The sequence below is a fragment of the Acinetobacter junii CIP 64.5 genome (assembly GCF_000368765.1).
Classification (GTDB): Bacteria; Pseudomonadota; Gammaproteobacteria; order Pseudomonadales; family Moraxellaceae; genus Acinetobacter; species Acinetobacter junii.
Window position 1 is genome coordinate 85206 of the sequence record NZ_KB849654.1, and the last position, 206884, is coordinate 292089.

The following is a 206884-nucleotide window of genomic DNA, read 5'->3' on the forward strand; positions in this document are numbered from 1 at the left end:
AAATTAGATTAAATATTTAATCTAATCATTAAATAAATAATAGTTTTCATAAGAAAAATATTAAAATGATCAACATCAAAAACTCATAAACCCCAACTAAAACAAAAAAGCAATTAAGAAATAAAAACCCAACCACAAAAAAAACAAAAGTAGTAAACCGAAGAAAATACTAAAGATTAATTACTGTTATAATAGATAAAAATTAATTAAAAAAATAAACCTATTTCTTGATCTTTTATACACAAATCATTTTTACACAAATAAAACATGGTAGCTTTCAATGTATAGAAACTTGTTTTAATCTTCAGATCCTAATTAACAACATGAGGATTTTAAGACAACAGGCTTTCTTCAACTGCATTAAAAACTGAAGAGGTCAAAATGATAAAAAATCTTTATCTAATAAAATTAATTATTAGATATAAAAAAACTGGAGCAAGACTTTCAAATAAAAATGCGGAGGTTCAACAATGAGTAAATATTTTGAACTGCTGGATTGGGTCACCGCAGAAAAGTTTTGTGAATTGACGGGTGAACAGATCACGAACCTAAAGAATCTTAGGCCTCACTGGGAGGAAGGAAAAGTCTGGATGAAAGTGTCTGATCGAAAAATTCTATATAGTTTGAAAGGTTATAACGCATGGGTCGAACAAGCAGCTCAGGTCTACCAAAAGGCACAAGAGCAAGATCGGGAAAAATACAGATTAACTTTAAATGGAACGACAAGCGCGAGTGGTTCACCCTCGACCTCATCGATACCCCAGCCAACTTCATTAAGGCGGCTAAGATTAGAGAAGATTTTGTAAACAAGGCTGAATACGGGATATTAAAAATCGAGGATATCGAAGCTGTCACCGCCAAACCCATCAAAAAAGCTGACGCTGCGCAAAAAACATTGCCAGCGTCAAATGCTCCGACATTTGCTCACTATGCCCAAGAATACCTTTATAACCTTTCAGATCATAAGCAAGGCACCAAGAAAAAATATCTATCAATTTTGGAAAGGCTCTGGATGCCATTATTCGAAGATATGCCGATTAATACGATCACCAGTCAAATGTTGCGTACAGCCGTCAATGGACGTGAATGGTCATCGGCTAAAACTCGAAATGATGCTTTGATTCCATTACGTGGCGTATTCGAATTAGCTTGTGATGATGAGGTGATTGATAAGAATCCATGTGACCGATTGAAAAATCAGAAAACTCAGGAGGATGAACCTGATCCATTTAATGAAATGGAAAAGGAAATAATACTGAACTGGTTAAAAGAGAAATATATTGCAGACTACCCAACTGTGTATTGGTATTTTGTGGTGGCATTCTGGACAGGTTGCCGTCCATCAGAAATTATCGCACTCACTTGGTAGGATGTAGATTTTTTAAATAAGCAAATTTACATCAATAAAGGTCGTGTGAACGGCGTTCAGCAAGAAACCACTAAAACAAATAAAGCTAGATTTGTAGATTTAAATGATTTTGCATTTGAAGCATTTCAACAACTCAGATTACTAACCTACCTCAAATATGAGCACGTATTTATCTGTGATGAGACAGGTAAGGAATTTACTACGCAAAAATCATTGAGCGAAAAGTTTGTAGCTTCACTGAAAGCGAATGGCATACGTTATCGCCCTGCCTATAACACTCGTCATACATATGCGACTGTATGCTTAATGAATGGACTTAATCCAGTTTATGTGGCTTCACAGCTAGGGCATAGTTTAGTGATGCTAATGATGCGTTATGCCAAGTGGATTAATTCAGATAAGAACAAAGAAGAGATTGCTAAAATTTCGAATAGTGCCAAAATTGTGCCAAATAAAAAGGGAATCAAACTATGTGTTTGATTCCCTTTAAGATATTTGGCGGAAGCGGTGAGATTCGAACTCACGGAGGACTCACACCCTCGTCGGTTTTCAAGACCGGTGCATTAAACCGCTCTGCCACGCTTCCATGTGCGTAAGAATACAAAGCTTGCCCTCTTTATTCAAGAGAAATTTAACTGCAATGTATTCAAATGCATAATGTTTCATCAATTATTAGAGTTTAGCGGCCAATTCTGCCCCTTCGCGGATGGCACGCTTGGCATCCAGCTCACCTGCTAACTTTGCACCACCAATCACATGATATTTTGCCAATGTGGTTTCATTCTCATGCGGTACTAAATCTTTTACTGATTCCTGACCTGCACACACCACAATGGTATCCACACGCAATAACTGGTCATGGCCATTATGCTCAACCCATAAGCCTTCGTCAGTTACAGCCTTATATTGCACACCGCGCAGCATACGCACAGCATGTTTTTTCAATTGTGCACGATGCACCCAGCCTGAGGTTTTACCCAAACCAATACCTAACGGCGTTGTTTTACGTTGCAATAAATAAATCTGACGTACAGGCATTTCAACTTCTGGACGTTGTACACCGCCTTCAGAAATATAATTAGGGTTTGGATCAACGCCCCATTCGCGTTGCCATTCTGCCAATGGTTGTGGCTGTGGTTGATGGGGTGGTTTTAGTAAAAACTCTGACACATCAAAACCAATACCACCTGCGCCGATAACTGCGACTTTATGCCCAACTTCAGCGCCTCTTAAAACGTCAGCATAGGATAAAACTTGTGGAGCAGTACTGCCCTGAATTTTTAAAGCACGAGGAACAACACCTGTTGCCACGATAACTTCATCAAAACCTTCACGTTCAAGTTGTTCACGATTTACGCGAGTGTTCAAACGTAAATCAACTCCAGTTTGTTTAAGTTGAACTTTAAAGTAACGAATCGTCTCATGGAATTCTTCTTTTCCTGGGACAACTTTCGCTAAGTTAAATTGACCACCGACATCATCACTTGCTTCAAACAACGTCACTGCATGACCACGACTTGCAGCAACTGTAGCCGCTGACATTCCAGCAACACCACCACCTACAACAGCGATACGTTTTGGTTTTTTAGTTTTAATATAAACCAATTCAGTTTCATAACACGCTTGTGGGTTAACTAAACAACTCACACGTTGATTTTTAAACGCATGATCTAAACATGCTTGGTTACACGCGATACAAGTATTGATCTCATCAACACGATTGGTTGCAGTTTTATTTACCCAGTATGGATCAGCTAAAAATGGTCTTGCCATTTGCACCATATCTGCTTTACCTGAAGCAATAATTTCTTCTGCAACATCAGGCATATTAATACGGTTTGAAGCAATGATTGGAACAGAAACATGCTGTTTAACATGAGCTGTATAGTCTACAAATGCAGCACGAGGTACAGAAGTCACAATCGTTGGGATACGTGCTTCATGCCAGCCAATCCCTGTATTTAATAAAGTCACGCCTGCTTTTTCAAGTGCCTTTGCTACTACGATCACTTCCTGCATTGTATTTCCGTCATGCACAAGATCCAGCATGGATAAACGGAAGCAGATAATGAACTTCTCACCCACTTTGGCACGGATTGCTTTTACAATTTCCACAGGAAAACGCATACGGTTTTCAATATCACCACCCCAGCGATCGGTGCGCTTGTTCACGTGGCTGCTAAGGAATTGATTGATTAAATATCCCTCTGAACCCATGATTTCAACACCGTCATACCCTGCTTTTTTAGCTAGGCTTGCACAGCGTGCATAGTCATCAATTGTAGCCAGAATTTGTGAATCTGACATTTGTCGTGGTTTAAATGGGTTAATTGGTGCTTGAATTGGCGAAGAAGAAACTGAAAATGGATGATATCCATAACGACCAGAATGCAAAATCTGCATAAGAATTTTTGAACCATGCTTATGCACAGCGTGAGTAACAAGACGGTGATGAGGAATATCCACCAAACTATTCATCGTACCACCCGCTGGCAATAACCAACCTTGACGGTTTGGAGAAATACCACCAGTGATAATAAGACCTACGCCCCCTTTTGCGCGCTCACCAAAATAAGCTGCAAGTTTAGGATAATTAAAAAAACGGTCTTCTAAACCAGAGTGCATTGAACCCATCACAACACGGTTTTTAATGGTCGTAAAACCCAAATGTAATGGTTTTAAGATATTTGCATAGCTAGTCATGGTATTCCTTCTATATTTATTGGCTTTGCAACTTGTTGCATAGTACTTTAACTGAATTTTTATACGTGTTTATGACTTTTTTTAAGAAAATGCTGACACTAAAGTCAAAACAAATGTAACCGTTATGATTTACATCTTAAAAATTCAATATTCCACATGAAAGCGCACATAATTTTTCTGCTTAGTTTTTCTTTGAGGAAAACAAGCTCAATGAAAAGTGTTACAATAGCTCCGATTTTTTTATTCTCAAGACCACCTATTCGGGGTCTTTACTAATAAACGTTAGGACAAGCAATGACTGATAATGCAACTATCTTGCAGCACGTACCTGTAGGCAAAAAAGTTGGGATTGCCTTTTCTGGTGGTCTCGATACTTCAGCAGCTTTATTGTGGATGAAGCAAAAAGGTGCGGAACCTTATGCTTATACAGCAAACTTAGGTCAACCTGATGAAGATGACTATGATGCTATTCCAAAGAAAGCTGAACAATACGGTGCAGTCAAAGCTCGATTAATCGATTGTCGTTTACAACTTGCTCTTGAAGGTATTGCTGCAATTCAATGTGGTGCCTTCCATATTAGCACTGGCGGAGTACCATATTTCAACACAACACCTTTAGGTCGTGCAGTAACAGGTACTATGCTTGTGACAGCAATGAAAGAAGATGATGTGAACATCTGGGGTGATGGTTCTACTTATAAAGGTAACGATATTGAACGTTTCTATCGTTATGGTTTATTGACCAATCCAGCTCTAAAAATCTACAAACCGTGGTTAGACCAAACCTTTATTGATGAGTTAGGCGGTCGTGCGGAAATGTCACAATTCCTCATCGACAACGGTTTTGACTATAAAATGTCTAAGGAAAAAGCATATTCAACTGACTCTAATATGTTGGGTGCTACTCACGAAGCTAAGGATTTAGAATACCTCAATGCAGGTATCAAGATCGTAGACCCAATTATGGGCGTTGCTTTCTGGAAAGAAGATGTAAAAATTGATGCAGAAGAAGTATCAATTACTTTTGAAGAAGGTTTCCCTGTTGCATTAAATGGCCAGCGTATTGAAGATCCTGTTGAGCTGATCTTAGAAGCTAACCGTATCGGTGGTCGTCATGGTCTTGGTATGTCTGACCAAATTGAAAACCGTATCATCGAAGCAAAATCTCGTGGTATTTATGAAGCGCCTGGTATGGCTCTATTGCATATCGCTTATGAGCGCTTAGTTACAGGTATTCATAACGAAGACACGATTGAACAATATCGTATCAACGGTTTACGTTTAGGTCGTCTACTTTACCAAGGTCGTTGGTTCGATTCTCAAGCGCTTATGCTTCGTGAAACAGCACAACGTTGGGTAGCTAAAGCGATTACTGGTACTGTCACTTTAGAATTACGTCGTGGTAATGATTACACGATTATGAATACCGAATCTCCTAACCTCACTTATGAAGCTGAGCGTTTAACAATGGAGAAAGGTGATTCAATGTTTACACCAATGGATCGTATCGGTCAGTTAACGATGCGTAACCTCGACATTACCGATACACGTGCAAAACTTGGTATCTACACAGAAACAGGTTTACTTGCTGTTGGTCAAGGTTCTGCAATTCCTCAATTGGAAAGCAAATCAAAGTAAGCGATTGATAAGTAAATTATCTTACAGAAAAGGCTGAATATAATATTCAGCCTTTTTTAATAACTCAATAAAGATCCTTAATAAACAATCATTCCATAAATAGAACAATATGTCGCAATTAAAGACTATTTATAACCATTATGAATCGATATTATTACTTTCAAGCAAAACATAAGAATTAGGAGATGAAAGATGAATGCTTATCTACATCGTAGTGAAAATCGCGGTCATGTAAAAGCTGGCTGGTTAGATACTTACCATAGTTTCTCATTTGGTAGCTGGTACAATCCGAAATACATGGGTGTGAGTGCATTACGTGTAATTAATGACGATACGATTGCAGCACATAATGGTTTTGGTACGCATCCGCATGACAATATGGAAATTCTAACCTGTGTACTAGATGGCACCATTTCTCATAAAGATAGTATGGGTAATGAAGGTCAAATTAATGCAGGTGAATGGCAATTAATGAGTGCGGGTACAGGTGTAACCCATAGTGAAATGAATAAGCATGATAAAGCAGTACATCTATTACAGATTTGGATTCAACCAAATGTTCAAAATGCTGCACCAACTTATCAGCAAATTCAGCTCAACCCAAAGGATCATCCTAACCAATGGCATCTAATCGCAGGCGATGAATCTGCACCAATGTTGATTCGTCAAAATGCTGAAGTAAAAACAGCTGTACTTGAGAAGGATCAACAATTAGAAATCACAGCAACGAAAAAAGTGAACTATGTTCACGTGGTTTCTGGTGAAGTTATGATTGCTGATCATCATGTAAAAGCTGGCGATGCTTTACTATTTGATGAGACTGCAACAATCAAGGGGCTTGAAGATGCCCAAATGATTTGGTTTGACCTACCATAAGTCGAAGTTTAACTCGTATCTCTCCCTCTGAGGTACGAGTTTTTTTAATCATGATTACTACTATCACAACTGTTAGTATCCGAATTTGATTCATCACTAGAACGACATTCATCAGAATGCCGATCGTCATGTTCCTGATATGAATTAGATGCGGAAGTTGTTGAAGAATATGAGTGACTATAATCAGCATTATCCTGTATAGACTTAACTTTCTTCGCTAATAAGATTAAGAAAACCAAACCAATAGTAAAGACTAAAATAATCAATATCAGCACCACAATCCCCTATTGCTACTCTAATTTTTGTTCCCAAATATAGCTTAGATTTTCTTTTAAAAATTGGCATTAAAAAAGCCCGATTAACGGGCTTTTCTACAACCTTGAACATTTTTAAAAACAATCAAAATTGTTTCGTTCGTTGTTAGCTGTGTATTCAGGTTGTCATATCTTTGTTCATTTAGGAAAGATTTCTCTTTAATCCTAAATAGTATATGACTTCCTTGTTGATTAAATTATCACCAATACTAATCTCGGTCAAGTAGCATAAAATGACAAAATTTAGGGTTAAATGCCTTGCAATTTTAACTAAGCGTAATCATAGGGTAATCCTCCCATAAATAAACGAAGTTAAAAGTAGAGGTTAAGCAGCCATTAGAGGTGGCTTTCCTTTGTTAGCTTGATGTGGTCTTTCATGGTTGTAATGCCACAACCAGTTTGTTGCATAATCTTGTACTTCATCCAAAGTATCAAATAAATGCTTGCTCAGCCAACTATAACGTATGGTCCGATTATAGCGTTCAATATACGCATTCTGCTGTGGCTTACCCGGTTGAATATATTCAATACGAATACCGTGCTCAGTAGCCCAGCGCACAAATTCGTGACTGATAAATTCGGGACCATTATCGCATCGGATCACTAACGGTTTTTCTCTCCACTCCAGCAATTGATTCAACGTACGAATAACCCTGATTGTGGGCAATGAGAACCCTGCTTCAATGGCTAGGCCTTCGCGGCGGTAATCATCAATCACATTCAATAATCGAAACTTGCGACCATCGGAAAGCTGATCATGCATAAAATCTAATGACCAAACCTGATTTTCTCGGATTGGTTCTTTCAATGGTTCAGGCGCATGCCGTTTTAGTCTTCTTCTCGGTTTAATACGCAGATTCAGTGCCAACTCACAGTAAATGCGGTAAACCCGCTTGTGATTCCAGCAGCAACTCCCAACATGCCGTAAATACGAGAAGCACAAACCAAAGCCCCAATCGGAATTTTCCTCAGTGAGTTCAATGAGCTGTTCAGCAATGAGTGCATTGTCATCGCTGAGTTTGGCTTGATAGCGGTAGTAGGTTTCACTAATGCCAAATGCTTTACAAGCCAAACGAATACTAATGGCATGCTGGGCAACTGCCTGTTGTGCCATCTTACGCCGGCAAGATGGCTTTACCCTTGCGCAGCAGTGCTGCTCATTGCCATCGCTTCCTGGATGATTTCGGCCTTTAATCGCTCTTCCGCATACATCTTTTTAAGTCTGGTATTTTCGGCTTCTAGCTCTTTCAGTCGAGCCATTAATGATGTATCCATACCACCATATTTGGCACGCCATTTATAAAAGGTAGCATTACTCATGCCGTGTTCACGGCAAAGGGTCGCTACAGGTGTGCCAGATTCTGCCTGTTTCAAGATGGACATGATCTGACTGTCAGTAAATTTAGATGTTTTCATGCAGAATCTCCTGCTCGTATCTTAAGAGAAAATTCTACTTTTAGATCCTATTATTTTTAGGGGGGATTACCCTTCAAGAACAAAAATAATATACATATATAATTATAGAGCTGATGATGTGCTTTCAGAGGAGCGTTCTTCCCCTTTTTAGGAGGAAAGGCAAATGTTCTATTAAATAAGCGGCCCTGATGAGCACAGACATTTCGTAAATATGTAAGAGCATGTAACCATGACTCTAATATTTCTGGTGACAAGTCAAACTGTTTTGCAATTTGTTTACGATCTTTACTATGAACTAGATGTTGAAATAACCTAGACCATGTTCCCAAAGGTAAAACTTCCGCAATCATCCAACATGGCGGGTATTCTGGCGTATCATATTCTTGATAATAATGATGTATAAATGTTTCTCTTAGCTTTTCCTTTTCACTACCAGCATCTGCTTTTTTCGAAGTAAATTGCTTAATTCTACTAAGAAAATCCCGATGCTTGAATTGATCAGAACATTGAAACAATGTTTCATTTAAAAACCAATGAGAGCTATTGTACTTAATTGATAATTCATGATTTATAACATTTCTTACTTCCACTTCAATACGGTCTATCGCTGCTAAAATAAGACTACGTAGTTCAGAGTCAATTAAACTAATGTCTATTAAAGTATCAAACTCAACATTGGAATGAAAAGTCTGTAACCTTTTACTGTTGTCACTTGAATTTAGCTCAATTAGGGTAGCATTGTCTTTCAAACCTTTGTGCAACAAAGCCAATAGCTATTAAAAGATTACAGACTTACACGCAGACGCTTTGAGATTTGATTGATCAATTAAACTTTGAGCAGATAAAAATAATTCTCTTGAGTGTCGCCATCCAAGTTCACAATGTTCTGCTGCTGCCCAAACCAATATTACTTCCGCTTGAGCGATCTCAGCCTGAGCACATGAAAAACTTTCATTTTGTTTTAATAATTCAGCATTTGCCCAAAGATCTCTGCGCATGACACTTGATTCAGAAAGAATAGCAGTTGTCAGCGTAAATTTTTCAATTTGTCCTTGTTCTAGTGCCTCAATAATATATTTTGCTTGTTGAAGTGCTTCAGTTCTCGCAGAACTTGGACTCTTTTCACTTCCTTCGTGAGCAGCGTAACTTAACCATGTTAAGGCTTTTATCGCTTGATAATATGCAATATTTTCAGATGGTTTTAAATAAGGTATCAGACGTGTTTGTAATGCCGCAACTTGCTTATCTTTAGGATTATAAGGCTTCTGTTGATTGACATCTTGTACCAAAGAACTAGATTGCTCTCCAACAATAATTTGCTCAGATGCAGACTCAGCAAATACAGAAGTGCTTACTGCAAGCAAACTAGCAGAAACCCCTATATAAAAATAAGAACACATTTTATATAAATTATTGTGAAGATATTTCATGTTTATGGTTCTCTCGAAGCATTTATTCCAGCGTTATTACCAGCAAATAAATTCTCATCGAATTTGAATCTAAAACGAACATAAGCGCCCTGAATTGTTGTATCACTATCTACTAGATCATCATCTTTATAACCTGAGAAGTTATAGCCACCTGACAACCATAGATTTGCTGCAACGAGATACCCAACCTCACCACCCACGAGAACTCGACGCCCTGAACTCATATCAGACCATAATACACCTGTATGTATTCCTGCATCCCATCTTTCATTGATGTCATATATAGCTCTTGCACTAAACATGTGTGTCATACCTGTAGACTCTAAACCAGAGAATGTAGCCTGCACATTCTTCAACGCATATTGACCCGACAAGGTAAAATCACGTGTTGGATGATAATTTAAATGGTTCGAGAAAATATAAACATGTTTAAGATACGGATTGTTTAAATCAGTTTTATTATCATCATAACGATATTCAACTTTAGCTAGTGCATCAAAACGATTGTGTTCTGTATCACGATAAGCCAATCCTAATTGGAAGCGATCCACTAAACGATCACCGCTACTATCATTTTTGCTATCTGTTAGGCTAACAACATTTTTTGCCAATAATGTCACATCATCCGAATATTTATAAGCAACGCCTAAATTGTTCAATATCGTATCTGATTGATCTGTCCAACGTGCTTCAATGCGAGCAACAGCTTTCCAGTTAGGGTTCTTTAAATATTCAATACCTAAAGATGCTGCTGTGCTATCAGAATTTGAGTTATTGGCATTTGATAATGATTTAGTTTGCTCAAAACTCGTATTGGCATAAAAACCTTTTTCAAGTTCCCATCGATTACGTAAACCAATTGCTGCCTCAGCCTCTCTCGCACTAATACCATCCCGAACACGATATTCACTGAAGGCTGTTCCATTATTGTTATATTTACTATCAAGACCGAATACTGTTACATTGCGGCGTTGATTACTATTCAGATCATAAAGACCACCAATGCTTGAAACTAATTCGTGACGACCATAAGCACGGAGTTTGGAATTAATTTGATAATTTGCGCCCAACGCGAAAATACGACGACCCGCTTCAGAAATGTCTTGTTCATATTCAGCAAAGACATTCGAACCTTGCCAAGGTAGTTGACTGATTAATTTAGAGCGAACTGTGACACCATGATATGGTGCAACTTGTGTTGTATTCAGTGTTGCTGAATTAGATGACTCATCATAATACTTTAAACCAAGTTCTACAGCCAAAATACGGTTAATTGCCCGTTCAATACTTGCTGATACACCTTGATTTACGCCACTTAACTGATCTTCTGTGCGAATCGCTTCAAGCTTAGCTAAGCCGATTTTATTTAATTGTACACGTCCCTTAATACCACTCTCTTTACGACCAGCAGTAATAGGTGCCGCTGTATTATAAAATTCTCTATCAGCTTGGTTATGATAAACTTTCATTTCCAAGTCTTTATAAGAATAGTTTAATTCAACTCGTGCAGCATCCCCCGATAACTTACCAGTTGCATCTGGTTTCACATTTCCTGAGGTCGATGAATTTAAGTCATCATTAATATTCTCTGAACGAGCAAACTCAGCAATGAATTTACCTTTATCATTGGCAAATTTAACGACAGTATTCACACTTGCTAACTGATCTTGAGTTAGTGGGTTATTACTCTTCACATAAGAACCACCTACTTTAACTTTATCGGTGACTTTTACAGAACCAGACACACCACCAACCGTATATTCTTCACCATCTTGATCAGATTCAACTGTAATTCGCAAATATACTGGGTTTAAGTCAGCATCAACACTTGGAACTGGATCTTTCAAATAAATACTATTACTGAAAGTATCAATCTCATAATCAGTAAAACGAGTCAAACTTGTACGTGCAATAATTAAACCCGAATTATTACGATCACGCGTAATAACTTCTACTTTTTCACTGTTTTCACGCACGTCTTGCGCATTAACACCATTACCTAAACTATAAGGACCTGAAATACCCATAGCACGTTGTTCATTCACAACTTGTTGTGTATTTGTCTGTGCAGCAAACGCAGTAACTTTATATTTATCAGCTTCTACTGAACTACGAACACCTGTCAATGAACGGTTGTATTGACCTAAAGATAAGCCCTCATCATTTTCAGTACGTGTTACGTAGTCACCATACATTGCATATGAACGTCCTTTATCGACACGAACATACAATTTACTAGTAGATTGAGCATCAAAGCCTTTGGCAGCAGAGTCACCATAAACTGGGTAATATTCATCTGGACGAATATCACGGAATAATCTTTGGTTTTTATCTTTATCTGAATCATATGCAAGTGTAAGCAGGTATTCACCTTTTACCTTACCTTTCAAAAATAATGCAGCACGACCCGATATATTGCGCTTACCGTCTTTTGAAGCTGAAATCTCATTTAATTCTTCTTCAAAACCATCATTTGAATTAATACCACTCAATTCTTTAGGGTCAAACTTTTTGAAATTAAAAGAACCTTCAACCATACCTACAGCGATAATCGGTCTTAAATCAGGTAAGAAACGAATAGGTGTGCTTGAGTGGAAGATACCACTTTCAACTGATAATGTTCCTTCACCGGCTTCAATTGGCGCTTGAATTGGAACAAGTAAAGTTCCACCTTCAACGAATACTTGAATACCTGGCTGTTTTGGATCTAAGTCTACTAAGTCAATCTTACCGATTGAACTATCTAATGTGATAGGTGTACGGTTTGATACAAGCGTACCATGTCGATCGACAATTTTTAAATTAACATTAAAACGATCGCGTCCATTTGCCTGTGGAATCGTTTTACTCGGCTCAAGTTGCAACTTATCTAACTGATCCGGTGCAATAACATTAATACGTTTAATGTCTCGAGTATTGCCCATCATATCTACTTGACGTACTTCTATCGTGTTGTGACCCGTACTTAAATCAACACCAATAAAGTCTAAACCTGCAACCTGCATGTTCGGCAATACAGCACGTTTACCAATGCGTTTTTCAGGAACACGCGTTCCATTTACCCAAAGCTCAAGCTGAGTGCCTGCTGCACCTTTAACTTGAATGGAGGTCTGAGGATAAGGCAATATTTGCCCATCTTTAAGATTTAAAATTTCTAGTTGATTATTCACAGCTGTTTCTAAAGCTGCTTCAAGATTAATCATTTTGGCAGAATTAACAGTATCTACAGACTCTTCATTTGGCATAGCAAGAGTTGAGGAACTTGGTAAAGCGCTAGATGCTTGAACACCAGACTTTTCGGGTTCAAATTGTATTTGCTTGATTTCTTTAATTTGTTCTTTTGAAAAATCAAGATTACAATTCGCCTGAACTCCAACGGCTGAAATACAGCCACTCGATGGCTGTCCACGAACATCCGTAACTTTAGAAAAAATTGGATCAATCGTTAAATCAGAACGTAATATTTGCTCTAAATTTGTATTATCTTGCTCAATGCGTTTTTTACGCTCTAGCACCCGTTCAATTAAAGATTCTGAACATTGACCAACACCTTCAGCTATCGCAAAATCGGCACGATGCAATTCACCACGTTTTAAATCGACAAAACGGCTATTTGGATCACCTGCTTGGCGATTATTTATTAATACTAATTCAGAACCAATCGGTAGAGTTGTACGATCGACTTTTAAAACATGCGTTTTTGCACTAATTCCATAAAAATCATACTTACCTTCGCTATCAGTAATAACATAACTACCATCTTCAAGATAAATACGAACACCAGGAACACCTATTTCACCAGCATCTTGGACACCATTCCGATTACAGTCGGTGAAGATTTTACCAACAATAAAACCGTCAGAAATCATCATACCAGGCGTAACTTCTACTTTCGCTGATGCTTCATTAGACTCAACACCTTTCGCATCTTTGGCACGAACACGGTTGATACCATCACCATTGAGTGCATTTGGTCCAATATAAACGCGATACTGTACTTTAACTTCTTTATTTGGAGTGAGTGTACCTAGTCCAAGTGTCAAATAAGGTCCCTTACCACCTAATGGATCTTCTACCTTTTTACCATCAACACGCATTGAGCCTTGAACATAAATAAAGCCTCGAGGAAGTGTATCTGTAATCGAAACATTTGTTGAATCTGCCGTTCCACGATTTGCAACATTCACCGTATATTCTTCGAATTCACCAATTTCAGCAGTTTTATTTGAAGCAACTTTTTTTACAAATAAAGATGAATTCGTATTATCCACTTCAGGGTCAATTGGAATATCGATATTGAGTGCAGGGTCACCATTATTTAATGTGAATTGCCCTGCATAAGACCACTTTAAATCAACCGCTTTATCTGCTGGGAAACTTGAATATACCTTGCGATCACTAATAAAAGTATAACGTTTGTCACCTGGGATAGTGTTTGTGTCTACAATAAAACTATATGTACCTGCTTTCACCAGTGGATAGATAAATTCACCAGCACTATTAGTCACTTGTTTTGCAGGAATAGAAATCTTATCACCTGTTTGAGGATCAATTTCAAATGCTACATTATCACCAATTGGTTGACCATTTTGATCCAATAAAGTAACTGTAGCACCAGCTACAGGTAAACCCGTTTTAGCATCAAATACTGTACCATACGGATCGATTAACACACTTGTATTAATGTCGGTAATTGTTCCTGTAGATTGGCCTTGCGCATCCAAACAATCCGTTAAACTAATATCAACTTTATCACGTTTAAGTGTCTGCAAAACTGCATCATATTGAATGCCTTTATCTGAAAGAGTTGTTGGTAATGTATAGTGGAATACACCTGTATTTGGTCCAGTTTCAATACCAATAACTTCTTCTAAATCATCTGTTTTTGTAGATTTAATTCGAATTTTCACACGATCTGGAATATAACGATCAGCATTACAACTTGCATTTTTAGCTTCTATATACAGTGGCTTATTTACACTACCAGTTGCCAAAATATTCTTAAAATCACTCGAATTATTTGTAATATCTGCTGAGCCGCTAACTAAAGTAGATGCAACGTTTGATAACACATCTTTCTGACTATCAGTGACAGCATACGAAACTTTATAAGTATTTTTTACTGTGGTTTTTGCAATATTGCGGTTCATACTAACAACAAGATCGACTTGCTCAGATGTATTTGCAGCAATTTGTGGAAAACCGACAACAAGCTGGTTGATCTGTGTAATGTCACTTGGAGCAATAGTGCTATAACTATTATTGGCAAGCTTGTATAAAATTTTTGCTTGAGTATTTTTTACTAAAGCAGATTTAAATGTTGTATTAGGTGGTAAATCATCAACCAACAAAACCATTTTTTGTGTTTGACCATCCACCATGACATCAGTTGGTCTAGCTGGCTTCTTACCTTCATTGCTAATATTGAGCGTGTAATTTAAGTCATAATTTGCACTTGCAGAAGGCTCAAAAGTTTTTTGTTGTACTTCTTTAGTTGCAACTAATTTTGCACCATAGCTAATTGCACTATCTGTAGCGATTGCAATTGCTGTTTTATCTTCAACAACTGTTGCTTTAATTGGTAAATTAAATTGCTGACCTTCTGTTAAATTTGAACTTGTGGTAGCAACAACCCACAAATTGACACTTTGGCCAATCTGTAAAGCTACATTAGTTGTTAACTGTTGATCATTCGTATCAAATTGACCGTCTTTGTTACTATCTATGTAGATTTTAATATTGTTTAATTCATTAATTGTTAATGCTTCTAGCTGAACATTAACAGGTGCATTACTATTATTCGATAAAGTATTGGCCCATATTACTCGCACACTAGGTTCGACATCGAGTACTGGTGGGGTAGTTAAAGTAATAGCATACAAAGCTGAAACATTAACTTCGACTGTATTAGAAACTGATTGTTGTTCTTTACCATTTGCTGCTGTAAAAGTTGCGTAAGCAACGTTTTTGATTTTACTACCTACATCAGGAATATTCGCGGCATGACCATACTGCGCAGACAATATAGATATTGTCAACGTTGATAACATGAAAGACATGTTTCGACTTGCACGAATTTGCTTCTGTTGTAGCACAGCGCTCTACCCTTCAACTAAATAATCTAAATGAAAAAACTTTAAAATTATTGTTGTGGACACCTGCTTTGCGCAAATGCCCACATATTTAATCAATTCATTTTAAGCAATCGAAATTACTTAATGAATATTAATTATTTACTTTGATTACAAATTCTAATACCGCACTTGTATTAGGTACAAGAGGTGTTTTTTCAGCAGCGATAGTACCTGTTGAACCATCAGTTAATGCAGCAGTTGAAGTACTTAATGTCGCATTTGTAGCTACTGGAGATGCACTTGCAATCACTTTCAACGTTGTATATGCAGGTGTAGCATCGCTAATCACAACATTAGTTACGTCAGCATTACCTTCATTCGTTGCAGTAATTCTATACTTCACACATTCGCCTGGTTTAGCAGAAACTGTATTTTGAGTATAAGTACCAGCTGCACCCGTTACACAGTTAGCTAAAGATTGCTCTTTCACTAAACGCACTTGACCACTTGTTACAGTCGTTAAGTCAGTGTTCACTAGATCGGCAACAGACTGACCACCAACAACTGTTGGTTTGATCGTTAATACAACTGCACTTGGTGTTCCAGCAGTTGCATTTGTTGGAGCTTGAACTTTGATGAGTAAGTTAACAGATGCACCACGAGCGATACTTCCAGTTTTCACTGCAAGATCACTACCTGTGACTAATTCACCAGCATCAGCTACACCATCGTTATTCGAATCTACATATAAGGTTGTTACCCAACCATTTGCAGTTTGGTCATTCGTTAATGTAAACGGTAATGTATTCGCTGTCGCACCTTCAACGATGTTACCGTTGTTGGTTAAGGTATGCTTGTAAACAACCGTACCACCTGGTGCAACTTGTCCAGTACGGTCACTTTGCAAGCTAAGGATACGATTAGTTTCAACTGTTACACGATCAGACATTACATCTGTTAAGCCAGTAGCAGGAGAAGAAACTTTAAAGATAACTTCTTGATCACCTGCTGGAGCATTTGCTGGAGGCGTTACAACTGCAACAAGTTTAACAGTACCACCACTTGGTATATTACCTGTATTCGTGATTGGTGCACCTGTTGGATCACCTGCACCATCAGCTAAGTAATATTGAACCGTCCAACCTGCTGGTAATGTAGGTGATGTAGATAAATTATAGTTATCTCCAGTTGCACCTTTATTATCAATTGTTAATGGGAAGTTGGTTGCTTGACCAGGTTTAGTTGACTTGGTGTCAATATATTGACCAGTATCTTTACCTGACGCACCAACAACAGTACCAGTACTATTTGTTGCATCACCATTGTGTAAGTCAACTGTAGATGCAACGACTTTATCAATAACTAAATTGATTGTATCTGTACCAGTAGAATTAGTAACAGGTGTTGAAGTTAAGATCGTGCTGATTGGCGTTGTAGAAGAATAGCTAGAAGGTAGAGTTACCTTAGCAACAACTTGGTATGTAGCACCGCTTGCGATTGGACCCGTGTCTGCAACACCATCACCATTCGTATCAGTTAATGGCGTTACACCATCAGCTTTGAATAATTCAACAATGCTACCAGTTGGTAAAGAGTTTTTGTTTACACTAATGTTGAATGCTTCAATAACATTACCAGTGTTATGTACAACGATTGGCTCACCACCACCCGCAGTAACACCAAAGGTAACTGGAGTACCTTGAGTTGTTGACTTAGTAATTACGTCATCAGCTGGAGCCGTAGAAGCTTGTCCATCAGCAAAGGCATCTGCCGTACTGTCGTTAATTGTACCTTTTTTAACACCTAAAACTGTTACATCATTCGGGTTAGATGGTGTTTTAACTTCTGCACCTGGACCATCTGGATCCACTTCAGCGGTGTTTGTAATGATACCAGCTGGAGTATTTTGGTTTACTCGAACTTTGAATTTCAATACACCACTGCTGTTTGCAGCAACTGTAGGAATAACTAATGTCGCTGTTCCTGAAGTGAAGTTATATCCATCAGTATCAGCTGCATCACTTACAGCTGTACCATTTACTGTAGCAGAACCAGTAACATAAGTTAAACCAGATGGAAGTACGTCGGTGATCGTAACGTTAGTTGCGGTCGTGTTACCCGTATTTTGATAAGCTAAAGTATATTCAACTTCACGTGCTGCAGGGCTTGATGAAGTAGCATCTACATTACTAACGCTTGCAGATTTTAATAAACTAATTACAGCGCCATTGGTAATCTTAACTGTATCTACGTTTTTAGCAGATACACTTGTATCAAAACCACTGATTGCTGAAACCGTTAATTTACCTAAAGCATCCACAGCAGCATTGTTTGCTGTTGTTGCTTGAACGATTAAATTAACAGACTCGCCTGCGGCCAAAGTTACGCTTGTAACAGGAGTTTGACTATCTGGAACACCATCTTTATTTGCATCTAAATAAACATTTAAACCGCTGAAATCATAATTATCAGTCGTGTTATCACGTGTATCATTATTGGCAACAGCTACGTTAAAAGTATCACTACCATTACCAGTATTTGTTAATGTGTGAGATAGAGATACTTGACCGTTCGCGTTAGCAGTTTGAGTTTGATCTGCGATCAACGTGAAACTTGCTACTTGCAATACAGTCGTAGTAACGACGTTTGATGTCACAGTTTTATTAGAACCGTTGCTATCTGTATAGCTTGCAGATGCAATGTTACTAATGTTTGTGCCCGCACTAGGAGCTGCTGCGTGTGCTGAAGGAAGGAAAGCTGCACCACCTGCAACAAATGCAATCGAAGCTGCTAATTGCGTTAGCTTTAAACGTTGAGTTTGATTTGACATTCGGAACTTACCCCTGTTGAATATTCAATGTCAGTTTGTTTAATTTTTGGTTTTGTCACTGTTAATACGCGTTTGGGCTGATACCGTTACAGATTTCCCAGCAGGAAGTTCTGCGATCGTCCAACGTAATGCACGATAATCTTTCAGTGGAACATTCACCATTTGATTACCCTCTTTGCGTTTTAAAGGCATCGGAGCAAAATTTGTACCGTCCGTACTTGCTTGCGCGTTTTCTGGCTCAGATTTCGCTAAAAATAAAGTTTCTACGGGTATTGGTAACGTCGCAGCTAAATTTTTAATTTTTCCTGATGTATTATTCGTATACGTTGCACGATACTCGATTACATCGTTTGGTTTTACTTTATTGACTAACTTAGCTACTGGTTTCCCATCTGTGCTTACACTAATGAGGTAAGTTTTTAATTCCACAGATACAGGATCTTTTGCAACTTTAGTTTCAGCAGATACACTAACCGCCAAAATCAAACTAGCTGCACCAAGTAAACCTTTTTTCCAATTATCTTTTATATGCATTTGATCTATTCCAAACCGTGTTACATAGACTTAAATTCAGTTTAATCTAGCAAGCAAATTACTTCTATTCGGCGTAAAATACAACAATTTATGTATTTTTGTTGCTGAAAATCACATTTTTTGTAAAATTCACCTAGTAATTCAAATAAAAGCAACTTCCATACCAACTTCTTGTACAAAGCATGCCAAATCAATAATATTTTCGGCATGCTGTATCTATTATTTACTATTGGGACACACAAAATCTCAGAGTACCTGAAGCTGATGAATTTAATAACCCAGTCAAGCTCCATTCAAGATAATCACCAGAACGGTTTGTATTACAAGTATTTCCACTTGGTGTAAGTCTACAACTCATACTGCCAAAATTAGTACCAATTGGTAAACTATCTTTCACTTTTACGTTCTGTAATTTCTTGGTACTGTTATTTTTATAGGTGATTTCATACTCTAAATTATCTTGCTTAGCAGCCTGATTAGTCGTTACAAATGCGTTTGTATCGGAAGATGTTGAAGGACAACTTGCAACTGCACGAACTTTTTTTGTCAGTGTTAAACCAGCACTACCAATAAGTGTCACATCCTGACGTTTAAGCGTTTGCCCTAAAATCGTTTGTGCCGGATTTGTCAGAGCAAATTGGTAACTTGCTTGAAGAGTTCCAATATGTTGTGCGCCAGCAGTAACATTAGTTGGTACATGAACTCGCTGTACTAAACAAATATCAACACTTGGCTGTAATAGAACAGTACTTGCAGCAGTTGGGTTAAATACAACTTCACCCATATCTACCTGACCATTACAGTTCGTATCTCGATAAACCAATGCTTGCCATGGTTGATCAGCACTAGCATTTGGTTGTTGAGTCTGAGTCTGTAATAATTGAGTGAGTTGAACTGGAATTTGTGTGCTTAAACGGTGAGGATAGTCCGTGACATCTCCAGCAATAGCTGTATGCTGCCCATCTTCATTCAACACAACATTAACAATCACATCACCAAAATTATTTGCTGTATAGCTTGTTGCACTTGTCTTGGTTAAAGCAATAGTATCTGTTGAACGAGTGTAGCCCGTTGTGCCACTGACAGAAATATATTCAGGTAAATTCTGCTGAACAATACAAAATGATGATGGTAATAAGCTTTGTTCAATTGAGAAAGCATAATCACCATTCGCACTTGTCACTGTTGAAGCTAACTGCGTAGTACTACAGTTATTCAAACGAATCGTACTATTTGCAATCCCAACTTCACCTGCATCTTGTATGCCATTATATGCTTTACTCACATCTAATGTTGTTCCGCTATTATCAACAAATACTCGTCCAGTAATATCAACGTAAATAAGCTTCGTATTTGTAAACGTACAAGTAATATCGGCGCCCTCTTTTATGCGAACAGCGGGAATCGTCACAATATTATTTACAAGCGTCCAAAAAGTACCCGTATTACCCGTTACACCGCTATTTGCATCTACACAGCTAACACTTGATAAAACATATCCTGCTAAAGCACTTTCTGTAAAAGAAACATCTGTATTCAATGTTTGCGCCCAAAGCTGTTGTGCAGAGGTTGCTGTGGTTCCTGCTGTCACTGTAGTTACAGAATCCGTGGTAACTGCTGTTGTACTATTTACAAGATTGCTAAGATTAATATAGTTAAACGTACCCGTCCCATTCACAGAGTTTTTAGCAATTTTAATTTTTGCACCATCTATAATATTGATACTTGCAGGGACCCCACTCGTAGTTGCATTGTCATAATTTGTAGTTGAACAACTGCCAGTGAGTGATAAACCAATTGATCCATAACCACCAGACGCTCTCTCACTATTTCCAGAATAAGTATTTCTGTTAGCAATACGATAAGTAATTCGGTGATAACCTGGTGTTAAAGCAGAAGATGTTGATGATGAAATACCTCCACCCAAATAGTTATTTGAGCTACTCACTACAACACCATCCACCATGATATAACCACTATCATCAATACCAAGACTGGTGTTACCCATACATACCGTTATTGTTTGTGAATTAGCAATATACACCCCAGTAGTGAATTCCCATGCTCTACGGTTATCCCCAATGTCTGGGACATCAATGTTATTTAGTTGAACTGTTGCATTTGCATCTGAACTCATATTGGTAATAATTCTTTGAATCATCGCAGAAGCTGTTGTACTTGATGCTCCATAAGTTGAATCACTGGTACCATTGTTACCAGAAATTAAGTACCCACCTGTTGGACTCGCTTGGTTAGCTGGCCACGCACTTACGATTGATGAACTCTCATCAGCAAAAGCACCAACTTTTGTAGTTCCCCCAGTACCTTCATAACCCACCCAAAATGCACCATTTGGTCTATATTCATTTTGTTGATTACTTCCCCATACTTTATAGAGTGTCTCTCCTACACCACTACCTGGGTTAAATTCATCACTCGATACTTTAACGGTTGCTTGCTGAGCAGTACCTAGAGAGGAAGCCGCCGTTGTGCTGTAACTCACAGATAATTGTTTTGTAGCCCCATTAGCCATACTACCTAAAGGACATGTCCAGTTGCTACCACTTTGGGCACATGCCGCCCCACCGACAACACTTACACCCGTCACTGTCACACCCGTTTGTGGTGCGGCAATATAGGTTGCGATGGCATTGGTTGCATCGTTCGGCCCTTCATTTTTAATATTGATGGTTTGTGTACCAACTCGTCCTCGTACAATCGTTGGTAAATCAGAAGTAATTGTAAAACGAGCTTCTTTGATAACTGGATCTGGTGTAATTGCTGTTGGGTTAACGATCACGGCATTAACAGAACTACTCACTAGCGTATTTGATGAGGTTGACTCTATTGTTGCTGTATTGGTTAACGTACCTGCTGCGGTTGCTGTACCCTGAATCGTGATTATACAGGTTGCTGTTGTTGCTCCCGTAAATAACCCAGAGACTTTCCAGCCTGCGGTATTATCGCCTGTTAATGTAGGAGTACAGGAGGTAGTAACAGGGCTTGAACCTCCTGTACCTTGTGTCGTAGCTGGTGTTCCGACAATAGAAACATTTTTTAAACTGACTGGGAGTGTGTCATTAAAAGGTAAATTTACAACTGTGCCACCCAATGTTGCACCTGATGGTGTATTGTTAGTAATTTCCAATTGATATTGCATTAATGAACCGAGAGGCACATTGTCCAACTGAGTTGATACAAATGTGCCTGTGTTGCCTACACGTTGTTTTTTAACCAAGGTGACATCACTATCAACATCCATACTTGAGATGCCAAAAAAGAAAGCATCTGCTCCAGTAGTTGACCAAGTCGAAGCTCGCCCATCTCCTCGAACATAAATATCAAATGTCAATGATGTAATTCCCTTACCTTTGATATATACACTTCCACTCGCACCACCATTCCCACTGGCTGCTCTAATTGTAGTGGCATTATTTACAATATCATTTCCGCTAACTGTTAATTCTTTACTTCCCGCTAAACGACTCATTACTACAGGAACATTACTACTTGTTAATGTAAACTCCGCACCAAAACCTAAACCAGTTGTTGTTTCTGCACCTAAAGCGCTAGCTTGTAATATTGGATTAGTTACAGCTCTGTTAAAGTTAATAACTATAGTGCCCATTTTAATTCTAGTATTTGTTGGCGCATTTGTTGCATTTAATCCCCTTGTAGTTATTTCCATAGCGACACCATGGTTTGTACTAACACTAATACCACCATTCGTACTTAAACAAGCAGTGCCATTAGTACAGCCTGTTGGCGCATTTTGTAAGGAAGCAGCAAACATATTGTCAGCGGGACTACCATAACCATTCATCGGTCTTAAAATATTTACAGGTTGTACAACTGCATTTGAATCAGTGTCTCCACCAATAAAAATATCTGGCCTAGTCAATGAACTAGGAGCGCTTGAATAAGGCGTACGGTTATATACTGAGTTAGTAATCGTATAACTAACCGTTGTTGTCGGTGCATATGTCTCACTATTATTATCGGATGGATTATTCCTATTTAACAAAAAAGTGTGCGTACCTGAAGATGCAGTTGGACCCTGCCCAGACCCAGAGCCTGAATAAATCTCAATGGTTGGTGGAGCAGCCAATATAGCTTGACTACACATCAAACAAGTTAAGATAAACAAAACCAAAGTATATATATAACTAACTTTATGATTCATCATGCTGTAATTAGAGATATTCTTTTTCATTTTTTGCTTACTGACCCACATAGCGCACCCCGAAATTAAATTCATAACTTTGGTTTGCAGCCACACTATTTAATGTTCCTGAAACCGCACCAGCATTACCAACTGTGGGAGCCGTCATACTACTACATGATGTGCAGATAGGCGATTGAGATAAAACTGTATAGGCAGGCGTCATGTCTCTAAAGGTAAATGCAGTACTCATAGCAGTAGCACTTGTATTGGTTAAAATCACCTTATACAAAACACATTGGCCTTGGCCATTTGCTTGTTTACCGATATTGAGACTATTTGTTGTATAGGACTCATCAGCTGTGCCATCACAATTAAAATCACGTGCTTGCAACTTACTCAACTTCAATTGTCTCTGATTCACTGTAGTTACATCAGTAATTGATGCCAAAACTTGACCATTCGCATTATTCGTTAAATTAATCGTGGTGGTATTCGCTTGGGCAATATTATTTGCTACAAGATTTTTAACCTGAAGCAATAATTTGACTTGTGTATGTGCTGCTAATTTTCCACCCGGCAAGTCAGCTAAACTTCTCATCACCAAATCCCCAGCATCAAAAACACCATTTCCATTTACGTCATAGAAAAGAGTGCTGTTAAACTCAACCTGATCGTTATTCGAAAGAAAACTATAGTTCCCTGTATAATCAACATCGGTGTTATTAGTCAAAAGATGACTATAAATGATGGTGCCTAATGGCGAGACTTGTCCACGAGAATTTGGCGTGAATTCTACTTTAGCCACAGAATTGACACTTTGAATGGTGATCGCATCCTTAATAATATCTTGGCTCGGATTACTACTATTATTACCGCTTACAAAACTTGTAGAAAGAGCGCGAAAATAGATCGGTGTAGTTACACTACTATTCAACTGATCTACTTCGACAACTGCACAGATTAACTGACTTTCACCATTATTCAGATAGATGGTTTTACCTGTTTCACTACCTAAGACACTACAGTTTGAACCATTTCCAGAAACATAAAAACGAACACGGTTCACGCCATTAGGCAAAGTTAGGCTTGTAAAATCACTTGTTGAGTTCGCACTGAGTAAATATTCAGTTCCAATACCAGTATGGCTCACTTTTAATGGGAATATTGCTTGCCCACCCGCAACAGGATTGATACTTGTTGATGCAATCACAGTTTTCCATGGGTTGCCAGCATTATCAACATTTCCATTACCCAAACCATTGTTTTCAGGACTATTGGTTAAATCAACTAAACGTGCTACCGTTGTGGCAAGTAAATTACCCTGATCTTTAATCGAACTCGTTTTGCTAATATCACCTAAAGACTGAGCTTGAGGTGAAACTTCGAATGTCGTATCAGTCGTTACAGCATAACTACTAGGTAAACGTACTTTAACAACGATTGGTAAATTTACACCTGCGGATAATAAACCTGTATCAGGAATACCATCTCCATTGCTATCTAATAATGGGGTTACGCCATCTGCACGATAAAATTCAATTTGGCTACCTGTCGGAAATGTACTACCTGTCATTGTTACATTAAATACATCAGTATTATTACCATTATTCCAAACATAGTTATTGAAGGTAAGCTCCCCACCTTGAGCCACAGCAGAAGCAATAACCGTAGCATTATTGTTTACATCAGTTGCACTACCATTAATTTTGACAGCATAAATTGAAGCAACATTAAGTACAGCTATGTTACTGAGATCAGATATATTTGCTGTTGTTGTATTATTATCATGATCATACTGAAAATTAACGGTATTATTAATTGGTCCAGCAGTTGTTTTATTTACTTTAACTTTAAATTCAATATAGCCAGTTGCATTTGCTGGTATTGAGCTAATGACTGCAGTTACAGTATTTGATGTCACACTGTAATTGATTCCTGGTGGATCGTCACTACCAGTACTTGGATTTACAGTTGTACCGTTCCAATTCTCACCAGCATTTGGTTGATAAACCAAACTTGAATTGAGTGTATCTGTTAAAGTTACAGAGCCTGTCGCTGTACTACCTAAATTTTGATAATCTAAACGAACGGTAACAACGTCTCCATTTGCCACGCTTGTTTGAGAAAACTTTTTACGAACAACTAAAGCAGACTGATTCGTAACAGTTGCTGTATCGACATTGGTCTTTGTTCCAGATGCACTATTTAAAGAATTTACAGTTAATGTTAATGATCCATTTTGACTAACCGTTGCTCCACTCGGTACATTTGCCGCCACAATAAGACCAACTGACTCGCCCGCACTTAAAGAATAAGAAGTAATCGCTGCACCATCCGACACGCCATCATTATCTTTATCTAAAAATACAGATAGATTACTGTAGTCATAGCTATCTCCAGTATTATTTGTTACTGCAAAGGTATACTGGTCGACTTCATTACCCGTGTTAGTCAAAGTATGGTTAAAATATACAGTCTGACCCGCTACGACATTTTTAGTATTATTTGCCGTCAAATTAACAGAATAAACTGGAAGAATCGTTGTTTGAACTAAATTCGAACGGCTGACTTGAACAACGGTTGAACCTTCTTCAGTGTACTCACCGATCGCCATATTACTAATGATTTGGCGTGTAGGAACAGCAGCAGAGCTAGACTGATGCACTCCCAACAAAGTAACCAACAAAATCCCTAAAGTGATCTTGCTGTTGCGGATATTTTCTAATGTATTGATTATATTCATCTTCTAGCATCCGCCTAACTTAAGGTGTAACCTGAATAGAAAAATACAACGCTGCTTGCTCCTGTGGTGCAAGTGCTCCAATATTTCCAGATATTTGATCTCCACTCACAGCTACAGAACCCTTACTCACTGACGGCGGCAATGCATTTCGCAAAATACTATAAGCAGGTACCACATCATTAATCACAACATTCGCTGCTGGTGTTGAACCATCATTTTTAATTGTTAAACGATAGGTAACGCATTGATTTGGTTTAATCGTCAATGGGTTACTTGCATAGGTCGCAGTGGCAACATTCATAAGTGCACATGCTTCATCTTTAGACTGTTCTTTGATCAGACGAAGTTGCGTAGGATCAACTGTTGTTAAATCTGTATTTTGAATTGTTGTAAGTGTTAAACCTTGGATTGTATTCGTGGCAGAGACGACGATATTCGCTGCACTAGAAATACCATTTACTGCAGTTAATGGAGCTTGAACTTTTAAAATTAGCTGAACTGAACTTTGTGGGTTTAATCCACCAGTTATAGACAAATCAGTAGCTATTGGGTCTGTGGTATCTAATACACCATTATTATTGGCATCGTAATACAATGTATAAGTGAAACCATCATTAATGTTTTGAGGGACTACGTTAAGACTTACTTTTCCGCTTGTATCACCTTCAACAAATGTACCCATATTTTTTAATGTATGCAGATATACAACTGTACCGCCGACATTAATCCGCCCTTGTTGATCATTTGCTAAAGTCAACTTGCGTACAGCCACATCAACTTGATCTTTAATACTATCACCTTGAGCATTCATCGGTGATTTCATAGCGAACCAAATTGGTAAACTTGTCAAAGTCGTATTCGCAGGAACAGTGACAACGGCACAATACTGTTTAGTTGTTCCAGCCGCCATGTTGCCAGTACTGGTAATTTCACCTTGTAAGGTCTGACATGTTGCATCACCATTATAAAACTTCACTACCCAATCTGTTGGTAACGTCGTATTGATACTATTAATGTCAATCTCTGTACTCGATGCATACAAATTATAATTATTTGAGGTCGTGCTGTTATTTCGAATAACAAGTGGGAAAACAGCTGTTGCACCTTTTACAGCATTTTTCACCAATAAGGCTTGCCCACCTGAACCAGTAACATTCCCAACCCCCACACCTGAATTGTTGCTGTTATACAAATCGCTTTCGCCCACAGCAACTGTATTGACTAATCGATCACGCGTACTATTTTTTATATTAGTATCTGTTACAGAAGTTGCGGTAATGTCGAAATCCATTGTACTTGTAGAAGTACAATTCGCTGGGAAATAAACCCCTAATTTAATTCTTTTTGAAGTGCCGTAAGCCAATCCACCTGTATCAATGACACCATCGCCATTAGTATCTGTCAGCAATGTACGACCATCTGCATGATATAAACGAACTACAGCACAACTTGGTACATTACTTTTAACGAAGCTTAAATTATAAGTATCCGTCGCCTGTCCTGTATTCCAAACATAGTTATCAAACTGGATTTCTTTTGCTACACCCCCAAACGTATTATTTTGGGAGTTTAAGTTATTCAAGCCACCGTTTGGCTCGCCATCATCATTCGCGTTACTTGGGCTATTGTTAAGTACAACACCTAAGATTTGCTGAACGTTAAAAATTACAGTATTGGTTAGCGTATTTTTCAGAATAGCATTTGATGCATTGTATTGTTGATAGTCGGCGGTATTGGCAACTTTTTCGGCAGCATTCGCATTCACAGTGACTTTAAAACTTACTGTGCCTTTACTTAAAGCTGCCACACTTGCAAGCTCTACATCTACTTGCCCATTACTCACTTTATATTTTATTGGCGCATTTGCACCCGTCTCAACATCATCAGCATCAGTTAACGATCCTGAACCATTCCCCCAACTACCGCTACCCGATTTATATGTTACATCTGTAGCTAATATATCTCTCAATACGAGTTTTGCTGCCGCAGTACCCGTATTTGTATAAGCTAAGGTATAAGTAATTTCCGTGCCAGTTTTACCCGTGCTGATATTCTGTGATTTCGTCACTTGAATTACAGCATCATCCACAACTTTTGCTGTGTCACTAACGGACATAGCGATCGCATTATCATGCTTGCTTGTAGCTGTTAAAGTAAAATTAGCAACGTTATTTGCAGTTAGGTTGGTTGGAATACTTCCAACGACAACTAATGAGGCAAACTCGCCAGCTTCTAAGCGAAAACTTGTGGTTGAATTCAGTAGATTATTATTATCATCAGGCTCGCCATTCTGATCCCGATCGATGTAAACGGCTACATTATCTAGATTAAATTGATCATTCGTTAACTGAGTAAGGCTTAATTTATAGTCGTCTACAATGTTACCAGTGTTGGTTAAAACATGAGGGAAGTTAACTTTGCTTCCGATAGTTCCGATATTTTGCTGATTACTTTGTAAAGTTAAAGAGTAAATTGGTTGAACAGTTAAAATAACTGCATTTGAATTAATAACTTGCAGATTACCTTGTTCATCATAGAAGTCACCACTTGCAATATTGGTGATACTGCTTCCTGCTTTAGGTTGGGCAAATGCAATAGAACTATGAAATCCAACAAATAAGCCAAATAAAGCGATAAATGAAGTTTTTGAGACAGCACTTTTCTTGAATCGGCTTATCATGTTTCAGAACCCACAAAAAATTAATAAAGTCTTATTAGCATTTTGACAAAAGCATACTGTAAAAACACAAAATTGAACACAAAAAAATCAAATAAAGTGTTTTATATGGTAATCCCCCTAAAAATAATAGGATCTAAAAGTAGAATTTTCTCTTAAGATACGAGCAGGAGATTCTGCATGAAAACATCTAAATTTACTGACAGTCAGATCATGTCCATCTTGAAACAGGCAGAATCTGGCACACCTGTAGCGACCCTTTGCCGTGAACACGGCATGAGTAATGCTACCTTTTATAAATGGCGTGCCAAATATGGTGGTATGGATACATCATTAATGGCTCGACTGAAAGAGCTAGAAGCCGAAAATACCAGACTTAAAAAGATGTATGCGGAAGAGCGATTAAAGGCCGAAATCATCCAGGAAGCGATGGCAATGAGCAGCACTGCTGCGCAAGGGTAAAGCCATCTTGCCGGCGTAAGATGGCACAACAGGCAGTTGCCCAGCATGCCATTAGTATTCGTTTGGCTTGTAAAGCATTTGGCATTAGTGAAACCTGCTACCGCTATCAAGCCAAACTCAGCGATGACAATGCACTCATTGCTGAACAGCTCATTGAACTCACTGAGGAAAATTCCGATTGGGGCTTTGGTTTGTGCTTCTCGTATTTACGGCATGTTGAGAGTTGCTGCTGGAATCACAAGCGGGTTTACCGCATTTACTGTGAGTTGGCACTGAATCTGCGTATTAAACCGAGAAGAAGACTAAAACGGCATGCGCCTGAACCATTGAAAGAACCAATCCGAGAAAATCAGGTTTGGTCATTAGATTTTATGCATGATCAGCTTTCCGATGGTCGCAAGTTTCGATTATTGAATGTGATTGATGATTACCGCCGCGAAGGCCTAGCCATTGAAGCAGGGTTCTCATTGCCCACAATCAGGGTTATTCGTACGTTGAATCAATTGCTGGAGTGGAGAGAAAAACCGTTAGTGATCCGATGCGATAATGGTCCCGAATTTATCAGTCACGAATTTGTGCGCTGGGCTACTGAGCACGGTATTCGTATTGAATATATTCAACCGGGTAAGCCACAGCAGAATGCGTATATTGAACGCTATAATCGGACCATACGTTATAGTTGGCTGAGCAAGCATTTATTTGATACTTTGGATGAAGTACAAGATTATGCAACAAACTGGTTGTGGCATTACAACCATGAAAGACCATATCAAGCTAACAAAGGAAAGCCACCTCTAATGGCTGCTTAACCTCTACTTTTAACTTCGGTTATTTATGGGAGGATTACCATATCTAAACACTTTATCTTACGATAAAATTCCATTCTATATCTGCATACTTACTAGACCTATTTCATAAATCATTTTTTACTCAACTCCAAGTTATAAATTCCAGCAATTAGATTGAATCTCAAACCAAGTCTTTTAGCTCTATTACGATAACGCTCCGCAAGGATCTTGAAAGTTTTTAGACTGCCAAATACATGCTCAATTGCTATTCTTCTTTTATTGATTTCCTGATTATAGTTTTTTAGTTCAGGATCCAATTTACAGCGTCTTTTGGTTTTTACGGCAACAGGCTATTGGGATACAAAGTATAAATCCCCTGATAACCCTTTATATGCAAGAACAAAGGCTCCTGAAGGAATATGGTTTAAATTTCGTTTGAACAACTCGAAATCATGCATTGCATCGCGACTGCTACATAAACTCAGAATTTGCTGAGTCTTGTAGTGAATCATGGCCTGTACTTTAAAGGTATGGGTCTTTTTCTTGCCGCTATAGCTTTTCTTCTATTTTTTAGGCATTTGGATTGGAATTTCCGTGGCATCTATGATCACAACATTCCAGTCGATGCCTTCGCCCTCGGGTAAATCTTTGGGTAAATTGAACAGATTGGACCAAATCAGGCAGTCTTCAACATGACGGACAATTCTTGAGGCTGTGGGGTCTGAAATCCCGTAACTCGCCTCAACGTGAAATAAGGTTCGGTATTCCCGCCAATCGCTTAGACAGAGCAGAACCTGATCCTCCAGAATTAACTTGGGCGGTCTGCCTTTGGCAGAGACATGCATTTTCAATTGGTCAACCATTAAATAAAAGGTTGATCATGAGATGCCTGTGTATCGCTTAAACTGAGGATCAGAAAGCTTGTTTGAATCGATGTATTTCATCCGCAGATTATGCACGAATGTCAAGAAATCTGGAGTGTAAATATTAACCAAAAAGAAGATCGTTTTTTGATTTATGAAAGAGATCTACTGTTTAAATTAGGGGCTTAGGAAGTTAAGCATATCAAAAAGTATGGTAACTTCCTTATATGAAAGCAAAAAATAATTGCCGCGCTTCACTGGTTTTTGCATAAATCCACCTTGGTGTCGTAGCAGCACCAAACACAAAACCCAAGTGTAAACTTGGGGGCGTTTTGGTGCTAAAACGAAAATAATAATGTGTTTTTGACGCAGATTTTGACGATTTTAAACCATCAAGCTGACCAATTTAGCATTAAAAACTCTTAAATTGCCTTAATTTTAGCTACTTAACTAATTGATAATTAAGTATAAAATTTTGGTAGGTATATCCAGACTCGAACTGGAGACCTCTACGATGTCAACGTAGCGCTCTAACCAACTGAGCTATACACCTAGAATGAACAGCATAATATTCATTTTTTATAAGCTTCACAAGTTTTTTTGAACCTGTTTTAGTGTAATCGCACAGTCTTTAAGCAAATGCTTAAAGAGCATGAGATTATTTTCATTCTTTTGCTCCTTAAAAATAATTTTTTGATATAACACAATAAGTTGTTCAAATGATTGATGACCATTAGCCTGTTCAGATAAACGATGCATCCACATCTGAAATGTCTCAGAATGTCTTTTTCGCAAGTGAATGGGCAACTTTTTCTGAAACTTTTGTATTTCACGCTCGTAAGACGTTTGTTTTGATCTTTGCACCCACCAATAATAAGCCGCATACAAAATTAGAATTGATCCAAATCCTCCGATTAAAATAATCACATAGGCATAACTTGAATTTAATCCTAAACGTGATAACCAATTTTTTTGCTTTTCTACGTCATATCCAACGACTTTACTCTGCCATTGATAACTTAAATAATCACTCCAAATTCGCATGTTTTTTAGCATTCTAAACTGCTGTAAACGCCAAGCTTCTGATTGCTGATCACCCCAAACTGTTTCGTCTTGGGCTAAATAATTTTGCATGCCTGTGTCAATTCTTTGCGGCGCAATCATCGCTGTTGAATCAATTCTTTGCCATTTACCATTTAGATAAACTTCACTCCATGCATGTGCATCTAATTGTCTTACTTCCCAACTCTGATTATCAGGTGCTAGTTGCCCCCCTTGATAACCTGTTACCACACGGGCAGGAATACCTGCATAACGCATTAACATTACAAAACTAGATGCATAGTGCTCACAAAACCCTTTACGACTTGAAAATAAAAACTGGTCTATGCGGTTTCCACCCAAAGTTCCAGGAGTTAATGTGTATACAAAACCATTTTTGCGATACCAAGCTAAGACATTTCGGATATATTGGTTCGGTTGATGCTGGCTTTGATTCAATAATGTTTCTGCGAGTTTCTGTGCTTTTGGATCTAATCCTTCAATATACCGAGTGTTTATTTCTATTTGTATTGGATTCAAAACTTCTGATAGGGCTGATATTTGGCCTAACCATAGCATTTGTATTGGTTGATTTCTCTTGATCAACCTAGATGGACGAATACTATCATCCTGATAAACCTGTAAATATCGTTCTTGAGGAACTGAATATTCAAGCCCCATGATCCAATTGGATTGTTCATCAGCTGATAAATATTGGTATTTAACTTGTTTTTGAGTAGCGTAATTCACTCGCTTCAAACTTTGATTTGAATAATGACTGGTCCACGTTGAACCATCATACATATCCAATACCAATGCTCTCCAATATAAATCATTTCGACTCGGCAACTGATTCATATTTGCCACAATACGAAATGCTAGAGCTGATGATTGCGACAGCTCCGCAATATCACCTGGTGACATACGATCACTAATCCCTGTCGTCGCACTATCTTGTTGAATTGGAATTGCCCACAATGGGGGTAACCGCGGGAAGAAAATAAATAATAAAATAAAAAATGGTGTCGCTACTGCTACAAATTTAAATATCTGCTTTAAATCACGTCTGAACTGGTTTGATGCTGTTTTTTGCTGAAAAAGTGCGGTTTGAATGCGATATAACCCAACCATACACATGATAAATGCAGAAAATACTACTAGCGCCATCCAGAATGCTTGACTGTGCAATAATAGACTAGCACTGACAAATAGTGCGAAGTTAAATACAACCAATAGATCTCGAGTATTTTTAACTTCCATTGTCTTTGCAATTAAACAGGTACAAAGAAATGCAACTCCTGCCTCCACACCAAACAAGCTTCGGTATTGTAAAAAGATAAAGGCAATTGAAACTATCGTAAATGGAACAAGTATCCAATTCGAAAATGCTGTGATTTGGTTCTTTAAATATCGCCAAACCAAAACCAACAATACGACAGCCCATAGACCACTCAAAGTAAATGGAATAAACGGGATTTGTCCAATTAGTATTAAGACTAGCGCAACTAAAATACAGAAATAAATTTGTTTATTCATCATCAAGCCTGCGCCAGCAAAAGTTTAGCCTTGATTAACTGTGATTGACCTTGTCCACTTTCTAATCGTGCATGAGGCAATATCACAGCATAGTCATCGCCCAATAGTTCGCATTGCTCAATTAAACCCATCATAAAACTCAGTTTTTGTTCATGCCCTTGTGCAGGTATTTGTTGATAATCTATTTCTAAATATTGATGATTGGCTTGAGTTTCGAACATTTTAATAAAAAATCCTTGTCCTCTTGCAACCTGTTTCCAAGCTACATTCTGATAGGAATCACCATGTTGAAATGCTCTTAGCTCTTTAAACTCATCTAAGCTGTCTTGAGTATTGGTAGGTTGGCTTTTATGTTCTTTTTGCCAATCGTGAGCTTTGGGAGCAATCCACACCTTATGCTTAGGATATAAATAAGTCCATGCACGCACTAAACCGAATGGGTAAGTAGAATATATTTTTATGGGTGAAAAATCGTATTGTCCTCGAGTATTTGGATAAAATGGCAACTCAAAAATTTGTTGAGTATGCTCAAAGCAGAAAAAATGTTCTTTCTCTTCACTAATTATTCTCAAATATCGGGTGAAGATACTTTTTTGTTTAAACATTATTTTTAGTGTAAATGAGTTATCCACTTGCCCTATTTCAGGAAAGACAAGCTCTATATCCAGCCGATGTAACTGCTTAAAAGTAAGATAAAAACTAATCCATAAAATTGCACTAATTAAAAAACAAAAACCTAGAATTAAGTTATTTGCGTAGTTAATACCTGCAATAAACGTAATCAAAATTAGCACAAGATATAGAAAACCTTGCCTATATAAAAAGATCAAAATATCTTTTTGTGTAAGTCGCTTCTTTTCATCAATTTGGAATCGTTTTGCAATCCAGTTTTGTAGTGGATGCTTGAATAATTTTTGCATATCTCACTCTCAACTAGAATGCCTCTACCGATTCTAAAATTTTTCTTACTTCATTTTCACCCAAACTGAGACGATGTGAAACTACAGATATAAACACCATCTGCACATCATCTGTAGTTACAAAAGCTCGTCCTTCTACTAATGCATAAGCTTGGGATGCAGCTTTTAATGCCAATACTCCACGTGTTGATAAACCATGACGCTGCTTACGTGTTTCAGCGGCTAAATCTAAAATATAGTTAAGTACAGCATCACTTAAAAAAACTTGTTTAGCGAGTTCACGTAAATGCAAAATATCAGCTTGATTAAATACAGAATCCAATTGATGAATAAGAAGCTGACGTGAACTTTGTTGAAGTAAAAGTTTTTCAGCTTGGCGAGATGGATAGCCCAAAGACAAACGCATTAAAAAACGATCTAGTTGAGACTCAGGCAAAGCATAGGTTCCACTTTGAAAAAGTGGGTTTTGCGTAGCAAGCACCCAAAAAGGCTGAGGTAATTCATAGTGAATACCATCAACTGTAACCGCCCCTTCTTCCATTGCTTCGAGCAACGCGCTTTGCGTTTTAGGGCTACAACGATTAATTTCATCCGCAAGTAAAATTTGAGTAAAGACAGGGCCTTTTTTAAATTCAAAAATATGTTCTTTTTGATTAAAAATATTGATACCAATCACATCACTCGCCAGCATATCATTGGTAAATTGGATTCGTTGAAAATGCAGTCCCGCCAAACGAGCTAAAGCACTGGCTAATGTTGTTTTACCCAAGCCAGGTAAATCTTCAAATAGCACATGACCACCAGCCAGCAAACAAGTCAGTGCAAGTTTAGTTTGTTGCGGCTTATCTAAGATCAGCTCATTAACCTGAATAAGGAAACTTTCTATTTTATGGCTAAAGCTTTTAATATCTTGTTCTAGTTGCTGATTTTGTATTTTTTTTTCTTGAACAGAAGCTTTTTCCATGCCCCACATAATTCTATCCCCAAAATAAAACAGTGTATGCCTCAACATACACTGTTTTGATTTTTTTTCAAAGAAATCAAATGACTTCTAGCAAGGACATTTTTTCATATTCCCGCCTGACGATGGGTAACGCGCATCGACACAGTGACGATAAAAAGTCTTCGCATCCATCGGTGTCAAATCTGGATGATGCTGTTGCATATGTCTGAGATAGTTTTCGTAATCTGGTACTCCAACCATTAAACGGAAACTTTTTTGCAAGTTCTGCCATAGAAGTGCGATACGAGACCAATTTCTTGGTGAGAAAATCAGGTGTTTTTGCGACATAATAGTGAATTTAATAATCTTCACGATTAAGGAACCACCTTCTTTCGCAATTTTGAAATCCATGCTTATTCTCCCTTCACGCTATTCGCAGTCATCGGTACATCTGAATAAACAGCAGGTGCCTCATTCACAGTAGGCGTTGAACTTGCTAATGCTTTGCGAATTGCTCCGATAGATGCAATTACCATTACGATAGCAACAATCATAAAGAATCCACACAACACCGCGTTGATTTGATTGGACATCACAATTGTTTGCATCTCTGCTACTGTTTTCGCCGGAGCGAGTAGCTCCCCACGTGCAATCGCATCAGAAAAACGGTTCGCTTGAGCAAGAAAACCAATCTTTGGATTCTCATGGAAGATTTTTTGCCAACCTGCAGTCATAGAAGTGATAAATAAGAAAACTGTTGGGACGATTGTGACCCATACATATTTCTCTTTCTTCATCTTGAATAAAATCACCGTACCCAAGATTAATGCCATTGATGCAAGAATTTGGTTACCAATACCAAAGAGTGGCCATAACGAATTAATACCACCTAGAGGATCAACTACACCTTGATAAACGAAGAAGCCCCAGCCAGCAACCGCAACAAAAGTACCAACTAAGTTTCCAAAAAAAGAGCTAGATTGTTTAACCGCAGGTACAACTATCCCGACCGTATCTTGCACCATAAAACGACAAGCACGTGTTCCTGCATCCACCGCGGTTAAAATAAATAATGCTTCAAACAGGATCGCGAAGTGATACCAAAAAGCCATCATTGAACGACTATTGAAAATTTCAGAAATGATATGTGCCATACCAATCGCAAAAGTCGGTGCACCGCCTGTGCGAGATAAAATGGAACTCTCACCCACTTCTTGTGCGAGTACTGTTAACATTTCTGGTGTAACGATAAAACCTAAATTACGGACAGCTTCAGCAGCTGTATCAACCGTTGTACCCAGCACTGCTGCAGGAGCATTAATCGCAAAATAGATTCCTGGATCAAGTACAGTCGCACAAATCATTGCCATAATGCCGACAAAAGATTCCATCAACATTCCACCGTAACCTATCATACGAATATTTACTTCGTTATCGACGAGCTTAGGCGTGGTACCAGAAGAAACTAGCGCATGGAAACCAGAAATGGCACCACAAGCAATCGTAATAAATAGAAATGGAAATAATGTCCCTGCGAAAACAGGTCCTGTACCATCCACAAAATGCGTAACCGCAGGCATTTTCAAATCAGGCATTGCAAAGACAATACCGATTGCTAAGCCAGCAATTACACCAATTTTAAGAAATGTTGATAAATAATCACGTGGTGCTAACAGTAACCAAACTGGTAAGACTGATGCAATAAAACCATAAATGATTAATGCCCATGTCAATTGCGTTCCACTTAAGGTAAATAACTGTCCCCAATACGGATCTTTTGCGACATCACCACCAAAAACAATCGCGGCCATCATCAAGACGAAACCAATGATAGAGACTTCTGCAATTTTACCTGGGCGCAGATAACGCATGTACACGCCCATAAATAATGCAATAGGAATCGTTGCAGCAATACTAAATACACCCCAAGGGCTATGAGCTAATGCTTTAACCACAACCAGAGCAAGTACCGCAAGAATAATGACCATCACGCCCAATGTACCAAGCATGACGATAACACCAGCAAAAGTACCCAATTCCTGCTTTGCCATTTCACCTAATGAACGACCATCACGACGTGTGGAGATAAACAGCACAAGAAAATCTTGAACTGCACCTGCAATCACCACACCGACAAGCAGCCAAATTGTTCCAGGTAAATAACCCATCTGAGCCGCTAGAATTGGTCCCACTAAAGGACCAGCACCAGCAATCGCCGCAAAATGATGCCCAAATAATACGTATTTATTGGTAGGAACATAATCCAAACCATCGTTTAAACGATGAGCTGGGGTTAATCGCCTTGGGTTTAATTCAAAAACCTTGTTTGCGATAAATAAACTATAGAACCGATATGCAATGCTATATACACAGACAGCAGCGAGAACCAACCAAACTGCATTTACATGCTCACCGCGACTCACCGCCAATATCCCAAAAGAAATTGCCCCGATAATGGCAACTAAACTCCATAGAATCTTAGAGGAAAGCGATGTTTTTGCTTGTGTTATCTCCATTCAAAACCTCTCAAATATTTCACTTTTGGTGATTTGGATTTCCATTCCTATATTTTCTTTAGAAAATATCTTCGTGAGTTTATCGTTTATTAAAATAGATTTATCTAATACTTTGGCATAAAAAAGGGATGATTCTTTATCATCCCTTCGATAATCGTATACTTTGTGTTTAACGATTATGCACGCTCTAGGTAGTCACCAGTACGAGTATCTACACGAACGCTTTCTTCTTGCTGAACGAATAATGGAACACGTACCACAGCACCTGTTTCAAGTTTCGCAGGCTTACCGCCACCGCCAGAAGTATCACCACGTACACCAGGATCAGTCTCAACAATTTTGAGCACAACAAAGTTTGGTGGGCTTACCGTTAAAGGTACACCATTAAATAACATGATTGTACATTTTTCATTTGAATCATCTTTTAACCATTTTGCAGCGTCGCCCATTGCTGTTTTATCAGCAGCGATTTGCTCAAAAGTTACTGGATCCATAAAGTTCCACATTTCGCCATCGTTGTAGAGGTATTCCATTTCTACTTCTACAATATCAGCAGCTTCTAAAGAATCACCTGATTTGAATGTTTTTTCTAATACTTTACCAGAGCGAAGGTTACGTAATTTTACGCGGTTAAACGCCTGACCTTTACCTGGTTTTACATATTCATTTTCCATGATTGAACATGGGTTACCATCCAGCATGACCTTAAGGCCAGCTTTAAAATCATTTGTAGAATAATAGGCCATGAAAGGCGCACTCCAACTTAAAACTCAAATCTATTAATGCTAGACTAGGCCAATAGCCTTTAGGCTAACACTATTTTAACGTATGGCATGATAAACTATTTACATCAAGAGAAAAACTGGCAATCACAACTCAGTGATCTAATTACTGATCCTTTAGAGTTGTTAAATCTGCTTGAGTTATCCACTGAACAGTTATTATCAGGGGCAATCTTTGCCTCTGAACAGTTCAAATTACGTGTTCCACGCGCATTCGTCGGAAAAATGAGCATTGGAGATCCTTTTGATCCCTTATTGCTACAAGTTTTACCCCATCATTTAGAACTTGAAGACCATCCAGAATTTGTTACTGACCCACTTGGTGAAGAAGCAGCTAATCAAATGGCTGGAGTTCTACATAAATATCAATCACGTTTTTTACTGACTTTAACTGGTGCATGTGCGATTCATTGTCGTTATTGTTTCCGTCGCCATTTCCCATACCAAGAAAACCTACCCAAAAATGATGATTGGATTAATATCAAACAGTATATTGAGCAAAATCCACAAATTAATGAAGTTATTTTGAGTGGCGGAGACCCCCTAACTTTATCAAATCGAAAATTATCACTTTGGTTGGAACGTCTAGCATCTCTCCCTCAGATTAAGATTCTGAGAATTCATTCACGTGTTCCCGTCGTTATTCCAAATCGAATCGATGAAGAGCTGATTTCTATATTAAAAAACAGTAGGCTACGCATTGTAGTAGTGATACACTCAAATCACGCAGCTGAACTTGACGACTTTACTTGCTCAAAGTTATTACAGTTATCAGAACACCATATTACAGTGCTAAATCAAGCAGTTTTACTCAAAGGTGTGAATGATTCTGCAGAAATTTTGAATAATTTAAGTTTGCGTTTATTTGACGCGCGTGTAATGCCTTATTATCTTCATGTATTAGATAAAGTAAAAGGCGCTCAACATTTTGATTTAAGATCTTCAGAGATAGATCATATATATACTGATGTTTTAGCGAGTTTACCTGGATATCTTGTCCCTAAACTCGTAAGGGAAATTGCGGGCGAAAAAAATAAAACACCGCTTTTTGGGGTTCAAACGTTCTGAGATTGATTACAATGATGGATAATGCATTTTCGGATATTTTTCAAATTCCCACTGTTTTAAGAAGGGATAAACTCAGTTTTTGTGATTCAAACACTAAAAGCTTGAACGAATGGATTTCAACACTTGCCATAATGCAATTGGGTGATACCTCTAAAGCATTATTCTCAGCTTTACTTGAGCTAAGTGAATTTGAATGCTCAGAAACTTTGCGTTTTGATTTAATACAGACACTACACCCTACCATCGAAAATGTTTTAGGTAGTCTAGAAAAGAATTTTTTTAATCAAGGTGTCATCACCTCTGATCGTAATGAACACATTATCGAACTAGCAATGCTTTTGCGTTGTTACTTCGCAGCGATTTATATCAATATTGTTCGCCGAAGTAGCGATCAACTTGAGCATCAAAAATTTTCTTTTTTTGCATTAAATCAAAAGAAAAATCTCCAGACTGCAAGAACCTTAGCGACTTTCCAAGCATTACAACAACTCACTCAACTCCTGTATCAGCAACATATGCTTTATAGTGAACCTGTTGCAGGACAATGGCTCATTGCTCACCAACTTTATGATGCAGCTGTAACTCATAAATATCATCATACTACTTTGGAACAACCAGCAGGTAAACCAAGCCTCAATAATGTTGCTCAAGCTTATGCACAACTTATTTTGCTAGATATCTTTAACACCAATCAAATCCGCCAATCTGAGATTCAAGCTTTATTCCAATGTAGCTTTGACTGGGCGAAAATGCTGCAACTATTACCAAAGGAAACTGAATTAACCAAATATGTAGTTGATACCAGTAAAGATCACCCGCCTATTTATAACAAGAAACAGAGTTCAGGATTTAATCCAAATATTTTTATCAGCACCAATAGTCTTTTAGATCATGTCACTGCAACACTTCACAAAAATGCAGAATATATTTCTAAAAATGAAAAAATCTATTTAACTCCTGCCTTGAAATTTCATGTTCAAACGATTCTTGGCACTACTGCTGAACGACGTCACGAGCGTTATGAGTACTCTGCACAGTTGCATATTTGTTTTGGATTACTCACCGCTCATTTCTATCTATCTAAAGCAAAGAATTTCGCTGAAACTCTTCAACTTGAACATGGCTATGGATTACAAAGCGAATCTCGCTTTTTGTCATTGTGGGATAAAAAAGAATCTTCTGACAATCAAGAATCTTCCATCCAACGTTTAAGCCGTGAAAGTAAAGCAGTTTATCAAGCAGACATTCTTGATATTAGTGTAAATGGATATCGTATTAAATGGACGACTGAAGCACCTAAAAACCTTCGGACTGGCGAATATATCTTGGTGAAAGAAACCTCACATGGTCATTGGCGAGGTGGTGTTATTCGTTGGCTTAAACAATCCAGTGAAAAAAGCCTTGAACTCGGTTTAGAGGTTTTAGCACAGGATATTTTCCCATGCGCAGTACGTATTCAATCTGACCGCCATGTGAGTAATTACCACCCTGCACTTATTTTAAAAAATCATAATCTGGATGAAACAAAAACAACAATCATATTGCCAGGTTCGCAAATTTTCAGAGAACAGCAAGCTATTCATTTACGATTGGGGAAAGAGGAAGTAAAAGTGTACTTATTAACAGCACAGTTAATTACTCAAAGTTTTGTCCAGTTTGATTTCGAATTGCTCAATGAAGAAGATGAACCTAATCTTCAAAAATTTATAGCACAAAAGAATATGGATACAAATGATCAAGATTTATGGGAAGCATTGAAGTGAGAAATTCTTTACTCTCTAAAAAGTTAAAACGTACTGAAACACGCTTATTAATTATTGATGATAACCAACTTCGTTATAATCAAATTTTGCAATTATTTTCTGCACAAGAACACAAAGTCCAAGCTTGTCTATTGGATGATTTTAAAACATTTGAAAAGCAACTGAATCTACCTTGGGATATGGTGATTTTCGGTCGAGCTTATGATTTAAAAATCGAACAAACTCTCTCTTTGATTCAAGCATCATCACAACCTAATTTGCCCGTTTTATTGCTTGAACCAGAAGACTTCGATGCGCAACAGTATCAAAACTATATTCATAAAGGTATCTATGATGTTCTTAGTTTAAAATCCCCTGATCATTTTTATATCAGCATCATTCGTGCATTATCATATAGCCGATTAGTACAAGCTGAACATCGTCTATTGAATGAATTAGAAGCCGCACAAACACAAGCACAATCTTTAGTTGCAGAAACTCATAAAGCGGTCGCAGTATTACAAGAAGGAATTCATTTCAGTGCCAACAAAGAGTATGCGACTCTTTTTGGTTTCGAGAATGAAGATGATTTGATTGGTTTACCATTACTAGATGTTTTACAACCTGAAGATTTGGCTCAATTTAAACTACGCTTCAAGAAGATTTCTCAAGGTCAATTTGAACATGCTCGCTTTGAAATCAAAACACTCAATTCAAATGTAAAAAATAATCCATTACATGTAGAGTTTTTACCATCTGGAAATGATGATGAAATTCAACTCAATATCGAATGTCCTTCTCAAGCCACACAAAAATCCGAACCAACTACAGTCGCGCCTACTGTAACGATTGCTCCAGCAGAAAAACTTTCAAGTTTAAATTCATCTTTACAACAAATAAATCGCCATCTTAGCAATCATCCTGCAAATGTAAATGCATTAGTTTTATTTGGCTTAAATCATTGTCCAAATGAGATTTTTCAATCTGATTGGCGTGGAACAAAGTCTTATTTTTCAAATATTCAAAATTTCATTAAAGAACAAGTCAACGTCCCAATTCATCAAATTGAAACAGCACTCTATGCCGGGTTAATCCAAGCTGAATCCAAAGAAGTATTAAATTCATTATTGATTGGTTTAAATGGTCTACAAAAACCTCAACTTCTTGTGACAGATAATCACACCTTTCCACTCCAATTAAAATTAGGATATTGTGAGTTAAATCAACCAATTTCAAATGAAACTGCTTTTGAACAATTACTCTCAAAAGCTTTTGCTACACCACTTCCTGTTTTCAATAGTCAAAAGATAGATGCCGATATCGGTCTTACAACCGAACATATTCAAACCTCTGTTAAACTAACCTTATTACAAGAGTTAAAACAGAAACTAGATGCTGGATCGATCCAATTAAAATATCAACAACTATATGATAAGCAGGATCAACATACTCATACCTATGAGGTTACAGCAGGATTTATTCATGATAATCAATGGATTGATTTAAGTGATCTAGCCGATTTAAAAGATGATCCTGAGTTATCTGTACAACTTGACCGCTGGATTCTTGTAGAAGCGTGTAAACAACTACACAACTTTATTACTCAATATCCAAAAGCTAAACTAATCGTTAATTTGAACCATCACATTCTAATTAACGATAAAAAATTACCTGAATTGGTCGCAAAACTTCTTACGATTATTGGAAGCAAACAAGCTCATCCGCTTATTGTCCAATTCTCAGAGCATAGTCTGCAACAAAATCTGTCTCAAGCTCAACAGCAAGTCGCTCTGCTGCGTCAATACGGTGCTGAAATTTCAATACGCAATTTTGGTGATTCACTTTATAGCGAATCTATTCTTACGCAAATTGATACCCAATATTTATGCCTACATAGCAAACTTTCCAAGATGTTAGCTAGCGAGAAAGACATGGCAAAATTACAGGAAAAAATTCTGAATTTCATCGGTATGAAATCTGTAGAAATTTTACTGACTGATTTAAATGATATGAATTTATTCGCAAATGCTTGGAATGTTGAAGCGCGCCTCTTACAAGGCAACTACTTCCAAAAGAAACTTGATCGTTTAACTGACGTACAAGATCAATAGAAATCTACCAGCCTCTCCTTTTACAAAGGAGAGGATTAGAGACAACAAAAAACGGGCATATTGCCCGTTTTTTGTTTTTCTTGATATTAACGTTTGATAGAACGTGACATACCAGAGAAACGTTGTTTGAACTTGTCGATACGACCACCAGTATCTACATTCTTTTGTTTACCAGTATAGAATGGGTGGCAAGCTGAACATACGTCAAGATAAAGAGTTTCTTTACCAAGTGCAGAACGAGTTTCGATTACGTTACCGCATGAGCAAGTAGCAACTAATTTTTCGTATTTAGGGTGAATATCGGCGCGCATGGTCGATGCTCCTATTTAGTAAGAAAGGCTTAAGCTGTTATCGCAATTGATCACTCTCAAGATGAGGAAAGCAGAGTCTTAATACTCGCAGATCAATACCACAACAGACCATTTCTTTTGACTCACCGAGACATCTTAGGTCAGAGCAAAGCCAACAAGTGGCAGATATTATACGCGAATAAATTATATTTTGCTAACTATTCCTGCATTGATTTTGACCATTGATTCGCAATTACCCCACAGACCATCAACTGAATTTGGTGGAAAATCATGATGGGTAATACAATCATCCCCAAAGGCTGTCCAATAAAAAGAATTTGAGCCATTGGAACACCACTCGCTAAAGTTTTTTTAGAACTACAAAAGAAAATCGTAATTCGATCCGCTTGATTGAATCCCAACCATTTAGGTAAATACAATGCAAGTAACATTACTATGGTAAGTAAAACTGAACATGCCAGTGTTAAATAAATCAATGTAATTCCGCTTACTTGTTGCCATAGACCAGCGACAACTGCGCTACTAAATGCGCCATAAACAACCATGAGGATTGAACCCTGATCAAAAACCTTTACAACGCTCGGAAATTTACGCATTTGTGGGAAAATAAATGGTCTTAATAATTGACCTAAAATAAATGGCACAAGCAGCAATAATGTAATTTGTACAATTGATTTTGTCGGGTCAAAATCATGTTGACTTTGCCCTAAGATAAAATAGCTGACCAAAATCGGTGTGATAAACATGCCTATAATATTAGAAAAGGAAGCACTGCACACTGCACCCGCTACATTCCCTTTAGCCATAGATGTAAATGCAATCGAAGACTGAACCGTGGAAGGTAAGAAACACATAAACAAGAAGCCCCAATATAACTGTTGCCCCAATACTGGTTCTAAAACAGGTCTCGACAAAAGTCCAATCAATGGGAAAATCAAAAAAGTAAAAATAAAGACTAAGGCATGCATTCTCCAATGCAACATTCCCTCTATTACAGCTTCTCGTGATAATTTTGCACCATGTAAAAAGAAAAGAACGGCTATTGCGACTGTCGTTAAAATATTAAAATAATAAGCAAGCTGACCTGATATGGGTAACAATGTGGCTAATAAGACCATGAGTACCAATAAAATCGTAAAGCGATCTAGTGCTAATAACTTCAACATAATTCTTTCCCTGACCTACCCTCAAAATAATAAAAAAGCCCAATATGATATTGTTGACCATTTGATCAAACCATCATACTGAGCTCTATAAATAAAGCTAGTTTTTAAATAATTAGACCTCAGTCTAACGCATTAAAACTAATTATTTCTTGCATTCTGATCTTGTTGAATAAGTTCAACTTTGTAGCCATCTGGATCTTCAACAAAAGCAATGACCGTCACACCACCTTTCATAGGCCCAGCTTCACGGACGACCTTACCGCCACGTGCTTTAATCTCTTCACATGCTTTATAAGCATCATCAACACCAATTGCGATATGACCATAAGCATTGCCTAAATCATAACTAGATGTATCCCAATTATGAGTTAATTCAAGAACCGTATTGTTCTGCTCATCACCGTAACCCACAAATGCGAGTGTAAAACGTCCTTCTTCGTAATCACGTTTGCGAAGTAATTGCATACCAAGCACTTCAGTATAGAACTTGAGAGATTGTTCTAAATTACCTACTCGTAGCATTGTATGTAACATGCGCATATTTATTCACCTGTCTGTTGTGTTGTTTGGTTTCGTTCATGATCACGTAATAATTTCGCAACCCAAACCACTAAAATTAGAATCGGAATACCGATTAAAGTCGTCATTAAAAAGAAATTTGGATAACCAATATTACTCACGATTGTTCCTGAATAACCACCCAATAGTTTTGGCGTTAATGTCATTAAAGAACTAAAAATTGCGTATTGAACCGCTGTAAATGAAACACTGGTTAAACTCGATAAAAAAGCAATGAATGCTGCACCAGCCAATCCAGATGCTAAATTATCCATAATAATCGCCAAATATAACCATAAGGTACTGTAGCTTTCAATGACTTTACCAGAAAGTTCAACTGAGCTTTTTTGATCTGGTTGGATTACTTGCACTGGTTGAACATCCATATCTAAAGCGGAATCTGGATGTGTTGCTGTATCAATAAAATAAGGTCTACTTGTAGCTAATTCAGTTTGGTTGTTGTTTTTAAAATTAACTGAAGCTTTAACTAACTTCGTTGGAGAGTTTAATAAAACCTTCCCATCAACTGCTCCAGTGAATATTCCATGAGGATCAACTTTAGCAACAATTTCTTTATCGTCAACCATAATGACAACTGGACGCTCTGTGTCTAATGTATCAAAATTTACGCCAGCAAGCTGACCTTTAATAACTAAACTTTGCTTTAGATCATTTGAGCTAAGTTGATCATTACCACTCATTGGTAATAATTGAATCTGAGGCTTTTGTGATGCAATCAAATATGGAACTGTTAATTGAAACTTTGAGTCCGCTTCTTGCTGATATTGACTAGTGACTTGGATATCTTTTGCTTTTAATAACTGTTCACTTGGTACAGATAATTTCCAATACCCCACCTCATCCGTATCTACTTGATAGTGCTTATCTGCGATTTGTACCTCAACCTGAGATAAAGGTTTGCCTGAGTTTACCAAGCCAATAAAAATCAAATTGGTAGAACTGGCTAAAACAGCACCAACAAACATTAACTTCATAATGTTCATTCGCTGTGCCAACAAGCCCCCAAGAAAGCCACCGACAAGGCTAAATAAAACACCATATATTTTTACTGCTTCAGCAATTTGCTCTTTAGTAAAATTCAAGTCCTGATAAAAAACATTTGAAATGACGCCAGCAATAATGTCTGAAATTCTAAAAAAACCAATAAGCAGTAATAATACTAAAGCGAGTTTTAGACCGTAGCGTTTGAAGAAATCAAGAATCGGCGCAACCCATGTTTCTTTCGCCATCTGCTGATTTACGACACCAGCTTTTACTAACCCAGAACCAACCAATAAAGCGACTGCAGTTGCGGTCAAAAAGCGAAGCGCTTCTAAACCAAATAAAGCTGCGGTATCTTTAATCTCAGCCGAAGCGGTGATGTAATTTGTGAGATTACCTGAATAGATATAGCTCACGACAAAACTGGCAACAGCAACAAAAAATACCAATACCAAACGATAATAATCTGTCTTTTTATAATCTTTATAAATTCGATTTACTTGTGGTTCACGAATACTTAGAGTAGTGATGATACCAACACTCATGACTGCTGCCATGGCTAAGTAAGTATACTTCCAAGCTTCGTAGATATAATTCCCCTTGGCAGTTCCTAAGTAAGCCGCAAGAAATAATGCACCAGCACCAGCAACAATCATTCCGATGCGATAACCTGCATTGTATGTCGATGCTAAGACAGTTTGCATTTCTGTTTCAGCTAACTCGATACGATAGGCATCAATCACAATATCTTGCGTAGCTGCGGAAAAGCCAAGTAATACTGCCCCAACCGCCATTTGAATAATATAACTTTGACCAAGAGCTGGGTCTGAAAATGCCATAATACAAATTGCACATATAATTAAACACTGTGCGATTAACAGCCATGCTCGACGTCGCCCTAATGTGCGTGTTAGAAATGGGACAGGCAACTCATCAATTAATGGTGCCCAAACAAATTTAAAAGAATAGCCTAATGCAGCCCAACTAAAAAAAGTTACTGCACTTTTTTCAATTCCTGCCTCACCTAGCCATAAAGATAAGCTAGAAAAAATGAGTAAAATTGGTATCCCCGCTGAGAAACCTAAAAATAACATAATCAAAGCACGGCGATCTAAAAATGCTTTAAATGCAGATGCCCAACCTGTGGTTTGTGTTGTCATTGGTTATTATTTTCCATGAACATGTCTGAATGTGCCTATTCAATCGTTTCTTGTGTTCGCTTGCAAGTTGCTTTGTGCAACCATTGTTTTGTTTTGTCGATAAAAAACACAAGTTCGCTTGATCTTTAGACCTAAAACTGTATACCTTTAACAGAAGTTATAAATACTTCTAAACATCTGCGATATACGTCCCAATTGACACCAAATGTTAAATGATGAATCACACCATTTATATTTGTTCGCAAGTCATGAGATATGTTTAGATGCATCTATAGTTCTAATTTCAATTATCGTTTATTTGTTGGATATCAATAGTGACCCAAAAACTTGATCAAATGACTGCAACTGCACTTTCTTTAACACCAACAAACACAACTACAGCAAATTTAAATACCTTTCCAAGCGCTTTTGACCAGACGGATATACAAGAAACATTAAAAAGAACCTCGCTAGCTTCGGAACAACTCACTCATGTTCCAGACCTACTCAAAATTCCGAATTCGACGAAACGAATCAAACCGCTCAACAATTTTTTAGGGCAAGATCGAGCACGTGCCTCTGTTGAAGCTGGAATCTCTCTGCCTTATTCAGGTTACAATATTTTTGCTGTCGGAACTGCTGGACTTGGTAAACGAACGATGATCAAACGTTTACTGCAACAGCATGCCAAAACGATGCCAACACCTGATGACTGGGTGTATGTCAATAATTTTAAAAATCCTAGACAACCTATCGCACTACGCTTCCCTGCTGGACAGGGCGTAAAGTTCCAAGCAGCACTTCAACAAACTTGGCAAACCATTCTTAAACAATTAGAACGTCGCTTTAGTGCAGAGACCTATCACAATCGAATTGAACGTATTCGTCAAGACACGGGTGATGTACAACAACAAGCACTGTCCGAATTAACCAAAGAAGGCGCAGAACTCGACTTAAAACTCATTTCAAGAAATGACAAGCATGTTTTCGTGCCGATGCAATTAATCGACAATGAATATCAAGAATTAACACAGCATGATATTGATGCTTTAAGCCAAAAAGAACGTTCTGAACTAAGCTCTAATATCCGCTACATGGAGAAAAAGTTAGAGCGTTTAGGCTTACATCTAGGCGATCTTGAAGACGATGCTCGAGATAAAGTTTCACTTTTAAATAGAGATATCGCAGCACAAGTTGTTCTACCTCGCATGGAGCAAATTTTAAATAAAAATAAAGACGTTAAAGGTTTAGAAGAATATTTAAAGCATTATGCCGAAGATGTTATAGAAAACGTTGAACTGATCTTAGAACAAGAGGAAGATGATTTCACGCCTGCTTTGTTCAATCGCGTTCCTTCAAGATATCAAGCCAATGTCATTATTGCCAATAAACCGAATAGTGGTGCTCCTGTTATTTTTGAAGACTTCCCAACCCATTACAACTTACTTGGGCATGTCGAGCAGCTTACTCACAACGGCACAATTACGACAGATTTTACATTAATTCGTCCAGGCTCTTTACACCATGCAAATGGTGGTTTCCTTATGCTTGAAGCTGAGCAATTGCTAGAACAACCCTACGCTTGGCAAGGTTTAAAACGCGCATTAAAGTCAGGGCAACTCAAACTATCGTCTTTGGAACATATGCTGACATTGACAGGTAGTATTTCGATTGAACCTGCCGCTGTTCCACTAGATATTAAAGTCGTATTACTGGCTGAACCTGAAATTTATTATGAAATTTTAGAAGTAGAACCAGAACTTGGTAGCGTATTTAAAATTCGTGCTGATTTTACAGACACATTACAACGTAATGACAGCAATGAACAAGCATATATGCAGCTTATTGCTGATTATGTTCAAGCCGATAAACTTTTACCTTTTGATCGTTCTGCCCTCGCTGCACTGTTAACTGACTCTAGTCGTCAAGCTGAAGATCAAAGCTCTTTGTCACTGCATGCTTCGACACTGGGTGATTTGATTCGTGAAGCACATCATCACGCTTTTAAGAGTGGTGATAAAATCGTAACAGATCAACACGTCAATCAAGCATTACATCATCGCCAATACCGTTTGGGTTATTTACGAGAGCTTTATTGGCAAGACTTATCACGAGGTACTCAATTAATTGAGACTTCGGGGCATCGCTTAGGTCAAATTAATGCCCTCTCTGTTATTCATTATGCTGATGTTGAGTTTGGTCTCCCATCACGTTTGACTGCTTCTGTCTATCAAGGCGGTGGGGATATTCTTGATATTGAGCGAAGTGTAGAACTTGGCGGTTCTCTACACGCAAAAGGCGTGCTGCTCATGGCTAGTTTCCTTAAAGCTCATTTTGGTCGTGAACAAATCCTACACTTCTCTGCTGCTCTTGCATTCGAACAAAGTTATGGACAAGTTGATGGTGACAGCGCAACAGTTGCCGAACTTTCTGCTTTGATTTCGGCTATTTGTCAAATTCCAATTGATCAATCTTGGGCAATCACAGGCTCTATGAACCAACTTGGACAAGTACAACCTATCGGCGGCGTAAATGCCAAAATTGAAGGTTTTTATGATGCTTGTAAATTGCAGGGATTAACAGGAAAGCAAGGGGTTATTATCCCTCGTCAAAACATGCAACATCTAATGCTACGCCAAGATGTTATTGATGCTGTTAATAGTGGTCAATTCCATGTTCATGCAATTGATACGATTGACCAAGCTTTAGAAATCCTGATGGCTCGTCCTGTTGGAACACTCGATAAAAAAGGTCGATATAGCCAAAACTCAATCTATGCTGCTGTGATGGAACAACTTGAGTATTGGCAAGCGATTGAAGATGGTGAAGCAGTTGAAGATGATGAACCAAAGAAAAAGAAAAAGCGTAAAAAAACCAAAAAAGATGAAGTAGATTCAAAAGCAGCTGAAGAATCAACCGCACAAGCGAAAAACTTAAAATCGCTGCGTAAACACAAGAAAAAATAAGATGAAAAAAGCCATGTTCTGATGAGAACATGGCTTTTTTATTTAGGCCACGCCCTGCAAGGAACGCCCACCAGGAAGCTGAGCAAAATATTGTTTTAAGGCATCTATACAGCGATGGACTTTCATTGGATATTGTTCACGTTTCGAGGTCAATGCATGTAAGGTATATGCTGGCATATTCCAATCAGGTAATACCTCAACTAAAGACCCATTCACTAACTCTTTTTGAATATCCATGTATAGAATACGCGCGATCCCATGCCCTTGCTGGCACAAAGATTTTGCAACAAACACATTATTTGTACTTAAGCGTGTTTTCATATCGATATTTACCACTTCCCCACTTAAACCATGTCGAAATGAGAAATGCTGATAATTTTGCATTAAAGTCACTGGCAACAATTCATGATGACGTAAATCTTCTGGTCTCGAAATCGGAGGAGCTTGATTTAGATAACTTGGTGAAGCAACAAGTACCTGATCAACTCGTGCTAATGGCACTGCTGTTAACTGATGATCATCAATTTTGAGACTCATGCGGATTGCAATATCAATTCGCTCTTCAATTAAATCAATATAACGATGATCGGCTTCAAAATGGATTGCAAGTGCTTTGTGTGCAGACATCCAGTGAGAAAGTGCTGGAATAACATGAAGCGCACCGAGTTCTGGTGTCGTTGCAATACGTAAGTCACCGACTAAATCATCGCGCAATTCATTGATGCGAATTTTGCCACGCTCTGCTGCTGCAAGCATTTCTTGACAGCTTAAAAAGAATGCTTGACCCGCTTCTGTAAGGCTTAATTTTCGTGTAGAACGATGAAGCAAAGTCACATCCATATCTTGTTCTAAAGAACGGATTTGTTGACTGACTGCGCTTGTTGTAATTCCCAGTTCTCTAGCAGCACCGCTAAATGAACTTTTTTCAACAACGCACGCAAAAACCCCCATTGCACGCAACTGATCTAGCATAGACTTCCCTCTCAAATTATTAATATGCTTATTGTTCTAATTAAAGCAATCAATATGAGTATACAGAGAAGTCTACTCCTAGACTAGAGATTCTTAACAATTTGTTGAAAGTTTGTTAAACAAATAATGATGTATATTTAGTTAGGTAAAACAGTGGTTGGATTAACAGGTTTACCATCTAATCTAACTTGGAATTCCAGCATGACTCTAGTCGCTCCTGAAGAACCCATTTCAGCAATCTTTTGACCAGCTGTCACATTGTCACCGCTTTTCACCAACATTTTACTGTTATGTGCATAAGCAGTAATGTAACCATCAATGTGCTTAATCAGAACCAAGTTGCCGTATTCTTTTAGACCATCCGCTGCATATACAACTTGACCATTTGCTGCTGCATAGACTGGATCACCCTCATTTCCACCATAACGGGTTCCTTTAACATTACTTGCCAAATTAAAACCTTGAATCACAGGACCGTTGCTAGGTTTTACCCAGCGTAACCCCGATGCTAAAGTTGAAGCAGTTGGTGAATTGACAGGTGTTGGCGTAATAACAGGTGTTTTTGGTACAACTGGCTGTTGAGTCGGTAAATTAATCGTTTGACGTTGGATAGGAGTTGCTTGAGTGATCGCCTGCGTCGACGTAGTACGCTGACTAACTGAGCCTTTAAGTCTTAGTGACTGATTCACATAAATTCGATACGGAGCTGCAATATCATTCAGTGCAGCAATATCTAAGTAGTTCAAACCATAGCGGTTTGCGATCCCACTCAGTGTATCCCCTGAACGCACTGTATAGTAATTAGGTGCATTCACGTAGCGTGCGCCACCTTTATATTGTGGTTTAGATGCACACCCCGTCACAATTACTGTCGTTGCTACTGATAAAGACAATAGGATTGTTTTAATCATTTTCTTTGTTAGAAAAATCGAGACTTGGTTTGAATGCATCTTCACCCTCATCGAAACCTGAATTATATTTGCGCCTAAGAGTATCAAAAAAGTGAAAAAAAACGAGTTCTCACTTTCTATATTCACAAAGTTATAACATAGCAACCGCTAACCATTAACAAGAACATGTAAATTATCTAAAATCGCGTAGTTCGTTGCATCCATTTGAATTGGAGTAACACTGACATAACCATTCGACACTGCAAAAAAATCTGATTGAATATTGCTAGAAACAGCCTGAGGATCGGTTACTGCCTCGCCAGCTAATCCAATCCAATAAACTTGTCTTCCTCGGGGGTCAACATGGCTACTTACAGGTTTAGATTGCGCTCTTCGCCCTTGATACGTCACTTTTGTACCTTGGATTTGAGCAACATCTGGAATATTAATATTAAAAATATGACGAGGTGGTAAAATAGGTAATCCATTTGCAATAAAGTCATGGACCCATTGTGCTGCTTGCGCATAATGCAGAGGGTGTTCATATGATCGAACATTTGAACCTGCCAAAGAAACAGCAATCGCAGGATGTTTCATTAACCGTCCTTCAAATGCAGCTCCTACCGTACCTGAGTACAATACATCATCACCAAGATTTGCACCGCTATTGATACCACTCACAACCAGATCAAATTCAAAATCAAATAGACCATTCATTGACAAATAAACACAGTCCGCAGGCGTTCCATTCACTGCCCAGACGTCTTCAGAGATTTGAACTGGTCGCAAAGGACGATCTAATGTCAAAGCACTAGAATAACCACTCCGCTCACTTTCAGGTGCAACCACAACCACTCGACCTAATGGCTTTAAGGCCTGCGCTAAAGCTTGTAGCCCTGGGGCAAAAACACCATCATCATTTGCAATTAAAATATTCACTAAATTCCAGTCTCTTCAAATATTACTAGGGAGTTTTTTCAATTGAATTATTCATAGAATTATATATATTTATAACTTCTTAGTATTAGAAATTTACATTGCCATGAGACATTTATCTAATTTTATTCGATTTTTTGGGGTGAGTTTCACACTTGTAGCAGCATCTGTAGCATTTGCTGACGAAGCGGTTTCAGTCAAAGAAGCAGATGCATTAATCAAAGATGATATAGCAAATGCACAAGTACTTATCGAAATGTGTCCAAACCTCATCGGTAAGAATGCTAAATTTGACCAAAACATCAAAAAGATGGTCGGTTCTTATTTAAGTAACTACTCGGACAAGACTGCATCTATAGACAGCTTACAAAAAGATGTTGAATTTCAAAGTCTGCTCAAAGATGCACGTTCTGCTGCAACAGAAGTTGAGAAATCAGAACAAAAATCAGTATGTGAAGATGTCCTTAATTTCGAAGAATAAGTTTTGATATAGGTAAATGTGGTTTTATTTCTCAGATTTAAGATCACATTTTCTCCATTGTTTCTACAGCAAAGATACAAATTTCAATCTCAGTTATGCTATAAGTTATTCAAATTCTTTAAGTCTTGTTTTTGAGTTTGATTTCTTATGACTAAAAATGTTTTAAAAACACTGGGTTTATCATTTCTCTTAGCGTCTACTGCATTTTCTGCAACCACTTATGCAGCAGAAAAAAAATCAGAAACCGAAAAAATTGAAGTTACTCCGACCTCAGAAAATGTCACTCAACAAGAGTTAGCTGCAATTTATGTGCTTTCTGAAATTTGCCCTCCATTAATCGGCAAAGATCTTAAGTTTAATAAAGCCTACGACAATCTTGTTAAAGCCTATTTAGATAATGATCCAAAAGCTGTTGATGTACTCAATAAGCGCGCAAAAAGTAAAGATTTTCAGGCTGCTTTGACAGAAGCACGTAATGATGCAAAAGCCGCATCTGATGAAGATAATCGCCAAATTTGCGACGATGTTCGAAATTATTATTCTAAGTAACCGATTCGTTACAATACTGTGTTAAAAAGCCGACTTCCCCCATAGAAGTCGGCTTTGCTTTGTCCTAAAATGCTAGGCTCTTCTGCTTCACACAAGATATTGGAACGATCTAGAATGAATCAAAAAAGCGCTCTTGCTGCATTATTACTTTTGCCAAGCTTTTCATATGCAGCAACTGTCCTATCTGCTCCACCAGAACTAAATAATAAATCCTATGTATTAATGGATTATGAGACAGGACAGATTCTCGCTGCAAAAAATGAAAATGAAAAACTTGCACCTGCTTCAATGACTAAAATGATGACAAGCTACATCATTGAGCAGAAACTTTTGAAGGGGGAATTGACTGAAAACGAACAAGTACGCATGAATGAATCTGCGTGGTGTCGTGGAAGTAGTACAGAATCATGTATGTATGTACCACTTAATGGAACAGCAACTGTTCTAGAAATGCTTCGCGGTATTATCATCCAATCAGGTAATGATGCTTCTAAAGCAATGGCTGAACATATTGCGGGCAATGAAGGTACATTCGCCCACATGATGAACCAAGAAGCTAAACGCGTTGGAATGGTAAATACACACTTTATCAACTCAACAGGTATGCCTGCTGATGGTCATTACTCAACTGCAAAAGATATGGCAGTTCTTGCTCAGCATATTATTAAAGATAGCTCAAAGTATTACCCAATTTACTCTGAAAAAGAATTTACATTTAACGGTATCAAACAAGGTAACCGTAATGCCCTTCTCTATACAGACCCAAGTGTAGATGGTTTAAAAACAGGTCATACTGAAGAAGCTGGTTACTGCTTAACCACCTCGAGCAAACGTGGCCCTATGCGTTTGATTTCTGTGATTTTTGGTACACCAAGCATGAATGAACGTGCGAGCCAAACTCGTACATTATTAGCTTGGGGTTTTGCAAACTTTGAAACTGCTAATGTTCAACCAGCAAATCAAGTTTTAGCAAAAGCAAAAGTATGGTTTGGTAAAGAAGATGAAGTTCAAATCGGTTTGGCTGAAAACTTCAACGTAACTATGCCTAAAGGTCAAGCTGACAAAATCAAAACTCAAATCGTCGTTCAACCAAAACTGAATGCACCTTTGGCTAAAGGTCAAGTTGTAGGTAAATTAGTTGCGAGTCTTGATGGAAAAGTGATTGCTGAAAAACCACTAGTTGCATTAAAACCTGTTGAAGAAGCAGGCTTCTTTGCTCGTATGATCGACCATATCAAACAGTTCCTTAGCAACTTATTCTAATTCTTAGAATAAACAAGCTAATCAAGCATTCATGCTATTTAGTATGAATGCTTTTTTATTTTATAATTCATGCAAATTATTTATTGTATTTTCTCATGGCTAAAAATATTCGTCCTTATTTAGATCATTACCCTGATATTGATACGAGTTGTTATATTGATGAAATGTCAGTAGTCATCGGGGATGTCAAGTTAGCTGAGAATGTTTCAGTTTGGCCTTTTGCCGTTATTCGCGGTGATGTCAATTCGATTCAGATTGGTAGAAATAGTAATGTACAAGATCATTGTATGTTACATGTCAGTCATAAAAATCAATCTAAACCAAATGGTTCACCTTTAATAATTGGTGATGATGTGACTGTAGGTCATCATGTGACCTTGCATGGTTGTACTATTGGCAATCGTGTTTTGATCGGTATTAATACCGTTGTTTTAGATGACGTGATTATTGAAGACGATGTAATGATTGGTGCTGGTAGTCTTGTGCCACCACGTAAAGTCTTAAAAAGTGGTTATTTGTATGTAGGTAGCCCAGTCCAGCAAGTCCGCCCTCTCACAGATAAAGAAAAAGCATTTTTACCTTATTCGGCGCAAAACTACGTGAAAGTGAAGAATGATTATAAACAAAACTAATTTATTAATTCTGTTTATAATATTAACGAAAACTACAGAAGATTATGAATAAAACAACAATATATTTGGGTTTATCTATATTAACGATTAATATCTTAACCGCATGCTCTCACTATAAATCTGATAGTGAAATCATGAGTACCGACTCTTATTATGCAACAGCTGAAGCAGCTTCATTGAGTTTCATAGCAAGTGATTTAAAGCATCATCAAATTTTTACTAATAATTTAAATAAATGCCCAGCCTATACATCTCCATCTCAACAAACTCCTCTATCAAATTCATACAGAGATATAATAGACTTCTTGCAAAAATCAAAAAACGATCAACGTTTTGTTTGTTTTTTATCCACATTAAAAAGTCATGTTCTACTATCATGAGTACATGAAATATGAAAAAGTAAAGATGCTATCAAATAGTCAGTTTAAACGACTGATTGGAATACAACCCTCAACCTTTTTAGAAATGCTTGAAGTATTAGAGTCAAGCCAAGTCAATACTCAACGAGGTAGGCCTTCGAGTCTTTCACTTGAAGACCAACTGTTAATGACGCTAAGTTATTGGCGTGAATATCGCACGCTCTTTCATGTTGCTATGAGTTATGGAATCCACGAATCAACTGCGTCCAGAATTATTCATAAAATAGAAAATATTTTAATAAAATCTGATAAATTTCATTTACCTAAGAAACTACCGCATGGTGCAGGGATAGATTGGAATGTTGTTATTGTCGATGCAACTGAAATGACAATTGAGCGTCCAAAAAAAACAGAAAAGATTCTACAGCGGTAAGAAAAAACGACATACGATCAAAGCTCAACTCATCATTCATTATGAAACGATGCAGATTATTTCATTAGGTCTTACACATGGGAGTACACATGATTTCCAGTTGTTTAAGGCTCAACGTAAAAAGCAGAGATATCAAGCCTTTATGCTGATTGATAAAGGTTATTTAGGTTTAAATCGTTTGGGGATAAAATGCCTGATGCCATTCAAGGCAAGTAAAAAGAAGCCGTTAACTTTATTACAGAAGCAAATAAATCGGGAAATTAGTAAACGTCGTATTCGAATTGAACACGTCAATGGAAAATTAAAGACCTTTAGAATTCTGGCTACACGTTATCGAAATAGGCGTAAACGCATGGGTTTACGTCTGAATTTAATTGCTGCAATTTACAACATGGAGTTGGTTGAAAAATGATTTTTGCAAGAGGTCTAATATCTACTTGTGAAAACAATAAATTTAAATGCTATCAGTCTTGTGTGGAAAATGATGCAGTGGCCTGTTATTTAGTGGCGTTATCATTACAAGAAGCAAATTATAAACTTCCAGCCGAACAAGTATTTCAAAGAAGTTGTGAGCTTGGCATCGCCTCTGGCTGTACCAATAGGGCTGCTGGAATGTTGGACTACAAAAAACACTTAACCACTGAACAAAAGAAGTGTATTTTTTCAACATTTGAGAAAACTTGTGACTGGCGCGATCCTTGGGGATGCACCATGTTTGCAGACCAATTAATTTCTGAGGAAAATACTGAACCTAATTATAAAAAAGCTTTAAATGTTCTCAATTATAGTTGTAAACATGGTGATACTGATCCAGCATGCCAATCGGCAAAGAGACTACGAAAATTTATTAATAGTAAAATTAAACCTGATTAAAGCAGTTGGTGGCTAAATCTATGATTCAGCCACCATAGCCAAAAACTCTCAAATTTTGTAGAATACATTTTTTAAAATCATGGTGCTTTCTATGACCGCTTGGACACCTCATGTCACAGTCGCCACTGTAGTTGAAAAAGACGGACGTTTTCTGTTTGTTGAAGAACACAGCGAAGGCTTTGTACATACCGTGTTTAATCAACCTGCTGGTCATATCGAATGCGGTGAAACGATTATTGAAGCAGCGATCCGTGAAACCTTAGAAGAAACAGGTCATCATGTAGAAATAGATCATTTGCTTGGAATCTATACCTATACCCCTCCCATGTTTCCAGATCGCACATATTATCGTTTTTGCTTCTTGGCACATGTCACCTCGGTTGAGGAAAATGCACAACTAGATATCGATATTGTCGGTGCAGTTTGGATGAGTTTAGAAGAGCTACAAGAATCCGCTCGTGCGCGAAGCCCATTAGTTTTAAAAGTAATTGAAGATGCCCTCGCTGGTATGAAATATCCTTTATCGCTTATTTATGAGCACCCTTTCTCTCCCTCATTAACTTCTCATTTGGATGCTTAATTAGATGCAACAACGTGTCATCGTCGGTATGTCTGGTGGTGTAGACTCCTCAGTTTCTGCCGCGCTTTTACTTCAACAAGGATATCAAGTTGAAGGTCTGTTCATGAAAAACTGGGAAGAAGATGATGGTACGGAATACTGCACAGCCCTTGAAGATTTAGCAGATGCGCAAGCCGTTGCAGACAAGATTGGAATTAAACTGCACACCGCAAACTTTGCCATGGAATATTGGGATCGTGTGTTTGAGCATTTCTTAGCTGAATACGCAGCAGGTCGTACTCCAAACCCAGATATTCTATGTAATAAAGAGATTAAGTTCCGTGCGTTCCTCGACCATGCTATGACTTTAGGTGCAGATTTTATTGCAACAGGTCATTATGCGCGTCGTGGTGTAAGCACACAAAACTCTCGTGGTGAAACCTATGCACCATTATTACGAGGTGTTGATAATAATAAAGATCAAACTTATTTTTTACACGCTGTTCATGGTCGTGAAATCAATAAGACGCTGTTCCCTGTCGGTGAAATTGAAAAGCCTGAAGTTCGTCGCATTGCTGAACAACTTGATTTAGCAACAGCGAAGAAAAAGGACTCAACTGGTATTTGCTTTATTGGTGAACGTCGATTTACAGACTTCCTCAAACAATATCTTCCTGCTCAAGCTGGAAAAATTGTCTTAGACAACGGCAAAGAAGTTGGTGAACATCATGGCTTAATGTACTATACGCTCGGTCAACGCGGTGGCATCGGTATCGGTGGTATGAAAGGTGCGCAAGAAGGTGCATGGTTCGTACTTCACAAAGACATTGCCAACAATCGTCTCGTCATTGGACAAGGTCATGAGCATCCACTTATGCAAAGTAAACAGCTTTGGAGTGAAGCGATTGATTGGGTTGCGGGTGAACAAGAAATCCCAACTACGGGTTTCCGATGCACAGCAAAAACTCGTTATCGTCAGCCTGACCAAGCGTGTACAATTTATCGTGACGAACATACAGAAAATGGTATTCGAGTTGAGTTTGATGAACCACAACGTGCTGTAACTCCAGGGCAAAGTGTGGTGTTTTACTCAGGAGAGGTATGCTTAGGCGGTGGTGTCATTCACCATACTGATGCACCTCAACCAGATTTTATTTAAGGATATTGGAATCGAAGCATGGCGGAGTTACCCTTTCAGCACACCCAAGCGTTGAATGTAAGACAAAATCGTGCTTTAGCATTGGCTGCTGTCTTCCAAGCAACTCAGCTGACCCATATGACTGCGATGGCGGGACAGCAGAGTATTGGAGATAGTGGTAATTTTTATTTTGAACTACTGATCAAAGCAAGTTTAAATATTCGTCCAGCGACCAACAATGCGACTCAAACTTTAGATTTCTTTAATCAACTGGCTGATATTTCACTAGGTTTAAAAACATTAGAAGGTTGTATTACTCAACCCTTTAATACTGCACCAAAATCCAGAGTTCCTAAACTTTCGACAGCTAAACTTCCAATGTCCTATGCTATGGCATTATTGCAGTTGGAAAAGAAAGTTTATAGCAATCCTGAATACGTAAAAATTATCGAAACGGCTCAACAAAAAATCCTAAAACAGTTGTCTTTTTTCGATAATAACTATTTGCACCCAAGTATTATTGCCAATTTAGCTCAGACCTACGTTGAAACTGCTGGGCAAATTAACCCACGTATCCTTGTCCGTGGTAATGCTGAAGCTTTTAAAGATATGAATCATACAAATCGAATCCGTGCTTGCCTCTTTACAGGTCTACAACTTGCGCATTTATGGCGACAACTGGGCGGTAGCTCATGGAGTATGATCTTTAGTAAACGTAAGCTTTTACAAGATATTCAAGCTCTTGCTCGTTTGCAGTATCAGGTCGTTTAAACCGATGCTAGAGCAAATTTTTTATACCGTTTTACAACCTCTATAAATCTCTCTTGAGGAATAAATAAAGTTCTGCAAGAGAGACAAACTTTAAGGAATCTGTATGAATGCTTTAACCGCACTCTCACCACTTGATGGACGTTATGCGAGCAAATGCGATGCGCTACGCCCTTTTTTGTCTGAGTTTGGTTTAATCCACGCTCGTGTCACTGTTGAAGTGCGTTGGTTACAAGCACTTGCAAATCGTGCAGAAATCATCGAAGTACCTGCATTTTCTGCTGAAACGAATGCTGCTTTAGATGCGATTGTGACGAATTTTTCTGAAGAAGATGCAAACCGCATTAAAGAAATTGAACGTACAACTAACCATGATGTAAAAGCAGTTGAATATTTCCTTAAAGAAAAAATTGCCAATATTGATGAATTAAAAAATGCGGGCGAATTCATTCATTTTGCATGTACATCTGAAGACATCAACAACTTATCTCATGCATTAATGCTTAAAAATGGTCGTGAAGTTCTTGTTTCAAGCATGAAGCAAATTCTGAACGCAATTTCAGCTTTAGCTACAACACATGCTGAACAGCCAATGTTATCTCGTACTCATGGTCAAACTGCTAGCCCAACAACTTTGGGTAAAGAAATGGCGAACGTTGCTTATCGTTTAGCGCGCCAAATCAAGCAATTTGAAAATGTTGAATTATTGGGCAAAATCAATGGTGCAGTAGGTAACTACAATGCTCACCTTTCTGCTTATCCAGAAATTGATTGGGCTGCACATGCACAAGCATTTGTTGAATCTTTAGGTCTAAGTTTCAACCCATACACCACTCAAATCGAGCCACATGATTACATGGCTGAATTGTTTGATGCATTACGTCGTTATAACACGATCTTGATCGACTTTAACCGTGATGTTTGGGGCTATATCTCTCTTGGTTACTTCAAGCAAAAATTAAAAGACGGTGAAGTTGGTTCTTCAACAATGCCTCATAAAGTAAACCCTATCGACTTCGAAAACTCAGAAGGTAACTTAGGTATTGCAAATGCGGTATTGGGTCACTTAGGTGAAAAACTTCCAGTTTCTCGTTGGCAGCGTGACTTAACTGACTCAACAGTTCTTCGTAACATGGGTGTTGGTTTTGCACAAAGCTTGATTGCTTTTGATGCTTGCTTAAAAGGTATTGGTAAACTTGAACTCAATGCTAACCGTTTAAATGAAGATTTAGACCAAGCACAAGAAGTTCTTGCTGAACCGATCCAAACAGTAATGCGCCGTTATAATGTTGAAAAACCTTACGAAAAACTCAAAGCACTTACTCGTGGTCAAGCAATGACACGTGAAATGATGGTGAACTTCGTTAATGGTGATGAACTTCTTCAAGTTCCAGCTGATGAACGTGCTCGTTTAGCAGAGCTTACTCCTGCTACATATACAGGTAATGCTGCTGAACAAGCAAAACAAATCAATGATTTGATTAGCAAAATCTAAGCTGATCATTCAATCATAAAAAAGCAAAGCCTCGGCTTTGCTTTTTTATTTAAATCAATAAATTAAAAATTATCGAGCCATTTTGAAATATTTGCAAAGCCTAATATTTGTGCACCAAATTTTTGGCTAGTTCTAACAATTTCTAGAAGTTGAGATGCAACTGCTATATCAGCAATCGTCTGCTGATCTCCAACCAACCAACCTGTCTGATTTAAAACCAACTCAATACGTTTTAAGTGTCTAGTAAATTCAGCTTCAATATCGGCTTGAGCCATACGACCTGTACCTTGCATCTTTACTTGAAAACCCAATGCCGATTTCAGTAATGGCTTCATTAAATGCTTTTCAAATGCAGGACGACCTTCTGAGCTGATTTCAACAACTTGATTGAACGCTTTTTTATCACTTACACGAAAATGCACTTCATAAAAATACAAGACTTCATCTGCCCAATCTTCCCAAAGCTCTGCGTAAGCACATTGCATAGGATCTTCAGGATAAAGCCGAGGAAGCTCGGGAAAGTGTTGATCTAAATAACGTGCAATTCGAGTGCTATCTTGAACTCGTTCCCCATTAATATCCACGACAGGTAACTTGCCGACTTTACTCAGCAAAGGGACTTTGCTACCCAGTAAGCCGTTGTAATTTATTGTTTCAAAAGGAATACCTTTAAACTTCAACATCCGTGAAACTTTTTGACAAAAAGGTGAAATTTCCCACTGATGTAGAACAATAGAGTTTGACATTTTTATATCTCATTTGAATGAACTGAACATATTTTTATGATGTTTCACATGGCTATCATAACAAGTTCAAGTCCATTCAAAACAATAATCTTAAAATCACGCTGAACGGCGAATAATCATATTTGTTGCAGTTGCATGTGCATACAATTTTCCATCCTCATCGCGGATATAACCCTCTGAAATCACAAGATTACGCCCAACATTGATGACTTTTCCTTCTGCAATCAACGGAGTATTAAATGGAATCGGACGACACATTTTAATATTAAGGTCTGTTGTTCCATATGACTCACCCGCAGCCAATACTGTATGTGTTGCACAACCTGTGACTGAATCCAAAATTGTTGCTGCAAAACCACCATGCACACCACCTAATGGATTGGTATGTCGTTCATCAGCAATCGCACTAAATACGATTCGTCCCTGTTCAACCTCTACAGGTTTCATTGGCATTGTCTTTGCAATTCCTGGCTCAGGAAAATGACCTTGAGCAAATGCTTGAATGATTTCCAAACCTGTCATTTTTAATGGATTCATTGAAGTTTCCCTTTTAAGAGTAAATCGTACATTTACGACTGCAACAACATTAGTTCTAATTTAGAACTTATTAACAATACCTTATCTATGCTAAGATAATTTGTCAACGTTATGATTATCTACGTTCAATTACAGTCATAGCGATCTGCTTATCTCAAAGCGAATCAATAGAGGTTAAACATGAAATGGCATGAATTGGGTGAAATGAGTTGCCCTATTGCGCGTAGCTTATCGATTTTCGGTGATCGATGGACACTCTTGATTATCCGCAATGCTTTTCTTCGCACACGTCGTTTTGATGATTTTCAAAAGCAGCTCGGTATCACACGGCACTTACTCACTGAGCGTTTGAATCGCTTAGTTGAAAATAAAATTTTTGAAAAAGTGTTATATCAAGAAGCACCAAAACGTTACGAGTACAAACTTACAGACAAAGGTTTAGCCCTCTATCCAATTATTATGGCAGTCACGACATGGGGCAATTATTGGCATAATGAAGATAATAAATATCCAATTTTGGAATATTTGCATAAAGACTGTGGTCATAAGACCAAAGCAACCATGACATGTCAGCACTGTCATGGTGAGTTAACTGCGAAAAACACCCTAGCCTATTATGATTCGATGGAAATGGATCAGGTTGTAGAGAACGCTGTAAATAAATAGGTAGGTATTCAAATTGTTCTGCTTATTAAATATGAAGAGTAATGATGATTACTCTTCATTTGAACGTAGAACTAGAAACTAAAACCAATATTCAAATTGATGCGATAAAGCCATTTATCACTATTTGGCGAAACCGTTGACGTAAAACCTGTAGCATTGGTAGCTCCACCGATAATATTCGAGTTTTTCCCCCAAGTGTAATCCGCCCATACCATGAAAGGTGAAGCAATAAACATCATCCCCGTAGTATTCATCTGCGAGTCAGACCAATCCTCACGTTTTTTATCTAAATAACTATAATCATTGTAAAAACGGATTGCTTTGAGTTTGCCCATATCTTGCACAGGTAATGTGTATGCGAGGTTTAAACTTGCAATAGTTCCTTCGGAAGCAATGAAATATGCGGGCGTTAAACCATTTGCCCCCATCAAGGTCATATCATCATTTACACCATCTGGATTTTTTGCATCATATTGATAATGAATCACTGAGCTTTGGACATTGAAACGTTTGTAATTATTATCAGTATGCAAACCCACTGCATAATATTTGCCGTTGTCATCCGTGATTTTATTATGCAATTGAGCAATTGCACCTGATACACCAACTTCTTGCTTACCAAATTCAGTTTCTAACTTACGAACAATCCGTGTATTCACTTGATGACGCTTTTCATTTTGATAGGCTTTTTGTGTTGGAAATGCATTTTCAGCCAAATCATCATAAGTCGCACTTTCAGGTGAATATCGAAGATTAGTTGCTAGCATCTCAGGATAATAGCCTAGCTTCACATCCCAATCTTTGTTGTTGAAATTCCAGTTCAAACCTGGAGCGATGTTATTCCCATAACCCAAAAAGAATGGAATATGATAAGTCCATCCATTTTGCGGATAGGGATAAATTGCAAAGGGTTTATAAACAAAACCAGCCTCTATGCTATTATGTTCATCCAAATGATATCCCACATAGGCTTTTTCAATTGAACGCTTCTCTTGATCTTGGAAAAGGTAGCTGGCATTGAAATAGGCATCATCAAACTTACCTTTCAGATCAACTCGAAAAATATCAAAATAGAGTTTTCCAAAACCTCCATTTGGTCCCTCCCAATTTTCATAACGTTGATTCAAACGCACCACTCCACCAAGCTTGACAGAATCCGTTCCATCCTCACTTTTCCATTCCAGTGCTGAACTTTGTGCATATACATTTGATACTGCGCTCATCGACAGTGCTGCAAGCATCATGACTAATGTCTTTTTCATATCATATTCCTTCGCTTCGATACCAACCGTCCTGTTGGCTTGGATTATTGTTTTACCTGTAAAACATAGTTTTTATTGTTTTGTAGGCAAAAAAATTTGCCTACAAATTTTCAAACATCAGTCATCTCAACCAATGTTTAAATTACTCAGTACAATTTCTTTTGTGGTGGACCTGCAAAGTTCAGTGGTCCAATTGAATTCATATCTAGCTCAATCACACTTGGCCCTTGGAAATCAACTGCCTGCTGAATGACTGTTCTAAACTCTTCTGCACTGCCAACTTTCCAACTTTTCACGCCCATCGCCTCACCCAAAGCTTGGTAATCAGGTGTGTGTAATTCGTTGAAATACTGGCGTCCTCCGAAGTAATTATTTTGAATACCACGCATGACCCCATAACCACCATCATTCATGATCATCAGTACCATATTGGTATTTTCTTACGCCATCGTCGCAATCTCACCAATACCCAGCATCAAACCACCATCACCAACTAAACCGATCACTTTTTTGTCTGGATTGGCAATTGAAGCACCAATTGCTGTTGCTAAACCGAGACCAATCGCCCCTGCTAAAGAGTGAATATTTTGATTTGGTGCTTGTACTGGGAATAAACGACTGCCCCACGTACTTCCTGACATCGTAATATCACGAACAAAAATGCCATCTTGTGGTAGTGCTGTACGAAGGTGATCACAGATCAACGCATATTGGTCAAGCTGTGTACGTAAGGCATTGATTGCTGCCTGTTTCGCATCAACAACTGCTGCATCATACTCAGTATCTATTTTAGATACGCCTGCTAAACCTGTGAGAACACGTTGCAACACATCTTTGGCATCACCACAAATGAAATTACGAATTTTGTAATTACGTTGTTGTGCAACAGGATTAGCATCGACCTGAATAATATTTTCAGGGAACTGTACTGAATAGGTTTTGGTTTCGTTACTACGTAAGCGAGACCCGACTACAACCAATAAATCAGCATCTTTTAAAAATTATTCAACGCCCGCAGAGTTATGGAATGCACCTAGACTACGTGGATGGTTATCCGCTAGCACACCACGCGCATGGGTTGAAGATACTACTGGAATACCCAAGTCAGCTATTGCTTTGACTTCATCCACACTATTGAGCGTACCACCGCCGATCCAAAAAATTGGACGTTTGGCTTTTTTGATTTCATCAATGATCAAATCAACTCCAACTTGATCTGCCTGAGGTAATTCCAGTGCTTTGACTGGACCTAGATTCAGGGGTAGGTCAATTTCTGCTGCTTTGCACATCAATCGGTAGCTCAACACTAACAGGCCCCATTGGGACAGTCGTTGCGACACGTATCGCTTCACGAATCACGCCAACTGCATTATCAGGGCTGGTAATACGAAAAGCAGCTTTGCTCGATGCACGTAAGAAAGTCAGCTGATCTTTGGTTTCATGAATAAAACTTGCATCACGATCTAAATATTCACGCTCAACTTGACCTGTTAAATGCAACACTGGACTGCCCGCATTCATTGCTTCAATCAATGAACCCACCGCATTTCCTGCGCCAGCACCTGTGCTGGTTAAGGCAACACCCAAACCTTTAAAGCGTGAATGGCCATCTGCCATCGTCACTGCACCTGCTTCACCACGCGCCGCGACAAAGCGAATTTTTTCACGGCGACCTACGGCATCAGCAATTGGTAAATTATGAATTGAAATGACGCCGTAGATACTATCTACTTGGTGCGCCTCTAAAACTCGAGCGATTGCTTCGCCTACATTTACACGTTCTGTCATTACTATATTCCTCAAAAACTTGTTCTATCCATGAATTTATTAATCGCACCAAGGATTTGGCTGTTCGCTTAATCCCATATAAATGCTTTTTTGTTGCATATACGCCAAGATGCCTAAACGACCTTTTTCACGTCCAATTCCACTTTCTTTGAAACCACCAAAAGGTGCAGAAATTGAGAATTTTTTATAGGTATTGATCCAGACTGTTCCTACTTCCAAAGCACGTGCAAGTTGCCAAGCTTTACGGTAGTTTTCAGTCCAAATCCCTACGGCTAAACCAAAACAACTGTCATTAGCTTGTGCAATTAAATCTGCTTCATCGTGATATTTCATCACCACCAACACAGGACCAAAGATTTCTTCCTGACAGGTTTGAGCTGAGTTATCGAGGCCTGTGATAATGGTCGGTAAATAGAAACTACCTTTTGCCAATTCACCTTCAGTCAATGCCTCACCGCCTACAAGAACTTGACCACCCTCTTTTTTGGCCAATTGAACATAAGCATCCACAGAAGCTAAATGCTTAGGATTGATCAAAGACCCTAAATGGACGCCTGCGGTTTCAGGATGTCCAGCGCGCAAGCCTTTGGTAATTTCAACTAGACGTGTTAAGAATTGATCATAAATACTGCTATGCACAAATAAGCGTGATCCTGCAATACATGCTTGTCCTGCAGAACTGAAAATGCCATAAGCCACACCTTTAGCCGCAAGCTCAATATCAGCATCTTGCATCACAATCGTTGGTGATTTTCCGCCAAGTTCTAAAGATGTGGTGATCAACTTGTCAGCCGCAATATGTGCTAAATGACGCCCTGTACTCGTTCCACCTGTAAATGAAATTTTGCGTACTAATGGATGCTTTACGATCGCATCACCAATCACCGAACCACGTCCAACCAGTACACTCAATAAACCTTTAGGTAAACCAGCTTCTTCAAAGATTTTTGCTAATTCAAGCGCGATCAATGAAGTCACTTCAGCTGGTTTTAAAATGACTGCATTACCACCTGCTAATGCAGGTGCTAACTTCTGCACTTCACTGGCTATCGGTGAAGTCCATGGTGTAATCGCTGCCACAATCCCAACAGGTTCATGCACACTCATGGTCATAAAATCTGGCGCACGTTGTGTGGTTAACTCATTATTTAAGGTTTCACACGCCGCTGCGACATAACGTGCTGTTGCAGCCGCACTCAAGGTTAAGACACGCGTCTCAGCCAGTGGTTTACCGTTGTCTCTGGTTTGTAGCTTTGAAAGTTCATCAACACGCGCTTCAATAATGTCTGCCACTTTATACAAAATCCGAGCACGCTCGTGTGGCATGCTGTTGCGCCACTCCGCCTTGCGCCATGCCAAATCAGCCTTTTCAATCGCTTCATTGACATCATCCAAACTCGCCGTTGAAATCTCAGCATTCACAGATTGATCTGCTGGAAACAAACTTTGAATCGTGTCACCTCGACCTAATCGCCATTCTCCAGCGATATAAATTTCCTTTACCATGATCAAATCCTTTAAATCTGAATTGCTTGAACACTATTGCGACAGGCACGAATCACACTAAGTGCAGCCAATGTCGAAGTTTTCGGGTTACTCGCCAAAGGTACCCCCACCAACTCAATTGTCATTTCACCGAACACACCTTCTGCCACAATAGTGTGCTTGTTTTTATTGATGTTTGGATCAACTGTGAGTTCCACCATAGTTTCATCCATACCCAAACCTGCAAGAGCAATCGTCGCTGCAACATTGGCATTAGCTGGAAACTTCAATGCAGCTTCACGCGCTGTACCACGGAAAAAAACCGTTGCTTCGCTCACCTGATCTAAATCAACCAATTGCTCTGCATAGCTACCACGCCAACTTTTTGGACTTTTGCAGCCCTTATAAGTGACCTTTTCCAAACCACCTTCTTTAGCCGCTGAGATTCCATCAATTCCAGCAATCGCACCTGCCAAAAGATGTAAGTGGGCATCATGTTGTTCAGCCGTTTTTTTAGCTGAATCAAAAACTCGTTATCAGCCAAAGTTCCAACCGAGATCAACCCAATAGTCCAACCTTTTTCCAATACCTTTTTCGCATGCTCTTTCACCGCAGCTTGACCCGCAACTTCAATCACATAATCAGGTGTACCCTGACATTCATCAATCGAGCTAATCACTTGTACTTCAGATGAAACTTGCGCCTGAACTTTTTCAACACTCCGTGCTGGTACCACAATCCATTTAAGTTGTAAGTCTTGCGACATATGGGCATACACTTCTGCTGCCATCGCGCCAAAACCAATCATCATCAACTGTTTCATGTGCACACCTTATAAATGCTTATTGAATCCGCCAGAGACATCAAGAGTTGAACCTATGGTATAGGATGCTAAAGGCGATGCGAGAAAGACCAAGGCACGTGCAGGTTCTTCGGGCTTACCTAAACGTTGCATCGGAATACCACGATTTTTAGCAATATTGCCTGTCCATTGTTCCCATGACAGATTTGGGTCTGAACGTGTTTCAAAACGGCGTTTCCACTGTGCTGACTCCACCATACCCAAAAGAATTGAGTTAACACGGACACCATATTGAGTAAATTCATGTGCCAGTGAATGCGTTAAATTTAGTAGCGCAGCACGTGCAGATGATGTTGCAATCATGTGCGGTTCAGGTTGCAACGCTAACAATGAGTTCACATTGGTGATTGAGCCACATGCTGAATCTTTTAAATCATTTAAAAATGCGCGAACGGGATGTAATTCACTGAAATATTTCAGTTCAATTTCTTTCATCCAATCTTCGTCTTGGGTATTTTCGAAATTCGACACACGACCTTGACCCGCGTTATTGATCAACATGTCGACATTACCTAAGTTTTGCTTTACATCTCGTGCAAATCGTTTAACGTCTTCTTTATCCAAAACATTGCAGGTACTGGTGTAAATATTGGCGTGTGGGTATTTCTCTAAAATATAAAGTTTCGATGCGGCTAAACGCGCTTCATCTCGACCACACCACGCGACCTTTGCACCTTCTGCAACTAAAATTTCCACAGCAGCCAAACCAATGCCTGACGAGCCACCTGTTACAACTACTACTTTTCCTTCAACTTGGAAGCTCATATCCATATCTCTCTAATTAATTTGCCGATAAAACAATGTCGTTAAACTGATCAGGTTGATCGACACAACTCAGATGACCTGCATCTGTAATGAGATGACATCGGCTCAATTGCATTTCTATCGCCAATTACATGATGGTTTGAGCAGGCGTGATTTCATCTTTATCACCCGCAATCACCACACAAGGAACTTTGAGATCTGTTAAATAATTTCTAATCTCGTCATACGCCAACAAATATGATGCTCGCGTAAAACCGTCTAAAGTAAGCTGCCCCATCACCTCACTGACCAATGCCAGTGCTTGAGGGTCTTGTTTATAAATTAAATGTGGACCACGGCTTGCCGCCATCCCCGCATTGCCCAAGCTTTTCAACATATTTGGGCGTTTCAGATAAACCTGTGCTTTGGTATCCTCATCCGAGCGTTGATAACCCTGCGCCGCATTGGCAATGATTAGGGTTTCAACTCGTTCAGGGTAAAGATGGGCAAAAGCACTTGCCTGTAATGCACCTAATGAATGACCTATAATGATGGATTTAGAAATCGCCAATGCATCCATAATTGCTAGTACTCGCTGAGCATAATTGGTTGCATTTGGCTGCTCCGTATCTAAGTTCTCAGATAAGCCATAACCTGGCGCATCCCAAGCAATCACATGAAAATGATGACTGAGTACAGCAAGCTGATTGACCCATGAAGCAGAACCTGAGCTGATACCATGTAAAAGAATCAGTGCTTGTCCGTGTCCAGCTTCGCGATAGGCTTGTACCTGACCATCAATCTCAATGGTTTTCACTGAGTATTGGGCTAAAGTGTCAATCAAAGTCATCATTTCATTCCTTTGTTATAGTTAATCGCTTTGATTAACGTTTGATTTGAGACAATGGATGCTCAGGTGGATAGTTTGGAATAGTTGGTTTTCCAGCACCTAACATCACACACATCAAGGCATCTTCCTGACCTGGATTAAACAAACCACGATAAATACCCGGTGGAATTGAAATCAGATCACGCTCTTTCAATTTGGTTTGAAATTTCTCACCGTTATGCTCAATGAACAGATCAATCTCACCACGTAACATGAAAAACACTTCTTCCACATCTTGGTGGATATGCAATGGACCTTCGCATTGCGCAGGTAACACCATGGTTGAAAAGGTAAAGTTTTCGGCTGGAACTGTATTGCCATCATTGACTACACCTGTTGCTCCAGTTCCCATATAACGCATTTGCGCACGACGATATTTCGGGTCGTAATCTGCTTGGAACTTCAACGCATCGAAGTCATATTTACGTGTTTCAAAACGCGCAATACGTGTGTTTAGCCAACCCAGTTTCGCCTTATCTTCAGCAATTCCCATTGCACCCTGAAAGCGTGGGTCTGCAAATAGAACCGCAATACTAATCTTGTCGAAAAATGCGAGAACAACACATACCATCAGGACAAAAGCAGGAACCCAATGCTTAAATCCACTTTTCTCTTCATTACTCATACTTCATTCCTTCGATTGAGTTATGAACTGGAATTAAATGTTTATGGTTTTAATTTCATGACATTAAATTTAGGGTCTGCTAATAATTTTGGGTCTAATACGGTATTGGACTGCATCCAACGTTTAGCCAGTTTGATTAATTTTGAATCATTGATTGCAATCATATTGATTAAGCAATTTTGATGATCTAAATACAGATAACTACATTGATCATCTGCACTTTTTCTCACCACAATCTGTTCTGTTCTTTCAGGTTGGTAACTACCTAGTATTTGAATATTGAAGTGGTACTGATCTGACCATAACCAAGGAATATCGGTATATTCTGTTTCCATGCCCAACATCGATTTTGCAGCTGCAATTGCTTGGTTCTGCGCATTTGCCCATGACTGAATGCAATAACCTAAACTTGGATGGATTGCGACATCAATCCAGAACTCGCCACCTGGACCAAAATCTTTGCGATAAGGAATCGAGAGACGTAACCAGCTTGCACCAGTATTGGCATATGTCGTCTTGCTGACAAACTGAGATCCAACTCATCCTTGCATCCTCACCTGTTTTATATATAAAACATTATTTGATATAACAAACCTTAATAAAGAATACTCCTATGATGTTTTTTTTGTAAAACTATATATTGTTTAAAATCATAAGCTTGATATTTATTACACATTCATTTACGTTTTACTTAGAAAATTTTGTTTTATATATAAAACTATCTTTTAACTCTACTTTGCAGTTAGAATAGATTCTTAAGAAAATTAAATTTGTAATGCTTTGCGTTTTTATAGGAAAATTAAGCTGATGAACCAAACGATAGAAACAGACTCTCAAGAATCTGAACTCACAAAAAATGATGATCGCTATTTAGTACCCGGTTTGGTACGAGGCTTAGCAATTTTGCAGGCATTTGATCAACAAACCCAAGAAATGACGATCACTGAGATCGCTGAAATTTTGGATGTAAATCGTTCTAGTGCTTTCCGTCTGATTTACACATTAGAATCATGTGGCTTCCTTAGAAAAGCATCTCAAAAAACCTATGCACTTGATTCAAAGGTGATGGAACTCGGCTTCAACAGTTTGTCTAAACAGTCTCTTTTAGATTTAGCAACACCGTTGATGAAAGAACTACGCGATCAAACTAAACTTGCAGTACATTTGTCCATTTTAGAAGGTACACATATTGTCTTTATCAACAATGTGCAATCGAATGGAACATTTACTAGCAATATAGGTCTAGGCACTCGCTGGCCTGCTCATGCGACTGTGATTGGACAAATGCTATTAGCAGACTTATCTGAAATTGAAATCCGTGATCGCTATAAAAATTTCAACCAATGGGAAACTTTTTCTGAACTCACCCCAAAGAATCTTAAAGAGCTACTTCAACGCCTCAGTTTTGTTAAAACACAGCGATCTATGATGGTCAGTTGGGGACATTACAATCATGATATGGCAGCTTGTGGCGCTCCAATTTTCAAACAATCTACAGGAAAAATGACTGCTGTATTGTCTGTAAGTTGCCCTTTAGCAACCTATGAAGAACATTATTTTAAAAATGAAATTGCAGAGATGGTTATCCAAACAGCGGATAAAATTTCTAAATTTATTTATTAGACTAAGGTTAAGTTCATTTTTCTAAAATATTTAGACATTGAGAGTATTCATTAAAATATTTAGTGAATACTCATCAAAGTAAATTAATTTCAAAATACTCCGAAATAAAAAAGCCCTTGTATCAAACAAGGGCTTTTTTATTAATTTGGCAGAGGATCAAGGACTCGAACCTTGACGAACGGTTTTGGAGACCGTCATGCTACCATTACACCAATCCTCTATAACCGCATGATTAATTCATTTCTGATTTAACCATAAAAAAAGCAAGATAACCTTGCTTCTTAAATTTGGTGGGGGCGAAGAGACTCGAACTCTTACACCTTGCGGCGCTGGAACCTAAATCCAGTGCGTCTACCAATTTCGCCACGCCCCCGATGGGTATGCATATTAGTGACAAAGCGGCTTTATGACAAGACTTTCTGATAAAAAACCAATTCAAGTGAACATATAATATTCAAATCAAAGATTTATGTTTATTTTTACAACAAATTTATTGTTCGAATCGCATTTCTTAGCTCTGCAACTGAGCCAAAGCGTTCATCCATTTTTTTCTTTAATAAGCCATCAAGTATCGGCAAAAAAAACTGTAGAGAATCTGGAAGTTTGATCTGTAACTGTTGGCAATGCAGTATTGCCCAATCATGATAGGTTTTTGCAGATAATCTCGATTGACAGAGCCATTCATATAGAATAATTCCAAAAGCGTATAAGTCACTTTGTACAGACTTGGGTTGACCATGAAACAGTTCAGGTGCCATGTAATGCGGTGTCGCGGTCAATAATTTCTTCGTACTAATAATTCGTTGACTCTGCTCAAAATCAATCAATCTACAAGTATCTAAATAACTTCTAAAATGCTCTGATTTCAGATCACCATGTATCCAACCACTTTGATGAAGTGCTTCAAGGGCATTTAAAGCAAGTAAAATTTGTTTTCTGATCTCGTGCAGATCATTTTCAGGACTAAATTTTATAAAAAAATCGTTCGTATCTAACGTTAATAGCCCTTCTCCACTTTGCCTCGTTTCATTTAAAAAATTCAGCTTGGATAAATCAATAACGTTATAAGGGACTAAAAAATCCGAACTAGCAATCTTATTTTGGCGATAAAACTCTAATTCGGCGTTAAATGAATCTTCTAAAACTTGGTTGTGTTGCTCAACATGAAACTTTAGCCAATATTTTTTATGACCTTGAGTTAATGTATATAAACGCCGTCCATATGAATGGCTTTTTTGTTTGGTCTGTAACGCTATCTCATCAAACGAATGATCTAAGTCAGAGATCAACATAATAGAATTCATTCTGCTGCTTATTTTCTTGCTTACGTAATGATGCCAAACAATGTTCTATTGTTTTACCGATCCGCGCATGCGTTTCTATTGAGGTGATTTTTGGCCATGTTGCTCGCTCACCTTCTTGCTGCAAAATCTTGAAAATCCTAGGTCGAGGATTTTTTAACATATAGTTATAATGGCGCAAACCATATTTAGCGATGATATTTACATCACCATAATAACGCTGTCCAAGTATGCCATAGCCATGATCAAGTACTCGACGGATTGGGAAAAAACCTCCCATATAATTTCGTGTTAAATCCATCACTTCCATCGCAATCGCTTTCCCTTGATGACGGACAATGCGTTGAGGCCAACTTAATACATCTCTACGAAAACGATCTGTGTCGCTCTGCATAAATGGCACAATATGAGGATTCACCTGACTGGCGATGGTGTAGTTAATATTATAAAGACGCGCCATTTTTTCCTGAGGAAAATCACTACGCATACTCCCATCCACCCATTTTGTCTTTGCCATATAGGGTGTGTGTTGTCCATCGTAACGCTTACTGGTTAGATGCACAGGCGGAAATAATACAGGTACGGCACAAGATGCTAACACTGCGCTCCAAACCAAAACATTAGGTGCAGTTAATGCATTCATAATTCTAGGATTTTGAGCAGTATTATGCGGTGCTACGACAATATTAATATGTCGTTTAGATTGTTGATATGCCTCAGCAAAAGTTAAATCACCCAAATTATTCATTAAGAATTTTTTGAGATACATCACATCAGCCAAACCACCATGCCCCTTAATTAGCTCAGTCACGGTGCGAAAACGGAATGCATCACTAAAAAAATGCTGTCCACCAAGCAACTCAGGGATCTTATCGTTCTTTGAAACACCAAGCATACCCGTCATAATCGCTCCAGCACTCGACCCAGACAGAACACTTGGCATCAAATCTTGCTCAAATAATGCTTTACAAACGCCTGTATGAAACAAACCCAAAGTTGCCCCTCCAGAAAACATGAGGGCTGGTTGTCCATAGGCTTTTTGGCATTCTTCAAAGAATTGAATTTTCTCTTTTAATTGGAAAGTTATACATTCGCTCGAGGCGAGATATTGAAAACAATCACTCACAAGTTCTACATAGTTTTCAATAATTTTTTTTGTTCCTACATATGTTTCAGCAAATAACATCGGATGACCAATATTTGCAAAATCATAAGATAATCCTTCACGGAGAACATAAATTAAATCAAGTGTTCGATGTTGAGTACGATATTTTTTTAATAAGGTGTATCGATTTGATAATGCTTCGGCATCAAAATAGGGCGACTGATTATCGTACTTCCACTCCTCTCTGCCAGATTCCTCATCCAGTTTTAGCGCGATTTCCTTCCATTCTTGATAACTTCTAGCATGCTGCAAATCCTCTTTTAGGACATCAACCCGATGTTTTTGATAGCTATTTTTCTTTTCTCTTACTTTATTTAGCATCGTCTGTCCTATCCCGTCTTCATTTTTCTATTCATGCACTTATACAATGCAAAAACCTACTTAAACAATCAAGTATAAATTCTTGTTATTGTGCATCGTTTTGATGATATTTCCTTTATTTTCGTGCAAGCAGTGCTAGTATCAATCTTCATTAATCACTGAGTTTTGTGTGTTTTTATGGCTATTTTAGACTTACCAGAATCTATTCTTGCATCTTTGTCGAATGTTTTGACTCAATTACAGCATGTTCTGCCACAACCGAAGCAACCGACTGATTTTTCTGCAATCGCTTTTAAATGGGAAAATCAAGAACTGATCGCCATACAACAACCTAAAAAAATGTATCTGGAAGATCTAAAAGGAATAGAGCGTCAAAAAGATAAAATCATTCAAAACACCTTGCAGTTTTTAAATGGCCTCCCTGCCAATGATGTTTTATTAACAGGTTCTCGTGGCACAGGAAAATCCTCAATTGTTCGTGCTTTACTGACAGAATACTCTGATCAAGGACTACGTTTAATTGAAATAGAACGTGATGATTTATCTGATTTACCCAAAATTCAAAAACTGATTGAACAACGTTCTGAGAAATTTATTGTTTATTGTGATGATTTAGCATTCAACGCAGAAGATGAAAATTATCGCAGTTTGAAAAGCGTGCTAGATGGTTCTCTTCAATCAGGTTCGAGCAATTTTATTATTTATGCGACGAGTAATCGTCGTCACCTTCTACCTGAATTTATGCATGAAAATACCCCAGTACGGAAAGTAGACGTACCTCAATACACTGAATTACACCCACAAGAAGCGATTGAAGAAAAAATATCTCTTTCAGATCGTTTTGGAATGTGGCTTTCATTCTACCCAATGGACCAGCAACTATATTTGCAAATCGTTGAACATTACATTGTTAAAGCAGGCTTAGAATATAACGATATTGTTCGAGGCGAAAGCTTGAAATGGTGTCAAGCACGAGGGCAACGTTCTGGTCGTGCAGCATACCAATTTTCTAAACACTGGATTGGTTCAAAAAATTTAGAAAAGTTAGCGAATAAAGATCAAACATAAACTCCTCAGATACTTAACTTGCTTCTTAATAGCACTCGCAATTGTTTCTTCTTCATTAAGTTTTATAAAAACTAGGAAACAATTGCGTTGTCAAAGAACTCTGATTTCAATTAGAAAAACCATATAAATTTCATGTGACTATAAAACAACACCACCTGGTAAGTCAGCATAATTCTCTTTCTAACATTTCCGATAATCATCTAAAACAAACAAATTTCGCTAGCAGATTAGTTTACTTTTCTATAATATTAGGTAGATCGGTATACTCAATACAAAACCATGAGCAGAAAGTCAGCCAAACAAAAAATCTTAGATGCAGCATCTATCCTGTTTTATAACGATGGGATAACCAATACTGGCATTAATAGCATTACAGACAAAGCGCAAGTGGCGAAAATGTCGCTCTATAATAATTTCCCCACGAAATCAGATTTGATTAGCTGCTACATCGAAGCCCGTCATCAAGAATGGTTAGAATTATTTGAAAAAAGGAAAGCTCAAATTCACTCACCTATTGATGGCATTCTCGCTATTTTTGATGCTTACCATGATCATGCAGAGTTTGCCTATGAAAAAGGTTTTAGGGGCTGCGGCTTGTTAAATGCAGCAGCTGAGTTTCCTGCTCATAGTCCTGAGCGTCTAGCAGTCAAAAAGCATAAAGATGAAATTGAAAACATTGTTGCTGGCTATCTAATGCAACAATTTGAAGATTCTAAGAAAGTCCAAGAACTTGCTCTTTTAATTTCTTTTATTTTAGAAGGCTCAATTGCTAGAGCTGGTTTAGAAAGCTCAAGCGTCAAAGTATTTGCAGCGAAGCAAATGGTTCAACGATTATTAGAACAAGAGATTAAAAATTGAATAGCAAAACTTCAAACCTCAGCTCCCACTCTGGTTTTATTGCAGTTTTGATTGCCTCAATTTTATGGGGTACTACTGGAACTGCGGCATCTTATGCGCCTAATTTAAGCCCTCTTGCAATAGGAGCAATTGCAATGGGTGGCGGTGGATTACTACAAGCCTTGCTCGCTCATAAAAAGATTTTAGATCATCTACCACAAATCAAGTCTTACTACTCTTTGCTTCTGATTGGAATGATTTCAGTAGCCATTTATCCTCTCGCTTTTTACAGCTCAATGCGTATGGCTGGAATTACGATTGGAACGGTAGTCTCAATTGGGTCAGCACCATTATTTACTGCGTTATTAGAAAAAATTTTCGATAAAAAAGCACTTTCATTGAAATGGTTTATTAGTTTTATTTTTGGTGTTATCGGAGTATTACTTTTATCTGTGGGCGAAACACACTCTCATGGACCAACACAAAGCATTTCGACAGATCAAAAAACCATTGGAATCATTCTCGGATTGATTGCAGCTCTCACCTATTCACTATACTCATGGGCTGCTAAAAAAATGATTGATCGAGGTGTAGATTCAAAAGCATCAATGGGTTTAATTTTTGGTTTTGGCGCTTTAATCTTATTACCAACATTATTTTTTACGGGTTCAAACCTCTTTGATGAGTCTGTAAATCTTTATGTTGTTGCCTATATGATGTTGATTCCAATGTTTCTTGGCTATCTACTATTTGGGTATGCGCTAAAAACAATCTCCGCAAGCACAGCAACTACGCTTACTTTATTCGAGCCACTCGTTGCTGCTTTATTCGCAGTTCTTTTAGTCGGTGAGCAATTAGCACCGATTGGTTGGGTTGGCATGGTTTTGATTTTTGTTTGTTTAGCCGTGTTATCTAAAACAGACCGTCCAAAATAATTTCGAGTTTCAACCAATATTAAATAGCATAGAGCTATGATCAATAATTCAATATAAAAATTTAAATCGCAGATGCAGAAAATAAACTTTCTCTGCATCTGTTTTTTCTAATACGTTAGTTACTTAGATCAATATTCTTGCGCTAATTTTTCCAAAGTAAATAACATTTTTTTCACCACACTTCTTTTATGCTGCAACATATTTTTGATATTCGCTGGATTGAAACCAGTTAATTTCGCAATACCACGACTGGTCATATATTCACCAGTTTTCTCAAAATGCTTTTCACTCAAAAGTGTTTTGGCATTCGAGAATCTAACCGCTAGCTTATAGTCGCTTAGTTCAGACCATGCACCTGTTTTATATTCTTGAAAATCAAATTCTTTCTTCTGTTGAGCTGGTTTATCTCGAAGAATATTACTCAAACGATTGATAATGATTTTTTCTTCACTTTGTTCAATTAATTGATAAAGTTCAGTTTCTTCAAATGAACGGCCCAAAGAAAGATCTTTTTTATATTGTTCAATCACTTTCTCTTTTGATGTCTCGTTCTCATCACCTTGTTGAATGAGGCATAGAATCTTATATAAAGATTCTAATCGACCACATGTAAAAATATAAGAAATCTTCAACTTGTACTCCGCTATGAGTTTTAGCTCATCAAAATAAATAATTTATTCGACACTTTAACACGATAGCTGTAGCTCCTGAGCTTCAAGCTACACATTAATCAATGATTTGATCTTTAAATGTCTTAACTTAGAACAGAAGATATTTAACCGACCAAATATCAGGTCGGTTCTAAGTCTGTCATCGGCCATCTAGGTGTAGTTGTGACCGCCAAACCATCTTGTTGCCCTGCTTTTAAACGTTGATAACCAGCAAAGGCAATCATTGCACCATTATCTGTACATAAGGCAGGTTCAGCATAATAAACTTGCGCTTTGATCTTTTTCAAAGAGGTTTCTAATTGCTCACGTAAGCGAACATTCGCACTCACACCTCCAGCAATCACCAATCGTTTCAAACCAGTTTGCTTCAAAGCTTTCACTGATTTTTTAACCAAAGTATCAACGATTGCTTCTTGGAAAGAAGCTGCGATATCTGCATCACGATTTTCTTCACCCAATTTTTTCAACTGAACAGAAACCGCAGTTTTCAAACCACTAAATGAAAAATCCAAGCCTTGATGTAACATCGGGCGAGGAAATTCAAATGCTTGTGAATTACCTTGCAAAGCTAATTTGGCAATATTAGGACCACCTGGGTATGGCAATTTCATCATTTTTGCAACTTTATCAAATGCCTCACCCGCCGCATCATCTATCGACTCGCCAAGTAATTCATATTGACCAATTCCATAAGCTGCCATCAGTTGCGTATGACCACCTGAAACTAGTAAGGCTACAAATGGAAATTCTGGTGGAGTTTCAGAAAGTAAAGGCGCAAGCATATGACCTTCCATGTGGTGTACACCGATGGCTGGTTTGTTAAATGCAAAAGCCAAAGTGCGTCCAAATAATGCACCTGTCATTAACGCTCCCATGAGTCCTGGTCCGCGTGTATATGCAATTGCATCTATTTCTTGTTTTTTGACCCCACTTTGCTCAAGCAACTGATTAATCAAAGGAATCATTTTTCGTACATGATCACGTGATGCAAGTTCAGGAACGACACCACCATATTCAGCATGCAGTTTGATCTGACTATATAGAACCTGTCCACGTAAGCCGAGCTCGCTATCATAGAGTGCTAACCCAGTTTCATCACACGAAGTTTCTAAGCCCAAAACAATCATTAAACTGCCTTTACAACGATCAAAAATAATATCGAAGCTATTATAGACTTGTGATCTGAGTTGTAAATGAGTAAAATACTGACCTTCACTTGCGATCTAGTGCAATCGTGCATTGGGTCTTATCCATAATCTTAGAGGATTTTACATGCCACAAGTTAAGTTGAAAGAAGGCGAACCAGTAGACGTAGCTATCCGTCGTTTCAAACGTTCATGCGAAAAAGCGGGTGTTTTAGCTGACGTTCGTAAGCGCGAATTCTATGAGAAACCAACTCAAGAACGTAAGCGTAAAAAAGCTGCAGCAGTTAAGCGTTATCAAAAGAAATTGACTCGCGAATCTGTACGTACTACTCGCCTTTACTAATTAATTTGTGATTGATTGCTGAAAAGACTATGACCACTTTAAAAGACCAAATTACTGACGTATTAAAAACTTCAATGCGTGCCAAAGATATGGCAACAGTAACGGTCATTCGTGGTCTACAAGCAGCAATTAAGCAAATCGAAGTCGATGAGCGCATTGAGCTTGACGATGCTCAGGTTCTTGCGGTCATTGAAAAACAAATTAAACAACGTAAAGAATCGATCAAGGCCTTTTCTGGCGCTGGTCGAGATGATTTAGCTAGTAAAGAACAAGCCGAAGTTGAGGTTATTTCTCAATTTCTACCAGCAGCTATGACTGAGGAAGAACTTGATTCTATCATTGAGCAAACGATTGCTGCTCAAGAAGCTACTAGCATGAAAGATATGGGTAAGGTGATGAATTCTCTACGTCCGATCATAGCCGGGCGTGCCGATCCTGCACAAGTATCTGCTAAAATCAAAGCAAAATTAAGCTAAGCTGCTTTTATCCCCCTCTCTATATTAATGTAAATGGATTCATTTAAATGAACCCATCTATCTATATCAATTAAAATTACACTGAATATTATATTTTTTCAGCATTTGCATTTCTTTTGATTCTGCAACTTGATTAATCACATCTTGTTTCGTCATCGTTGCATATTGTCCAGTCAAAGATGATCGATTACGCTCAATTGCTTGATATAAATCCTGCACATATTGATTGGTAATACCACAGAATTTTGCCTGCTGTTCAGGACTAAAACGCGAAAGTTGAGGATCTAAACTACGCAGAAAACCACGCATATCCTGCGCATAATTTGCAGTAATCTTCTCTACAGAATTTACATATTGTTCAACAGAACTCGCTGAACTCACCCCGATCATGCTTATTGCAAAAATAAAAATAAAAATCTTTTTCATAAATCTTTTAACTTCTCAGTTATTCCTTACGCAGGACATCTTATCTTAATTCAACAAAATTTGGCTTATGCTCAGTAAAAAATTCTTCCTTTGGTGCAGGAAGTTTGCCCTCTGTAACAGAGCCCAAACGCAAACGAATAATATTGGGTAGATCAGTACGATACGAGTAAATTGGACTTCCACAATTCTGGCAGAACACACGAGCTTTATTGGGAGTATGAAAGTATTCTTTTAATTGATCTTGTCCAGATATGAATTGGAATTGGGTTTGATCAATTGGACTATTCCAGCCTGCGATACTACCTTGAGCTTGTTGACAATGCTGGCAATAACACAAAATGCTCTGTTCGATTTCCCCATCATATTGATATTGAACTGCTCCACATAAACACTGTCCTTTTATCATTATTTTCCTCAATTATTAAATTTTCATTCGGCGATCATCTTGCATTTGTTTTAAACGAGAATCAATTTTTGCTGACATCGCCATATTACCTTTCGCCAAACGTTGGGCATGTAGCATTGATTTTATAGCATTTTCTTCATGACCTGACCAATATTCAGCTTCTGCTCGATAACATAAAACATTAATCGCTTGCAAAGGTGAACTCTTATCTAGATTGGTTGCCTGTTGTAATAGTTGCCACCCCTCCACGTCTCTTTGATTTTTATGTATAAATCGTTGTACTAAGGTTTGGGCTTCAGCTGCTTTACCTTGTCTTATAAGCACTTCCGCTAATTTATAAGATAAAGCACGATTTTCAGGCATAGTGCGTTGGATTGAATTGATACTGTTATAAGCCAGATCAATTTTATTTTGACCTAGATAAATATCCGTTTGGATCAATGGAATAAGTACGTGATTTTTTAATTTTAATTTGACTTGATCAAGGCTGGTCTGGGCCTGTGCGTAATCGCCTCGCTCTAAATAAAACTTACTGATCGCAAGTAATCCCGCAACATTCTTTTGATTAGCCAAAGCTTGAAGTTGATTTTCTGTCGCCTGATTTGATACGACATAGGTGTACCATTTCATGATATCAAAATCGAGATCATAAATTTTTGGTTTCACTCGAGGTAACTGGTTTGCACGTAATCGCGCCTCACTCATACGTTCCGTGGTTAATGGGTGGGTAAACCAGAAATCTGGTAGGAAACTGACTCGGCTAGTAGCACGATGCATCGTTTCGAAATAGTCAGCCATACTTTGTGGATTGTAACCAGAGGAATACATGAATTGCATACCGATACGATCCGCTTCACGCTCTTGATTACGACTATAACTCAATTGCTTATCCATTAAGGCAGCTTGAGTACCTAGCATTACAGCGGAGCCAACATCACCATCAGCTTGTGAAGCAATCGCAGCTCCTACGAGGATACCTGCTAAAGCAAGCAATCCTTGCCCTTTGAAGGCTTCTTGGGATCGGCTGTAGTGACGTTGCGAAACGTGTGCTATCTCGTGAGCCATAACGCCAGCAATCTCATCGATATTTTTCGCAGAAGTGATTAAACCCGTGTTTAATGCAAAGAGACCACCAGGAACTGCAAAAGCATTAATTTGGGGGTCTTTAATCACCACTAGACCAATCGGCTGCCCAAGCTGAGTTTGGCTGAGAATACCTGAAAACACTTGAAGAAACTGATCTTCCAACCATGCATCTTGTACAGTTGGCATTTGACGACGCACTTCACGATAGACTTTCTCTCCGATCAATTTTTCTTTTTGCTGATCAAGCAACCCAACACCACTACCGATATCAGGTATTTCAGTTTGACCTGAAATTTGCGGAGGTAAAAAGACCTGTGTATGACTAAGTTGAGTCGTGGCAAATAAGCCACATGCGAGCAGCAACGGTCTCAAGTGGTTTCTCTATGATTCTACTGGAAAAATTTAATATACCATTTGATTTAGGAGAAATTTGCAACGAAGTGTTATAAAAGACAGGAAAATCCTGTCTTACTTTATGATTTTTGAAATTCTAAAGAATTACTGGTCAGGCGAATAACGTTGATCAATACTGAATTTCTCTGGAAATTTAGCATTAATTTCTGCATAAAAAGCCATAATCTCGGTCATATCTTTTTGATAATCACCTGATGGATAAACAATTTTACCAATACCTGTTTTCTTTTTTGCATAATCCATATATGCCAATGCAATAGGTACACCTGCATTTACAGCAACATGATAAAAACCTGTTTTCCATTGTTCTTGTTTCGCACGTGTTCCTTCTGGTGTTACAAGCATCACAAGTTTAGGATGTGTTTTAAATAGATCACTCATCAACTGAACCATGCTTGGTCTTTCCTGACCTTCTTGCTTAGCACTGCGATCTATTCCTATTCCGCCCATCGCACGCACAAAAGGGCCAAATGGAAATTTCATATAGCTGTCTTTGATCGTCAAACGAACATTTACACCTAAAGCTTTCAATGCTAATCGTGCATATAGTGCATCCCAATTACTGGTATGTGGCGCTGCGATCATGACACATTGGTCAATATCCAAGTCCCAGTGATTATCAATTTCCCACCCCATCAAACCCAAAGTTTGTTCAGCTAATTTCTCGAACACAACAACCCCAAACGCAATTTCAAAGGGCGCAAGTGTACCAATAATAGCCAGTTTAAAATGCTAGACTAGATGAATAATTCAGCAATCAACATGTAAGAATTTATTCAAACTTAGGATTGACTAGATAACGAGGTTGTCGATCCTCAAGTGCATCAATAAGATTTTGATAAGCAAGATGAACCATTTTTTTGCGTGTTTCGAGAGTTGCTGAACCAATATGAGGGGCAGTCACCACATTTGGTAGTTGGAATAATGGTGATTCTTGCAAAGGTTCTTTTGCATACACATCTAAGCCTGCTGCAAAAATTTTGTTTTGTTGCAATGCATCGATCAATGCTGACTCATCCACTACAGAACCACGTGAAATATTGACGAACACAGCATGTTTTTGCATTAAATCAAATTGAGCTGAACCAATTAAAGCTTTAGATTCTTGATTTAAATCTACAGCCACCACGATGAAATCAGACTGTTGTAACAGTCGATCTAAATCACAATATTGAGCATTATATGCTTCTGCAACTTCTATTTTTTCACGGCGATTATGATACAAAATATTCATGTTAAAGCCATGAAAACCTCGTCGAGCAATTGCTGCGCCGATATGCCCTAACCCGATAATCCCTAAAGTTTTACCGAAAACATCCATACCGAACTGTTCAGTTGATACTGTACGCTTCCATTGTCCCTGCTTTGTCCACGCATCTAATTGAGGGATTTTTCTTGCTGCGCTCAGCAGTAAACTAAATGCTAAATCAGCAGTCGTCTCGGTTAATACATGAGGTGTATTAGCAAGCCAGATTTTTCTTTGATTTAAATAATTAATATCGTAATTATCATAACCAACTGAAACTGTTGAAATAATTTTTAGTTTTTGTGCTGTCACTAAATTAGTTTCGTTGAGTAAACGACCTGCTCCTATCATCGCGTCAGCATCAGCAACTTCTGTTCGGATCTGCTCATTAATATCACCCATTTTGGGATTCAGCACGACCACTTGATAATCTTACTGTAACTTGAGTAATACATCCTGATCGATTTGGCTGAATACAACGACTTTCTTCATGATAAGAGTTCCGAACCTTATTGCATAAGTTGCCACAACCGTTTTTTAAGTAGAGGTTGTGTAATCATTTCTTCTAAACTGGCTAAATGTAAAATATTAGAATGTTGAATAAATTCAAGTTTTCCTAAACATAATATTTTCTTGTTATTTGAAGTCGCATCTAAAAATCCTTGAATATAGGATGGTAAACCACGACTGTCCTGAAATTCAGCTAAAGGAAATGGCCACTTTAGCTCAGCATAGTAGCCAAGTTTAGCTTTTTGAATATTTTGCCAAAGTTGCTGTTGTTCAGCATTTAATTGACTGCTCTCAACCAAAATTGAACAGTTCTCTAAGACATACATTTGTAATTCAAATGACTGTACAGAACCTTCAACAACTATCTGCGGTTTAGCTGTCGTTGCCTCTCGAAGAATTGGTTTAGGCGTAATTTCTTGTGGTTGTGATTGAACTTCAACAATTGGTTCTGAGATGATTGGTTCTAAGTCATGCGCTTCAACAAGATCTGATGCGAAGGAAATTTCTTCAATAGGTGTATTATTTTCAACAACCTGATCTCGCCATAGATGTGCAGCAGTATTTTTTTCACACACAACATCTTTAGGAATCCAAATATCAATTCCTATCGCTGCTAGTATGTTTCTTTGCTGCCCAATCATTTGACTACTCTTTCTACCACGTTAGATCATCACAATACTTGTAATGCTGCATAGTCTACCATAAACGGCTTCCCCCTTTATGGCTTCGTTTTATCCAATCACCCTTCTCTGATCAAGACATCTTTCAAGATTTGAAATCTATTTTCACTTAGATAAAGACACAAATTTCTTAGGTCCTTCCATTTATCGACTAATCCCAACTTTTTCATCATTTTGTCGCTTTCTCTTTTTATTACTAGTCTGGACCGAATGCTCAAATGAAAAGGTGGACTGAATCTATGCTAATCCTTTTTGCTATCGTTGTTTTGCTCTTGCTTGGCATAAGTATTTTATATACACAACATCCCTTATTTGGAAAAATCCCTACTGGTGAACGACTCAAACGTATCGAAAACTCTCCTAACTATCGTCAGGGTCAATTTAGAAATCGACTAGATAAACCTGATATGGCTGACTGCTCCCACACCTTTATTGAACTGTATAGAACATTTATTAAAACTATTCCTCATCGTAGACCCAAAGACATTATTCCCTCTATCAAAACCAATTTACGTACACTCGATCCCAAACAAGATGTCATGATTTGGTTTGGGCATTCTTCTGTTTTTATCTAACTGAATGGCAAAACCTTTTTAATTGACCCAGTGATGAGTGGCAAAGTTTCCCCTCTGCCTTGGGGAACACGTGCTTATCGAGGTACAGATATTTATACAGTCGAGGAATTACCCGAAATTGACTATTTATTGATCTCACATGACCATTATGATTATCTGGATTATAAAACCATTTTGCAACTAAAGCACAAAGTCAAATATGTCATTACTGGTCTCGGTGTCGGAGAACACTTCGAGTACTGGGGCTATTCAAAAGAACAATTGATCGAACGAGACTGGGGTGACAAAATTGAATTTGAAGGTGATATTACGATCATCACCGAAACAACTCATCATGATTCACGGCGTGCCTTTAAAGGCGGTAAAAATCTCTGGGTATCCTTCATCATACAATCACTGAATAGAAAGATTTTTTATACAGGTGATGGAGGCTATGACAAACATTTTGTGGAGATTGGTAAAAAGTACGGACCTTTTGATTGGGCATTGATGGAAAATGGTCAATACGATGCTGCTTGGCGCTCCGTACATTGTCATCCAGATGAAGTTGCACAAGCGACAGAAGAACTCCAAGCACGTAACATGCTACCTGTGCATCATTCTAAGTTTAGCCTCGCAAAACACCCTTGGAATGAGCCAATTAATCGTATTGTAAGATATTCAAAACAAAGAAATTATCGACTTGCCACCCCCATGATCGGTGAATTGGTTGAACTCGATAATGAACAACAAAGTTTCAAGCAATGGTGGGCAAATATACGTTGAGCGATTCGATTAAAGAATCAGATAGAGTTTCTGATTCTTTATTCAGCTCTTAAATTTTTAAGATTAAATCTAAAACTTAGCCATTTAGATAAGTTTTACTTGACTTGTTGTTTTTTTAACCATAATACTTACCCATATGGCTAAGTATGATTTTCAACTCGATCTGTTATTTAATGCTTTAAGTGATCCTACACGCAGAGCAATACTCACTCGTCTTGCAACAGGTGAAGCAACAACCACCTCACTTGCAGAAGAGCATACGATGGCTTTGCCCTCTTTTCTTAAACATTTAAAAAAATTGGAAGAAGCGGGACTGATCACAACAACAAAAAATGGCAGAGTGAGAACCTATGCTCTTCGCCCCCATGCGTTTAGCCCTTTAAAACACTGGTTGCAAGAACAACAAGCCATATGGGAAACACGCTTAAATCAATTAGATAACTATGCATTAAATTTACAAAGGAAAAGAAAAAATGAATCTTGATCCCCAAACAGATTTAAAACTAGAACGAACTGTAGCTGTTCCACGTGAGTTACTTTGGGAATGCTGGACAACTCCAGAGCATATAAAACACTTTTTTATTCCTAAACCTCACTCCATCGTGTCCTGTGAAATAGACTTGAAAGTAGGTGGAAAATTCAACACCTTGTTTGATGTTGATGGCAATCAGATTCCCAATAATGGTGTTTTTCTAGAAGTCGTTGATGGCGAAAAATTAGTATTTACTGATGCTTATACTGAAGAATGGAAACCCAGTGAAAATCCATTTATGACAGCAATTATCCTATTTGAAGATCTCGGAAATGGATCAACGAAATACACAGCTATTGCACGCCATCGTACTCCTGAAGCACGACAACAACATGAAGATATGGGTTTCTTTAGTGGTTGGGGAACGGTTGTTGATCAACTTGAAGCCTACGCTAAAACGTTATAAATAAATATTTTAGGTAAAAAAAGACAGGTTTAGCCTGTCTTTTTTATATATTAACATTTATATATTGCTCAAAAAATCTAGCTAACTCTGAGCACTTCATTCCATTTTGTTAAATAGCTAGGAGATTTGAAGCTCTGAGACATCGCCCAAGCTCGTCCATTTGGCGTAATCAAACGCCCAAGCGTCATTTTATCTTTACCAAATTTTTCATTGATATGATCAAATGTCATCGATAAACTTTTACGTGCCAGCATTTCATCCGTATCATGAAATAAATCAACAGCATGACTATGTTGTGGAATGATATCTAACAAAATGACTTCTGCTTTTTTATAACGGTAACCTTTTTGATAAATTCGGTCTAATCCTATTTGCACAGCCTTCAAAATCTCTAAACGATCATCACTATAATCAGCCAAATACACCACTGTAAATGGACGATAATTCTCTGCTTTATTAAAACGATTTGTACGGATACTAACACCGATCGCCTTACATAGAAGTTTTTGCTTCCGTAACCGTTCAACTGCTCTTAAGGTAAATTCAGTCAATGCTTCGCTTAGGCTATTTTTATCTTGAATTAATTGCCCAAAAGAACGACTACTTAATACCTGTCGTCGATCAGCCAACACGTCTTCAATTTCTAAACAGGCGATGCCACGCAACTCTTTAACTGTATTTTCCAAAACAACAGAGAAATGTTTTCCAATCATTTTCGGATCTGCTTCAACCAAATCCATAACTGAATGAATACCTATCACTTCTAAACGTTGGCGAATCTTACGACCTACGCCCCACACCTCACCTACTGCGGTATGACTCAATAAATCCTCGATCACACAAGGATCTTCATCAACCATATTGCAGATACTGTTAAAACATCGATGGGTTTTTGCTAAATGATTTGCAATTTTTGCCTGTGTTTTGGAATATCCAATGCCTATACAACAAGGTAATCCTAACCAGTTTTTGATGGTTGTTAGAATGGTTTGGGCATATTCAGTTAAATCGAAATGATGCTGATATGCTGTTAACTCAAGGAAACACTCATCAATCGAGTAAATTTCTTGTTCACATGGAGCAACGAAACTGCCCAAAATATTCATAAATCGCCGTGACATTTCTGCATACAACGCATAATTACTTGAGAAAACGGCAACCTGATGCTTTCGAATAATATCTTCGATCTGAAAAAAGGGAACCGCCATCTTGATACCCAATTGTTTTGCTTCATGCGAACGCGATACTACACAGCCATCATTATTTGAAAGTACCACAACAGGATGCTTTTCTAGCTTCGGATTGAATACACGCTCGCAACTCACATAACAATTATTCACATCAATCAAGGCAAAAATACGTTGTGGCAATGGCATTGGATCACCTCATCGGCTTTAAGTTATAGGTCACGACGCCCCAAATCACCAACTCCTGTCCTTCTTGTATATAAATATTTTGATAATCAGGATTTTCAGCTTTTAACCAAACTTTGGGTGGACTGAAATGATGATCAATCATCAAACGCTTTACCGTAAACTCATTATCAATCAGTGCAATGACGATATCGCCAGACTTTGCAGGGATACTTCGATCAACCACTAAGGGATCATCAATATCAATGCCAGCATCCAACATGGACAAGGAATTTGCTTTTACGATAAATGTCGAGTTTTCATTTCTAATTAAAAACTCATTTAAATCCAAAGCTTGCTCAACATGGTCTTGTGCAGGCGATGGAAAACCTGCTGCAACACGTTCCGTCGCCAAAGGAATATGGTAAATTCGATCATTCTTTGCTTGAACACTCTGAACTTTCAAAGAAGTGCTGAGATCGGTATTAATACCTGTCTTGGCATTATTCAATAACCAGTTTTTAATGAAATCAACTTGTGATTCAGGAACACGTATTACTTTGGTGGGTTCGCTAAATTGAGCTTTACGACCAGCGTTGGTTCGAGCCCCACCATGTTCAAACTCAGTTTTTTTGGACATAACTCACCCCTCCCTTGTTTTCATCGCCTTTATTTAATCTAACTTGAAAAAGTTACAAATTCAAGTTGACGAAAAATTAATTTTGCATAAGAATAAATTTCATAGATCAGATTTTGGCTTGTTTAAGTTAACAAGGATGTCAAACAAACTAACTTTCGATAATTAAATCATATATTTAGGCAACTTACGCTTTGATAGTATTTGATTTAACAGATTGATTATTTTGATCTTTTCAGCAGTTAGGTTTTATTCAAGATTTTTTGATGTGGAGACATGAAAAATGAACAATCAACGTGATGCTATTCTTGGCTATGCTGACGAAAAACACGCTTATTTTATTCGTCTCATTGAAAACAATACCGTTTTGGGTAGTTGTTATGGATTATTCTGTGACAGCCCCAATAGTGAGGCGGCTGAAAGTATTATGACAACTTTATTTTTAAAGAAATCTTTTTGGCTCAATGGTTCTGAATTTCAAGATATTATTCAAGGACTAAATCCGATTCAGTAAAATCATTCATGCAAATTAGCTCAGATACGAAACAAGTTTCCGTTCGTGTAAATTTATACAGTACAAGCAACACATTCAGATATTAAGCAAATAATTCATATAAAAGACTCATGATCAATAAAAGATATTTCAGTAAGAAACCACTTAAACCTTGATTTAAGTGGTTTCTTTTATTTCATCAAGATTTATATAAAGCGTTTATCATTTACTGGAGCAACAAGTTTATAAATTTTTCCATCTGCCTCATTTTCAAAGAGCAAATCGATATTTGGATGAATAATTTCACCATCTACCTCAATATGTTCCACTCGCTTAAAAAAAGGAATGTCTTTATCTTCAAGGTCATTAAGCTGAGCAATTACAATTGATTCATTTTCTTCTTGGTCTTTTACGACCACTGTCACCTTATTCATAGTATTCCTCATTTAATAATAATTCCTGATTAGACTATGCCCTATAGATCAAAGTCTGTCTAACAACGGGTTGTAAGAAATATTATAAGTATTAACAGACTGTTAATTTTTCATCTAAGTGATTGAAATAAAAAATATAGATTTACAATTATGTGTAACACTGAAAAAGTAGAACAAGAAAACTGATTAAACAAAAGGCTGCCGAAGCAGCCAATATTTGTACTAATTTCCACGATAAGTTGAATAACCATAAGGGCTGAGTAATAAAGGAATATGATAATGTTTCACGGTTCCATCCACTTTAAAAATCACAGGAACTTCTGGAAAAAAGGTCTGTTGCTTTTGTTGATTGAACCAAGCCTCAGTTTTAAAGGTCACTTTGTAAATCCCTTTTTCCAAGGCTTTGTTCTCAGGATATAGCGCAGTAATTCGCCCATTTTCACCCGTAAGTTTCTGATTCAACTTAATCCACTGATCACCAGAGCTTTTTTCAAGAACAACTTCAACATTTGCTGAAGGTAAACCATTTTCCAAATTTAGAACATGGACACTCAATGGGTTCTGTTCAGCAAATGCCGCTGAACTGAATAAGATAAGCGAATAAGGTAAGATTTTCTTTAACATCACAAACTCCTCACAGATTTTTCAATATTTGGATGGCTGATGTAGCACAGTAATCATCGTTTTTAGCACCGCCTGCTCCAGCAACACCAAGCGCTCCGACCACTTGATTTTGGTATCGAATAGGTAATCCACCACCCAATAACAGCAGCTTAGAAACGGTGGTCAAATTTTTTGCATCAGGATTGCTATTTGCTGTTTGACTCAAAGCCAAGGTCGCTGTTTTCGTTGATAATGCTGTAAATGCTTTTTGCTCTGCAGCATCTAAATTGTGTGGACCCACCGACTCATGGCGGTGTGCATAAAGCGTATTACCACCTTGATCAACGACTGCGACTGCAATATTTTGCTGAATGTTTTTGCATACACGCTCAGCTTCACAGGCTATTACTTTGGCTGTTTGAAGATCTAATGAATAAACTTGCTTCAACTCCACAGAGTGTGCAACAGTGCTACTGAACAGTAACGTTAAACCAAGAATTTTAAGCTTATTCATATTGATTCCTGCCTGATATGCTTTGAAAATCTTAAACAAATCCATTCCGCCACAGCATGACAATCACATTACAAAATTGTCATGTTCACAAAGAGTCTGAACAAAAATGTGTATTCTGATTATCGAAGATGAAACGAAGATCGCGTCTTATTTAGTAAAAGGCTTGATTGAGTCAGGCTATACAGCGGAGTGCGTCCATTCAGGACTAGAAGGTTTGGAAAGATTAAAAATGAAATCCTATTCTTTGGTGATTTTAGATGTAATGTTGCCTGATCTTGATGGCTGGGATGTATTGAAAATACTTCGCCAATTTTCTAAGATTCCCGTGATCTTTTTAACTGCAAAGGATCAGATTTTAGATCGTGTCAAAGGCTTAGAACTGGGTGCAGATGATTATTTAGCAAAACCATTTTCCTATATTGAATTACTTGCTCGCATCAAAAGTCTTTTAAGGCGCCAACAATATAATCAAGAAAATGAGCTCTCGATTGCGTCATTAAAGATGGATTTAACACAACACAAAGTTTGGCGAGAAGATGCATTAATCGACCTCAGTAAGAAGGAATTTAACCTACTTCGATTTATGCTTCTGCATCAAGATGAGATTATTACGCGCCGCCAAATTGCATCAGAAGTTTGGAATATTAACTTTGATACAGATACTAACTTTATCGATGTTGCTGTACGTCGCTTACGCAGCAAAATTGATGATGGACATGATTTAAAGTTAATTCATACGATTCGGGGCTTAGGTTATAAGCTATCGGTTCAAGCTTGATGAATCATATCTTTCGCTCATTAGAATTGAGACTCACTCTACTGGTGACTTTTTGCAGCGCTCTCGTTTTATGCGTAGTGGCAATGATTAGTTATGTTGGGATTAATCAAATTTTAATTATCCAACAAGATCGTGCTCTGACGGAGCGAATTGAACGACTCGAAATACTTCTACAAGATAGTGAAAATATAAATCAAATTGTTGCTCGTCCTAAGCTCTATCAAAATATGTTAGGCAACCAAGATAACTTGTTTATTTTAATGGATCATAATCAACGTCTAATTGATATTAATCCCTTAAATATTCCCCTTCCCAAATTGGCAACCTCAAGCAGCATCCAATTTACAGATTTGACTCAGACCGAACACCCAACACGCTTGTCATGGAAAACGATCAACATTCATCAAAAGCCTTATGTGCTCATTGCGGGCAAGCAATGGTCTGAACGTCTCAATATTCTTGAGCCATTCCGTAACGGTTTATTGGTTTCAGTGAGCATTGGGGTTTTACTGATTTTTATATTGTCTGCTCTGGCTAGCCATTTTGGACTCAGTACATTAAGAAAACTGCAACAACAAACTCAGGCAATCAATGTCCATCAATTGCAGCAACGAATTCAGCTTGATCAAGCTCCATCAGAAATTGAACAACTGACAGCAGACATCAATACCATGCTGAATCGAATTGAAATCGGATACCAGCAACTCAACCGATTCTCAGAAGACATTGCACATGAATTTCGTACCCCACTCAATAACCTGATTGGACAAACGGAAATCATGCTCATGGGTGAGCGTACAGATGAGCAATACAAAGAACTGCTGTATTCAAATTTAGAAGATTACCAACGCCTAAAACGAATGATTGATAGTATGCTGTTTCTTGCACGTGCGGATCGTCAGATGATGATGTTAAATAAACAATGGGTCGATTTACCCAACTTGGTTGAGACGATTTGTGACATTTTTGAGCATCAAGCCGAAGAACAAGCTTGCCAGTTTATTTTGCAGTTAGAACAAACCCAAATATTGGCTGATGCAGAATTACTACAACGAGCACTTTATAATTTAATTTCGAATGCACTGACACATGGTGGTTTGCAACGTCATATCTATATTGGCAGTCGAAACAACCAACAAAATGACCCAAGCTCCACGACTAGTTTATATGTGATCACCAGTGATACGAGCATTGCAAACGAGCATCTTGATTCTCTGTTTGAACGCTTTTATCAATGTATTTCTAGCCGCCATCAAAGCAGCCAAACTGGAGGTCTTGGTTTATCCATCGTTGCCTCCATTATGACCCTTCATCAAGGTGAATATTTGGCTTACAACACTCCAGATGGTATTTGCTTTGAACTCATTTTTCCGAATGATTGCGATCAATAAGCTTTAAAGATATAGGCTCATGACCATTCACTTGTATCATCCGCGACTGGCGTACCATGCATAACGTGCATAATCATTGCATAGGCAATACTTCCTTTAAATGGAATTTCAGGCAGTTGATCAAATTTGAAGAACTGTGCATCACTAATTTCTTTTTCCTGTATTTTAATTTCGCCTGAGTGATATTCAGCTTTAAATGCAACCATTAAATTACTTGGAAATGGCCATGGCTGGCTGGCGAGATACTGAATATTTTTGATATTTAAACCAACCTCTTCCAAAGTCTCTCGACGCGCTGCTTCTTCTAAGGTTTCACCTACCTCCACAAAGCCTGCAATTAAACTATACATGGTCTTATTACGCGTTGTTCTTGCAAGCAGTATCTCATCATCCCCTCTTGTGATAATCGTAATCACACAAGGATTAACACGTGGATATTGGTTATAACCACAACTTGGACACATCATCGCAAACTGATCAGTACTTTGTTGCGTCTTGTCACCACATCGCCCACAAAACTGATGGTTACGTCGCCATTCTAAAAGTTGTACAGCTCGACTTGCTTGCTCAAACTGTTGGTGATTCCAATATTGTAAAAGCTGACGTATCGGCACCAGCTGATAGCCAACGGGTATGCTTTCATTGGGTAATAGATCTCGCGCAACGACCTGCTCATCATCTGACAGTACTAAATCACTGTGCAATTTTTCAACTCGTGGTAATTGAAACTGTTCATCAACTAAAAGTTGTTGTTGCTGAAAAATATAAGCAATCGATAGATTTGACATTACATTACCTTAAATTCAATAACATGAGATATATCAATAGAAATGCTAGCAATCCCCAAAAGGACAATTGAGGATAGCAAACGCAAAATTAATGGTGCTTATATTGACGTGAGCAGTAGCCACGATTGATCTCTGGTGAACGTAGTTGCAAATGCTTGGTTTTTCGACCCGTCACCCGTTTACGCCAGAGTTTAAAACTACTGGCTTGCAAATTTTGCCTCATCAGTTTGATTACAGCAGATTCATTCAGACCATATTCGCGCTCTAACGCTTCAAAAGGTGTTCGATCTTCCCATGCCATTTCAATAATTCTTGAAAGGTCACCATCATCATAATTTTTAGTATTCAACATAAAATGAAATCACTTCGCTGTCGTTCAATATCAATCTGTTAAATTTCATAACAAAGCATAAGTAACTCAGGATGAAGAAAGTGTGATTTTTCGAGTTATTCTTTTCATTTGAAATAATATTCAGCACATTGAAAATTAAATAAATGATCAAAGAATCATCCCAATTATTTTTTCAAGATTGACTAATGATCTAAATGCCGATAGTTATCTTAGACAATATTACTGAGGATAATTCTGATGTTTTTGCTAAATGCTGATTTTTCAAAGTTCGCAGTCGTCAAACCTAGAGACTATCAATGGGTAAAATCACCTGGCGGTGAAGTAGAACGTGTCATGTTAGACCGTGTTGGCAATGAAGCAGCTAGAGCAACAAGTTTAGTCAAATACGCACCTCTAAGCTTATTTCCAAAACACCAACATCCTCATGGCGAAGAGATTTTGGTATTGTCTGGGATGTTCACTGAAGATGGTAGCCAACACTATCAAAAAAGATGGTATTTGCGGAATCCGCATAACTCTAGTCATATTCCATCTAGTGAGATAGGCACCTTGATCTTTGTCAAACTCAGACAAATGTCCGAGACTGAAACTGAAGCTGTTCGTATCGATACCCATAACCCGAATAACTGGAAAAAAATGGGACATCGGGACATCTGTGAACTTTACCAATCTCCGCTAGAGCATACTTATCTAGAAAAAATCATGCCCTTACATCCCATCGAATATGATGTAAAAGGTGGTGCTGAAATTTTAGTGATTGAAGGCGAAATCAGCCATAGTGAAGAAACTTATCCAACAGGTTCTTGGTTACGTATTCCTCCACAAGCAGATTACCAACTTCAATCAGGTCAACAAGGCGCAACACTTTATCTAAAAACAGGTCATCTGCTCGCCATGATTCAGTCAACGCATAAATTTTAATGAGCGACTCCGAAATACATGTTTCAATCAAAGATGATGAATCAACTAGCGATGCGTATGAACTGACATCACAATCCCAAAACCTGCCAATAAGGTGATAATAGCTGTACCACCATAGCTCATAAATGGTAATGGATCTCCTGTCACAGGAAAAATTCCACTGACCATACCTGAGTTAACAACGACATATAGAAAAAAAGACAATGCTAATGAACCGACAATCAATCGTCCGAAATTATTAAATGAGTTCAATCCGATCATAAAACAGCGGATGATGATTGCTGCATATAAGCTAAATAGAATTACCACACCAATAAAACCAAACTCTTCTGCATAAGTTGACATAATAAAGTCTGTATGCCGTTCAGGTAAAAATCCAAAATGTGATTGAGTGCCTTGTAAATAACCTTTTCCTGAAAACCCACCCGAACCAATCGCAATTTTAGACTGAATAATATTCCAACCTGAACCAAGGACATCAGCCTCAGGATCAATCAAAGTTGTGATACGCTTTTTTTGATAGCTTTCCAATAAAAAAGTCCAAGCAATCGGAAGAAATAACATCACTAAACCCATAGAGCCTAGAATTAATTTCCAAGAAATACCTGCCAAAAACAATACAAACAGACCACTGGTGAGGATCAGAATGCCTGCCCCCAAATCAGGTTGTAATGCGACTAAAAGTAAAGGAATGACAATTAAAACCAATGAAATCAGAATATGAAATATTCTAGGTGGCAAGGCATTTCTAGATAAAAACCACGTGATCATCAGCGGCATTGCAAACTTCATCAGTTCACTTGGCTGCATACTTCCTAACAATGGAATGGCGATCCACCGACGTGCACCCATTCTCACTTCACCGATAAAAAATACAGCGATAAGCAGTACCAAACTCACAGCATATAGATAAGGGCTAAATGCTTGATAAACTTTTGGAGGAACTTGAGCACAAATAAAAAGCGCTACGAATCCTAAAAGGAAACTAAATCCTTGTTTGAATACCAACCCCATATCTTGAGCCGATGCACTATATACGACGATTAAACCTAAGATCGCATTTAAAATGAGAAGGCTCAATAACCAAGGGTCGAGATGTAATTTATGCCAATACGAAGAATTATTTTTGAGATGCAAACCATCTCGAATGGAATAACGTAAAAATCGGGATTGCGGAACAGGCTTCATGGTGATCTTAAAAATAAGAAAAACGAGCAGATAAATCTGAACTAAGGCGATGGAGTATATATTTAATTTGTTTCTATGCTCAGATTATTACTTTTATTTTTGTGAATCTTTGATAAATTTACAGATACCATTTAAATCAAAGGTTTTATACATATGGACCCCTCACCTTTAAGGCGTATCTTTGGCTCTCTCAGTAGACAGCTTGGAGAACTAGGATGATAGAATTTCTTTTAGACCCTAGCATCTGGATCGCGTTATTAACTTTAATCGTACTCGAAATCGTACTTGGCATTGATAACTTAGTTTTCATTGCAATTCTTGCAGATAAACTTCCTCCAGAACAAAGAGATAAAGCAAGAATCATAGGTCTTTCATTAGCCCTTATCATGCGTTTAGCCCTGCTTTCCATTATCTCTTGGCTAGTTACTTTAACAAAACCTATTCTCCATATATGGACTCTGAGTTTCTCAGGTCGAGACCTAATCCTACTCTTTGGTGGTCTTTTCTTACTCTATAAAGCCGTTACAGAATTACATGAAAAAATAGAAGGCAAACCTGTACATAAAACCCAATCAAGTGTTGCTTATGCAAGCTTTGGTATGGTGGTCACTCAGATTGTTATTCTAGATGCAGTGTTTTCTTTAGATTCTGTGATTACAGCAATCGGAATGGTTGACAATATTTATGTCATGATGGCAGCCGTGGTGATCGCTGTTGTAGTGATGTTAATTGCATCAAAACCATTAACAAACTTTGTAAATAAGCATCCTACTGTTGTTATTTTGTGCTTAAGCTTCTTACTACTGATCGGTATTAGCTTGATTGCTGAAGGTTTTGGTTTCCATATCCCGAAAGGATATATCTATTCAGGTATTGCCGTTGCAATCCTAATTGAAGGTTTCAACCAATTTACCCAACGAAATGCTGAAAAACATGCATCAAAACTACCTTTAAGACATCGTACTGCAAATACGATCTTCAAGCTCATGGGTGGCAAAGAGCAAAATGACCCAACGATTATCGATAACAACGATGATTCATTCGGTGCCGAAGAACGCTACATGATCGGTGGTGTGTTAACTCTGGCTGAACGCTCTGTTTCATCGATTATGACACCTAGAGATCAAATTTCTTGGGTCAACATCGATGATGATATTGAAGATATCCGAGCTAAAGTACTTGCAGTACCTCACAGCTTATTCCCTGTCTGTAAAGGCAATTTGGATAAGGTCATTACTGTTGTACGCGCAAAAGAGCTGATTGATTGTTTGGATGAAAAAGAAGAATTCCAAAATCTTTTAAAACGCCAACGTCCAATTTTTATTTTTGAAAAGATGAAAGTGATAGATGCAATTAATACTTTGCGCTCTTCAAAAGGCTCTTTAGTCATGGTGACGAATGAATTTGGAAATATCCAAGGATTAATCACTCCATTAGATGTATTTGAAGCAATTGCTGGTGAATTCCCAGACTCAGATGAACAACTGGATTTGACGAAAGTATCTCATCAAGAATGGGTAGCATCTGGCTTATTAGACCTTTATCAACTTCAACTTGAATTAGGCACACTTGAACTAGTTCAAGAAGGTTCAGGCTATGTAAGTGTCGCTGGTTTATTACTAGATAAATTAGAAGGTCAAGTTGATGTCGGTTCTACATTGACCTATGAGGGAATCTATTTCGAAATTATAGAAATGGATGGCACTCGCATTAAGAAAGTCAAAATTATTTATCCGATGTAAATCCAAGCATAAAAAAAGAGCCTTTCAAAAAGGCTCTTTTTTTTATATCTCAATCTGACTACCAATTTCGACAACACGATTCGTAGGGATTTGATAAAAATCGCTAATAGGACTTGTATTCTTTTGCATCGTAGCGAATAACTGTTTTCTCCATGTAGTTAACTTATTATCCGCTTTGTAGATCAATCTTTCGCGTGACACAAAGAAACTGATTTCCATCAGATTATATTCAAAATCAATTTTATTGAAAATTTGCTCTAAGACCATAGGTACATTCGGCTGCTCTTTAAAACCATAATTGATTTGTATCCGATAAAAGCCTTTCTCTAAAACTTCGAACTCATATCTCAGTTCATCTTGCACGTATGGGATATCCGAAACTTGCACCGTTACCAACATATTTTTGTCATGAAGAATCTTGTTGTGCTTGAGATTATGCAACAACGCATGTGGTACTACAGATGGAGAACCTGTCAGAAACACAGCAGTACCAGATACCTTATTCATATCTGTGCCTAGATATTTAATAAAGGTTTCTAACTGCAACGTATCGCTTTGGAGTTTTTCCTGCAATTGAACCCGCCCTTTCTTCCATGTCATCATCAAAGTAAAGACAAAGACAGCGATAAGCACAGGCACCCATCCACCAATAAAGAACTTAAGTAGATTCGAACCTAACAGCACTAAATCAATAAAAATGAATGGTACAGCGAATAAAACCAGTTTCCACGTTTTCCATTTCCAGTAACTATAAGCAAGAAATGCAACCAAAAGCGTATCGCAGAACATGGTAATCGTTACGGCAAGACCATAAGCACCTGCTAAATTACTACTTGTTTTAAAGAGTAAAACTAGGAATAAAATTGAAATATATAGAATCCAGTTGAGTAAAGGGATGTAAATTTGACCCACTTCAGACGCTGAGGTATGTAGTACATTCAGACGAGGTAAATAACCCAATTGAATCGCTTGTTTCGCCATCGAAAAAACACCACTAATCAATGCCTGTGATGCGATCACAGCTGCTGCAGTCGCAATAAGAATCATTGGATAGAGGAAGAAGGATGGTACAAGTAAATAAAATGGATTGGTAATCGCTGTAGGATCTCTTAGCAATAAAGCACCTTGACCTGCATAATTCAACATAAGACAAGGCAAAACAACGAGGAACCAACCAAGGCGTATCGGAAGAACACCAAAATGCCCCATATCAGCATAAAGCGCTTCACCACCTGTGACGGTCAAAACGACAGCGCCCATCACAAAAAATGAAATATACGGATTGGTGATAATAAATTGCAATGCCCAATGTGGACTTAAGAAAGCCAAAATCGTTGGGCTTTGAATAATACTCACAAACCCAATCGCACCAATAGACAAAAACCAAAGCAGTGTAATTGGGCCAAAAAACTTACCCATTACGGCAGTTCCATGTTTTTGTACAAGAAACAATGCCGTCAGAATGCCGATACTGATCGGTAATATAAATTTATCAAATGCTGGAGCCGCAACAGAAAGTCCTTCCACAGCCGATAACACAGATATTGCGGGTGTAATAATGCCATCACCAAAGAACAATGAAGCACCAATAAATCCTAAAGCTGTAATCAGAATTTTTGTTCGATTAGAAAGACCTGGCTGACGTAAATTCAAGGCAAGTAATGCCATGATTCCACCTTCGCCATTGTTATCTGCTCGCATTATCACCATCACATATTTAAGAGAGACGATCAACATGATGGTCCAGAAAATAAGCGATAAGATTCCTAAAATATTAATTTCATTGATTGGCATTCCATGTGTTGCATGAAAGCTTTCTTTAAGTGCATAAAGTGGGCTAGTTCCAATATCGCCAAAGACTACACCAAGTGCAGCTAAAGTCAGTATGGGTACACTAGCTTTCTCTACCGTCTGATTTTGCATGTTGTAAAAAAACACTTCTAAAAGTTAAAGTGATACTAGCACTCAATCTATCACTCCCTAAATAATTTATTTATAAGCCAGTTAAATATCTAATATTTAATTAAATAATTACTTATTCAAGTTAAATCACTCTACCTTTGAATTTATTAAAATAGCGCCAATAAACATGCTCCATTCCTTCAAAAAAACTCCACTTGAGAAGAATTATCAGTTATTATTTGGGCAAGAATTATTCCTGTGAATTGACCATGAATGCTCATACCGTAACGTTGGCCAATGTCTTAACGATTCAAAAGCTTAGCAAAAAATTCGGTGAGCGTTTTGCTGTAAATCAAGCATCATGGTCTGCTCAAAGTGGTCAGATTATTTGCCTATTGGGACATTCAGGTTGCGGTAAAACAACCATGCTACGTCTGATCGCAGGTCTAGAGACTCCTACTGAGGGTTCTATTCAGCTAGAAAGAAAAGTTCTATGGGACCCATATCAACAAGTTCAAGCTGAAGAACGCAATATCGGTTTTGTATTTCAAGACTATGCTCTCTTTCCACATTTGAGCGTGTTGGAAAATGTGATGTTTGGATTGAAAAAAATCCCGAAGCACGAACGTCAATCTATTGCTGAAAATGCGTTAAAGCATGTCTCTATGTCGCATCATATTCATAGCTATCCACATACTTTATCTGGTGGTGAACAACAGCGTGTCGCTTTAGCTCGTGCACTCGCACCTAAACCTCATGTTTTGCTTATGGATGAACCATTTTCGAATTTGGATCATCGTTTACGTGATCAAATTCGACAAAGCACCATTGATATTTTAAAACAGACTTCGACCACAACTATCATTGTGACTCATGATCCTGAAGAAGCACTTCAAATTGCTGATCAGATTATTTTGATGCATCAAGGCAAAATTATTCAAAGTGGTACGCCCAAGCAGCTTTACTTCCAACCCAAAACACTTTTTGCAGCACGTTATTTTTCCGATTTGAATGAAATAAAAGCTCAAATACAAGATCAACAACTGCATACGATTTTTGGAAATATTGCGACTCCAAAACATTTGACGAGTAGTAACGAGATTCGTTGCTATTTTAGACCCCATCAATTACGTGTTAATCGGATAAAAACTGAAAATAGTCTAGCTGCTAAAATTATTTCGTCGAAATTCTTAGGCTATTCACAACTACTTAAATTAAAAATCGAGGCAGAAGATAAAGTGTTAAGTGCTTATGTTGAATATTCTCAACATTACGACCAAGCAGACACCGTCTACCTATCGTTAGATTTATCTCAGTGTTTCTTTTATGAAGCCAATGATTCAATCGAAACCCATCAATCATCCACTTGACTGGTATTTATTATTCAAGTTTCTTCTTTTTAGGGATCAAAAATGAACCAACGAATAAAACTTCATGCACTTTCGGTTAGTCTTGTCGCACTCAGCAGTGGTTGGGTAAATGCCGCTGAGGTCAATCTCTATACCACTCGCGAACCTGTGTTAATTCAACCACTATTAGAAGAATTCAATCAAAAAACAGGTATTAAAGTAAACACTGTTTTTATCAAAGATGGAATGCTGGAACGTGTTAAAACTGAAGGTCGCCGCTCACCTGCAGACGTCATGCTGACAGTTGATTTCGGTAATTTGGTTGATTTGGTTGAAAATGGTTTAACTCAACGAGTGAACTCTAAAGTTTTAAATACCGCGATTCCAGGTAACTTACGTGCAGCCAATGGTCATTGGTATGCGCTATCTATGCGTGCTCGTGCAGTGTATGTCTCTAAAGATCGTACACCACTAAAAGCCATCAGTTATGAAGAACTCGCAAATCCAAAATGGAAAGGTAAGATTTGTATCCGCTCTGGCAGCCATCCTTATAACACATGGCTAATTGCATCCTATATTGCTCATCACGGCGAAAAAGCAACTGAGCAATGGTTACGTGGTATCAAAGCAAATTTAGCACGCCCAGCGAGTGGTGGTGATCGTGATGTTGCACGTGATATTCTCGGTAAAATTTGTGATATCGGTGTTGCAAATACCTACTACGTAGGAACAATGCGTAATGGTGATGCTGAGCAACAACGTTGGGGTAATGCAATTAATGTTGTATTACCTCGCTTTAAAAATGGTGGAACGCATATCAATGTATCAGGTGCAGCTGTAGCAAAATATGCACCAAACCGTAAAGAAGCAGTTCAATTATTGGAATTCTTATCTTCAGATCATGCACAAGCAATCTATGCACAAAGTGGTTATGAGTATCCAGTAAAACCTGGTGTGAAGATTGATCCAATTATCGCAAGTTTCGGAAAGTTAAATATTGATAACGTCCGTCTGAGTGAAATTGCAAAATATCGTAAAGCAGCAAATCTGTTAGTCGATAAAGTTCAATTTAATCACTAAGTGATTTTATGGGCAGGTCATCCATTTTGTTTTGACCTGTCCAATCAAACTTCTTAAACCTGCTCTTCAATAGTTTCTTAATCTCTAATGACCAAAAATAAGCATCACTTTAATTTATTTACATCGCTCAGTGGGGTATTGACCTTACTTGCTTGCTTGCCTGTTATTGCATTGGTTTTAACAGCAATTCAGGGTAATAGTGATATTTTTGGGCATCTGATTCAGTATGTTCTGCCCCCTACTTTGGTTGATACCAGTATTTTATTATTTGGTGTTGGTCTACTCACGATTTTAATCGGGACTGGTAGCGCATGGTTAGTAACCGCATATCAGTTTAGAGGTCGAGCTTTTTTAGATTGGGCGCTGCTGCTTCCCCTTGCAATACCAACATATATCATCGCTTATAGCTATATCGATATTTTACATCCTATCGGCCCAGTACAAAGCTTTCTAGCAGCTAACTTTGGTTGGGAATCTCAACCTGCTTGGTTTCCGAATATTCGCTCTGTTTGGGGCTGTATTTTTCTATTAAGTTTTGTCTTATATCCTTATGTCTATTTAAGCACACGTGCAATGTTTCTCATGCAATCAGCTAGCTTGATTGAAGTTGCTCGCAGTTTAGGGCTCAACCCAAACCAAGTTTTTTTTCGAGTCGCGATTCCTTTAGCTCGTCCAGCAATCGCTGTGGGGGCTAGTTTAGCTTTGATGGAAACCATCAATGACATCGGCGCAACCGAGTTTTTAGGCGTCAAAACCCTAACTTTGTCGATCTATTCAACATGGACAAATCAATCCGATCTCGCTAGTGCTGCACAAATCGCGATTTTCATGTTGATCATTATTACTTTATTGGTTGTTATTGAAAGACTGGGTAGACGCAAACAACGCTATATGAACTCTGCTCAACGTAGTCGATTGATGCCAGCACAACAACTCAGTGGCACAAAAGCTGGTTTATGTTTAACGCTTGGATTAATCCCTATCACGATTGGTTTCCTCATTCCATTCATGCATTTATTGGTGGAATCTTATAAGCGTTTCAAATATGCAGGTTTTTCAGACTATTTATTACAAGCATCAATCAACACTTTATTTTTAGCTACAGTTGCTACTGTGATCACAATTGCAATCGGATTTTTTATTGTCAGTGCGGCACGCTTTAGCCAAATTACATGGTTTAGCCGAATTGCCAGTTTAGGTTATGCAATACCTGGAACTGTGTTGGCAATTGGTCTTATGTTATCACTTGGAAAAATTGATCATGCGGTAGCTGATTTTCTTGAATTTAAGTTAGGAATTCACACAGGCTTACTCTTTTTAGGAACAACTTTCACCCTCGTTTATGCTTACAGTGTACGCTTTCTTGCAATCGCAATTGGTGGAATAGAGTCTGGATATAATCGTATACATGGCGTATTTGATGACGCGGCTCAAAATTTAGGCCGAAATCAATTTTTAATATTAAAAGAAGTTCATCTTCCACTACTCCGCCCTGCAATCATCTCTGCAGCATTACTTATTTTTGTGGATTGTATGAAAGAATTGCCAGCCACCCTGTTACTTCGACCTTTGAATATGGAAACCCTCGCAACTCAGTTATATGCTGAAGCCTCAAGAGGAACATATGAAGATGGAGCAATTGCAGCATTATTAATTGTTTTAGTGGGTTTGATCCCTGTCATTCTGCTTGCTCGTATGAGTAAAGTGTTAAACAAATAAATAAGATTTTAGCGATATAGCGAATTCTGCTATATAGTCCCCAAATAAGAAAGGGTTGTATTTAATCAATACAACCCTTTTTTCTATGTCTACCGAATCATCGATTAGAAACGATAACGAACACCAGCTTCAAATGAACGCTCAGGACCAACATAAATCCCTTGACGTAGACTTGCGATATAGCGCTTGTCCTCTAAGTTTTTAACTGCACCATAAAACTCAACTTGATCATTCAAGGTATAGCGTGTTGTCAAATCGACAGTCGTGTAAGCATCGATTTTTCCAGTAAAGAATCCTGAAGTATTCTCTACAATCGGTTTGGTATTTAATTCATCAGTAAACTGAGAACCTGTATAGTTTGCACTCAACTGACTACGTAAACCTGCATAGGTATAACCTACCCCAAGATTTGCTACCCATTCAGGTGTATATGGTACACGGTCACCATCTTTTGATTTTAGTGAACCATTTTTGTTGTAACGATCGCCTTTGAACTCAGCATTTGCAATCCATGTAAGATTAGCAAACACATCGAAACCATTCTCAAACTCTAAACTTACAGCACCTTCAAGCCCTTGGTTGTATGTTTTACCACCATTGGTCGATTGGAAATCTGAGTTACTGTTAGCTGGAATAATTTGATTGTCAAAGTCCATACGGAAAGCAGTTAACTCGTAACGAACTGCATCTTGCTGACCTCTTAAACCCAACTCCCAACTTACCGCAGTTTCTGCCTCTAGTTTTTGATCTTTCATTCCACTGAGTGAGTCACCATTTAGTGCAGGTGAGAATGCCTTGTAGACACTAGCGTAAAGCTGAACAGCTGGAATGAATTGATAGGTGACACCTAATCCAGGCATTACTTCAGTATTTGAAGTTTTAACTGTTTCATTCTTTTGTTTATCATCACGTTGTTGTTCATAGCGTTCAACACGAACACCAGGCGTTACAGACAATTGATCTGAAATATCGAAACGGTTTTGAGCATACAAAGCAACACTCTTCGCGGAATCTTTGGTATCTTTTGCTGTCGTACCTGAACGAGGTGTAGCACGTTTCGCATTAATCGTAACGTCATCCATTTTCTCATTCATCAAGCGCAAGCCAATCTCAGCTTCACCAGGAATATTAAAAATAGTATTTTTGGCGATCAGACGAGTTTCCGCTCCAATACGTTCAAAAGCACGATTATTGCCACTTACATTATCAGTATAAATCCAACGACCTGCAGCTTGTGAAGCTGTAGCATTCACGCCATAGCGCCAGTAATCACGATTCATTTCACTCCAATACAGCAATGTTTGAAGTTCAGTGTCTGGATTAATATCCCAACGATGATTGATATCAAAAGAATTTCGCTCTGTTAAGAACCAATCATCAGGAGCAGGATTATTCTGTTTCTTGGCATGATACTCACCCAAGAACTGACCACGATATGAAATATTGGCATCATTTTCATAATGAGTAAATTTAACACCAACCCATTGATTATCACCGATGGCTGTACCTGCTTTGATAACGGCATCTTTCATTTCATAGCCTTTATCCATGAAACCGTCACTTTTCGCCCAACTTAAAATCGCTCCAACATTGCTATCTTTCGTTGGAGAACTGCCACCCAATTCAACAGTTGTCTTATAGGTATCCCAAGATCCAATTGATAGATCAACAAGAGCACCATCTTTAGGTTGTTTAGTACGATAATTTACTACACCACCAATATTCATAGGTCCATAACGCAACGCAGAAGATCCCTTAAGAACTTCAATGCTATCCATACGTTGAATACGAGGATTATAATAACGACCATTTCCAACAAATAAGCCAGCCGCTACAGGTACACCATCTTCTAAAATAAGTGTTTTGTAATCAGCCGAACTAATTCCTCGCATACCAATATTGGCAACAATTGCAGACTCCTCTTCAGGTTTAACATACACACCTGATACGCGTTTTAAAATTTCTTCAGTAGAGCTTGGAGTGAATTGTTGAATTTGCTCTTGGCTTACAATTACCGCTGCACCTGGAATTTTTGAAATTGAATCTTCTTGTGAGCCAATCACTTGAATCGTAGGTAATACAACAACTTGTTGAGTTTGTTCAGTAGCAGCATAAAGCATTGGTGCAAAACCACCAAACAGCAAACCACTCATAACAATTTGATTTTTAATAAATAAATACTTTTCCATGTGACCCCTATAATCAATCATCAGATTGAAATTCAGATTAAACTTAAAATAACCTTAAAAAACCTCGCAATTATAATACAAATAAAAACAATTATCAGTTAATGATTCAATATGAGTGGTATTTTTGTTGCTATCAGGTTTCTAAAGCAAAATTCTTCTGGTGCTACATCTATTAAAAAATACTGATAATTTTCGAATATATAATAATTAAGGATTTAAGACACTGATCTACTCGACAAACATGACTAATACTGGGTTAAGATACCTTTTTAGTTCTTCTGTAAATTCTGCGTGCAAACATGAGACTTAGCACTTAAATCATTAAATAAAACCCTACCTTCCTCAATGAAGGCTTAGGAGTAACAAATAAAATAAAAAAACTAACTTACTCTTTTGTTGCTAATTTCCTCATTCATTTTAGGAATCCTTTTTGTCAATCAAGCTCAATTTGTTAAGATGGCTGTCGAAAAAGGGTTTACACCAAAACTGTATTTTATAATTTAGTGATTTTGATATCGAAAGTTAAGATTTCTGAATTTCGATCAATTTTAGGCAGTAATGGTAAAACTTCATTTAGTAATATATTTTCAATTTAAGGACTTATAACGCATGAACAGTGACTCAGTTATGGCTGATCTCTCATCTCACACGCCGATGATGCAGCAATACCTCAAAGTCAAGATGGAGTATCCACATGCGCTTTTGTTCTATCGTATGGGTGACTTTTACGAACTCTTTTTTGAGGATGCCCATTTAGCTGCAAAATTACTTGGTATCACGCTAACCCATCGTGGCAAAACAAATGGTGAACCAATTCCAATGGCAGGTGTTCCCTACCATTCCGCTGAAGGATATTTAGCACGTTTAGTAAAGTCAGGTCGTACCGTTGCAATTTGTGAGCAAGTTGGTGAAGTTACGGGGAAGGGACCTGTAGAACGTAAAGTAGTCCGAGTTTTGACACCTGGTACCTTAACTGACGATGCGCTTTTATCAAGTTATCAATCCTCAAATTTAGTTGCTCTGTGTATACAACAAAATCAAATTGGTTTTGCATTACTTGACTTGAGTGCAGGTATTTTTAAAGTTCAACAACAGACATATAAACAAGAGCAATTGCCAATAGAACTTGCTCGCTTGATGCCAAGTGAAATTTTGATTGATGAGGATTTAGTCGATCAAAACATCATCGAACATATTAAGAAAAATCTAGATTGTCCAATTACCAAAAGACCGAATGTAGATTTTAATCAAAATAATGCTCAAAAGACGTTGTGTGACCAGTTTGCTGTTTCCACCTTATCAGGCTTTGGGTTAGATCCAATTCCTCTGGCAAAGGCGGCTGCGGCTGCGCTTATTCATTATGCTAAAGAAACACAAAAAACGGCTCTACCTCACATCCGTTCTATACAGATCGAACAGAGTACAGATTTTATTGCTTTAGACCCAATTACACGTCGTAACCTTGAAATCATCGAACCGTTATTTGAGCATGGAACATCTTTATTTCAATTAATCAATGATTGTCAAACTGCGATGGGTGGTCGCTTACTGAGTCGCACACTCATGCAGCCCATTCGAGATACAGCAATACTCGATGCTCGTTTGGATGCAATCGAGCAATTATTGAAAGGTTATCACGAATCACCTGTTCGCTTAGTTTTGAAAGAAATCGGCGATATTGAGCGTGTACTCAGTCGAGTAGCTTTGGGTAGTGCTCGACCACGTGATTTAGTTCAACTTCGCCAAGCCTGTGCTCAAATTCCTTTTTTACGACATGCTTTAGCGCCTGTCCTCAACACTGAAAAATCCAAACTATTAATTGAGCTTGATCAGCAACTTGGTGATTTCAAAAGTCTACACCAACATCTTATTGCAGCAATTGTTGAAAACCCTCCTGTACTTTTACGCGATGGAAATGTAATTGCAGAGGGATATGATGATGAATTGGATGAATTACGCAAAATACGTGATCATGCGGGTCAATTTTTAATAGATTTAGAAATCAAAGAGCGTCAGCGAACAGGCATCAATACGCTGAAAATTGGCTACAATCGTGTAAGCGGATACTATATCGAATTAACACGAGCTCAAGCTGAGCAAGCCCCTGCCGATTATATTCGTCGTCAGACACTTAAAAATGCTGAAAGATATATCACACCTGAACTTAAAAGCTTTGAAGATAAAGTGCTTTCGAGCGAATCTCGTGCGCTCGCTCGTGAAAAACTACTGTTTGAATCTTTATTGGATGAATTACGCCAAAATATTGCTCAATTACAGATGATGAGTGCTGCAATTGCTCATATCGATGTTTTAGCGAATTTTGCACATCAGGCAAGATTAAATAATTGGGCAAGACCTGAATATACACCAGAAACTTGTATCAAGATTCAGGCGGGTCGACATCCAGTGGTTGAGTCTTTAAACAAAGCTCCATTCACTCCGAATGATACATTCCTTGATCATCAACATCGTATGGCGATCATCACTGGTCCCAATATGGGTGGTAAATCCACGTTTATGAGACAAACAGCTTTAATTAGCTTGCTCGCTTATTGTGGTTGTTTTGTCCCAGCGAAATCAGCAAAGCTCGGTTCTATCGATCGCATATTCACTCGTATCGGCTCAGCTGATGACCTCTCTACAGGCAAATCAACATTCATGGTTGAGATGACTGAAACTTCTCAAATTCTACATCATGCAACAAGTCAATCTTTAGTATTGATGGATGAAGTCGGACGTGGAACCAGTACATATGATGGCTTATCTCTAGCATGGGCATGTGTACTCGATTTAACCAAACGTATTAAGTGTTTATGTCTTTTTGCAACACATTATTTTGAATTAACAGAATTGGGTAGCGAGGCTGGAATTGACAACTATCACGTCACCGCACAAGAGTTAAATGGTAATTTAATCCTATTACATAAAGTACAGCATGGACCTGCAAGTCAAAGTCATGGTTTACAAGTCGCAAAATTGGCTGGTATCCCTGCTAATGTGATCAAAGATGCACAAAAACGTTTGAAAATACTGGAAAAACAGCAACATCAGCATTTACAAAACTCTGTGCAAAATGATCTGTTTAGTACAGTTGAACATGAAATAGGAACTAAAGTTGTTGAAAAAGTAATTGAAGTAAAAATTCAATCACCTGCTTTAGATCTGTTAAAGCAACTGGACTTAGATGACCTTACCCCACGCCAAGCTTTGGAACACCTTTATCAACTCAAAGCTTTATCTAAAAGCTCAGATACTATTGAAAATTAACCCCATGCTAGGTTCTCTACTATATTAAAGTTAGCACCTAGCAAATTTTAATTTCTAATTAAGTTTGAAAATGCGTCTTTTATCGTAGGATGAAGTGCAAATAGATTCAGGTTATTGAGAGTTATTATCAACAAAACTCATATAAATCAGCCCTTTTCATTGATACGAATAATAAATATCAATAAAAGGAATTGTTTCTATCTGCATTTTTTGCCTAAAATACGCTATTGAAAATGAAAACCATATTTTTTAGGTAGCTGCCGCCATGACCTTTGTTGTCACAGAAAATTGTATTAAATGTAAATATCAAGATTGTGTTGAAGTTTGTCCTGTAGATTGTTTCTATGAAGGTCCTAACTTCTTAGTCATCAATCCTGACGAATGTATCGACTGTGCACTTTGTGAACCAGAATGCCCTGCAAATGCAATTTTCTCTGAAGATGAGTTACCTGAAGGTCAAGAAGTCTTTATTGAATTAAATGCTGAATTATCTGAAAAATGGGCTGGCAATAACATTACTCAAATCGGTGAACAACCTGCTGATCGTGAGGAATGGAACGGCAAACCAAACAAGCTTCAGTATTTAGAAAAGTAATTTTCAAAAAGGCCAGTTTTACTGGTCTTTTTTTATACCTGAATCACACATTTCTTTGCAATTGTGCCATTTTTAGCCCCCTATTTTGCATTAAAATAGGCACTATACTAAATGTGAATTGCTTTTTTATGATGCGAAATAAATTACAGGGTCTGTTTTCATTATTTGTCATCCCTGTGATGATGGTTGGTTGTGCCACGTCTCCAAAGAAAGTTAGTCCAAGCAAAAGAATATATATTCCTGAAGAACAAGTAACTTTTAATCGTCCAATCCCAACAAAAACAGAACCTGCATCTTATCGTCAGTGGTTAGGTCAGGACGAAAACTACGCACGTGTACGCGAATATGAACATTTCTTAATGCGCAATAATGTCGCACATATTATTCCTAGTTTTGAATTGCTGAAAACAGCAAGAGACTGGCAAAAGTGCGGACGTTCAGAATACATGGTTCCAAATCGTGAATTATGGAATAACTCACTTTCAACATTACGAGTATTCAAATATTTAATCGCTGCAAAAATTCTTACTGATTTCGAAGTTACCTCAGTTTATCGTGATCTACCACTGAATCAGTGTGCAGGTGGTGCAAGCTCATCAAAGCACTTATTTAATTCCGCAATTGATTTTCGTATTGGACCTGAATACCCTCAACCCCAAGATTATGCATATATAGAACAAACAAAATTCAAGTTATGCCAATTTTGGATTCAGCATGGTCAAAGCCTAGATCTCGGTATTGGATTATATAGTTCAGGTCAAATTCATTTGGATACTCAAGGTTATCGCACTTGGGGTCCTGATTTGACTCGTAAAACATCTCTTTGTAACTTCTAAATTGCAAAACTCGAGTAAAAATGAGGTCTTTTGATCTCTTTTTACTTTCAGCGCTCATGATTCCTTCAGCATTGAAATTGCACTTCCAAGATAAATGTTTAAAATGCAGCTATCAAATTTATAGGTAAATACAACCATGCAACAGTTGTGGACAGACATTGATGAATATATTAATTCACATCTCATTCCCACAGACGAGAGACTTCAACATGCATTAGATAACACTGACCAGCAGGGTTTTTCTAATCATCTAGCTGTTGCACCTAACCAAGGCATGTTTCTACAAATGTTGATTCAAATGAATCAATGCAAGCGTGTGCTCGAACTCGGTACATTTGCTGCTTATAGTACAATCTGGTTGGCGAAAGCACTGCCTGCTGATGGATATTTGCTTACTGTGGAAGGACGGGATACACACGTGATCCTTGCCCAAGAAAATATTGATTATGCCAATATGCCAACCCAAATTGAGCTTAAAAAAGGTCGTGGCGTTGATATCATGAATCAATTAATTAATGAAAATAGTGAACCATTTGATTTCATTTTTATTGATGCAGACAAACAAAGTTATCCAGAATATTTTGAACTCAGTTTAAAATTGGCACGCTCAGGCACTATCATTGTGCTAGATAATGTCATTCGTTCAGGTGATATCTTAGATTCAAATAATAAAAAACCAAGTATTGAAGGTATCCGCCAAGCTTTTACTGCGCTCCAGAATCATCCTCAACTTTTATCGTGTACTGCTCTACAAACTGTTGGATCGAAAGGGCACGATGGCTTTGCAATTGCAATCGTCAAATAGAGGTTAAAAAATAAACTTTTATTTTTTAACTATAAATATCAATAGATTAAGTGTATTAAGATTGCTTTTCCATATAGTTATCCACAGGAATTGCGGATAACTATATGGAATAAAATGAACTACTTAGCAACAAGCAGCGGTACATTTGCATTTCTAAATATCGTGGTTGTGATACTACCCAAGAAAAACTGATGAATCTTACTGTGACTAAATGCACCTAATACAATCAGCTGAATGTCATGTTCGCGTTGATATTCCAAAATATTTTGTGCTACATCGCCATAACGATATATTGGTATTACATCTAAACCAGCACTTTTAAGATATTTCTCAGGTTCAGTCAGCATCTCTGGATGATCACCAACATACAGTAAATGGCATTGCAGTTTTTTCAATAAATCACTTTGAGCAATTCTCTCCATCATCTTTTGACAAGTCGGAGAGTATTCATAAGCAAAAATAAAACGTTTTGGTGGTGAAAAATGCTCCCCTACGGTAATTACCGTGCAATTCGCCCCACGAATAAAGTTTTCAACATTACTTCCAATTGGTTTATTTTTTTCAGCAGCGCGTTCCCCGACTCGCCCGATGATTACCACATCATTTTCTTTAAGAATATTAAAACTCTGTTCAAGAAAATCACCTTTTTCTTGAATTTTGGTGCTAGTCAAACCGTAATTTTTTTCAATTAATTCAGAGATATGTTTCAGTAAATTATTACTATAATCCAAAGCCAATTCGCTTTGCTTTTGTTCTAACTCAGCCAATTCTTTAAGTAACATGGCATTACTTTCAAAACCGATTACACCACTAATTTCACCTAAATGGTAACTGGCGGGATAGTAATCTAGGATTTGTAAAAGGACTAATTCTCTTTGAGTTTGCTTGGCAACCCAAACTGCAGCCTCCGCCACCGCATCGATACAGGGTGAGGAATCGATACATGCAATAACGCGGTTCATAATCGCCTCTCTTTAGGTTCAATACCTTAGGTCTTCTACTTATTTTTAACTTAACACAGATAGATAGCAGGTTGGTTAAATTTATGTATAGAATCTCTTGAGAGTTTTCTAGTTAATTCTTATTTCCGATAACGAATCAATTTTGCAGGGTTTCCAGCCATAATTGCATGTGGCTCAACATCTTTAGTAATCATACTATTCATACCAATAACCGCATGATCACCAACTTTAATCCCATCCTTAATTCCAACATGAGCTCCTAACCAAACATCACGTCCAATTTCTATGCCTTGTGAACGAACTGCTTGCTGATAGATCGGTCGATCTAAATCCATACCATGGTCAAAAGCATACAGATGACTATATGCTGCAATTCTAACTTGATCATGCAACTTAATACCTGCGCGACCTCCATCAAGAATACAATGGTGGTTGATCGCGACTTCAGAACCGATTTCTAACGGTCCATGTAAAGTACAATCGGCAGCAATAAAAGTATTATCGCCGATAGTAATTTTACGTCCTCGCTCAGCAAAGATATGTGCTAAAGGTGAAATAAAACAATTGTTGCCAATTTCAACTGTTTCCATTTCCATTAAATAGTTCTGATATTCTTTTTGCCATGCTTCCGCCCATTCTCTATGTTTGGGTTTTAAAGACCAATATAACCATGGCATATAGTTCAATCGATGTTTATGCTGTTCACGATATTTCAATAGTGGATCATGCATCATCTGTTTGATCCTCAATAAGTTTAAGCTGCTCGCGACCACGCGTTATATCTTGAAGCTTGAGCTTTAATGGTTCAATCTGGTGTATTTGCACTTGTGCCTGAATACTAACACCCGTTTCAGTATAGTTTTCTAGAAACTCAATTTGCTGTTGTAGTAATTCATATTGAATAATAGCCCATTCGTTAAATGCACAACGAAAAGTAATCTTCTTTTTCTCAATTAATTCTATTTTTTCAGCGAGTAGCAGACACTGTCCTGCACACCCACCATACGCCCTGACTAAACCACCAGTGCCTAGTTTTACTCCGCCATACCAACGATTCACCAATACAATAACATTGGTTAAGTCATTCCCCTCTATCGTTGCTAATATCGGGCGACCTGCTGTACCTGAAGGTTCGCCATCATCATTGAACCGTACATGATGACCTATTTTCCATGCCCAGCATTGGTGTGTCGTCGAGATGTCCTTTGTCTCTTCTAAAAACTTTTTTACTTGTTGCTCATTTTCTACAACACTCGCAATCGCCTGAAAGCGACTTTTTTTAATTTCTTCTTCAAAGGTAACGGTTTGAGCAATGGTAAAAGGCATAAAAACATCAATGCAAATTTAAAAACAAAGTATAACGTCTTAAGGTTCAAATAAAAAACCTCGCAATTGCGAGGTTTTTTGAGTTTAGCTTGCTTATCTTTCACGCAAAGCTTCTTTGGCCTTATTAAATGGTTTAAGTAGATAATCCATAACTGTTTTTTCACCAGTGCGGATATCAACTGTCGCTACCATACCTGGTGTGATACCAAACGCATGACCTGCTTTATTGAATAACTTGTCAGAGTCAGTGCGGATATAAACACGATAGTAAAATTGGTCTTGTTTAACTTCATCTCGAATCGTATCAGGAGAAATTACTGTTACTTTTCCAGTCAAACCACCGTAGATCGAATAGTCATATGCAGTGATTTTCACTAAGGCTTCTTGACCAGGTCGAATGAAAGCAATATCTCTTGGAGAAATACGTGCTTCAATTAACAGTTTGTCTTCTAAAGGAACAATCGTCATCAATTTACCGTTTTGCGGAATAACACCACCAAGAGTTGTTACATCAATTTCTTTAATCACACCACGCACAGGTGCTTTAAAGATTGCACGTTGTAAACTATCACTGCGTCCCATCACAACTTGTTGTTGCGTTTCAATATCAGTATTTGCCTTCGATAGCTCTTCTCGGGCTTTTACATAGTATTGATTACGTGTGTCATTCATCTTATTTCTAAGATCATTGGCTTCACGCTTGAGTCTAAGTACTTCTACTTCACTTGCAGCACCTTTCGCAACAAGTGGTTCAGTCATCATCAATTCTTGTTGAACTAATTGTAAAGCTTGTTGGTAACCAGCTAATGATTGTTCTAAATTTTCACGTCTAGAATAATAAAGAGCGGTCTCTTCTTTGACTAATTTAGGTTCTTTGAGCACTTCTGCAGGAAATGCTAAAGGAGTTCCATTCACTTCAGCACGTAATCGCGCAGCAGTCGCTTGAGCAGAAGTTAAAAGTGATTTTGATTCACCGACATTAGATGCGAAGCGTGTTTGATCAAGTTGCGCAAGGATTTCACCTTTTTGAACAATATCACCCTCTTGCACATTTAACTTCGTAAGAATACCACCTTCTAAAGATTGAATAGTTTGCTCTTTAGATGAAGGGATAACCTTACCCGTTCCTGTAGAAACTTCTTCTAGATTAAATAACCAAGCCCAAGTCAAAAAAATCGCTAAACCAATACATACAATCCAAATCACAAGACTTGAACGTGGTAAAGCTGGCTCTTTGTAGGATACATTCATGGAACGGTTGTTAGCTTGTTGTTCGCTCATGAATCTTCCCCTTGTTTAATTTGTTTTTGTTGACCTGCTGATTGATTTAGAACTTGATCTCTTGGTCCATCCATTACAACCTTACCTTCGTTCATCACGATGATACGATCAACCAACTCAAGCACAGCTCGTCTATGTGTTGCGACGACTAATGTTCTGTGTCCTAACCAGCCTTTTAAGTGATCAATTAGTTGTTTTTCGGCAATATCATCAATCGCAGCAGTCGGTTCATCGAGTAATAAAATGTTAGGTTGGCGAATCAGTAATCGTGCTAACAGCAATGCTTGCTTTTGCCCGCCTGAGAAGCCTACACCACCTTCTAAAACTAAATGATCTAAGCCCTCTTTTTTCTCTTGCACAAAGCCTAAAGCACCTGTCACTTTTAAAGCTTTTAAAATGTCATTATCTTTTGCTAAAGGCGCACCTAAGGTCAAATTCTCACGAATTGTTCCGTAGAATAAATGTGCATTCTGATTCAACAATGCCATATCACGGCGCACATCAGCAGGATCGATTAAGCTAATATCGAGACCATCCAAATGCACAGAACCATTTGATGGTGATTGCATACCAGCCAATAATTGTAATAATGTTGATTTACCTGCACCGTTACGACCTAAAATCGCAATCTTTTCACCAGCTTTAATTTTCAAATGACGAAGTGCAAGAATTGGACGAGAATCTTCTTCTGTGTATTGGAACATAACATTTTTAAGTTCATAGTCCCCATTTAACACTTCTTTATGAACCAGATGCGCTTGATCAGGTTGATCAACAGGTTTCTGCATTAATTCATCAAGACTTTTCTTCGCAACCTTAGCTTGCTGTAAACGTCCTAAAATCCCTGTGATTTGTGAAATAGGGGCAAGCATTCGTGAGGAAAGGATCGAACACGCAACCAAAGCACCCGTTGTCATCTCGCCTTCCATCACGGCAAAACATCCAACTAATACAACAGCGGCATAGGTTAAACCTTGAATTTTTTGTGTCCAAGCAGTTAATACACCAACGATCTTACGTTGTTGCATACTAATATCCGCAGACACCTCATTCATATGATTCCATTGGTTTTGGAATCTAGATTCTGCTCGTAATAACTTAATATCTTCAATACCTTGTACCGCTTCGACAAGGATCGCATTTCGAATAGATGACTCTCGCATGCCTTCTTGAGCTAACTCAGCTAATTTCTTTTGTACCAAAATACCAGGCAAAATCATTAAAGGAACAACAAGCAACATTACCCAAAAGAGATTCCCACCGATAATCGCAAAGATAATCAGAAACAGGAAGAAAAATGGTAAATCAGCTATCGCACCCATTGTTGTCGATGTAACTAAATCACGAACACCTTCTAACTCACGAATTTGTGAAATAAAAGTACCAGTCGATTTAGAACGTTCACTATTTTTAATTCGTAGTGCATGACCAAAAACACGGTCTGATATTCTTAAATCTGCACGCTTTCCAATAATATCGGATAGGTAAACACGAGCAACACGAAGTACAAACTCAAAAATGGCTGCGATTAGCACCCCACCCGCAAGCACCCAAAGCGTCGGGATCGATTGTGATGGCACAACGCGGTCATAAACCTGCATAGAGAAAATAATCGTAGCTAATGCCAAAATGTTTGCCATTAACGAGGCAAACATAATATCTATATATCGCTTCCAATCTTGAAGAACGATTGACCAAAACCAGCTCGTTTCATACGGCTTGATGTATTCATCAATACGAGCGTCTGGGACAGATTTTTCAGGGCGTAAGATATAGACTGTTTTTATATCTTGCTTAAGTGAACTTATTGAAAACTTTTGTGATAAGCCTTGATCACCACTGAGTTGAACACTGACATTTCCTTCTGAGTCAGCTTTATCGACAACACCAACTTGCCCATCTTTAAATTCAACTAAAATCGGCAAACGCCAAGGGTTGATCATTTCCTCTGTAAATGACACTTTACAAAGGTTCAAACCAACCTGTCGGCTCATTAACAATAAAATTTCATCTAAATTTTGATTTTGATTCCAATCTAATTGTAAACGAACACGCTCTTCTGATGGCTCTATTCGATAATGCTTAGCAATTGTTAAGACCGCTTGTAACCACGGCTGATAGTTTATTTTTGTCATCATGGCTGAACTTCAAACCCCTGAATGGAAATATTATTTAAGCCATAGGCTTGACGTGAACGTCCTGTCGTTGCGATGTACTGAGCAATGTTACTGTAAATATCATAACGTGCTGTTTCTAATTCTGAATTTGCACCATGAATTGCCTGCTCAGCATTCAATAAATCCACAAGTGAACGTGTCCCTAACTTATATTGTTCTTGATACAATTCCTTGGTTTGGACTGCCACCACTCTCCTAGACAAATTTCGTCTATTCTTTTTGCATAGGAGAGAACATTATGAGTGGACAACGATACACCCCAGAATTTAAAGATGAAGCTGTTAAATTGATTACCGAACGTGGATATTCTGTCACTGATGTGGCTGAACGTTTAGGTGTATCACAGCACAGCATTTATAAATGGCTAAAGGCCGTACAGCCTTTACGCAACAACCCTGATGAACATGAACTACTCGAAGCAAAGAAAGAGATCCTTCGTCTTAAAAGTCAGCTTAAGCAAACTGAAGAAGAGCGAGATATCTTAAAAAAGGCCGCAAGGTACTTTGCAAGCCTGCCCGAGTAAAGTATCAGTTTATCCTTGAGTACAGCCATCAATTTAAGATTAAAACGATGTGTCGGGTTCTTAAGATTGCTCGTGCTGGCTATTACGCCTGGCTACATGAACCCGAATCAGGCAGAACAATTGAAGACAAACGGTTATTACAACTGATCCGCTCTTCTTATGATGCCAGTTATGGCATCTATGGTTATCGTCGCATCACGCTGGATCTTAAAGAGCTAGGTGAAAGCTGTGGCCCCAATCGTGTGCTGAAGATCATGAAGAACAATGGCATTGCCGCTGTTCGAGGATATAAAAAGCATAAAAGTTATGGTTGTGGCCGTCCTCCGATTGTGCCACCAAATCACTTAAATCGAGAGTTCGCTGTGAACACCCCTGATACTTCCTGGGTGACTGATATTACCTACATCCGTACTTGGCAAGGCTGGTTATATCTGGCTGTGGTTCTCGATTTATATTCAAGGAAAGTCATCGGTTGGTCAATGAAACCTACGCTTGCCAAGGATATCGTTTTGGATGCACTTTTAATGGCGGTATGGCGACGCAGACCCAATGAACCTGTGATCATACACTCAGACCAAGGCTCACAATACAGTAGCGGAGACTGGCAGAAATTCTGTCAAAAGCATAATTTAGTTCCGAGTATGAGTCGTCGTGGAAACTGTTGGGACAATGCTGTTGCTGAATCCTTTTTTAGTAGTTTAAAGAAGGAAAGAATTAAAAAGAGGATCTATAAAACACGAGAAATGGCCCGTGCGGATGTGTTTGATTATATCGAGATGTTTTACAATCGAATCAGGCGTCATTCGCATCTCGATGGGATGAGCCCAGAAGCATTTGAGACAGCTTCAAAATGAGGCGGTCTCATGTCTAGGATACTGGGAGCAGTCCAGTTCTCACCGTAGTCGCTTGTCGACTCATTAAGACTTGCATCTGTCTTTGTTTGTTTTCAATCTGTTCTCGACTATTACGAATTTGATCCAAAACTTGTAGATAGACTGCATTTACTTGAGCTTTAGCAGCTTCCTCTGCAAAACTTGCTGCTCGAATCTGTGAAGAAGTTGCTCCACCTTGATAAAATTGGCTCGTTGCCTCCAACATTATCGCACTATCAAATCCACCCTCTTTATCATTATTTGGATTTCTTCCATTGATCGCTTGGGTCAACTCTCCTTTTACGGACAAAGTAGGAAATCTGCTTAACTGTGTTTGTTGTTTTTGTGAACGTGCTACAGCAATACCTGCTTGAGCTGCAATCATTTGTGGAATTGTATTGAATTGAGGTTCTGCATATAAATCAGATTGTTTCACTAAATCCTCAGGAATAGTCCACTGAATCTTACTGACGTCAAAACCAAGCAAAGTGTATAAGTGTTGTTGATTTTGGCTCAATAAAGATTGTTGACCGATTAACGCGGATTGAGCAGACTGCAAATAAGACTGTGCTTGTATCGGGTCTGCTTGGCTACTGATACCAGCATTTGCCCTTAGATTTGCCATCTCTTGTATGCGTTTAATACCTGCTATTTGCTGATTCGCGATTTGAATAAGTTTTTTATAACGTTGGATATTAATAATCGTTTGTGCAACATCGAGTGAGATATCATCAATTTTCACCAAAACATTGGCTTGTTCCACAGCAAGTCTTGCTTGTTCTGTATTGACACCTGACTTCACTTTACCGAAGTCATAGACCATTTGAGATGCACTCAAGGCAAGAACTTGCTGACCTCTTGAACTCTTTTGTGTCAAATCACCTGTATTCATACCGCCCGTAATCTGCGGATAGTAACCAGCTTTAGCAACATCTATATTTGCATTTTGTGCAGCAAGAGTTGCTAAAGTCTGAGAAATTTCAGGATTACGTTGAACTGCGATCTGTACAGCATCTTTAAGTACGCGAGGCTGACTTTGTATAATCGGTACAGACGCAGGCTGCATAGGTCGCCCGCTACCGACTACGGGTAAATTATTATTCGATGGTGTCACCGTGAAATTACTTAGCTTTTGCATGTTAGCAACTTTGAAATCTTGGTTGCTTTTCGGTGCAAGCAGCTGAGCAATATTATTTTTTAAACTGTGATATTTTTCACTCGGTGTTTCTGCATGTACTACAGGTACGGAAAACGAAAATACACATAATAGCCATTTCAAATCTATACATGTTTTGTGTGCTCCATCATCTACATTTAAATCGTTGTTAATGCTCATATTCTTTTCAAATTGTTATCATTTAAAAGCTCACTCATTCTACTCATTTTTAAAATAAAAACACCATGCGAAAACTACAATTTACACATCGCTTAAATGTTTGTTTTTTGTAATATAGATCACATTTTTTTGCTTATAACTTAGCTATTATTAGCTTTGACCGTAGATTTATTAAATTAAAATCAAATACATAAAAAAGAAGAATGAAAAATATTCCAGTAAAAGTCACTTATCTATTTATTATTTCTATTATGTATAAAAAGAAAAAGAGCTATTTAGCTCTTTTTCATATTGTTCAAATGGCTATTTTTAAACCACAAAATCATCACCTAAATACACTTTACGCACTTGCTCATTATCTAGAATTTCCTGAGGGGTACCTTCTGCAATGACTGCACCCTCACTCACGATATAGGCTTTTTCACATATCGCTAATGTCTCTCGAACATTATGATCAGTAATCAATACGCCAATACCGCGCTCTTTCAAAGTTTGAATAATATCTTTGATATCACCCACAGAGATTGGATCAACACCTGCAAATGGCTCATCTAGCAACATAAACTTAGGATCTGCTGCTAATGCGCGAGCGATTTCCGCACGGCGTCGCTCACCACCTGATACGCTCATCCCTAATGAATCTTTGATATGGCTAATTTTAAAATCATTCAATAATTCATTGAGACGTTGCTGGCGCTGTTGCTTGTTTAAGTCTTTTCTTGTTTCCAAGATCGCCATAATGTTTTCAGAGATCGTGAGCTTTCTAAAAATAGAAGCTTCTTGTGGAAGATAGCCAATCCCTTTTCGAGCACGCTCATGCATCGCAAGATCAGATAAATCGAGATCATCTAAATGAATCTCTCCTTTATCCATACGTACCAGACCGACAACCATATAAAAGCTCGTCGTCTTTCCAGCACCATTAGGTCCCAGCAAACCCACAATCTGCCCGCTCTGCATTGTAAAAGAAACATCTTTTACAACCCAGCGCTTACTATAATTCTTTGCTAAGTGTTTGATACACAAAGTTTGTGGTTGTTGTGCTGATTGTTCCATTAATCACGCGCCCCTGGGAAGCTTTTAGAACTAGAAGGTGGAATAATGATTTGAACTCGATTGGTAGATGAACCTTGAGCCTCAACATCACCTTTATTCATACTATATTTCAAAGTATTACCACGGATGCTAGAACCATCTTGATATAGATAAGCTTTTCCTGACAAAGTAATAATCCCAGTGTTCGCATTATAAATAATAGTTTGAGCTTCGCCTCTTGCTAAGCCCTTATTTACATCCATTTGCTGCTGAAACTTCGCTGGTTGGCCCTTTGCAGTAATGGTTTGAATTTCTTTCTTACTATTTAATGTTGCAACAATAGAATCTGCTTGTAGCTTCATCGTTCCTTGCTCAATGACAACATTACCCGTATACGTTGTGATACCTGTTTTATCATTATAAGTCGCGCGATCAGCAACCAATGATAATTGTTGATTACGGTCTGAGGGTACGGCAAATGCTGAAACTGAGCTAAATGCAACTGCTATACACGCAACATGTTTTAGGAAAGCTAAACGATATTTAGAATTAGGAATTAGGCGCATACTTTCCTCGAACTTTGAAAAACTCATATTGACCATTGTTTAAATTTGCTTTCAGACCTTGGCTGACGAAAGCTGAATTTGGTGATTGCACTGTAACTTGATGTTGTGTTTCCAACTCTCTCGTTTTTGGATACCCAGTCAACTCATCAGTACGAAACTCCATTTTGTTGCCTTGATCTGATAATTTTGTTGCGACAACATCACCCATTAAAACAATTTTAGTATTGTCGTCATAACCTTTGGCTTGCTTTGCATAAAAAGTCGCATCAGGCTTACCTTGTTTAAACATCACGGCATTGAGTTGACCCAACTGTGAAGTTTTTGACTGCATATTTTGTTCTAATTGCTTGATTTCAGCACGAACGTACAAGTTACCTTGTTCATCCGTTTGGGTTAGGTGAACACCCTGAGCTGAATACGTCATATTTTTAGCCGATTCAACATCAAGCTTTTTCGCTTTGCCGCTATAGTAATAGTAGCCACCGCTAATGGAAGCAACCACTACAGCAACAACATATAAAACTCTGGTATCCATAAACAGGGTTACCTAACCTTTGGGTAGTTCATTCTATATTAATGTGGTACAGCTAAGTATTTTGCAAGTAGCTCTTGGTAAACACCTTTTGAAGTAAGCAACATGTCACAAACTTCTCGTACAGCACCACGCCCACCCATTGCTTGGGTGACAAGATGAGCACGACGACGTACTTCCTCATGCCCATTCGGTACAGTAATACTCATACCCGCAATTGCAAATGCAGATAAGTCAGGCCAATCATCACCCATGTATAGACAATCTTCAGGGAGAATATTGAACTGAGCACAGGCTTCACGTAATGCTGCACCTTTATCTTCACGCCCCTGAAATACTAAATCAACGCCTAAATCTGACATCCGTTTTTCAACTATATGGCTTTTTCGTCCCGTGATAATGATCACTTTCATACCAGCCTGTTGAACCAATTTCATTCCTAAACCATCACGAATATCAAATGATTTAATTTCATCACCCGAATTCGTTAATGTTACAAAGCCATCGCTTAAGATTCCATCGACGTCTAGCACGAGTGCTTGTAAATGACGTGCTTGTTCTTGTAAAGCATAAGATGCCATGGCTTAATTTACTCCTGCCTGAATTAGATCATGCATACTAATAACACCAATAACTTTATTGGCATCATCGACAACTACAAATTGATTGATTTTACGCTCATGCATTTTTTCTAATGCTTCTACTGCGCGAGCTTCCTGAGAAACCGTAAGTGGATTTTTAGTCATGACTTCTGCAACAGGTAAATTAACATCAAAACCTTGCTGATGATCGATCATACGACGTAAATCACCATCAGTAAAAATACCGAGCAATCTATCCTGTTCATCAACAATGGTCGTAAGACCAAGACGTTTATCAGAAATTTCGTATAACACCTTATTCATCGGTGTATCAGGTTTAACTTTGGGTAATTCTGAACCTGTATGCATCAAATGTTTTACATGTAAAAGTAAACGTTTCCCTAAAGCTCCAGCAGGATGCGAACGAGCAAAATCATCTGCCGTAAACCCACGCGCCTCCAACAAAGCCACAGCCAATGCATCACCAAGCACTAAGGTTGCTGTCGTACTTGATGTAGGTGCTAAACCTAATGGACAAGCTTCATCAGCGGCACCTAATGTTAAAGGTACATCAGCATTTTGTGGCATTGGCCCTTTATCATCACGACTAATCGTAATCAGTGGAACGCCTAGATGCTTAATCAAAGGCATAAGCATCATAATCTCATCACTTTTACCAGAGTTTGAGATTGCAATCAGCACATCACCACGCACCAGCATGCCTAGATCGCCATGTCCTGCTTCACCTGGATGCATAAAAAATGAAGGCGTACCTGTTGAAGCAAAGGTCGCCGCCATTTTCCGTCCAATGTGACCAGATTTACCCATTCCAGTAACAACAACACGACCTGAACATTGCAATAAAATCTCACATGCACGATCAAAGCGTTCATCTAATTGTGTTGCAAGAACTTCAATCGCTTGCTGTTCGATGCGCAGCGTTTCTAGCGCGCTTTTTTGGAAATTTATCGTTTGTGACATGCAAGTTTGACTCAAAATAATGTTCAATCTACATAAGCGTAGATGATTTTAATCAAAAGAATTGCGGAGATTCTAGCATAACTGTTTGTGAGAGACGTTTCTAAATGTATAAGATTTCTTAGAAAATGAACAAATATAGAACCCCTATAATTTAATCAGTTCATTCCTTTAGAACATGTTTTTTTATGCGGATAACTTTATGAAAAATGATGCATACGTTATGATGTAACGCTAATTTTGTTGAGTGTTAAAAGCCCTTATGCAACCTTTTGTTTTATATAACTCTGAGCAACGTAAAAAAGTTGAATTTGTCCCACGCAAAGAAGGTCAAATCGACATGTATGTCTGTGGTATGACCGTTTACGATTACTGTCATATCGGACACGCTCGAGTTATGGTTGCATTTGACTACATCATCCGTTTCTTACGTAGTCAAGGTTGGAAAGTACGCTATATCCGCAATATTACTGATATTGACGATAAAATTATTGCGCGTGCTAATGAAAATAGAGAAAGCATCCAACAACTTACTGCACGATTTATCGAAGCGATGAATGAAGATGCTGCTAATTTAGGTTGTGCTGCGCCAGATGAAGCTCCGAAAGCGACTGAATACATTGATCAAATGCAAAACATGATCAGCAATTTGGTAGATAAAGGTGCTGCCTATCCTGCAAGCAATGGTGATGTCTATTTTGAAGTCACAAAATTCGATAAGTACGGTCGACTTTCTGGCCGTAAACTCGATGATATGCAAGCAGGTGCTTCAGAACGCGTAGATGTTGAAGTTGAAAAGAAACATCCTTTTGACTTTGTACTTTGGAAACATGCAAAGGAAAATGAACCTGCTTGGGCATCTCCTTGGGGTAATGGTCGCCCAGGTTGGCATATTGAATGTTCTGCAATGTCGACTTGTTGCCTGGGCAATCATTTTGATATTCACGGTGGTGGTTCAGACTTAATGTTCCCTCATCATGAAAATGAAATTGCACAAAGTGAAGCTTCAACAGGCGAACAATATGTAAATTATTGGATGCATGTTGGATTCATCAATGTCGATGGGGAGAAAATGTCTAAATCACTAGGCAATTTCTTTACGATTAGAGATGTGATGGAAAAATTCCATCCAGAAGTGATTCGTTACTTTATCGTCTCCTCACACTATCGTAGTCCAGTCAATTTTTCTGATGTTGCTTTAAAAGAAGCTAAAACTGCGTTGAGTCGTTTCTATCATTCATTTAAAGCCTATCAACAAACATATGGTCAGAAAACTGTTGATGCATTAGATCAAAGTTTTGTTGAACGCTTTAATAACGCAATGTGTGATGATTTCAACACGGCTGAAGCGATGGCTGTTCTATTCGAGCTTAATAAAGAGTTAAATCGCGCAGTTAAAGAAGAACAAGCTGAACAAGCAACAGTTCTCTACTCAACTTTACGTCAGCTCACAAATATTCTTGGTCTAGTTCAACACGATGTAGACGAATTCCTTAAATCAGATATCGGACAAGAAGCTCTAACACTTTCTGATGCTGAAATTGAAGACTTTATTCAGCAACGTGTAGATGCGAAAAAGGCTAAAGACTTTGCCAAGGCGGATAGTATTCGACAGTCTTTACTCGATCAAGGCGTGGTTTTAGAAGACACTCGCCAAGGTACAATTTGGAGACGTGCTGATTAATTCAACACTTAGCATTATAGAGAGTTGACAGTTTAATGAAATTCTCTATAATGCGTCCATATTGCGGGAATAGCTCAGTTGGTAGAGCATAACCTTGCCAAGGTTGGGGTCGCGAGTTCGAGTCTCGTTTCCCGCTCCAAAATTTAAAAAAGCTCTAGTCATTTGATTAGGGTTTTTTTTATTTCTTCTCATTCGATCATAAATCTACAAATAACTGTTTGGCGAATCCAGATTATTATCTATCCATCATTAAGCTTCCTAAACAAATTAAATAAAAATCATAACCATGGTTTAATCAGATTTACCAAAAGTTCAAGAACACTTACACTCATCCCCTACACTTTTTTTCATAACTCTCATAATTTAATCCTTTGTGTTTTTTTAAATTAGGTTTAGTAAAAATGAAAAAATCTACTATTGCCCTATCGATTGCATCTATTTTTCTTGTAGCTTGTAGCAAAACAGAGAATAAAAAACTGAAGAACAAGCACCGACTTCTGCCACAAGTGAAGTAGTAGCAGAAACTACAGTTACAGATAACGCACATACTGCAGAAAATGCTTTAGATTGGAATGGTACTTATAAGGGTGTATTACCCTGTGCTGATTGTGAAGGTATTGAAACTAAATTAGAGTTAAATTCAGATAAAACGTATGAAATTAAAGAAACATATCTCGGTAAAGGGGATGGTAAACCTTTTGAAAGTAAAGGTAGTTTCCAATTCGATAGCAAAAACCCTTCAGTGATTGAACTAGACCAAGCAGGTGATGGACGTAAATATTTTGTCGCTGAAGGTTATCTTAAAGCTTTAGATTTAGAAGGTAATGAAATTACAGGCGAGTTAGCTGATAAATATCAATTGAAGAAAGAAGCTGAATAATAGATTTTCTGCTTAATTATTTTTTCTAGAAACATAATAAAAAAAACCCTGCATAAGCAGGGTTTTTTCGAATCAATCAGAAGCGATTAGCCACCGAATTGGTTCATTGTGTTTTTGCTAGCATCACCAGCTTTAAGTGCGTTCTCACCAGCAAAGATTTCTTTGTGATCATCACCGATGTCAGAACCAGCCATTGCTTGGTGTTTAACACATGCGATACCACCGCGGATTTCTTTACGTTGTACGCCAGCAACATAAGCCAACATACCTTCTTCACCGAAGTAACCTTTAGCAAGCTCATGAGTAGAAAGAGCAGCTGTGTGGTAAGTAGGAAGAGTGATCAAGTGGTGGAAAACACCTGCTTCACGTGCAGCATCAGCTTGGAAAGTACGGATCTTTTCATCAGCATCAGCAGCTAATTCAGAGTTATCGTACTCAGCGCTCATTAATTTAGCACGGTCGTAACCAGATACATCTTTACCTTCAGCAACCCAACGGTCATACGCTTGTTGACGGAAGTTTAAAGTCCAGTTGAACGATGGAGAGTTGTTATAAACAAGTTTCGCGTTTGGAACTTGTTTTTTGATGTCGTTTACGAAACCAGCAATACCAGCAACGTCTGGAGTTGGAGTTTCGATCCAGATCATGTCAGCGCCGTTTTGTAAGCTAGTTACACAGTCAAGCACAACGCGGTCGTGTTGAGTGCCTTCACGGAACTGGTATAAACCAGAAGCTAAACGAGTTGGGCGGTGTAATTTGCCATCACGCTTGATAAGGATTTCGTCATCAGAAGCTTCAGAAATATCGATTTCTTTAGTGTCTAAGTAGCTGATGTATTGAGAAGCTAAATCACCTTTCTCTTTAGATACAGGGATCTTTTGAGTTAAGTCAGCACCTTCAGAGTCAGTACGTGCAACGATAACACCTTCGTCAACACCAAGCTCAAGGAATGCATAACGTACAGCATTGATTTTAGCTAAGAAGTCTTCGTGTGGAACAGTTACTTTACCAGCTTGATGACCACATTGTTTAGCGTCAGAAACTTGGTTTTCGATTTGTATTGCACAAGCACCAGCTTCGATCATTTGTTTAGTTAACAAATAAGTTGCTTCTTCGTTACCGAAACCAGCATCGATGTCAGCAATAATTGGCACAACGTGAGATTCAAAGTTGTCGATTTGTGAAATGATTTCAGCAGCTTTAGCAGAATCACCAGCTTGTTCAGCTTTTTGTAAAGCGCGGAACAAATCATTTAATTCTTTAGCGTCAGCTTGACGTAAGAATGTATAGATTTCAGCGATTAGTTTAGGCACAGCAGTTTTTTCGTGCATAGATTGGTCAGGAAGTGGACCAAATTCTGAACGAAGAGCAGCAACCATCCAACCAGAAAGGTAGATGTAACGTTTGCTTGTAGTACCGAAGTATTTTTTGTTCGCAATCATTTTTTGTTGCGCGATGAAACCGTGCCAGCAACCTAATGATTGAGTGTATTTGCTTGAATCAGCGTCATATTCAGCCATATCTTTACGCATGATAGCAGCTGTATATTTAGCGATGTCTAAACCAGTGTGGAAACGGTTTTGAACCATCATACGAGCAGCATCTTCTGGGCGAATCGCACCCCAAGTACCACCTAATTTTTCTTTAACGGCACGAACGTGCTCTAAAGCTGATTGATATGTCATGATATTTTCCTTTCAGGGATTGGCATCGAATGCACGCTGAAAACCATGCTTTTTTATAGGCTAGATTTCAAGCACTTCATCAATATGTTGCACAGCTTAGTCTTTGCCAAGAGATTAATCCAATATTCTTGGGTAATTTTCGGTATTTTTTTTTGAAATATGCCTTTGAACATGAACTTATAGCGAGTCCAAGTCATTACAAACCATTGTTTTAAATAATATTTAATTAAGCTTAACAATGAGATTAGAAAATCAAATTTATTAAAAATGAATATCTTTTAATCGCTCATCTTTCAGAGTTCCACCCCTAAAATTTTATCAAATTGACATTTTTAGCCATTTAATAGGTCATTTATTTTGTTATTTACTAAACAACTGTGCTTGATATCTTTGGTTAATTCTAAACCAAATTTAGATGTACTTTAGTTTTTCTCAAATTGCGTTTTTAACTATGCTTTTTGGCGGATTAAATTACACAAAAGCCTTTAGATATGTCATAATTCAACACAATTTAAATATTTTATTCTCGGTATTTTTTTTATGAATCTGGAGCGGGTCGATCTCAATTTATTAATTTATCTTGATGTACTACTTCGTGAAAAAAATGTCACACGCGCAGCAGAACAATTAGGCGTTACTCAGCCTGCCATGAGTAATATTCTAAGAAGATTGCGTAATCTATTCAATGACCCCCTGCTTATTCGCTCTTCAGAAGGTATGACTCCAACTGAACGTGCTTTAGAACTACAACCCCGTATTCGTGATGCCCTTTCTGATCTATCAATGATCTTAGAGCCGCGAACTGAATTTAGACCCTATACAAGTAATCGCGTTTTCCGAATCATGACATCGGACTATGCTGAAGCAACTTTAGTACCGAGATTAGTTAAAGCTCTTCGTTCTGAAGCACCAAACGTTGTACTCGACTTTTTAACTCCAAGTGATGTTTCATATCGTGATATGGAACAAGGTAAAGTTGATTTAGCAATTAACCGTTTTAATGAAATTCCTCAAAGCTTCCACCAAGTGTTAGTTTGGCGTGATAGCTTTAGCTGTATCCTTAATGACAAACATCCAGCTGTCACCCACCTCAATTTAAAAAGCTATTTAGATGCTCAACATATTTGGGTTTCTAAAACTGGCATGGGCGTGGGTTTTGGTGTTAACCCTGATAAACAAGCTGGTTTGGGCTGGATTGATCAAGCCTTAGAGCGGATTGGTCAACGACGTAAAATTTCAGTATTTACACGTCATTATCAAATGCCAGCGCTTTTAGCTCAAAATGTAGATTTGATTGCGACGCTACCAACACGTATGGCGCGCCTTCAAACTCAAAATCCGAAATTAGTCATCAAAGACCCTCCATTTTATATTCCAGAATTTGAATTAAAAATGGCATGGTGCCCTTTACTCCACCACCATCCTGCACATCGTTGGTTAAGACAATTAATTTTATTTGTCGCACGCCAAATGATTGAGGAAGAAAACCGTGAATTTTTTATAAATAATTCACAATTTTCACAATACTAAAACAAGCTATTGTAAAAATATTGCGAGTTTGTTGAAATATCAGCAAATTCTACTTCTTTTGAGAATATGCTGTTTTCATAAATAAGATTATTACACTGAGGTAAAGATTGAGTTACCTCAGTGCTTTTTTTGTGTTACAACATATTCATAATAATGATGAACCACAGGTGATATGTGAGTCTCTTCCAAAATATTATAGTTATTATTCTACTGATTTCAGCAGCTGGTTTTTTATCACTTACTGAAATTGCACTTGCAGGTGCTCGAAAAGTTAAATTAAAAATCCTCGCAGAATCAGGTGAAACCCGCGCACAAAAAGTTTTGGATTTACAAGAACAATCCGCTGATTTCTTTGCTGCATCACAAATTGGTTTAAATGCAGTTGCGATTCTGGGTGGTATTCTAGGTGAAGCAGCTTTTCGTCCATTTTTTGTAGAAATGATTAAAGGTTTTTATGCTGGTCCTTGGTTAGAAACCATTGGTTTTGCCCTATCATTTACTATGGTCACTTCACTATTCATTTTATTTGCTGATTTAATGCCAAAACGCTTGGCAATGATCGCTCCAGAAAAAATTGCAATTAGCGTTATTGATCCCATTCAAGTTTTTATCAAGGTTTGCAAACCCTTAGCTTGGGGAATTAATGCGATTGCAAACTTGTTATTTCGCTTATTTAAGGTAAATACCATTCGTGATGACAACATTACCTTTGATGATATTTCAGCAGTAATGGATGCAGGTGCACAAGCAGGTGTATTACAAAAGCAAGAACATCACTTTATTGAAAATGTATTTGAACTTGAAGAACGAACTGTTCCCTCAAGTATGACTACACGTGAAAACGTGGTTTATTTTACTTTGACGGAACATGAAGATAGCATCCGTCAAAAGCTAGCTGAATATCCTTATTCAAAATTTGTTGTGTGTAATGAACATATCGACCAAGTTATTGGTTATGTCGACGCTAAAGATATTTTAATTCGTATCTTAAACAAGCAATCCTTCACACAATTGAATGAATCAACTATTCGTAATGTACTCATTATTCCAGACACACTCACCTTATCTGAACTACTAGACCGTTTTCGCTCAACTAAAGAAAAATTTGCTGTTGTTATCAATGAATATGCTTTAGTCGTTGGTGTTATCACTCTGAGCGACATTATGATTACCGTTATGGGTGATTGGGTCACACCAATGGATGAAGAGCAACAAATTATTAAACGTGATAATCACTCTTGGTTAATTGATGGCAGCACACCAATTGAGGATGTAAAACACGTTCTAGAAATTGAAGAGTTTCCAGAAAATGAAAATTACGAAACGATCGCTGGTTTCATCATGTACCGTTTACGCAAGATCCCTCGCCCTGCAGATGCGGTAGAATATGCAGGATTTAAATTTGAAGTCGTCGATATTGATCATTATAAAATTGACCAATTGTTGGTAACTCAGATTATGCCAAATCAAGAGAATGTTTTAAAAGATCACGAAGAATAATGTAAATATAATAAAGCCCAACATTGGGCTTTTTATTTAAAAATAAACCAAACAAGCATAGCGATTAAAAAAAGAACAGCAACCAAAAACTGAATACCACTGCGACTACGTTGAGCCAATTGTTCTTGTATAAATATTTGCTCATTTGGGTGAGTATCTAAATAACGATCTACTAAATCCTTAGACTCTTTCAGACCTAGACCCGTTTTTTCACGTGTTATTTTTATTGCATCAATTAATTTACCTGACCTTAATGCAATTAAAGCTTCATGTGGTAACTCTTCCATTTGAGTCATGTGCCAAACATCCTTGTTATTCTAATCCATTAATTTATAAAAAATTTTTATATGATAATTATTTAGTTACCACCATACAAAGAAATTAGTTCATCTAATGTCGCTTGATAATGAATAAGAATATCTTCTGATAAAATTTTATATGCATTATCAAATTGCACCATTGGCCAACCTTCTTTCCAAAATGGAAAAATATTATGCAAACCTTCTGTCACAATTGCATCTTCGCGTGTGATAGCTTGAGAAACCTGAGATAAAACTTGAGCTGTTTCTGCCCCATCAATTGCTAAATAATCAATACCACTTACTTTTAAGATTCGGATACGATCTTTTTTATAACGTATTTTTTTGGCCTGTCCTGCATTTAGTCCCAAAGCTAAAGTAACAGCCTCTACAAACTTCTCTTCAAAACTATTATTCAGCGCAACCAAAGCATTTTTGTGTGCTTCTTGACGACCAACTTTCCCACCATTACGAATGATCTCTTTAGCTTCAACATCAAGCTCATCTTTTTTCATAGACTGTAAAATGTCTAAAATTTCGATATCGCTTAAATACTCAGGAGATTGTTCAGTCATGGGAGTCCAAATACAAAAATTCAAAGCGCTATTGTCGCATAAAAGTAAAATTAAAACAGAACTAAAATATTCTTATGTAAAGCATAAAAAGATGAAATAAAAAGTTAATTGTACTCTGGATGAATAATTTGCTTAATGCCTAAGCATTTATAATCTATAAAAAAAACCCGCTTTCGCGGGCTTTTAAAAATCAGTTCAGATAATTATAAACGAACTAATTCAACAATTTGTTCTGCTGCTTCTTCAACAGTTTCAACAGTTAGGTCTGTATCCGTACCTTCAACGGTAGTTGTAATGACAACAACACCTGTTTCACGTAACAAATTGATCTGATCAACTGATAATGTAGATTTTGCAATCGCCACTACACCCTGTTGGATCAATGAACATTCTAAGGCTTGAGCATTTTCGATTAATTGTGCAGAAATACCTATCACAGCAGGTTTCTGACCTAAACGAGCAGCACGATCTTCGGCAGTAACTGGATTGCTATGCGCAGTCCACTCAACAGCAGCTTCAACCATACCTGCACCAACCGTAACGTTGCTTAAACGATCAATAAAGATAAATGAACCTGTATAACGACTGTCTTGGTATTGATCAAATACAACTGGTGCATCAAACTCAATAACCACATCAGCAATTGCATTCAACTCAAGCTCTTCAACTTGTGTATGTTCAAGTGTATTGACATTAACTCGGAAATTAATCGCTGTAACTTTAGCTGGTACAGTTTGAGTACCAATCTTCACGTTATAAAGTTTACCTTTAACTAAAGGATGTTCAGTCATCCAAACAACTGAAGCACGAACGCTACGTGAAATTAAAGGTTGCTCGCCTGCACGAACCAATACATTACCACGTGAAATATCAATTTCATCATTCAATGTAAGTGTCACTGCTTGACCAGCAGCTGCGCTTTCAAGATTTCCATCAAAAGTTACAATTTCTTTAACTGTTGATTTCTTACCTGACGGTAGTGCTACGATTTCATCGCCTACTTTGATTTCACCAAGCGCAATCGTTCCTGCAAAACCTCGGAAATCAAGGTTTGGACGATTCACGTATTGAACAGGGAAACGGAATTCATGTTTATTCGATTCACGTTTGATTTCCACTGATTCAAGAATATCCATCAGCGTTTGACCTTTGTACCAAGGTGTGCTCGCAGATGGATTTACAACGTTATCGCCATTGAGAGCTGAAATTGGAACAAAAACGATATTTTCTGGACGACGGTTGCCTAACTGATTTACAAACGCATCATATTCAACTTGAATTTCATTGAATCGAGTTTCAGAAAACTCAACCAAATCCATTTTATTGATCGCAACTACGATATTTTTGATGCCGAGTAAACTTGCAATGAAGGTATGACGACGTGTTTGTGTCTGAACACCATATCGCGCATCAATCAAAATGATTGCAAGGTCAGCAGTTGATGCACCAGTCGCCATATTGCGCGTGTATTGCTCATGCCCTGGTGTATCCGCGATGATGAACTTACGTTTCTCAGTTGAGAAATAACGATACGCAACATCAATAGTAATACCTTGTTCACGTTCAGCTTGTAGACCATCTACAAGTAGTGCAAGGTCAGGTGCATCACCTGTTGTACCTACTTTTTTACTGTCTCGAGTAACTGCTTGCAATTGATCTTCATAGATCAACTTTGAATCATAAAGTAAACGACCAATAAGCGTTGATTTACCATCATCGACGTTACCGCAAGTCAAAAAGCGTAGGAGGTCTTTATTTTCGTGCTGTTTTAAATATGCCAAGATGTCTTGGCTAATAAGATCTGATTGATGAGACATTGCTCAAAACTCCACATATTCTTTAGAAATCATTTTAATCTCCCTAAATCCCTCTTTCTAAGAGAGATTTACTTTAGGAAATTAGAAGTAACCTTCCTGCTTTTTCTTTTCCATCGAGCCAGCTTCATCATGGTCAATCATTCGACCTTGGCGTTCTGAACTAGTGGCCAAAAGCATTTCCTGAATAATTTCAGGCAAGGTATCTGCTTCCGATTCGACTGCACCTGTTAATGGATAACAGCCTAATGTACGGAAACGCACCGATTTCATTTGTGGAACTTCACCCTCTTTTAAACGCATACGCTCATCATCTACCATGATCAACGTACCACTACGCTCTACAACTGGGCGAACTGCTGAGAAATAAAGAGGAACAATTTGAATGTTTTCTAGATAGATATATTGCCAAATATCTAACTCAGTCCAGTTAGATAATGGGAATACACGAATGCTTTCCCCTTTGTTTACTTTACCGTTGTAAAGATTCCAAAGTTCTGGACGTTGGTTTTTAGGATCCCAACGGTGTTTCGTATCACGGAATGAATAAACACGTTCTTTCGCACGTGATTTCTCTTCGTCACGACGTGCACCACCAAAGGCAGCATCAAATTGGTATTTATCCAAGGCTTGTTTTAAGCCTTGAGTTTTCATGATATCCGTATATTTTGAACTACCGTGATCAAATGGGTTAATCCCAGCATCACGTCCTTCTTTGTTCTGATGAACAATCAAATCAAAGCCATGTGTTTTCGCCATGTTATCGCGGAAAGCAATCATGTCCTTAAATTTCCAACCCGTATCCACATGTAGTAATGGGAATGGGAGTTTCGCTGGATAGAAAGCTTTTAATGCTAGATGAAGCATAACCGCCGAATCTTTACCAATCGAGTAAAGCATCACAGGGTTTTCAAACTCAGCAGCAACTTCACGGATGATGTGAATACTTTCAGCCTCAAGCTGTTTGAGGTGAGTTAATCTATTCTCAGTCATGTACACTTCCTCCTTTATTCATGCTACCCATAAAATCTATAAGCGGTCTTACACCACCACTTGGAAGACCGTGTGGAGGAACGAGTATCATAACAACTCCAATTTTTCGTGATATCGATGTTATTACCAGAACTTAATTAATGATCTAGTAAGGTTTATTCATTATAATAATTTAGAGAGAGTTCTTTAGCTTGTTTTTTCATATCAATATGCAAAATTATGATATGAATATATAACTTCATTATAAAAGTGAAACCGTCTATTTTAATTCTAGAGTAAGAAAAGAAACCTGTTTCAGCTTCTTTTCTTGGGATTATAATGTTTAAAATTAGAAACGGAACATGTTACGTTCTAATGGAATTTCAACACCTACAGAAACACCACCATCATTACCATTTAAATCTGAATCACTTACCCAACCATTAATCTTAAGTGGAATTGTTGGCTTTAAATAGTGTGTCCAAGTCAAGTCTAAACCTTTCACAGTATCATCTTTTGGAAATGCAGCATTAATCGTCAAATTAGATTGATTCACTTTGGCATAGATCGCACGCCCACTTAAGCGATTCATTACATCAAAACGAATATCACCGCCGACTGAGTACATTTGTCCATCGCCACCTATTGCATGACCTAATGGGAAACCATGTTGATAATAACCATCAGTGTACTGATGATGGTTATAAGAAATTCCCTTTGCTTTTCCGTTTGTTCGTGTATCTGCCCATTCAGCATAAAGTTGATATGGCATATTTTTGTAACTCGAAGAGAAATCAGCACCAGCTAGGTAAAGATATTTAGCTGGTAAACCACCAGCCTCATCTTCACCGACAAATTGAGTATATAAGCTCATTGGAACATTCAACAACGGTTGCAGTAATAAACGCCCATCAAAACCAGCGATTTGGTTTGATGCATTTTCATCACCAGTACAACCGCTATCATCACAACCATTGTCTTTACCAATCATTGCATTCCAATAAGCTTTAAAACTATTTGGCTGACCTTTACCACCAATCTGAACTGTACGTGAAGCTCCCAATTCAAGATACGGCAAAGGTTGTGCAGTTAAACGTAATCCAATCAATTTTGCATCTGGTACAGCTTTATAGTCATCTAATTGACCTGCAAAAGCCTGATATTGCCAAGGTCCAATCCAAGACAACCATTTTGTTTCAAAAGCATCTTGAACTGCACGTTGTACAGTCACACCATATACAGGGCGACTTGCATCGCCACGAATTAAGCTACCATCATGCCCTGGTCCCCAATAAGTTGGAATTTGACCTGCAATAACCCATTGATTCCAAAGCTTACCTGCTATATAAGAACCCTCTACATTTGCATCATTTCCATTATCAATTAATGGATCTTTTTCACCATTTACACGAAGTTTAGCATCCCAATTGTCACCACCAGCATTCAATTCAGCTGCGATTTGATATTGAGATTTTTGGTTATCACCAAATGCTTGAGGAACTGTCTTTAAATCCGTACCAGCATGCAAACCCACTTTTACAGTTGCATTGTCTGCCTGCAAAGTGTTTATCACAGAGTTCACAACTTTTTGCTGTGTATTATTAGTCACTTTCGCTTGTGACAACGCTCTTTGAATTTCATCACCACTTAACGGCCATGTAGATGTACTGATTTGAATGACACCTTGCTGGTTTAACCAATTTAGATCAGTACGTAAATTTTCATCGTTGAGCACTAAGCCTTGCGCAAAAATAGTGGATGAAAACGAGGCAAATAATGCGATAGAAAGCGATTTTTTTAGAAACATGTCCAAACTGTTCTCAAGTTTATTTATGAGCACATAATCGTTTTTTTAGAGACACATTTCAATCCTCTAACCAAACAATTACATTTCTTAACGCAGAAAACAAAGAAGCCACTCTTAAGAGTGGCTTCTTTTATTAATCAGTCAAATGTTTAATCTTTACGACGCATATGCGGGAATAAAAGTACATCACGAATACTTGGGGCATTCGCAAACAACATAACGAGACGATCAATACCAATACCTTCACCTGCTGTTGGCGGTAAACCGTATTCTAGTGCTTCAATAAAGTCCGCATCGTAATGCATTGCCTCATCATCACCAGCATCTTTCTCAGCAACTTGGGCTTGGAAACGCTCTGCTTGATCGATTGGATCATTTAATTCTGAGAAACCATTTGCTAACTCACGTCCACCGATGAAAAACTCGAAACGATCAGTAATATGTGGATTATCATCATTACGACGTGCAAGTGGAGAGGTTTCAGCAGGATATTCGGTGATAAATGTTGGCTGACGCAGCTTAGTTTCAACTGTTTCTTCAAACACGATGGTTTGTAACTTACCTAAACCAAAGCCTGGCTTAACCTGCTCTTTTAATACTTCTTGAGTAAACTTAGCCAAGAAATCACGGTCATTTACATTTTCAGGCGTGAAATCTGGATTGTGTTCAAGAATCGCATCAAACATTGAGATTTTCTTGAATGGACCTTTAAAGCTATATACTTCTTCACCATAAGGTACATCTGTTGTACCCAAGATATCGATTGCAAGTTTCTCAAGCATATTCTCTGTCAATGCCATCAGATCTTTATAATCAGCATATGCTTGGTAGAACTCAATCATCGTAAATTCGGGGTTATGACGAGTTGAAACACCTTCGTTACGGAAATTACGGTTGATTTCAAATACACGTTCAAAACCACCTACCACTAAACGTTTTAAGTAAAGCTCAGGCGCAATACGTAAATAAAGTTCCATATCTAAAGCGTTGTGGTGTGTTACAAATGGTTTTGCAGATGCACCTCCAGGAATAACATGCATCATTGGCGTTTCAACTTCCATGAAACGCTCATTGGTTAAAAATGCACGAATACCTGCAACAACTTTGGCACGAATTTCAAATGTTTTTCTTGTTTCTTCGTTGACAATAAGATCTAAATAACGTTTACGGTATTTTGCCTCGGTGTCAGTTAAACCGTGGAATTTATCTGGTAATGGGCGTAATGATTTGGTTAGTAATTCAAAACCTTCAAGATGCACATATAAGTCACCCTTACCTGAACGACCAATATAACCTTCTGCAGCAATAATATCGCCAAGGTCTAAGCTTTTTATTGTTTCTAAAATATCAGCAGCTAAACCTTTACGATCAACATAAAGTTGGATACGACCAGTCATATCCTGAATCACCATAAATGATCCGCGGTTCAGCATGACACGACCAGCAACTTTTACATAAACCTTTTCACCGCCTTCAATTTGCGCTTTATCTAAATCTTTAAATTGCTCTTGCAAATCAGCAGCATAGTGCTCACGTTTAAATGTGTTTGGCCAAGGGCTTTTGCCAGTTTGTTTGGCAGTATCTTGGATTTGCTTTAATTTGGCATGACGCTGTGCGATTAAATCGTTTTCGGAAAGTGTCTGTTCAGAAGTCGATTGAGCGTTTTGTTGCGTCATCTCTGCCTCGATTAAGTAAAAAATGAAGTGACATAGAATAGCAGATCACAACCCATTTTCGTATTGTTTCAACCAGACAATTCAAAAAAATGAAGATTTTATAAAATTTTCAAACTGATACTTTGCAAATTTAGAACAAAAACCCAAGCCGAATTAGACTCATTTTTCTGCTAAATGTTTAACCATCGCCAATCCTTGATCAAAGCCATTATTCATCATCTCTTCGTATTCAGGTTGAATATCGACTTCTACATGAAGTTGCGTTTCTCCATTGTAATCAACCAACAAATATTTTTCCAAAGAGCCAGCCCAAGCTTTCACATCCTCACTATCAAAATCCTCTTGACCATCTTTAATCATTCCGAGGTGCTTGAAAACAATTTCATTCGGCTCATCTATTCGTTCTATTGTCGATACCATCCCATTTCCATCACCATCAGTAAAATAGGTTTTACCACCTACTTTCCAATCAGACTTCATTTGGGAATCACAAGAAAAGAATTTTGTCCAAACATTATAGGTTTCATTTCCCCATAATATGTCCCAGACTCTTTCAGGAGTCGCATAAATTCTAATGTTGTAACTTAGCGTTTTCATAAATATAACGTCCTTATTATTGTGATAATTCATCATAACTGATTTTCAAATGTATGTTTTTTATTCAAACCAAACTTATACGTTTCATTATTTTCAGCAAATAATAAAGTCCTCGATATAGAAATAATTAGAGCAATTACTCAAATAACAAGACTTTCGGCCCAAATTGCCATACCACTTTTTACATAAATGATTAAACTCTTGCATTTACTTTACTTAAATGTCGTTCTGCGTAAAAATCTAACTCCCGATCAACACAAGTTAGTTCTTTTGCAGCGATCGTAACGACATTATGGAATAGTTTTACTGAAAGGCAATTTGAGCATACCTATCAGTTTGGAGAGTCACATGAAAAAATATCAATGTATCGTTTGTGGTTGGATTTATGACGAAGCAGAAGGCTGGCCACAAGACGGCATTGCAGCAGGGACAAAATGGGAAGACATCCCAGATGATTGGACTTGCCCAGATTGCGGCGTTTCAAAAGCTGATTTTGAAATGGTTGAAATCTAAATAGAACTAAAAGACCATGATCATCATGGTCTTTTTTTCTTATGTTTTATTTTTAAATTAAAAAAATTGGAGAATGTAATGCATCCTATCGTCATCATCGGATCAGGCATGGCTGGTTATACTGTTGCACGAGAATTCCGTAAACTGAGTCCTGAACAAGAACTCATGATGATCTGCGCGGATGATGCGGTAAACTATGCTAAACCAACATTATCCAATGCTTTTGCAGGTAATAAAGCACCTGAACAAATTGCTCTAGGTGATGCTGCTAAAATGGCAGCCCAACTCAATATGCGTATTGAAGCGACAACTTTGGTAAAAGAAATCCATCCTGAAAACCATGAAATCACGTTAGAAAAAAATGGTGAAATTTTTAAACAATCCTATTCAAAATTAGTTCTTGCAGTGGGTGCAAATCCGATTCGTTTAGCAATTGCGGGCGATGGTAGTGAAGATATTCACGTGGTCAACTCATTAGTTGACTATAGTGTATTCCGTGAAAATCTAGCAAAACGCAAAGACAAACGCGTTGTGATTCTCGGAGCTGGATTGATTGGCTGTGAATTTGCGAATGACTTATTACATAGTAACTATGACGTTACGGTCATTGATTTAGCACCTCAACCACTTGGACGCTTATTACCAACTCATGTTGCTGAAGCATTTAAAACCAACTTAGAAGAAGCTGGGATTAAATTTGCCCTTTCAACTACAGTTGAGAAAGTTACCAAAATTAATGATGGTGAAGACTACGCTGTGACTTTGGCGAATGGACAAACTTTGGTTGCAGATATTGTTCTTTCTGCTATCGGTTTACAACCAAACACTGCTTTAGCCAAAGCTGCCGATATTCAAACTAGTCGAGGTATTATCACAAATACACTACTAGAGACCAATCAAGCTGACATCTATGCAGTGGGTGACTGTGCTGAAGTAAATGGAACTTTGCTTCCATACGTCATGCCTATCATGCAACAAGCACGTGCTTTAGCAAAAACTTTAAGTGGTCAAAGCACAAATGTTCATTACCCTGCTATGCCAGTTGCGGTAAAAACACCAGCTGCACCTCTTACTGTTTTACCTGCACCAGTTGATGTTGAAGTAAATTGGCAAACTGAAGAGTTTGATGATGGTATGCTTGCTAAAGCAACTGATGCTGAAGGGACATTAAGAGGTTTTGTTTTATTAGGTGCAACTGCTGGTAAACAGCGTTTAACTTTAACTAAACTCGTACCGGACTTGATTCCTGCTCAAGCTTAAGGTTTTAATAAGAGAGTTTATTGAGAAATGGGTTCCAATAAACTCTCTTCCGAAAGTAGATAAAAACAATTCAACTTGGAATGAATACCATGAACAGCGCACTTCAATTTAATGTCTCTCCTTATGCTCCATTTATGCAAGAAACCAAAGTTACTTTGGGTAATGGCATTGAGTTACATGTTGAGGTTGGGGGAAATCCTGAGCATCCAACAATTTTGTTGGTGATGGGTTTAGGCGCGCAAATGCTGTTTTGGCCAGATTTTTTTTGCAAATCCCTAATTGATCAAGGATTTCGTGTTATTCGATTCGATAATCGTGATATTGGTTTATCTTCAAAAGTTCGTCATAAAGGACAACGGCTGAATACTATGAAACTCATGAGTCGATTCATGGTCGGATTAACCAATGAAGGTGCGCCCTACACGCTTTATGATATGGCTGACGATGTAGCTATGCTAATAGATCAGCTAGGTTTAGAAAAAACCTATATTATCGGTGCCTCTATGGGTGGCATGATTTCACAAATCGTAGCAGCTAAATATCCAGAAAAAGTTGAGAAAATCGGCCTTTTATTTACAAGTAATAATCAGCCGTTTTTACCACCACCTTTTCCAAAACAGCTTTTTAGCTTAATTGGAAAACCTGAAGCTCATGATGAAGATGCGATCGTCAATCATAGTTTAAAAGTATTTCATATTATCGGCTCTCCTGGATACGTTAACCAAGTAGAAGCAATTCAGACTATTCGTAAACTATATCGTCGTAGTTTCTACCCAGCGGGTGTACTTCAACAATTTTTAGCAATATTATGTACAGGTTCATTGCTGCCACTCAATAAGACTATTAATCAACCAACATTAGTGGTACACGGTTCAAAAGATCGCTTATTACCGCCAAGTCATGGGAAAGCGGTTGCAAAAGCGATTTCTGGTGCTAAGTTTGAATTAATTCATGGAATGGGGCATGATATTCCTGCACATTTCATTCCTCAACTTAGTGGTTTGTTTGCACATCACTTTAAATCATCACACTAGGACACTATGGCTGCATTACCCTCATTAAGACAGCTATCATATTTAGTTACGTTGTCAGAAACTTTACATTTTACTGAAGCAGCTCGTCGATCATTTGTTACCCAATCAACATTATCGGGTGGCATTATGGAATTGGAGCGTCTTTTAGGTGGCGTCTTAGTTGAGCGTGATCGTCAAAACGTCCGTTTGACTCCTCTAGGTGAACAGGTTGTTGCCCGTGCGCGTGTATTACTAGCTGATGCACAAGATTTGATGCGCCTAAGCCGAGAAATGAGCGAACCATTAACAGGTGATTTGCATCTTGGAATTATTCCTACAATCGCACCTTTTATCTTGACGCAACTTTTAGATGAAGTTCATCGTCAACTTCCTAAAATACAACTTCATCTACATGAAGCACAAAGTGAGAAAATTGTCGAAAAATTAGAACACGGCAATTTAGATATGATCGTTCTTGCTTTGCCATTCGATACTCGTGGTTTAAAAGTTGCTGAAATCGCTAAAGAAAACTTATTTGTTGTTTACAATAAAAAAGATAAGAATGCGGCTGAAGCAACTTCGTTAGATGATTTGGATTTAACACGTCTCATGCTTTTAGAAGAAGGACATTGTTTACGTGATCATACACTGAGTGCTTGCCCAGTCGGCGAACGTAAAAATGATCACCGTTTAAAAGCGAGTTCACTACCAACGCTTGTTGAAATGGTGTCTTCTGATTTAGGTTTTACTTTATTACCTGAGATTGCTTTGAAGAACAGTATGATTCAGTTTAATGAAGAGATTGCTGTCAAATCGATCGGTGATGCCCCAAGCCGCACACTCGCTTTAGTAACTCGCAAAAGTACTCCTCTACAAAGCGAGTTCGATGTGATTTTTCAGATTTTGAAGAAAATCACTGCGCATCTAGAATAAAATAAAATGCCTGTAATATGAATTACAGGCATTTTTTTAAAGAAAAACAGTAAAAATTTCTATTTTATTTCCAATAAATTTACTTGCTCAACCTGTACATCACTCATGCGTCGACCTTGATCTAATAATTGGTCAAAATAAGACTCAACCACTTTGGCTTGATCAGCTGTATTTTCAACTTTATACATGTTTTGACGAAATTCGTTGCTAGAGCGTAAACCTTTCGTATACCAAGCAATATGTTTACGGGCTATGCGGCATCCTGAGTATTCACCATAAAATTGATATAGTTCGGCTAAATGCCCCATTAAAACTTGTTTCACTTCTACAATTTCTGGGGCCGCCAAGTGTTCCCCTGTCTCAAGATAATGTGCGATTTCTCTAAAAATCCATGGTCGTCCCTGAGCTGCACGCCCGATCATAACAGCATCAGCACCAGTATAATCCAAGACATATTTAGCCTTTTCAGGACTATCGATATCGCCATTCGCAATCAAGGGAATATGTATGTTTTTTTTAACTTCACGAATTAATTCATAGCGAGCGGTATTTAAATACATATCTTCACGTGTACGACCATGTAAAGCTAAAGCTGCTATACCTGCATCCTCGGCACGCTTCGCGACACGAAGAATATTTTCCTCACCATTTAAAAAGCCAAGGCGTGTTTTTAAAGTTACAGGCACATCCACTGCTGCAACGACAGCATCTAAAATCCTTGCTACGAGATCTTCATCTTGGAGTAAAGCCGAACCCGCGAGTTTATTACATACTTTTTTCGCAGGACATCCCATATTAATGTCAACGATTTGCGCGCCATTCGCAACCTGATATCGTGCAGCTTCAGCAAGTTGCTCTGGATCAGAGCCCGCTATTTGTGCTGAAATTGGAGCAAGTTCACCGTCAAAATTAGCTCTGTACAAACTTTTTTTGCTCATGCGAAGCGTTTTATCAGCGGTCATCATTTCACTAACCGCATGACCTGCACCAAAGTATTTACATAAGGTTCTGAACGGCCTATCGGTTACACCCGCCATAGGTGCGACAATCAAATTATTTGACAGTTGATATGGACCAATATACATATATTTTCTTACAAATTCTGATCAACATAGTATACTTCATTCGCCCATTCAGCTCATCTTTTTATGCGGTGTTGCACTGATTATGAATAAATCGACTTCGACTCATCCCTTTTTCAAGACTATTAGCATCTTAACTGCATGCATAAGCTTAGCCGCTTGTGGTGATAATGCTTGGTGGTCAAGTGACAAAGATCCTGAGATGGAGGCTGATCAAATCAGAAAGGTCATTCCTGCACGTGTAAATGATCGTGAATCTTGGTCTCAAGATATTTTCGATATTATGCAAGAGCTAAGCATTCCTAAAACTAAGCAAAATGTATGTAGTATTGTCGCTGTAGTCGATCAAGAATCGAACTTTGTTGCTGACCCTACAGTACCTGGATTAGGTGCAAAAGCGGTTGAGGAAATTAACTCAAGACTAAAAGAAAAGTTCGAAGCAAAACTTGGCGAAAAAATTGGTGGCACAGTCGCTGGTTATTTTGAAGATGTACTCAAAAACCAACCTTCACCAGAAAACAACTATATGAGCCAGATGCGTAAAGTACAAACTGAACGCGAATTAGACTTACTCTATCGAGAAATTTTCGATTACATGGCTCAACATTATCATGTGAGTGCATTAACAGGCGCAGCCAAACTGGTTGGGCAAGACATTGGTGAGAAGTTAAATCCAATCACCACATTAGGCTCAATGCAAGTACATATCAATTATGCAAAAGAGCATAAACGTAAAGCTGGAGGCATAGCCGAGTTACGCAATGATCTTTACACTCAGTATGGCGGTCTATACTACGGTATTCATCGTTTAATGGAATACCCTGCTAATTATGATGAAGCAATTTATCGATTTGCAGATTATAACTCTGGAATGTATTCGAGCCGTAATGCTGCCTTCCAAAAAATGCTAGGTGCATTAACAGAAGCTGAAATTAGTTTAGATGGTGACTTACTCCTATACAATAAAGACGGTGATGTAAGATCTACACAAAGCCAAACTGAAAAAGAATTAATTGCTGTTTTTGCTCAAAATAATGTATTGGTAACTCCACGACAAATTCGTGCTGATCTGAAAAAAGAAAAAGAGAAAAAATTTGAAGATACTCAAACTTACTTAGCTGTTCAAAAACTTTATCAAAAGAAAACCAACAAAGAACCAATGTATGCTGTCATGCCTCAAGTGGTCATTTCAGGTCCTAAATTGAGTCGTGATTACAACACAAATTGGTTTGCAAGTCGTGTTAACGGGCGTTATGAGCAATGCATGCAAAAAGCAAAAAGAATCAAACTATAAATCTTGCACTCTTCGATTTTGACGGGACTTTATATCCCAAAGATAGTTTTACTGGGTTTATCTTTTATACCCTTTCAAAACGTCATATTGTAAAAAATGGCTTGAAAATTCTGCCATGGATTCAAGCCTATTATTTAAATTTATATCCAGCACATGCAATGAGACCAAAACTTTATCAAAGCATGTTCAAAGATATTCCCGTCGATTTTGTAGATCAACTATCCCAAGATTATGCAAAAAAAATAATTAAAAAACTTGATTCAAATTTAATGAAACAATTGCATAAACATCAACAACGTGGCGATCATATTGTGCTGGTTTCAGCTTCAATTGATTTATACCTTAAATATGTTTGTAAATTTTTAAATATCGAACTTATTTGTACAGTAACTGAAATACAAAATGGTCATTTGACTGGTTTTTATCAGTCAGAAGATTGTAGTCGAGAGCAGAAGAAACGACGTATATTGGATCAATATAATCTCTCTAATTATCAACATATTTATGCGTATGGTAACAGTGAAGAAGACTTAGAAATGCTATCTATTGCTGATTTTACCTATATGGTTGGCGAAGATAAGCCACTACCAAAAGTCGATGATTCTCAAGACCATGACATGTGGAAAAAAGTTAAAAAAATATAAAAAAAGCTCGCTTGAAGCGAGCTTTTTACACAGCAGAGTAAATTAATAAATCGCCATGTGATCACGATGGATCATTTCTAGTGAACGTGCTTCACCAAGTACTTGGTAGACTTTTTCGGAAGACAGTCCCTTAACCATTTCAGCTGAGCGCGAACTAAAATTCACACGACCAACGGCAATTCTAGCGCCACTCTTATCTACACATTCCACAACATCACCGCGATCGAAATGCCCTTCTATCGCCTTGACACCTACAGGTAACAAACTACGATGTTTAAGTTTGATCGCTTCAACTGCACCGTCATCTATAACTAAACGACCCGCTGTTTGCAAATGCGCAGCCAACCATTGCTGATGTGCTGTGACACGGTCATTATCAGTCGTAAATAAAGTGCCCAACATTTCACCCGCCATCAAACGAGCAAGTACATTTTCACTTTCACCACTGGCAATTAAAGTTGGACAACCAGATTTTGCAGCAAGGCGAGCTGCGCGAACCTTGGTAACCATACCACCACGACCAAGTACGCCACCACCGCCTGCCATTTCAAACAGCGTGTCATCTAATGCACGAACAGATGAGAATAATTTAGCATTAGGATTACTGCGTGGATCTGAATCAAACATCCCTTGTTGATCAGTCAAAATAATCAACAATTCAGCCTGAACTTGCCCCGCAACCATTGCTGCTAAAGTATCATTATCACCAAAACGAATTTCGTCAGTTGATACCGTATCATTCTCATTAATTACAGGAATGACTCGCCAATCGATTAAATTCTGTAGAGCATCACATGAGTTTAAATAGCGACGTCTGTCAGCTAGATCATCATGTGTAAGGAGTACTTGCGCAGTTTGGATACCATGCTGATCAAGTACGCTAGACCATGTATGAATCAGTCCCATTTGACCAATTGCAGCACAAGCCTGCAAACTGGGTAGATCAGTGGGTCGACTCGCAAGCTTCATGCGTACCATCCCTTCTGCAACTGCTCCTGAAGACACGAGAATGATCTCGTGTCCGGCATTGTGTAGATCAGCAATTTGCTTCGCCCAGTGGGAGATCGCATTCAGATCTAAACCTTGACCATTTGCAGTGAGTAGAGATGATCCGATTTTAACAACGATTCGTTTACACGCATTGAGCTGACGTTGCCCATCGACCACTTCTATCATTTTATCCTCGGTTCACTAATCACGAACGTAGATACTTTCTACGCCGCCTTCATCTTCATCATCATCAAAATCTTCATCATCGTCCAAGTCAGCTTCACGCTGAGCCTTACGCATAGCACGATATGCTTCTTTTGCTGCGATGGTTTGTTCACGCGTTTCAGCTTCAAGCTGTTCACGTAATGCTTTAATTTCTGCAGCGTACTCTGGATCTTCAACTTCACGCTCACGTTGTTGCTCGATTTGATCCATTAAGTAATAAACAACTTCCTTAGTACCTTCTGCCATCAAACCAGAAGTTTTAAATACAGGACCAGTCCACTGCAATTCATCTAGAATGTGCTGACACCACTCATCTCTCGATTCTTCAGGAAGTTGATCAAGTTTATTTAATACAAGAACAATCGGAAGTTTTGCTAATGTCGGAGAGAATTTTTCTAATTCAGCTAAAATTGCACGTGCATTATAAGCTGGATCTGAACCATCAATTGGTTGTACATCAACAATATGCAGAAGAATACGTGTACGTGCCAAGTGCTTTAAGAAGCGAATCCCTAACCCTGCACCTTCAGCTGCACCTTCGATTAATCCAGGAATATCAGCCATAACAAATGAACGATGACGATCTGCATCTACAACACCAAGATTCGGAACCATCGTTGTAAATGGATAGTCAGCAACTTTTGGTTTTGCCGCACTTACAGCACGAATAAATGTCGATTTACCAGCATTCGGCATACCGAGTAAACCTACATCTGCTAAAACTTTCAATTCTAAACGAACTTCACGGTACTCACCTTTGATCCCGTGTGTACATTTACGTGGTGAACGATTGGTAGATGATTTGAAATGAGTATTTCCCAAACCACCATCACCACCGTTTGCCACTTTTACACGTTGACCGTCAGCAACTAAATCACCAATGATGTCGCCTGACTCGGTATCTACGATTGTTGTACCAACAGGTACTTTTAAAATAATGTCTTCGCCACCACGACCTGAACAGTTCGCACCTGAACCATTCTTACCACGTTCAGCACGGAAACGTCGTGTGTAACGATAATCAACTAGGGTGCTGGTATCATCATCGGCTTGAATATATATACTTCCGCCACGTCCCCCATCGCCCCCATCAGGGCCACCAAAAGGGACAAATTTTTCACGGCGAAAACTGGCTACGCCATTGCCACCGTCGCCAGCCTCTACGGTTATGACTGCTTCATCAACAAAGCGCATGTGCCAATCCTCTAAAATCTTAAAAGCGAACTATTTTGCCACATTTTAATAAATTTCTCGAATAGAATAATCAGCAAATGCATATCAAACGCTAAAAAAGAGTTTTTTGTTACCTTTAAGGCTTTACATTCTTCAATGGCAAATCCATTTTCATATCTAAATTCGCTTTTGTGTCTTGCACTGAGTTATACATGATTGCGTTGAATGAGGAAATATTACTCATATTGATAGCATCATTCATATAAAAGCTTGGCTTAAATTGATGTTTTACAGGAAGTGTAACCGATTCATCGAATCCAAAATGAACGGGACCATCAAACACAATTTTAACTGGAATGGTATATGTCCGCTTTAATTCAAATGGTATGTCTAACTTAACTGGCACATTCAATTTGAGTGGAAATTTAGGCAATAATTTATTTTGATAAATTAAATCAGTGGATGTTTCAATAGGCATAAGCTCATCCACTTTCAACATCGTCTGATAATTAATGTTGACCGTAATTGGTGTTTCAACTTCAAAACTCAAATCAGCTAAATATTTTCCTTTTAACGGCAATTGCAATGTGCGATCAATATCTAAAGTAGTTTGTAATTGACCTTCAGACCGAACTCGTAAATGTTCCCCTACCTGAATTTTAGTTCCTAAAGATTCAGGCAATCGAATATCAGCTTGTTCAGCCGATACAATCAAAGATGCCTGAATATTCAGATAAAACCAAAATAAAATCGCCACTAACGTAGTGAGAATCACAAAACTGATCAATAAACTTTTAAGTGATTTGGTGATATCCATTACTCACCTATTTTAACGTCATGAGGTGATGCAGGCTCATCAACAGGTTGAGTTTTCACACGATCTAAATACATTGTAGATAGTGGAATTTTCAACTCACCGTCTGCAATTTTTACAGGAAGTGTATTTTTCACATCTACCGATGCACTTAACTCAGAAGTAATCGGTACGTTTAATTTTCCTTGAATTGGAATATTGGCATCAAGCTGTGCTTTTAGAGGAATATTTAGATTTTCTTTAAGCACTGTTCGTACAGGCGCATCAAATTTCAAATGAACTTTTTGATGTAAAGGAACTTGGATATCTATCGGCACAGCAAGTTTTAATGGAATCGTGCCTTTTAATGGCAACGTGACATCATTACCTAATATTTTAACTTGAACTTTGGTATCAATTGGTAAATTTTGATTTACCTGAATCGTTTCCTTAACTGGAATAGTTGTACTAATTGGTACGAGATTATCAAAATAAACTCTTGGTGTAAGTGTTTGTGTTAAAGGAACATTAAGCTGCTCATCTATTGGGATTTTTGCATTGACTCGACCATCAACATCTACATTAAGTGCATCTTTTACTTTTACGCGGACTTGCAATGGTTCTTGTAAATCAATCGCAACATCTTGATCTTTTAAAGGTATATAAATATTAAAGTGTTTAAATACCCACATTGCAATATAAACACCACATAGGTTTGCAACAATGATAAGACCAAATATCGCCAATAAACGTCTAAACTGCAACAATGAAGTAATCCTATCCCTTTGTGATTATTTTCGTCTATTTTAATGTTTTAATCTGCATAGATTCTGTACAGTCAATTAAAAAGCCCAGTCTAAACTGGGCTTTTATTGTATAGCTTTACTAACAAATATTATGCATTTATTTCAGCAGGAACTTTTGCATAGCTCACGCCACACATTTGTTCAGCAATACGTAAAACTTGACAGCTATAACCCACTTCGTTGTCATACCAAACATAAGCAGTTAAACGGTTACCAGAAGTGATTGTTGCTTGCGCATCAAATACACCCGCAGTACGAGAACCGATAAAGTCACTAGATACAACCTCAGTTGAGTTTGTATAGCCAATTTGACCTTGTAGATTAGAGTTGATCGAAATTTGACGAATGTATTCGTTTACTTCTTCACGATCCACTTCTTTCTCTAACGTTAAGTTCAAGATCGCAAGAGAAACGTTTGGTGTAGGTACACGTACTGAGTTACCAGTTAATTTACCTTTAAGTGCTGGTAATGCTTTAGCAACAGCTTTAGCAGCACCAGTTTCAGTAATAACCATGTTTAGTGTAGCTGCACGACCACGACGATCAGCTTTGTGATAGTTATCGATCAAGTTCTGGTCGTTAGTGAATGAGTGAACTGTTTCAACATGACCATTTAATACTTTGTATTTGTCATCTAAAACTTTTAATACAGGTGTAATTGCATTCGTTGTACAGCTTGCTGCTGAGATGATTTTGTCTTCATCTAAGATATCAGCTTGGTTCACACCAAATACAACGTTCTTCATGTCACCCTTACCAGGTGCAGTCAACACAACGCGAGCAACGCCAGCGCATTGTAAGTGTTGGCTTAAACCATCAACATCACGCCATTTACCTGTGTTGTCGATAAGAAGAGCATTATCAATACCGTAAGCTGTGTAATCTACTTCGCTTGGGCTTGATGCATAAATCACTTTGATGAATTGACCATTTGCAATGATTGCTTCGTTTTCTTCATCAACTGAGATTGTGCCGTCGAATGTACCGTGAATTGAATCACGACGTAACAAAGAAGCACGTTTTGATAAGTCACCATCAGATGATTTACGCACAACAATCGCTTTTAAACTTAAGCCACGACCTAAACCAGATTGACTGATGATTAAACGCGCTAAGATACGACCAATGCGACCAAAACCGTAAAGCACAACATCTTTTGGCTCAGCAGCTTCTGAATTACCTTGGATAGAAGAAACAGCGTTTGCAACAAAAGCGTCAACATCACCACCTTGATTTTTATATTCAACAGCAAGTTTGCCGATATCAACTTCTGCAGAACCAATATTTTCAACTTTCATCAACGCTTCCAAGATTGGGAAGGTATGAACAACTGAAAGCTCAACGTCTAACATACGTGTACGACGATGAGTTTTTAAAATTTGGATCACTGAACGGTTAATTAAAGAACGACCGTAAACAGAAACAACAATATTTTTCTCACGGTATAATTGACCAATTAAGGTAATCATGCGTTCCGCGATTTCTTCACGGTTTTTCCAACGACCTTGGTGTTCTGCGTGTAAGGCAATGATAGTTTCTTTGCTCACAGTTACGTCCTCTAATTTATATATACTGGGCGTGAATTTTAAAACGCCACAATTGTAATAGAATTATCATCAATATTGAATCAAAAGCTGCTAATCGGGCTAAGATTTTGTCCCAATTGACTATAAATTCATAAAATACCTATAATTATTTTTATGATTATTAGAAAATCATTTGTATTCAGGCATTATTCTTATCGATTCGCTCATTCATAATCTTCATAGCTTACAAAAATAACTACACCTACTTCATTATTCTACTTCATCGTTTGGTTTTATACGTTTGGGGTAGTGCTTGAGGTTGACCTCAAGTTGATTCTGACGTCGTTTCTGCTCCAAGAGATGTAAAGTACCTTCTAAAATTAGCACCAATACTGCCAACCAAATAGGAATATAAGTCAGCCACTCTTCCGCACCAATTTTTTCACTCAGTAATAAAGACACAAGCGCCAATAAAACAGGCTCTAAATAGCCCAATAGACCAAAAATAATTAATGGCAAATATCGACTAGCTAAAATGTAACTCCCCAGACCAATTGCACTAAGTAAACCTAGACCAATAACCACAAAAAATAAACTTGGAAACTCTAAAAACTTCACATACGGTGTTGCTCCTGTATGTGTAAGCAAAATAGCAATTGGCAGTATCAACAATAAATCCCACCAAAAACCACCCAAATTATCGGTATGTATCTGCTTTCGTAAAATAAAATAGGCGGCATAGCCTATCGCTACAAATGCAGTTTCCCAAGCAATACTTCCCAGTCGCCAAACCTCATGCCCCACCCCAAATACAGCTAGAAAAACTGCGACCCACTGAAATTTTGAGAGTTTTTCGCCATAGAGAACACTTCCCGCTAGCACTAAAACCAAAGGAAGCAGGAAATAACCTAAAGAAACTTGTAACCCCCGACCATGCATTGGCCCCCATAAAAATAACCAAAGTTGCGCTGAGGTAAGTATCGAAGTAATTATTAATAATAGAATTAAACTTGGCTTAGCTAATATTCTATGAAAGATCGATTTGATATGAACCAAATCGCCACTCATCCACATAAATAAAGTTAAAAAAGGTAATGTCGCAATAATACGCCAACCAAAGGTTTGCTCACTATCGAACGCACCCAAAAACTGAGTATAAAAATATAAAACACCGAACGTTACTGAAGCCAAAATAGAATAGGCTATTCCTTTAAACATTTTGAACCTCAGCGTTATTAGACGCTCTAATAAATACTTGACTTATCCACTATATAAAAATAAAAAAACCATGCAAGCATGGTTTCGAATAAGTATAACTTATTTATCGATGGTCGGGAAAAATTACATCGCTAACATCAAAACCTAGAGATTTTGCATAGTTTAAATATTCCAAGATGGTTTCTTTTTTAGGATTAGGGGTTCTAGATAATACCCATAAATATTTACGTCTCGGCTCACCAACTAAAACTGTTTGATATTCTTCATCCAATTTCAAAATCCAGTAGTCACCTCGTGCTAAAGGAACCCATCGAACACCTTCTGGTAAAAAACTCACACTTAATTTTGTGTTAAATGGAGCATTTACGACAAAGGCTTCACCTATACTTTGCTGTAAATTTCCATCTTTGTCATAACATTTATTATCAACAACAATATTGCCATTTTCGTTAAGTGTATAAGTCGCTGAAACGTTGTAGGCACATTTACGTTCAAAGAACATAGGTTTGCGTGCAACTTCATACCATACTCCCAAATACTTATCCAACTCCACCTTATCAACAGTTGCTAAAGGCTTTGTTTGAGCATATGCAATTGTGCCGGCAGCCAAACCTGTTAGAACAACACCACCCACTGCAATTTTAGCTAGTCGCCAACTCGCTTTTGGAAAAGTTTTAATAAATGGCATGGGAAATCCTCAAAACAGAAATTTGTTATAAATAGTCATATAGTTAGCTTAGTAACATAGCCCAATTTATAAACAAAAACTGTTGCGATATGTATCATCTAACAGGATTTATCTCCACAATTATGACTGCAACATATGCGCTTTCATTCGAACAATCTCATCACGTAATCGAGCTGCTTGCTCAAACTGTAACTCTTTCGATGCTTTTAACATTTCCTTTTCCAATTTAGAAATATGTTTTGCAAATAACTTTGGATCAGAGAGTAAGTGTTGCTCATCAGCACTGATTGACTGAGCTTGCTCAAGCACTTTTTCATCGATCTCATCATCACTGAGCACTTCGCCAGTATCAATTTCTTTAATGGTTTGTCGCACAGCACTGCGTGGTGTAATACCGTGAAGCTCATTGAACTCGATTTGCTTATTGCGACGACGCTCAGTCTCATCCATAGCCTTACGCATAGAATCAGTAATGCGATCAGCATATAAAATTGCTTTACCCTTCACATTACGAGCCGCACGACCAATAGTTTGAATCAATGACCGTTCTGAACGCAAGAACCCTTCTTTATCCGCATCTAAAATAGCGACTAAAGAGACTTCTGGCATATCCAAACCTTCACGCAACAAGTTGATCCCAACCAGTACATCATGCACACCTGTGCGTAATTCATGAATAATCTTTACACGCTCAACCGTATCAATATCAGAATGCAGATAAGCTACCTTGACACCATACTCTTTTAGATATGAAGTTAAATCTTCAGCCATTCGCTTGGTCAGTGTGGTCACAAGGACACGTTCATTGACTTGTTTACGAATATTAATCTCAGATAAAACATCATCCACTTGCGTCAATACTGGACGTACTTCAATTTCAGGATCAATTAACCCTGTAGGACGAACCACCTGCTCAACAATTTGTTCTGACTTTTCCAACTCGTATTGCGCTGGTGTTGCACTGACAAATACCGTCGTCGGAACAATGCGCTCCCACTCTTCAAATTTCATAGGACGGTTATCCAAAGCACTCGGTAAACGGAAACCGTAATTCACTAAGTTCTCTTTGCGCGAGCGGTCTCCTTTGTACATCGCCCCAATTTGAGGAACTGTTACATGCGATTCATCAATAATCAGCAAAGCATCTTCAGGAATATAATCAAACAAGGTAGGTGGTGCTTCGCCTGCTCCTCGACCTGAAAGATGACGTGAGTAATTCTCAATCCCGTTGGTATACCCGAGCTGTTGCATCATTTCTAAATCATAGCGTGTACGTTGCTCAATACGTTGAGCTTCGAGCAATTTATCATTGTCTTTGAAAAATTTAAGCTGATCTTTTAATTCATCTTTAATCGTATCAATCGCACGGGTTAGATGATCTTTTGGTGTTACATAATGACTTTTCGGATAGATTGTTACACGAGGAACTTTACGCACCAATTTACCTGTCAAAGGATCAAACCATCGAATCGAGTCAACCTCATCATCAAACAGTTCAACGCGAATGGCATCTTGATCAGATTCAGCAGGAAAAATATCAATAATTTCACCACGGATTCGATAAGTACCGCGTAAAAACTCTAACTCGTTGCGTGTATATTGCATTTCAACTAGACGACGAATAATGTCATCTCGACTGACGCGATCCCCTTGCACGATATGCAATAGCATTTGCATATAAGCATTTGGATCACCCAAACCATAAATCGCCGATACTGAAGCAACAATAATTGCATCTCTGCGTTCTAATAATGCACGAGTTGCAGAAAGTCGCATCTGATCGATGTGATCATTGATCGCTGAGTCTTTTTCAATAAACGTATCTGAAGAAGGAACATAAGCTTCAGGTTGATAATAATCGTAATAACTTACAAAGTACTCAACCGCATTATTTGGAAAAAAGGCTTTAAATTCTCCATAAAGCTGTGCTGCTAGGGTTTTGTTATGTGCCATGACGATGGTTGGGCGTTGTGTTTGAGCAATCACATTTGCCATCGTATAGGTTTTTCCAGAACCTGTTACCCCTAACAACAATTGATTGCGAAAACCTTGCTCAATTCCTTTGACTAATTTTTCAATCGCCTGTGGTTGATCTCCCGCGGGTTGGTAATTTGTCACTAAGTCGAAAGGTTGATTTTCGCTCACAAGCACACTCTTTGATAAAATTTAAAAATAGTTTAACAAATCAATCTGGGCTAGTTGCTGCTTTTCAAGTTTAGTTGCATTTTATTAATAAGGTAACAACTGCCCATCCCAATTTAATAATTTCCCATGCTGATGTTTAGATAAGTTGTTCATCACGGCAATTAATCGATCGGCAGTTTGCTCAGCAGTATATAATTTTTCTGGTGAAATATTGCGTTGGAATGGTTTAGATAATTCTGAATCCGTTGTTCCTGGATGAATACTTGCCACGAGAATATTTGAGGATTTACGTGCCCACTCGATACTTAAATTTTTAATGAACATATTCAATGCAGCTTTGGTCATTCTATAGCTATACCAACCTCCTAAGCTATTATCCTCCAAACTCCCGACTTTAGCCGACAAGGAGAGCCATTTTAGATCATAATTTTTTATTTAGAATTGGGGCTAAGGCTTGTGCAAGATGGACATGAGTCATTACGTTTTGTGACAAAGATTTATAAATCCATTCATCTCGAATTTGACTTAACATTTTCTCAGGCATATTAATATCTTCATGCAGCACACCTGCACAACAATAAATTTCTGAAACCTGAATATGATCCAAAAATTCTCGTACATGGTCTATTTGATCTGGGTCTGACAAGTCAGCTTGTAAATCACATTCTCTAAGCTTCTGGCGACTAATAGCATAAACTTGCTTTGTAGGTTGATGAATTAACTGTTTAAAAAGTGCATGACCAATTCCACCTGAAGCCCCAGCAACAACGATACTCATTTGGATCACCTAAAGATTAATCATTTTTCAAACTTGAGCTTAGACAATAAGATGTGAATTTCATGTCACGAGAATTTTATCGCAATTCCCTTAACTGATTTGAAATAAAAAAGGCACTTAAGAATTTGAAATTCTTAGCATAACAATTAAATATTTTTTTACTTGACCCTATTACAAATCAATAGCAACATGGTTGCAACGACAACGCAAAATACGAATTCCAATGACATATCAATACCATGACGAAACAATCATTACAGAGCTTCCAGAAGACACTGTTTTTGTTTTTGGAAGTAATTTAGCAGGTATTCATGATACTGGAGCTGCACGTATAGCTGCACAACATTTTGCGGCGGTAAAAGGTGTTGGTCGTGGTTGGGCTGGTCAAAGTTTTGCTATTCCAACGCTCAATGAACATTTGCAACAAATGCCTCTTACACAGATCGAACATTACGTTAATGATTTTAAAATTTATACGAAAAATCATCCCAAAATGAAGTATTTTGTGACTGCTCTTGGATGTGGAAGTGCGGGTTATAAATTTTCGGAAATTGCACCATTGTTTGAAGGCATTTCAAATAATGTGATTTTCCCACAATCCTTCAAACCCTATTTAGAACCTGACCGCAAAAGACTTTTCCCAACATTGACTCAAGAATGGGTGAAAGCTTTTATCAAAAATGAAGTTATTTTTTTTGATGAATACGGTTATGAATCTTATGAAGAAGCTCTCAACACGACTTCGTTGTCACCTGAACAGCAACAAATTGCATTACAAATTTTAAAAGAACCGATGTACCCATGTGATCGGTATGATCGTGGTCGTGAATATGAAATTAACGATACGCTCAAACATTTATCTAGCTTATTTAATTTTGATGAAAATGACGAAAAACCGATGATTTTCATTGGGACGATTATTGCATTGATGGAACTATACGAATTTGATGAAGATGACTTCATTCACCTATGGAATGGAGATATCCAAATTGATCATAGTGTAAATCGTTAATTGATAAGATCAGCTAAACCAAATCCCACAACAATTACAAATACAAGATTTGGTTTACATGGTTCTCTATTTGATAACTGATACACATTGCTTTGTGTATATTTGATTTACATCAATATTATTACAAAAAATTTTAGCTTTCATCACACTGACTTATTTCTTTCATACTTTATCCGCCTATAATCAACATCTGATGAATAAAAAGCACACATAATAAGGATCAGATTGTGTGATTAAACTTAATCAATAGGGACATCTGAATGAAAGCTCAATCTCGTAAATTTATTGTTGCAACATCTGCAATTTCGATCATGGCTTTAAGTTATGCTGCGTTTAATCAAAGCAATACAAATCCAACTGCTCCAGTTAAAACCAACTCGATCAATCAAAGTACAACAAACTCTCTATCTACAACTCCATTATCAGTCGCAACGCCCAAATTAAAAAGCACGATTCAAGCCCCAACAAATTCAAATACACCGATTAAAAATCAATATATTGTGGTTTTGAATCCATTATCTGAGTTACCGAGTACAGCTGCCAAAAATATCGCTCAACAATTTGGTGGAAAAATTCTATTTGTTTATTCAAAAGCAGTTCGCGGCTTTGCGATCAGTATTCCTGAAACAGCAAGTGAGCAATTTATTCAGGCAATGCAAAGAAATCCTCAGGTTAATTTTATTGAGCAAGATGCTGTCATACAAACCAATCTAACCACTCAGTCAAATCCTTCATGGGGCTTGGATCGAATTGATCAAACCAATCTACCACTCAGCAAAAGCTTCAGTTATGAAAATACTGGTGCAGGTGTTAATGCCTATGTTGTAGACACAGGAATCTTGTCAACACATCAGGAATTTACAGGCAGAATTCAAAATGGTTTTAGTGCGATCAATGATGGTCGAGGGACAGAAGATTGTGATGGTCATGGCACACATGTAGCTGGAACTTTAGCAGGCACCACATATGGTGTAGCTAAAAATAGTCTTATCACTCCAGTGCGCGTTCTAGACTGTAATGGCTCTGGTGCGATGAGCGGCGTCATATCAGGTTTAGACTGGATTATTCAAAATGGTCGCAAACCCGCTGTAGTGAATATGTCACTGGGTGGTAGTGCATACAGTACATTAGATACTGCTGTTGATAATCTCGTGAATAACGGTTTCATTACTGTGGTCGCTGCAGGTAATTCAAATACCGATGCGTGTAATAGCTCACCTGCACGAGCGGCAAAAGCAATTACAGTTGCAGCAACGGACAGTAGTGATAATCGTGCAAGTTATTCAAACTACGGAAACTGCGTAGACTTATTTGCACCAGGTAGCAATATTGCATCAGCATGGATTGGTAGCAACACAGCGACAGCCAATTTAAATGGTACGTCGATGGCATCACCTCATGTGGCTGGTGTCGTTGCAACTTTATTAGAAAGCTCCCCTACAACTACTGTTCAAACAATAACAACTCAGTTACTCAGTTCTGCTACTGCGAATGTTGTATTAAACGTTGCTGGTAGTCCAAATAAGCTTCTTTACAACACTGTGTCGAGCGTAACTCAGCCGACTACTCCGACTTCAATTGTTAGAATTAGCCAATTAACTGGTTCTTCTGTAATCGTTTCAAAGTTAGGAACATGGCGCGCTAATGTCATCGCAACTGTGACTGATTCAAACAATTTACCAATCGCAAATGCGACAGTAAGTGGAGGTTTTAGTGTTGGAGGAACATCAGTAAATTGCACGACAAATTCACAAGGTCAATGCCAATTGAACAGTGGTAATATCAGCCGATTTACGAGCAATACCAAATACAGCGTCAAAAATATTTCAGGTACTAATATGACTTACGCTTCTAGTAGTAATATCGTAAGCTCAGTTACCATTTATCGTTAATAGATAGAACCATTATAAAAAAACCTCGCAAGCTGCGAGGTTTTTTATTTCAATCACACTGTGACTTGATTAACGCTTGCCCATTGAGCGACGTGTGCCACGTGGTGGCATCCAAGTACGATCAGCATACTGCTCAGGTTTTGGTCTCACCTGATTGTGTGTTGACTGCTCATCTGAGTCATCTTGCGCAGATGGCATCGGGAAAGGTAATTTCACCAAAGCTTTTTTGGCTTTTGGTCGTTGCGTACTCATTAAAATTCTCTCGAAATCTAAATTTCTAGCGGCTATTGTAAAGGATTTTTGATATTTTGATAAAAATAAAATATGTAAAAAACAAAATCCTATAAATCTCCAGTATTTGGTAACTTTTTATTCGATTAAGGCAACTTTCGACCACACCTCAGCTTATTTGAGCTAAAATATAATGCTTTTTATTTTTTAATCCCATAAGAAGGAATAATGCCGTGGACGTACGTCTATCTGATCGTGTAAATGCTATCAAACCGTCCCCTACACTAGCAGTGACGAATAAAGCTGCAGAGCTTAAAGCTGCTGGTAAAAACGTGATTGGTTTAGGTGCAGGCGAACCAGACTTTGATACACCTCAACACATCAAAGATGCAGCAATTGAAGCGATTAACAAAGGCTTTACAAAATACACAGCAGTTGACGGCACTCCAAGCTTAAAAAAGGCGATTATTGCGAAATTAAAACGTGATAACAATTTAGATTATCAACCTAACCAGATTTTAGTATCTTGTGGTGGTAAGCAAAGTTTCTTTAATTTGGCTCTTGCGCTCTTAAATAAAGGTGATGAAGTCATCATCCCTGCACCATTTTGGGTAAGTTATCCAGATATGGTGATCATCGCTGAAGGTACACCAGTGATTGTAAAATGTGGTGAAGAACAACGCTTCAAAATCACACCTGAACAATTGGAAGCTGCGATCACACCAAATACTCGTTTGTTGGTACTTAACAGTCCTTCAAACCCAACAGGTATGATTTATACCAAAGCTGAGTTAGAAGCTCTTGCTGACGTTCTACGCCGTCATCCGCAAGTTTTAATTGCATCAGATGATATGTATGAACCAATCCGCTGGGAAGATGAATTCTACAACATCGCGACGATTGCTCCTGATTTATATGACCGTACTATCGTACTCAATGGCGTATCTAAAGCTTATGCAATGACAGGCTGGCGTATTGGTTATGCTGCAGGTCCAGCAAAACTAATCGGTGCGATGAAAAACATTCAATCACAATCTACATCGAACCCAACTTCAATTTCACAAGTTGCAGCTGAAGCCGCATTAAATGGTCCACAAGATGTCCTTCAACCGATGATTGAAGCATTTAAGCGTCGCCATGATTTGGTTGTAAATGGTCTGAATGAAATCAAAGGTATTTCTTGCTTACCAGCAGATGGTGCATTCTACGCATACGCAAACATTCGCCCATTGATTCGTGCTAAAGGCTTAAAATCTTGTACAGAGTTTTCTGAATGGTTGCTCGAAGAAACTGGTGTAGCAGTTGTACCAGGTGATGCATTTGGTTTAGGTGGCTTTATGCGTATTTCATACGCAACTGCTGATGAAGTGTTGGTGGACGCTCTAACGCGTATTAAAAATGCTGCTGATTCAATCGAAGGCGTTGATGCAGCAATTGCTTCTATTGAAGCAGAGAAAACAGCTTAAATCCTAAAAAACAAATAAAAAAGACCTGTCTTGTACAGGTCTTTTTTATTTCAGAAATATTAAACCCGTTTTGGACGACTTAATGTCAAATAATGACAATAGAAAGGGAAACTTTCGTTCAAAGCAATTTCTTGGACTTTATTTTCTAAAGTATTCCAAGCATAGGCATAGGCTTGTTTAAATAAACTATGCTTTTTAAAAGCGAAAAGAAATAAAGAATTTTGACCGTTTACCCCATCTTGTGTTGGCAACAAATAATGCGATTTTGTTAAGGTCTTAAGCTGATGCTCCGTCCATTTATCACTTAACCAAAGTTGTAATAAATCACCTAAATATAAGCGCTCATCACTAAAACTTGCGAAATGAATATTTGCACTTTCTACGACTTGATAATATTGGGAAGGATCATTAATTATATTGAGATAATTTTGCTTATAGAAAGAAAAATTAGAAAAAATAGATTCAATACGAAGAGTAGTCATTTCGACCTCCGATTTAGCCATTTTAGTGCTGGCAAGTTGGGTTAAATCCACACTGTTTAGACTGATCTAAACACTTTTGTTAAATCAAAATCTAACAACAGCCTCATCAAAATTCAAGTTTTTTTTATAGACTTTGCTCAACTGTGCAAATAAAAAGCATCCAACATCAAAATATAAGAAACTTGATGTTTTTCGCTTGACCGATTTTAAAAGCCGCCTATAATGGCACTCAGATTCTCCCATAGCTCAGTCGGTAGAGCGACGGACTGTTAATCCGCAGGTCCCTGGTTCGAGCCCAGGTGGGAGAGCCAAGATTCAAAAAGCCTTTATCTTTGATAAAGGCTTTTTTTATTGCAGATATAAAATTTAAATGCCCCTATTTCTAGAGGCATCTTGATCAATTCATTTTTTAAGCGGCAATATTTGCAGGAACGCCACTATGAAAACGGAAAGTATCATCTGGGCTTAAAATTAAATTCTTTTCAACCTCACGTATATGATCAATACGCTTCTGAATATTCTCTTCAGGGTCTTTCAATTTTGCTGTTTTAGCTACATCTAAAGCCAGCGCTAAATAATCTTCAAAATGACGAGACTCTGATTTAAGCAGATATCGATAATAACGCCCTAACTCATCATCAACCTTCGGTGCTAGTGAATAAAATCGCTCACAAGAACGTGCCTCAACGAATGCACCAATGATCATCACATCAATCAAAGCTTCAGGTTCATAAGTACGAATTTCTTTGCGTAATTCCCCTGCATACCGCCCCGCACTTAAGCCTTTCCATTCTAAACCACGTTTAGTCATAAACTCCAACACTTGCTCATAGTGCAGCATTTCTTCACGAACTAATTGTGCTAACTTTACTTGCAGGTCAGTAAAGAAACTATAACGGAACATTAAGTTCATCGCTGTTCCCGCAGCCTTTTTTTCACAATTCGCATGGTCTTGCATTAAGATATCTAAGTGATTAACAGCTTCATCTAACCAAGCTTGAGGAGTCGTACACCCTAAGAAATCAATAACAGGTTGCATTAACTCATCGTAATTTAAATTGCTCATCCAATTATCTCTCAGCTGCCTGAATTGCTGCTTTCATATCTTTGACTGCTTGGGCTAAACCTACAAATATACTATCCGCAATAATTGAGTGCCCAATATTGAGTTCATGAATTTGTGGAATCGCAGCAATGGGTGCAACATTATTTAGGTTCAAACCATGTCCTGCATTCACAACCAGCCCTTTAGCTGCTGCATATTCAGCACCTTTGATAATGCGTTCCAATTCAGCATGTTGTTCTGCTTCAGTTTCAGCATCAGCATAAGCACCCGTATGAATCTCAATGGTTGGAGCACCGCATGCTACTGCAGCATCAATTTGAGCAAAATCAGCATCAATAAATAAAGAAACATCACTACCAATCGCTTTGAGTGCCTCAGTAGCCGCTTTGACTTTATCAAAATGACCTACCACATCCAAGCCACCTTCAGTCGTTACTTCTTGGCGACGCTCTGGAACAAAACATACATGTTGTGGTTTGATTTCTTTGGCAAACTCAACCATTTCATCGGTAACTGCCAATTCAAGATTCATACGCGTTTTCAATAAAGGACGCATCCGACGAACATCATCATCTTGTATATGACGACGGTCTTCACGCAAATGCAAAGTGATCCCCTCAGCGCCTGCTTCTTCACAGATTAAAGCAGCTTGAACTGGATCAGGATAAGTAGTACCACGTGCTTGTCTTAATGTCGCAACATGATCAATATTTACACCCAATATTGCAGCCATAAAAATATCCTATAGGTTATTACACAAAGCAGCTCAGATACTGCCTCAAGAGAATTAAGATTGAGTATTTTGAATCCACAATTGCCGACTTTTTAAAGGGCGATCGCCCAATAATGCGCTAATCATCTGACGATATAGTTTACTCAATAATTGCAATTGCTCGTTAGCAAAATCCTGTCCAAGCTCATAACTTTGCATCGATGCGATTAAACGTCCTTCTAACGTAGATCTAGATGCTTGCGCAACAGGCATAAAACCATCATTCAGTTGAAATTGGTAATGCTGAAAAGCAAGAATTTCTTGTTGATTTGCATCAATCGAAAAATCTATTGCATAACCAAGTTCTTGCAATAGAACATGTTCAAATTTACGTAAAATCTGTTTCAAAAATACTGAGGCTTGCGGATGTGAAGCTAATTGTTGTAACTGCAACAATATCACTTGGTATTGTTGAAAAGTTTGCGACATGGCTTCTTCTAGGGGACATAAACGCAATAAAATTTCATTTAAATAAAATCCAGCAAAAAAAGCATCTCCATGAAAAAAAACAGGCTGATTTAGAATTTCTAATTTAGTGAAATTTTTGAGTTCCGACTTACCTGAAGCTTGTAAGCGAATTGGCTGGTATTGTGGAGGAGGCGTTTGCCTTAAAATTCCATCCACGCGTCCACATTCTTGTGTAAACAAATGCACAATATGACTTTTTTCACGGTATTTACGATGGTGAATTAAATAACCATGTAGAACTTCATTGCGCATCATATGACAAGATCAGTCCTTGTCTTCCTCATTGTCTTTCTGCTCTTCATCATCACCATCAGGAATGACTGCACCAACTACAACAGCAGTTCCTTTTACCACACCTTTAGTAGTCTTGTAGGCAACTTTAACAGGTACGGTTACAAGTTTGTGAATACAACCTTGTAACATGAATACACACATCAGGATAGCAAATACATGTATTGATTTTTTCATACCTGTTTCCTTGTACATTATTGCTTAGATATCACTATAACCCAAGCTTTTGAGCGCACGCTCATCATCAGACCATCCGCCTTTAACTTTCACCCAAAGCGTCAACATGATCTTTTGTTCAAACATTTTTTCCATGTCTGTACGTGCATCCATACCAATACTTTTTAGTTTCGCACCTTTGTCTCCAATTACAATTGCTTTTTGACCTTGGCGCTCCACAAAAATCGTTGCATCAATATAAGTACAAGGTGGCTTTAGACGACCAGTTTTTTCATTTACTGTTGCTTCTTCTGTTTTAAATGATTCAATTTGTACCGTTAAATCATACGGAAGTTCTTCGCCCAACTGACGCATAATTTTCTCACGAATAATTTCACTCGCAAGAAAGCGTTCAGAACGATCGGTAATTTGGTCTAATGAATATAAAGGGGCTTGATAAGGCAAATATTTTTCAATAGTGTCCCGCAAATGTTCTAGATTAGCACCACGTAGTGCCGACACTGGAACAATTTCAGCGAAGTCCATTAATTTTGCACGCTCACGAATTAACGGTAGCGCTTCATTCTTATTCTCAAAAGTATCTAGCTTATTGATCACCAGAATAACTGGCATTTCTGCATTCTTAAGTTTCTCTAAAACCAACTCATCATTTTGAGTCCATTTTTGAGCATCGACCACAAATAAAACTAGATTCACATCTCGTAATGCTGAATGTGCAGCACGATTCATCATTTTATTAATCGCACGCACTTCTTTTTTGTGCATCCCAGGCGTATCTACAAATACAGCCTGAGATTTCTCACGTGAATCAATACCGACAATTTTATGACGTGTCGTTTGTGGCTTACGTGAAGTGATCGAAAGCTTTTGACCTAGCAAGTGATTCATTAATGTCGATTTACCAACATTAGGACGACCCACAATTGCAACGAAACCGCTTTTAAAGTCGGAAGGAATTGTTGTCCCTTGCGAGCTAAAGAACTGATCAATTAAATTATTACCATCTTGCGACTCAATTGCATCTGGCTTATTTTCATTTGAATGAGACATTCGGTTATTGCTCCAATAATTTTAAAATTTCGGCTGCTGCAGTTTGTTCAGCAAAACGCCGACTTGAGCCCTCACCAATAAATTTTGGCATCCCTTCAACATTGCATTCAACTTTGAAATGTTGGTTAGGTGCATCACCTTGAATATCTACAACCTCGTAAACTGGGAGAGGTTTTTTACGTGCTTGTAAATACTCTTGCAGGCGTGATTTCGGATCTTTGAGCTGATCTGTCGGTTCGATATGATCTAGATAAGGCTCATACCATTTTAACACAATGCTTTGCAGTAGATTTAGGTCATTACTATCTAAATAAATCGCACCAATAATTGCTTCCACAGTATCAGCCAAAATAGACTCTCGATGATGTCCACCTGATTTAAGCTCACCTGTACTTAAGATTAATGACCGACTCAGCTGTAGGTCATTCGCAATTTTCCCCAAAGCTTCTTGACGAACCAAAGTCGCACGCATTCGCGTTAAACGCCCTTCATTCTCTTTAGGATATGTGTGATAAAGATAATTAGCGATGATCATCCCTAATAATGAATCGCCTAGAAATTCTAGGCGCTCATAGTTATGCTTATGGCTCACAGAACGATGAGTCAATGCCAGTTTTAACAAATCAAATTGTTGAAACTGATGACCTATTCGATTCTGTAGTCGAGCGTCATTCAGCTTGTTGTTTGGCAGATTTTTGGTCAAAAGTCTTCTCAAAAGTCATAACTAAACTAATATTAAGCATGAAAGGCTTACGCACTTCATACTTTTTCTTAACGATTAAATCATCTTTATAAGTCACGATTGCAACATCTTTAAATCTCAAATCCCGAACGCCATTCATATCTAGACGTTGATCCATTTGCTGAGCAAACTTTGCTGGTGTGATATTTTCTGGACTATCCTTTAATACACCTTCGATTTGAGTATTGATGATTTTATCGTCCCAATACGCTGGCCATATCGCAATGGCAGCTTTAACTGCAATTGCAAAAAGAACCACCCCAAATAAAATAGCAATATACGAAGCCCCTTGCTGAGATTTACGCATTTTATATTTCCTATGTGTTTTTATTAATCAATCTTACCATTTCGGTTAAAACTTGGAAGATTAAAACCAGGCTCTTTATGCATCCAAATATAGAATGCTCGTCCAGTTAAATTTTCTTCCGGTACAAATCCCCAAAAACGACTGTCCGCACTTTGATCACGGTTATCACCCATTGCGAAGTATTGCCCTTTCGGTACAGTTACCTCCCAATCCTGACCATTACTTTGAATGAATACGTCATTTGCTTTTGCAACAAATGGTACTAAAGCTTCAGCACCTTTTAACTGAGCGAATTGATATTGTTCTGCTAGCGGGTTACGCCCATCTAGATAACGAATCAAATGCTGATGCTCACCCAAAGTCTCTTTAAAATAATACACAGTCGGTGTTTCTAATTGATCTTTTGCTCGATTTACTTCAGTGGCAACTTTAGCAACCTGTTTACCATTGATAATCAATTGCCCAGATTTAAACTGGATATGGTCTCCAGGTAATCCAACTACACGCTTAATATAGCTAATTGTGGGCTGTGGCGGGTATCTAAAAACAATTACTTCCCCACGCTTTGGCTCACCGACATCGAGTACTTTTGAGTTCACAATGGGTAGACGCACGCCATAATCAAATTTGTTGACCAAAATAAAATCCCCAGTCTCCAAGGTTGGCACCATAGAGTCTGAAGGAATATTAAATGGCTCATATAAGAATGAACGTAAAACCAAAACAACAGCTAAAACTGGCCAGAAGTCATAGGCCCATGTGATAATAAAATTTTCCTGATCACGACCTTTATTTGCACGCTGTTTAAATACAAACTTATCAAGCAACCACACTAGAAAAAAAATCAGTGTGGCAGGTACTAAAATCAAATTAAAATCAAAATCCATGGGTGAGTCCTAATTATTTCTTTATCGTTCGACTTTCAATACAGCTAAGAAGGCTTCTTGTGGGATTTCAACACTTCCCACCTGCTTCATGCGCTTCTTACCTTCTTTCTGTTTTGAAAGTAATTTCTTCTTACGAGACACGTCACCACCGTAACATTTTGCCAATACGTTTTTACGCATCGCTTTTACAGTAGAACGAGCAATAATTTGTGCGCCAATCGCTGCCTGAATTGCAACATCGAACATTTGACGAGGGATCAAATCCTTCATCTTTTCAACCAAAGCGATTCCGCGATGGCGAGCATCCTGACGATGACAAATCATCGCTAAAGCATCAACTTTCTCACCATTAATTAATACATCAACCTTAACTAAAGATGAACTCTCAAAACGCACGAAGTTGTAATCGAGCGATGCAAAACCACGTGAGCAAGACTTCAATCGATCAAAGAAGTCCATTACCACTTCAGCCATAGGGATTTCAAATGTGATAGACACTTGGTTTCCAAGGAATTTCATATCCTTTTGCACACCACGACGCTCTACACACAAAGTCATCACATTACCTAGATACTCTTGAGGAACAAGAATATGACATTCTGCAATTGGTTCACGCAAATCTTCGACTGTTGATCCATCTGGCATTTTTGATGGACTGTCGATATAGATGGTTTCACCTTTTTTGGTGAGTGCTTCATAAATTACAGTAGGTGCTGAACTGATTAAATCTAAATCATACTCACGCTCTAAACGTTCCTGTACGATTTCCATATGCAACATACCAAGGAAGCCGCAACGGAATCCGAAACCTAATGCATCTGAGCTTTCAGGTTCAAAAAACAATGCCGAGTCGTTAATTTGCAGCTTTTGTAATGCTTCACGGAATGGTTCAAAGTCGCTAGAATCAATCGGGAAAAGACCTGCATAAACCTGCGGTTTAACCTTTTTGAAACCTGGTAGTGTGGCAACATCAGGTGTCGATGATAAAGTAATGGTATCACCTACTGGTGCACCAAAAATATCCTTAATCCCCGCAATAACGAAACCTACTTCACCAGCTTCTAGGATATCGGTCTCAGTATGCTTAGGGTTGAAAACACCAACTGAGGTAACTGGATGTGTTTGACCAGTCGATTTCACTAGCATTTTATCGCCTTTGCGGATACGACCTTGTTTAATACGAACAAGTGAAACCACACCGAGATAATTATCAAACCATGAATCAATGATTAGAGCTTGTAATGGAGCTTCACGATTACCTTCAGGTGCTGGAATAACGTCAACCAAACGCTCTAAAACACCCTCTACACCCAAGCCAGTTTTTGCTGAACATGTTGGAGCATTCGTTGCTTCAATACCAATGATTTCTTCAATCTCGTGAATAACACGCTCTGGCTCAGCTTGTGGAAGATCAATCTTGTTTAAGATTGGTAATACCTCTAAGCCCTGCTCAATTGCTGTATAACAGTTCGCTACAGACTGAGCCTCAACACCCTGTGCAGCATCGACCACCAGTAATGCACCTTCACAAGCAGCTAAAGAACGTGACACTTCATATGAGAAATCTACGTGACCTGGCGTATCAATAAAGTTAAGCTGATATTCTTGACCATTTGGATGTGTGTAGTACAAAGTAACGGATGCAGCTTTAATGGTAATCCCACGTTCGCGCTCGAGCTCCATTGAATCCAGTACTTGGGCTTGCATTTCACGATCTTGCAAACCACCACACATTTGAATAAAACGGTCAGCCAAAGTGGACTTACCATGGTCAATATGAGCAATGATCGAGAAATTTCGTATATTTTTGATATCTACGGATTTTTTAGCTTGCGCCATGGGTTACCTTGAGAATATTGAACGCTCATAACTTTTTAGTTGCTATAAGCCAAAACGGTTTAACAAAATTGTTGCCGATTATAACAGAAGCCAATTTTAAAGTATTCAAAATAATTATCTTGCTTTCAAAACCTATCGCTTTAGTTTATTCGCGAAGCAACTTAATCCACTTGATGGTATAAAACTGAGAAATCCATAGGATCGAGCTTAGCAGAAATAGGTTGATATGCTTGTGTGAAACTTGGTGACATACGTTTTGGACGCCCAGTCGAAATTTCAATACAAGCCCACTTAGTATTACCCATAAAAATAATACTTTGATCTTTAGGTCGATAAAATGCGTACTGACGAAATGAATAAAGTGCATTTAGATCGTCTAGCCAAGTTCTTAAAATAATTTCTTCACCTTCAAGCGCAGCTTTCCGATATTGAACATGATGCTCGACTGCCACCATCGCATGCTTAAGTTCAAAATACTGTTTTAACCCCAAACCTAAAGCTTCGATATGTGCTGCAGCTACGTCTTGCATCCATTGGACATACATCACATTGTTAACATGACCCAATACATCTATATGCTTAGCTTCTACTTGAATTTTTAAATCAAAAATTGTGCTCATATTACTTATTAATCACTAAATTCAACGATCATGGCATACACTAGTGCAATCTAGTTCCAATTTCAAAAATAAAAACCACCCAAAATTTGGGTGGTTTCAAGACCATTAATCTTATTTAAGGTAAGCGTAAACCTAAAATTGCACGTTGCCCCTGACGAATAATTGCAACTCGCGCAACGCTATTTTTTGGTAAAGCAGCTACCGTTTTTGCAAACATCTGACTGTTTGTGATCGGAGTTCCGTTCACCTGAATAATCACATCACCCGCGACGATATTAGACAATGATGCTAATCCACCACGCTTAACATCTTGAACTAGAATTCCACCATTAACATCCAAGCGAGTTTGCTCTGCTTGAGTTAAATTACGGATACTCATCCCTAAACCACTTGTTGGATTATTCTTATCTTCTGCAGCTGGCGTATCGTCTGGCGCGGTGCCAAGTGTTGCCGATATAGTACGAGTTCTATCATCTCGTAAAACATCTAATTGAATCGTTTGGTTCGGTGCTACCCGATTAAGCACATTTAACAAATCACTTGTGCGCAGAATTGAATTTCCATTGATTTTCAAAATCACATCACCCGACTTCAGACCTGCTTTTTCAGCTGGCGATTTAGGTGTAACTTGTGTGATGAGAGAACCTTCAGGTTTTGGTAATTTATAAGCCTCTGCTAGGTTACGATCAATATCTTGCAACATCACACCAAGATAAGAACGTGTCACTTTACCATTCACTTTTAATTGCTGAACAACATCCATCGCAACATCAATAGGAATAGAGAATGACAATCCCATATAACCTCCAGTTCCACTGAAGATACGAGAGTTAACACCAATCACTTCACCTTGTTGATTGAACAAAGGGCCACCAGAGTTACCTGGATTTAAAGCGGCATCTGTTTGAATAAATGGAACAGAAGTTTCACCACTCATATTTCGAGACTTTGCACTCACAATTCCAGCTGAAGCTGAATAATCAAAACCAAATGGCGAACCAATCGCGAGAACAGGCTCACCAACTTTGAGTCGATTCACATCACCAATTTTTAATTCAGGAAAATTATTGCCATTCACTTTGAGAACAGCAACATCTGTTCGCTCGTCACTTCCCACTAAGGTTGCATCGAGTTCACGACGATCATTTAGGGTGATGCTAATTCTGGATGCATTCTCAATTACATGATGGTTGGTAACTAAATAACCATCTTTACTAATGAAAAATGCACTGCCGTAAGCAGTTTTTTCTTGTGGTCCCTGCTGCTGCGGGATAATGATCTGATTACCAAAAAAACGACGTAGTATTTCTGGTACTTGTTGCTGTAATAACTCTTCCTGAGTCATTTTCTTGACAACATTTACACTCACTACCGCAGGACTAACCTGTTCTACGAGGTTTGAAAAATCTACTGGTGACGCAGCATTTACTTGTGCAGCTGCTACTGTAAATACCGCAGTGAACAATCCTTGTTGTATATATCGACTTTTCATAGAAGCAAGAACCTACATACTGATGATCGAATAGAAATTTAAGCTAATGTTTTATCATAAGCTACATTTTTATTTCGTTAAAAAATGTTTGTATTTTCGAGGTATACAGACAAATTTAAAAATAAAATTATGGAGAAAATGTGGAGAAATATATTCTTCCTAATTACAGCTTGAGTTTCTATTGAATTACTTAAATAGAAATTAAAACCATGTTGCTTCACGTAACTTATGTTCAATCTATGTGAAAAGTTTAATTCTTGGCATATAGACTAATTATCTGGTTATTCGCTAAAAATTCACGCAATTCTAAGCAGAATAGCACTTGCCTTTTTTACAAAAAAGCGGTGTCATTAGCGAACGTTTGATATTGAAGCAGATCGACATGCCTGATTTAGAAACAATTCATCATTTTGACGTGATTATTGTGGGCAGTGGTGGTGCAGGTTTAAGTCTCGCACTTTCTTTACCTCATCATTATAACATTGCAATCTTAGCTAAGGCTGAACTAACTGAAGCTAGCACTTACTATGCTCAAGGTGGTGTTGCTGCGGTATTGGATGAGACTGATTCAATTCAACAACATATTAATGACACTATGATTGCAGGCGGACATCTTTGTGAGCTAGATGCTGTCAAACATACGGTTGAAGGTGGTAAGCCTTCTGTAGATTTCTTATTAAAACAAGGTGTCCAGTTTACTCTAGACGATGATGAACAACTTCATCTCACCCGTGAAGGTGGCCATTCGCAGCGACGAATCATTCACTCGGCTGATGCAACTGGTAAAGCCATTTCAACGACCCTAGTTGAACGTGCGAAAGAACGTAAAAATATCACCATCTTTGAAAACTACATTGCAATTGATCTTATTACCTTGCACAAACTTGGTCATCTAGATCAAACCAACCGTGCAATAGGTTTATATGCTCTTAATGAAAAGACTGAGCAAGTTCATACTTTCTTAGCACCTTTTACTGCATTAGCATGTGGCGGTGCAATGAAGGCATATCTCTATACATCTAATCCAGATATTGCTACAGGTGATGGTATTGCGATGGCGTATCGTGCTGGTTGTCGTGTAGCAAACATGGAGTTTAATCAATTCCACCCAACGTGTTTATACCACCCTAAAGCACGCTCTTTCTTAATTACTGAAGCAATGCGTGGTGAAGGTGCGTACTTACGTCTACCTGACGGCGAGCGTTTTATGCTTCGTTTTGACGAACGCGCTGAACTGGCGCCACGCGATATTGTGGCACGTACCATCGACCATGAAATCAAACGTCTAGGTATTCGTCATGTGTGGTTAGACATCACACATAAATCACCTGAATTTATTATTGAACACTTCCCTACGCTATATGCTCGCTTGCTTGAACTCGGAATTGATATTACCAAAGACATGATTCCTGTTGTTCCTGCTGCTCACTATACCTGTGGTGGTGTAGTTGTAGATTCTAATAGCCAAACTGATCTCGATGGTTTATATGCGATTGGTGAAACTTCTTATACAGGTTTACACGGCGCAAATCGTATGGCGAGTAACTCGTTACTTGAATGTTTCGTTTATGGTATGAGTGCAGCAGAAGACATTCAAAGCAAACATAATCTGAACTTTGAGTTTCCGAACGTACCATCTTGGGATGAATCACAGGTTACTGACGCTGACGAAGATGTTGTGATCTTACAAAACTGGGACGAACTACGTTCAACCATGTGGAACTACGTCGGTATTGTTCGTACGACTAAACGTCTACAACGTGCGTTACATCGTATCGAGATGTTGAAGCGTGAAATCAATGAATACTATCAAGATTACCGAGTCAGTAAGAACCTGATCGAATTGCGTAACCTCGTTTTAGTTTCTGAAATGATTGTACGTTGTGCGATGGAACGTAAGGAATCTCGTGGTTTGCATTACACGCTTGATTACCCAGAGCTTTCAAACGAAATTCGTAAGACAGTGTTAACCCCACCGAACTTTAAGGTGGAACAGCCATTGGTGAATGAGTGATACTTTCAAGTTTTTGATATTTTCAAGATAACTTATAGTTATTATTTACTATCGAGGTAGGTGACATGCATGTCGCCTGTTGAGCTGCGGTATCAAGGATGTACCGTCAGCTCAACAAAGGATTTTTGTTACTTTTCATCCGTGAAAAGTAAGGCATAAGAAATAAAACCAAAACATCACCGAAACTTTTGGTCAATACAGGTTGAGTATATAACCGTATTTACTTCAAATACTGCAATGCCTCTTCAAACACAACATCCGCATTTTGTGTTGCATCCAAACGCTTGATCCGTTCAGGCTCTGCTTGCCATAAAGTCTTATAACCAGCACGTACCTTGGCAAAGAAGCTCAATTTTTCTTGTTCAAAACGATCTAATGCACCACGCTCTCGTGCACGAGTCATGCCCAACTCAATCGGTGCATCCAACCAAAAGGTAATATTCGGCATTTTTGCCACAAAAGTTTGATTTAACAATTGCAGCTTTTCCTGACTTAAACCACGCCCAGCACACTGATAAGCAAAGCTGGCATCAGTAAAACGATCACTCAGCACAATTTTCCCCGCCGCTAACGCAGGTAAAATCACTTGTTGTAAATGTTGAGCTCGTGCAGCATAAATCAGTAATAGCTCAGTATCATGACTCATTTGCTCATCATGATTTACTGCCAATAATAATGTACGAATCTGTTCTGCTAATGGTGTGCCACCAGGCTCACGGGTCAGTACAACTTCTTTACCTTGCTGTTCAAAGTACTGATGAATTTTACGAATCAGAGTGGTTTTCCCTACACCTTCCGTACCTTCAAAACTAATAAACATCATTCACCTTGATTTTTCTTTGAGCGGAGTACAGACAAGTAATCTTGTACTGCACGATTATGCTCTGCTAGAGAAGCACTAAATTTATGTCCACCATTTCCTGTTGCGACGAAATAAATATTTTTTGAATCGTCTGGATGCATCGCCGCTTCAATCGCTTTTTTGCTTGGTAATGCAATTGGGGTTGGCGGTAAACCATTAATTGTATAAGTGTTATATGCGGTTGGTGTCCTTAAATCATTACGTGTGATATTACCTGTGTAACGATCCCCCATCCCATAAATTACAGTTGGATCGGTTTGTAAGCGCATACCAATTTTTAAACGACGCACAAAAACACCTGAAACTTGCTCAAGCTCACGATCTAAACTGGTTTCTTTTTCAATAATTGAAGCCATAATTAATGCTTCATATTTATCTTTATAAGGAAGATTGGCTGCTTTATTCGCCCAAGCTTCATCTAAAGACTTCATTTGACGATGATATAAATCCGTTAAGATTTTTTTATCAGTTTCGCCTTTGGCAAAGAAATATGTATCTGGTGCAAACAAGCCTTCAGGATGTGAATAAGGAATATCAAGTTCTTTTAATAATTGATCCTGAGGTAAATCCAATATTGTTTTAGTGACATTTGAATCTTTTTTAAGATTGTTAATCAATTGCTTAAATGTCGTGCCTTCTATCACTAAAATTCGATTCATTTGAGCATTTTCAGCATTGGATAACATTTCCAAAACTTGACGAACACTCATACCTTGCGTGACTTCATAAACACCTGCTTTCATCGTGTCATGAATCATAAACTTTTGATAGAGTTTCAAAATAATCGGAAAATTCACTTTATTTTCTTCAGCTAAACGGTCAATAAAACCAGAATAGGTATCTCCAGAAGAAATGACCAAAAGCTGTTTTTTGTTTTGAACAGGATAATTCTTGAATAAACTTGACCAGAAAACACCAAAGATCACAATCAAAAAAGCGATGACTGCAATGATAAAAAACTTAATAGAAAACTGAGCTTGTGATTTGGCTTTAGGCTTTTTCTTAGTTTTGCTTGGATTCGGAGGTTTTGGCATATTTAGTAAATCTGGCTAAGTTTTAAAGAATTAAATAAATCAAGATACGGTTGCTGCTGCATTGTTCGAGCTTGAAATCGAACTACGGCTTTCATCGGATGCAAAGCATTACAGAAAAATATGTTCTGGATATGCGCGATCTGATCCATTTCAATACAACGTTGTTCACATGAAATATGATTTTGTTGCATACGAGATAGAATGTGCGCACGCATTACACCGTGCACGCCATTATAGCGAAGTTCTGGAGTAATCCATTGATCATTTATACGAATAAAACAATTACTGCTTACACCTTCAACAATATACCCTTGCACGTCCGTAACTAATGCTTCTAGCCAACCTCGTTGATCGGCTTCTTGCTTCAACACAACTTGCTCTAGTCGATTCAAAGTCTTCAAACCAACCAAATGAGGCATATGCAAACCTACAGCATGATTCAGTAAACCACTTTCAATCCATTCAGGCTCTAAATGTTGCCATTGTTTAGGATAAAACCACACATATACATCGGCTGGGTGTAGAGGAAGACTATATCCTCGGTCACCTTCTCCGCGACTGATAACAACCTTCAACGTACCATTCAAGTTTTTTTCATGTTGTAGCAATTGATCTAATGCTTGGTCTATAAAAGATAAATCAGCATCCAAACTTAAATTTTTACAAGCATAATTCAAACGGGCAATATGTAGTTCTTTTAATTCCATTCCACCATGCACCAATCGTGCTGTTGTAAAACACCCATCACCGTAGTGAAACGCACGATCTAATAAAGGAATTGAATCAATCAACTGCCCATTTTTATAGCATTGCATAAGTTAAAGATCCTTTAGGATACATTCATCGAAGCTATTAATTTTAATAACCTATTGATTTTAAATAATTATAACAACTTCACTCATAAAATAAAAATTTCTTATTTATCAGTTATTCAGCATAACTTATCTCTTTTATGTATTTCTTAATTTTTCATATCAAATTCGATTTTAATTATTTTTTTTGCAAAAAAACTGCAGTTATGCTGCATCCATATTCCAAACAATGATTTAATTTTTGAGGGGTCTCCATGCGTTTATCTCAGGTCAAAGTCGGTGTAATTGCTGCATTACTTTCAGTTTCTTCTTTTGCTGCGCAAGAGTTTTTAAATGTGTCTTATGATCCGACACGTGAACTCTATACAGATTTCAATAAACAATTTGGTGCTTACTGGAAACAGCGCACAGGACAAGATATTGACTTCAAACAATCACACGGCGGCTCAGGCAAACAAGCACGTGCTGTCATTGATGGTTTAAATGCTGATGTCGTAACGCTAGCACTTGCTGCTGATATTGATGAAATTGCTGAAAATGCAAAATTACTTCCAGCAGACTGGCAAAAGAAATTACCAAATAACTCTACGCCATATACATCAACGATTGTATTCCTTGTTCGAAAAGATAACCCAAAGAAAATCAAAGACTGGGGTGATTTAGTCAAACCTGGTGTTGAAATCATCACGCCAAATCCAAAGACCTCGGGTGGTGCTCGCTGGAATTATTTAGGTGCATGGGCTTGGGCAAAACATCAAAAAGGCGGCAATGACGCGAAAGCTCAAGAATTTGTGCGTCAAATTTATAAGCAAACCAAAGTTTTGGATTCGGGAGCACGCGGCGCAACAACTACATTTGCTGAACGTGGTATCGGTGATGTGTTGTTGGCTTGGGAAAATGAAGCTTTCCTTGCCGTTCGAGAGCAACCAGGTAAATTCGAAATCATCACACCGTCTCTTTCTATTTTGGCTGAACCACCTGTTGCCGTAGTAGAAAAAAATGCTCAGAAAAAAGGTAACGCCCAAATTGCACGCGGATATTTGAATTACTTGTACTCTCCTGCTGGTCAAGAAATTGCAGCGCGTAATTTCTATCGTCCTCGCAATGCCGCGGTATTAAAGAAATACAGCAATGTATTCAAACCACTGAAACTAGTAACAATCGATAAAGAATTCGGTGGTTGGGCAAAAGTACAAAAAACCCATTTTGATAATGGTGGAATTTTCGACCAAATCGTCAAGATCAATAGCACAGGTAAATAATCCAACTAAGTCCCACTTTTTCTAAGAGGGACTTCCTCACTTCCATAAAGCAAGGTTGGGAAGGATTCTAAGGAGATTAGACATGACTCATACCGTAATTGTTCCTGGTGTAGGTGGCAGCGAGGCTCAACACTGGCAGTCTTGGCTACAACAAAAACTCATGTCTAGTTCTCGTGTTCAACAGAAACACTGGGATCGTCCAGTCTTGCAAGAGTGGGTTGATCAGTTTGTCAAAACTGTTTCATCTGTAAATGAACCTGTTCAGATCGTTGCTCATAGTTTTGGATGCTTAACCAGTGTAGCGGCTCTCGCCGAGCACCCTGAGCTAAGTGTACAAGTAAAAAATTTAGTTTTGGTTGCACCCGCAAATCCAGCACGTTTTGGTGAGGCAGGTTTCGCTCGTCATAGTCTAACTGACTATAAAGCATATTTTCATAGACTCAGTATTGATGTGCCAACGACGTTATTAATTAGTGAGAATGATCCATGGCTTGGTTATGTCGATGCTTTACAGCTCGCAGAATCATGGAAATTAACACCAATTAATTTAGGACCTGTTGGCCACATCAATGTTGCTTCAGGGTTTGGTCCATTCCCTGAGATCCTGAATTATTTATTACCTGAAAAAAAGAGCTTACCTACCGCTCTAATGAAGGTCGCAAATTTTAATATGAAATTTGCCTAGCCCCATCTTCACCGTATTTTTTGATTTTAGTTTCGTTTATTTGCTTATTTAGCAAATATTTCTCTTTGAGGAAATGTCATGTCGCAGCGTTCCCGAGTGCTGCCAGGGTTTGGTCTCTCGTTAGGCTTTACTCTCGCTTATGTATCTTTGATTGTGCTTATTCCTTTATCTGCTGTATTTATCCGATCTTTAGGAATCGGATGGGATGGTTTATGGGAAATCTTAACTTCAGAACGAATCCTAAAGTCACTGCAACTTAGTTTCAGTGCGGCATTGATTGCTGCGCTAGTGAATGTGATTTTTGGATTATTATTGGCATGGTGCTTAGTTCGCTATAGTTTTCCAGGTAAAAGAATTGTCGATGCATTAGTCGATTTACCTTTTGCTCTACCAACAGCTGTAGCAGGGATTGCACTCACTTCTTTATACGCTCCAACAGGTTGGATTGGTCAATATTTGGAACCGTTAGGGATTCAAGTTGCATATACCCCTATTGGTATTACTCTTGCCCTGATATTTATTGGATTACCCTTTGTTGTTCGAACAGTACAACCAGTTCTCAGCGATATTGAATCTGAATTAGAAGAAGCAGCTTCTGCACTTGGTGCAAATCGCTGGCAGACCATTACCAAAGTCTTACTTCCAATTTTATTTCCAGCGTTGCTGACAGGATTTGCTTTGGCATTTGCTCGTGGTGTTGGTGAATATGGCTCTGTCATCTTTATTGCAGGCAATCAACCGTATAAAACAGAGATTGCTCCCCTCATGATCATTTCTCGTTTGGAAGAATATGATTATGCAGGCGCAACAACGATCGCTGTAGTCATGCTCATTCTCTCATTTGCCATCTTATTTTTAATTAATTTAGTTCAAGCATGGGCAAGCCGTCGTACAGGGAGAGTTGCACAATGAGTTTGAATACAAACAGCAATGCTTTGGCACTCAAATTACAAGCAAGAGATGCCACTAGAGAACCGACATGGGTTCGTTATAGTCTAATTACTATTGCATTAATCTTTTTCTTAAGTTGCTTGGTTCTGCCCTTAATTTTGGTTTTTGTCGAAGCTTTTAAGCAGGGTCTAGAAGTCTATGTAAATGCATTGACTGACTCAGATACGCTATCGGCTGTAAAGCTCACCTTAATCACTGCTGCGATTGCTGTACCGATTAACGTTGTATTTGGTGTTGCAGCAGCTTGGGCTGTAGCTAAGTTCCAGTTCCGTGGTAAAGCCATTTTGACCACCATTATCGACATGCCATTCTCAGTTTCACCTGTGATAGCAGGTTTAATGATTGTTTTAATTTTTGGCTCTCAAGGTTGGGTTGGCGGATGGTTAATGGATAATGACATCAAAATCCTATATGCCGTTCCAGGTATTGTTTTAGCTACTATTTTCATCACTGTTCCATTTGTTGCACGCGAACTCATTCCGCTCATGGAAGCTCAAGGTACTGAAGAAGAAGAAGCTGCAATCGTACTTGGTGCATCTGGTTGGCAAACTTTCTGGAAAGTAACACTTCCAAATATTAAATGGGGTTTGATCTATGGTGTGATTCTATGTAATGCACGTGCAATGGGTGAGTTTGGTGCTGTATCGGTCGTTTCAGGACACATTCGTGGTGAAACGAACACATTACCTTTACATGTAGAAATTCTATACAACGAGTATACCTTCAGTGCTGCATTTGCAGTGTCATCTTTACTGGCATTCTTAGCAATCATCACTTTGATTTTAAAAACTTGGTTAGAGATACGCCAAGACCAAAGCAACGAACATCAACATAATCCATCTAGCCACTGAGGAATGTACAAATGAGTATTCAAGTTAAAAATATTGAAAAACACTTTGGCGCATTCCACGCGCTTAAAAATATCTCTTTAGATTTTCCAGAGGGCGAGCTAGTAGCTTTACTTGGTCCATCGGGCTGCGGAAAAACAACACTTTTGCGAATTATTGCAGGTTTAGAATCAGCCGATGGCGGGCAAGTATTGCTTGAAGGTGAAGATGCAACTGACATTCATGTACGTGAGCGACAAGTTGGTTTCGTTTTCCAACATTACGCTTTATTTCGCCACATGACCGTCTATGACAATATTGCTTTTGGTTTACGTGTTCGCCCACGTGCAACACGTCCATCAGAAGCTGAAATTAAAAAACGAGTTACGCGTTTACTTGATTTAGTTCAACTTGGCTTTTTAGCTGATCGTTACCCTGCACAACTATCCGGTGGTCAACGTCAACGTATCGCTTTAGCACGTGCTCTAGCAGTTGAACCTCGTGTTTTATTACTGGATGAACCTTTTGGTGCTTTGGATGCTAAAGTTCGTAAAGAACTGCGTCGTTGGTTACGCACACTACATGATGAATTGCACATCACCTCTATCTTTGTAACCCATGACCAAGAGGAAGCTTTAGAAGTTGCTGATCAAATCATTGTCATGAATAAAGGTGATGTAGAACAAATTGGTTCGCCTCGTGAAGTTTATGAAAAACCAGCGACACCATTTGTATTTGATTTCTTAGGTCAAGCAAATCGTTTTGAAGGTGAACATCATGACGGTATTATTCGTATCGGAGATGATCGCATTCAACTACCAAATCATTTGCAAGCACCGCAAGGAAAAGTCATCGCTTTTGCTCGACCAAATGAATTACATATTCATGCGCAGCCTCAACCGAATACTGTTCAGGCGACTTTTTTACGTGAAGTCTGGATTGCAGGTAGAGTGATCGCTGAATTACAAGATCGTAGTGGGCGTACTATCGAAATTTTACTAAGTGTAGAAGAAGCTAATTTGCATCAATTCAGACCAAACCAAACCGTCTGGATTAGTGCAGCTCAACTTCATTTATTTGCAGACCCAACGACGCAAGTTGCTTAAAATAATACTTGATGACGGCTAAACTACCCATATGGAACTTTAGCCGTTCCTCATCCTATATGCGGAAATAATGATTATGAACTTCCAACAACTCAGAATTATTCGAGAAACAGTTCGTCAAAACTTTAATTTAACTGAAGCTTCAGCGGCACTTTATACCTCCCAATCTGGTGTCAGTAAACATATTAAAGATTTAGAAGATGAATTAGGCGTACAACTTTTTGTGCGTAAAGGTAAACGATTGCTTGGTCTCACTGAACCAGGACAGTCCTTATTGAGTATTGTCGAGCGCATGTTAGTTGATGCTGATAATATCAAACGCCTTGCTGACGATTTCAATAAAGTTGATGAAGGTACTTTAACGATTGCAACAACACACACCCAAGCTCGTTATGTATTACCTCCAATTGTGAATCAATTTAAGAAGCTTTTTCCTAAAGTGCATTTGGTTTTACAACAAGCAAGTCCTGTTGAAATCGCTGAAATGCTACTTCAAGGTGAAGCTGATATTGGAATTGCGACAGAATCTCTCACCACAGAGGAAAACTTAGCAAGCGTGCCTTACTATGAATGGCACCACAGTATTATTACGCCTAAAGACCACCCTTTGACTAAGTTAGATAAAATTAGTTTAGATGTCTTAGCCGAATATCCATTGATTACATATCATGGCGGCTTTACTGGACGCTCTAAAATCGATAAGGCATTTGAAGATGCTCATATACATGCCGATATCGTGATGTCCGCCTTAGATGCCGACGTCATTAAAACCTATGTTGAACTCAATATGGGAGTGGGTATTGTCAATGATGTCGCTTATGACACAGACAAAGATTATCGCTTAGAACAATTAAAAACTGATGTTTTTGGAGTGAATACAACTTGGATTGCTGTGCGTAAAGGACATCTTTTACGTGGCTATGGTTATGAATTTATTTCTTTATGTTCTCCAAAAACAAACATCAAAGAACTTAAAAAAGTGGCTTATCCCGAAGAATAAATCAAACAAAATGAATGACTTTACTACTATTAGCCATTTATTTTTACCTAAAATATGAGCATAAAAAACGAGCTCAAAGCTCGTTTTTTATGCAGAGTTGGGGGATTAGAACTTAAAGCTCACACCCACTTTAGCCACTGGCATCCACTCATACTTACTTTTGTTTTCAATATTACGTTGCTCTTTTTCAACAGCACTTTCTAATGTATTACCATTGCTACCAATGATTTGATCATCACCAGATGTTTTTAAGCTAACTGTTGGATTGCCTGTATAATAAGCACCTACCTCACCAAATAAACCAATATTTTTATATACTGGTGCATTTAAACCAAAGCCTAAATATGGTGAGATATTATTATCGTAGTTCATCGTACCATCAATTTTGGCGCTTTGAGTAGAAGTTGTAGTGAATCGTTCACCATTCACTTTTACTAAACTATTGCTACCAACATTTTTAGTCAAACCATATTCATTATCCAAGTAAGCAACACCAGCAGCTACATAAAGTGAACGAGCGAACGCATTTTGACTCGCACCCCATGGATAAAGTTCAGCATTTAAATATGTGTTGTTATTCTCCATATCCATATCATATTTGGTACCGTCAATTTTCAAATTGTCAGACCATGAAATATCGCCACCATTGTAACCAAGGCTTAAACCTACATATGGATTAACACGATAAGAAATTGCACCACCATAACCTGTAGTACCCACTTCAGCACGAACTGAAACTGGATCTAAGTATGAAGGAAACGTAGAACCTGATTCCTTCACAACTTGTTCATCTGCTGCTAAAGCAGAACCTGCAATCGCTGTTAATGCACCTGCAGCTAAAATAACGCGCAAAGCTTTCATTGAAGTCTCCTCAAAAAATACTTTTATCTAAGGTATAGTTGTTACTGTAATAAAATCTTAAAAGAATGATTGATATCTTTTTATACAGAAACTGATTACTTTTTGTTATTTTTTGATACAAATTCAGAATAATTGTATATTTCAAAATAATGGATAAAAAACAATTAAATCCGAATTTATTACAATTTTATTGCTTAATTTTAAAACACTTTATTGTAACGACTTTTTTCAAAGCTTCTTGGTTCAATTTAGTGTAAAATCTTCAAAATTTTTTTGGATGAAGGAAGATCATGTCTCAGCTTTCTACGATCATTGAGCAAGCATTTGAAGACCGTGCAAATTATTCAGCTACGGACTGCCCTACAGAAATTCGTCAAGCCGTTGAAGAAGCATTAACTGGTTTAGACAACGGTACACTTCGCGTGGCTGAAAAGATTGATGGTGAGTGGGTTGTTCACCAATGGTTAAAAAAAGCAGTTTTACTTTCTTTTAAACTCAATGACAACCAGCCTATTGAAGCTTGTGATCTACAGTTTTATGACAAAGTTGCAACTAAATACTCTGGTTGGACTGAAGAGCAATTTAAAGCAGCAGGTGTACGCGTAGTTCCTCCAGCTGTTGCTCGCCGTGGTAGCTTCCAAGCTAAAAATGTGATCTTGATGCCATCTTATGTCAACATCGGTGCATATGTTGATGAAGGCACAATGGTTGATACTTGGGCAACTGTTGGTTCATGTGCGCAAATTGGTAAAAATGTACATTTATCTGGTGGTGTAGGTATTGGCGGTGTATTAGAGCCATTACAAGCAAACCCAACGATCATTGAAGACAACTGCTTCATCGGCGCACGTTCTGAAATTGTAGAAGGCGTAATTGTTGGTGAAGGCTCTGTAATCTCTATGGGCGTATTCATCGGTCAATCGACTAAGATCTACGATCGTGAAACTGGCGAAATTCACTATGGTCGCGTACCTGCTGGTTCAGTTGTAGTTGCGGGAAGCCTTCCTTCTAAATGTGGAACTTATAGCCTTTACGCAGCAATCATCGTGAAAAAAGTTGATGCTAAAACACGTGCTAAAACAAGTTTAAATGATTTATTACGTGCTGACTAAGATGTAATACCACGGAGCTTATACTGCTCCTCGTCTCTACGATTATCACTGATCGTAGAGATTTTTGTTTTTTAATAGCTTGCTGATTTTGTGGTAACTCTTTATGACTTCCTTACGTTCTTCTGCAATTCCTGTCTCTGATCCTGCTGCTGGTTTGCGTATCACTGAGATTTTTTATTCTTTGCAAGGCGAAGCGAATACATTTGGCTTACCCACTGTCTTCATTCGTTTAACTGGTTGCCCTCTTCGTTGCAGCTATTGTGATACCACGTACTCTTTTGAAGGTGGCGAGCGTCAATCACTTGAACATATCATTGAAACAGCAAGCCAGTTTAAAACACCTTATATATGTGTCACTGGTGGCGAACCACTTGCACAACCGAATTGTCTTGTATTACTTCAACGCTTGTGTGATCTCGGTTTTGACGTTTCGCTTGAGACAAGCGGAGCTTTAGATGTTTCTAAAGTTGATCCACGTGTTTCGAAAGTATTAGATCTAAAGACACCAACGTCTAATGAAGATCATCGTAATTTACTTACCAATCTCGACTATCTGACACAGCATGATCAGATTAAATTTGTGATCTGTAATCGTGCCGACTATGAATGGTCTAAACAACAACTGGAAAATTTCCAGTTGCAAGATAAAGTCAGTACAGTATGGTTCTCTCCTGCTTTCGCGGTAGAAAAAGGTGCTGTTGCCCTGCCTGCTCTTGCACGTGATTTAGCTCAGTGGATTTTAGATGACCATCTCCCTGTTCGCTTCCAATTACAGTTACATAAGCTGTTATGGAATGATGAATCTGGTCGCTAATGATCTTGTGACTGTCTCAAATGAGGCAAATCATCTACGAATAATTTTAGGTTGAATAATGGAAAATAATATGCGTTCTCGTGCCATCGTATTATTGTCTGGCGGTTTAGACTCGACAACATGTCTCGCTTGGGCACAAGCAAACTATGACTGTATCGCTTTAAGTTTTATGTATGGTCAGCGCTCTACAACTGAGCTTGATGCAGCTAAGGCACTTGCACAACGAGCAGGTGTTGAACATCGTGTAATTAATATCGATTTGGGTAATTTAGGCGGTTCCGCGCTTACAGATCATAACATTGATGTACCTGAACAATTACAAGAAGGTATTCCTGTAACTTATGTTCCAGCACGTAACACAATTTTTCTATCCTATGCTCTTGCAGCAGCCGAGGTATTTGACGCTGAAGCCATTGTTATTGGTGTAAATGCTGTTGATTATTCAGGATATCCAGATTGTCGCCCAGAATTTATTGACGCTTTTGCCAATCTTGCAAGACTTGCAACAAAAGCTGGTGTTGAAGGAAAACCTCTTAAAATTGAAACACCTCTGTTACATTTATCCAAAGCGAATATTATACGCTTAGGCATCGAACATGGCGTAGACTATAGCCAAACGGTATCCTGCTATCAGGCAGATGCTCAAGGACGTGCATGTGGCAAATGCGACAGTTGTCGTTTACGTCAGCAAGGTTTTATCGAAGCAGGTGTCGCGGATCCTACGCGCTATGCGGAATAAACGATATAAGGTAAAAATTAGGTACATTATATGAAGTTTTCTAAATCAAATATTATTCTTTCAACAATGATGTCAGCTGCGGCTCTCTTTGCTACAGCATCTCATGCAGCTGATAATCCATTACAAGCAGCATATAAAAGTACCAATGTAAAATCTGCATTAGTCAACGTATGTAAAGATCAAACAGCTAAAGGTGGAAAACTAACTTCTGCTGAAGTAAGTAAATTCTGTAGTTGCCAAATTGATGCACAAGGTAAAGTAACTGAAGCACAAAAATGGGAAATTCAAAGCGCAATTAATGCAAAGAAAAGCCCTAGTTCTTTAGCGTTTGTCCAACAGCAAAATAAAGATTTACAAGCTTGCTTAGGCGCCCCTTTAGTATCTAAGTTAGAAAAATTAACTGAAGAAGCAATGAAAGCTGCTCAGCAACAAGCTCCTAAAAAGTAAGCTTGTATTGTTCAGATTAAAGCCTGCATTTATGCAGGCTTTTTTTAGTTCTGTTAATATTTGAATCACCTAAAGAAATTGACTAAATTCATGCACGATCAATGGAAAACCAATGCTGAAAATCGACGATCAATTGTTTCATTCAGTGGAGGCAAAGATAGCTCTCTCGCCTTGTACCATGCTATGCATAAAGGGACGGTGTTAGGCTTAATTGTGATGTTAGAGGAACAAGGACAACGATCACGTTCGCACGCAATGCCCCTAGATATCATTCGTGCTCAAGCTGATGCGATAGGTTTACCTGTTTATATGACTTCATCGAGTTGGTCTGATTATGAAAGTAAGTTTATTGATTTACTTCATCAGGCTAAAGCTCATGGAGCTGAAGTACTCGTTACTGGCGATCTCGACATGCCACAGCATGGTTGCTGGCACGATAAAGTCACTCAACAGGTTGGGCTCAAGTTAGGCATGCCACTTTGGTTAAGACCACACAAACAAGTCGTTGAGGAATTTATTTCACTTAGTTTTCACAGTGTTATTGTTACCGTCAATCTCAAATTGGGGATGCGCGTTGAAGACTTAGGTAAAACACTTAATTTGGAATATATCCAAGAACTGGAAGATCGCGGTATTGATCCATGTGGCGAAAGTGGTGAATTTCACACCACAGTGATCAATGGTCCCATTTTTAACAAAGCAATTCCTATACGCCATGGTGAAATTGTTTATCATGAAGAATATGCATTTTTACCACTTGAACTAGATCAACCATAACCTTTATTGAAGGATGAGACATGTCTGAGAATATTCAATTACCTGATCAAAGCTTCCCGACAACTGAAGGTGAACTTAACCTGACACAAATCGAAAGTGAATGGTTAGTTTTATATTTTTACCCTAAAGATTCCACACCTGGCTGTACAACTCAGGCGATCGGTTTTTCATGTTTAAAAGATCAGTTTGCAGCTTTAAACTGTCAAATTATTGGTGTCTCACGTGATTCTGTTAAATCTCACCAGAACTTCACTGAAAAGCAATCACTTAATTTCAATTTGATTAGTGATCGACAAGAAATCTTATGTAAACATTTTGATGTCATTAAAGAAAAAAATATGTATGGCAAACAAGTCATGGGCATCGAACGTTCAACCTTTATTTTTCACAATAAGCAATTGGTGAAAAGCTATCGTAAAGTTAAAGCTGCAGGACATGCTGAACAAGTATTGGAAGATTTAAAAGTTTTACAATCTGCTTAATTTGCTTGCCTTCAAAAAAGCGAGTTTATACTCGCTTTTTTACAGTTAAATTGTAGCCCTAAACTAAAATAACGTATCATTAAACGATTAAAATAACGAACCTAAATCTTAAAAAATGAAATCGATCCAAGTTTTAATTTTATTTCCGTTGTTTATTTCTGGATGCAGTATCAGCACCCCAACACATTCACAAGAAAATTCTACTTCAATCTCTCAAGTTCAGAAATTATCAACCGAAATACGCTGTGAAGACTTACAAAACCCAGCTTATCAACAAACCATCTTGCAGTCGATTAACGACATTCGGCAACAAGCGCGTCAATGTGGACAACGACATTTTTCAGCAACATCACCCTTAGTATGGAATGAACATTTGGCTAGAAGTGCTTATGCTCATGCCATAGATATGGCTCAATATAATTTTTTAGGGCATCGTAGTCAGGGCGGTTTAGACCTCAAAGCTCGCTTGAAACTTTATCAGTTTAAAGGACGCGGCGGCGGTGAGAATGTTGCACGTGGGCAGAAAAACTTGAATGAAGTATTAACGACTTGGCTAAACAGCCCCATGCATTGTGCCAATATAATGAATCCTAAATTTACAGACTATGCCGTGGCATGTACCTTTGACTCCACTGAAAAACAAAAGCCATACTGGGCACAACAATTCGGAATTCGTTAACAGGAAATACCTATGCAAAATGGCTCGATCATTCCTATTTTTCGTGTCTTTGACATTAAATTAGCACAATCATTTTCATAAAAATAACTCCATACAAGATATGGGAATCATCTTATTGTTTACTTTTATATGCTTAAATAGCTTACAACTCAAATCATTTTTTACATGGTGTAATGAATGAATCACCCTCTAAAACGGATGATGTTTAGTAGCGTCGAATTGTTTTGCTTAGTAGCAGAATATGAAAGCTTTTCTAAGGCAGCCTTACATGCAGGTGTGAGTCCAGCAGCGGTCAGTCGCTCCATTGCTCGATTAGAGAAGCATTTAGCGACTCCATTGTTTGTAAGAACGACTCGACAAGTCCGTTTAACTACACAAGGGAAAATCTATTTTGATGAATGTAAACAAGCGCTGAATCAAATTTTAGAAGCAGAACAACAACTAAAAAATCAAACACAGCAACCCTCTGGTTTAATTCGTATCAGTGTTCCGACACCTTATGGACACTATCGCATCCTCCCGTTATTAGCAAAGTTTTCACAGCAATATCCAAGCATCCAAGTAGATGTTCAACTAACCAATAAAAATGTGGACTTTATAGCAGAAGGATATGATCTGGCGATTCGTGGACGACAATTTGCTGATTCAAATTTGATTGCACGGCAACTAGAACAGGCTGAACTGATTGTAGTGGCATCGCCTGAGTATTTAAAACAATTCGGAACACCGCAAAGCCTTGAAGATTTACAGCATCATCAATGTATTCAGTTTGTTCTTCCCAGTACAGGGAAAAACGTTCCATGGCTATTTAACTCGAATCAACAGTTGATTGAGTATCAAAGTGCAGGAAATATTCGTTGCTTAGATGATATTTTAGGTACGGTAACACTGGCAAAACATAGCGCTGGTTTATTACAAACCTATCGTTTCATTGTAGAAAAAGAGCTTAAGAATGGAGATTTGATTGAAGTACTTAGCGAATTTTCAGGCACTTCACGCCCATTTTCTTTACTTTATCCATCAAAAAAATACGAATCTTTCCATATTCGTGTTTTCATCGATTTTCTGCTTAAAGAACTAAAATCTTAAAAACATTCATCCAAATTACTTTTATCACCCGCAAGATATTTACGCTGCAATTCCGCATAGACTTTTGTATTTTTAAATTCAGTCAGAAATTCAATCGTGCCTTTAGGGAAAAATTCAGTTTGAATCTCACCTCGATAATAGGCTTCTCGCATAGGCGTAGCTGAAATAGAATCCTTTAAACTATCCAACTCAACCATTTCCCATTCTGGGAATAAAGCTAAATAATATGAAGATTCATCTTTGAAATGACCAATCAAACCTACTTTTGCATTTGGCTGAACCACTTGATTGACCAATGTTTTGACTTGTTTAACCCATTTTTCATCGTTATACACATCAACCACATGCACGAAATGAATCCGCTTCTGATCATCTTCTGAAAAGTTAGACAGAATCATTTGCTCACGTTCATGGGCTAAAAATGGATTTTTGATATTCCGTTCTGATTGTGCTGAACCTAATGCCAATATAACGTTCTGACTTTGCTGTAACGCAATTTCAATGGTTTGTAGATGTGCCAAATGAAAAGGCTGAAAGCGTCCAATAAAAACAAGATAGTCAAATGTGTACATAGGCGTAATTTCACTTTTTGTGAACTCATCAGTTGCACTATGTAACGCAAATATGCGACATAATGAGAGCACTTTAAAAATCAATCTGGATTAAAGCAAGGATAGTACGATGACACTTAGCTGTATTCAACAACCTCATCAACATTTGCAAGCAAATTTAGAAGATGGCGTACTCACCTTAGCCATTAACCGTTCAGAAGCCAAAAATGCACTTTACGGTGAACTTTATCTTTGGATTGCAAAAGCATTAGATGAAGCTGATACAAATAAAGATGTACGTGTTGTGATTTTCCGTGGTGCAGAACAAGATTTTACTGCGGGTAATGATATGAAAGACTTCATGGGCTTTATGCAAAAGCCATATGAAGGCAAAGCGGGTGATCAACCTCCATTTGTATTATTAAAAGCCGCGGCTCGTTTTTCTAAGCCACTTATTATCGCAGTGAAAGGTGTTGCAATTGGTATTGGTGTAACAATCTTATTGCATGCTGACATCGTATTTGCAGACAATACTGCCCTATTCCAAATTCCATTCGTAAGTTTAGGTCTTTCTCCTGAAGGTGCTGCGAGCCGTTTATTGGTCAAACAAGCAGGCTATCAGAAAGCGGCTGAATTATTATTCACAGCGAAGAAGTTTGATGCAGCAACAGCAGTAAAAGCAAATCTTGTAAATGACGTTGTTGAAGATGCCTATGCAACCGCTCAACAAACCGCTCAACATTTAGCAGCATTACCTTTAGCATCTCTAAAACAAAGTAAAGCGCTAATGAAAAAAGACTTAGCTGAAATTATTGCTTGCGTCGACGAAGAAGCTGAAATCTTTATGCAGCGTGTACGCTCACCTGAAATGATGGAAGCTGTACAAGCATTTATGCAAAAACGTAAGCCTGACTTCTCACAGTTCAATTAATACATTTCACTGTTTTTATACAAACCATTTAGTCAAGACTGGGTGGTTTTTTTATTTAACGTCCCAATATTAACAACAAACTTATAGGAACATTTATTCTCATGTCTGAGCAAAATCAAACCGAAAAAAAACGCTACTACGAACCTGCCCCTCAAGATATTGATGTTGCCAATTTCCGGAAAGTCATTGAAAGCCGTCGTTCAGTACGTAAGTTCACGGATAAACCGATTCCAAGTGAGATTTTAGATGAATGTTTAGATTTGGCACTGCTTGCACCCAACTCATCAAACTTACAGCCTTGGACATTCTATGTGGTGCAAAATCCAAGCAAGAAAAAACAACTGGTTAAAGCGTGTTTAGGACAACTTGCTGCTAAAACTGCATCCGAATTAATTGTATGTGTCGCTAGAACAGATCGTGTTGATGAGATGGCAAAACTAAATATCACCGAGTTTCCATTTCCCGAAGCACCACCAGCGGTTCAAAAGTATTACCGCTTTATTCCCTACAACTATAAAACAGGTTATTTCAATGCCTTAGGTAACTTCAAAAAAGTTGCATTTAAAGTAGCCCGTACACTTGATAAACAACTTCCTGTGACTGCATTTAACCCTGCCGATGCCAAATTATGGGCAACTAAAACCACAGCTTTAGCCTGTGAAAACCTTGTATTGGCTTTACGCGCTTATGGTTTTGATAGTTGTATGATGGAAGGTTTTGATGAACCTTTGGTTCGTAAAATTTTAAAGCTAAATGATCAACAATATCCTGTGATGGTGATTGGTGCAGGTGAACGGGCTACAGATGGTGTGTTCTTCCCGCAATATCGTTTTGATCGTAATTTATTTATTCAAAAAGTATAATTATTCAATATCTAATATTTGCATAAACTCAAAGGCAGGCTCTTCATAAGGATGGCTTGCCTTTAATGCTTTTGCCACAACACTGGCTTTTTCTTCAGGCACAATAGTTTCTATACGCCATTCCTCAAGCTGCTCTAGTTCGTCTAATTGCCCTAAAAACGGATTTGCACCTTTAACAGGCTTAAACTGCCCTATTCCTTTCACTTGCCAAGCACAATGCTCATAATTGCCAATACCACCTGCACCAGCTTCAAAGATAGCTTTTTTGGTTAATTCAAGGTGTGATTCAGGTACATAATAAATAAGTTTTAGCATATTCTTAATGATGTTGAACTCTTGCTGATCATCAATCATAAGCTTAAAAACAATGAAATATCAAAGCGAAATATTCATAACGAGGTAACTAACAACTATGAATACAACTTGGATAGCAACCGTTAAGCCAAACCAAAACCAACCTTTATCTTTGCTATGGATTGTTCTCATGTGATTTGCATTTTTCATCATGTTGTTCTCCGATTCTTATGATCATTATTGAGAATGCAAAAATTGAACCATTTTAAATAATATAGGACTTACGCACTATTATTTATAGATTCTCTGTGGTAGCAGATGATTTTTATCGAGAATAAAGTCATCAATGAAGTTTTTGATCATTGGTCTAAATAATTTCTTCTGCCAACGATATATATTTTCAAAGATCCGCTCAAACTGGTTCTTTTGTATCTCAACGTAGGCCATCAAGGCTGAAAAAATATGATTCAAAATCAGTTTAGATCGTCTTACTTGAAACTTTTCAATATGACAAACCTGTTTAATCACCCGGTGATATTGCTCTATTTTCCAATGACTTGAATGTAATTCATGAAAACCCTCAAAGGACAATAAATCATCTTCATCTTGATGCACAATATAAAACCTCTGCTGTTCTTTTAACTGAGTCTTAAATAATTGTACAAAGCCAAAATCTTTGAGCCAGACTACTTGACCCTGATGGAAATCTGGCAATAAACGCAGTTGAAACCATTGTCCTTTTTCTGGGGAAACCTTACGGTTACAGTCGATACCAAACATAAATCGAATACCATATTTTCTTATGGTTTTTAAATTTCCAGTCGATGAATACCAACTATCACCTGTAATAAATTGAATCTTTGCACCCCAACTGAGTACTTCACTTAACATATCCATAAAGTAATCATTCTTGGTTTTACTTTCAGATTTGTCATAAATTCGGAAATTAATTGGAATATTTTGACCATTTTGATCTGTCGCATACAAGGTAATGAGATTAATACCCTTGACGGATCGGTGGTGTTTGCCTGACCAAAAATAACTAACTAAGTCCATATGTTGACTATATGGTTTATCTAAAACAGTATCATCAATACTGACTATAAGTTTGTTATTATTAATATGTTGAATTGATTCTTGATATAGGTCGTGAGGTGTGTAATCTTCACGCTCTAGAAAGCGATTTACACTATCATGCGAGATATTATAAGTCTCGGCAAGTTGTGTGCAGCTAATAGAGTTCGGTTCTGTCATGAGAAAGCCCATATAAATGGGTAGAGTACAAGTTGCTGTAGAAGCATGTTTAATTCGTCTGATCACAGATACTTTATAAAGTATTTTAGTACTTTTTTGAATCCGTCAATGCGTAAGTCCTATAATATTAATTAAACTAGTTATGATGATAAAATAACCAATTCCAACTCAAAATGCTATAGGTCATCAAAATGGGATAACTTCCAAGCAAACTCTTTTTCTACAACAAGAAAAACAACAAACACATCAGAACTCACCTTTAATTTTTACTGTAGATGATGTGTTCTCAGATCAAGAATGTCTTTCATTCATCGAACTTAGTAATCAATATCATTATGAAACAGCAGATATATTCCTAAACTCAGCTCGTCAAGTTCTTACCAATGTCAGAAATAATAAACGAGTGATTTATGATGATATTCAGCTTGCCGAAACACTATTTTCCAAACTTAAACATTTACTGCCTGAACAATTGAATGGCTGGATATTAAGTGGCTTAAATGAACGTTTCCGTTTTTATCGTTATGAAAATGGTGAAACGTTTAAGCCACATTGGGATGGAATTTATGAAGTAAACGATTGGCACAGTAGCAAACTGACTTTATTGATCTACCTCAGCGAAGATTTTACGGGTGGAGAAACAATTTTTTACCGTGATAGTGGTATGCTGAAACCATGTAAGGAAACTCAAATCGCGAGTGTTCAACCCAAACTTGGGCAGATATTAGTATTTGAGCATCAACAGTTACATGAGGGAGCACCTGTGCTTTCAGGTCAGAAATACGTACTACGTACCGATGTAATGTATAAACATCCGATGCTCTTAAAACATCAGGATTCTTAAATCCAATAAGCTGATCTAAATAAAAGCCATTTCATAATGGCTTTTATCTCAACGAATCAAAATACCTATATTTATTGTTTTCTTCAAACCAGCTTATTTTTTATTGCATGCCATCACCTTTTTATTTGTTAAATATCGCTTCTCATATATTGTCATCGCAAAAGCTAAACCACATAAAATCACAAAACCACTGGTCATTGGAACTAATGTCCCGTTATATAACTGTCCAATAATCGAAGCCAGAATTAAAGACAATACAGAAGATGATGCACCAATAATCGCTGAAGCCATTCTTGCGACATGCCCCATCGGCTCCATAGCAATTGCATTTAAATTACCAAATAAAGTTCCAAACAATAAAAATAGAATGCATGCATACAACATAAACATCCAAAAAGAAATCTGAACGCCAACAAGCTGAATAATCAGGAATATCAAAGAAATTAAACATAAACCCAAAAAACCATAAATACAGATTGGACGCATACCAAACTTCATTACGATTTTAGAGTTAGTAAATGAAGCAATCCCCATCACACCTGCTAACACAGCAAAATAAGCACTAAACTCTGCGCCTGTTTTACCAAATTGCTGCATAAAAATTTGTTGTGAAGTTCCTAAATAACCAATAAACCCACCAAAACAAAAGCCAGCACACAACAGATAACTCATCGTGGTTTTATTACTCACCACTTCCTTAAAGCCATCTTTAAATGCTTGTATACGCATAGGTAACCGATTTTCTGGAACTAAGGTTTCTTCTAAACGTAAAGCAACCCATAATCCAACGATGGTTGCGTAAACCATATATAAGACAAAAATATCTCGCCATCCAAAGAAATGAATAATCAATTGCCCTAAACTTGGTGCAACAGCTGGAGCAACCATAAATACCATCATGATCAAAGACATGATACGTGCCATTTGGGCACCACTATATTTGTCTCTCACAATGGAAATAGAAGCTACATAAGGGCCAGACACCCCTATTCCTTGAATAAATCGCCCAACTAAAAACCATTCAAAACTTTGTGTGGAATAACACAACAAGCTTCCTAGAAAGTAAATGAGAATGCCTGTAAATAAAATCCGTTTGCGTCCAATCGCATCCGACAATGGACCTGCAATCAATTGCCCCAAAGTCATACCAGAGAAAATCGTAATGATGACCCACTGTGCCTGATTATCATTTTGTAAAATAAAAACTTTTCCGATTTCACCTAAAGCAGGTAATACCGCATCAATCGAAAAAGAAACGATCGACATTAATAATGCCATCAACAGAGCAAATTCGTGGAAATGGATTTTTGATTTCATTTGTTATTCTCCATCAATATTCATTTTTATACTTGAATGAAATAAGCCACCTTACGGTGGCTTATTTTTTATTTCATATTAACCAATGAACTTACGTGCATTGCGGAACATACGCAACCAAGCACCATCTTCAGCCCAATCTTCAGGCTTCCAAGAATGTTGTAAAGCACGGAAGTTACGCTCTGGGTGTGGCATCATTACTGTTGCACGACCATCTTTAGAAGTTTGTCCTGTAATCGCCTCAGGTGAACCATTCGGGTTCAATGGATAGTGCTGAGTTGGATTACCCAAACTATCTACATAACGCAAGATGACTTGGTTCTCTGCATTTAAAGTGGCAAGTTGTTGTTCTGTCGCAACTAAACGACCTTCACCATGCGCAACTGCGATTGGTAAAATCGAACCTTGCATATCTTCAAGCAACACAGAAACAGATTTCTCTACACGAACATTCACTGCACGCGCTTCAAATACTTCTGACATGTTACGGTGGAAACGTCCCCAATGCTCTGCACCAGGAATCAGCGGAGCAAGTTGTGACATCATTTGACAGCCGTTACATACGCCTAAGCTGAATGTATTTTCACGATGGAAGAATTGTTCGAACTGATCACGTAGTTTCGCATTGAACAATACTGATTTCGCCCAGCCACCACCAGCACCCATCACGTCACCGTATGAGAAGCCGCCACATGCCACTAAACCTTCAAAGTCGCTTAAGCTCACACGGCCTGCAAGTAAATCACTCATGTGTACGTCGATAGTATTGAAGCCTACTTTGTCAAAGGCTGCCGCCATTTCCACATGACCATTTACACCTTGCTCACGCAAAATTGCCATATTTGGACGACGTGTATTGATAAACGGCGCTTCAACTGGCTCATTTAAGTCATATGTTGGTTGTGCAATTAAACCTTTGTGGTTCTTATCTGCAATTAAAGCAAATTCTTGATCAGCTGTTTCAACGTTGTCACGTAAACGTTGGATCTGATGTGAAACTTCAGCCCAAGCTTGTTGTAATTCAGCACGCTCAAGCGTTAAACCATTTACAACCAATTGATCAGTTGTATTCACACGACCAACAACAGCAATTGTATCTTTCAAGCTAGATGCTGCAACTTCAACTTCTAACTGCGCCCAATCAGCAGCCGTAATTTGAAGTACTGCACCAATTTCTTCAGCAAATAAGCTTTCAGTTGATTGATTTTCTAGAGCAACACCTAAACGCGATGCGAACATCATTTCAGCAACAGTCGCCAATAGACCACCATCACCAATGTCATGGTAAGCTTTGATCACGCCACGATTGTTCCAGTCTTGAATCAAGGCAAAGAATGCTTTGAAGTCATCAAAACTATCAACATCAGGGGTAACAGAACCGATTGCTTTATATACTTGCGCAAGGATCGAACCACCTAAACGGAATTGACCTTTAGATAAATCGATACGTACAAGTACTGAGTCTGCTAAGTTCTTCAGTTCAGGTGTTAATGTTTTACGTACATCTAAAACAGGTGCAAACGCAGTGATTACGCCTGTCATTGGAGAAGTTACGGCTTTATCTTCACCATCATTCCAAGTGGTACGCATTGAAAGTGAGTCTTTACCGACAGGAATAGCGATACCCAATGCAGGACACATTTCCATACCAATCGCTTTCACACCTTCAAACAAGGCTTGATCTTCACCTTTTTGACCCGCCGCAGCCATCCAGTTGGCAGAAAGCTTGATATCGCTGATTTGTTCGATGTTGGCACAGGCAATATTGGTAATTGCTTCCGCAACCGCTAAACGTGCAGATGCAGCAGGATTTAACAAAGCAACTGGTGGGCGCTCACCCATCGCCATAGCTTCACCTGTAAAGCCTTGCAAGCTTGTCGTCGTTACTGCTGCATCTGCAACAGGAACCTGCCAACGGCCAACCATTTGATCACGGGCAACCATACCTGTAATCGAGCGGTCACCAATTGTGATCAGGAATGATTTAGACGCAACTGTTGGATTCTTCAATACGCGGAAAATCGCATCTTTCAAATCAACTTTTGATGCATCAAAGTCGTTACCTTTACGTTCAATCGTTTCATATGAACGTTGCATACGTGGTGTACCACCCAACATGACTTGCATTGGGATATCGACTGCATTGTTTTCAAATAACGGATCTTCAACAGTCAGATGACGTGCTTCAGTCGCTTCACCAAGTACTGCAAACGGACAACGCTCACGTGCACAAATTTCTTCAAACTGTTCTAAAGATTCTGGACGAATCGCTAACACATAACGTTCTTGCGCTTCATTTGACCAGATTTCCATCGGGCTCATGCCTGGCTCTAAAGATGGAATCTTACGCAGGTTCAATACAGCACCTAACTCGTGATCATTCACTAGTTCAGGCATCGCATTGGATAGACCACCCGCACCCACGTCATGTATAGACACGATTGGGTTAAAGTCTTCTAAGCGCCAGCATGTATCAATGACTTCTTGGCAACGGCGTTCCATTTCTGGGTTTTCACGTTGTACTGAAGCAAAGTCTAAGCTCTCACCCATAGTACCGCTGTCTACAGATGATGCAGCACCACCACCAAGACCGATTAACATGGCAGGACCACCCAATACAATGAGCAAGTCACCTGGTTGAATCGCATCTTTTTCAACGTGGTCAGGACGAATGTTACCGTAACCACCAGCGATCATAATTGGTTTATGGAAGCCTTTAACTTCACCATTCACATTCTGTTCGAAGGTACGGAAATAACCATTTAATGCAGGACGACCAAACTCGTTGTTAAACGCCGCACCACCCAATGGACCTTCAATCATGATTTGTAATGGCGATGCCATACGTGAAGGCTTACCGTAGTTTTCTTCCCAAGGCTGTTCGAAACCAGGGATATTCAAGTTAGAAACCGTAAAGCCTGTTAAACCTGCTTTTGGTTTACCACCACGACCTGTTGCACCTTCATCACGGATTTCACCGCCTGAACCAGTTGCAGCACCAGCAAATGGAGAAATTGCTGTTGGGTGGTTATGCGTTTCAACCTTCATTAAAATATGAGCGGCTTGGCTCTTATATTTATAAACAAAGTGACCATTTTCATCCGCTTTTGGATAAAAACGCATCGTGTCATAACCCACGATCACAGAGGCATTGTCTTTATACGCCGACAATACATCTGTTGGAGATTCTTTATAGGTATTCTTAATCATTTGGAACAATGATAATGGTTGTTTTTCACCATCAATTGTCCATTCAGAACCAAAGATTTTATGACGACAGTGTTCAGAGTTCGCCTGAGCAAACATCATTAACTCGATGTCATTTGGATTACGACCCAGCTTAGTAAATGCTTCGGTTAAGTAATCAATTTCTTGCTCAGATAAAGCAAAGCCGAACTCATTATTCGCTTTAACTAATGCTTCTTTACCTTGGCTCAAAATATCAATTGAGTTCAATGGCTTCGGTGCTGTTTCTGAAAATAAAGCTTTTGCATCATCAATTTGAGCAAAAACACTCTCTGTCATACGGTCATGTAATGCCAATTTCACTTCATTCGAAATCTCTTTCACACCTTTCAGTGTAAACAGCAGACCACGCTCTAAACGGTGAATTGGAGTATTACAGTTTTGGAAAATATCGGTTGCTTTAGATGACCACGGCGAAATTGTCCCTACTCGCGGTGTGACTAAAATCTGGATTTCATCACTTGCAGCTTGGCGAAGTTCGAAAGATTGACCATCGTTTAAAAGTTGTAATGCCGATTGATGCTGCTGCTCGTTGAGCGCTTGATCAAACAAATAAACCCACTGGCTGTCAAAAGATTGAACAGAACTCATTGACGCTAAACGGTTTAAGAGTTGAGCTTTCTTAAAAGAAGAATGTGCTGATGCACCGGCCACGATAAACATGTTGACTTTGGCTCCACGGGCGGGTCTAACCAACCTACCACAATGTGACTTATGAGAGAGCGCATATTCTACTGTGAAAGCCTTCTTTCAGCTAGACATATCCATCTTAAAAATCAGAGTTTTCTATCCCAAATCACTTAATTTCTTATCGCTTTATGGGTTTAGTATATTCGTAACAATTCGTTTAGTTTGTTCTGATGTACGCATTTCCCATCTCTCATTTTCACGACCTCTTTATTCCAATAGTATAAAAACCAATACTATCAATAGAAAAATCAGAGTGCTTTACACTTACATGACAACTTATGTCGCACTACTCTAGTGCTTTAATCTTTTTTTTGGCATGATGAATTAAAGTCAGTTTGAATAATGATAAATGGAACAAATGCGTTGGTTGGAATTGCTCTCTGCAATTCGCTTAGGTAGTAAAAAAAGTAGCACCGAATTGGCTAGAAGCCCGTTTCATAAAGATTACGATAGAATTATATTTTCCCAAAGTTTTCGACAACTGAATAGAAAAACTCAAGTTCACCCATTGACTCAGCACGATGGTATTCATACTCGATTGACTCATTCACTCGAAGTATCTTGTATTGGTCGCTCGCTTGGTATGCTCGCCGCAGAAAAGATCAAAGATGAATTACCTATGTGGATTTCACCTGCTGATGTCGGTGCGATTATTCAAGCGGCATGTTTAGCTCACGATATTGGCAATCCCCCTTTTGGTCATGCAGGTGAATATGCGATACGTGAATGGTTTGATGATGCCTCACATCGTGACTTTCTGACCAAACTCACTCCCGAAGAAGAAGCAGACGTTCGTCAATTTGAAGGTAATGCGCAAGGTCTTCGTTTACTGAGTCGTATTGACTACCATCCTGATGATGGTGGTATGCGTCTGACCTGCGCAACACTGGGTGCCTATTTAAAATATCCTTGGTTATCAAAAACCATCGACCAACAAGGCGATACCCCATCCCATCAAAGAGCAAAATTTGGTTGCTATCAATCAGAAAAGGAAATCTTAAAACAGCTTGCTGAACAGCTTGGTTTAATTAAACTGGGTGAATATCACTATTGTCGTCACCCTCTAACTTATTTATTAGAAGCTGCTGATGATATTTGTTATGCACTGATTGATTTAGAAGATGGCATCATTCTTAATATGTTGAGTTATGAAGAAGTTGAACCTATCTTCCTCAACTTGATCGCAGATTTTGGTCTTCCTGAAGAGCTGCATTTACCGCATACCACTTGGCAACAAAAAATTGCAGCCTTGCGTGGTCGTGTAATGAAACGATTAGTCGATGAAGTCACGACGGCTTTTGCAAAACACCACTATGAAATCATCACAGGTCAACTCAAAGGTAGCCTTTTACAATATTGCTCACCTGATATTGAAGCAGGGATTCAAACTGCGAAAAATCTTGCACGTGATCGTATTTTTGAACATCCTCAAAAATCCGGTTTAGAAATTATTGCGCATCAAAGCTTACAGACTATTTTAGATGCTTTTGTGCCTTTGACCATGCCGCATAAAACATTAAGCTTTAAAGAACAACGTTTGATGTCGATTTTGCAACATTCAGGCGCAAATTTTCAAAACAACCATTACAATAATATTATGCAAGTCTTAGATATTATTAGTAAGTTCTCAGACCATCAGGCTTATAGCTTGGCGCAAGAGCTACAAGGGAATAAAGTTGGCTTCTTTTAAAAGAATATGCAAACTCTATTTTCTTAAATGACTTTGGTTTAAATCTTTTCAAATAAATAGTGAAAAATTTTCTATGATCGGATGTTTAATTGGCGAAGTGTTTGCCTTAGAAGCCCCTACTGTATTACTTAATGTAAATGGGGTTGGTTATGAAATCGATACACCGCTTTCAACATTTTGCCAATTACAAAAAGGACAAAAAGTAACGTTATGGACGCATTTAGTCGTTCGTGAAGATGCTCAACAATTATATGGCTTCAGTGAAGCACAAGAAAAAATTATTTTCCGCACCCTACTCAAAGTAAACGGTGTAGGACCAAAAATGGCATTAGGGATTTTATCTACGTTAAGTGTTGAATTATTAATTCACACCATTGAACACGATGATATCAATACACTGATTAAAGTGCCTGGGGTTGGTAAAAAAACGGCTGAACGTTTAATGATTGAATTACGTGATCGTTTCAAAGCACTTTCACAGTCAGCGAAAAGCACTTCACAAACAACCACCTCTCAAATTCAATTCATGTCAAACTCACCTGTTGCTGAGGCTGAGGCTGCTTTACAATCGCTTGGCTATAAACCTATTGAAGCACAAAAAGCTGTGGCAGCTGTCAAGGCTGACTATACAGAATCTGCCGATATTATCCGCGCAGCTCTTAAATCGATGATGAAGTAATATTATGCAAGATCGCCTCATTAGTGGAATTGAAAAACCTGAAGATCATTTTGATCGTGCAATTCGTCCGACATCACTTGCTGACTATATTGGTCAGCCCGTGGTTCGCGAGCAAATGGAAATTTTCATTGGTGCTGCTCGTGGGCGTGGTGAAGCACTGGATCATACGCTAATTTTTGGACCCCCAGGTTTAGGTAAAACCACGCTCGCCAACATTATTGCTCGCGAAATGGGTGGAAATCTAAAGTCTACGTCTGGTCCTGTATTAGAGCGGGCTGGTGATTTAGCTGCAATGCTGACCAACTTAGAAGAAGGTGATGTTTTATTCATTGATGAAATCCATCGTCTTTCGCCAGTGATTGAAGAAATCCTATATCCAGCGATGGAAGATTATCAACTGGATATCATGATTGGTGAGGGTCCAGCAGCTCGCTCTATTAAACTAGATTTACCACCATTTACATTAGTCGCAGCAACAACACGTGCAGGTCTACTCACTTCACCACTACGTGATCGTTTTGGAATTGTGCAACGTCTGGAGTTTTACTCTGTTGAAGATCTTACGCATATTGTAACGCGTTCAGCAAACCTCATGGATGTTCCAATTACTAGAGAAGGTTCAACTGAAATTGCAAGACGTGCCCGAGGTACTCCACGTATCGCCAATCGACTATTACGCCGTGTACGCGATTACGCTCAAGTGAAAGGCACAGGTGAAGTAACTCAAGAAATGGCTCAACGTGCTCTAGACATGCTAAATGTCGATAAAGCAGGTTTAGATACTTTAGATCGTCGTTATATCAGTATGTTGCTTGAACGATTTGAAGGCAGACCTACTGGTGTTGAAGCATTAGCAGCCGCAATGGCTGAAGATAGCGGAACACTAGAGGATGTTATTGAACCTTACTTAATCCAACAAGGTTATGTTATGCGCACTGCTCGCGGGCGTATAGCAACGAATATGGCTTATTTGCAATTTGGTATGACCCCACCTGAATAATATCAATTTCCTTTAATAAAATACTTTCTATAGTGAAGTAATTAAAATAATATACAGATTATTCTACTTACTTCATTATTTTATTAAGGGTTAAAATGAAAAATAAATTTTTCACAACAATATTTTATAGCAGCATAATATTACTAACAGCTTGTGGGGATGGAAGTGATGGTAGTAGTAATGGAACATCCATCCAAAGTAAAGAAAAAAATAGACTACACCAAAGCAGAATCTATTGAGTCGATTTATGAACCAATCATTAGTTTATCTCAAGAGAATGACAATATTGCATTGATTGGCACTGAGTTTGCAGAAATATTTATTATGGCATTTATGCTGGTAATAACTTTAAATGTTCTAAAGGCTCATTTACAAAAAATAGCGATAAGAGTATTACATTTAACAACTGTGAATTTGATGACTCATTAAAAAATGAACTCGGCGATATTGTCCAACTACGAATTTATGCCATTTCTGGATCGGTAAATAGCAAAGAAGTATTATCGACAGATTCTGTACGCTACGAAACCTCATTAAAGAACTTCAAAATCATTCCACCAAGTGATTCGAGTATTACTTTCAATGGTAACTTTGTCAGTAAATACACCCGATCATCTACTCAATATCAAATCAAAGAAATGGTACTAAGTGTATTTGATGATGAAACCAAAAAAACACAACAGTTGATGATTAATAATTATCAACTCAATGTGAATAATCTTATGCTTACTGCACTAGGAAATATTCAAGGTACTCTTGAAAGTAAATTTTTCTCAGTCAATTTCAAAAGTGATGTCAGATTTGAAAATGATACAGATAAAATAGCTTTCTATCCTAATTTTGCTGAAATTATGATTGAAGACACTAACAATATAAAAAATACAATTAAGATTTCAAACACGAGCAATTACAAGGCTTTAATCAGTGCATATGCAGATGGCATAACAGTAACAGGATTCCCTAAAACAGTTGAATGGGATGAACTCAATTGACTTTAAATAATTGTCTTTTCGATCAAGCCCTACATGTTAGGGCTTTTTTTATGCGCATCAAGAATATGTTATTTATTACTATTTCCTTAGTCTCATCGAGAACATATCATTCCTTCATCGCTCCCAGTACGAAACCAATAGGTAAAAGAAATGGCAAATCATTTTGAATTCAACATTCGCGTTTATATTGAAGATACAGATGCAGGCGGTATCGTCTATCATGCTAATCATATCCGCTATATGGAGCGTACTCGAACAGAATGGCTAAGAGCAGCTGGCGTTGATCATTATTGGCACCAAGAGGATTACAACTTTGTGGTTCACCAAATTCAGGTGAAATATGTACGTCCAATATTAATGGATGATTTAATTACCGTTACAGCACGTGTTATTTCGTGTAAAGCCGCATCTTTTGTGTTGCAACAAAATATTTATCGTGGTGAAATCTTGCTGGCTTCAGGTGAGGTTACGTTGGCATGTTTGAATAAAGACATGATGCCACGTCGACTTCCTGACGAAATTCGTGATCTGATTCAAAAAGAATTAGCACAGGACTAAAAATAAACTTTCGGCACTTAACTTATGGCAACAAATTTAGAATCTTCTCTGCATATCTCTGACCTGATTTTACAAGCAAGCCCTGTCGTACAATTGGTGATGCTGATCTTATTACTCGCTTCTATTTATAGCTGGTATTTGATTGCAAAATTGCATATGGGTTTCAAAAAAGCAGAACAAGATGACGAGCATTTTCAAAAAATGTTTTGGTCAGGTGCCGAATTAAATACGCTGTATAACAATGCCCAATTGAACTCAAAGCGTCGTGGTCTCGAAGATATTTTCTATCAGGGCTTAGGTGAGTTTTTAAAATTACAGAAGCGCAAAGCTGATACTACACAAACGATTGAAGGTACAGAGCGTATTCTTCGTGTAGGTTTAAGTAGAGATCAAGGTGGCTTAGAAGTTGGTCTTGGATCTTTAGCTAGTATCGGCTCAGTTGCTCCTTATATCGGTTTGTTCGGAACTGTTTGGGGGATTATGAACGCATTCATCGGTTTAGCAGCAGTTGATCAAGTTACATTAGCTACGGTTGCACCAGGTATTGCCGAAGCACTAATCGCAACTGCTATCGGTTTATTTGCAGCAATTCCTGCTGTACTTGCGTTTAACCATTTTACCGCTAAAGGCGAAAGTATCTATTCTGACCGCGCCCTATTTGCTGAGGAAATGATTGCACTTCTACAACGTCAATCAATTGGAACGACACAGGAAGATGCATAATGGCAATTCAGCGATCTGGACGTTTCGAGCGCATCAAAAAACCACTTAAAAGTGACATGAATGTCGTCCCTTATATTGATGTAATGTTAGTGTTATTGGTCATTTTCATGGTAACTGCACCGATGATTACCAGTGGTATAAAAGTTGATTTACCACAAGCCAATAATCATCCAATTGAATCTAAAGATATGCCAGCGATGGTGACGATTGGTAAAGATGGCAATATTTATTTGCAGTATGAAGATTACAAAGACAGTGAACCACTAACGCTCGAACAACTTGAAACTGTTTTAGCGAAGGCACAACAACAAGCCGAGCAAGATAATAAACAACTCACTGTTCTCGTGAATGGTGAAAAATCACGCCCTTATGGTGAAGTTGTATCACTGATGGCAAGCCTACAAGAAGCAGGTTTAACACAAGTGGGTTTACTGACAGAGCCTTTAAAATAAGTTATGAAAAATATTCACGAGCCACCATTTAAGCAAAACGCTATCGCACTTGGCTTCACATTTGGAGTTCATGCGATTGCTATTGTAGGCTTACTCTTTTTAGGTTTAAGTAAATCGCCTGAACCTCCTAAGAAACTGACGACTGTCTTAGTAAAACCTGAAGACTTTCAACCACCCTTAGCTAAAGAGGTTGAACAGGAAACAACAGCTGAAAACCAAGCTAATGAGATATTAAGTCCAATTGTTGATAATACTCAACCTGAAAATATTCCTGTTACGCCTCCAACACCTACCGCTCAACAACTTGCTTCTGAGAAGCAGAAACAAGAGCAAGCACAGCAGGCGAAATTAGCTGAACAAAAACGTAAGAGTGAAGAAGCTGCTAAAGAACAAAAACGTCAAATTGATGAGATAGCTAAAGCCAAAGCTATACAGGAAAAACGTCAAGCTGAGCAAGATGCAAAAGCTGAGGAACAAAAACAACGTGCTGAAGAAAAACGTCAGGCTGAAGCAGTTGCAAAAAAAGCTGAACAAGAAGCTCAACGTAAAGCAGATTTGGCTGCTAAAACCAAAGCTGATAATGCAGCTAAGTTAAAAGCAGAACAAGATGCTAAACGTAAAGCGGATGCCGTCGCCAAAGCAAAAGCGGAGGCAGATGCTAAACGTAAAGCCGAAGCAGATGC

At 38.2% G+C, this 206884-nt stretch carries 174 protein-coding genes, 6 tRNA genes and 16 pseudogenes; 83 read left to right on the forward strand and 113 right to left on the reverse strand.

What is annotated here, in order from left to right; genetic code table 11:
• Window positions 1-697: 697 nt before the first annotated feature.
• Window positions 698-1849: pseudogene (locus F948_RS16805) on the forward strand (tyrosine-type recombinase/integrase).
• Window positions 1850-1865: 16 nt separating this feature from the next.
• On the opposite strand, the gene F948_RS01945 reads toward F948_RS16805, so the two are convergent.
• Window positions 1866-1955 (reverse strand) — tRNA-Ser (locus tag F948_RS01945).
• 86 nt (window positions 1956-2041) lie between these two features.
• A complete protein-coding gene (locus tag F948_RS01950) occupies window positions 2042-4072 on the reverse strand; it encodes an NADPH-dependent 2,4-dienoyl-CoA reductase (protein WP_004959400.1) in 2031 nt (676 codons plus the stop codon).
• A gap of 294 nt (window positions 4073-4366) precedes the next feature.
• Here F948_RS01950 and argG point away from each other — a divergent pair, with 294 nt between their 5' ends.
• Together argG and F948_RS01960 are read left to right on the forward strand one after the other, a co-directional pair.
• Window positions 4367-5710: an argininosuccinate synthase gene (gene argG, locus F948_RS01955; RefSeq protein WP_004913003.1), complete on the forward strand. Its 1344-nt coding sequence runs from the start codon at window positions 4367-4369 to the stop codon at window positions 5708-5710.
• Window positions 5711-5902: 192 nt separating this feature from the next.
• Window positions 5903-6586, forward strand: coding sequence for a pirin family protein (locus tag F948_RS01960; RefSeq protein ID WP_004959403.1), 684 nt, complete (start codon window positions 5903-5905; stop codon window positions 6584-6586).
• 639 nt (window positions 6587-7225) lie between these two features.
• Here the strand turns inward: F948_RS01960 and F948_RS01970 are convergent.
• The 9 genes and pseudogenes from F948_RS01970 to F948_RS02015 all read right to left on the reverse strand — a co-directional run bounded on the left by F948_RS01970 (window position 7226) and on the right by F948_RS02015 (window position 28772).
• Window positions 7226-8316 (reverse strand): annotated as a pseudogene (locus tag F948_RS01970) (IS3 family transposase).
• Between the two features lie 56 nt (window positions 8317-8372).
• On the reverse strand, window positions 8373-9065 hold the full coding sequence (locus F948_RS01980; RefSeq protein ID WP_227545350.1) for an Abi family protein: 693 nt from the start codon (window positions 9063-9065) through the stop codon (window positions 8373-8375).
• Between the two features lie 27 nt (window positions 9066-9092).
• A complete protein-coding gene (locus F948_RS01985; RefSeq protein ID WP_017397379.1) occupies window positions 9093-9680 on the reverse strand; it encodes a hypothetical protein in 588 nt (195 codons plus the stop codon).
• A 68-nt stretch (window positions 9681-9748) separates the two neighbouring features.
• Window positions 9749-15841, reverse strand: coding sequence for an SdrD B-like domain-containing protein (locus tag F948_RS01990; protein WP_004959418.1), 6093 nt, complete (start codon window positions 15839-15841; stop codon window positions 9749-9751).
• Between the two features lie 130 nt (window positions 15842-15971).
• The gene (locus F948_RS01995) at window positions 15972-18650 is read right to left on the reverse strand and encodes a beta strand repeat-containing protein (protein WP_004959421.1); all 2679 of its coding nucleotides are present in this window, start codon (window positions 18648-18650) and stop codon (window positions 15972-15974) included.
• Between the two features lie 39 nt (window positions 18651-18689).
• Window positions 18690-19184, reverse strand: a complete 495-nt coding sequence (locus F948_RS02000) for a hypothetical protein (protein WP_004959425.1) — start codon at window positions 19182-19184, stop codon at window positions 18690-18692.
• Window positions 19185-19410: 226 nt separating this feature from the next.
• Window positions 19411-23418 carry a beta strand repeat-containing protein gene (locus tag F948_RS02005; RefSeq protein ID WP_004959428.1) on the reverse strand — a complete coding sequence of 1336 codons (4008 nt, stop codon included), beginning with the start codon at window positions 23416-23418 and terminating at the stop codon, window positions 19411-19413.
• Window positions 23405-26092 (reverse strand): DUF11 domain-containing protein, encoded by a 2688-nt coding sequence (locus tag F948_RS02010; RefSeq protein ID WP_004959431.1) that lies wholly within the window; start codon window positions 26090-26092, stop codon window positions 23405-23407. The genes F948_RS02005 and F948_RS02010 overlap by 14 nt, the downstream gene beginning before the upstream one ends.
• Before the next feature lie 19 nt (window positions 26093-26111).
• Complete coding sequence (locus F948_RS02015) at window positions 26112-28772, reverse strand: DUF11 domain-containing protein (RefSeq protein ID WP_004959434.1); 2661 nt, start codon at window positions 28770-28772, stop codon at window positions 26112-26114.
• A gap of 177 nt (window positions 28773-28949) precedes the next feature.
• Here F948_RS02015 and F948_RS02025 point away from each other — a divergent pair.
• Window positions 28950-30040 (forward strand): annotated as a pseudogene (locus F948_RS02025) (IS3 family transposase).
• Between the two features lie 110 nt (window positions 30041-30150).
• On the opposite strand, the pseudogene F948_RS16630 reads toward F948_RS02025, so the two are convergent.
• From F948_RS16630 to efp, 9 genes and pseudogenes are all read right to left on the reverse strand, one after another.
• Window positions 30151-30345 (reverse strand): annotated as a pseudogene (locus F948_RS16630) (transposase family protein); the annotation flags it as partial.
• 237 nt (window positions 30346-30582) lie between these two features.
• A complete protein-coding gene (locus F948_RS16470; protein WP_228128833.1) occupies window positions 30583-30864 on the reverse strand; it encodes a transposase family protein in 282 nt (93 codons plus the stop codon).
• Window positions 30865-31358: 494 nt separating this feature from the next.
• A tRNA-Val gene (locus F948_RS02035) sits at window positions 31359-31435 on the reverse strand.
• Between the two features lie 35 nt (window positions 31436-31470).
• Window positions 31471-33459 (reverse strand): transglutaminase TgpA family protein, encoded by a 1989-nt coding sequence (locus F948_RS02040; RefSeq protein ID WP_004959442.1) that lies wholly within the window; start codon window positions 33457-33459, stop codon window positions 31471-31473.
• A 2-nt stretch (window positions 33460-33461) separates the two neighbouring features.
• Window positions 33462-34379 carry a DUF58 domain-containing protein gene (locus F948_RS02045; RefSeq protein WP_004959446.1) on the reverse strand — a complete coding sequence of 306 codons (918 nt, stop codon included), beginning with the start codon at window positions 34377-34379 and terminating at the stop codon, window positions 33462-33464.
• 13 nt (window positions 34380-34392) lie between these two features.
• Window positions 34393-35352: an AAA family ATPase gene (locus F948_RS02050; RefSeq protein WP_004913090.1), complete on the reverse strand. Its 960-nt coding sequence runs from the start codon at window positions 35350-35352 to the stop codon at window positions 34393-34395.
• A 78-nt stretch (window positions 35353-35430) separates the two neighbouring features.
• Complete coding sequence (locus F948_RS02055; protein WP_004913093.1) at window positions 35431-35733, reverse strand: YbdD/YjiX family protein; 303 nt, start codon at window positions 35731-35733, stop codon at window positions 35431-35433.
• A gap of 2 nt (window positions 35734-35735) precedes the next feature.
• Window positions 35736-37838 (reverse strand): carbon starvation CstA family protein, encoded by a 2103-nt coding sequence (locus F948_RS02060; RefSeq protein ID WP_004913096.1) that lies wholly within the window; start codon window positions 37836-37838, stop codon window positions 35736-35738.
• Between the two features lie 176 nt (window positions 37839-38014).
• Window positions 38015-38584: an elongation factor P gene (gene efp / locus F948_RS02065; RefSeq protein ID WP_004913097.1), complete on the reverse strand. Its 570-nt coding sequence runs from the start codon at window positions 38582-38584 to the stop codon at window positions 38015-38017.
• A gap of 87 nt (window positions 38585-38671) precedes the next feature.
• On the opposite strand from efp, the gene epmB reads away from it, so the two are divergent.
• From epmB to F948_RS02080, 3 genes are read left to right on the forward strand one after another with little or no spacing between them, the layout of a single operon-like run.
• Window positions 38672-39688, forward strand: coding sequence for an EF-P beta-lysylation protein EpmB (gene epmB / locus F948_RS02070; protein WP_004959451.1), 1017 nt, complete (start codon window positions 38672-38674; stop codon window positions 39686-39688).
• Window positions 39689-39699: 11 nt separating this feature from the next.
• Complete coding sequence (locus F948_RS02075) at window positions 39700-41451, forward strand: hypothetical protein (RefSeq protein WP_004959454.1); 1752 nt, start codon at window positions 39700-39702, stop codon at window positions 41449-41451.
• Complete coding sequence (locus tag F948_RS02080; protein ID WP_004959457.1) at window positions 41433-43541, forward strand: EAL domain-containing protein; 2109 nt, start codon at window positions 41433-41435, stop codon at window positions 43539-43541. The genes F948_RS02075 and F948_RS02080 overlap by 19 nt, the downstream gene beginning before the upstream one ends.
• An 86-nt stretch (window positions 43542-43627) precedes the next feature.
• Here F948_RS02080 and rpmE read toward each other — a convergent pair whose 3' ends face one another.
• From rpmE to F948_RS02100, 4 genes are all read right to left on the reverse strand, one after another.
• Window positions 43628-43852, reverse strand: a complete 225-nt coding sequence (rpmE, locus tag F948_RS02085; RefSeq protein ID WP_004662919.1) for a 50S ribosomal protein L31 — start codon at window positions 43850-43852, stop codon at window positions 43628-43630.
• A gap of 197 nt (window positions 43853-44049) precedes the next feature.
• Entirely contained in the window at window positions 44050-45018 is a 969-nt protein-coding gene (locus tag F948_RS02090; protein WP_004959460.1) for a bile acid:sodium symporter family protein, read from the reverse strand.
• 138 nt (window positions 45019-45156) lie between these two features.
• Window positions 45157-45558, reverse strand: a complete 402-nt coding sequence (gene gloA, locus F948_RS02095) for a lactoylglutathione lyase (RefSeq protein ID WP_004913115.1) — start codon at window positions 45556-45558, stop codon at window positions 45157-45159.
• A gap of 2 nt (window positions 45559-45560) precedes the next feature.
• Window positions 45561-47738: an AmpG family muropeptide MFS transporter gene (locus F948_RS02100; RefSeq protein WP_004959463.1), complete on the reverse strand. Its 2178-nt coding sequence runs from the start codon at window positions 47736-47738 to the stop codon at window positions 45561-45563.
• 314 nt (window positions 47739-48052) lie between these two features.
• On the opposite strand from F948_RS02100, the gene F948_RS02105 reads away from it, so the two are divergent.
• The gene (locus F948_RS02105; protein ID WP_004959467.1) at window positions 48053-50683 is read left to right on the forward strand and encodes a Lon protease family protein; all 2631 of its coding nucleotides are present in this window, start codon (window positions 48053-48055) and stop codon (window positions 50681-50683) included.
• A gap of 42 nt (window positions 50684-50725) precedes the next feature.
• Here F948_RS02105 and F948_RS02110 read toward each other — a convergent pair whose 3' ends face one another.
• The 3 genes from F948_RS02110 to surE form a co-directional block, all read right to left on the reverse strand.
• Complete coding sequence (locus tag F948_RS02110; protein ID WP_004953334.1) at window positions 50726-51655, reverse strand: LysR family transcriptional regulator; 930 nt, start codon at window positions 51653-51655, stop codon at window positions 50726-50728.
• A 137-nt stretch (window positions 51656-51792) separates the two neighbouring features.
• Window positions 51793-52605: a peptidoglycan DD-metalloendopeptidase family protein gene (locus F948_RS02115; RefSeq protein ID WP_004959472.1), complete on the reverse strand. Its 813-nt coding sequence runs from the start codon at window positions 52603-52605 to the stop codon at window positions 51793-51795.
• Between the two features lie 108 nt (window positions 52606-52713).
• Entirely contained in the window at window positions 52714-53484 is a 771-nt protein-coding gene (gene surE, locus F948_RS02120) for a 5'/3'-nucleotidase SurE (RefSeq protein WP_004959475.1), read from the reverse strand.
• Between the two features lie 103 nt (window positions 53485-53587).
• Between surE and F948_RS02125 the strand changes: the two genes are divergently transcribed.
• The 11 genes from F948_RS02125 to purB all read left to right on the forward strand — a co-directional run bounded on the left by F948_RS02125 (window position 53588) and on the right by purB (window position 62031).
• Window positions 53588-53962: an MCR_0457 family protein gene (locus F948_RS02125; RefSeq protein ID WP_004959478.1), complete on the forward strand. Its 375-nt coding sequence runs from the start codon at window positions 53588-53590 to the stop codon at window positions 53960-53962.
• 147 nt (window positions 53963-54109) lie between these two features.
• Window positions 54110-54511 carry an MCR_0457 family protein gene (locus tag F948_RS02130; protein ID WP_004959481.1) on the forward strand — a complete coding sequence of 134 codons (402 nt, stop codon included), beginning with the start codon at window positions 54110-54112 and terminating at the stop codon, window positions 54509-54511.
• Between the two features lie 114 nt (window positions 54512-54625).
• Window positions 54626-55774: a D-alanyl-D-alanine carboxypeptidase PBP5/6 gene (dacC, locus tag F948_RS02135; protein ID WP_004913142.1), complete on the forward strand. Its 1149-nt coding sequence runs from the start codon at window positions 54626-54628 to the stop codon at window positions 55772-55774.
• A 95-nt stretch (window positions 55775-55869) separates the two neighbouring features.
• Window positions 55870-56406, forward strand: coding sequence for a gamma carbonic anhydrase family protein (locus F948_RS02140; protein WP_004959485.1), 537 nt, complete (start codon window positions 55870-55872; stop codon window positions 56404-56406).
• Window positions 56407-56450: 44 nt separating this feature from the next.
• On the forward strand, window positions 56451-56786 hold the full coding sequence (locus F948_RS15860) for a hypothetical protein (RefSeq protein ID WP_004959487.1): 336 nt from the start codon (window positions 56451-56453) through the stop codon (window positions 56784-56786).
• 4 nt (window positions 56787-56790) lie between these two features.
• Window positions 56791-57610, forward strand: a protein-coding gene (locus F948_RS16845; RefSeq protein WP_227545331.1) for an IS5 family transposase whose coding sequence is annotated in 2 segments (ribosomal slippage) — window positions 56791-57176 and window positions 57175-57610 — 822 coding nt in all. Because the reading frame shifts where the segments join, the coding sequence is not laid out codon by codon here.
• Entirely contained in the window at window positions 57607-58071 is a 465-nt protein-coding gene (locus F948_RS02155; protein WP_004959494.1) for an SEL1-like repeat protein, read from the forward strand. Before F948_RS16845 ends, F948_RS02155 begins: the two co-directional genes overlap by 4 nt.
• Window positions 58072-58162: 91 nt before the next feature.
• Entirely contained in the window at window positions 58163-58651 is a 489-nt protein-coding gene (locus F948_RS02160) for an NUDIX hydrolase (RefSeq protein ID WP_017397328.1), read from the forward strand.
• Window positions 58652-58655: 4 nt separating this feature from the next.
• Entirely contained in the window at window positions 58656-59789 is a 1134-nt protein-coding gene (mnmA, locus tag F948_RS02165; protein ID WP_004913150.1) for a tRNA 2-thiouridine(34) synthase MnmA, read from the forward strand.
• 18 nt (window positions 59790-59807) lie between these two features.
• Window positions 59808-60539 (forward strand): high frequency lysogenization protein HflD, encoded by a 732-nt coding sequence (hflD, locus tag F948_RS02170; protein ID WP_004913152.1) that lies wholly within the window; start codon window positions 59808-59810, stop codon window positions 60537-60539.
• Window positions 60540-60642: 103 nt separating this feature from the next.
• The gene (gene purB, locus F948_RS02175; protein ID WP_004953312.1) at window positions 60643-62031 is read left to right on the forward strand and encodes an adenylosuccinate lyase; all 1389 of its coding nucleotides are present in this window, start codon (window positions 60643-60645) and stop codon (window positions 62029-62031) included.
• A gap of 62 nt (window positions 62032-62093) precedes the next feature.
• Here the strand turns inward: purB and F948_RS02180 are convergent, their stop codons facing one another.
• Window positions 62094-62777 carry a glutathione S-transferase family protein gene (locus tag F948_RS02180; RefSeq protein ID WP_004959502.1) on the reverse strand — a complete coding sequence of 228 codons (684 nt, stop codon included), beginning with the start codon at window positions 62775-62777 and terminating at the stop codon, window positions 62094-62096.
• A 96-nt stretch (window positions 62778-62873) separates the two neighbouring features.
• Window positions 62874-63314, reverse strand: a complete 441-nt coding sequence (locus tag F948_RS02185) for a PaaI family thioesterase (RefSeq protein WP_004959506.1) — start codon at window positions 63312-63314, stop codon at window positions 62874-62876.
• A gap of 180 nt (window positions 63315-63494) precedes the next feature.
• Between F948_RS02185 and F948_RS02190 the strand changes: the two genes are divergently transcribed.
• The gene (locus tag F948_RS02190) at window positions 63495-63980 is read left to right on the forward strand and encodes a winged helix-turn-helix transcriptional regulator (protein WP_004959509.1); all 486 of its coding nucleotides are present in this window, start codon (window positions 63495-63497) and stop codon (window positions 63978-63980) included.
• A 71-nt stretch (window positions 63981-64051) separates the two neighbouring features.
• Here the strand turns inward: F948_RS02190 and F948_RS02195 are convergent, their stop codons facing one another.
• From F948_RS02195 to F948_RS16640, 9 genes and pseudogenes are all read right to left on the reverse strand, one after another.
• Window positions 64052-65242: a hypothetical protein gene (locus F948_RS02195; protein WP_004959511.1), complete on the reverse strand. Its 1191-nt coding sequence runs from the start codon at window positions 65240-65242 to the stop codon at window positions 64052-64054.
• 146 nt (window positions 65243-65388) lie between these two features.
• Window positions 65389-67030 (reverse strand): annotated as a pseudogene (locus tag F948_RS02200) (thiamine pyrophosphate-binding protein).
• 39 nt (window positions 67031-67069) lie between these two features.
• A complete protein-coding gene (locus F948_RS02205; RefSeq protein ID WP_004959524.1) occupies window positions 67070-68536 on the reverse strand; it encodes an aldehyde dehydrogenase in 1467 nt (488 codons plus the stop codon).
• A gap of 11 nt (window positions 68537-68547) precedes the next feature.
• Window positions 68548-69338: pseudogene (locus F948_RS16330) on the reverse strand (aspartate dehydrogenase).
• 9 nt (window positions 69339-69347) lie between these two features.
• Window positions 69348-70142 carry an SDR family oxidoreductase gene (locus tag F948_RS02215; RefSeq protein WP_004959529.1) on the reverse strand — a complete coding sequence of 265 codons (795 nt, stop codon included), beginning with the start codon at window positions 70140-70142 and terminating at the stop codon, window positions 69348-69350.
• A 16-nt stretch (window positions 70143-70158) separates the two neighbouring features.
• Window positions 70159-70974 (reverse strand): annotated as a pseudogene (locus F948_RS02220) (alpha/beta fold hydrolase).
• 31 nt (window positions 70975-71005) lie between these two features.
• The gene (locus F948_RS02225; RefSeq protein ID WP_026057369.1) at window positions 71006-71503 is read right to left on the reverse strand and encodes a cupin domain-containing protein; all 498 of its coding nucleotides are present in this window, start codon (window positions 71501-71503) and stop codon (window positions 71006-71008) included.
• Window positions 71504-71676: 173 nt separating this feature from the next.
• Window positions 71677-72063 (reverse strand): annotated as a pseudogene (locus F948_RS02230) (oxidoreductase C-terminal domain-containing protein); the annotation flags it as partial.
• Window positions 72064-72144 (reverse strand): annotated as a pseudogene (locus tag F948_RS16640) (hypothetical protein); the annotation flags it as partial.
• 298 nt (window positions 72145-72442) lie between these two features.
• Between F948_RS16640 and F948_RS02235 the strand changes: the two are divergent.
• Complete coding sequence (locus tag F948_RS02235) at window positions 72443-73258, forward strand: IclR family transcriptional regulator (RefSeq protein WP_004959540.1); 816 nt, start codon at window positions 72443-72445, stop codon at window positions 73256-73258.
• A 146-nt stretch (window positions 73259-73404) separates the two neighbouring features.
• Here F948_RS02235 and F948_RS02240 read toward each other — a convergent pair.
• The 4 genes from F948_RS02240 to F948_RS02255 form a co-directional block, all read right to left on the reverse strand.
• Window positions 73405-73478, reverse strand: a tRNA-Trp gene (locus tag F948_RS02240).
• A gap of 68 nt (window positions 73479-73546) precedes the next feature.
• Window positions 73547-73631: transfer RNA gene (locus F948_RS02245), tRNA-Leu, on the reverse strand.
• A gap of 106 nt (window positions 73632-73737) precedes the next feature.
• Window positions 73738-74562 carry a protein kinase domain-containing protein gene (locus F948_RS02250; protein WP_004959543.1) on the reverse strand — a complete coding sequence of 275 codons (825 nt, stop codon included), beginning with the start codon at window positions 74560-74562 and terminating at the stop codon, window positions 73738-73740.
• The gene (locus tag F948_RS02255; RefSeq protein ID WP_004953257.1) at window positions 74537-76045 is read right to left on the reverse strand and encodes a DUF3336 domain-containing protein; all 1509 of its coding nucleotides are present in this window, start codon (window positions 76043-76045) and stop codon (window positions 74537-74539) included. Before F948_RS02255 ends, F948_RS02250 begins: the two co-directional genes overlap by 26 nt.
• Before the next feature lie 177 nt (window positions 76046-76222).
• Here F948_RS02255 and F948_RS02260 point away from each other — a divergent pair, with 177 nt between their 5' ends.
• The 3 genes from F948_RS02260 to F948_RS02270 all read left to right on the forward strand — a co-directional run bounded on the left by F948_RS02260 (window position 76223) and on the right by F948_RS02270 (window position 78885).
• Window positions 76223-77113 carry an ATP-binding protein gene (locus F948_RS02260; protein ID WP_004959546.1) on the forward strand — a complete coding sequence of 297 codons (891 nt, stop codon included), beginning with the start codon at window positions 76223-76225 and terminating at the stop codon, window positions 77111-77113.
• 279 nt (window positions 77114-77392) lie between these two features.
• Entirely contained in the window at window positions 77393-77971 is a 579-nt protein-coding gene (locus F948_RS02265; protein WP_004959549.1) for a TetR/AcrR family transcriptional regulator, read from the forward strand.
• Window positions 77968-78885 (forward strand): DMT family transporter, encoded by a 918-nt coding sequence (locus F948_RS02270; RefSeq protein ID WP_004959553.1) that lies wholly within the window; start codon window positions 77968-77970, stop codon window positions 78883-78885. The genes F948_RS02265 and F948_RS02270 overlap by 4 nt, the downstream gene beginning before the upstream one ends.
• Before the next feature lie 128 nt (window positions 78886-79013).
• On the opposite strand, the gene F948_RS02275 is transcribed toward F948_RS02270, so the two are convergent.
• Together F948_RS02275 and tsaD are read right to left on the reverse strand one after the other, a co-directional pair.
• Window positions 79014-79517, reverse strand: a complete 504-nt coding sequence (locus F948_RS02275; RefSeq protein ID WP_004913191.1) for a hypothetical protein — start codon at window positions 79515-79517, stop codon at window positions 79014-79016.
• A gap of 158 nt (window positions 79518-79675) precedes the next feature.
• Window positions 79676-80683, reverse strand: coding sequence for a tRNA (adenosine(37)-N6)-threonylcarbamoyltransferase complex transferase subunit TsaD (gene tsaD / locus F948_RS02280; RefSeq protein WP_004959557.1), 1008 nt, complete (start codon window positions 80681-80683; stop codon window positions 79676-79678).
• A 145-nt stretch (window positions 80684-80828) separates the two neighbouring features.
• Between tsaD and rpsU the strand changes: the two genes are divergently transcribed.
• Window positions 80829-81044 (forward strand): 30S ribosomal protein S21, encoded by a 216-nt coding sequence (gene rpsU, locus F948_RS02285; protein WP_004652785.1) that lies wholly within the window; start codon window positions 80829-80831, stop codon window positions 81042-81044.
• 29 nt (window positions 81045-81073) lie between these two features.
• Window positions 81074-81520, forward strand: coding sequence for a GatB/YqeY domain-containing protein (locus F948_RS02290; protein ID WP_004913195.1), 447 nt, complete (start codon window positions 81074-81076; stop codon window positions 81518-81520).
• Between the two features lie 66 nt (window positions 81521-81586).
• On the opposite strand, the gene F948_RS02295 is transcribed toward F948_RS02290, so the two are convergent.
• The 6 genes and pseudogenes from F948_RS02295 to F948_RS02320 all read right to left on the reverse strand — a co-directional run bounded on the left by F948_RS02295 (window position 81587) and on the right by F948_RS02320 (window position 86249).
• On the reverse strand, window positions 81587-81946 hold the full coding sequence (locus F948_RS02295) for a hypothetical protein (protein ID WP_005402919.1): 360 nt from the start codon (window positions 81944-81946) through the stop codon (window positions 81587-81589).
• Window positions 81947-81986: 40 nt separating this feature from the next.
• Window positions 81987-82352 (reverse strand): GFA family protein, encoded by a 366-nt coding sequence (locus F948_RS02300; RefSeq protein ID WP_004959562.1) that lies wholly within the window; start codon window positions 82350-82352, stop codon window positions 81987-81989.
• A 15-nt stretch (window positions 82353-82367) separates the two neighbouring features.
• Window positions 82368-83810 carry a M48 family metalloprotease gene (locus F948_RS02305; RefSeq protein ID WP_004959565.1) on the reverse strand — a complete coding sequence of 481 codons (1443 nt, stop codon included), beginning with the start codon at window positions 83808-83810 and terminating at the stop codon, window positions 82368-82370.
• Window positions 83811-83936: 126 nt separating this feature from the next.
• Window positions 83937-84524, reverse strand: coding sequence for a 1-acyl-sn-glycerol-3-phosphate acyltransferase (locus F948_RS02310; RefSeq protein WP_004959568.1), 588 nt, complete (start codon window positions 84522-84524; stop codon window positions 83937-83939).
• A gap of 100 nt (window positions 84525-84624) precedes the next feature.
• Window positions 84625-85590, reverse strand: a pseudogene (locus F948_RS02315) (2-hydroxyacid dehydrogenase).
• 17 nt (window positions 85591-85607) lie between these two features.
• Window positions 85608-86249 carry a hypothetical protein gene (locus F948_RS02320; protein WP_004913212.1) on the reverse strand — a complete coding sequence of 214 codons (642 nt, stop codon included), beginning with the start codon at window positions 86247-86249 and terminating at the stop codon, window positions 85608-85610.
• Window positions 86250-86527: 278 nt separating this feature from the next.
• On the opposite strand from F948_RS02320, the pseudogene F948_RS02325 reads away from it, so the two are divergent.
• The 3 genes and pseudogenes from F948_RS02325 to F948_RS02335 all read left to right on the forward strand — a co-directional run bounded on the left by F948_RS02325 (window position 86528) and on the right by F948_RS02335 (window position 88566).
• A pseudogene (locus F948_RS02325) lies at window positions 86528-87628 on the forward strand (MBL fold metallo-hydrolase).
• Between the two features lie 136 nt (window positions 87629-87764).
• Complete coding sequence (locus F948_RS02330) at window positions 87765-88112, forward strand: ArsR/SmtB family transcription factor (protein WP_004959578.1); 348 nt, start codon at window positions 87765-87767, stop codon at window positions 88110-88112.
• On the forward strand, window positions 88102-88566 hold the full coding sequence (locus F948_RS02335) for an SRPBCC family protein (RefSeq protein ID WP_004959582.1): 465 nt from the start codon (window positions 88102-88104) through the stop codon (window positions 88564-88566). The genes F948_RS02330 and F948_RS02335 overlap by 11 nt, the downstream gene beginning before the upstream one ends.
• Before the next feature lie 77 nt (window positions 88567-88643).
• Here F948_RS02335 and F948_RS02340 read toward each other — a convergent pair whose 3' ends face one another.
• Both F948_RS02340 and F948_RS02345 read right to left on the reverse strand, forming a co-directional pair.
• The gene (locus F948_RS02340; protein ID WP_004959586.1) at window positions 88644-89942 is read right to left on the reverse strand and encodes a Y-family DNA polymerase; all 1299 of its coding nucleotides are present in this window, start codon (window positions 89940-89942) and stop codon (window positions 88644-88646) included.
• Between the two features lie 4 nt (window positions 89943-89946).
• On the reverse strand, window positions 89947-90558 hold the full coding sequence (locus F948_RS02345; RefSeq protein ID WP_004959588.1) for a LexA family protein: 612 nt from the start codon (window positions 90556-90558) through the stop codon (window positions 89947-89949).
• A 280-nt stretch (window positions 90559-90838) separates the two neighbouring features.
• On the opposite strand from F948_RS02345, the gene F948_RS02350 reads away from it, so the two are divergent.
• Window positions 90839-91069 (forward strand): hypothetical protein, encoded by a 231-nt coding sequence (locus F948_RS02350; protein WP_004913221.1) that lies wholly within the window; start codon window positions 90839-90841, stop codon window positions 91067-91069.
• Window positions 91070-91254: 185 nt separating this feature from the next.
• Here F948_RS02350 and F948_RS02355 read toward each other — a convergent pair whose 3' ends face one another.
• The 3 genes from F948_RS02355 to F948_RS02365 form a co-directional block, all read right to left on the reverse strand.
• Complete coding sequence (locus F948_RS02355) at window positions 91255-91482, reverse strand: hypothetical protein (RefSeq protein ID WP_004913223.1); 228 nt, start codon at window positions 91480-91482, stop codon at window positions 91255-91257.
• Window positions 91483-91704: 222 nt separating this feature from the next.
• Window positions 91705-92106, reverse strand: a complete 402-nt coding sequence (uraH, locus tag F948_RS02360; RefSeq protein WP_004959593.1) for a hydroxyisourate hydrolase — start codon at window positions 92104-92106, stop codon at window positions 91705-91707.
• 10 nt (window positions 92107-92116) lie between these two features.
• The gene (locus F948_RS02365; RefSeq protein WP_004959595.1) at window positions 92117-92599 is read right to left on the reverse strand and encodes a GlcG/HbpS family heme-binding protein; all 483 of its coding nucleotides are present in this window, start codon (window positions 92597-92599) and stop codon (window positions 92117-92119) included.
• Window positions 92600-92705: 106 nt separating this feature from the next.
• On the opposite strand from F948_RS02365, the gene F948_RS02370 reads away from it, so the two are divergent.
• Both F948_RS02370 and F948_RS02375 read left to right on the forward strand, forming a co-directional pair.
• Window positions 92706-93377, forward strand: coding sequence for a heavy metal response regulator transcription factor (locus F948_RS02370; protein ID WP_004959598.1), 672 nt, complete (start codon window positions 92706-92708; stop codon window positions 93375-93377).
• Window positions 93374-94768: a heavy metal sensor histidine kinase gene (locus tag F948_RS02375; RefSeq protein ID WP_026057370.1), complete on the forward strand. Its 1395-nt coding sequence runs from the start codon at window positions 93374-93376 to the stop codon at window positions 94766-94768. The genes F948_RS02370 and F948_RS02375 overlap by 4 nt, the downstream gene beginning before the upstream one ends.
• 17 nt (window positions 94769-94785) lie before the next feature.
• Here the strand turns inward: F948_RS02375 and nudC are convergent, their stop codons facing one another.
• The gene (gene nudC / locus F948_RS02380) at window positions 94786-95556 is read right to left on the reverse strand and encodes an NAD(+) diphosphatase (protein WP_004959604.1); all 771 of its coding nucleotides are present in this window, start codon (window positions 95554-95556) and stop codon (window positions 94786-94788) included.
• Window positions 95557-95644: 88 nt separating this feature from the next.
• Window positions 95645-95908: a TIGR03643 family protein gene (locus F948_RS02385; protein ID WP_004913242.1), complete on the reverse strand. Its 264-nt coding sequence runs from the start codon at window positions 95906-95908 to the stop codon at window positions 95645-95647.
• Window positions 95909-96145: 237 nt separating this feature from the next.
• Here F948_RS02385 and F948_RS02390 point away from each other — a divergent pair, with 237 nt between their 5' ends.
• A complete protein-coding gene (locus tag F948_RS02390) occupies window positions 96146-96829 on the forward strand; it encodes a cupin domain-containing protein (protein WP_004959605.1) in 684 nt (227 codons plus the stop codon).
• Between the two features lie 45 nt (window positions 96830-96874).
• Here the strand turns inward: F948_RS02390 and rodA are convergent, their stop codons facing one another.
• A complete protein-coding gene (gene rodA, locus F948_RS02395) occupies window positions 96875-98017 on the reverse strand; it encodes a rod shape-determining protein RodA (protein WP_004959607.1) in 1143 nt (380 codons plus the stop codon).
• Between the two features lie 215 nt (window positions 98018-98232).
• Here rodA and F948_RS02400 point away from each other — a divergent pair, with 215 nt between their 5' ends.
• The gene (locus F948_RS02400) at window positions 98233-99759 is read left to right on the forward strand and encodes a TerC family protein (protein ID WP_004959611.1); all 1527 of its coding nucleotides are present in this window, start codon (window positions 98233-98235) and stop codon (window positions 99757-99759) included.
• A 42-nt stretch (window positions 99760-99801) separates the two neighbouring features.
• Here the strand turns inward: F948_RS02400 and F948_RS02405 are convergent, their stop codons facing one another.
• On the reverse strand, window positions 99802-101682 hold the full coding sequence (locus F948_RS02405; protein ID WP_004959616.1) for a potassium transporter Kup: 1881 nt from the start codon (window positions 101680-101682) through the stop codon (window positions 99802-99804).
• Between the two features lie 248 nt (window positions 101683-101930).
• On the opposite strand from F948_RS02405, the gene F948_RS02410 reads away from it, so the two are divergent.
• The 3 genes from F948_RS02410 to F948_RS02420 all read left to right on the forward strand — a co-directional run bounded on the left by F948_RS02410 (window position 101931) and on the right by F948_RS02420 (window position 105809).
• Window positions 101931-103031, forward strand: coding sequence for an ABC transporter ATP-binding protein (locus F948_RS02410; protein WP_004959619.1), 1101 nt, complete (start codon window positions 101931-101933; stop codon window positions 103029-103031).
• Between the two features lie 42 nt (window positions 103032-103073).
• Window positions 103074-104090 carry an extracellular solute-binding protein gene (locus F948_RS02415; RefSeq protein WP_004959624.1) on the forward strand — a complete coding sequence of 339 codons (1017 nt, stop codon included), beginning with the start codon at window positions 103074-103076 and terminating at the stop codon, window positions 104088-104090.
• A gap of 87 nt (window positions 104091-104177) precedes the next feature.
• Window positions 104178-105809: an ABC transporter permease gene (locus tag F948_RS02420; protein ID WP_004959627.1), complete on the forward strand. Its 1632-nt coding sequence runs from the start codon at window positions 104178-104180 to the stop codon at window positions 105807-105809.
• Window positions 105810-105913: 104 nt separating this feature from the next.
• On the opposite strand, the gene F948_RS02425 is transcribed toward F948_RS02420, so the two are convergent.
• Window positions 105914-107998, reverse strand: coding sequence for a TonB-dependent receptor family protein (locus tag F948_RS02425; RefSeq protein WP_004959629.1), 2085 nt, complete (start codon window positions 107996-107998; stop codon window positions 105914-105916).
• Window positions 107999-108607: 609 nt separating this feature from the next.
• On the opposite strand from F948_RS02425, the gene mutS reads away from it, so the two are divergent.
• From mutS to F948_RS02445, 4 genes are all read left to right on the forward strand, one after another.
• On the forward strand, window positions 108608-111265 hold the full coding sequence (gene mutS, locus F948_RS02430) for a DNA mismatch repair protein MutS (protein ID WP_004959631.1): 2658 nt from the start codon (window positions 108608-108610) through the stop codon (window positions 111263-111265).
• Window positions 111266-111530: 265 nt separating this feature from the next.
• Window positions 111531-111860: a ferredoxin FdxA gene (gene fdxA, locus F948_RS02435; RefSeq protein WP_004639922.1), complete on the forward strand. Its 330-nt coding sequence runs from the start codon at window positions 111531-111533 to the stop codon at window positions 111858-111860.
• Window positions 111861-111988: 128 nt separating this feature from the next.
• Complete coding sequence (locus F948_RS02440) at window positions 111989-112696, forward strand: D-Ala-D-Ala carboxypeptidase family metallohydrolase (protein ID WP_004959633.1); 708 nt, start codon at window positions 111989-111991, stop codon at window positions 112694-112696.
• 136 nt (window positions 112697-112832) lie between these two features.
• A complete protein-coding gene (locus tag F948_RS02445; RefSeq protein WP_004959635.1) occupies window positions 112833-113501 on the forward strand; it encodes an O-methyltransferase in 669 nt (222 codons plus the stop codon).
• 119 nt (window positions 113502-113620) lie between these two features.
• Here the strand turns inward: F948_RS02445 and F948_RS02450 are convergent, their stop codons facing one another.
• The 6 genes and pseudogenes from F948_RS02450 to F948_RS02475 all read right to left on the reverse strand — a co-directional run.
• Entirely contained in the window at window positions 113621-114463 is an 843-nt protein-coding gene (locus F948_RS02450) for a universal stress protein (RefSeq protein ID WP_004913328.1), read from the reverse strand.
• A 119-nt stretch (window positions 114464-114582) separates the two neighbouring features.
• Window positions 114583-115194: an acyltransferase gene (locus tag F948_RS02455; protein WP_080592503.1), complete on the reverse strand. Its 612-nt coding sequence runs from the start codon at window positions 115192-115194 to the stop codon at window positions 114583-114585.
• Entirely contained in the window at window positions 115187-115789 is a 603-nt protein-coding gene (locus tag F948_RS02460; RefSeq protein WP_004959641.1) for an IMPACT family protein, read from the reverse strand. The genes F948_RS02455 and F948_RS02460 overlap by 8 nt, the downstream gene beginning before the upstream one ends.
• A gap of 93 nt (window positions 115790-115882) precedes the next feature.
• On the reverse strand, window positions 115883-117070 hold the full coding sequence (locus F948_RS02465) for an HlyD family type I secretion periplasmic adaptor subunit (protein WP_004959644.1): 1188 nt from the start codon (window positions 117068-117070) through the stop codon (window positions 115883-115885).
• A complete protein-coding gene (locus tag F948_RS02470) occupies window positions 117067-119208 on the reverse strand; it encodes a type I secretion system permease/ATPase (RefSeq protein WP_004959647.1) in 2142 nt (713 codons plus the stop codon). The genes F948_RS02465 and F948_RS02470 overlap by 4 nt, the downstream gene beginning before the upstream one ends.
• Window positions 119205-119429 (reverse strand): annotated as a pseudogene (locus F948_RS02475) (TolC family protein); the annotation flags it as partial. The gene F948_RS02470 and the pseudogene F948_RS02475, both read right to left, overlap by 4 nt.
• A 56-nt stretch (window positions 119430-119485) precedes the next feature.
• Between F948_RS02475 and F948_RS02485 the strand changes: the two are divergent.
• Window positions 119486-120624, forward strand: a protein-coding gene (locus F948_RS02485; protein ID WP_115636313.1) for an IS3 family transposase whose coding sequence is annotated in 2 segments (ribosomal slippage) — window positions 119486-119744 and window positions 119744-120624 — 1140 coding nt in all. Because the reading frame shifts where the segments join, the coding sequence is not laid out codon by codon here.
• A 34-nt stretch (window positions 120625-120658) separates the two neighbouring features.
• On the opposite strand, the pseudogene F948_RS02490 reads toward F948_RS02485, so the two are convergent.
• From F948_RS02490 to F948_RS02515, 6 genes and pseudogenes are all read right to left on the reverse strand, one after another.
• Window positions 120659-121921 (reverse strand): annotated as a pseudogene (locus F948_RS02490) (TolC family protein); the annotation flags it as partial.
• Window positions 121922-122287: 366 nt separating this feature from the next.
• Window positions 122288-123034, reverse strand: coding sequence for an LPS export ABC transporter ATP-binding protein (lptB, locus tag F948_RS02495; protein WP_004913352.1), 747 nt, complete (start codon window positions 123032-123034; stop codon window positions 122288-122290).
• Window positions 123034-123579 (reverse strand): lipopolysaccharide transport periplasmic protein LptA, encoded by a 546-nt coding sequence (gene lptA / locus F948_RS02500; RefSeq protein WP_004959662.1) that lies wholly within the window; start codon window positions 123577-123579, stop codon window positions 123034-123036. The genes lptB and lptA overlap by 1 nt, the downstream gene beginning before the upstream one ends.
• On the reverse strand, window positions 123563-124114 hold the full coding sequence (gene lptC / locus F948_RS02505; RefSeq protein WP_004959665.1) for an LPS export ABC transporter periplasmic protein LptC: 552 nt from the start codon (window positions 124112-124114) through the stop codon (window positions 123563-123565). Before lptC ends, lptA begins: the two co-directional genes overlap by 17 nt.
• Window positions 124115-124152: 38 nt before the next feature.
• Window positions 124153-124692, reverse strand: coding sequence for a KdsC family phosphatase (locus tag F948_RS02510; RefSeq protein WP_004913359.1), 540 nt, complete (start codon window positions 124690-124692; stop codon window positions 124153-124155).
• 3 nt (window positions 124693-124695) lie between these two features.
• Window positions 124696-125673: a KpsF/GutQ family sugar-phosphate isomerase gene (locus F948_RS02515; protein WP_004959668.1), complete on the reverse strand. Its 978-nt coding sequence runs from the start codon at window positions 125671-125673 to the stop codon at window positions 124696-124698.
• A 259-nt stretch (window positions 125674-125932) separates the two neighbouring features.
• Between F948_RS02515 and cysS the strand changes: the two genes are divergently transcribed.
• From cysS to F948_RS02530, 3 genes and pseudogenes are all read left to right on the forward strand, one after another.
• On the forward strand, window positions 125933-127354 hold the full coding sequence (gene cysS, locus F948_RS02520; protein ID WP_004959671.1) for a cysteine--tRNA ligase: 1422 nt from the start codon (window positions 125933-125935) through the stop codon (window positions 127352-127354).
• A 63-nt stretch (window positions 127355-127417) separates the two neighbouring features.
• A tRNA-Gly gene (locus F948_RS02525) sits at window positions 127418-127493 on the forward strand.
• A gap of 262 nt (window positions 127494-127755) precedes the next feature.
• Window positions 127756-128234 (forward strand): annotated as a pseudogene (locus tag F948_RS02530) (copper resistance protein NlpE).
• 86 nt (window positions 128235-128320) lie between these two features.
• Here F948_RS02530 and F948_RS02535 read toward each other — a convergent pair.
• Window positions 128321-129922, reverse strand: a complete 1602-nt coding sequence (locus F948_RS02535) for an isocitrate lyase (RefSeq protein WP_026057438.1) — start codon at window positions 129920-129922, stop codon at window positions 128321-128323.
• A 537-nt stretch (window positions 129923-130459) separates the two neighbouring features.
• On the opposite strand from F948_RS02535, the gene F948_RS02540 reads away from it, so the two are divergent.
• A complete protein-coding gene (locus tag F948_RS02540) occupies window positions 130460-131449 on the forward strand; it encodes a LysR family transcriptional regulator (protein ID WP_004913372.1) in 990 nt (329 codons plus the stop codon).
• 174 nt (window positions 131450-131623) lie between these two features.
• Window positions 131624-132949, forward strand: a complete 1326-nt coding sequence (locus tag F948_RS02545; protein WP_004959676.1) for a polyamine export protein PaeA — start codon at window positions 131624-131626, stop codon at window positions 132947-132949.
• 32 nt (window positions 132950-132981) lie between these two features.
• On the opposite strand, the gene F948_RS02550 is transcribed toward F948_RS02545, so the two are convergent.
• The 7 genes from F948_RS02550 to F948_RS02580 form a co-directional block, all read right to left on the reverse strand.
• The gene (locus F948_RS02550) at window positions 132982-133245 is read right to left on the reverse strand and encodes a ribosomal protein L7/L12 (RefSeq protein WP_004959679.1); all 264 of its coding nucleotides are present in this window, start codon (window positions 133243-133245) and stop codon (window positions 132982-132984) included.
• A 62-nt stretch (window positions 133246-133307) separates the two neighbouring features.
• Window positions 133308-133823 (reverse strand): hypothetical protein, encoded by a 516-nt coding sequence (locus tag F948_RS02555; RefSeq protein WP_004959684.1) that lies wholly within the window; start codon window positions 133821-133823, stop codon window positions 133308-133310.
• A gap of 203 nt (window positions 133824-134026) precedes the next feature.
• Complete coding sequence (gene cysN / locus F948_RS02560; protein ID WP_004959686.1) at window positions 134027-135640, reverse strand: sulfate adenylyltransferase subunit CysN; 1614 nt, start codon at window positions 135638-135640, stop codon at window positions 134027-134029.
• 81 nt (window positions 135641-135721) lie between these two features.
• Entirely contained in the window at window positions 135722-136630 is a 909-nt protein-coding gene (gene cysD, locus F948_RS02565; RefSeq protein WP_004913386.1) for a sulfate adenylyltransferase subunit CysD, read from the reverse strand.
• Between the two features lie 328 nt (window positions 136631-136958).
• Complete coding sequence (locus F948_RS02570) at window positions 136959-138416, reverse strand: capsule assembly Wzi family protein (protein ID WP_004913392.1); 1458 nt, start codon at window positions 138414-138416, stop codon at window positions 136959-136961.
• Between the two features lie 149 nt (window positions 138417-138565).
• Entirely contained in the window at window positions 138566-140092 is a 1527-nt protein-coding gene (gene lysS / locus F948_RS02575; RefSeq protein ID WP_004953121.1) for a lysine--tRNA ligase, read from the reverse strand.
• Between the two features lie 159 nt (window positions 140093-140251).
• Window positions 140252-140689 (reverse strand): SRPBCC family protein, encoded by a 438-nt coding sequence (locus F948_RS02580; protein ID WP_004913396.1) that lies wholly within the window; start codon window positions 140687-140689, stop codon window positions 140252-140254.
• Window positions 140690-141037: 348 nt separating this feature from the next.
• Here F948_RS02580 and rubA point away from each other — a divergent pair, with 348 nt between their 5' ends.
• The 4 genes from rubA to oxyR all read left to right on the forward strand — a co-directional run bounded on the left by rubA (window position 141038) and on the right by oxyR (window position 144408).
• Complete coding sequence (rubA, locus tag F948_RS02585; protein ID WP_004678010.1) at window positions 141038-141202, forward strand: rubredoxin RubA; 165 nt, start codon at window positions 141038-141040, stop codon at window positions 141200-141202.
• Window positions 141203-141280: 78 nt separating this feature from the next.
• Window positions 141281-142462, forward strand: a complete 1182-nt coding sequence (gene rubB, locus F948_RS02590) for a rubredoxin reductase RubB (RefSeq protein WP_004959691.1) — start codon at window positions 141281-141283, stop codon at window positions 142460-142462.
• 89 nt (window positions 142463-142551) lie between these two features.
• Entirely contained in the window at window positions 142552-143496 is a 945-nt protein-coding gene (estB, locus tag F948_RS02595; RefSeq protein ID WP_004913400.1) for an esterase EstB, read from the forward strand.
• Between the two features lie 6 nt (window positions 143497-143502).
• Window positions 143503-144408: a LysR family transcriptional regulator OxyR gene (gene oxyR / locus F948_RS02600; RefSeq protein WP_004913403.1), complete on the forward strand. Its 906-nt coding sequence runs from the start codon at window positions 143503-143505 to the stop codon at window positions 144406-144408.
• 59 nt (window positions 144409-144467) lie between these two features.
• On the opposite strand, the gene dusB is transcribed toward oxyR, so the two are convergent.
• Window positions 144468-145493 carry a tRNA dihydrouridine synthase DusB gene (dusB, locus tag F948_RS02605; protein ID WP_004913406.1) on the reverse strand — a complete coding sequence of 342 codons (1026 nt, stop codon included), beginning with the start codon at window positions 145491-145493 and terminating at the stop codon, window positions 144468-144470.
• An 82-nt stretch (window positions 145494-145575) separates the two neighbouring features.
• On the opposite strand from dusB, the gene F948_RS02610 reads away from it, so the two are divergent.
• Both F948_RS02610 and F948_RS02615 read left to right on the forward strand, forming a co-directional pair.
• Window positions 145576-146784 carry a DUF1615 domain-containing protein gene (locus F948_RS02610; RefSeq protein WP_004959695.1) on the forward strand — a complete coding sequence of 403 codons (1209 nt, stop codon included), beginning with the start codon at window positions 145576-145578 and terminating at the stop codon, window positions 146782-146784.
• A complete protein-coding gene (locus F948_RS02615; protein ID WP_004959698.1) occupies window positions 146751-147428 on the forward strand; it encodes an HAD-IB family hydrolase in 678 nt (225 codons plus the stop codon). Before F948_RS02610 ends, F948_RS02615 begins: the two co-directional genes overlap by 34 nt.
• A 42-nt stretch (window positions 147429-147470) precedes the next feature.
• Here the strand turns inward: F948_RS02615 and proB are convergent, their stop codons facing one another.
• The 9 genes and pseudogenes from proB to F948_RS16810 form a co-directional block, all read right to left on the reverse strand.
• Complete coding sequence (gene proB, locus F948_RS02620; protein ID WP_004913414.1) at window positions 147471-148604, reverse strand: glutamate 5-kinase; 1134 nt, start codon at window positions 148602-148604, stop codon at window positions 147471-147473.
• A gap of 15 nt (window positions 148605-148619) precedes the next feature.
• On the reverse strand, window positions 148620-149837 hold the full coding sequence (gene cgtA, locus F948_RS02625; protein WP_004913416.1) for an Obg family GTPase CgtA: 1218 nt from the start codon (window positions 149835-149837) through the stop codon (window positions 148620-148622).
• 115 nt (window positions 149838-149952) lie between these two features.
• Window positions 149953-150633 (reverse strand): hypothetical protein, encoded by a 681-nt coding sequence (locus F948_RS02630; RefSeq protein ID WP_004913418.1) that lies wholly within the window; start codon window positions 150631-150633, stop codon window positions 149953-149955.
• On the reverse strand, window positions 150633-151376 hold the full coding sequence (locus F948_RS02635; protein ID WP_004959703.1) for a hypothetical protein: 744 nt from the start codon (window positions 151374-151376) through the stop codon (window positions 150633-150635). The genes F948_RS02630 and F948_RS02635 overlap by 1 nt, the downstream gene beginning before the upstream one ends.
• Window positions 151377-151504: 128 nt before the next feature.
• Entirely contained in the window at window positions 151505-152962 is a 1458-nt protein-coding gene (locus F948_RS02640; protein WP_004959706.1) for a glyceraldehyde-3-phosphate dehydrogenase, read from the reverse strand.
• A 249-nt stretch (window positions 152963-153211) separates the two neighbouring features.
• Complete coding sequence (gene rarD / locus F948_RS02645; RefSeq protein WP_004959709.1) at window positions 153212-154159, reverse strand: EamA family transporter RarD; 948 nt, start codon at window positions 154157-154159, stop codon at window positions 153212-153214.
• 103 nt (window positions 154160-154262) lie between these two features.
• Complete coding sequence (locus F948_RS02650; protein WP_004953101.1) at window positions 154263-154847, reverse strand: lipocalin family protein; 585 nt, start codon at window positions 154845-154847, stop codon at window positions 154263-154265.
• Window positions 154848-154967: 120 nt separating this feature from the next.
• On the reverse strand, window positions 154968-156992 hold the full coding sequence (uvrB, locus tag F948_RS02655) for an excinuclease ABC subunit UvrB (RefSeq protein WP_004913427.1): 2025 nt from the start codon (window positions 156990-156992) through the stop codon (window positions 154968-154970).
• Window positions 156993-157076: 84 nt separating this feature from the next.
• Window positions 157077-157770 (reverse strand): annotated as a pseudogene (locus F948_RS16810) (SDR family NAD(P)-dependent oxidoreductase).
• 223 nt (window positions 157771-157993) lie between these two features.
• Between F948_RS16810 and F948_RS02665 the strand changes: the two are divergent.
• Together F948_RS02665 and F948_RS02670 are read left to right on the forward strand one after the other, a co-directional pair.
• Window positions 157994-158782, forward strand: a complete 789-nt coding sequence (locus F948_RS02665) for an A1S_2505 family phage non-structural protein (protein WP_004959720.1) — start codon at window positions 157994-157996, stop codon at window positions 158780-158782.
• Window positions 158783-159042: 260 nt separating this feature from the next.
• Window positions 159043-160674 carry a S8 family peptidase gene (locus tag F948_RS02670; protein ID WP_004959723.1) on the forward strand — a complete coding sequence of 544 codons (1632 nt, stop codon included), beginning with the start codon at window positions 159043-159045 and terminating at the stop codon, window positions 160672-160674.
• A 69-nt stretch (window positions 160675-160743) separates the two neighbouring features.
• On the opposite strand, the gene F948_RS02675 is transcribed toward F948_RS02670, so the two are convergent.
• Complete coding sequence (locus F948_RS02675) at window positions 160744-160926, reverse strand: hypothetical protein (protein WP_004959726.1); 183 nt, start codon at window positions 160924-160926, stop codon at window positions 160744-160746.
• A 212-nt stretch (window positions 160927-161138) separates the two neighbouring features.
• Between F948_RS02675 and F948_RS02680 the strand changes: the two genes are divergently transcribed.
• Window positions 161139-162371: a pyridoxal phosphate-dependent aminotransferase gene (locus F948_RS02680; RefSeq protein ID WP_004953091.1), complete on the forward strand. Its 1233-nt coding sequence runs from the start codon at window positions 161139-161141 to the stop codon at window positions 162369-162371.
• A gap of 59 nt (window positions 162372-162430) precedes the next feature.
• On the opposite strand, the gene F948_RS02685 is transcribed toward F948_RS02680, so the two are convergent.
• The gene (locus F948_RS02685; protein WP_004959728.1) at window positions 162431-162853 is read right to left on the reverse strand and encodes a hypothetical protein; all 423 of its coding nucleotides are present in this window, start codon (window positions 162851-162853) and stop codon (window positions 162431-162433) included.
• A 235-nt stretch (window positions 162854-163088) separates the two neighbouring features.
• On the opposite strand from F948_RS02685, the gene F948_RS02690 reads away from it, so the two are divergent.
• Window positions 163089-163164, forward strand: a tRNA-Asn gene (locus tag F948_RS02690).
• Window positions 163165-163262: 98 nt separating this feature from the next.
• Here the strand turns inward: F948_RS02690 and miaE are convergent.
• The 11 genes from miaE to F948_RS02745 form a co-directional block, all read right to left on the reverse strand.
• Complete coding sequence (gene miaE / locus F948_RS02695) at window positions 163263-163919, reverse strand: MiaE family protein (RefSeq protein WP_004913443.1); 657 nt, start codon at window positions 163917-163919, stop codon at window positions 163263-163265.
• Window positions 163920-163923: 4 nt separating this feature from the next.
• Window positions 163924-164652 (reverse strand): pyridoxine 5'-phosphate synthase, encoded by a 729-nt coding sequence (gene pdxJ, locus F948_RS02700; protein WP_004913445.1) that lies wholly within the window; start codon window positions 164650-164652, stop codon window positions 163924-163926.
• Window positions 164653-164706: 54 nt separating this feature from the next.
• Entirely contained in the window at window positions 164707-165414 is a 708-nt protein-coding gene (recO, locus tag F948_RS02705; RefSeq protein ID WP_004959730.1) for a DNA repair protein RecO, read from the reverse strand.
• 9 nt (window positions 165415-165423) lie between these two features.
• Entirely contained in the window at window positions 165424-165627 is a 204-nt protein-coding gene (locus F948_RS02710) for an NF038104 family lipoprotein (RefSeq protein WP_004953083.1), read from the reverse strand.
• Between the two features lie 24 nt (window positions 165628-165651).
• Window positions 165652-166677, reverse strand: a complete 1026-nt coding sequence (era, locus tag F948_RS02715; protein ID WP_004953081.1) for a GTPase Era — start codon at window positions 166675-166677, stop codon at window positions 165652-165654.
• A 4-nt stretch (window positions 166678-166681) separates the two neighbouring features.
• Window positions 166682-167380 (reverse strand): ribonuclease III, encoded by a 699-nt coding sequence (rnc, locus tag F948_RS02720; RefSeq protein WP_004913454.1) that lies wholly within the window; start codon window positions 167378-167380, stop codon window positions 166682-166684.
• Entirely contained in the window at window positions 167346-167726 is a 381-nt protein-coding gene (locus F948_RS02725; protein ID WP_004959732.1) for a DUF4845 domain-containing protein, read from the reverse strand. Before F948_RS02725 ends, rnc begins: the two co-directional genes overlap by 35 nt.
• Before the next feature lie 23 nt (window positions 167727-167749).
• On the reverse strand, window positions 167750-168613 hold the full coding sequence (gene lepB, locus F948_RS02730) for a signal peptidase I (RefSeq protein ID WP_004913459.1): 864 nt from the start codon (window positions 168611-168613) through the stop codon (window positions 167750-167752).
• A 21-nt stretch (window positions 168614-168634) separates the two neighbouring features.
• A complete protein-coding gene (gene lepA / locus F948_RS02735; RefSeq protein WP_004959735.1) occupies window positions 168635-170452 on the reverse strand; it encodes a translation elongation factor 4 in 1818 nt (605 codons plus the stop codon).
• A 161-nt stretch (window positions 170453-170613) separates the two neighbouring features.
• On the reverse strand, window positions 170614-171072 hold the full coding sequence (locus F948_RS02740) for an acyl-CoA thioesterase (RefSeq protein ID WP_004913463.1): 459 nt from the start codon (window positions 171070-171072) through the stop codon (window positions 170614-170616).
• A gap of 115 nt (window positions 171073-171187) precedes the next feature.
• Window positions 171188-172564, reverse strand: a complete 1377-nt coding sequence (locus F948_RS02745) for a Do family serine endopeptidase (protein WP_004913465.1) — start codon at window positions 172562-172564, stop codon at window positions 171188-171190.
• Between the two features lie 376 nt (window positions 172565-172940).
• On the opposite strand from F948_RS02745, the gene nadB reads away from it, so the two are divergent.
• Window positions 172941-174578, forward strand: a complete 1638-nt coding sequence (nadB, locus tag F948_RS02750) for an L-aspartate oxidase (RefSeq protein ID WP_171057550.1) — start codon at window positions 172941-172943, stop codon at window positions 174576-174578.
• 220 nt (window positions 174579-174798) lie between these two features.
• On the opposite strand, the gene tmk is transcribed toward nadB, so the two are convergent.
• Genes tmk through pabC form a run of 3 tightly spaced genes read right to left on the reverse strand, consistent with a single transcriptional unit; the run spans window position 174799 to window position 177289 of the window.
• On the reverse strand, window positions 174799-175398 hold the full coding sequence (gene tmk, locus F948_RS02755; protein ID WP_004959740.1) for a dTMP kinase: 600 nt from the start codon (window positions 175396-175398) through the stop codon (window positions 174799-174801).
• On the reverse strand, window positions 175398-176474 hold the full coding sequence (gene mltG, locus F948_RS02760) for an endolytic transglycosylase MltG (protein ID WP_004959743.1): 1077 nt from the start codon (window positions 176472-176474) through the stop codon (window positions 175398-175400). Before mltG ends, tmk begins: the two co-directional genes overlap by 1 nt.
• A gap of 2 nt (window positions 176475-176476) precedes the next feature.
• Window positions 176477-177289: an aminodeoxychorismate lyase gene (gene pabC / locus F948_RS02765; RefSeq protein ID WP_004959746.1), complete on the reverse strand. Its 813-nt coding sequence runs from the start codon at window positions 177287-177289 to the stop codon at window positions 176477-176479.
• 251 nt (window positions 177290-177540) lie between these two features.
• Between pabC and F948_RS02770 the strand changes: the two genes are divergently transcribed.
• From F948_RS02770 to F948_RS02795, 6 genes are all read left to right on the forward strand, one after another.
• Window positions 177541-178548, forward strand: coding sequence for a sulfate ABC transporter substrate-binding protein (locus tag F948_RS02770; RefSeq protein ID WP_004913484.1), 1008 nt, complete (start codon window positions 177541-177543; stop codon window positions 178546-178548).
• A gap of 82 nt (window positions 178549-178630) precedes the next feature.
• Window positions 178631-179233 carry an RBBP9/YdeN family alpha/beta hydrolase gene (locus F948_RS02775; protein WP_004913487.1) on the forward strand — a complete coding sequence of 201 codons (603 nt, stop codon included), beginning with the start codon at window positions 178631-178633 and terminating at the stop codon, window positions 179231-179233.
• Window positions 179234-179311: 78 nt separating this feature from the next.
• Window positions 179312-180145 carry a sulfate ABC transporter permease subunit CysT gene (gene cysT, locus F948_RS02780; protein WP_004959751.1) on the forward strand — a complete coding sequence of 278 codons (834 nt, stop codon included), beginning with the start codon at window positions 179312-179314 and terminating at the stop codon, window positions 180143-180145.
• Window positions 180142-181035, forward strand: a complete 894-nt coding sequence (cysW, locus tag F948_RS02785) for a sulfate ABC transporter permease subunit CysW (RefSeq protein ID WP_004959754.1) — start codon at window positions 180142-180144, stop codon at window positions 181033-181035. Before cysT ends, cysW begins: the two co-directional genes overlap by 4 nt.
• An 11-nt stretch (window positions 181036-181046) precedes the next feature.
• On the forward strand, window positions 181047-182117 hold the full coding sequence (locus F948_RS02790; protein ID WP_004959757.1) for a sulfate/molybdate ABC transporter ATP-binding protein: 1071 nt from the start codon (window positions 181047-181049) through the stop codon (window positions 182115-182117).
• A gap of 76 nt (window positions 182118-182193) precedes the next feature.
• Entirely contained in the window at window positions 182194-183117 is a 924-nt protein-coding gene (locus tag F948_RS02795; protein ID WP_004959761.1) for a CysB family HTH-type transcriptional regulator, read from the forward strand.
• Between the two features lie 105 nt (window positions 183118-183222).
• Here the strand turns inward: F948_RS02795 and carO are convergent, their stop codons facing one another.
• Window positions 183223-183978 carry an ornithine uptake porin CarO type 5 gene (gene carO / locus F948_RS02800; RefSeq protein WP_004959764.1) on the reverse strand — a complete coding sequence of 252 codons (756 nt, stop codon included), beginning with the start codon at window positions 183976-183978 and terminating at the stop codon, window positions 183223-183225.
• Window positions 183979-184268: 290 nt separating this feature from the next.
• Between carO and dapD the strand changes: the two genes are divergently transcribed.
• From dapD to F948_RS02840, 8 genes are all read left to right on the forward strand, one after another.
• Window positions 184269-185090: a 2,3,4,5-tetrahydropyridine-2,6-dicarboxylate N-succinyltransferase gene (gene dapD / locus F948_RS02805; RefSeq protein WP_004913502.1), complete on the forward strand. Its 822-nt coding sequence runs from the start codon at window positions 184269-184271 to the stop codon at window positions 185088-185090.
• Window positions 185091-185193: 103 nt separating this feature from the next.
• Complete coding sequence (queE, locus tag F948_RS02810; RefSeq protein ID WP_004913505.1) at window positions 185194-185904, forward strand: 7-carboxy-7-deazaguanine synthase QueE; 711 nt, start codon at window positions 185194-185196, stop codon at window positions 185902-185904.
• Between the two features lie 70 nt (window positions 185905-185974).
• The gene (gene queC / locus F948_RS02815) at window positions 185975-186643 is read left to right on the forward strand and encodes a 7-cyano-7-deazaguanine synthase QueC (RefSeq protein ID WP_017397575.1); all 669 of its coding nucleotides are present in this window, start codon (window positions 185975-185977) and stop codon (window positions 186641-186643) included.
• Window positions 186644-186673: 30 nt separating this feature from the next.
• Window positions 186674-187090: a hypothetical protein gene (locus F948_RS02820; protein WP_004913510.1), complete on the forward strand. Its 417-nt coding sequence runs from the start codon at window positions 186674-186676 to the stop codon at window positions 187088-187090.
• A gap of 90 nt (window positions 187091-187180) precedes the next feature.
• Complete coding sequence (locus F948_RS02825) at window positions 187181-187867, forward strand: Dph6-related ATP pyrophosphatase (RefSeq protein ID WP_004959770.1); 687 nt, start codon at window positions 187181-187183, stop codon at window positions 187865-187867.
• 20 nt (window positions 187868-187887) lie between these two features.
• On the forward strand, window positions 187888-188349 hold the full coding sequence (locus tag F948_RS02830; protein ID WP_004913517.1) for a peroxiredoxin: 462 nt from the start codon (window positions 187888-187890) through the stop codon (window positions 188347-188349).
• Between the two features lie 115 nt (window positions 188350-188464).
• Window positions 188465-189028, forward strand: a complete 564-nt coding sequence (locus F948_RS02835; protein WP_004959771.1) for a CAP domain-containing protein — start codon at window positions 188465-188467, stop codon at window positions 189026-189028.
• 177 nt (window positions 189029-189205) lie between these two features.
• A complete protein-coding gene (locus F948_RS02840; protein WP_004959775.1) occupies window positions 189206-190117 on the forward strand; it encodes a LysR family transcriptional regulator in 912 nt (303 codons plus the stop codon).
• On the opposite strand, the gene F948_RS02845 is transcribed toward F948_RS02840, so the two are convergent.
• A complete protein-coding gene (locus F948_RS02845) occupies window positions 190114-190689 on the reverse strand; it encodes a nicotinate-nicotinamide nucleotide adenylyltransferase (RefSeq protein WP_004959777.1) in 576 nt (191 codons plus the stop codon). The two genes, F948_RS02840 and F948_RS02845, sit on opposite strands and share 4 nt — an antisense overlap.
• Before the next feature lie 109 nt (window positions 190690-190798).
• On the opposite strand from F948_RS02845, the gene F948_RS02850 reads away from it, so the two are divergent.
• Complete coding sequence (locus tag F948_RS02850) at window positions 190799-191599, forward strand: enoyl-CoA hydratase-related protein (protein ID WP_004757674.1); 801 nt, start codon at window positions 190799-190801, stop codon at window positions 191597-191599.
• A 101-nt stretch (window positions 191600-191700) separates the two neighbouring features.
• Window positions 191701-192462, forward strand: a complete 762-nt coding sequence (locus tag F948_RS02855; protein WP_004959784.1) for a nitroreductase family protein — start codon at window positions 191701-191703, stop codon at window positions 192460-192462.
• On the opposite strand, the gene F948_RS02860 is transcribed toward F948_RS02855, so the two are convergent.
• From F948_RS02860 to F948_RS02865, 3 genes are all read right to left on the reverse strand, one after another.
• Complete coding sequence (locus tag F948_RS02860; protein ID WP_026057439.1) at window positions 192463-192777, reverse strand: YqfO family protein; 315 nt, start codon at window positions 192775-192777, stop codon at window positions 192463-192465. It abuts the gene before it with no gap.
• 60 nt (window positions 192778-192837) lie between these two features.
• A complete protein-coding gene (locus tag F948_RS16775) occupies window positions 192838-192969 on the reverse strand; it encodes a KGW motif small protein (RefSeq protein WP_004959789.1) in 132 nt (43 codons plus the stop codon).
• 78 nt (window positions 192970-193047) lie between these two features.
• Complete coding sequence (locus tag F948_RS02865; protein ID WP_080632267.1) at window positions 193048-194076, reverse strand: IS701 family transposase; 1029 nt, start codon at window positions 194074-194076, stop codon at window positions 193048-193050.
• Window positions 194077-194290: 214 nt separating this feature from the next.
• Between F948_RS02865 and F948_RS02870 the strand changes: the two genes are divergently transcribed.
• Window positions 194291-194854 carry a prolyl hydroxylase family protein gene (locus F948_RS02870; protein ID WP_004959794.1) on the forward strand — a complete coding sequence of 188 codons (564 nt, stop codon included), beginning with the start codon at window positions 194291-194293 and terminating at the stop codon, window positions 194852-194854.
• A gap of 93 nt (window positions 194855-194947) precedes the next feature.
• Here the strand turns inward: F948_RS02870 and F948_RS02875 are convergent, their stop codons facing one another.
• Together F948_RS02875 and purL are read right to left on the reverse strand one after the other, a co-directional pair.
• Complete coding sequence (locus F948_RS02875; protein WP_004959797.1) at window positions 194948-196171, reverse strand: multidrug effflux MFS transporter; 1224 nt, start codon at window positions 196169-196171, stop codon at window positions 194948-194950.
• Between the two features lie 78 nt (window positions 196172-196249).
• The gene (purL, locus tag F948_RS02880) at window positions 196250-200080 is read right to left on the reverse strand and encodes a phosphoribosylformylglycinamidine synthase (RefSeq protein ID WP_004959798.1); all 3831 of its coding nucleotides are present in this window, start codon (window positions 200078-200080) and stop codon (window positions 196250-196252) included.
• Window positions 200081-200456: 376 nt separating this feature from the next.
• Between purL and F948_RS02885 the strand changes: the two genes are divergently transcribed.
• The 8 genes and pseudogenes from F948_RS02885 to tolA all read left to right on the forward strand — a co-directional run.
• Complete coding sequence (locus tag F948_RS02885; protein WP_004913557.1) at window positions 200457-201797, forward strand: deoxyguanosinetriphosphate triphosphohydrolase; 1341 nt, start codon at window positions 200457-200459, stop codon at window positions 201795-201797.
• Window positions 201798-201870: 73 nt separating this feature from the next.
• The gene (gene ruvA, locus F948_RS02890; protein ID WP_004959802.1) at window positions 201871-202476 is read left to right on the forward strand and encodes a Holliday junction branch migration protein RuvA; all 606 of its coding nucleotides are present in this window, start codon (window positions 201871-201873) and stop codon (window positions 202474-202476) included.
• Between the two features lie 4 nt (window positions 202477-202480).
• The gene (ruvB, locus tag F948_RS02895; protein WP_004952988.1) at window positions 202481-203476 is read left to right on the forward strand and encodes a Holliday junction branch migration DNA helicase RuvB; all 996 of its coding nucleotides are present in this window, start codon (window positions 202481-202483) and stop codon (window positions 203474-203476) included.
• A gap of 95 nt (window positions 203477-203571) precedes the next feature.
• A pseudogene (locus tag F948_RS15885) lies at window positions 203572-204468 on the forward strand (hypothetical protein).
• 150 nt (window positions 204469-204618) lie between these two features.
• Complete coding sequence (gene ybgC, locus F948_RS02910; protein ID WP_004913566.1) at window positions 204619-205026, forward strand: tol-pal system-associated acyl-CoA thioesterase; 408 nt, start codon at window positions 204619-204621, stop codon at window positions 205024-205026.
• A 24-nt stretch (window positions 205027-205050) separates the two neighbouring features.
• Entirely contained in the window at window positions 205051-205749 is a 699-nt protein-coding gene (tolQ, locus tag F948_RS02915; protein WP_004913568.1) for a protein TolQ, read from the forward strand.
• Window positions 205749-206201 carry a protein TolR gene (gene tolR / locus F948_RS02920; RefSeq protein WP_004913571.1) on the forward strand — a complete coding sequence of 151 codons (453 nt, stop codon included), beginning with the start codon at window positions 205749-205751 and terminating at the stop codon, window positions 206199-206201. The genes tolQ and tolR overlap by 1 nt, the downstream gene beginning before the upstream one ends.
• A 3-nt stretch (window positions 206202-206204) precedes the next feature.
• Window positions 206205-206884: cell envelope integrity protein TolA (tolA, locus tag F948_RS02925; protein WP_004959811.1), on the forward strand; the 680-nt coding region annotated here is incomplete at its 3' end.

Excerpts from the sequence above, each read along its gene's own strand:
- F948_RS02745 (WP_004913465.1), bottom strand. The coding sequence starts at position 172,564 with ATGAAAAGTCGATATATACAACAAGGATTGTTCACTGCGGTATTTACA.
- F948_RS02670 (WP_004959723.1), top strand. The coding sequence starts at position 159,043 with ATGAAAGCTCAATCTCGTAAATTTATTGTTGCAACATCTGCAATTTCG.
- F948_RS01960 (WP_004959403.1), top strand. The coding sequence starts at position 5,903 with ATGAATGCTTATCTACATCGTAGTGAAAATCGCGGTCATGTAAAAGCT.
- ruvB (WP_004952988.1), top strand. The coding sequence starts at position 202,481 with ATGCAAGATCGCCTCATTAGTGGAATTGAAAAACCTGAAGATCATTTT.
- rubB (WP_004959691.1), top strand. The coding sequence starts at position 141,281 with ATGCATCCTATCGTCATCATCGGATCAGGCATGGCTGGTTATACTGTT.
- proB (WP_004913414.1), bottom strand. The coding sequence starts at position 148,604 with ATGATAGAAGTGGTCGATGGGCAACGTCAGCTCAATGCGTGTAAACGA.
- F948_RS02215 (WP_004959529.1), bottom strand. The coding sequence starts at position 70,142 with ATGAGCTTCCAAGTTGAAGGAAAAGTAGTAGTTGTAACAGGTGGCTCG.
- dacC (WP_004913142.1), top strand. The coding sequence starts at position 54,626 with ATGAATCAAAAAAGCGCTCTTGCTGCATTATTACTTTTGCCAAGCTTT.
- lptC (WP_004959665.1), bottom strand. The coding sequence starts at position 124,114 with ATGGATACCAGAGTTTTATATGTTGTTGCTGTAGTGGTTGCTTCCATT.
- rodA (WP_004959607.1), bottom strand. The coding sequence starts at position 98,017 with ATGAAGCCTGTTCCGCAATCCCGATTTTTACGTTATTCCATTCGAGAT.
- hflD (WP_004913152.1), top strand. The coding sequence starts at position 59,808 with ATGGCGGAGTTACCCTTTCAGCACACCCAAGCGTTGAATGTAAGACAA.
- carO (WP_004959764.1), bottom strand. The coding sequence starts at position 183,978 with ATGAAAGCTTTGCGCGTTATTTTAGCTGCAGGTGCATTAACAGCGATT.
- F948_RS02160 (WP_017397328.1), top strand. The coding sequence starts at position 58,163 with ATGACCGCTTGGACACCTCATGTCACAGTCGCCACTGTAGTTGAAAAA.
- F948_RS02510 (WP_004913359.1), bottom strand. The coding sequence starts at position 124,692 with ATGGCATCTTATGCTTTACAAGAACAAGCACGTCATTTACAAGCACTC.
- F948_RS02470 (WP_004959647.1), bottom strand. The coding sequence starts at position 119,208 with ATGATGACAAAAATAAACTATCAGCCGTGGTTACAAGCGGTCTTAACA.
- pdxJ (WP_004913445.1), bottom strand. The coding sequence starts at position 164,652 with ATGGCTGCAATATTGGGTGTAAATATTGATCATGTTGCGACATTAAGA.
- rpmE (WP_004662919.1), bottom strand. The coding sequence starts at position 43,852 with ATGCGCGCCGATATTCACCCTAAATACGAAAAATTAGTTGCTACTTGC.
- F948_RS02610 (WP_004959695.1), top strand. The coding sequence starts at position 145,576 with ATGAATAAATCGACTTCGACTCATCCCTTTTTCAAGACTATTAGCATC.
- efp (WP_004913097.1), bottom strand. The coding sequence starts at position 38,584 with ATGGCCTATTATTCTACAAATGATTTTAAAGCTGGCCTTAAGGTCATG.
- F948_RS02195 (WP_004959511.1), bottom strand. The coding sequence starts at position 65,242 with ATGAAAAAGACATTAGTCATGATGCTTGCAGCACTGTCGATGAGCGCA.
- F948_RS02355 (WP_004913223.1), bottom strand. The coding sequence starts at position 91,482 with ATGAATAAGGTGACAGTGGTCGTAAAAGACCAAGAAGAAAATGAATCA.
- F948_RS02320 (WP_004913212.1), bottom strand. The coding sequence starts at position 86,249 with ATGATTGGGCAGCAAAGAAACATACTAGCAGCGATAGGAATTGATATT.
- F948_RS02155 (WP_004959494.1), top strand. The coding sequence starts at position 57,607 with ATGATTTTTGCAAGAGGTCTAATATCTACTTGTGAAAACAATAAATTT.
- mutS (WP_004959631.1), top strand. The coding sequence starts at position 108,608 with ATGAACAGTGACTCAGTTATGGCTGATCTCTCATCTCACACGCCGATG.
- tolQ (WP_004913568.1), top strand. The coding sequence starts at position 205,051 with ATGGCAACAAATTTAGAATCTTCTCTGCATATCTCTGACCTGATTTTA.
- F948_RS02795 (WP_004959761.1), top strand. The coding sequence starts at position 182,194 with ATGAACTTCCAACAACTCAGAATTATTCGAGAAACAGTTCGTCAAAAC.
- F948_RS02060 (WP_004913096.1), bottom strand. The coding sequence starts at position 37,838 with ATGGAGATAACACAAGCAAAAACATCGCTTTCCTCTAAGATTCTATGG.
- dapD (WP_004913502.1), top strand. The coding sequence starts at position 184,269 with ATGTCTCAGCTTTCTACGATCATTGAGCAAGCATTTGAAGACCGTGCA.
- ybgC (WP_004913566.1), top strand. The coding sequence starts at position 204,619 with ATGGCAAATCATTTTGAATTCAACATTCGCGTTTATATTGAAGATACA.
- F948_RS02450 (WP_004913328.1), bottom strand. The coding sequence starts at position 114,463 with ATGAACCGCGTTATTGCATGTATCGATTCCTCACCCTGTATCGATGCG.
- F948_RS02130 (WP_004959481.1), top strand. The coding sequence starts at position 54,110 with ATGACTAAAAATGTTTTAAAAACACTGGGTTTATCATTTCTCTTAGCG.
- F948_RS02345 (WP_004959588.1), bottom strand. The coding sequence starts at position 90,558 with ATGTCCAAAAAAACTGAGTTTGAACATGGTGGGGCTCGAACCAACGCT.
- F948_RS02440 (WP_004959633.1), top strand. The coding sequence starts at position 111,989 with ATGATGCGAAATAAATTACAGGGTCTGTTTTCATTATTTGTCATCCCT.
- F948_RS02845 (WP_004959777.1), bottom strand. The coding sequence starts at position 190,689 with ATGTACACATTTGACTATCTTGTTTTTATTGGACGCTTTCAGCCTTTT.
- queE (WP_004913505.1), top strand. The coding sequence starts at position 185,194 with ATGACTTCCTTACGTTCTTCTGCAATTCCTGTCTCTGATCCTGCTGCT.
- cysN (WP_004959686.1), bottom strand. The coding sequence starts at position 135,640 with ATGTCTCATCAATCAGATCTTATTAGCCAAGACATCTTGGCATATTTA.
- F948_RS02425 (WP_004959629.1), bottom strand. The coding sequence starts at position 107,998 with ATGGAAAAGTATTTATTTATTAAAAATCAAATTGTTATGAGTGGTTTG.
- F948_RS01950 (WP_004959400.1), bottom strand. The coding sequence starts at position 4,072 with ATGACTAGCTATGCAAATATCTTAAAACCATTACATTTGGGTTTTACG.
- F948_RS15860 (WP_004959487.1), top strand. The coding sequence starts at position 56,451 with ATGAATAAAACAACAATATATTTGGGTTTATCTATATTAACGATTAAT.
- rubA (WP_004678010.1), top strand. The coding sequence starts at position 141,038 with ATGAAAAAATATCAATGTATCGTTTGTGGTTGGATTTATGACGAAGCA.
- F948_RS02410 (WP_004959619.1), top strand. The coding sequence starts at position 101,931 with ATGAATGCTCATACCGTAACGTTGGCCAATGTCTTAACGATTCAAAAG.
- F948_RS02775 (WP_004913487.1), top strand. The coding sequence starts at position 178,631 with ATGACTCATACCGTAATTGTTCCTGGTGTAGGTGGCAGCGAGGCTCAA.
- miaE (WP_004913443.1), bottom strand. The coding sequence starts at position 163,919 with ATGAGCAATTTAAATTACGATGAGTTAATGCAACCTGTTATTGATTTC.
- F948_RS02365 (WP_004959595.1), bottom strand. The coding sequence starts at position 92,599 with ATGAATAAGCTTAAAATTCTTGGTTTAACGTTACTGTTCAGTAGCACT.
- mltG (WP_004959743.1), bottom strand. The coding sequence starts at position 176,474 with ATGCCAAAACCTCCGAATCCAAGCAAAACTAAGAAAAAGCCTAAAGCC.
- F948_RS02455 (WP_080592503.1), bottom strand. The coding sequence starts at position 115,194 with ATGCATGATCCACTATTGAAATATCGTGAACAGCATAAACATCGATTG.
- F948_RS02740 (WP_004913463.1), bottom strand. The coding sequence starts at position 171,072 with ATGAGCACAATTTTTGATTTAAAAATTCAAGTAGAAGCTAAGCATATA.
- F948_RS02125 (WP_004959478.1), top strand. The coding sequence starts at position 53,588 with ATGAGACATTTATCTAATTTTATTCGATTTTTTGGGGTGAGTTTCACA.
- F948_RS16470 (WP_228128833.1), bottom strand. The coding sequence starts at position 30,864 with ATGCATGTCTCTGCCAAAGGCAGACCGCCCAAGTTAATTCTGGAGGAT.
- F948_RS02185 (WP_004959506.1), bottom strand. The coding sequence starts at position 63,314 with ATGAATCCATTAAAAATGACAGGTTTGGAAATCATTCAAGCATTTGCT.
- F948_RS02110 (WP_004953334.1), bottom strand. The coding sequence starts at position 51,655 with ATGCTAGATCAGTTGCGTGCAATGGGGGTTTTTGCGTGCGTTGTTGAA.
- F948_RS02770 (WP_004913484.1), top strand. The coding sequence starts at position 177,541 with ATGCGTTTATCTCAGGTCAAAGTCGGTGTAATTGCTGCATTACTTTCA.
- F948_RS02630 (WP_004913418.1), bottom strand. The coding sequence starts at position 150,633 with ATGGATATCACCAAATCACTTAAAAGTTTATTGATCAGTTTTGTGATT.
- F948_RS02235 (WP_004959540.1), top strand. The coding sequence starts at position 72,443 with ATGAACCAAACGATAGAAACAGACTCTCAAGAATCTGAACTCACAAAA.
- F948_RS02825 (WP_004959770.1), top strand. The coding sequence starts at position 187,181 with ATGCACGATCAATGGAAAACCAATGCTGAAAATCGACGATCAATTGTT.
- dusB (WP_004913406.1), bottom strand. The coding sequence starts at position 145,493 with ATGTATATTGGTCCATATCAACTGTCAAATAATTTGATTGTCGCACCT.
- tolR (WP_004913571.1), top strand. The coding sequence starts at position 205,749 with ATGGCAATTCAGCGATCTGGACGTTTCGAGCGCATCAAAAAACCACTT.
- F948_RS02685 (WP_004959728.1), bottom strand. The coding sequence starts at position 162,853 with ATGACTACTCTTCGTATTGAATCTATTTTTTCTAATTTTTCTTTCTAT.
- F948_RS02710 (WP_004953083.1), bottom strand. The coding sequence starts at position 165,627 with ATGAAAAAATCAATACATGTATTTGCTATCCTGATGTGTGTATTCATG.
- F948_RS02350 (WP_004913221.1), top strand. The coding sequence starts at position 90,839 with ATGAACAATCAACGTGATGCTATTCTTGGCTATGCTGACGAAAAACAC.
- F948_RS02000 (WP_004959425.1), bottom strand. The coding sequence starts at position 19,184 with ATGCATATAAAAGATAATTGGAAAAAAGGTTTACTTGGTGCAGCTAGT.
- F948_RS02055 (WP_004913093.1), bottom strand. The coding sequence starts at position 35,733 with ATGGATTTCAAAATTGCGAAAGAAGGTGGTTCCTTAATCGTGAAGATT.
- F948_RS02465 (WP_004959644.1), bottom strand. The coding sequence starts at position 117,070 with ATGAGCGAACAACAAGCTAACAACCGTTCCATGAATGTATCCTACAAA.
- rpsU (WP_004652785.1), top strand. The coding sequence starts at position 80,829 with ATGCCACAAGTTAAGTTGAAAGAAGGCGAACCAGTAGACGTAGCTATC.
- F948_RS02205 (WP_004959524.1), bottom strand. The coding sequence starts at position 68,536 with ATGGTAAAGGAAATTTATATCGCTGGAGAATGGCGATTAGGTCGAGGT.
- F948_RS02850 (WP_004757674.1), top strand. The coding sequence starts at position 190,799 with ATGACACTTAGCTGTATTCAACAACCTCATCAACATTTGCAAGCAAAT.
- F948_RS02515 (WP_004959668.1), bottom strand. The coding sequence starts at position 125,673 with ATGTCACAAACGATAAATTTCCAAAAAAGCGCGCTAGAAACGCTGCGC.
- F948_RS02340 (WP_004959586.1), bottom strand. The coding sequence starts at position 89,942 with ATGCCATTGCCACAACGTATTTTTGCCTTGATTGATGTGAATAATTGT.
- F948_RS02300 (WP_004959562.1), bottom strand. The coding sequence starts at position 82,352 with ATGATAAAAGGACAGTGTTTATGTGGAGCAGTTCAATATCAATATGAT.
- F948_RS02615 (WP_004959698.1), top strand. The coding sequence starts at position 146,751 with ATGCATGCAAAAAGCAAAAAGAATCAAACTATAAATCTTGCACTCTTC.
- cysS (WP_004959671.1), top strand. The coding sequence starts at position 125,933 with ATGCAACCTTTTGTTTTATATAACTCTGAGCAACGTAAAAAAGTTGAA.
- F948_RS02040 (WP_004959442.1), bottom strand. The coding sequence starts at position 33,459 with ATGAATAAACAAATTTATTTCTGTATTTTAGTTGCGCTAGTCTTAATA.
- F948_RS02225 (WP_026057369.1), bottom strand. The coding sequence starts at position 71,503 with ATGGGAATTGCTGAAGATAAGGCGAAACTGGGTTGGCTAAACACACGT.
- F948_RS02580 (WP_004913396.1), bottom strand. The coding sequence starts at position 140,689 with ATGAAAACGCTAAGTTACAACATTAGAATTTATGCGACTCCTGAAAGA.
- F948_RS02650 (WP_004953101.1), bottom strand. The coding sequence starts at position 154,847 with ATGCCATTTATTAAAACTTTTCCAAAAGCGAGTTGGCGACTAGCTAAA.
- F948_RS02790 (WP_004959757.1), top strand. The coding sequence starts at position 181,047 with ATGAGTATTCAAGTTAAAAATATTGAAAAACACTTTGGCGCATTCCAC.
- F948_RS02190 (WP_004959509.1), top strand. The coding sequence starts at position 63,495 with ATGAAATGGCATGAATTGGGTGAAATGAGTTGCCCTATTGCGCGTAGC.
- recO (WP_004959730.1), bottom strand. The coding sequence starts at position 165,414 with ATGATGCGCAATGAAGTTCTACATGGTTATTTAATTCACCATCGTAAA.
- F948_RS02250 (WP_004959543.1), bottom strand. The coding sequence starts at position 74,562 with ATGAATTCTATTATGTTGATCTCTGACTTAGATCATTCGTTTGATGAG.
- F948_RS02445 (WP_004959635.1), top strand. The coding sequence starts at position 112,833 with ATGCAACAGTTGTGGACAGACATTGATGAATATATTAATTCACATCTC.
- F948_RS02010 (WP_004959431.1), bottom strand. The coding sequence starts at position 26,092 with ATGAATATAATCAATACATTAGAAAATATCCGCAACAGCAAGATCACT.
- F948_RS02540 (WP_004913372.1), top strand. The coding sequence starts at position 130,460 with ATGAATCTGGAGCGGGTCGATCTCAATTTATTAATTTATCTTGATGTA.
- F948_RS02415 (WP_004959624.1), top strand. The coding sequence starts at position 103,074 with ATGAACCAACGAATAAAACTTCATGCACTTTCGGTTAGTCTTGTCGCA.
- F948_RS02090 (WP_004959460.1), bottom strand. The coding sequence starts at position 45,018 with ATGTTGAAGTTATTAGCACTAGATCGCTTTACGATTTTATTGGTACTC.
- epmB (WP_004959451.1), top strand. The coding sequence starts at position 38,672 with ATGATAAACTATTTACATCAAGAGAAAAACTGGCAATCACAACTCAGT.
- F948_RS02290 (WP_004913195.1), top strand. The coding sequence starts at position 81,074 with ATGACCACTTTAAAAGACCAAATTACTGACGTATTAAAAACTTCAATG.
- lptB (WP_004913352.1), bottom strand. The coding sequence starts at position 123,034 with ATGGAACAATCAGCACAACAACCACAAACTTTGTGTATCAAACACTTA.
- F948_RS02330 (WP_004959578.1), top strand. The coding sequence starts at position 87,765 with ATGGCTAAGTATGATTTTCAACTCGATCTGTTATTTAATGCTTTAAGT.
- rarD (WP_004959709.1), bottom strand. The coding sequence starts at position 154,159 with ATGTTTAAAGGAATAGCCTATTCTATTTTGGCTTCAGTAACGTTCGGT.
- era (WP_004953081.1), bottom strand. The coding sequence starts at position 166,677 with ATGTCTCATTCAAATGAAAATAAGCCAGATGCAATTGAGTCGCAAGAT.
- cysD (WP_004913386.1), bottom strand. The coding sequence starts at position 136,630 with ATGACTGAGAATAGATTAACTCACCTCAAACAGCTTGAGGCTGAAAGT.
- F948_RS02725 (WP_004959732.1), bottom strand. The coding sequence starts at position 167,726 with ATGCGTAAATCTCAGCAAGGGGCTTCGTATATTGCTATTTTATTTGGG.
- F948_RS02555 (WP_004959684.1), bottom strand. The coding sequence starts at position 133,823 with ATGACTGAACAATCTCCTGAGTATTTAAGCGATATCGAAATTTTAGAC.
- ruvA (WP_004959802.1), top strand. The coding sequence starts at position 201,871 with ATGATCGGATGTTTAATTGGCGAAGTGTTTGCCTTAGAAGCCCCTACT.
- F948_RS02045 (WP_004959446.1), bottom strand. The coding sequence starts at position 34,379 with ATGCAAAAATTATTCAAGCATCCACTACAAAACTGGATTGCAAAACGA.
- F948_RS02385 (WP_004913242.1), bottom strand. The coding sequence starts at position 95,908 with ATGTTGAATACTAAAAATTATGATGATGGTGACCTTTCAAGAATTATT.
- F948_RS02840 (WP_004959775.1), top strand. The coding sequence starts at position 189,206 with ATGAATCACCCTCTAAAACGGATGATGTTTAGTAGCGTCGAATTGTTT.
- F948_RS02860 (WP_026057439.1), bottom strand. The coding sequence starts at position 192,777 with ATGCTAAAACTTATTTATTATGTACCTGAATCACACCTTGAATTAACC.
- F948_RS02100 (WP_004959463.1), bottom strand. The coding sequence starts at position 47,738 with ATGACAACACAAACCACAGGTTGGGCATCTGCATTTAAAGCATTTTTA.
- F948_RS02140 (WP_004959485.1), top strand. The coding sequence starts at position 55,870 with ATGGCTAAAAATATTCGTCCTTATTTAGATCATTACCCTGATATTGAT.
- F948_RS02265 (WP_004959549.1), top strand. The coding sequence starts at position 77,393 with ATGAGCAGAAAGTCAGCCAAACAAAAAATCTTAGATGCAGCATCTATC.
- lysS (WP_004953121.1), bottom strand. The coding sequence starts at position 140,092 with ATGACGCAACAAAACGCTCAATCGACTTCTGAACAGACACTTTCCGAA.
- F948_RS02075 (WP_004959454.1), top strand. The coding sequence starts at position 39,700 with ATGATGGATAATGCATTTTCGGATATTTTTCAAATTCCCACTGTTTTA.
- gloA (WP_004913115.1), bottom strand. The coding sequence starts at position 45,558 with ATGCGCATGTTACATACAATGCTACGAGTAGGTAATTTAGAACAATCT.
- F948_RS02015 (WP_004959434.1), bottom strand. The coding sequence starts at position 28,772 with ATGATAAGCCGATTCAAGAAAAGTGCTGTCTCAAAAACTTCATTTATC.
- F948_RS02180 (WP_004959502.1), bottom strand. The coding sequence starts at position 62,777 with ATGTCAAACTCTATTGTTCTACATCAGTGGGAAATTTCACCTTTTTGT.
- fdxA (WP_004639922.1), top strand. The coding sequence starts at position 111,531 with ATGACCTTTGTTGTCACAGAAAATTGTATTAAATGTAAATATCAAGAT.
- mnmA (WP_004913150.1), top strand. The coding sequence starts at position 58,656 with ATGCAACAACGTGTCATCGTCGGTATGTCTGGTGGTGTAGACTCCTCA.
- F948_RS02420 (WP_004959627.1), top strand. The coding sequence starts at position 104,178 with ATGACCAAAAATAAGCATCACTTTAATTTATTTACATCGCTCAGTGGG.
- F948_RS02255 (WP_004953257.1), bottom strand. The coding sequence starts at position 76,045 with ATGCTAAATAAAGTAAGAGAAAAGAAAAATAGCTATCAAAAACATCGG.
- F948_RS02335 (WP_004959582.1), top strand. The coding sequence starts at position 88,102 with ATGAATCTTGATCCCCAAACAGATTTAAAACTAGAACGAACTGTAGCT.
- F948_RS02405 (WP_004959616.1), bottom strand. The coding sequence starts at position 101,682 with ATGCAAAATCAGACGGTAGAGAAAGCTAGTGTACCCATACTGACTTTA.
- cysW (WP_004959754.1), top strand. The coding sequence starts at position 180,142 with ATGAGTTTGAATACAAACAGCAATGCTTTGGCACTCAAATTACAAGCA.
- F948_RS02885 (WP_004913557.1), top strand. The coding sequence starts at position 200,457 with ATGGAACAAATGCGTTGGTTGGAATTGCTCTCTGCAATTCGCTTAGGT.
- F948_RS02005 (WP_004959428.1), bottom strand. The coding sequence starts at position 23,418 with ATGTGGGTCAGTAAGCAAAAAATGAAAAAGAATATCTCTAATTACAGC.
- purL (WP_004959798.1), bottom strand. The coding sequence starts at position 200,080 with ATGTTTATCGTGGCCGGTGCATCAGCACATTCTTCTTTTAAGAAAGCT.
- cysT (WP_004959751.1), top strand. The coding sequence starts at position 179,312 with ATGTCGCAGCGTTCCCGAGTGCTGCCAGGGTTTGGTCTCTCGTTAGGC.
- F948_RS02830 (WP_004913517.1), top strand. The coding sequence starts at position 187,888 with ATGTCTGAGAATATTCAATTACCTGATCAAAGCTTCCCGACAACTGAA.
- estB (WP_004913400.1), top strand. The coding sequence starts at position 142,552 with ATGAACAGCGCACTTCAATTTAATGTCTCTCCTTATGCTCCATTTATG.
- F948_RS02855 (WP_004959784.1), top strand. The coding sequence starts at position 191,701 with ATGTCTGAGCAAAATCAAACCGAAAAAAAACGCTACTACGAACCTGCC.
- F948_RS02295 (WP_005402919.1), bottom strand. The coding sequence starts at position 81,946 with ATGAAAAAGATTTTTATTTTTATTTTTGCAATAAGCATGATCGGGGTG.
- tmk (WP_004959740.1), bottom strand. The coding sequence starts at position 175,398 with ATGTTTATTAGTTTTGAAGGTACGGAAGGTGTAGGGAAAACCACTCTG.
- F948_RS02675 (WP_004959726.1), bottom strand. The coding sequence starts at position 160,926 with ATGAGTACGCAACGACCAAAAGCCAAAAAAGCTTTGGTGAAATTACCT.
- F948_RS02400 (WP_004959611.1), top strand. The coding sequence starts at position 98,233 with ATGATAGAATTTCTTTTAGACCCTAGCATCTGGATCGCGTTATTAACT.
- F948_RS02080 (WP_004959457.1), top strand. The coding sequence starts at position 41,433 with ATGGGAAGCATTGAAGTGAGAAATTCTTTACTCTCTAAAAAGTTAAAA.
- F948_RS16775 (WP_004959789.1), bottom strand. The coding sequence starts at position 192,969 with ATGATGAAAAATGCAAATCACATGAGAACAATCCATAGCAAAGATAAA.
- F948_RS01995 (WP_004959421.1), bottom strand. The coding sequence starts at position 18,650 with ATGTCAAATCAAACTCAACGTTTAAAGCTAACGCAATTAGCAGCTTCG.
- oxyR (WP_004913403.1), top strand. The coding sequence starts at position 143,503 with ATGGCTGCATTACCCTCATTAAGACAGCTATCATATTTAGTTACGTTG.
- F948_RS02260 (WP_004959546.1), top strand. The coding sequence starts at position 76,223 with ATGGCTATTTTAGACTTACCAGAATCTATTCTTGCATCTTTGTCGAAT.
- uraH (WP_004959593.1), bottom strand. The coding sequence starts at position 92,106 with ATGTTAAAGAAAATCTTACCTTATTCGCTTATCTTATTCAGTTCAGCG.
- F948_RS02570 (WP_004913392.1), bottom strand. The coding sequence starts at position 138,416 with ATGTTTCTAAAAAAATCGCTTTCTATCGCATTATTTGCCTCGTTTTCA.
- F948_RS02050 (WP_004913090.1), bottom strand. The coding sequence starts at position 35,352 with ATGTGGGGCATGGAAAAAGCTTCTGTTCAAGAAAAAAAAATACAAAAT.
- lepB (WP_004913459.1), bottom strand. The coding sequence starts at position 168,613 with ATGGATTTTGATTTTAATTTGATTTTAGTACCTGCCACACTGATTTTT.
- F948_RS02820 (WP_004913510.1), top strand. The coding sequence starts at position 186,674 with ATGAAGTTTTCTAAATCAAATATTATTCTTTCAACAATGATGTCAGCT.
- F948_RS02550 (WP_004959679.1), bottom strand. The coding sequence starts at position 133,245 with ATGACTCAAATGGAAGAGTTACCACATGAAGCTTTAATTGCATTAAGG.
- lepA (WP_004959735.1), bottom strand. The coding sequence starts at position 170,452 with ATGGCGCAAGCTAAAAAATCCGTAGATATCAAAAATATACGAAATTTC.
- F948_RS02665 (WP_004959720.1), top strand. The coding sequence starts at position 157,994 with ATGACATATCAATACCATGACGAAACAATCATTACAGAGCTTCCAGAA.
- nudC (WP_004959604.1), bottom strand. The coding sequence starts at position 95,556 with ATGTCAAATCTATCGATTGCTTATATTTTTCAGCAACAACAACTTTTA.
- argG (WP_004913003.1), top strand. The coding sequence starts at position 4,367 with ATGACTGATAATGCAACTATCTTGCAGCACGTACCTGTAGGCAAAAAA.
- F948_RS02115 (WP_004959472.1), bottom strand. The coding sequence starts at position 52,605 with ATGCATTCAAACCAAGTCTCGATTTTTCTAACAAAGAAAATGATTAAA.
- queC (WP_017397575.1), top strand. The coding sequence starts at position 185,975 with ATGCGTTCTCGTGCCATCGTATTATTGTCTGGCGGTTTAGACTCGACA.
- F948_RS02460 (WP_004959641.1), bottom strand. The coding sequence starts at position 115,789 with ATGCCTTTTACCATTGCTCAAACCGTTACCTTTGAAGAAGAAATTAAA.
- pabC (WP_004959746.1), bottom strand. The coding sequence starts at position 177,289 with ATGCAATGCTATAAAAATGGGCAGTTGATTGATTCAATTCCTTTATTA.
- F948_RS02370 (WP_004959598.1), top strand. The coding sequence starts at position 92,706 with ATGTGTATTCTGATTATCGAAGATGAAACGAAGATCGCGTCTTATTTA.
- F948_RS02390 (WP_004959605.1), top strand. The coding sequence starts at position 96,146 with ATGTTTTTGCTAAATGCTGATTTTTCAAAGTTCGCAGTCGTCAAACCT.
- tsaD (WP_004959557.1), bottom strand. The coding sequence starts at position 80,683 with ATGATTGTTTTGGGCTTAGAAACTTCGTGTGATGAAACTGGGTTAGCA.
- F948_RS02835 (WP_004959771.1), top strand. The coding sequence starts at position 188,465 with ATGAAATCGATCCAAGTTTTAATTTTATTTCCGTTGTTTATTTCTGGA.
- F948_RS02875 (WP_004959797.1), bottom strand. The coding sequence starts at position 196,171 with ATGAAATCAAAAATCCATTTCCACGAATTTGCTCTGTTGATGGCATTA.
- purB (WP_004953312.1), top strand. The coding sequence starts at position 60,643 with ATGAATGCTTTAACCGCACTCTCACCACTTGATGGACGTTATGCGAGC.
- lptA (WP_004959662.1), bottom strand. The coding sequence starts at position 123,579 with ATGCGCCTAATTCCTAATTCTAAATATCGTTTAGCTTTCCTAAAACAT.
- cgtA (WP_004913416.1), bottom strand. The coding sequence starts at position 149,837 with ATGCGCTTTGTTGATGAAGCAGTCATAACCGTAGAGGCTGGCGACGGT.